The sequence below is a fragment of the Agromyces sp. NSFZ genome (assembly GCF_056156205.1).
In genome coordinates, this window is the sequence record NZ_CM149585.1 from 2,191,155 (window position 1) to 2,421,840 (window position 230,686).

Sequence of the window (230,686 nt, forward strand, 5' to 3'; positions counted from 1 at the left end):
GCACCCAGTGCGCCACGCGGTCGAGGTGGAACACATATCCCTTCGTGATGCCGCCGCCGTCGAGGACGGCGTCGGCGGTGCCGCACACCGTGATGGGCGCGTCCGCCGCGCCGTCGACCGACGCGATGAACTCGCCCTCATAGGTGCCCGCGGCGAGGGAGATGACGTCGCCGGGCTTCGCCGCGTCGAGCGCCGCCTGGAGCTCCTCCGCGGACGCGACCTCGACGGTCGGCTCGGGGCACTCCTCGTCCATTCCCGGGGTCGCCTGGGCCGACGATTCGTTGCCCTCCGAGCTCTTCTCGGGCGACCGGCTCGCGGCGGTGCGGTCGCTCCCGTCGCCGCTGCCGGTTGCGGCCCACGCCATGGCGATGCCCCCGGCCACCAGCGCGATGACGGCGGCGATCACGGCGAACAGCACCACGCGCTTGCGGCGGACTGCGCGGGTGCTCGCATCGGTTCGATGGTCGGAGTCGGTCATCGTGCACCTCTCAGGGTCTTGGGCGAAACCACGCCGTTGCTGAGTTCGGTGAGCGGCGTGCGGTCGGCGTACGGGTGACGGATGCCGCGGCGGCGGTGTCCGGTGAGCGCCGTGAACAGGAGCAGCAGCGCGAGCGCGACCCACACGACGGTGAGCGGCTGCAGGAGGACGCTGAGCACGGAATCGACCGTGGGCGGCGTCTCCCACTGCTCCACGTCGTTGCCCGCGATGCGACCGCCGACGGCGTCGTCGTACACGGGAGTGGATCCGTGCCCCGCGATGCTGTTGTCGGTGACCTGGGTGCCCGTCGCGGTGCCCGTCAGGGTGACCGCGTGGTTGGAGACATCCGAGAAGGTGTTCTGCGACACCGCCGCAGCGGCGTCACGGATGTGCAGGCCGGTGTCGACCGACGAGATGTCGTTCCCCGCGATACGGGCGTCCTCGACGCCCTGGCGCAGGGCGATGGACTGCCGTTCCTGATCGTCGAGGGTGTTGCCGGACACCTCGACGTTGCGCGCGCCGTGATTCAGCACGATGCCGACGATGCTCGCCGACACGTGGGTGCCGCTGATCGCGATCCCTTCGCCACCGCTGACCTCGATGCCGTACCTGGCGTTGTCGGCGACCGTGCTGCCATCGACGCGGAGGTCGCCGTATGCGGCGACCGGAGTGCCGCCGGCGCTCGGTCCATCGGCGAGCGGCTGGCCGTCGAACGAGATGCCGTTGCGGCCGTTTCCCGACGACGTCACGCCGGTGAGGGCGATCGACGAGCTCGAACGATCGATGGCCACGCCGTCGACGGCGTTCCCGATGGACTCGGTCGCCTCGATGGTGCCGGCAGTGACGAAACGGTGCAACACCAGGCCGTCGACCAGGCTCCCCTCGATGTGCGATCCGCGCACGGTGAGCTCGGTCGCCCTCGAGACGAACAGGCCGAAGGCATTGCCGGTCGACGTCACGTCCTGGAGTGTCGCGCTCACCGGACCCGTCGCGGGCTCGTCGTCGGTGAGGAGCGGTTCGAGCTCCTCGGCTGAGAGGGTGGGGGCGCCGCCCTCGGCGTCGGTGGGCTCGACCGGGGCGTTCGCGAGGAGGTCCTGCGACGACTCCTCCAGCCCCGTGAGCGCGAGTCCGCCCGTGTTCCCACTCCAGAATCCGAGATCGCTGAAGCGCGCGTGGCTGAGTTCTGCGCTGCCGCCCATCACGCGGACGTACGCGCGGCCATCGGCCGTCTGCATGTCCGGCGCGCCGCTTGCGGTGTCGCGGCTCACGAAGGTGACGGGCGCGGACTCGGTTCCGGTCACCTCGAGGGTGCCGCCGAGCGCGACGATCGAGACGAACGCGTCTCCGCTGCTCGCCAGGCCGATGGTGAGCGGGCTCTCGGTGCTGAGGTCGAGCACCGCGCCGGGCAGTGCCACGACGTGCTCGCTGAGCAGGAACGCACCGTCGGGCTGCTCGACGAGGGACTCCGGGGCCAGCTCGCGGAGGTCCGCGAAGGTGTACGGGTCGTCACGCTCGGGGAGCACGAGCGTCGGAGCGGGCGACGTCGGGACGCGGTACGGCCCCTCCACGTCGTCGAGGTGCCACGGGACGGTGGACGCGATGGTGCGGATCTCGTCGAGCCGCGCGGCCTCGGCCGCGACGAGCTCGGCCTCGCGCTGGGGGTCACCCGGATAGAGGCGGCCCTGCACCGTGCCGTTCGACGCGATCTCGTTGCGTCCGGATGCGTCGATGGGCTCGAGGTCGCGAAGCAGGATGCCACCGCCGAGGGCGACGACCACGATGAGCACGCCGAGTGCGAGCGTTCGGAGGAAGCGTCGGAATCCGGTCATGCGGCCTCCACCTCCTGACCGATGGGTTCGCGGATGCTGCGCACTGCGCTGGACGTCCGAGAGGTGACGAGGGACGCCGAGCCCTGCCCGTCACCACCGGTCTGGTGGGCATGACGCGTCAGCCAGCCCTGCTTGTTCATCGTGACGAAGGCGTAGAGCTTGATGGGCAGTGCGATGAAGATGACGGTGAGTGCGAGTACCGGGAGGACCAGGATGTCCCTGGGGACGCGTCGCAGATGCGAGTATCCACGGATGCCCCGGCCGGCCAGGAGCCACGCGACCGCCGCCAGGATGCCGACCGTAGTGAGCTCGAGGCGGGCGAACAGCAGGTAGAACAGCGTGAGGCCCATAGTCACCGGGGTGAGCAGGATCTGCAGCACGGTCACCTTCGTGATGAACGGCACCTGCCACAGCCAACCCTTGCCGATGGCCGTGAAGTAGGTGCGGTACGAGTTGCGACTCCAGCGCACGCGCTGCTTGACGAACGCCCGGAACGTCGCCGGGAACATCGAGAGCGCTCGCGCGCGCGGCTGGTGCACAGTCTTGTAGCCCGAGGCGAGCACCAGCCAGGTGAGACGCCCGTCGTCGCCGGCGATGCACCGGCGGCCGAGGAAGAACTCGTTCTCGAGGTGGTGCAGCACGGGCATCACGGCGGCGCGGCGGTAGGCGGCGGTACGGCCCGAGAGGATCGGAACCGCTCCGGCCCGGCCCATGGCGGGCACGTAGTCGTAGTAGCGGAGGTTGACGAGCCAGTCGGCGATGCGACGCCAGAGGCTCGAGTCCCGCTGGTAGACGTTCTGATGCGTCCCGACGCCGCCGACCATCGGGTCGACGAACGGCATCTGCACGTGGGCGAGCAGGCCCGGACGCCAGAAGGTGTCGGAATCGGTCAGGACGAGGATGTCGTACTGCGACTCCCTGATGCCCGCGCCGAGGGCGGACCGCTTTCCGACGTGGTCGAACAGGATGGGGCGCACGCGCTCGTCGCCCAGTGCCTCGATGCGGTCGTAGGCCTCGAGGTCGGCGACGTCGAGCACGATGACGATCTCGTCGGGATCCTCCGCACGCCAGGTCTCCAGGCACTGCATGAGGATGTCGGGGTCCTCGTGGAACGAGGGGACGACGACCGACGTGGTGGCGCGATGGTCGTTCACGATCGGCTTGGCGCGTCTCGAGAGGAGGAAGCGCCAGAACCAGAGTCCCCAGACGATCGTCCCGGCGATCGCGAGCGGGAAGTACGGTGCGACGATCGCGTACCACTCCGGCACGGTGACGGTGAAGAACTCGAGCACGGCGTTCCAGTCGAACGCCGACCAGTCGATGGCCGGCGGGGTCGGGTTCTCGGTGACGGGCTGGGGCATCGGGGCTCCTCATGGTCGGGGCGAATCTCGGCCGGACCGCGCTGCGGTCCTCGGTTCCGTGGTCTGCATCGACCTCCCACGTCCGGATGTCGCGATTCGGGTTGCGAGCACCCCGTGGGTTCCTTCCACGGTAGGCACGGCGATTCGCCCACCACGAGTGATGGGGCGGGGGTTGCCACCGTTCGGGATGCCTCGTATGGTGCGCTTCCTCGGCTCGCGCGACCGGTCAGTCCGTCTGGATCCATGGGTTGGCCGGGCAATTCCTGCCGGTGACCGGAACGGATCGGTCCGGAGTCCGGTCTATGGGTGGCTCGATGGATCGTTTCAATGCTGAGACGAAGCTGCGAATGCACCCCGATCTGACGAAACTCACACCTCGATATCGACCTGAGAATGCGACGGACGACTCAGTCAGGCACGCCGGGCGAGGGGTCGGACGGCCGCGGAGCAGGGGCGTCCGCGTGCCCCTCGCGGCCGGCCTCGACATGGGCGACCGACGGATTGCGGATGCCGACCCATGAGATCACTCCCCCGATCAGGAGGAACGCCGCCACCGCGACCGCGGCTCGGCGGTACCCGCCGACATCGAGCTGCGCGCCGGCGATCACCCCGATGCTCGCGATCGCGATGAGCCCTGCGATGCGCGCCACGGCGTTGTTCACGGCGGAGCCGATGCCGGCTCGAGCGGGGTCGACCGCCCCGAGGATCGCGGAGGTGAGCGGCGCGACCGTGATCGCCAGCCCGAACCCGACCACGAGGATCCCGGGGAGGAAGTGCACCCAGTAGTTCAGTTCGGGCTGCACCGTCACGGTGAGCAGGTACCCCGCCGCCATGACGATCGGCCCCGTCGTCATGAAGATTCGCGGTCCGAACCGCGTCGAGAGCGTGCCGAACCACGCGCCGAGGACGACGAGGATGACCGTCGGTGGCAGGGTCGCCAGACCCGCGAGGGTCGCACTGAAGCCGCCGGTCTCCTGCAGGAAGATCGTCATGGCGAAGGACCCGAGCACGATCGATGCGTAGATGAAGAGCGTCGCGAGGTTGCCTGCCGCGAAGTTGCGCGCTGCGAACAGGGTGAGCGGCAGCATGGGGTACGGCGCGCGCCGCTCCCACCAGACGAAGATGCCGAGCGCGAGGACGCCCACCACGAGCGGCACGAGCACGCCCGCCGATGACCAGCCGAGCCGGCCGCTCTCGATCAGCGCGAACACCGTGCCGCCGAGGCCGACGATGCCGAGTGCGGCGCCCACCCAGTCGATGCGCGCATGATCGGGGTTGGCAGCATCACGGCCGAGGGGGCGCATGACGAGGAGCACGACCGCGATCGGCAGCACGTTGATCCAGAACACCAGCCGCCAGGACACCAGGTCGACGAGCGCGCCACCGAAGAGCGGCCCCACGAGGAACGCCGCCGTGGTCCACGCGGTCCACCGTCCGATCGCACGGCCCTGCTCCGAGTGCGGGAAGGTGGAGATGATGAGGGCGAGCGAGCTCGGCACGAGCAGCGCACCGGCCGCACCCTGGAGGGCACGCGCGATCACGAGCACGACGCCGTCGGGCGCGATGGCGCAGAGCACGGAGGTCGCCGCGAAGCCGTAGAGCCCGATGCGGATGATCCGAAGCCGCCCGAACGAGTCGGAGAGCGATCCCGCGAGCAGGATCAGCGCGCCGAGCGTGAGGAGGTACGCATCGACGGCCCACTGCTGCAGCAGGAGCCCGCCGCCCAGTTCCGCGGCCATCGCGGGCAGGGCGACGTTGATGACGGCCCCATCGAGGAACGCGATGAACGACACGACGATGGCGACGACGAGCACGCGAGTGCGGCGGTCCATGTGGGACATGCTCGCACATGCGCGGAGGTCGCGGGCAGGCCGCGATCTACGACCGGAAACGCCTCAGCGGCTGCCGAGACGCTTCCGCAGGAACTCGATGCGTGCCTGCAGCTGCGTGACCGTCGCCTGCGCCACCGCCGGTCCCCCGCACACCCGCCGGAGCTCGGCGTGGACCTGCGAGTGGGGCTCGCCCGTGTGCCGTGCCCAGAGCCCGACGAGGCTGTTGAGCAGCGACCGCTGCTCCTTCAGCGTGCGGTACAGGGCGACGGGCTCGGGCCGCTCCTCCTCGTGGTCGAGCACCTGCCTGCGCCGCTCTCCCGCACGGCGTGCCTGCCTGGCCTGCCGATGACGGAGGAGCTCGGAGACCTGCTCGGGTTCGAGGATGCCGGGAATGCCGATGAAGTCGTACTCCTCGTCGCTCCCGGGCTCGGCGAGCGTGCCGAACTCGGTGCCGTCGAAGAGCACGCGATCGAACGAGGCATCCGACCCGATGGCCTCCCACGTGCCGAGGCCCGCCTCCTCGGACGCGCGCTCCTCGCGGTTCGCCGTCTCGAGCAGGCTGTCGTCGAGCCCGTCGTCATCGTCGTCACCGCTGCGGCGGTCGAGGGCGTGGTCGCGTTCGAGCTCGAGCTGCGACGCGAGGTTCATGAGGGTGGGCACGTTGGGGAGGAACACCGACGCGGTCTCGCCGCGGCGGCGCGCGCGCACGAAGCGGCCGATCGCCTGCGCGAAGAACAGCGGCGTCGACGCGCTCGTCGCATACACGCCCACGGCGAGCCGGGGCACGTCGACCCCCTCGGACACCATGCGCACGGCGACCATCCATCGGCGCGTGTTGTTCGAGAACTCCTCGATGCGCGCACTGGCCTCCTTCTCGTCGGAGAGCACCACCGTCACGGGCTCGCGGCAGATGCCCTCGAGGATCTGCGCGTACGCACGGGCGGTCGACTGGTCGGTCGCGATCACGAGTCCGCCGGCGTCGGGGATGCCGTGCCGCACCTCCGAGAGACGGCGGTCGGCCGAGGCGAGCACCGCCGGGATCCACTCGCCCGTCGGCTCGAGCGCCGTGCGCCACGCCGACGAGGTGATGTCCTTCGTGTTGTCCTCGCCGAGTTTCGCCTCCATCTCGTCGCCCGCCCGGGTGCGCCAGCGCATGTGACCGGCGTAGACCATGAACAGCACCGGACGCACGACGCCGTCGGCGAGGGCACGGCCGTAGCCGTAGTCGTAGTCGGTCTTCGAGAGGCGCACGCCCTGCGCATCGGGCTCGTAGCGCACGAACGGGATGGGCGCCGTATCGGAGCGGAACGGCGTGCCCGTGAGCGAGAGCCGCTTCGTCGCCGGCTCGAACGCCTCGCGGATCGCATCGCCCCACGAGAGCGTGTCGCCGCCGTGATGCACTTCGTCGAGGATGACGAGGGTGCGCCCCGAGAGGGTGAGCTCCCGGTGCAGCGCCGGCCGCATGGCGACCTGCGCGTAGGTCACCGCGACGCCGTGGAAGTGCCGCGCCGTCTGCCCGTGCGCGTTGCGGAACCCGGGATCGAGCCGGATGCCGGCGCGCGCCGCGGCATCCGCCCACTGCCGCTTGAGATGGTCGGTGGGCGCGACGACCGTGATGCGGTCGATGACCCGTCGTGCCCGCAGCTCGGCCGCGAGCCGGAGCGCGAACGTCGTCTTTCCGGCGCCTGGCGTGGCGGCCGCGAGGAAGTCGCGCGGCATCTCGGCGAGGTACTGTTCGAGGGCTTCGGCCTGCCACGCACGGAGCTTGTTCGCCGTTCCCCACGGGGCGCGGGCGGGGAACGAAGGCGGGAGGTGCTCGGCGGCCGACGTGCCCGGCAGATGGCCGGAAGGGGTCGCAGTGCTCACTGGATCCGAGCGTAGCGGAGGGCTCCGACATCCTCGAACCGGCCTGTGCGGTACGACCGACGGCGCCGTTGCGGAAGCGGCACAATGGACGGATGATCACGCAGCAGCATCCCTGGTCGCGCTATGTCGCCATCGGCGACTCGTTCACCGAGGGCATCGGCGACCCGGAGCCGGGCGTACCCGGCGGCCACCGCGGCTGGGCCGACCGCGTCGCCGAGGTGCTCTCCCGCGGCACCGAGGACTTCGCGTACGCGAACCTCGCGATCCGCGGGCGGCTGATCAAGCAGATCATCGACGAGCAGGTCGAACCCGCCCTCGAGCTGCGGCCCGACCTCATCACGATCTCGGCGGGCGGCAACGACGTCATCCGCCCGCGCACCGACCCCGACGAGATCGCCGCGCGATTCGAGCACGCCATCGAGCGGCTGTCGCGCGACCGCGCCACCATCGTGCTGTTCACCGGCGTGGATGTCGGCTTCTCCCCCGTGTTCCGCGGCATCCGCGGCAAGGTCGCCATCTACAACGAGAACCTGCGGGCCATCGCGCGCAAGCACGACTGCATCGTGGCCGACCAGTGGGCGCTCGCCGAGATCCAGGACCAGCGCATGTGGGCGCCCGATCGCCTGCACCTCAACTCGCTCGGCCACCACACCGTGGCGCGCATGGTGCTCGACGCCCTCAACGTCGAGAACGACCTCGAGCCGATGAAGCCCGAACCGCTGCCCACGAGCACGTGGCGCCAAGCTCGCGTCGAAGACCTCTCGTGGGCACGCGCGTACCTCGTGCCGTGGGTGCTGCGGCGCATCCGGCACCAGTCATCGGGCGACTCGGTCTCGGCGAAGCGGCCCGCGGCCGGACCCTACTCGGTGCCCGACTGAGCGACCCGAGCGGCGTCGAAGGCGCCCGGGTTCGTCAGGCGCCACCACGCGCCCGGATCATCGAGCGTCGCGTCGAGCACGAGCGGCACGGTGATCTCCTGCGTGCCGGCGCGCACGACCGCCGTGCCGACCTCCTCGCCGCGCGACGCGAGGGTCACCGGCTCCGCCTGCACCTCCACATCGACCGGGGTGTCGCTCCAGACGACGACGGATGCCCCGCCGGTCGTGCGTGCGCGAGCGGTGTCGCCCCACGGCGTGGCGTACTCGGCGAGGGGCTGGTTCGCCTCGAGGGGCGCGACCTCGTGGAAGCCCGGCGCGATCGAATCGAGGAGCGCGGCGATGGCGTCGTTCAGCACGGCGTGCGTCCGCCCGCCGAGCAGCACGCCGACGATCGTGACCGACGTGGAGCCGACCGGCACGTCCGCGGAGAAGAGCAGGTTCGCCGCGTCATCCGTCGTGCCGGTCTTGATGCCGTCGACGCCGTGAGTACCGAGGAGCTTGTTCGAGTTCTTCAGCGTGCCGAGTTCGGGGATGTCGACCGCGGGCGTCGCCACGATCTCGGCGAGCACCGGATCGGTGAGCGCGAGCTCGCCGAGCTTCACGAGGTCCGCGGCGGTCGAGACGTTGTCGAGCGAGAGGCCGCTGGTGTCGACGACCCGGGTGGCGTTCAGCCCGTGCTCGGCGAGCCAGGCGTTGCCGCGCTCGACCGTGGCCTCGACCGAGCCGAACGCCCAGTTCGCGATCGAGATGGCGTAGTTGTTGCCGGAGGGCAGCATCATGGCCTGGAGGCTCTCACGCAAGGTCAGCGTCGAGCCTGCGGCGACGGGAGCGACCGAGCCGTTCTGGGCGACCATGTCCCAGTAGATGTCGACGTCGGCGTCGGTGTAGGCGATCTCGGGCCCGCCCTCGCCGGGGGCGATCGGGTGCGCCTCGAGCACCACGAGGGCCGTGACGACCTTGGTGATGCTCGCGATCGGCACGGATGCCCCCTCAGCACCTGCGGCGAGGAGTCCGTCGAACCCGACGGCGCCCACGGCGTAGCTGCCGAAGCCCGGTAGCGCGAGTTGCTGCGGCGACGCCGCGACCGGCGCCGGATCGGTCACCTCGGGCGCGGCCGCCGGAACCGGTGCGCCGAGCGCGCTCGCCGTGTAGATCGCGCCCGTGACGATGAGGGCGAGCACGATGGCGAGCGCGCCGAACACGACGATGCGGCGACGCCGGTACATCTTCGCGCGGTCACTGCGCGCGTCGCGCTCAGGCATCCGCCGGCTCCTTGTCGACGGCGAGCGCGTACAGCACCACCGCGGCGGCGGCCGCGACGTTGAGCGAGTCGACGCCGTGCGCCATCGGGATCGTGACCACCCGGTCGGCCGCGTCGAGCGCGACGCGGCTCAGCCCGTCTCCCTCGGCGCCGAACACGAGCGCGAGTCGCTCGGGCGGATCGGCCGCGAGCTCGCGCAGCGAGACGGCCTCCTCGGCGAGGGCGAGCGCGGCGATCGAGAAGTCGTGGGCATGGAGCATCCGCCCCGCCTCCGGCCACTCGGGCAGGCGCGTCCACGGCACCTGGAACACGGTGCCCATGCTGACCCGCACGCTGCGGCGGTAGAGCGGGTCGGCGCACCGCGGGCTGACGAGCACGGCGTCGGCGCCGAGCGCGGCGACGCTGCGGAAGATCGCGCCGACGTTCGTGTGGTCCACGATGTCCTCGAGCACCACGACCCGCCGCGCACCCGCCAGCAGCTCGGCCGGATCGCGCAGCGTGGGCCGTTCGAAGGCCGCCAGCGCGCCGCGGTGCACGCGGTAACCGGTGATCGCCTCGAGCTGGTCGGGGTCGGCGAGGTGCACCGGGATCTCGAACGGCGCGAGCTCGGATTCGAGGCCGGCCAGCCACTTCTCCTCCATGAGCACCGAACGCGGCCGATGCCCGGCGTGGATCGCCCGGCGGATCACCTTCGCCGACTCGGCGATGTAGAGCCCCGCGGCCGGCTCGTGCGCGCTGCGCAGCGAGACGTCGGTGAGCCGGGCGTAGTCGGCCACCTCGTCGGATGCCGCGTCGCGGACTCGTTCGATGTGCATGCGTCTCCTCGCCTCCAGCCTGCCAGTTGCATGAAACAAACCGGAAAACCGACGCGTTTACACTGAGGACACTCCGAAGGGAGACCACATGGCATCCGGCCTGGAAGCTCCGGCGCGCACCGACGACCTGCTCGACGAGGCGGTCTCGTTCATGCGCGGCGCGCAGGTCGCCGTGCTCACGGGCGCCGGCGTCTCGACCGACTCGGGCATCCCCGACTACCGCGGCGAGGGCGCACCCGTGCGCACCCCGATGACGTTCCAGACCTTCCTCGCCTCGGAGACCGCGCGCAAGCGCTACTGGGCCGGCAGCCACCTCGGCTGGCGCAACTTCGCCGCGGCCGAGCCGAACTCGGCGCACCGCGCCCTCGCGCGACTCGAGTCGAACGGGGTCGTGCCGGGCGTCGTCACGCAGAACGTCGACGGCCTGCATCGTCGTGCGGGCAGCCGCCACGTCGTGGAGCTCCACGGCGGCATGGATCGCGTGCGCTGCCTCACGTGCGGCCAGCACTACGCCAGGCAGGCCATCGCCGACCGACTCGCCGAACTCAACCCGCACGTCGACCTGGACCTCGCGATCCGGCCGTCGCCCGACGGCGACGTCGAGGTCGACGATGTCGAGTCGATGGCGATCCCGGCGTGCACGGTGTGCGGCGGCATCCTGAAGCCCGACGTGGTGTTCTTCGGCGAGTTCGTGCCGACCGACACGTTCCACGCGGCCGCCTCGCTCGTACGGGGCGCCGACACGCTCCTCGTCGCGGGTTCCTCGCTCGTCGTGAACTCGGGCATCCGCCTCATCGAGCTCGCGCGGCGTCGTCGCATGCCGATCGTCGTGGTGAACCGCGGCGTGACGAAGGCCGACGGCCGAGCGACGGTGAAGATCGACGCCGGTGCCGGCGAGACGCTCACCGCGATGGCCGACGCGCTGCTGCGCTGAGCGACGCGCGGGGCCCTCAGCCTCGCACGCGACCCCGCCGCGCGCGCCGGCGACGCCCGCCCGGTCCGACCGTGCGCCGCATGAGGTCGAGCAGCTTCTCGGCCGACGTCGCCCAGTTGTACTTCGCGGCGACCTCGACGGATGCCGCGGACCGGCGTTCCCATTCGCCGTCGCGCTCGAGCCCCCACAGCGCGCTGACGAGGGCCTCGGGGCTGTCGGGGTCGAAGTACATGGCGGCGTGGCCGCCGATCTCCCGGAAGATCGGGATGTCGCTCACCACCACCGGCGTGCCGAGCCGCATGGCCTCGACGAGCGGGATGCCGAACCCCTCGGCGCGCGAGGCGTGCACGAGCGCCGTGGCACCGCGGAGGAGCTCGGCGTACGCGGCATCCGACACGCCGTCGTGGAAGACGAGCCGCGCCTGCGGGGCGAGCCGCGTGAGCCGCTCGCGCTCGTCGCGGCTGATGCGGCTCGCGAGATGCAGCTCATGGTCGGGAAGGGCGGCGACGGCGCGCACGAGCGTGTCGACGTTCTTGTACGGCATGTACGAGCCCATGTACACGAGCCGCTTGCCTGCTGGACGCACACGCGGCAGCGCGGGCGTTCCGAGATCGTCTGCTGCGTTCGGCACCACCGTGACGGGCCGTTCGGTGAGGTGATGCTCGCGGATCAGGCCCGCCGTCGTCTCGGACACGGTGACGACCGCGTCGGCGCGATCGAGGAGCATCCGCTGCGGCCACCAGGCGAGGTGGTAGAGGCGCCAGAGCAGGCGAACGGGCGCGGGCAGGTCGTGCGGCGGCGTGCGGTTCTCGTAGTAGATGAGGTCGTGCAGCGTGAGCAGCAGCTTGTAGTCGCGCCCCCACGAGCCCATGGTCTGCATCGGCGTGAACACGAGGTCGGGGCGGAGCTTGCGCACCTGGAGCGCCACGAGCGGCTCGCGGATGCTCGTGGGCGAGCTCACGAGCTGCCACGGCAGTTGCGGCAGCATCTCGAGCTGGCGGTGGTCGCTGATGAGCATGGTGAGCGGATGCCGCTTCCCGAGCTCCGTGACGATGCCCGCGGTGAACCGGCTGATGCCGTCGTGGTGGCCGATGCGGACGTAGCGGCAGTCGACGACGATCCTCACGCCCGCGCTCCGGAGCGCAGGAACCGCAGGATGCGCGTCGCCGCGTCGCCGGGCGTCTCGTAGTGGATGAGGTGCCCCACCTCGGGGATGACCTCGAGCGTCGCGTCGGGGAAGAGCGTCACGAGCCGGCGCTGCGCCTCGATCGGCGTGACATCGTCGCGCTCGGCCGCGACGAGCAGGGTGGGCACGCGGATGTCGCGGGCGTACTCGCTGACGTCGTGGCTCACCGATGCGCGGAACGCCTCGAGCACCGCGTCACGGTCGCCGAAGGCGGAGAAGTACTGGTCGTGCTGGTCGTGGATCCAGCGGCGCAGCGTCTTCGACCGGGTCTTCGCCATGGTGACGCTCATGACCCGCACGATCGCGCCGTTGCGCAGGAGCGAGAATCCGGCCCGCTCGGGCAGGGCTGCCGCCGTGCGGTAGTAGAGCACCGCGAGGCGCGTCATGACGCCGCGCGGCCCTTCGAGGGCGGGCGCCCCGATGGGGTTCACGAGCACGAGCCGCTCGGGCGCGAGGCGGCGTGCGACGGCGGCCGCGGCCACGATCGAGCCGAACGAGTGGCCGAGCAGCACGTAGGGACCGGTGATGCCGACGGTCTCGAGGAACGCGGCGAGCCACGCGGCGTACGCCTCGATGTCGTGCGGGCGTCCGGCGAAGGTCGCGGACTCGCCGAAGCCCGGCAGGTCGGGCGAGACGATGCGGAACCCGGGCAGCTGCGCGACGACGGGCTCGAGGCCGTGATGGTCGCCGCGGAAGCCGTGCACGAGCACGAGCACCGGGGCATCCGCCGGTCCGTACTCCCACCACGCGGTCTCGGTGCCCTCGACGTCGACGCGGTGCCCGCGAACCGGGATGCGAGCGAGCTGCTCGGCGTACGGGGAGGCGATCATCCCCGCCATTCTACGGCGCGCCCCCTGCACGCCGGACGGTGGCCGCCCATAGCCTTCGACCATGGATGTCCCCCCGCGCGCCCACTGGGCGAACACCCTGGCCGTCTTCGACCTCGAGACCACGGGTATCGACGTCGACACCTGCCGCATCGTCACGGCGCACGTGGGCGTGATCGGCTTCGGCGGCGAGGTGCTCGAACGACGCGAGTGGATCGTCGATCCGGGCGTCGAGATCCCCACGGCGGCGTCGCTCATCCACGGGGTGACGACCGAGCGGGCACGGCTCGAGGGGCAGGTCGCCGCCGTCGCGGTCGCCGAGATCATCGGCGCGTTGGCGGATGCCGCGGCGAGAGGCCTCCCGATCGTCGCGTACAACGCCGCCTACGACCTCACGGTGCTCGCCCGCGAGGCCGAACGCTACGGCCACACGCCGCTGCCCGGGCCCGGGCCGGTCATCGACCCGCTCGTCATCGACAAGGCCGTCGACCGATACCGCCGCGGCAAGCGCACCCTCACCGCCACGGCCGCCCACTACGGCGTCGAGTTGCCGAACGCGCACGACGCCGGCGCCGATGCGGTGGCCGCCGGGCGGGTCGCCCAGGCGATCGCCCGCGCCTATCCCGAGCTCGCGGCCATCGCCGTGGCCGACCTGCATGCACGCCAGGTCGCCTGGTGCCGCGAGCAGGCCGAGAACTACCAGGCGTGGCGCCGCGCGAACGGCGAGCCCGAGTTCACCACGTCAGGCGCGTGGCCCGTGCGCTGATGCACCGGCGTCGCCGCAGGCACGACGAAGGGCGGGCGACCGGAGTCGCCCGCCCTCGCTCGGCAGTGCCTACTTGCCGAAGTTCTTGAATCGCTGGTTGAACTTCTCGACGCGGCCGGCCGAGTCCATGATGCGCTGCTTGCCCGTGTAGAACGGGTGCGATGCCGACGAGATCTCGACGTCGATGACGGGGTAGGTCTCGCCGTCGAGCTCGATCGTCTTGTCGCTGGTGACCGTCGAACGGGTGAGGAACGTTTCACCCGAAGCCAGGTCGCGGAAGACGACGGCGTTGTACTCGGGGTGGATGTCGGTCTTCATGGAGACTTCCTTGCTGATCGGATGATGTTCAGGGAATCCCACCCACGAGCGCATGCACGTCGGCAGGAAAGCATGGTGGCCCACGGGCCAGCTAGCAATTCTAGCAGAACCCACGCGACCGCACGTCAGGCGGCGGCGGCCCGGGCGGCGAACCGGTCGTCGCGCTCGGTGAGCTCGATCGGGATGCCGAAGGTCTCGGTGAGCGACTCCGACGTGAGCGCCTCGCCGATCGGGCCGGCGGCGACGATCCTGCCGTGCGCGAGGAGCATGGCGTGCGTGAATCCCGGCGGAATCTCCTCGACGTGGTGCGTGACCATGATGATCGCGGGCGACGCCGGCGAGGACGCGTAGCCGCCGAGCAGGCCCACGAGCTCCTCGCGGGCGCCGAGGTCGAGACTCGCGGCGGGCTCGTCGAGGAGCAGCAGTTCGGGGTCGGTCATCACCGAGCGGGCGATCTGCACGCGCTTCTGCTCGCCGTCGGAGAGGCTGCCGAAGCGGCGCTCGGCGAAGCCCTCGAGCCCCCACTCCTTGAGCACCCGGTTGGCGCGGCGCAGGTCGATCTCCTCGTACTCCTCGTTCCAGCGGCCGGTGACCGAGTAGGCCGCGGTGAGCACGGTGTCGAGCACCGACTCGTTGCGCGGGATCTTGCGGGCCATGGCTGTGGACGCGAATCCGATCATGGGCCGCAGCTCGAAGACGTCGACCTTGCCCAGCGCCTCCTGGAGGACGTCGGCGCTCCCCTTGGTCGGATGCATCGCCGCGGCCGCGATCTGCAGCAGCGTGGTCTTGCCTGCGCCGTTCGGCCCGAGGATCACCCAGCGCTCGTCGGAACCGACCGTCCACGTGATCGAGTCGAGGATCGCATTGCCGTCTCGGACCACCGACACATCGTGGAACTCCAGAACCGTGCTCGCCATGTCACCAATGCTATCGGGATGCGAAGCGGCGCCCGGCGCGCCCGATGACGCCCCAGTGGGCTCCGACCGGCTGTGCGCGGGGGTCATCCGGCGATCACGCGATCGTAGACCTCACGCGTGCGCTCGGCGATCGCATCCCAGGCGAAGTGCGCCTCGGCGCGGCGTCGACCCGCCTCCCCCATGGCCCGGGCGGCGATCGGATCGCTCACCACGCGCGTGAGCGCCGCGGCGAGATCGGCGACGAACGCGTCGGGGTCGAGCGGCGTGCCGGTGCCGTCATCAGCCTGCGCGATCGGCACGAGCACGCCCGTGACGCCGTCCTCGACGACCTCGGGGATCCCGCCCGTCGCCGTGCCGACCACGGGCGCGCCGCACGCCATCGCCTCGAGATTCACGATGCCGAGCGGCTCGTAGACCGACGGGCAGACGAACGTGGTCGCCGAGGTGAGCAGCGCCGTGAGCTCGGCACGCGGCAGGTGCCGATCGATCCACACCACCCCGCTGCGTTCCGCACGCAGCTCGTCGACGAGCTGCGTGACCTCGCGCATGATCTCCTCGGTGTCGGGTGCTCCGGCGCACAGCACGAGCTGCACGTCATCGGGCAGCAGCCGCGCCGCTCGCAGGAGGTACGGCAGGCCCTTCTGCCGGGTGATCCGCCCGACGAACACCACGGAGGGCCGCTCGGGGTCGAGTCCCAGCGCTCGCGCCGTCCCGACGTCGTGATTCGGCTGCCAGTCGGCGAGGTCGATGCCGTTGTAGACCACGTCGACCCTGGCCGGGTCGATCGCCGGATAGGCGCGCAGGATGTCGCGTCGCATGCCCTCGCTCACGGCGATCACGGCGTCGGCGTCCTCGAAGGCCGTGCGCTCCACCCACGACGAGAGCCGGTATCCGCCGCCGAGCTGCTCGGCCTTCCACGGGCGGAGCGGCTCGAGGCTGTGCGCGGTCACCACGTGCGGGACGTCGTGCATGAGCTTGGCGGTGAAGCCGGCGAAGTTCGCGTACCAGGTGTGCGAATGCACCACGTCGGCGCCGGCGACGTCGCCGGCCATGAGCAGGTCGACGCCCATGGTGCCGAGCGCGGCGTTGCGCCCCGAGAACTCGGCGGGCGTCGCGTAGGCGAACGTACCGGCTTCGTCGCGCGGTGCGCCGAAGCAGCGCACATTGACCTCGAGGTCGCGCCTGAGTGCTCGTACGAGCTCGGCGACATGCACCCCCGCTCCGCCGTACACCTCGGGTGGATACTCGCGGGTGAGCAGGTCGACGCGCATGCAGCCACGCTAGCGCAGGGGCATCCGTCGGCGGCATCCGTCAACCCCACCGTCATGCCCCGACTTCGGCCCACGACCGAGGCATCCTCTGACTACGCTGGGACGCATGGCCACGCGCAAGGTTTTCGGCATCGTGCTCGCCGGCGGCGAGGGGAAGCGCCTCATGCCGCTCACCGAGGACCGCGCAAAACCGGCGGTGCCGTTCGGCGGCCAGTACCGGCTCGTCGACTTCGCGCTCTCGAACCTGCTCAACTCGGGGCTCCGGCAGATCGTGGTGCTGACCCAGTACAAGTCGCACAGCCTCGATCGGCACGTCTCGCAGACGTGGCGCATGAGCGGGCTGCTCAACTCGTACGTCGCCTCGGTGCCGGCCCAGCAGCGCCTCGGCAAGCGCTGGTTCTCGGGGTCGGCCGACGCGATCCTGCAGAGCCTCAACCTCATCTACGACGAGCAGCCCGACATCATCGTCGTCGTCGGCGCCGACCACGTGTACCGCATGGACTTCGCGCAGATGATCGACGCCCACATCGAGTCGGGCCTCGCCGCGACCGTCGCGGCGATCCGCCAGCCCATCACGCTCGCCGACCAGTTCGGGGTCATCGAGGTCGACCCGAAGCAGCCAGACCGCATCCACCGCTTCCTCGAGAAGCCGAAGGAGCCGGTGGGCCTGCCCGACTCGCCCGACGAGGTGCTCGCCTCGATGGGCAACTACGTCTTCAACGCCGACGCGCTCATCGATGCGGTGCTCCGCGACGGTGAGCGTGCCGACTCCAGCCACGACATGGGCGGCGACATCATCCCGGCGTTCGTCGAGCAGGGCGCGGCCGGGGTCTACGACCTCAAGCGCAACGACGTGCCGGGTTCGACCGACCGCGATCGCTACTACTGGCGCGACGTGGGAACCATCGACTCGTTCTTCGAGGCCCACCAGGACCTCATCTCGGTGCTCCCCGTGTTCAACCTCTACAACCGGGAGTGGCCGATCTTCAGCCAGCAGCTCAACTCGCCGCCGGCCAAGTTCACGCGCGACGCGCGCGGCACCCTCGGCACCGTCATCGACTCGATCGTCTCGCTCGGCTCGGTCATCTCGGGCGCGCACGTCGAGCGCAGCGTGCTCGGACCGTGGGCGATCGTCGGCTCGGGCGCGCACGTCTCCGACTCGATCCTCTTCGACCGGGCACGCATCGACGCGGGAGCCACGGTGCAGCGCGCCATCCTCGACAAGGAGGTCGTCGTCGAGCAGGGCGCGCACATCGGCGTCGACCGCGCCGAGGACCTCGCGCGCGGCTTCATCGTGACCGACAGCGGCATCACGGTGGTCGGCAAAGGTTCGAGGGTCCGGGCCTCGGCGTGACGGGCGGTGAACCCGGCCGCGCGAGCGGCCCGCTCGTCGTGCTCGACGCCGACTCCACGCTCATCCGCGAGGAGGCCATCGAACTGCTGGCGGATGCCGCGGGCAGCCTCGAGCTCGTCGCCGCCGTGACCGAGCGCGCGATGCGCGGCGAGCTCGACTTCGCCGCCAGCCTCCGCGAACGCGTCGCGACGCTCGCGGGGCTCGAGGTGTCGGTGTTCGAGCAGGTCCGGTTGCAGATGACGCCGACGCCGGGCGTGCAGGAGCTCATCGACGGCGTGCACGCCGCCGGCGGGCGCATCGGCGTGGTCTCCGGCGGATTCCACGAACTCCTCGACCCGCTCGCCACGCGGCTCGGGCTCGACTTCTGCCGCGCCAATCGCCTCGACGTGGCCCACGGCCGGCTCACCGGCCGGGTCGACGGGCCCATCGTCGACGCGCACGCGAAGGCGACCTCGCTCGACGAGTGGGCCGAGGCGAGCGGCATCCGCCCCGACCGCACGGTCGCGGTGGGCGACGGCGCGAACGACCTCGAGATGCTGGGGCGGGCGGCCCTCGGCGTCGCGTTCTGTGCCAAGCCCGTGGTCCGGGAGCGAGCGGATGTCGCGATCGACCGCCCCGACCTGAGTCAGGTGCTCGCGCTGCTCGGACTGCGCGGCTGACCCGCTCGATCAGAGGGCGTCGGCTCCGACGACGTGCGCCGGATCCGCGCCGGGGGTGGCCGCCGCGCCGGTGCCGTCGTAGCATGTGCCGCATGTCCGGACGACGCATCGCACGTGCCTTCACCGCCGCGGCAGTGACGGGGTTCCTCGCCTTCACGGGCGTGACCGCGGCCCAGGCCGCCAGTGCGCCGCCCGGCGGCGGCGCGGTCGAGGACCTCATCGAGCTTCCCGACGGCTTCCGACCCGAGGGCATCGCGATCGATTCGCGGGGCACGGCGTACCTCGGCTCGCTCGCCGACGGCGACATCTACGCCGCGGACCTGCACACGGGTGCGGGCGAGGTCATCAGTGAGGGACCCGGCACGCCATCGGTCGGGCTGAAGATCGACCAGCGCGACCGGCTGTTCGTGGCAGGCGGTCCGTCGGGCACGGCCCGCGTCGTCGACGCCGCGACCGGGGACGTCGTGGCGAGCTACCAGCTGACGACGAACGCCTCGTTCGTCAACGATGTCGTGCTGACGAAGGACGGCGCCTGGTTCACCGACAGCCTGCAGGCGCAGCTGTACCTCCTGCCCATCGGTCCGTCGGGCGCCCTGCCCGACGCATCCGACGTCGTCACGTTCCCGCTCGGCGACGACTGGCAGCAGGTGGCCGGCTTCAACGCGAACGGCATCACGACGACGCCCGATCGTCGTGCGTTGCTCGTCGTGAACTCCTCGACCGGCACGCTCTACCGCGTGGATCCCGAGGCGGAGCAGACCATCGCCGTCGACCTCGGTGGGGTGCAGGTCACGAACGGCGACGGCCTGCTCACACTCGGTCGCTGGCTCTACGTGGTGCAGAACCAGCTGAACCAGGTCTCGGTCTTCGAGATGGGGGCGATGGGCTTCAGCGGCCGGCTCGCCGACACCCTGACGAGCCCCGAGTTCGACATCCCGACGACGGTCGCCAGGTACGGTGACGGACTGTTCCTGCCGAACGCCCGGTTCAACACGCCGCCGACGCCCGACACCGAGTACTGGGTGACCCGCGTCGACCGGTGACCGACGCGGCGATGCGCGGCGCCTCGATCGCTCGGGTCAGTGCCCCATGCCGAGTCCGCCGTCGACCGGGATGACGGCGCCCGAGACGTAGCCGGCGTCGTCGCCGGCGAGCCAGGCGACGACCTTCGCGACCTCGTCGGGGGCCGCGAAGCGGCCGAGCGGGATGCTCTTCTTGTACTCCGCCTGCTGCGCCTCGGGAAGCTCGTCGGTCATGTCGGTCTCGATGAATCCGGGGGCGACGACGTTCGCGGTGATGTTCCGGGCACCGAGCTCGCGGGTGAGCGATCGCGCCATGCCGACGAGGCCCGCCTTCGACGACGAGTAGTTCACCTGGCCGGCCGAGCCGTAGAGCCCGACGACGCTCGAGATGAGCACGATGCGTCCGAAGCGCGCCTTGAGCATGCCCTTCGACGCGCGCTTCACCACCCGGAACGCGCCCGTGAGGTTCGTGTCGACGACGCTCGTGAAGTCGTCGTCGCTCATGCGCATGAGGAGCGTGTCACGCGTGATGCCGGCGTTCGCCACCACGACCTCGACCGGGCCCAGCGCCGCCTCCACCTCGGCGAACGCCTGGTCGACGGATGCCGCGTCGGTGACGTCGGCCCGCACCGTGAGTGCGCCCTCGGGCCCCTCGCCCGAACGTGCGGTGACGGCGACGCGGTGCCCCTGCGCGAGGAACTCGCGGGCGATCGCGTACCCGATCCCGCGGTTGCCCCCGGTCACGAGGACGGTGCGGCTCGTCGTCATGCTGGACTCCGTTCTGCGGTGCGTGGTGGATGCCGGGAACCGGCTCGGGGCCATGGGCCCGTCCCAGCTTAGAGGCTCGCCGATGGGGGCATCCGTCGGCCCCGGACGGACGTAGGCTTGAGGGTGAGGAGTGCCGCCCGACCCACGGCGTCCACGATGAAGCAGCACCAGACGATCACCTCGCTGCCGCCTTCGCCGGAAGCGGAGCGACGCGCGCGCATGATCAAGTACACGATCGCGATGTCGATCCGTGTCGCGTGCATCTTCGCCATGCTGTTCGCGCAGGGCTGGTGGCTCGTGGTCTTCGCCGCCGGCGCGGTCTTCCTTCCCTACGTCGCGGTCGTGCTCGCCAACGTGAACACGTCGGCGCGCGACACGCAGGTGCTGCGTCCCGGGAGCATCGTGCGGGTGTCGCCGCCCGCCCCAGGCACCGAGGAACCCGGCGGTGACGCGCCCCGAGGCGCCTCGGACGAGCGGGGTCCCGACCACGACGAGCGCGACGACCACGACGACCACGACGAGCGTGGTGCCGCGTGATCGGCGGCATGGGGGCGGATGCCGCCCAGGCGGTCTGCTCGCGCGCCGCGTGCCGTGAGCGAGCGGCGTGGCGCATCGACTGGCAGAATCCCCGCATCCACTCGGGCGACCGGTGGAAGACCTGGCTCGCGTGCGACGAGCACGTCGACTACCTGCGCGGATTCCTCGAGGCCCGCTCCTTCCCGGTGCGCGTGGCGGCTTTCGACGGCGCGTCCGCGGATCTCGACGTGGAGGCCGGCACGTGAACGAGTGGTCCTTCCTGCGGTCGCGTCGCTGGGCGGGCTATCTCGCCCTCGTCGTCGCCTTCGCGATCGCGAGCTCCGCGCTCGGGGTCTGGCAGCTGAACCGTCGCGCCGAGGCGCTCGCCGAGGTCGCCCGCATCGACGCGAACTACGACGCCGAGGCCGTGCCCGTCGCCGAGGCGCTGCCAGACCCCGCCGAGTTCGACATCGACCAGCGCTGGCTCGTCGTCGCCCTCGAGGGCGAGTTCCTCACCGACGAGGAGGTCGTCGTGCGCAACCGGCCCTTCGCCGGAAGTTCGGGCTTCGAGGTCATCACGCCGTTCCGGCTCGACGACGGCACGGTCTTCATGGTCGATCGCGGCTGGATCGCACAGGGGTCCGACGGACGGCCGAGCGAGTACGCCGCGCCACCCGCGGGCGAGGTGCAGGTCGAGGCGCGACTCAAGGCCGGCGAGGGCCGCATCGCCGGTCGCACGTCGACGGGCGACGAGTTCGCCACGATCGACCTTCCCGAGCTGGCCGAACGCATCGGCGAGCCCGCCTACACGGGCGCGTACGGCGTGCTGGTGCAGTCTGGGGCGGATGCCTCGGAGCCGCCGCTCGCGGCCGCTCGCCCCGTCCGCGACGAGGGGCCGCACCTCTCCTACGCGCTGCAGTGGTTCGTGTTCGCACTCATGGCGTTCGTCGGCCTCGGCTGGGCGGCGAACCAGGAGCGAAAGGCCCTGGCCGAGGCATCCGCATCGCCCGACGCGCCGAAGGCGCCGCGTCAGCCGCGCAAGCCGCCGCGCCTGCGCACCGACGCCGACGTCGAGGACGAGGTGCTCGACCGCCGGTAGCTCACGCCAGCTCGATGAGCTCCTGGTACTCACGGCTCCAGTGGTCTTCGGTGCCGTCGGGCATGATGAGCACGCGCTCGGGGTTCAGCGACTCGACCGCACCGGGATCGTGCGAGACGAGGACGACCGAACCCTCGTAGTGCGCGAGCGCATCGAGGATCTCGGCGCGGCTCGCCGGATCGAGGTTGTTCGTCGGCTCATCGAGGAGCAGCACGTTCGCGCCCGACACCACGATCATCGCGAGCGCGAGGCGGGTCTTCTCGCCGCCCGACAGCACACCGGCCGGCTTGTGCACGTCGTCACCGGTGAACAGGAACGAGCCGAGCACCTTGCGCGCCTCGGTCTCGGTGAGGTTCGGTGAGGCGCTCACCATGTTCTGCAGCACGCTGCGCTTCACGTCGAGCGTCTCATGTTCCTGCGCGTAGTAGCCGATGCGCAGGCCGTGGCCCGCCTCGACCACGCCCGTGTCGGGCCGATCGACGCCGGCGAGGATCCGCAGGAGCGTGGTCTTGCCGGCGCCGTTCAGGCCGATGATGACGACCTTCGACCCGCGGTCGATCGCGAGGTCGACGGCGGCGAAGATCTCGAGCGAGCCGTAGCTCTTCGACAGGTCGTTGGCCGTGAGCGGGGTACGACCGCAGGGAGCAGGGGTCGGGAAGCGCAGCTTGGCCACGCGGTCGACCGAGCGCACCTCTTCGAGCCCGGCGAGCAGCTTCTCGGCGCGGGCCACCATCTGGTGCGCCGCAGCGGCCTTCGACGCCTTCGCACCGAACTTCGCGGCCTGCAGTTGCAGCACGCCCGCCTTCTTCTCGGCGTTGGCGCGCTCCTTCTTGCGGCGCTCCTCGTCGGCGGCGCGCTGGCGCTGGTAGTGCTTCCAGCCCATGTTGTAGATGTCGATGACCGAGCGGTTCGCGTCGAGGTAGAACACGCGATTCACGACCTCGCCGACGAGTTCCACATCGTGGCTGATCACGATCACGCCGCCCTTGTATCCCTTGAGGAACTCGCGGAGCCAGACCACGGAGTCGGCGTCGAGGTGGTTCGTCGGCTCGTCGAGGATCATCGTCTCGGCGTCGGAGAAGAGGATGCGGGCGAGCTCGATGCGTCGGCGCTGGCCGCCCGAGAGGGTCTTCAGCGGCTGGTCGAGGATGCGATCGGGCAGGTTGAGGTTGGAGGCGATCGACGCGGCCTCGGCCTCGGCCGCGTACCCGCCGAGCGCGGTGAAGCGGTCGGTCAGGTTGCCGTACCTCTTCATGGCGCGCTCGGCGACCGCCGGGTCGTCGCTGCCCATCTGCATGGATGCCTCGTGCATTCCGAGGACGAGCGAGCCCATCCCGCGTGCGTCGAGGATGCGCGTGCGGGCGAGCATCTCGGGGTCTCCTGAGCGCGGGTCCTGCGGGAGGTAGCCGATCTCGCCGGTGCGGTCGATGCGCCCGCCGGTCGGCAACGTCTCGCCCGCGAGCGTCTTGGTGAGCGTCGTCTTGCCGGCGCCGTTGCGGCCGACGAGGCCGATCTTGTCCCCGTCGCTGACGCGGAAGTCCACGTGCTCCATGAGCACGCGCGCGCCGATGCGGATCTCGAGATCATGGACGGCGAGCACGGGGATCCTCCGGGCGGATGGGGTGGTGGTGGTGTGCCGACGGGCACAGCCTCCCAGTCTATCCCGCCCGCGGCGGGGCGAGCTGCACGCGTGCTCCCGTCCACGCGATTCGATCATGTCGGCGGCATCCGCCACACTCGGAGCATGTCGAAGCCGCCCACCGCCGCCCGACTGCGGGCGGCCCGCCTCGAGTCCCACGGCCTCCGTGGCGGCCTCGGGTCGGTGACCGATGCCGTGCGCCGACTCGGCGCCGTGCAGGCGCAGGACTTCACGGCGGCGAAGTGGGTGCTCGGCGCGAGGGTTCCCGGTTCGGTCGCAGCCGACGTGGACGCCGCGATCGATGCGGGCGAGATCGTGCGCTCGTGGCCGATGCGCGGCACCCTGCATCTGCTTCCCGCCGACCGTCTCCGGCCGATCCTCGCGATCACCGGCCCGCGCATCCTGCAGCAGGCCGCGGCTCGGCTACGCGAACTCGAGCTCGATGAGGCGACGTTTCGGCGCGCTCGCACCATCGCCGAGGCCGAGCTCGCCGGAGGCGCGTCCCGTTCACGCGATGGGCTCCAGGCCGTGTGGGAGGCCGCGGGCATCGCCACGACCGGCCAGCGCGGCTACCATCTCATCGCCTGGCTCGCACGCGACGCCGTCATCTGCTGGGGCCCCGTCGAGGGTCGTGGTCAACGGCTCGTCCTGCTCGACGAGTGGTCACCCGGCGGGCCGGTCGGCGAGGATCGCGAAGAGACGCTCGCCCGGCTGTTCACGGCGTACATCGCGGGCCACGGCCCCGCGACCGTGCAGGACTTCGCCTGGTGGAGTGGGCTGACCCTCGGCGACGCGCGCCTGGCCCGAGCGGCGGCGGGCGACGCCGTCGTGGCGTTCGACGACGAACGGTTCGTCGCCGCCGACGCCGGGTGGCCGGCGGATTCCGCGGCGCGTGCGCCGCGAGCGACCGGCGCGCTCGCACTCGCGCCGTTCGACGAGTACTTCCTGGGCTACGCCGATCGCACCGCCGTCTGCGATCCCGCGCATGCCGCACGCGTGATCCCCGGCGGCAACGGCGTCTTCCAGCCGATCCTCGTCGCGGGCGGTCGCGTCGTCGGCACGTGGCGCCGCGGCACGGGCCGGCATGCGACGTCCGTCGAGCTCGAGGGGTTCGACGTGGCATCCCCCGTCGACCCGACGTCGTTCACCCCGTCGTTGCGGGTGTGGGCGCGGTTCTGGGGTCACGGGCTCGGAAGCGTGACCGTCGCCTGAGACGCGAACGGGCGGCGCCGCGATGCGGCACCGCCCGTCGGCGTCGTGCGGGACCTACTGCTGGAGCGCCGCGGCCAGCTCGAGGGTGATGGTCACCTTCTCGCCGAGGAGCACGCCGCCGGTCTCGAGGGCGGCGTTGTAGGTGAGGCCGAAGTCCTCGCGGTTGATGACGGTCGTCGCGGTGGCGCCGCCCTTGTAGTTGCCGTAGGGGTCGCCGCCGAAGCCGCCGAACTCGAAGTCGAACGTGACACGCTTCGTGATGCCGCGGATGGTGAGGTCGCCGTCCACCTTGAAGTCGCCGTCCTCGACGCGCACGCCCGTGGAGCGGAAGTCGATGGTCGGGTACGTCTCGGCCTCGAAGAAGTCGCCGGTGCGCAGGTGGGCGTCGCGGTTGGGCTCGTTGGTGGTGATCGAGGCGACCTCGGCGGACGCCGTCACGCTGGAATCGAGGGGGTTCTCGGCGGTCACGAAGGTCGCGTCGAATCGCTCGAACTTGCCCTTCACCTTGCTGATCATGATGTGCCGGATGCTGAAGCCGACCTCGCTGTGCGCGGGGTCGATCGTCCAGGTGCCGACGCGGTAGCCCGGAATCTCGATCGTCGTGGCGGTGCTCGTCATAGTGCTTGGTTCTCTCCGTGGTAGGGATGTCGGTGCAGCCGTGTGCGGCCACACGAATGCAAACGCATAGATACCGTGGATCTATTCCCCGGAGCCGCATCGTCTTCTCCGAGAGCGCCTCCGAAGCCGTCTCCGAGGTCAGGTGACGAGCGAGCGGCGCAGCGTCAGCACGCGCTCGACAGCCTCGTCGAGTCGGCTCTCGGTGATGCGTCCCGACTGCACGGCCGCGGCGATCGAGGCGGCGAGCCCGTCGACCGAGATGCCGAACTCCGATGGATCGGCCGGGAGGACGTACAGCAGCAGATCGGCGCCGGCCGCGATCGCACGCACGGCGTTCTCACCCGGGTCGGCGTACTCCGGCAGGTCGTTGTGCTGCAGCATCAGCATGTCGTCGGTCACGACCACGCCCTCGAAGCCGAGCTCCTCACGAAGGATCCGATGCCATTCGGGCGACAGCGACGCAGGCGCGGGATCGACGGCCGGGTACGCGAGGTGCCCGGTCATGACGAGTTCGGCCCCGGCGTCGATGCCCGCCGCGAACGGGATCGACGGCGCGGCGCGCCACTCGTCGATGGTGAGCGGCGCAGCGGGCACGCTCGAATGCGAGTCGCCGGGGGCCGCGCCGTGGCCCGGGAAGTGCTTGAGCGTCGAGAGCACGGTGCCCCGCTCCCCCGAGACGGCGGCGGCGACGCGCTCGGCAGCCCCGGCCGGATCGGTGCCGAGCACGCGGCCGAAGATGAACGACTCGGGGTCGGCGGTGACGTCCGCCACGATGCCGAAGTTGACCGAGACACCCGCCTGCGCGAGCATCGCCGCGCGCGCCGCGAAGGCGTCCCGACTCGCAGCGGCGGGCTGAGCACGCAGCGTCTCGGCGCCCGCCGCGTCATCCCACGGCAGGCGCTGCACCTCACCGCCCTCCTCGTCGATGCCGACGAGGACCGGCGCTTCGGGGTCGGCCTGCACGGCCGCCGTGAGCGCGGCGACCTCGGTGGGAGTCTCCGCGATGTTGTCGCCCATCAGGATGAGGCCCGACACGCCGGCATCGACGTAGGCGCGCAGTGCCGCCTGATCGGTGCCTGGCGCGTGCAGCATCAGCAGGGCCGCCGCCTTCTGGGCGGTGGTGAGCCGCGACATCCGCCCGTCGACCCATGCGCCGACGGTCTCCGCCGGAGTCGGTGTCGAGGTGACGCGCGTGGGGCTCGGCGTCGATGGCGGCTCGGCCGCGGGCGCGCCGCACGCCGTCACGCCGAGGAGCACCGCCGCGACGAGGAACGGCAGCGCTGCCACTCGCTTCGCACGCACCCGCACGAGTCTACGCTGCGTGTCCGACCCGCCGCCGCGCGGCACCGTGGGTAGACTCGCCGCGCTCGAGAGGGGTGGCCGTGCGCAGCAGGATGACGGGTGTCGGGGCGGCGATCGTGCTCGCCGCGTCGCTCGTCGTGCCGGTCGGCGCCGCCCATGCCGCCGAGTACCCGAGCTGGGACGAGGTCGAGGCGGCGAAGGCGGATGTCGCGACGCGCGAGGCCGAGGCGACCCGCATCACCGCGTTCGTGGACGAGCTGGAGGCCGAGTCCGGCCGGCTCGGCGATGCAGCCGTCGAGACGGCTGCCGCGTCGGCGGAAGCCGAGGTGGCGCGCGCCGCCGCGGAGGCCCGGGCGGGTTCGCTCCGAGCAGCGGCGGCCGGCGCGGCCGAGCACGCCGCGGCGACGGGTATCCGGTTCGGCCGCGTGAGTGCGGTGCTCGCACGGTCGGGCGGGGCGGACGTCACGCTGCGCCTGCTGTTCGACGGCGGCGAAGACGACCTGCTCGCCGGCCTCGCCCGCGCGGCACAGCTCGCGAACGTCTACGGTGGCGTCGCCACGCGGGCGAAGGCTGCGCGTGCCGAGGCGGACGCGCTCAGTGCGCAGGCGGACGTCGCGGAGCGAGAGCGCACGCGCCTCGCGAGCGAGGCGGCCCGTGCCGCGGAGGCCGCGGAGGCCGCACACGAGGCGGCCGAGGCACGGGTCGCCGAGCAGCGCACGACGCTCGACACCCTCTACGCGCAGCTGGCGAGCCTGCGGGACCGGTCGGTGGAGCTCGAACGGCAGTTCCGCATCGGCGAGCAGGCGGCGCGCGAACAGGCCGCACGAGAGCAGGCCGCACGGGATGCCGCAGCCGCCGCCGCGGCTGCGGCATCCCGTGCCGGCGGCGGCAGCGGCGCTCCGCCCCCCGGTGTGGTCGTCGACCGCGCGGCCGCCAAGGCGTACGCGGCCGGTCGCATGGCGGCCTACGGATGGGGCTCCGAGCAGTTCCGATGCCTCGACCTGCTCTGGACGCGCGAGTCGGGATGGCGCGCCGACGCGTACAACGCGTCGAGCGGCGCCTACGGCATCCCCCAGTCGCTGCCGGGCAGCAAGATGGCCAGTGCGGGCGCCGACTGGCGCACCAACGCGGCGACCCAGATCGACTGGGGGCTCTCGTACATCTCAGCCCGGTACGGCTCACCGTGCGGTGCGTGGGCGCACTCGGAGGCGTACAACTGGTACTGATGCCACACGACGACGAGCGCGAGGTCTTCCGGCGGCACGGCGCCGAGGGCGTGCTCCTCCTCGGCGGCGGCGCCGCGATCCTCCTGCAACTCGCCGACCCCCGGGTGGCACGGGGCGTGGCGCGGCACAGCGGCTTCCGTGATCGGCCGCTCGACCGCCTGCTCGGCACGCTCGACTACGTCTACACCGTCGGGTTCGGCGACGAGGAGATGGTCGCCGCCGTCGTTCGCACGGTGAACCGTCGGCACGCTCCGGTGCGCGGCACCGCGGTCGACGGGCAGCCGGCCTACAACGCCTTCGAGCCCGACGCCCAGCGCTGGGTCGCCTCCACGTTGCTCTGGGTGGCGCTCGAGCTGCACGAGCGCCTCTGGGGACCACTCGATGTCGACACGGCCGACACGATCGTCCGCGGCTACGCACCCGTCGGCGTCCGCCTGCAGGCCGGACGCGCGGGATGGCCGGGCTCGCGTGCCGAGTTCGACGCGTGGTGGGGCGAGCACCTCGCCGCGCTCGACGTGGGCGCCGACGCGCGGTCGGTCGCGCGCTCGCTCATGTCGGGGGCATCCGCACTTCCGTTCGGCGCCGGTGCGCTGCTCCCGCTCGTGCGTCTCGTCACGGCGGCGCTGCTCCCGCCCGACCTGCGAGTCGCCTACGGGTTCCGGTGGACTCCACGTGCCGAGCGGGTGGCGGACGCCTGGTTCGCCGGCATCGCGATGGTGTGGCCGTTCCTCCCGCGCATGCTGCGGCACGCGCCGATGCATGCCTCGCTCCGCCGCGTGCGGCGTCGCAGCCGGTACGCTGAGCATGAGCCACGAGGACGACGATGACCCAGCAGATACCGCACCGGCATGAGCCGCTCGACAGCATCGATCGGCGCATCGTGGCCGAGCTGAGCCGCGACGGCCGCTTGTCGGTGCGCACGCTGGCCGAACGAGTCCACATCTCGCGTACCGCCGCCCACAACCGGGTGCAGCAGTTGCAGAAGCGCGGCGTCATCACCGGATTCGGCGCGCAGATCGACCGGAAGGCGATCGGCCTGCACATCTCCGCGCTCGTCGTGGTGCGCATCGGCGAGGTCTCCTGGGAGGAGATCGCCGCCAAGCTCGCGACCCTCCCGTTCGTCGAGAAGGTGCAGGCGGTCTCGGGCGACATCGACATCATCCTCACCGTGAGCGCGCCCGACCACGAGCAGCTCAGCCAGGCGATCCTCCGCGACATCCACGACATGCCGGGTGTCGTGTCGACCAGGTCGCACCTGATCCTGGCCGAACTGGAGGGACATCCGCCCGCGCAGACGCTGGACATCTGGCGCGCCTGAGGCCGTGCAAGGCGGACGGGTGGCCACCCTTTCCACCCCTCGCAGCCGAACGTTCACGGTTGCCCGAGACGGCCTGCGGACCCCCCGGAAGCTGGCGCAACATTGGGCATATGAGCCTCAATGTCGAGCACCACAGCGTCCGAACGCTCCCCTCCGAGAAGCCGATCCGGCTGCTCGACAACGCCGGCCACGCCGTGCGCGGTGCCGCCGCCGGCGGGTTCGAGCTGCCCCACCTCGACACGCTCGTCGAGCTCTACCGGCGCATGGTCGTCGCGCGCCGCTTCGACGTGCAGGTGACGGCGCTCACCAAGCAGGGCCGGCTCGCGACGTATCCGTCGGCCTACGGCCAGGAGGCGTGCGAGATCGGCGCCATCTCCGCCATCGAGGCGCAGGACTGGTTCTTCCCGACCTACCGCGACAGCATCGCGTTGCTCACGCGCGGCATCGACCCCGGCGACATCCTGCAGTCGTTCCGCGGCGACTGGCACAACGGCTACGACCAGCACGCGCACCGGTGCGCCTCGCAGGCGACGCCGCTCGCGACGCAGGCGCTGCACGCCGTGGGGCTGTCGCACGCCGCCAGGCTGCGCCGCGACCCGATCGTGGCCATCACGTATCTCGGCGACGGTGCCACGAGCGAGGGCGACGCGCACGAGGCGTTCAACTTCGCGGCGGTCTGGCAGACGCCCACGGTGTTCCTCGTACAGAACAACCAGTTCGCGATCAGCGTGCCGCTGGCGCGCCAGACGCACGCCACGACGCTGGCCGACAAGGCTGTCGGCTACGGCATGCCGGGCTACCACGTCGACGGCAACGACGTGGCGGCCATGTACGCCGTGACGCGGGCGGCCGTCGAGCGCGCCCGCGCGGGTGGCGGGCCCACGCTCATCGAGGGCCTGACCTACCGCATCGAGTCGCACACGAACTCGGACGACCCCACCCGGTATCGCAGCGCACGCGACGTCGAGCACTGGAAGCGCCGCGACCCGATCGAGCGCCTCGAGAAGTACCTCGTCTCCGAGGGCGCCCTCACCGAGTCGCTGCGCGCCGAGATCACGGATGCCGCGGAGTCGGTCGCCGCGCACACCCGCGAGGTCATGACCGCCGAGGCCGAGCTCGACCCGCTCGAGCTCTTCGACCACGTGTACGCCCGACCGCGCGCCGCCCTGCTCGAGCAGCGCGCGCGCCTCGAGGCCGAGCTCGCGGAGGCCGTGACCCACTCCGCCTCCGAGCCTGCCGGAGCCGCCCGATGACCGCGACCACCACCGAGCAGCAGCCGCGCGAGGCATCCGCCCCCACCCCGTTGACCATGGCCGGCGCGCTGAACGCCGCCCTCCGCGATGCCATGGCAGCCGACGACCGCGTCGTGGTCTACGGCGAGGACGTCGGCCCGCTCGGCGGCGTCTTCCGGGTGACGGACGGCCTGCAGACGCAGTTCGGCGACGAGCGCATCTGGGACTCCCCGCTCGCCGAGTCGGGCATCGTCGGCACGGCGATCGGCATGGCCATGTACGGCATGCGGCCCGTCGTCGAGATGCAGTTCGACGCATTCAGCTACCCCGCGTTCGAGCAGATGGTGTCGCACGTCGCGAAGATGCGGAACCGCACGAAGGGCCGGATGACCCTGCCCATGGTCGTGCGCATCCCCTGCGCCGGCGCGATCGGCGGCGTCGAGCACCACTCCGACTCGTCCGAGGCGTACTGGACGGCCACCCCCGGGCTCACGGTCGTGATGCCGTCGAACCCCGCCGACGCGTACTCGATGCTGCGCGAGGCGATCGACAGCGACGACCCCGTGGTGTTCATGGAGCCGAAGAGCCGGTACTGGTCGAAGGCTCCGGTCGCCCTGCCCGTCACCACGGCGCCCATGGACCGGGCCGTCGTGGTGCGCGAGGGCACCGACGTCACCCTGCTCGGGTACGGCCCGACGGTGCGCACGGCCCTCGAGGCCGCCGATGCAGCCGAGGCCGAGGGACTCTCGATCGAGGTCGTCGACCTGCGCAGCCTCTCCCCCTTCGACGACGAGACGGTCGGGGCATCCGTGCGCAAGACCTCTCGCGCCGCCGTGATCCACGAGGCGGCGCAGTTCGGCGGCTACGGCGCCGAGGTCGCCGCCAGGGTCACCGAACGCAACTTCCACCACCTCGCCGCGCCCGTGCTCCGGATCACCGGCTTCGACATCCCGTACCCCTCGCCGAAGCTCGAGGAGCACTACCTGCCGACGCCGGACCGCGTGCTCGGCGCGCTCGACACCTGGGAATGGGACGACTGATGGGCCGCGACTTCATCCTGCCCGACCTCGGCGAAGGCCTCACCGAGGCCGAGATCGTCGCCTGGCTCGTGTCGCCGGGCGACGAGGTCGCGATCGACCAGCCGGTCGTCGAACTCGAGTCGGCGAAGTCCGTGGTGCAGCTGCCGAGCCCGTTCGCGGGCGTCGTCGAGACGCTCGGCGGCGAGATCGGAGAGGTGCTGCACGCCGGCCAGGTGCTCATGACGCTCGCGCCCGCGGGCGCTGGCGCTGGCGACGCCACTCCACCCCGGACCGAGCAGGCGACGGATGCCGCGGCCGAGGCCGTGGCCGTCGCGGAGGCCGCCGAGCCCGGCGTCGCCGTGCCGACCGACGCCGCCACGGAGGAGTCCGGCGCTGTGCTCATCGGCTACGGCACGCGCGCCACGAGCGCGACGAAGCGCGCCGCCTCGGCTCCCTCGCGGTTCGGGCGCAAGCGCGCCGCCGGCGGTGCGGCCGGCGCAGCCGGTGCGGCTGCGGGTGCGCCGGGGGCTCCGGCCGCCACCGCCACGTCGACCGGGCCTGGCCGCGGGCGCGGGCGGCTCGACCCGTCGCGTCGCTCCCCCGTCATCTCGCCGATCGTGCGGCGCATCGCCCGCGAACACGGCTTCGATGCGAGCCAGCTCGACGGCTCGGGACCCGACCACCTCGTGATGCGACGCGACGTCGAGGAGTTCCTGCGCGAGCTCGAGGGCGCCGGAGACGGCGCCGCAACGGCCGCGGCGCCCGGAGGGGCTCCCGTCGACGAACGCGTGGCCGCGGCATCCGCTGCGCCTGCCGCCGCACCTGCCGACGGCGACCGCCGCGTGCCGCTCGATCGCATGGGCCGCGCCGCCGCCGCGCACTTCTCGCGGTCGCGCCGCGAGATCCCCGAGGCCACAGTCTGGATGGACGTGGACGCGACCGAGCTCCTCGCCGCGCGCCGACAGCTGCAGGAGGCCACCGGCGAACGCTTCGGCGTGACCGCGCTCGTGGCGCGATTCGTCGTGGCCGGCCTGGCGCGGCATCCGCTGCTCAACTCCAGCTTCGACGCCGAACGCGAGGAACTCGTGATGCACGGCGACGTGAACCTCGGCATCGCGGCGCAGACGCCTCGCGGGCTGCTCGTGCCCGTCGTGCACGGCGCCGAGCGGATGAGCCTGCGCGAACTCCGCGACGCGATCGGTGCACGCAGCGAGGAGGCCGCCACGGGCGCCTTCCCGCCCACCGCGCTCACCGGCGGCACGTTCACGCTGAACAACTACGGCACGCTCGGCGTCGACGGCTCGGCGGCCATCATCAACCACCCCGAGGCGGGAATGCTCGGTATCGGCCGACTCGTCGAACGCCCCTGGGTGGTCGACGGCGCACTCGCGGTGCGCACCGCCACCGAGCTCACGCTCTCGTTCGATCACCGGGTCTGCGATGGCGCCGAAGCGGCCGCATTCCTCACGTTCATCGCCCGGTGCATCGAGCGCCCGGTCTCGGTGCTCGCCGACCTCTGACGGCGATCTCCGCCGATCTAGAAGAACTGGTCGGGTGTGCCCGCCGCACGCTCGACGTCGCTCGTGTCGCGGCCGTCGGCCTTGAGCTTGGCGACGGCGACGCGAAGGCCCGATTCCATCTGGGCCGCCCAGGCGTCGGACTCGCGCGCGGTCGCCTCGGCGGCCCGGGCCCGGGACTCGGCGGCCTCGGCGGAGCGACGGGCGTCGGCGACCTGGCGGAGGGCGAGCGAGATGCCGTAGTACGCGGCGACCATCGTCGCGATCGGCGCAGCGACGACCGCGAGGGCGCTGACGCCCGCGCCGTTCGGGGAGAAGCCGACGACGAGCGCGAACGCGAGGAACAAGGCCGCGATCGCGACGATGACCACGAACATGAACCGGAGGTCGCGGTTCCACGACGTCGCGCGGCCGGCCCCTGATGCGGGCGCGGGTTCGGGCCTGGGCTCGGGGCCTGCGTGTTCGGGTTGAGCCCCGAAGACCGCAGTGTCGCCGTAGGCCGGTGCGGTGTAGGCGGGATCGGAGGTGCGGGCGGTCGTGTCGCTCATGTCGCGGAACCCCTTGCGTTCGGATCGTCCCCTCATTCTGTGCCGCGTTCGGGGGACGGTCAAGGAAGCGCGCCGCACGCAAGGGCTCGCCCCGAGGCATCCTCCATGCTTAGGGTCGTGGGATGCCGGAGCGAGACGTGCATATCGGAGACCGGCAGTACCTCGTCCACGAGTCGGGCGCCGCGGGCGCGGAACCGGCGACCGTGGTGCTCGTGCACGGCATCGGGATGACGCACGCGTCGCTCGACCCCGTGCAGCGTGAGCTTCCGCCGGAACTCAGGGTGCTCAACATCGACCTGGCGGGGTTCGGCTCCACCGATCGGCCGCGGAGGCCGATCCCCGTCGAGGTCTACTCCGCCGATCTCGTCGAGGTGCTGGACCGGCTCGAGGCGTGGCCGGTCGTCGCCGCGGGGCACTCGATGGGAACGCAGGTGGTGCTGGAGCTCGCGCGGCTCCGCCCCGACCAGGTCACGGCCGTCATGATGGTCGGGCCGGTCGTCGACCCCGCCCGCCATTCGGTCCTGAGACAAGCGCTCGACCTCGCGCGTGACACGATCGGCGAGCCGATGCCCGTGAACGCGCTCGTCGTCCGCGACTACCTCAGAGGCGGCATCGGCTGGTACGTGAAGGAGCTCCGGGCGATGATGCGGTACCCGACGCTCGAGCGGATGCGCGGCTGTCGCGTCCCCGCCATCGTCGTGCGCGGCGAGCGGGATCCGATCGCGCGGGACGCCTGGTGCCGCCGGTTGGCGGCCGCGAACGGCGCAACATCACGGCTGGTGACGATCGCGGGCGATCATCACGTGGTTCCCCGCACCTCCCCGCGCCGCCTCGCAGAGGAGCTGGCTGCTGCGGCGGGCCGGCCGCAGCTCGATGTCGGTGGGTCCTGAGATCCTCTCAGTATGGAGAACGTCGAACTGAGGCAGACCAGGGAGCTCGCCGTGGGCGACATCTTGGTCAGCGCATCGGGCGGCGCCTACGAGATCACCAAGCTCGCTCGCGTCGGCCGTGGCATCCGCGTGCAGTACGTGACCGGCGACGGCCGCACGGGCCGGTTCACCGCGGCGCCCGACGCCGTGACCCGGGTGCGCCCCGCCGGCACGCTCAGCGTCGCCTGACGCGAAGGCTCAGGCGGCAGCGGCCTCGCCGAGCCCTTCCTCGATCGCCTCGATGATGGCCGGGTCATCGGGTTGCACCGTCGGGCGGAACCGGCGCACCTCCCCCGACGGCAGCACGACGAACTTCTCGAAGTTCCACTTCACGCTGCCGGCCTTGCCGGAGGCATCCGGAACCTTCGTGAGGATCTCGTAGAGCGGATGCCGGTGCCGGCCGTTGACCTTCACCTTGGCCATGAGCGGGAACGAGACGCCGTAGGTCATCGAGCAGAACGCCTTGATGTCGTCGGCGTCGCCCGGCTCCTGGCCGGCGAACTGGTTGCACGGGAAGCCGAGCACGGTGAACCCGCGCTCGCCGTACTCGCGCTGGAGCGCTTCGAGCTTCTCGTACTGCGGCGTGAGGCCGCAGCGGGAGGCGACGTTCACCACCATCACGACCCGGTCGTCGTAGTCGGCGAGCGAGGTGTGGTCGCCGTCGATGGTCGTGAGCGGGATGTCTCGAAGGTCCATCCCCCGAGCGTAACCCGGCGCGCGTCAGTGGCGGGTCGGGCCGCCGAAGCATCCCTGCGACTCGAACTCCGTGATGGAGGAGTACGCCGAGGCGGGAAGGTACTCCCCCATCACCTGGCGCTCGTCGCCCGGCGTCACGGTGTTCTGCACGGCATGCGTGAAGTGCGCAGCAGGCAGCATGTTCCGCAGGATGAGGAACCCGTCGTCGAGGTGACCGGCGCCGTCACCACGCTCGGGCCACGCGATCCAGGCGACGCCGCACTCCTCGACCGCGTTCGCGGGCCGGTCCTCGGCACGGCTGACCACGATGGTGTAATAGCCGTCTGGGTCGGTCGGCACCTGCTCGTCGTAGACGCAGTCCTCGACGCGGGTCGTGAACATCGACTCGTTCGAGCAGAGCGACCAATAACGCATGTCGACGTCGGCGTCCATGACCGGCGCCCGGTCGAGCGTCCGGGGTGTCGCGGGAAGCTTGCCACGCAATGTCAGCACCGGACCGAAGCCACGGCTCACCATCGTCATCACGTAGTTGTTGTCATCGTTGGCGTACTGGCCGTTGACGCGGGCAGGGCTTCCCGTACAGACACCGAAGTAGTAGCAGCCGATGCCGAACTGGGTGTTGTAGTAGGCCAGCCAGCGCGGGTCCTCGTCGGCCGGGAAGGTCGCCGGCTTGCCCGGCTGGTTGCGCACGAACGCGTAGGTCGCAGCCGGCAACGTGTCGACCTGCGGGGTCTCGTCGACGACTCGGAGCGCGTCGCAGGCCGACTGGCCGGTCAGTGCCGTGCCGTCGGCGAGCGTCAACCGCGGTTCCGGAAGCCCGGCGCCCCCCATGATGTCCCGGTTGCGGTCGGGCAGGTACAGCCGGTACAGGAGCAATTGGGCGTCCTGATCGGGAGCCCCGGCGTAGAGCGTGTTCGGGGCCTGGGCGCCGTCGGCAGGCGCGATCTCGGTCGAGACCCGCACGGTGTAGTCCAGCAGCGCGTCACCGGCGCGGCGAGCATCCGGGAGGTAGGGATTGCGCGACCCGCTGTCGGGGATGGTGCTGACATCGTTCAACGCGTCGACCGGCGCGTTGGTGGAGAGGTCATATGCGTTGAGGGATTGATACCTCGCGTGGGCGAACTCGCCGACCAGCTCGAGCTGGGCGCCCTCCGGCACGGTGAACTGCGAGGCCCAGTAGATCGCGCCGGAATCCGGGAAGGCGTAGTTGAGCTCGGAATCGTCGGCCGTGAAGGTCGGCCCGAACCACAGGCAGCCGGCAGCCGCCGACGGGCCGTCTGTCGGGGTGGGTTCAGCAGATGCGGGGGCCGCGGGGACCGTCAGCGCTGCTGCGGCGACGGCCACGGCGAGCACGGTGAATCCGAGTCGTTTCATGAGCATTCTCGTTTCGATGGTGTGGAGATCGTCGGTCGGCACCCCGGCTCAGCCGGCGGCGACCAGGCTCTCGGACTTCTGGAAGGTCATCACGCCGTCGTCGAGCGGTCGGTGCCGCAGCGCGATCAAGTCGGCCGGGTAGTGCATGCCCAGCGTCCAGGGTTTCGTCGTGCCTGCCTTGGGAAGCCGGCCGAGTGCTCGCTGGACGTAGCCCGCCCCGAAGTCCAGCAGCGGACGGGTCGGCAGGTCGGGGTCGCTGTTGTGCGGGTAGGCGATGTCGAGCCCGGTCGCTTCCATGTGCTCGAGCAGGCGAACGACGTACTCCGCCACCAGGTCGGCCTTCAGCGTCCACGACGAGTTCGTGTAGCCGACCGTGAAGGCGAAGTTGGGGATGTCACTGAGCATCATCCCCTTGTAGGCAAGGGCCTCGGAGATGGGTCGATCGAGGCCGTCCACCGTGAACCGCAGCCCGCCGAAGGCGAGCACGTCGAGACCGGTCGCGGTGACGATGATGTCGGCGTCGAGGTGGGCGCCCGACTCCAGCCTGATGCCCGTCTCGGTGAAGGTCTCGATTCGTGCGGTCTCGACCGACGCGCGTCCCGAGCGGATCGCCGTGAAGAGATCGCTGTCGGGCACGATGCACAACCGCTGGTCCCATGGGTCGTACGGCGGGTTGAAGTGCGTGTCGACGTCGACGCCCTCAGGCAGCTGACCGATGGTGTACCTGCGGATCAGCTTCCGGGCGGCGTTCGGGAAACGCCGGCTGCCGTGGTACACGGCCACCTGACGCAACACGTTCTTCCAGCGGGCGACGAAGTAGGCCGCCTCGTCGCCGACGACCTTGCGAAGCCCGTTGGCCACCGCGTCCTTCGCGGGCATCGGGAGGATGTAGGACGGCGTGCGCTGCAGCATCGTGACGTGTGCGGCGCGGTCGGCCAAGGCCGGCAGCAGGGTGATCGCGGTGGCGCCGGAGCCGATGACGACGACGCGTTTACCGGTGTAGTCGAGGCCCTCGGGCCAGCGCTGCGGGTGGATGACCGGGTCACGGAAGGCGTCCCGGCCCGGCAGTTCCGGCGTGTAGCCGTCGTCGTACCGGTAGTAGCCGGTGTTGCAGTAGAGGAAGCCGCACGTGAATGTCGCTCGGGTGCCGTCGGCCCGAGTCGCGGTCACGGTCCATCGAGCTTCAGCGGTCGACCACTCGGCCGAGACAGCTCGGTGACCGAACCGGATCCGATCCTCGATCCCGTTCTCGGCGGCCGTCTCGCGGATGTACGCCAGGATGGAGTCGCCGTCGGCGATCGCCTTGGGCTCGGTCCACGGCTTGAACCGGTAGCCGAGCGTGTGCATGTCGGAGTCCGACCGGACGCCGGGATATCGGAAGAGATCCCAGGTGCCGCCGATGGCGTCGCGCGCCTCGAGCACGAGGTACGACCGCTCGGGGAACGCCTTCCGGATGTGGTACGCCGCACCGATCCCCGAGAGGCCTGCACCGATGACGAGGACGTCGACGTGCTCGCCGTGCTGCATCGGCATATGGCTTCTCCTCTTCGAGAAAAGTATGACCACTGGTCATATGACTGGTGGTCACTGTAGCGTGGCGGCATGAACATCGCAAGCGCCGGGCTACTTCGGGAAGTGCTCACCACGTCCACGTCAGGTGCCGGCGGCCGGGTCCCGCTGCTGTTCGTGCACGGCCTCGGGCACGGCGCATGGTGTTGGCAGCACTGGATGCGCGCGGCCGCCGCCGCGGGGCATCCGTCGTACGCCGTCTCGCTTCGTGGTCATGCCGGCAGTGCCGGTCGGCTACGCAGCGCCCGGCTCCTGCAGTACGTCGAGGACGTCCTCGACGTCGCACACACCATTCCGGGCCGGCCGGTGCTGGTGGGCCATTCGATGGGCGGACTGGTCGTCCAGCAGGTGATGGCCCGTTACCGAGCCCGCGCGGGCGTGCTGGTCGCGTCCATCGGTCACCGCCCTGCGGTCGGGTCGCTGCTCGCAGTCGCCCGGCGGCACCCGGTCGATGCCGCCGGAATGGTCGTCGGCGCGACGCTGCCGATGCGACGCGAGTACTTGTTCGAGGGCCTCACCGAGATCGAGGCGACGCCCTTCATCACGAAGTGCGGACCTGAGTCGCCCATCGTCCAGTATCAGTTGCTGTTCCATCGCGCGCCCGCACGACCGCTGGGCGACGCCCCCATGCTCGTCATCGGCTCGCGGCGGGACCGGCTCGTTCCCATCGCCGACCTACGCCGCACCGCGGCGAGGTACGCCGCTCCGCTCGTGGAGTTCTCCGACATGGGGCACGACCTCATGCTCGACCACGGGTGGGAGCGGCCGCTGGCGGCGATGCTGGACTGGATCGGCCGGCAGAAGAGCTGATGAGCGGTCGAGTCAGGCGGCGAATGCCGCCTCGAGGACGTCGAGCAGCCGCTGCGCCTGGGCCACGGCCGCCTCGGGGGAACTGCCCTCCAGTCCCAGCACGGAGTCCAGACCGCCGACGTGCGGCGCGAGCGCGATGTGCGGAAGCAGCATCAGGAGGAGCGCCAGCATGGCGTCCTGATCGGTGTCCTCCTTCAATTGGCCGGACTCGCGGGCGAGGGTGATCAGCGGGCGGAGCATCCCCTCGTAGTGCTCGGCGACGGTCGAGCGGATCGCCGCCCGGGCGGTGCGGTCGGGTTCCAGGTTCGCCGCAGCCGTGAGCGCGAGGTCGATGGGGTTGTCGAAGAAGTAGACCACCCAGGCGGCGTTCAACTGCCGCATGGCGCCGAAGAAGTCGGTCGACCACGGCAAGCCGGCGGCCTCCTTCTCCATGGCCGACCGGATGCGCGCCGAGATCCCCTCGCTCAGGTAGGCGAACAGGTCCACCTTGTCATCGAAGTACTGGAAGAGGCTGCCCTTCGACACGCCAGCGTCGCGGGCGATGGTGTTCATGCTCCCTCGGCTGAACCCCCGGGCGGCGAACTCTCGCTCGGCGGCTTCCACGACGGCCCGACGGCGCGGCTCCGGAAGACGTTCCCACGTGCGGGTCGGCATGCCCACTCCTTCGACTGACCCCTGGTCGGATCACGGTAGTCGACAGTACCGCGAGGAGAGGTGCGACGGCCCGAGCGAATGCACTGCGGCGTCGGACGCGAATGCGCTGCGGGCACGAGAGACAACGACGAAACCCCGGCCGTCGGCCGGGGTCTTCGCGAATTGGTGGATCTGAGGGGACTCGAACCCCTGACCCCCTGACGGTGTGCACCGTGGCGGGCGCGCACGTGTTTGGTTGTGGATGCCAGTAAGTATAAGGATGCGCGGGTGATCCAGGGAGGGTCGACGTGGGCGTTCGTTGCTGTCAGATGCAGTTGTTTGTGGCTGAAAAGAGCCTCAAAAAGGCCGCAGGGTCGGCGACCGCTGGACCGGGAAACCGGCAGGAACGAATCCCATGTGTCCGCGAGATCCGACCTGTACCGTCCACTCGGTGGCCGCATCTCGCGGCCGCCACTACCGTGCTACGAGGCCCTGGAGAGCAAGGTCGAAGTCCTTGCTCGCCGCATCGGCGTCGAACGATCCCTCCTGAAAGAGCAGCTTGAAGTAGACGGGGGCGTAAATCCGCTCCGCGATTTCGTCGGGGTCGCGATCGCCGCGGATGGACCCCTCTGCGACGGCGCGCTCGATCAGGACGTTCACGGCGTCCCGCCGTGGTCTCCAGAAGTGCTTCTTGAACTCGTCGAGCGTCGCAGGGTCATACTGGCTCTCGGCGATGAGTTGCGCCATCAGACGGCCCTCGTGCCCGGCGTACACCGCCGTGAGGGCGATCACGTGCTCGCGTAGCGCCTCGATGGCGGGAAGATCTTGGCGCACCGGAGTCGCGAGTATGTGGTTCTCGAGAAACGTGTCGATGATGACTGCGGCCTTGTTCGGCCACCAGCGATAGATCGTCGTCTTGCTGACACCGGCTTCGCGCGCAATGCGCTCGATCGAGAGCTGCTGCACGGACATGGAATCGGGTTCGCGATCGTCGAGCAATCTCATGGTCGCCTGAAGGATCGCTTGCCTGCTGTGCTCGCTACGAATCGCCACGGCTCGACTCTAGGGGTTCCTCGGTGTGATACGAAACGTTCACAATGGCGTGTTCAGTGAAGGGAGGAGGCTCGCTTGGGAGACGGCCGACTCTGGCTGCCGCGAAGCGGGCGTACTCCTCGAGGAGTGCCGGATCGTCGACCGCACCCGGGTCGGCGACTTCATCCAACGGAGCGCCTTGTACGAGTCGCTTGACCGGAACCTCGAGCTTCTTTCCCGTCTTCGTATGCGGGATGCCGCGCATCACGACGATCTCATCGGGCAGGTAACGGGCGGAGAGGTTCGTGCGGATCGACTGCTCGACCGCCGCTTTGGCATGCTCCTCGTCGACGTCCTCGGCGAGCTTTACGAAGAGGGGCATGAAGTAGTCCGTACCGAGTTCCGCGCCCACGACCATCGCCTCCACGATTTCGGGAAGCGCCTCGACTGCCGCGTAGAGGTCGGCTGACCCGAGACGGATGCCATTGCGGTTGAGCGTCGAATCCGACCGCCCGTGGATCAGAATGCCTTCAGGCAAGAACTCGATGAAGTCACCATGACGCCAGACCCCGGGGAACGTCTCGAAATAGCTCGCCCGATAACGGGAGCCGTCGTCGTCACCCCAGAAACGGAGCGGCATCGATGGCATCGGGTCGGCCACGATGAGTTCACCGCGCCCGAGCGTCGGGTTCCCCTGTTCATCCCAGGACTCGACTCGCACCCCGAGCGCCGGCGCCTGGATGCATGCGGCGCGAACCGGCAGCGTGGGAACACCGCCGACGAAGATGGACGCGATGTCGGTGCCCCCACTCTGCGAGGTGAGCCACACGTCGCCAACGCTCCGGTAGACCCACCTGAAGCCGTCACCCGAGAGCGGCGAGCCCGTGACCGTGACAACGCGCAACGCGGAGAGGTCGTGGTCGCGCCCCGGCTCGAGCCCAACTTTGGCGCACCCGTGGATGAACCCGGCGCCGACGCCGAGCACGGCGACTTGTTCGTCGGCGGCGATCTGCCACACGCGGTCGAGCGATGGGAACGCGGGGTTGCCGTCGACGAGCACAGCGGTCGCCCCCAGTCCGAGCGCCGCCACCAGCCCGTTCCACACGACCCAACTCGTCGACGCCACGGTGAGGACCCGATCGCCCGGGCGGATGTCGTCATGGATGCTGCAGAGTTTCAGCTCTTCCAGGAGGGCCCCACCGTGTCCGTGCACGATGCCCTTCGGGATGCCGGTGGTCCCCGACGAGAACAGCACCCAGAGCGGATGACTGAACTCCACGTCCGCGATGTTCAGCGCGGCCGGGGTCGCCGTCGCCGTCGCCCATTCGACTGACGGAACGGCGAGCGGGATCGGCGCGGCATCGGTGTGTGCGGTGACCCACACGACTGCCTGCACCGATGGGAGTGAGTGGAAGACCTCCGCCAGCTCGTCGCGACGGTCGCGGTCCTTGCCGGCGAGGCGGTACCCGGGGGCGGCGATGACCACCTTCGGGTCAAGCTGGCGGAAACGGGAGACGATCGCGCCGGGCCCGAACTCCGGCGCGCACACCGACCAGACCGCGCCGATCGACGCGGTAGCGAGCAGCGCGACCACCGCCTCGGCCACGTTCGGCAAGATGGCGACGACTCGGTCGCCCGCATCCACCCCAATGGATCTCAGGTGCGCGGCAAACGCGGCAACTTGCGCACGGAGCTCATCGAACGTGACCTCCGCTCGCGAGCCGTCCTCCGCGATCGCGATGAGCGCGAGACCCTCATGCCCCTCGAGCAGGTGGCGTGCGTAGTTGACCGTGCGGCCGGGGAACCAGCGGGTGTCCGGCATCGGATCTTCGGTGCGCACGGGCCCCGGTTCGCCGCCCAGTCGCACCCCGACGAAGTCCGCCCAGTTCGACCAGAACTGCTCGGGCTCGTCGACCGACCACTGCCACAGCCCGTGATAGCCGTCCTCGACGCGGACGCCCCGGTTCCGGACGAAGTCCGCGAATCGCGAGACGTTCGTCATCGGCTGCGCCTCTGGCTCGAGGTTCCAGAGGATCTCGCCGTCGGCGGCATCCGGCTCGACGATCATGACTGCTCCGCACCCACCGACAGTTCACGTCGCTTCGCCGCGATGACGTCGGCCGAGATCGGCTCGGTGCCGATGAGGACGAACGCGACCCGGGCGATGCGGTCGGTGCGGTTGGACCAGGCATGACTCGTCGCCCGCTGAATCGCGACGTCACCGGCCTTGAGCGTTGCTTCACCCTCGTCGACGAGCAGGGTGATCTCGCCTTCGAGCACGATCGCATAGTCGAGGGAGTCGGTTCGGTGGAACCAGAAGTGCTTGCCGTCGGAGTGCTTGGCACCGTCGGCGGCCTCGGCCTTGCCGTCGATCTCGTCGAAGATCGTGTCCTGGGCGTCCTTCGGATAGACCGCGTCGGGTGGGAACTCCGCGATGCGGAACACCGACTCGCCGGCGGCGGGGAAGGTCGGCACTGGGGAACCCGGCCCGACCGGGTCGTGGTCCGTGACATGGTCGATCGGGTTCGAGCTCAGCCACGGAACGGATGCCCCGAAGCCCGGGATGGTCGGCGACGCGAAGGTGTTGGGCGCGATGTCGTCGGTGAGGATGATCGCGCGGCCGCGGTCGTCGTGACCCGTGACGACGCGACGGATCTGCGGTCCGGTCGTCATGATCAGGCCGCTTCCTCGAACGGGAACGGGCGAGGCGTGGGCCACCAGGTCGGGGCCTCCTTCTCGGTCGCGACAGGTGAGCGCAGCACCCCGACCTTCTCGAGCTCGAGCTCGAGCACGTCTCCGGGCTGCAGGAACTTCCGAAGCTCCGCACCGGCGCCGAACGCCATAGTGCCCGAACCGATGAGGTCGCCCGGTTGCAGCCCATCAAACTGGGAGACGTACGACACCGTTTCCTCTGGCGTCCAGATGAAGTCCTCGACCTTCGTGTCCGACCAGACCTCACCGTTAACGCGCACCTGACCGGTGAGGCCGATCACCGACGGGATCTCATCGAGCGTGACGATCCAGGGACCAATGCCGTACGCGAAGTCTTTCGAGTGCTGCGCGCCCATCCCGATGGGGCTCTCAAGCACCTGCACGTCGCGCAGGCTCCAGTCGTTGAAGATGGTGATGCCGAACACGTGGCCGAACGCGTCCTCGGGAGTGACGTTGCGGCCGGGCTTGCCGATGATGTAGCCGATCTCGAGCTCGTAGTCGAGCTGTTCGGTGATGCTCGGGTACGGGATGGTCTCGTTCGTGCCGTAGATCGTCGCCGTCGACCCCTTGAAGAACCCCGGCCGCTCGTAGACGGCGCGGGTGGGCGTCGTCTTCAAGACATTGCCGAAGAAGTTCTTGATATGACCGTTGAACGTGAGGCTGTCGCGGATGACCGGCGGCTTGATGGCCGCCCGGAAGTCCGCTTCGGCGAGCGACGACGAGGCATCGTCTGCCGCCACGAGCGCGCGGTGGGCGGCGTCGAGGAAGAAATCACCCGTCGAGACCGCCTGGGTCATGTCCCGGAAGGTCGCGTGGGCGACGTGACGAGACCCCTCCACCGTCGCGCCGCCCTTCTGCAGTGCGAGCGCATAGGCCCGCTTGAGATCGATGACCCGATCATTCTCCGGTTCGACGGCGACGACTCGAATCTCTTCGCCGTCCGGCCCAGCGACGGCAACACGTCCCAGCTTCATTGGTGGCTCCTCCTGAGGACGTGGCAAGTGCCGCGTCCAAACTTAAGTATACGATACGGACAGTATCGAATACGGAGGCAAGACGCAACTGCAGCAGGCCGACAGTCACATGATGGCGCTCGCGCCGCCGTCGACCACGAGGTTGGTACCGGTCACCCACGCCGCCTCGTCGGACGCGAGGTACAAGCCGGCATACGACACCGCCATCGGGTCGCCGGGCGCGCCCGTGATGGTCCGCTCGACGATCGGCGCGACGGGAGCACGCTCGCCGAGCTCGGCGTACATGGCGACGATCGGCGGCGTCGCCATGACACCCGGGCTCACGCTGTTAACCCGGATGCCGACGGCGATCCCCTCGGCCGCCAGCTGTCGGGTCAGCGCGATCACGGCGCCCTTCGCCGCAGCGTGGGCGGCCTGCGGCAGCGCCCGAGCGCCGAGCAGTCCTGCGCCCGAACCGATGTTGACGATCGTCCCGCGCGACTGCGCGAGATGGGGCCACGCCACCTGGCAGGCTCGCCACACCAGGTCCAGTTCGTTGTTCATCGTGAAGACGTAGTCCTCGTCGCGCATGTCAGCGAAGGGGGCGAACCGAGGCATGCTGGCGTTGTTGTAGAGCACGTCGATCCGTCCGTGCCGCGCGACCGCGGCTTCCACCCAGCGCTCCACGTCCGCCCGGCTGCTGAGGTCGACCGGGGCGACAGCCTCGATGGGGTGCCCCTCGTCGGCCGAGATTCGCTCGGTCTCCGCCGCCGTCTCCGCGTTGAGGTCGCAGCCGACCACGGTCGCGCCCTCGCGTGCGAACAGCAGCGCCGTCGTCCTCCCCATGCCGCTGCCGATCCCCGTCAGCAGCACGACCTTGCCATCGAGTCGTCCAGTCATCTCCACGCTCCATTTCGTCGTCGAATCGTCTCCTCACGCCATGCAACCGCGGCGACGCGCCATCCGCTGGCTTCCGTGCACGCAGCGCACAGATCTGTGCACCGACTGCACCCTTCGGCCACCGCACACATCTGATCCCGTATCCCGGGAAGACGGAGTACTCCGAAACCAGCTCGAAGGAGAGATGAGGAGCCATGTCAGACACCACCCAGACCACTCGGCCGACACCGCCCGGGGTGACCGAGTCCGAACTCGACGTCGCACTCGCGGCGTTCGCCGCGGCCATCGGCAGCGAGAAGGTCGCGACCGACGCCGAGACGCTGTCCGAATTCCAGGACCCCTACCAGGTCCCCGGCTCGGCGACGAACCTCCCCTCGGCGGTGGTGAGCCCCGCCTCCGTCGACGACGTCCAGGCGATCGTGCGCCTCGCGAACGAGCACCGCATCCCGCTCTGGCCCATCAGCCGCGGCAAGAACAACGGCTACGGCGGCGCGGCGCCGCAGGTCCGCGGAACCGTCATGGTCTCGTTCAAGGAGATGAACCGCGTCCTCGAGATCAACGAGGAGCTCGGCTACGCGATGGTCGAGCCCGGCGTGAGCTGGTTCGACCTTCACGACGCGATCAAGGAGGGCGGGCACGACCTCGTCGCCTCCATCGTCGACATCGGCTGGGGCGGCGTGGTCTCGAACACCCTCGAGCATGGGCTCACCTACATGCCGTACTCGATCGACCAGGCGTCGCACTGCGGCTTCGAGGTCGTACTGCCGAACGGTGACCTCATGCGCACCGGATCGGGGGGCATGGACAACAACCCGACGTGGCCGCTCTACAAGCGCGGACTCGGGCCGACTTCGACCGAGATGTTCATGCAGTCCAACTTCGGCATCGTCACGAAGATGGGCTACTGGCTCATGCCGAAGCCCGAGGTGTACATGCCGCTCTGGCTGCGCGTATGGGACGACTCGCAGATGCCCGCCGTCGTCGACGCACTGCGCGAGCTCATGCTCGCCGGCACCATCGACATGCGCCCGCAGCTGTCGAACACGCTGATCATGGCCTCGATGCTCACCTCGCGTGCGGAGTGGTACGACGGCGCCGGTCCTATGCCGGAGGAGATCATCGACAAGATCGCCACGGAGCTCGGCCTCGGCCGTTGGATGATGCGATTCGCCCTCTACGGCGACGAGGCCGTCGTCGACCACAACTACGAGAAGCTCCGGGCTCGCTTCCTGCAGATCCCGAGCGTCGACCTCGTGGGCGAGAAGCACGGTGCTGATGCGTGGGAGACCCTCCCGAACCCGCACGAGCGCGTACAGATCGGCGTTCCGAGCCTCGACCTCTACAAGATGGCCGGGTGGTCGGGCGGTGACGAGGGCGGCCACGTCGACTTCTCGCCGGTGGTCCCGCTCACGGCGACGCACACCCTTGCCGCGCAGAAGCTCATGACCGAGATGTGCGCCGAGGCTGGCCTCGACTACCTCGGCGGGATGCTCCCGATCAATGCCCGGTCGACCACGTTCATCAACGTGATCCCCTTCGACACGAAGAACCCGGAGCAGGTCGAGAAGGCGTACGACGCGGCGAAGCGGATGGTGGCCAAGGCCGGGAAGCTCGGCTACGGCGAGTACCGTGCGCACCTGTCGTTCATGGACCTCGCGGCAGACCAGTTCGGGTTCAACGACCACGCCCAGCGCCGTTTCAACGAGACGATCAAGGACACGCTGGATCCGAACGGGATCATCGCACCCGGCAAGTCGGGCATCTGGGGTTCGCGGCTCCGCAGCGAGGGCTACCCGCTGGCGTAGCGCACGAGGTCGGCAAGAGGCCCTCGTCCGGAGTGTCCCGGGCGAGGGCCTCCTCGTTCACACGGGCATGCGCGACTCAGGCCGCGAGGCTCCTGCGCACGTCGCGTGGCGACATCCCATATGCCTCGCGGAAGGCGCGGCTGAAACTGGCCGGATCGCGGTAGCCCGATCGCACCGCCACGGCCGCGACCGAGGCGTCGAGCGAGGTCTCCAGCTCCTGCCGGGCGCGCTCCATGCGCTGCTCGCGGATCCAGGACGCGACACTCGTGCCCGACGCCGCGAACAGCTTGTGCACGTAGCGCGTGGACACGAAGTGGGCCCGTGCGAGCTCCCCCGGGCCGAGGTCGGGATCATCGAGGTTCTCGATCAGGTACCGGCGCATCTGCGCGAGTAGCGCGGTGGAGCGGGACGCCGGCACGGATGCCTCGTCGCCCTCGAAGGCGCGCAGCATGGTGAGGAGCATCTCCGCTGCGGTGTCCCCCTCGATCCCGCTGAGTCCTCCGGCGTCCGCCGCGCGGGCCAGGCCCGCCACGAAGGGACCGGCGAGGTGCGCGAACGGCGCTCCGCCGCCGGCGACCCGCATCGCCGCACGCCGGGCGTAGACATCCGCCCGAGCTCCGAGGAACCACTTCGGCAGTGCGAGGGCAAGCAGCTCGAAGCCCGTGTCGGCCTGGAACGCCGAGGGCCGCGAGGTGTCCTGCCACCCGATGTCGCCGGCTCTGAGCACGGTGGAACGATCATCCTGTTCGATGCGGCAGGACCCCTCGCGCACCAGGTACAGCAGGATGCTCTCAGGGTCGCCTGCCGCCACCGCCGCCGTCGTGCGCATGACGCGGTGGGGAACCCCCCGCATGGACCGCACCGTGATCGGACCGACCTGTCCCCCGGTGAGCCGTCCCTCGAATGGACCGGCACCGATCGTGCCGAAGCTGATGGGGAAGAAGTGCTCGGCGATCCCAGCCGACCAGTAGTCGGGGCGCTCCGAGAGCGGCACTACGCGAGTGTCCAGAAGCGTTGTCATGGGTTCTCCACAGCAGCCGGCGAAGGGGCGGATCATCGGTGACCCGCCCCTTCAAGGTTACTCGGCCCTCTGCGGCCCGAGCTCCGGGTTGGCGAAGAACTCCGCGAGCTGCTCGTCGGTGAAATACACGTCCTCGGGAGCGAGGTCGGTTCCGTCGGCTTCCGACCAGGACGGGTCCACGATGTCAGCGAGGTTGGACGCATCGACGGGATACGGCTCCCAGACCACCTGGTTGAGCTTCGGCCCGGCGCCGGCGAGCGTCTTGAGTCCGATCTGGACGGCAGCCTGAGCCATGGCGATCGGCGGCGTCGCCGAGCCGAAGTACGGGTAGTCTTCGTTCGCGGCTGCGTACGCGGCCATGCCCTGGGAGCCGCCGATGTCGCTGATCGGCGGGACCGGCTGGCCGGCCTGCACGAACGCGTCGCGGATCGCCCAGCCCATGGTGCCGGCCTGGAGCACGGCGTCGACGCCGGCCGGGTTCGTGGCGAGGAACTGGACGACGGCCTGCTGCGCGAGCGGGGGCTGGAAGAGTCCCTGCACCTCGCCGGCGACCGTGACGTCGGGGCAGAGCTCGAGGGCCTTCGCCGTGCCATCTTCCCAGAAGAGCTGGTTCGGGATGCCGGGCACGCCGTCGACCTCGAGGATGCGTCCACTTCCCCCGATGGCGTCCAAGATTCCGGCGGCCGACCTCATCGCCTGGAGGTTGGCGTTGTAGGTGGTGTTGATCGCGTGCTCGCTGTCGATCGGCACCACGACGGCAACCACCGGGATCCCCGCGTCGTGCGCCTGCGCGACCAAGTCGACCGAGGGCTCGGGTGCCGCCGGGTTGTAGAAGATGATGTCAGGCTTGAGCGACAGCGCCTGGCCGAACATCTGCATCTGCCCGGGGACGTCCGTCGGGTCGTTCGGTGCGACATCCAGCACAATGTCGACGCCTGCCGCCTCGAGTGACGCGGTGAGCGTCTCCTGATAGACCGCGATGAACGGGGCCGCCGGGGCCTGCCCGACGATGGCAGCGGTGAAGCCGTCGGACTTCTCCGACTTCCACCCGGCCCACGCGGATTCCTTGATCTCGAAGGGGTACGCGTTGTAGCTGTCCTGGATCTCCGGGGAGAATCCGGCGAGCAGCTCGTTGGGGTCGTTCGCGCCGATCTGCGGCACGGACCCGCAGCCGTCAGCGGCGGGCCCTCCGGCTCCTGCGGACGTATCGCTCGACGGACTGCCGGCTGTCGCGCATCCGGCGAGGCCGAGGGCCCCGACCGCGACGAGAGCGGATGCCGCGACGCCGAGCCGGCGGAAGCGTGTGTGATTCGACATGGTGGTGCAGCTCCTCATTGAGATTGCAGGGGTTGGCGCTGTGCGCTGGATACAGACTAGACACATTCGATACGGTTCGTCTAGTTTAGGATCGCAAGAGCGATGCGGAATCGCACAACTCGATGAGGAGTGACCAAAATGACGGATGCCCCCGACGGCCTCTGGCTGTCCGGAGTGAGCAAGCGATTCGGCGCCACCCGAGCGCTGGTCGACGCGCAGCTCCGCATGCACCCTGGGGAGATCCACACGCTGCTCGGCGAGAACGGCTCCGGCAAGAGCACCCTCGTCAAGATCATCGGCGGCGTGCACAAGCCCGATGACGGCGTCTTCACGCTGGATCGTCAGCCCGTCGATCTCGCGAACCCACGTCAGGCGAACCGCCGGCGCATCGCTGTGGTCTTCCAGGAGGTCCTCACTGCGGCCAGCCAGTCCGTACTCGACAACATCTGGCTCGGCACCGACGGCGTCTTCGCCCGCCGGCTCAGTCACGCGCAGCAGCGGACGATCGCGATGGAGACCCTCGGCCGACTCGTCGACGGCATCGACGTCGACGCACCCGCCGGCCAGCTCTCGCTTTCCGAACGCCAGGCGGTGTGCATCGTCCGCGCGCTCGTCCGCAATCCGCGGGTCCTCATCCTCGACGAGTCCACGGCAGCGCTCGATGTCCAGACGCGGGATCGCCTCTTCGCCGAGATGCGACGATTGGCGGGCGAAGGTGTGAGCATCCTGTTCATCTCGCATCGAATGGACGAGGTGGAGGAGATCTCCGACCAGGTGACCGTGCTCCGTTCCGGGCGCACCGTCTCGACGGTAGGTCGCGAGGAGCTCTCGATTACGAGGCTCATCGCTGACATGACCGGAACCTCCGGGCACTTCGAGCGTGAGGACCACGGCCGAAGGCTCGGCGACGTCACGCTGCGCGCCGACGCCCTGAGGCTGACACCGGACGCGGCACCGATCGACTTCGAACTTCGTTCCGGCGAGCTCGTGGGTCTCGCCGGTCTGGAGGGCCACGGCCAGGATGCGTTCATCAAGCGGCTGTCCGGGCTCATTCACGGCTCCGGTGCCGTCACCCGGGTCGTCGATCCCGGTATCGACATCAAGCCCACCGACGGTGCGAAGCTCGGCGTGGCCTACCTGCCGCGGGAGCGGCGCGGCGAGTCCCTCTTCGAGCAGATGTCGATTCGGGAGAACTTCGCCATCCCCACCTTCCATCAGGACCGTCGCGGCCTCCTGCTCAGCGTGAAGCGGATGACGGAACGCTTCGGCGAATTCGTTCGGTCGCTCAGCATCCGACTCGGGAGCCAGGAGGACCCCATCTCGAGCCTCTCCGGTGGCAGCCAGCAGAAGGTGATCTTGGCCCGCTGGCTCGCGACCGACCCCAAGGTCCTCTTGCTGAACGACCCCACGCGCGGCGTCGACATCATGACGAAGCGCGAGATCTACGCGACGCTCGAGCGCCTCTGCGCCGACGGAATGAGTGTCGTGATGCTCTCGAGCGAGGTCGATGAACTTGTCGAGCTGGTGGATCGCGTGCTCGTCTTCCGCGATCAGGAGGTCTTCGCGGAGATCCCGCGAGCGGGACTCAGCACCGAGGCCCTCGTCGCCGCCTACTTCGGCCAGCAGATCAGGAGCGCAGCATGACCCGGACTCTCCGATTCCTCCAACGGCACGCGTGGTCGTTCGCGAGCCTCCTCGCGCTGATCCTGCTCGTGATCAACCTTTTGGTCAGCCCGAGTTTCCTCGCCCCAGACCGACTTCCGGCGACCCTCGCGACGCTCGCGCCGTTCGTGCTCGTCGGCTTCGCGTCGACGCCCTCGATCCTCTCGGGAGGGATCGACATCTCCGTCGGCCCACTGGCGACGTTCATCAACTGCCTCTTCGTCGCCGTGTTGCTTCCGTCGGGTCTCGGTGATTGGTATGCCGCGATCCCGATCCTCCTCATCGTCGCCGGCGTGATCGGCACGGTGACGGGACTGCTCGTCACGGTGGCCCGGCTTCATCCGGTCGTCGCGTCGACTGGAGTGCTTTTCATCCTCATCGGGTTGTCGACCACGATCTCGAGGGCTCCGATCTCGGCGCCGCCGAACTGGTCCGACGGGCTCGCGCAGTCATACGGCTGGCTCCCCGGTGCGGCCGTCACCATCGGGGTCGTGGCGCTCGCCTGGTTCCTGCTTCGCCGCACGGCGTATGTTCGCAACCTGCTCGCGACCGGCGAGAGCGATATCTCCGCGTTCGGCTCGGGGGTGAATGTCACCGCGGTCCGCGTCCTCGCCTATACGATCGGCGGGATCTTCGCCGGTGTCGCGGGCATCGCACTTTCCGCGCTGCTCCAGTCGTCGCAGTCATCCTTGGCAACCATGTATGCACTGCTCGGCCTCGCCGCGGCAGTGCTGGGCGGCACGGCCCTCGGCGGAGGGAAGGGCGGCCTGCTCGGCACGTTCTTCGGAGCCGTTGTCATCTACCTGCTGCAGCAGTTGCTCACCGCCATCGGCGTCCAGCCGAGTCTCGTGCAGTTCGCGTACGGGCTGGTGCTCGTCGCCGGCGTCGTCTTGGGCGCCACACTGCTCAGCCCCCGCCTGACAAGGAGCCGCGCATGACCGAGTCGACGACCGTCCCGGTGACCCAATCGCTCACCACGCCGATGCCGCCCCCCGGGGGATGGCTCCGGTTCCGGAACTGGGCTCTTCGAACGCCGTTCATCCAGTTCATCGTGCTCATCGCGCTCTCGGCGGTGTTGGTCGCGCTGGTCCCGGCGTTTATCGCCAGACCGCAGGCGGCCATCGCGGTGCTCGTCCTCGCATCGCTGCTCGCACTCGCCGCGATGGGGCAGACGCTCGTCGTCATCCTCGGCGGCCTCGACCTTGCGATCATCGGCTACGTCACCTTCGGGGCGATGATCGCATCTAACGCGACGAGCCGGCTCGGATGGCCCGTGCCGATCGCCCTGCTCGTGGTGCTGCTCGTCTGCGGAGGCGTGGGTGCCGGCGTCGGCTGGCTGTGTCACCGGTTCCGAGTGCAGCCGCTCGTGGTGACGCTGGGCGTCGGCGTGATGCTCGCCGGCGGCTCCATGTTCCTCGCGAACGGTGACTACAACGGGCAGCCTCCGCAAGAGCTCAAGTCGCTCGCGCAGCTCTCGGGAACGACGTTCGGCCTGCCGGTTCCGCCGGTCATCCCGATCGTCATCGTGCTCGGCGTGCTGATCTGGATCGTGCTGGCCAAGACGTCGGCCGGCCGGAAGCTCTATGCCACCGGGATCAACCCGCGTGCCGCGGAGCTCACGCGGATCAATGCCACCGTCGTGTGGGCGAGCGTCTTCGCGCTCTCCGGAGCTCTCGCCGGCGTCGCGGGCATGTTGATCGCCGCCTTCGGCTCGGGGTGGTCGCAATCCATCGGCGAGCCGTACCTGTTCTCGGGGCTCGCCGCCGTGCTGGTCGGTGGGACCACCTTCGGTTCGATCAACGGTAGCTTCACCCGCACTGCGCTCGGCGCGGTCATTCTGACCGTGCTGTCGACGATCATCGTCAGCCAGGGCCTCACGGAATCTCAGAGCCGCATCGTCTACGGCCTCATCATCCTGGGCGTGGTCGCACTGTACGGCCGTGAACGGCACGTGCGCGACCGGTTCTGACTCGGAACAACATCAACGCCGAACTCGCCGGGACCTGGACCCCGGCGCGTTCGGCGTTGGTCGTCTCCCGTCGGAGTCAGTAGGAGTTCACTTCGGTCACGAGCATGGCCCGGGACGATCCGACGTCGGTGAAGCGCAGCTCATCGGGAGCCACCTGGCGGGCGTAGTGGTGATCGGCGAATTCCTCGGCGAGTGCCGCCGCCGACGTGAAGGTGAGTGCGCCGACTCCGTCGTAGCGCGTGCGCTCGAACCATGACGGTGGCGCGGTCGGCGCGGGGGTGTCCTCGATCCGCACCAGCCGCTCCTTGGTGTGCGGGCCGCCGAGGGCGAGCTCGGCGTGGGCACCGGTCCAGTAGTCGACGAAGTCCTGGAAGCGGAGTCGCCTCAGCGCCACCGGCAGCACGAGGACCGTGACCGGGGATGCTCCGGTCGGAAGCTCCCGCTCCCACACGACCCATGGCTCGCCGCCGACCGCTGCAGGCCGGCCCGCGAGCAGCGGGAGCCGTTGGGGAAGCCACCCGTCTTCGAACGCGCGCGACGCGACCCAGTCGGCGGCGTCGTTCTTGCGCCGCCACCAGGTCTCGATCGCCGCATCGTAGGGTGCAGCGGGTGCGCCCGCGATCGGCGATGGCCCCGCCATCGGGCGCTGCGCGACGTAGCTGGCGAGACCCGATGCCACCACCGGGTCTCGTCGCTCGACCTCGAGCCATCGCTCGACGAAGTCCTCGGGCGTCAAGTCCGCCTGACGCGAGAGCAGGATCGTGAGCTTGTACGCGATGTCGCCCATCGGCGCCGTCCTCAGTGCTTCCGCTTCCCGGCGCGGGCGGCCGTGTCGGCGATGGTCATGAGCAGCGGGTTGCCGGCCGCCCAGACGAACAGGTCTTGCGCGAGGGTGGAACGCTTGGCCGCGGGGTCCTCGCGTCCCATCTCGGGGTTCTTGTGGCAGGCGACCGGCACGTTCGTCATCAGGCGACGCAGGCAGGAGTTCGCGTGGTCGCACCACACGATGTCGCGCTCGCGTCCTTCGATGACCTTGTTGGGGTAGTCCGGGTCGGCCAGCAGTTGGCGCGCCAGCATGGTCGCGTCGGCGATTCCGGTGGCGATCGCCTCGGCCGCCTGCCTCGGGTCGGGCGTGCTCGACAGGAAGAGCGGGATGTCGCCGACCGCGGCCCGGAAGGCCTGCGGTTCGCCGTGCGCGATCATGTTTCCCGAGTCCGACGGCACGTTCTCGCCCATCGACTCGTAGTTCCCCTCGGAGAGTGAGATGAAGTCCACACCGGCCTTCACGATGTGCGAGGCGACCTCGGCGAAGCCGTGCTCGTCCTGGCCGCCGGGCAGGTGGTCGTTGACGCTCATCCGAATACCGACGGGGTAGCCCTGCCCGACCTCCGCCCGCACCGCGGCGACGGCGTCACGCAGGGCGCGGGCACGGTTCTCGGCGGAGCCGCCGTACTCGTCGGTGCGGGTGTTCGCGTGCGGGGACAGGAACGACGAGTAGAAGTAACACATGTGCGCAGCAACCTCGATGCCGTCGAACCCCGCGGCCTTCGCACGCCGGGCCGCGGCCACCAGGTCGGTCTCGATCGCCTTGATCTCCTCCACCGTCGTCTCCCGCGGCCCCGGGATGACGCGGCCGCCGGGGATGTACACGTGGTCGGGGAGCCCGACGGCACCCATCACGACCGGGGTGGGGCTCGCCGCTGAGGGGAACTTGCCGTTGCGGGGCACGCCCATCCGGCCGAAGCTCGGGAAGAGCTGGGCGAAGACGGCGGCGCCGCCGTCGTGCACGGCGTCGACGAGCCGGGCGAGGTCGGGGACGATCTCGTCCTTGTCGAAGCGGATGTTGGGGAAGAACGGCGACTCGTTCCAGGCCCGTTCCGTGGCGACCGTCCCGCCCACCATGACGAGTGACACCCCACCCTTCGCGCGGCGCTTCAGGAAGGCGATGGACTGATCGCTCGGCCGGCCGTCGTCGGTGGGGCGGAGCACCGCCATCGGGCCCAGGATGATCCGGTTCTTGAGAACGAGCCTGTTGATCGTGAGCGGGCTCGAGAGCACCTCCCGCACGTTCACGTCCATCCGTTGTCCCAGTTCGTTCGCTTCCATGTGTCTCTCCTGACTCTCCGGGGCGACAGCCCCGTGTTTCGTGTTCATGGGCGACCGCTCATGTGAGGGGCCGCAGCAGTGCGCGCAGGTCGGCACCTTCGGGCAGCAGCCCGAGTTCGTCGCGGATGCCGGTCAGCGTGTCGAGGCCGTCGGGTTCCACCTGGACCAGCCCTGCCTGCCACAGTGCCGAGAGGTAGCGCGAGAGCTCGTCGTCTCCGAGCAGGTCGGCGCGGACGACGAGCCCCTGACCGGGGAAAGCCGGGAACCTCTCCTGTACGCTCACGAGCTCCCCCATGCCGGCGGCACGCGCCAGGTCGTCGTACGGCGGTCCGAGGAGGGTGCCGTCCACGTCGCCGGCGAGGAGCGCCTGACACCGCTCTTCCACACCGCCCACTTCGAGGTAGTCGACCTCGGCGCCCGCTTGCTCGAGCAGGTATCGTGCGACGAGCGCGAACCCGTTCGCGAAGGCGTCCACGGCGAAGCGCCCACCCTGGAGATCCCGGAGTGATTCGACATCGGGTCCGGCGAAGATTCCGAGCGGCGTCGTGCGCTCCACCTGCGCCACGATTCGCACGTCGGCCCCGGCGCGGGTCCATTCGAAGAGGTTGTCGATCGCGGTGACCACCACGTCGAGCTCCCCCGCGAGCAGCCCCGCCAACTGCTCCGGGCTGCCGGCGGTGCGGGACTCGATCAGCTCGATCCCGCCGAGCAGCCCTCGCTCGCGTGCCGCGACGTGGGGCGTTGGCGGAACGAAGTACGACAGGTGCAGGGTCATCCGCTCGTCCCGACCGCTCGCGATGCGTGCCAGGGAGCCGGAACGCCGCTCGGGCCGCGCACGGTGGTGAGCTGGGTGCCGAGGCCGGTGATCGAGACCTCCATCACGTCGCCGGCTACGAGGAATCGCTTCCAATGCGAGCCGTTCCCCGCCGGTGAACCGGTGATGAGCAGATCCCCCGGCCGCAGCTCCGCGACCGACGAGGCGTAGGCGATGAGCGCCCGGACGTCGAACGCCATGTCGCGCGTGGAGGAATCCTGCATCAGGGTGCCGTTGAGGCGGAGCTGGATGCGCAGCGCCGATGGGTCTGGAACGAACCGCGCCGGCACGAGCATTGGGCCGACCGGGAAGAACGTGGGCTGATTCTTCGCCCGGAACCAGTCCGTGCCGATCTTCGCGATGTCGTCGCGCGGCACCAGCGAACGCGCCGTGATGTCGTTCACGATCACGTACCCGGCCACGTGGTCCAGCGCGTCCTCGACCGGCACCCGCCACGCGGGGCGTCCGATCACGACGCCGAGCTCCGCCTCCCAGTCGACGTGCTCCCCGAAGTCGGGCAGCCGCACGTCGTCATAGGCGCCGCTCACCGCCGAGGGGATGCCGGTCCAGATGTAGGGGTCGCCAGAACGGACCCGGACATCGAGCTCGGCGGCCGCGTCGGCTCTCAGTTGCTCGTCTGAGGCTCCGGCCTTGCCGAGCCTGTGCGCGACGCTCATCTCGATGATGTGGTCGCGGTAGTTCACGCCCGCGGCGAGGATCGGACCGACCGGTTGCACCGGCGGAAGCACCCCAACAGACTCGAGCGGGACGCCGGCGCGGCCGGTCTCCGCCAGCAACGCGTCGAGGTTCGCATCCCACTCGGCGAACAGGTCACCGGTGCGACGCACATCGGGCAGGATCGTCCGGATGTCGATGACGCGGTGGTCGACGACCAGGCCCGGGAACTCCTCGCCGTCGGCGACGAACGTTCCCAGGGCGAACGGTGGCGGCCCGGCGGGCGCACTGGAGTCGGGGGTCATGGCTCACACCGGCGGCGCGACGAAGAGGTGGTGGTTGTCGGAGTCGTTGAACATCTCCTTGGTGATGAACTCGTCCATGTCGCCGCCCGTGCCCCACTGGTCCGAGGTCTCGGGTTCGGTGACGTCGAAGATGTGCGGGTGCCAGCTGTCCTCGTCGAGCATTTCGAGTTCGGTCGTCATCTCCATCGTGTTCCCGTTCGGGTCGATGAAGTACGTGAAGGTGTTGTCGCCGGCGCGATGGCGACCTGGTCCCCAGATCTTCCGGTATCCGGCACGGATCATGCGGCCGCTCCCCCGCATGTACTCGTCGAGGCCGCGCAGTTCGAACGATGCGTGCTGCAGCGACGCGTGTGGGCCGCGGGCAATGGCCATGGAGTGGTGCTGCGAACTGCACCGCATGAAGTAGAAGAGGTCGCCGGCGTGCGGGTGGTTGAGCGTGTCGGAGAGGCGGAAGCCGAGGTGCTTCTCGTACCAGGCACGCATGTTCTCGGGCTGGCTGGAGTTCAGCACGACGTGCGAGAGCCGCACCGGGATGGCCTCGCGCTCCTCGATCTTGCGGTGCTCGCGCACCTCGACATCGGTCGAGACCTCGACCGTGCGTCCCTCGAGGTCGAAGAAGCGGAATCCGTATCCGCCACCGAGGGTCTTGAGATCGGTCGGCTCGAAGACGAGCTTGACGCCTGATGCGGTCAGGTTCTGCGCGAGCGCGTCGACGGCCGCGCGGTCGGCGGCGCCGAAGGCAACGAGGTCCAGCCGCTTGTCGGCCGAGCGCCGCACACGGGTCACATACTGTTCGGGCGAGCCCTCGGCCGCGAAGTAGACGACGTCGCCGTCGTCGTGCTGCACGGTGAGTCCCCAGTGGTTCTTGTAGAACTCGACCTGCTGGTCGAAGTCGGGCACCGCGATATCGAAGTGCCGGATGTGGGTGATTGGGCTGAATGACATGACGTGCTCCTTTGCGTGGAAGCTTCAGTGGGTGACGGTCGCGGCGTGCGCGATGGTCGGGATCCGTCGGATGAGACGCTCGAGGTCGTCGGCGGTGTCGCCGACCCCGAGGATGTACCTATCCGGGCGGATGACGACGGCCCTCGCGCCGGCGGTGCTGAGGATGTCGCCGACCTTGAGCGGGTCGAGCAGGGTCACGGTGTCACCGTCCTCGTCGAGGGCCGTCTTGAGTCCGGCGGGAAGGGCGCTGTACAGCGCCCGGTCGGCGGCGACGACGAAGTGCGTGCCGACCATGTCGTCGAGGCGGGTGCCGTCCTGGAGGATCGGCTGCAGGCTGAGCTTGCCGGCGCGCTCGTCGCGGTCGCCCTCGTGCAGGCCGGCGCCGAGGCCCGGGGAGGTCGGCACGGCGCTCGCCTCGGGGTGCGCCTTGATGAAGGCGTCACGACCCGCGGCGACCTCGGGATCGGTGGTCTGGATCATCACGGCCTGGTCGGCTGCGGCCTTCACCCAGAAGGTGGCGTGCGGCTTGCGCTCGCTCTCGTAGGTCTCGAGCAACTCCTCGCCCGCGATTCCCCGCGCCACGAGGTCGAGCTTCCAGACGAGGTTCTGGACATCGCGGATGCCCGCGCAAAGCCCCTGCCCGAAGAGCGGCGGCGCCTGGTGGGCGGCGTCTCCGGCGAGGAAGATGGCGCCAGCGCGCCACCGGTCGGCGATACGCCCGCGGAACGTGTAGACCGCCTGACGATCGGGCTGGAACTTCCCGACGGGCAGGATGCCGCGACTGATCCGCTCGACGGCGGCCGGCGTGACGATCTCCTGCGGGTCGTCGTCGGGCATCAGCATGAATTCCATGCGCACCCGGGTTCCAGGGAGTCGGAGCCAGAGTGCGGGACGTGTGTACCGCCCGAACTGAACCATGTCGGCGTCATAGCCGGGAGCGTCGGTGAGCTGGCCGTCGACGACGAGCCACTGCTCATCCTCGCCGAACTTCTTGCTCTCGATGCCGAGAGCCTGCCGGGTTCCAGACCGCGCACCATCGGCGGCGATCGCCCAGCGGGCCCGGACGACCTGCTGACGGCCACCGTCGTCGGCAGCCGTGACCTCGACGCCGCCGTCGACGTTCTCGACTTTGGTGACCGTGACGCCGCACCGGAGCTCGACTCCGGGCGTGCGGTCGACGACCCCGCGGATCAGCGCCTCGACGTCGGGCTGGTGGAAGCTGATGTGGTCGTTCCACGCCTGGTCGCCGAGTCGGTCGGTCGGGGCGTGGACGAGCACCTCATCGGCCTCGTTGATGATCTGGACGTCCTTCATCGGGATCGTGACGGCGGCGAACTCCTCGGCGACGCCGAGGCTCTGCAGGGTCCGCATCGTCTCGCCATCGAAGTGGACCGCGCGCGCTGTGGGCCACATGTCCCGGTCCTTCTCGAGGCCGACCGCGGTCAACCCGGCCCGGCCGAGCAACGCAAGGGCGGTCGTTCCGACCGGTCCACCTCCGATGACGACGACGTCGATGTCGGTTCTCACAAGCACTCCTTTGTGTGCAATACGTTCCGTATCGGATGTTACGCGACGGACCGTATCGTTGCAATCCACTCTGAACGCCGAAGCGGCATTAAGAAACGCTGATCTGGCTATCCCCGCGATCAGCATTCCGTATGACCTCGTCGCGCACCCTCGCGACGACGCCCCGCAGCCACACGTGCTCCGCATCGTGCTCGCGATCGGAGTGCCACCAGAACGCGTCGCGCACGGGGTCGAGATCGAGTGGAGGCACGACCAGGCGCAGACGGGGTTCCGAGCGCACGGCCATCCGCGCGAATCCCTCCGGCACGAGCGCCACCCGATCAGTCCCGACGATGAGCGACGGAACCACGAAGAAGTGCGGGGTGGCGGCGACCACCGAGACCTCGATGCCGCGGAACTTGAGCTGCTGGGCCACGGGGGTCACCCCTTCGCGGGCGGGAAGCGTTTGCACCCACGGCCGCGTGAGCAGTTCGTCGGCCGTGGGCTGCTCCCCGACGCCCGACGCCGCATCAACGAGGCATACCCACGCCTCGGGCTCGAAATCCAGATGGGGCTGGTCAGTGACGTACCCGTGCGGAAGGATCGCGCCGTCGATCGTGCGCAGCGTGTCGGGGACACCCGATACCAGCCGCCCGTCCGCGGCCGGGAACTCGAACCGCACGTTCGGCGCCTCGCGTTCCACGATCCGGGTCAGAGCGGGAGCAATGCGAACGATCATGTAGTCCACGCCGGCGATGGAGAACATGCGCGTGCTCGTCACCGGGTCGAACCGCGACTTGAGCCCGAACACCTGTTCGGTCTCGGCGATGACCTGTGGGAGCGCGGCGAGCAGTCGCTCCCCCAACGGTGTCAGTTCATGCCGATTCCCGTGGCGCACGAGCAGGGGGTCCTCGTAGTGCGCCCGCAGTCGCGCGAGCGCGATCGACATCGACGGCTGCGAGATGCGCAGTCGTGCGGCCGCGCGCGTGACGCTGCGCTCCTCGAGCAACGCCCGGAGGGGCCGCAGCAGGTTATAGTCCGCGTTGACCACGGCCTCACGCTACCGCGAACCCATCCGTGCGGGCCTGAGGCAGCTCACGCCCTCCAGACGGTCTTCAGGTTGCAGAACTCCCGGATGCCGACGGCGGCGAGTTCTCGACCGAAGCCCGAGCGCTTGATCCCGCCGAACGGCAGTTCCTGGTACGACACCGTCATCCCGTTGATGAACACGGCTCCTGCGTTGAGTTCGGCGAGGAACCGGGCTTCCTCCTCAGGGTCGTTCGTCCAGACCGCGCTCGAGAGGCCGAAGGTCGTCTGGTTCGCGATCCGCAGGGCATCGTCGTTGTCGATCGCGCGATAGAGGGATGCCACGGGGCCGAAGGCCTCCTCCTGCACGAGCCGCGCGTCATCCGGCAGGTCGGCGATCACTGTCGGCGCGTAGAACCAGCCGGGGAGATCGGCGGCGCTGCCCCCGGTGAGGATCGCCGCTCCCTTCGCCCGCGCGTCCTCGACGAGGTCGACGAGGTCCTGGCGGCCGGATTCCGTGGCGAGCGGCCCGACCTCCGTCTCGGGAACCAGCGGGTCGCCGACCCTCAGGGCGGCCATGCGCGCGGTGAACTCCGCGGCGAACTCGTCGTAGACGTCGGCGTGCACGATGAAGCGCTTGCCGGCGATGCAGGACTGACCGTTGTTGTTGATGCGGGCGCGCACCGCCGTCTCGGCCGCAGCCTTCACGTCGGCACTCGCGAGCACGATGAAGGGGTCCGATCCGCCGAGCTCGAGCACGGCCTTCTTGACGTGGTCACCCGCGGCCGCGGCGACCGACCGGCCGGCCGGCTCCGAGCCAGTGAGGGTGACGGCCATCACTCGCGGGTCGGCGATGACCGCGGCCACTTCGCTCCCGCCGATCAGGAGGCTGCGGAACGATCCTTTCGGGAAGCCGGCGCGCTCGAAGAGCGTGTCGAGCATGAGCGCCGACTGCGGCACGTTCGAGGCGTGCTTGAGCAGGCCCGCATTGCCCGCCATGAGGGCCGGCGCGGCGAACCGGATGACCTGCCAGAGCGGGTAGTTCCACGGCATCACGGCCAGCACCACGCCGAGCGGCTCGTAGCGGGTCCACGCCTTCGATGCACCCACCGTTGACGGATCATCGAGCGGCTGGTCTGCGAGGAAGGCCTCGGCGTTGTCGGCGTAGAACCGCATCGCCTTCACACACTTGTGCACCTCGGCGACCGACTGCGCGATGGGCTTGCCCATCTCCACGGTGATGAGCTCGCCGAGTCCCTCGGCCTGGTCCTCGAGGATGGCGGCCGCGGCTCGCATCCACGCGGCCCGCTGCGCGAACGAGGTGCCGCGCAACGTACGAGCGGCATCCGCCGACTCCGCGATCCGGTCGGCCACTTCAGCCGGGGTGTGCGGTTCGATGATGATCTCGGTCTTTCCGGTGGTCGGATTGACGGTGGCGATCGCCATGATGCTCTCTCTCGTTGAGACGATGTGGTGTGACCGAGTATAGTCGCATTACATACGATGCGTTTCGTATTGCTTGCTGGATGCCGCAAGGGTCGCCACTGGGGCTTGAAACGCTGATCCCGAAGGAGTGATCCATGAGCGCCGATGGCGAACTGCCCGACCGCCTTCCCCTGTTCCTCACCGACGACGACGTCGAGCGGCTGTCCGACTGGGGCCACGCGATCGCGGCGATTCGCGCGGCGTACGGCTCCGTCGCCGACGCGCAGCGCACACCCGGGCGGATCTTCGCCGACAGCGGCCGCGAGTGGATGCGCATCATGCCTTCGGTCCCGGCGAGCGGCAGGCTCTTCGGCGCGAAGTCCATCAACGGGTCCTTCGCCGACGGGCTGAGAGTCAGCTACCTCATCTCGCTGTTCGACAAGGAGACCGCCGACCTCGTCGCACTGGTCGACGGCAACCGAGTGACGGGGCTGCGTACCGCCGCGACCACCGCCGTCGGCGCCGAGGCACTCACACCGGGGCATCCACTGACCGTCGGGGTGATCGGCTCCGGCTTCGAGGCACGCTCCCATCTCACGGCATTCTCACAGGTGCTCGAGTTCTCCGAGGTGCGCGTCTACAGCCCGACGAAGCGGAACCGCGAGGCCTTCGCCGCCGAGTTCGACGGCAGGTTCGGCGCGCCAGTGCGCGCGGTGAGCGCGGCTGAGGACGCGGTGCGGGGCGCTGACCTGGTGTTGTGCGCCGCCCGCTCGCGCGACGAGAGCCCGACCGTGCAGGCGGATTGGGTCGGTGAGAACGCGACCGTCGTGTCCATCGGCTCGACGACGCCCGCGCAACGCGAGCTCCCCGCGGAGCTCTTCTCCCGGGCATCCGTCGTCGTCGCCGATACCGTAGAGGAGGTCGTGCACGGCAGCGGTGACCTGATCGCCGCACGCGCCGCCGGGGTAGACGTCGACACCATGGTGATCCCGCTGTCGAGCGCGATCACCGGCGAACACCCGATCGACCCGGCCCGCGGTATCCGCATCTACAAGTCCACCGGCTCTGGCCTGCAGGACATCGTCGTCGCCGAGATGCTCTACGACCGAGCCCGCGACGAGGGGCTCGGAACCGAGCTGCCCGTCGGCATCGTGACCACCCGCAAGTAAGGAAGCAGACACATGGTCGACTACACGAAGAGCGAAGCCCGCGCCTGGGCCAAGCAGAACTGGAACGGCTGCATCGCCGTCACGATGCCCTCGTACACCACGGACTTCTCGAAGATCAATGAGAACGCGATCCGTCACGACATCCTGAAGCTCAAGGAGCTCGGCTACGCGGGCACCCTCCTCGTCACCGAGCTCAACATCACGCCCGAAGAGAACGCGCGGGTGACCGCCGTCGCCCGCGAAGCCGCAGGCCCCGACTTCCAGCTGTTCTTCCACGCCGCCTTCAACACGCTCGAGGAGAACATCCACGCACTGTCACTCGCCGAGAAGGAAGGCGTCGACAGCGTGCTCATCTCGTACCCGACGGCCTTCTGGCCGACGAGCCACGATGAGGTGTTCGACTACACCAAGCGGCTCGCCGACTCGACCGACCTCGGTGCCATGCTCTTCGGACTCCCGGCGTGGGGCTTCGAGCGCATCGACCATGCCGGCATGCCGGTGCCCTTCGTGCGCAGGGTCCTCGACGAGATCCCCAACATCGTCGCGATCAAGGCGGAGCAGGGCTACCCGACCATCGGCGGGATCATGGAGATGTACCACCACTTCCGGGAGGAAGTGGTCATCTCCTGCCCGATCGAATCCGAGACGATCCCTCTGATGTCGGTACTCGACTTCCACTTCTCCGGCACGAGCAACACCAACTGGATGAGCGACTACTTCCCCAGGGCCTTCAACCTCGCGCGCCAAGGAAAGTGGGAAGAGGCCATGGACCTGTGGTGGCAGGTGGCTCCGGCGCGTGCGGCGAACGTCGCGATCCTCACGGGCTCGTCGGTCGGCACCACGGTCATCAACCGCACCGGCTGGAAGTACCAGGAGTGGCTCGCGGGCTTCAACGGCGGTGCACTCCGTGCGCCGGCTCCGCGCATCCCCGACCGTCTCATGAAGCAGGCCCGCCAGGCACTCGTCGCGTCAGGACTCCCGGTCACCGATCTGCCCGACAGCGAGTTCGTGAAGGGCCGCACGCAGGCCTGAATGAACGAGCGGGCCCCGGGCGGAGTGCTCTGCTTGGGGCCCGCTGTCGTGCAGTGCCGGCTTCGATGTCGGATGTCGCGGGCTGCGAATCATCCGTCGGAATCAGGGCCGCTTCGTGGCGCGGGCCATGCCTCGGTACGTGGCGACCACGGTCCCATCGGCGGTGATGGTGACGTCGACGACAGCACGGCGGTCGTCGGCCCAGCTCGCGATCGCCGTCGCCTCCAAGCGCTGACCCAGGCGGCTCGGTGCGAGGTAGTGGATCTGGGCATCTCCGGTGGCGGCGTACGGGATGAGCGTGTTCGCCGCCATCGCGAACGCCTGGTCGGCGACGGCGAACACGATCGCCCCGTGAGCCATGTCGTTGGCGTTGACGTGTCCGGGACCCACGACAAGCGAGACGACGGCCCGCCCTTCGGTGGCCTCCTCGATCGCGAAGCCGAACCACGCGAACGAGGGTTCGTTCTCGAGGACGCCCTGGATGAACGGATCGACGACGCCCATCAGCTGAGCCGTTCCAGCACGAGCGCCATGCCCTGTCCTCCACCGACGCACAGCGTGGCGAGGCCAAGTGTGCCGTCACGCTCCTGCAATGCATTGATCAGCGTACCGGTGAGTCTGATGCCGGTTGCGCCGAACGGATGCCCGATGGCGATCGCGCCGCCGTGTACGTTCACACGTTCGGGGTCGGCGCCGAGCTGGCGGACCACCGGAACGACCTGGGCCGCGAATGCCTCGTTCAGCTCGATGAGGTCGACGTCATCGATGGAAAGTCCCAGACGTCCGAGCACTTTCCGGGATGCGTCAACGGGGCCGAGCCCCATTATCTCGGGGGAGAGCGCAGTTGCGCCGGCGCCGAGGATCCGAGCGAGCGGGGTGATGCCGAGCTCGGCTGCCTTGGCAGCGCTCATGAGCACCGCCGCGGAGGCGCCGTCGTTGAGTGGACTCGCGTTGCCGGCCGTCACGGTGCCGGCCTCGTGGAAGGCGGGGGTCAGTGCCGTCAGACCCTCGAGGGTCGTGTTAGGCCGGGGGCCGTCATCGGCCGCGACGACGCTGCCGTCGGCGCGGGTGTAGGGCGCGATCTCGCGTTCGAAGAAGCCTGCGTCGACCGCCAAGGCGGTGCGGCGCTGCGACTGCAGTGCCCACTCGTCCTGGTCGCGACGAGTGGTACCCGTGAGGCGAGCAACGAACTCGGCGGTCTTCCCCATCGCGATGTAGACGTCGGGCGTGTGGCCGTCGCCACGGGGATCGCTCCACTCCCCCGCCGAGGCGAAGATCTCGTCGGCGCGGGCGGCTGGGACATCCCACCCCGGATAGTGGTGTGTGGGAATCGGCGGGGTACTCGACGTCGACTCCATGCCGCCGACGAGGAAAGCGTCGCCGTCGCCCGCCCGGATGGCGCGCGCGGCCCCGGCGACCGCCTGCATCGATGAGGCGCAGAAGCGGTTGACCGTAGCACCGGGCAACCCATCCAGCCCCCCATAGACGGCGACCCGCCTGGCGGCGTTGTCGCCTTGGGCGCCCTCGGGCACGGCCGTGCCGAGGTAGAAGTCCTCGAGGGTTGCGCGATCGAGCATGGGAACGTCGTCGAGCGCCCCCCGCACGGCAGCCAACGCGAGGTCCTCGGGTCGCTCAGCTGCCAAGGAGCCCTTTCGCGCACGGCCGAATGCGGTGCGCTTGTAGGCGACCACGACCGCGTCGTTCGGGTAGGCCTGCGTTTTCACGGCATCGACGCCTTGTCTGCTTGAAGGGAACTATTCGAGTCGTATCGTATCGTATCGTCGGATACCCCGCATATTCGATCCATCAGGGCGCCGACCTATGTTCGGGCCGCGCCAGCGGGAGGCCGCCGCCACACGGCGCTCCGTGCAGAGAAGTTCCATTCGTCACCTGCCACGAATCACGCGAGGTGGCGTCCCGCTGTGTGGTGAGGATTCTCGACACCGTGCGGGTCAGCAAGACGATTCGGCCTCCGAGGCCTCCGAGGCCTCCGGGGCCGCTGACGGCGAGGTCGGGAGGCCGATCCCATGCTGGCGCGCGAGACGACGCGCGATCGGTCACACGGGAACGCTTGTGGCCGGCGAACTGCGCAGCCCCTTCAGCGCATCAGCGACCGCGGTCACGGCGGACTTTCGGAGCGTGCGGTACGCGTCGCTGGGCGGATTTCTTCTGTGCAGTCCATCTGGTTGCTTGCGGTCGGCGCGCTCGTGGCCGCCTCCATCCGAACCGGTCAGCGGCGGCGGACTGGTGACCGGGCATCGGATCGCCTGGAACGCCGGCTCGCGCTCACTCCGTTCGTGGTGACGGCGCTCGACTGGGCCGAGCACGCCGTCGCCCTAGCCCTCATCCACCAATGAGCACCGGTGCGACGCGGGGCCTGCGCGCGAAGCTCGTCGCGACCGGCGCAACCGCACCCGACTTAGCCCAAGTCGAGCATGAGACGTGGTTATCCACTGGCTCTGAACGCCGGGCCGTCCGCGCTGACGGCGAACCCTGGCTCGAGTTCCGCCTCCGCGAGCGGCCCAAGTCGAACAGCTACTGCTATTTCCAGACGTCAACCTCCGGGCGCCGCATGCCCGCAGTCGCGATCGGCGCACGAGCGTAGGTCAGTGGGAATCGGACGTGGATGCCTGTGGCATCCCCCAGCACGGCACAGAGAGGCCCCAAAAGAGCCGCAGGAAAGCGCTCCCCAACACGAAAAGCCCTGAGAATCATTGATTCATCAGGGGTTTTGTGGATCTGAGGGGACTCGAACCCCTGACCCCCTGACGGTATCTACCGTGGCGGGCGCGCACGTGTTTGGTTGTGGATGCCAGTAAGTATAGGGACGAACGGAGCAAGCGGCCGGTGTGGCGGTGGTCGATGGATGCCGTCGTATGCCGGTGTTTGGGGACGAAAAGAGCCGCAAAAAGGCCGCAACGCCGATCCCGCCCACGCGGCCCCACATGACGCCTATCGCGTCGAGAGTGAGTCATCCGAACGATCTCGGAAGGGTGATTCCTCGATGTACTGGGTGTCGCACCCTCCACGCAGCTCAGGGCGGTCTGGAAACGGGCAGACGCGCCTACATCGACGCCAAAGAGCCTTCGACCACCACTCGACGAGGCCGCGCGGGTCTTGAGATCAGAAGCCCTCCTGGTCGACGTCAAGGGTTTCAACGTCGCGAAGAAGTTCGTCAAAGGTGAGTGCGGCCTCTGGCTGTCGGAGCACAGCCAATTGGTGCAGGCCAAGTGACTGATCTCGCAAGTTCTCGTATGCGAAGTCGGCTGCCCGATACCGCCCGACGTTCCTGACATGTCGACGGAGCCAGTCCCAGGAATGCACCTCGATACGCCCTTCCTCAGCGGACTGCGACCTCGACGCCTGGCGCTCCGCGGCGGGGTCATCACGCCCGATGATGACCAAGCCTGGTGAACGATTCGTGATGCCGTGAAGACCGAGTTGAGATTGCGCGTATGCCACGTTGTGCGTCAGCCACTCGCGCCAGTCATGCACTTGATCTATTGCGTGCCTGGTTGCCGACGATAGTCGCCCCGCTTGTGTCAGTATCCGGTGGCGAGGCGCCTCAAGCTCGACAGTCACCCACTGGGGACCGATGCTATTTATCCCGACCACGAGAAAGTCGGTGACGTGCTCGGTGCCTAGACGTGCCTTGGGAATGACGAACGTCTTCCAGCCGCCAACGACAGTCATGGCGAGGAACGCTGGGTTGCGAGTGAGCAGTTGTTGAAACGGCTCCTCGCGTCGTTCACCCGATTCGAGTAGATCCTCAAGTTCCCGCACGGCTTCCGCTGACGGCGCATGTTGGTGGAGTTCGAACTGAGCGAGCGCCTCGTAGTTCGCGAAGTTGGTGGAGCGAGACGTCGTCGCGTTCCTTACCGAAGCCTCCACGGCAGCGGCACGCGATGCGTATCCTTCCGAGCCGAGTCGGGCGACGACGTTTAGATAGTTGGGCCACGCCCGTCGAGCGGGAAGATGACGCATATAGACCCGGCCGTCCGCGCCGATGCTCGAAACGATTCGTTGCTCATCTTCATCCCAGCCGAGACTAGTGACGACATCGCCGATCCCAGGCTGAACGCTGCGAAGACCGCGCGCTGACTTCAGTGCGTATCGTGCCGCGAACCAGGCCGAAAGTTCGTCGCGTGTTCCGGTGATTAGTTCTGTAGTTCGTGGAAGATCGAGGCTGTCTTCGAGTTCGCCGAGAGACTCTGGGATATCCGTCGGCAACTGTGCTGGGCTAAGCAACGCGTCCGAAACTCGACCCCTGAGTAACGCGGCTATCACTTGCGCCGGCACACCATCCGGGAGCTCGACATCGAGCTGCGTCGCCACCTCTCGCTGGCGCTCCGTCGGCCCCGAGAGCAGCCTCTCGAGGCTAGTCGCGACGCGTTCCCATTCGGGGACGTTTGGTACGGACGGTACGTCGGCTTCCAATGGGTTACTCACAGCGCCTACCACCCTCTCTCGGGACGAAGATGTCCTATACATTGTGGGGCGCCGCTCGAAACGAGCCCACACTTCACGGCAGGCAATTCATCTGAGCGCCGCTGCCGGCGCCGCACAATCTCTCCTGGATCACCCGCCGACACTTCTGGCCATTCCACCGCGCTGAAGGGCAAGCTTGCCCGCGGAGGCTCATAGCTTGCATGCACTGCCCGAAGCCCGCGGGTGTGGTGGTGTGCGAATCGTCCTCAGCGAACTCCGAGTGGAGACGCCACAACGCTTTCAGCCCCGCTCCGGTCCACGAACCGTTCCGCCAGCGTCGCCGTCGCCATCTCGACGGGCAGCGCTGCCGAGAACTTGAGCCCTGCAACCGCCTCGGGTGGCACCGCAGGCAACACGCCCGCGACAGCTGCCGACCTCAGCTCGGCGACCGAGACTCGATCCGCGAACCGGATCATCTCGTTGTCGGCGACTGCTTCCGCCGCGACCTCGCCGAGTGCTGCGATCAGCGTCTCATGCGCGCGAAGACCGGCGAACCCCCAGAGGGTGGCCCCCTTCGCGCCCTTGCTCAAAACGGTCCCCTCGGCGTCGACGTCAGCCGCACGCAGTTCACGAAGGTACGCGAGCCGCCGCACAGCCCGAGCCGAGAGGTTCACCGGCGGATCCTCCCCCAGCAACACGTCACGCCGAGCGCGCACCAGCTCGAACGGCTCGGCGATCGAGCCGCTCGACCAGCGCACCTTGCCCTTTTCAGCATCCGGCGTGACATATGTCACCCGCTTCTCCCAGTCGACGGCGGTGACCCTCCAGGCGCGACCGTTGAGCAGGAGCGGTCGAAGCCCATCCGTGACATCCTTCGGCAACGAGATCGGTGCAACGGAGCCGATCTCCTTTGTGCCTTGGAGGACACGGATCTCGAGGTCTGCGATGAACGAGGACAGGAGGTCCATGAAGTTGCGACGACCGAAGGCACGCTCGGCGGTAGGTCCGATGACCAGCAGGTCGCCATCGGCGACGAGAAAGTCGGATCCCACGAGGTAGTCGAGCACCTCGGTGGCGCCATCCATCACCGCGGAACCCGCCCACCAGTCTTCCCAACCTGCGACCGGGATGCGACCTTCCTGCAGCGCGAGCGCGAGCAGCTGCTGCGCAGCGATGTGTCGCGGATGCGGCGGGGCCACGATCGGCTCGACAAAGCCACGTGACCAAAGCAAGAGGAGGCCTGCCGCTCGAGCGAACGCATCGAGCTCGGTCGCGAGGAACAACGCGTTCCGCGATGTCCCTGGCCGCCGCCCGGTGCGACCGAGTCGCTGCAGAAACGCCGACACCGAGAACGGCGCATCGATCTGGATCATCCGGTCGAGGTCGCCGATATCAATGCCGAGTTCGAGCGTCGATGTGGCGACGATCACGCAGTCGCGCGCTTCTGCGAACGCCCGCTCACTGATGCGCCGCTCATCGACCGACAGCGAGGAGTGGGAGACATACGTGGTCACGCCCCGTTGTCGCAGTTCGAACGCGAGTTCCTCGGCCTGAGCCCGCGCTTGGCAGAAGACGAGCCGCTTCTCCCCCACGAACAGCCGCGCGAGGATCTCAGCGGCGTTCTCGAGCGAGCCAACGTAGTCGAGCGTGATCTCGGGCGCAGTAATCGTGCTCGAGTCGCGCACGACCTCTGCGAACACACCGCGAGCCCCGTTCGAGCCCTGCAGCCAGTGCAGCACGTCCTCCGGGTTACCGAGCGTCGCCGACAGCCCGATTCGCTGGATCGGGCGGTCGACGATGCGCTGCAGCCGCTCGAGTACGGCAAGCAGGTGCCAGCCACGATCGGATGCCGCGAACGAATGCACCTCGTCGACGACGATCGCACGGATCCTTCGGAAGAACTGATGATGCGAGACTCGCCGCGAGACGAGCATCGCCTCGAGCGATTCCGGCGTGGTGAGAAGGATGTCTGGTGGGTCAGCGAGGATGCGTCGGCGATCGCCATCGGCGACATCGCCGTGCCAAAGCGCCACCCGACGACCGACCCACTCGGTGTACTTCTCCAAGCGCGGCCGCAGGTTGTTGAGCAGCGCCTTGAGCGGGGTGACGTAGATGACGGTGAAGCCGTGCCACGAGTCATCCATCATGCTCGAGAGCAGCGGGAAGACCGCCGCTTCCGTCTTGCCTCCGGCGGTGGGCGCAACCAGCAGGCAGTCGGCCCCGCTACGAATCGGGGCGACCGATGCCTCCTGCAGCGGCCGCAGCGACGGCCAGCCGAGTGAGTTGACGACGTGATACTCGATCGCCGAGTGCAGGCCGGCCGCGCCCATCAGATGCCGAGGTCGATATCGTCGACGCCTACGGGAGTCGCCAAACGCACTTCGCCGCGGCGGATGGCCGCCTGCTCCTCTTCGGTGAGCGACGTGAGCGGGCCGGCCTCGCCGAGCGCTTGGCGCCTCGGGTCGTAGTCGGCGTAGAGGTCGACCTTGTCCATCACGTCGATGAGCTGGCGAAGGAACACTCGCGGGGCAATGCCGACCTTTCCACCGAGCTGCCCGGCGATCTTGGCTGCGTAGGCGTCGATGAACCTGTCGTCGACGGCGCTGGCGACTCGGTATCCGTTGTCGGCGCCGTCGGCGTAAATATCGCGGATGCGTCCGCCGAGCTCGTGCAGCGACTCGTACGTGAACCCCGTGAGCCGGAGCTGCGGGGCGCGCGGGTTATCGAATCGCGGGTTCGTCTCGAACCGAGTCTCGAGGCGTTGTGCGAGAGGAGCCAGTCGCTGCACCCCCTGCTGACCATCGAAGAACGCAGGCGTGCCGGTGATGAGGAGATACAAGCCAGGGAACCGGCCCGCATCAACCTCGTCGAGCAGCTGCCGCAACGAGTTGAGTGACTTCTCACGCACATCAGAGCGCACCCGCTGCAGCGTCTCGACCTCGTCAAGAATGACGACGAGTCCGGCATACCCGGCGTCTTTGAGCACGGCGAGCAAACCCTGTAGAAAGCCGAGAGCGCCGAAGTGGTCGAGTTCGCCCTTGATGCCCGCGTAGCGTCGCACGCTGGCGGCGACGTGCGGTTGTCCACCCAGCCAGGCGATGAGGCCATCTGCTTCGGCGGAGTCCCCTCGTTCGACCCCTGAACGATACCCGCGCAATGCCGTCGCGAACGCGGGCGCGGTCTTGCTGACGTTAGCGAGCCGCTTCTCGATGAGTTCGTCTGTCGCTCGTGCGACGGCTTCGCGGTTGTTCGGGTCCACTCCCCCATCGACGACGTCGCCTTCGAGATTGAAGAACCAGCTGTCGATGATCTCCTTGAGTGCGCTCGGCTTCGCCGACGATGTCGAGATGCTCTCGACGATGCGCCGATACACGGTCTCGAGCTTGTGCAACGGCGTCTCCGTCTCGGAGATCTGCACCTCGGCGGTCGCAAAGTCCGCGGCCTTCGCGGTCTCGCTCATCCAGCGTGCGAAGAACGTCTTCCCTGAGCCGTACTCGCCGCGCACTGCCTTGAACTGGGCCCCGCCGTTCGCGACAACGCCGAGCTCAGCGTTGATCGTCGGCGCGAAGCGATCGAGTCCGACCGCCATCACGTCGAGACCTCGCTGGGGAACGGTACCGCGGCGCAATGCGTCGACGATCTCCTGGCGACGTCGGGGGCTCACGTGCATATCTCTGCTCCTACTTCAGACTGAACTGCTCGCGCAGCAACGAGCGATCGATCACGATGCTCGTCTGATCTGCGTCGGTCGAAACCGTCTCGAATCCATCGACGTTGAGTGTGCGACGAAGGACGGCGAGCACATTGTCCACGCCTCCAAGCGTCACTCCAAGGATGTCAGCGAGCACTTCGCGGCGCACTCTCCCGTCTCGCTCATCCGCAGCGTCGACGATCCGCGCGACGACCGAATCATCAAGGGCACGACGAACAAGTCGCTTCTTCTGCAAGGCGTAAGTCTCTGAGGCGATCAGCAACGTGCTGATGCGAACCGCTGGCTCAATGACTCGTGGGGGTGTGGTCTCGGGGTCAGAGAGATCGAGTTCGATTGCGGGGCTGTTGTCTTCGGCGGTGTCCAGATCCGGGAGTGCGACCTGCACTGCCGTCCTGGATAGGGGCGTCCGATCGTCGAACTCCGGCGCTCCCCGGGCGGCCGGCGATTCCGACGCGTCCGCTTCGACACGACGCGCCATCGCGGTCGAATTCCGAACCGCCTCGAGCGTCCGTTGTGGGTCGAGCGCTTGCCGCCGGAAGGTTCGTCCGACATCGTTCTCGCCGAACAGTTCCCCTGCCTCGGGGTCGAAGATGAGCAGCGCGACATAGCTAGAACTTGCCAACGCAACGGCTTCGGCGGTGAACTTCGCACTGGAGAATAGGAGCGGCACCCGACCTCGTTCTGCGGCCGAATCCCTGATCCCTCGCACGGTCACTGCATCCACATGACCTGCGCTGTGTGTGACCCACGCCACGTAGTAGCGCGAGATGACCTCGACGAACCCGTCGCTGGCGCTGGCTTCGGTTTGGATGCGCGCATCAGCCACACCGAGATGTCGAAGCCAATCGCGAACCAGCGCTGCCGACCCGCGGAAAGACACGCCGTACGGTTGCGGGCCGGGTTGTGGACCCGAGGCAACCTCCGCTGCCCCCGAACGTGGGTTGTCCCGTTTGGTCGGTGCGGACCAGGAGGAGGGATCCGCCAACCGGCTGTGCATTCTGTTCGCGGCCAGCCCCCAGAGCCAGGTCTGAACGTGATCGCGCATATCACGCTTGGCTCTCGCCGCCCATGAACGCCTCGTCGACCAGTCGTCGTCGTCGAAATCGATCCGCTCGAGGAGGCCGTCAATGGCGGCCCTGAGCTGCGCTTGTGCTGCGGGAGAGGGGTTGGTCATGGACCATTCGCCGGCCATCGCATCGGCGTACGCGAGCATGCTCGACTGTGCAGCGCTCGGAGTCAGGCGCCGACCGTTCGCGATCCACTTCACGGGCGCCTACTTCAAGTTGAACTGTTCGCGCAGCAGCTCGCGGTTGAGGACGATGGTGACCTCGTCGGCATCGGTGGTGACGGTGTCGTATCCGTCGATGTTGAGCAGTCGCCGGAGCACCGTGAGCGTGAGGTCGAGTGCAGCCGGTGCGAGCTGAAGCCGCGCGGCGAGCACGTCTCGATGGACACGACCGTCACGTTCGTCGATGAGGTCGACGATGCTCGCGACCACGGAATCATCGAGCGGGTGGCGGCCCAGCCGCTTTCGCTGCTCGACGTACAGCTCTGACGCGAGCAGCATCTCGCTCAGGCGACCGGATGCCACCGGCAGCTTGTCGCTCGACTCGTCGACGGCGATCTCGAACATCGGCACGGCATCGGCAGGCTTTGCCGACTTCTTCGTGCGCTTGGCGACCGGGGCGTCTGGCACTGGGAGATCTGCGGATGCGTCAGCCGGCACCCGCTCGTACCACCAGTCGGGCGCCTGGGGTGGTGCATCCTGCCATCCCTTTGGCGCTTTGGCACCTGCGGGCCGGAAGACCACGATCGGCACGGTGAGTTCCGCAAGCGCCGCCCCACCGTGGTATCCGGCGGCTTTGGACGTGTAGCGGAGCTTTTCGGCTCGTGCGAGCACTGCTGAGCCGCCGGGCGCAAGCACTCTGGCTCCCGACACGAGTACCTCATCGGCGGCCGGGGCAGCCGTCGCCGTGCGCCAACGCGCTCCACCGCTGTCGTTCGCGCGGAACTCACCGCCGCGTTCGATGACGTGGCCGTGGTCAGAGGTGAGTACGACGATTCGTCCAGCGGCGGCAGCCGCAGCGAGCAATGGTGCAAGGTTCGCGACACGACTCAGTGTCCAGCGTGTCGAGTCGGGGTCCGCTTTCGCGAGGTCGTCATCGATGGTGTTGAGCACCACGCCGACGACCTTGGGACCCGCCGTCGACACGGCCGCCTCGACGGCAGTTGGCAACAGTGCGCCCGCCGACGAGCGCATGTCGTCCTTGTGGAAGAGCATCCCTCCAGTGAGTTTCGCGAACGCGCTCTTCTCAGTGCTCTGGTTTCCGTCGGTCAGCCGGCCTGCGAAGAGCGACGAGCGCGAGTAGCGAGTAACGCTCGGTAGGGTCGCGAGCGCTGCCTCACGTTTTGTGAGGTCGTTCGGCAGGACTTCCACCCAGCGGAGTCGCCCGACCTCTTCAGCCAGTTCAGCGGCGACTGCTGCCGACATCCCATCGAGCACGATGAGCAGCACGCGATCGCGCGCCAGTGGTTCGACGAGGCTGGCCAGCAACGACTCGATCGGCGTGATGTCGGTTGGTACGTCACCGGTGAGCACAGCAGCTGCGGCAGCGTCCTCGGCGTCGCGCCGTTCGCCGACCCGCGCGGCGAGCGACCGATACGCGCTGGTCAAGGCGGTGCGAGCCGAGCCGTTCCAGATCACGCTGAGGGCGCGATCGGCCCAGGCCGAGTCGTGGAGGTAGGTAGTTACTCCCTCCCCGAAGGATGACGGGAGCGCTGACGGTTCCGACCCGAGCCATCGGATGAGTCGGGTCGCCATCTCGGCTGCGAGCAACTCGCCAGCATCGTGCATCGCGAGCAGGTGCGCGCGCACCTCGGCAAGCGCGTCGTCGACTGCCCTCGTGCGGCCTTCGGATGCGTCGGTGACTGCTGCTTCGATCGCAGCCGCGAGCTGCTCGTACCTGCGTTCGAGCCCCGCGGGTAGCACCGAGGACTCGGCCGAGCCATCGGACCAATCGAGGTCATCGAAAATCGCCTCGGCCTGACGAAGCACATCATTGAGGTGTACGTCGGCGGCGGCTTCACGACGCAGAATAATGGCCCGGGCGGCCTCACCGAGCAGTCGCACGTCGGCCTCGGCAGCCTTTCCCGCGAGAAAGCGCTCGTCGAAACGGACCCGAACGGTCGCATCGGCCTGACTGTTCCACAGCAGGTCGGCGACCAGCGCCACGGCAAGCGTTGAGAACGACTTCGAACGCGCCTTCGACTCCACTGCGAGGGCGGCGCTGCCGCCAACGTGGCGTCTAGTACCGGCGAGCACGCCGGCGAGTTCGTCCGCGCCGTAGTCGTGCAGGCGCGCGACGGTTTGCGGCTCGTCGATGTGTTCGAGCACGGCAAGCAGGTCGACCTCGTCGGCGCTGTCGACACCGATGAGATCGGCGAGGATCGCCCTGATGACGTGGTCGCCGCTGAGCGTGCCGCCGCGCGCGATGGGCCACCCCGTCGAACGCTGACGGGTCAAGAGGAACGGCGGCAGCCAACTGCCGAGTTCGCGCACGCTGCGGTCGACGATGGGGTCGCTGACCTTGAACAGCCCGGGCACGAGTTCCCAGGCGTCGACGGACTGCACGGCGTGCCGCTCCGCCCGGAGCCGCACGGCGCTGCCGAGCTGCTGGTCGTCGAGGTCAGTGAGCACGACGATCGGCGCGTCAGAATGCTGGTGCACGGCGTCGAGCACGGCGAGTTGCGAGATGCCGTTGACGACGTACACCTGCTCGTCGCCGACGCTCAGCAACGAGGGCCCGATCCACGTCGGGTTGGCGCGAAGCAGCAGCACATTGGCGCGACGCTTCTCGTCTTCACGCCACTGCCGGAGTCGGCCGCGCAGGGTCGCCTCATCGAGTGCCGGGGCCCAGGATCCTTCGCCGGTCAAGGTCACTCAACCCACCAGTCGATTCGCACGTGCTTGCTGGGGTTCGCACCGAGTGCTGCCTCGAGCGCCTTCTGGAGACGTGCGATCTTCGTCTCGAGTTCACCAGGAGCCGCAGAGGTTGAACCGCTCGTCGGCCCGTCAGGAGGAGTGGGGCCAGGCAGTGGCGGCGCGGGCGGCGTCGGTACATGAGGATTCGGCGGGGTCGGCCCAGGCACATTGATGACCGCATCACGCGCGACGCGTGCGGCATCGGTCAGTCGCGGAACGAGCTGTGCGATGGCCTCGTTGGAAGCGGCGGCGTGCTGGAGTGTCGCGATGGCGTCGTCGACCTCTGCGCGCCCCAGCGTCGCCGCCTTCGCGATGAAGTCCCAGCCCGCTCCCTCGAGCGCCCGAGAGACGGTATCTGCGTTCGCGATCGACTTGCCGACCACGTCTGCCGAGTCGACGAGCGTCGTGTCGGCGAGCCGGATGATCGCAAGCCTCGGTTCGTTCTCCTTCGCCAGCAACCCGAGCAGCTCCGACGCGTTGCGTGCGGTCGCGAGCCGCCCGGTGACCGCCGTCGTGTCGATGCCGAGTTGCTCGGCGTGCGCCTCGAGTTGCGAGACGAGCTCGGAAGCTGCGGGGCTCTTCGATTTCGCCGCGGCGACGATCGCCGCACCGAGCCGCCGCACCGCCCCTGAGTTGCGGTACGTCTCCGCCCTGATACCGAGTAGCGGCGCAACGACCGAGTTGGCCCGCGTCCACGAATCTTCATCGGGCAGATTCGCGGCTCGGAGCACGAGGTCGTCCGTGACCGAACCGACTGCTGGTCGGTCGACGGCGACGGCCCCGCGCACCCACTCGCGGTCGGCGACGATCGACCAACCGAGAAGCACCGTGTCTTCGAGATCGCGCGACATGCCCCAGGGCTCGAGCCGCGCGCGCAGGGCGGCTGCCGTGACTGCAGCGCCGAGCTCGGCCTCCCAGCGCGTGAAATCGTCGCGCCATCCGAACTGAGCGAGCTGGGCGGTGAAGATGTTCTCGTTGCGCACGCCGAACTTCAGCGGCACGGCAACGGCAGTAGCGACTCGTTTCTGGGTCGGGTTCAGCGACTCCAGACGTCCAGAATGCTCGGCTGTCTCGGCGAGTAGCGCCAGCGTCTCGTCGAGCTCCCGGCGCTTGACCTCGACAGTGCCAAGATCGGGGTGGTTCGGGTACGCGTTCTTCCACGCCTGATCGAGCACACCGGTGAGGCCGCCGGCGAGCGTGCCGGTGACGGGCGGTTGCAGGGTGAGCCCGTTCACGAGCGAGGTGAACGTCTCGCTCGGCAGGAGCTGCTCGTCGACGTCGGCAGCATCAGGCGCAGACACGCCGTACGCCCTGAGCAGCGCCCGGCCGAACGATTCGCGCAGGTTGCTCCGGTTGTTCTCGAGCGCCTGCTTCGCAGCGGGCCGGTCGCTCACCGGCAGGTGATCGGCGTACTGGTCGAAGCGGTTCTCAGTCAGCAGGTACTCGAGCACGACGAGTCGACCGAGGTCGCTCTGCCGCGGTGCCGTGAGGAAATTCGGCAGCCATGCGATGGTCTCAGCAACGATGCCCTTCTCGCGCAACTCGGTGATGCGGGCGAGGTCATCGCGCGGGCCGGTTTGCCCGTCGGCGGCGTAGGGGAAGTCGATGAAGACCTTCCACTCCCCCTCGCCAGTCTCGAAGTCGTAGTCCTTGAAGTCGTTGCTGCCGCTGTGGATGTTGCCGAACCAGATCGACGCGGTGCGCTTCTGCCCGCGCCATACGTGCGGGAACGGAGTGCCTTGCCCGAGCATCCCGACCGTGGCGCCGAGTCCGAGACCCTCGAGCACGAGCTTGCGCACGAGTGCGCGCCGCGCGGGCTGGCTATCTTCGCCTCGCACGCGGTCGAGGATCGAGTCGTAGTCAACTCCGGAGAGCTGTACCGAGATGACGGGGTCGACGCCTTCACCGACATGGATCTCGCCGAACTCTTCCGCCCACTTACGCACGAGCCCGAGCGTCTGTGCGGTCTCCGCACCAGGCACGAAGGCGGTAACCGAGCCGAAGTTGAGCGAGTGCAGCTTCGAGGCGGTGAGGTTCTTCAGCGAGGCCGCGCCGGGCGCGAGCGCGGCGACGAGCAGCGTCTTCGCTAGCCGATCTTCGTTGCGGAACGGGTGGCTTCGCGGCAGCTCCCTGGCGGTTTCCTCGCTGAGCGCATGCTTGTTGAGCAGGTAGGGGCGAAGCTTCTCGACATAGAACGTCGCCGAGATCGCGAAGTGCTGCTGCATCGTATCGTCGAGCGGCTTGAGCGTGCCGAGCGCGACGGGCTCGTAGAGGTCGCCGACCGGGATGACGTCGCCGGCGGTGAGCTCGTCGCGACCGTCGACGAGCAGCTCGCCCATGAGCTTGAGCGCCGTGCGCTCCCGCTGCATGAGGTTCGAGAGTGCGACCATCGCGTCGACGAGCGCGGGCGAGAACGGATACACGTTCGAGAACTCGGCTTCGCCCGAGGATGCCTCGTCGGCGAGCAGGTTGTTCCAGGCGGTGTTGTCGTGGCGCACGCGGGCAAGCGCCGACTTCAATGTGTCGTCGGCGTCCTGATCGATGGGCTGCAGCAGGCGCTGCTTGACGATCTTCGGCAGGTCGGCGGCGCGCAGTTGGATCTTGTCGAAGCGGTCGTCCCAGTAGTTGAAGGTCTGCTGCTGCGCTTCTCGCTCGACGCCAAGGGTGCTGCTGCCGAGGAACTGGGCGAGGTCTCGCTGGCGGGCGACGAACGAGATGAAGGGCACGGGCAGGTTGCCGGTGCCGGTCTCGACGAGCTTGGCGACCTTGGGGATCTCGCCTTGGACGAACTCCTGGTTGGAGATGTGCTGGCCGAGCCAGAGCACGAGTTCGTCGAGGAATAGCACGACGCCGTCGTAGCCGAGGCTCTGAGCGTGGTTGCTGATGGTCTTCAGACCGGTCGAGATGTCGACCCAGGCGCCCGCGTTCGTATAGCCCGTGAAGAGCGTCGAAGTGAGGTCGCTCACAAGCCGGTCGCGGTCGGGGCTGCCGGTGGGCTGGGCGATCGCGGCGTCGAAGGATGCCGCATCCCATCCGGTCGCCAGCGCACCCCAACCACCGCCGGTGCCGCCGGTTGAGATGGCCGCGAAGAACTGGTCGTCGCCGAACGTTGCGCGCTGCTGCTTGGCGTCTTCGAGGAGCTGGTCGCTGACGTGCAGGAACGGCAGAGGTGCTTCCGCATGTTTCGCCGCGACGGTGTCGAGGTAGCCCGCGAAGAGTGCCGACTCGAAGCTCTTGGCGCCGATCAGGTGATAGTCGACGGCGAAGAAGCGCTTCTCGAGCACGTCGAGGTGCTTGCTCACCACTGGTGCGATGCCCGGCAGTTCTCGCGCGGGCAGGTGCTGGGTGAGGAGCAGGTGCAGCACGGCCATGAAGTGCGACTTACCGGCACCGAACGAGCCGTGGATGTACGTGCCGCGCGACGTGCGGTTCGTCACGGCATGCTCGACGAGACCGAGTGCGTCGTCGAACGCTTCGGCAATGGCGTCGGTAACCACATAGTCGGCGAGGGTGCGGTCGGCCGCGGCGACGCCATCGTGCAGTTTGAGCACGAAGTCGGCGGAATCGATGCGGGTCGGAATCGTGATGAGGTCACGAAGCGGCGTGGTGAGCGGCAGGGCGGTCATTTGGTGCCTTTCGAGGCGGCGCGGCCACGAGTCGCGGTGGGCGGTTGCCATGCGGTGACGGCGTCGCGCGAGAGCTGGAGCTGGGTGAGCAATTGGTCGGTGAGGCCGCTGATCGCCGCCGCCGGGCTGACGCCGAGGTCCGGGTCGAGTTCGGCTTGCCACTGGTCGAGCCACGGCTGCAGTTCGATGAGCCCCCCGATGAGTGGCGCGAGGTCGTCGGATGTCGCGCCGGCGGCGAGGAGTTCCATCGGGAGGCGCGCCAGGGCCTGCGCGCGGTCGGCGTGGTTCCAGCCGGCCCAGCCGTAGACAGGGCTCGGGTCGTTGGCCCGGTGCGTGCCGGGGTAGGAGATGAAGCGCTCCTTCGGCACGTCGAGCTTGCCGCGCGCCTTCCAGTAGGTGGTCTTGCGGAAGTCGCCCGGCCCGTACTTCGGCGGCACGGGAACGTCGACGCGCTGACCCCGGTCTTCGGCGCGCTGCAGATCCCACGTGTGCTCCCACGCGCGGAACTTCTCGAGCCCCGACGGCTTGTAGCGGAGCGCTGCCAGATACGGCACCGACTCCTCCCCAAGCAGCTTGCTGATCACAACTCGGAGGTCGGCGTCGGCGCCGTGCGCAAGCGACGCGAGCTCCACGAACCACGCGTCGGACTTCAAACGATCCGCGAGTTCGTTCACCGACCGCGTCACGGGTCGATCGTTCACGTCAGTCCACAGCGCGGCGGCCTCAAGCTGGTCGAGCATCGCATCGCAGAGCGCGTCGGCGAGCTGGTCATCCCACGAGCGCGTCGCCCAGCGACGCTTGTATTCGGGACGTTCGAGCAGGCGGATGGACGGATTCGACGCGATCACGTCTAGGCGACGCTCCACGACGGCGCGGTAGTCGTCTGGCCAGTCTGCGGGCAGGGCGGTGATCGGGATCGAACCGTGGCGAGTGAACCACGAGCTTTGTTCCCGCCCAGCTGCAACGGCCCGCGCGAGTGCGACCTCAAATGCGCGCTGCCCGAGACCAAGCACGTTGAGTTCGCCAGAGTATGTCAGGTCGTCCTCGATCAATCCGTAAAGGCGATACACCTCCCAATCGAGCTCTTCCTGCTCAAAGACCAGGCGCGCGCGAAGTTGCATCCAGTCTGCGCGCGCCACCGACATGGTTTCAGCGAGCGATATCTCACTGCTTCCAATCGATTGAACCGCCTCGATCGGGAGCGCTTCGGACTGCTGCCTGGCAAGTCCGTCGACCATGCGGCCACGCTCAAGCGGCAGAATGCGCGGCAGCGGGAAGTCCTGCAGTTTTGTGCCAGTGAACTCGTATCGATCGCTCCAAGATTCCGCCGAAACTCGCGCGCCGTCGCCACCGATCGGATCGCCGCCCTTGGGGTAGCTGACCTGCTTGAGCCAGAAGCACGCGGTGGAACTGTTAAGCACACCGAGCAGTTCGAGGTGCTGGTCCTCCGTCGCCCCCTCCCGCAGCTTGATCACCGGCGCCGACTGTTTGAACACCTTCCCACCCCGATCCAGCGCGAAGTGGTTATGCGTCGCCACAAACGCAAACGTGATCGTGGGCCCATCCAGCCTGTCGAGACCGATCTGATGCCATTCCCACCAAGTGCGCCCTTCGACTCGGTACGTAGTCTTCGCGAAGGTCGCTCGGTTCCAGCTCTCCGTACGAACCGGCCACACCCACTTGTACGCACCGGGAAAGTCCTCGATCTGGCGAAGCCCCGACGAGTCGTAGGGGAAGAAGGCGTCGTCGCCTTGACGCACGTTGTAGTCGCGGACGATGTCGCCGGTCACAAGCGGACGAGTCACCGCGCCTTCGACTCCTCGTCTCGCGAACGCCTCACGAGGCGCAAGAAACGCGTCGTCAAGATTGGTCATCCCCATGACACCAAGCAAGCGAATCCGACTCGTCAGACGTGTCACGCCCCGTTCATCCAACGTCATCTTTAGATCACTCGCACCGCCACCAGAAAGCGACCAGGGATACGTCTGAAGAGTGCTTCGCGGGGAATTTACGACCGTGACGTAAGAGCCTTCGTGCCGATCGTCACCGAAATGTTCGACGATTTCGCCCCACACGAGCCCCCGCGCCGGATCGCTCGGCTGCTCAGGCTCCCCGCGGACGCCAAGCACCGTGTGCACGGCGTCACCGACGGGCTTTCGTCGACGGCCCACGAGAATCACTGTCGGCGTGCCGTGCCCCGGAATGTACGCCCCCGACGTGTCGACGACCACGGTGAGGTCGACGGGGCTCATCGAGTCGGATCCCGAGAGGAACTGCTCGATTACCTTCTTGCCGAACTCGCGCTTCATGAACGAGTTCGCCGTGATCTGGCCAACGTAGCCAGCGCCGGTCGTCGCATCCGATCGCTTCGCGAGCTCGAAGAAAAGTTCCATGAACGGCACCGACAGCGCATACTTGCCGGAGCACGTCGAGTAGAGCTGACGGTACAGCTTATTCAGCACCGGGTCCTTCACCGTGATGTACGGCGGGTTGCCCACCACCACGTGGTACTGGTTCTGCTGCAAGATGCCGTGATAGGCCGCTAGGTCCTCAACGGAGTACTCGAACGCATCCACATCCTCACCGTCGAAGAGCTTCACGCTCGACGCCTGCGAGCCGAGCAGCGAGTCACCGATCGCGAGCTGGAGGTGGTAATCGGGCGCAGCGACGAGTGTGCGATCACCCGCCGCTTGCAGAGCCGCGACCGTGAGCCGGAACCGCGCGATCGCGACCGCGAACGGGTTGAGGTCGACCCCGTGTACCGACGCGAGCGCCTTCGCGACGCGCTCGCGAGCGTCCAATGCCGGCGCTTCGACAGTCCAGGCATCCACGAGCCGTCCGAACGCGCCGAGCAGGAAGTGCCCCGAGCCGCACGTCGGGTCGATGAGCTTCAGCCCCTCGAGCCCGAACTCTGCGATCGCCGGAGTGAGGGTCTGGTCGAGGATGAATTCCTCGACGAACACCGGTGTCTGCAGCAGCGCATACTGCCTTTTCGCGAACTCCGACAGGTCTTGGTAGAGATCGCCAAGGAACCGGGTATCGAGCGCCGGGTCGGTGAAGTCGCGCAAGAGGGTGCCGCCGGCATCCGTCGCTCGCCAGAACCCGAGCAGCTGGTCGGCGGCCTCGCCCGAGATCGGCGCCGTCCACACCGGGGAGTGCGCCGGGTCAACGAGCGCGCGCCCCGCCGGCAGCGACGCGAGTGCTGAGAACGCGTGCTTGAGCCAGTCCGGGCCCGCCGCAGTCGGGTTCGCTGTAAAGTACGCCGACTGGTGCTCGACCGCCCGCTCCAGCCGGTCACCGGGGCCAGCGAACCAGGGCAGTGCTACCCGGGCTCCGTCGACCGCAACCCCTTCGAGCAAATCGTTGTCCTCAGCGAACCGTATGAACACCGTCGCGAGAATCCACGCCACCGCGGCCTGGGCGACCTGGCCGTTGCGCCAGTCGATCCACGGCAGGCCGGTGCGCTCGCGCGCCGTCGCGTTCGCGTGCTCGGTGCGGAGTGCTGCACCCCACTCGTTCGTCACATCATCGGCGCGCGCCGTCAGGTCGGCCTCGAGCAGCTTGAGCTGCCCCTTGAGGTCGGCAAGGAGCTGGGCGGAGTGGATCACTTCGTCACCTTCGTGGGTTGCGTCGGCAGCACCGCTGCCAGATTCGTGGGGAGTTCGATCCAACGATCGGCACCGAACGGCATCGGCACCCCGTCGAGGTCGGGCACTGCGGCGGCCGACCGTTGCGGAAGGAGGAACCAGCGTGCGCCGGCACGGGCGGTCGTCAGGTCCATCGCGCGCCCGATGAGGTCGACGAGCCCGAGGTGAGCGAGCACCGCCGGGTCGGTGAAGAGCAACGGTTCTGTGCGAGCCTCAAGTTCGGCCCACGCCTCGGTGACCGCCCTCTTCGCGAGCTCCTGCAGGTTGCGTCGGTCGCCAGCACCCGCCGACGGTGCGTCCGCACCGACCACGACCGCCCAGTCAGCACCGAGCTGCGCCGCGGCCTCATGCAGTCGTTCGACCACGAGCGCGGCCAGGTCGACGACCTCGACGCCGAATCGGGCGCTGAGCGTCGCCGCGGCCGCGTCGTAGTGCGACCACGCCGTCGTGAGCGCGAGGGCACTGCGCTCCTGCACCGACCCGGCGAGGGCGCGCGCCAACTGGTCGTTCGGCAGGGAGCCCTGCAACGTCGTCACCGATCGCGTCGAGGCGCCGAACGTCGACCCCTCGCGCACCGCGTAGCGCCCGGAGTTCCACTCCAGGTGCGGATGCGTCCGCTGAATGATCTCGTCGAGTGCAGGCCGGGACGGGATCGCCGCGATTCGCCTGAACCGTCCGCGCACACGGCGCTCGATGCTGTCGAGGGAAAGCTCACGTACGGCGACCCCGGCGAGCGTCACCTCGATCGCACGAGCAGGCGTGAGATCCAGCGAGTACACCTCGTCGAGACTCGACTTCGCACCGGTCGTCGACGCCGCAACGGCGAGCTCGAGCAGTCGCGCATCCGACAGCGACACCTGATCGGGAACGAGTCGTCGAAGTCGGTCACGCACGGCCGCGGCAGGGACCACATCCTGGGTACGCAGGAGCTTGTCGACCTCATCGCCGAGTTGCCGCCCCATCGCAAGCAACTGTTCCGACGACGGCCCGTCAGCGTCACCGACGATTGCGAGCAACACGGGAGCCCGGTCATCACGCGGGCGACGCTTGTCGAGCCGCGGGGTCTCCGCCGCGGCATCCAACTCGATGACGGCCCGCACAAGCCCACGTGCGTGCCGGCGACGCTCATCGCCGACCTTCGACGAGCCGTAGTCCATCAGCAGCTGGTCAGCCACCTCATCGAGCGTCGCCACGAGCCCGGCGTCGGTGACGATCCGCACAACGTCGTTGACCGCGATCTGCAGAAGCTTGCTGTCCTTGCGCCAACGACGCACCGCCTCGGTCACGAGACGCGACACCGCCGCCACTTGAAGGCCGAGATGATCAGCGATCGACGTCAGCGTCGGCCACGCCACGCCACCAGGTGTCTCGTCTTCGCCGAGCAGGAGTCGAAGCACTTCGATCTGTTTCGAGTTCTCAGCCGTACGTCGCTGCGGAATCAGCTTCGACCGGAACTGCTCGATCGACTGCCGACCGGCTTGCGTCTCGGTGGCTGCGGGACTCGATCCCGCAGCCAGCCGCGTCCGCCACTCCCGGACGCGACGCTGCACCTCTTTGCGATGCAACTCGCCGAGGCCACGAATCTGGTTGATCTGCATCGGCGGTACGCCGAGGAGTTCTCCTACCGTCGACACTCTGAGGCGAGTGAGGCCCGAGCGGGCGCGAGCGCTCAACCCAGAATCGGAGAGCGGAGTGTCGAGCGTCGCCGATGCGGCCTGTGCGTCGAGTTGCTCGGTCGCCGAGTCATCTTGGACCACCGGATCAAGGGGCGTAAATACGCCCTGCCAAGCGGCCTCGAACGTCTCGAGAGTCTCGAATCGGTCACGCGCCACCGGGGCGAGCGCCCGGGTGAAGAACTCCGCGAGCGCCGATGCCACCGACTCCTCGAACTGGCTGGCCTGCACCACCGCCGCCTCATCCGGACGCTCCGGTGCGTTGCCGCCAGGCCAGAACGGCGGCACCCCGGCGGACATCTCGAACAAGGTCGCCGCCACCGAGAAGAGCTCCGCCGCCCGGTCGAACTCGCGCCGCCCCGGCTGATCGAGATACGGGTCGAGATACGGGCGGGAACCCGACTTCGTGTGTGTGAGCGGCTCACGAGCGAGCGAGAGATCGAACAGGGTCAGTCGCGGCCTGCGGGTGCCCGGGTCAGGCGCGATTGCCAGGTTCGCGGGCTTGATGTCTCGGTGGAAGATGCCCTTCGAGTCGAGGTACCGCACCGCTTCGAGGAGGTCGCGCCCGTAGTTCTCGAGCTGCTCGAGCGTCGAGCGGCCCTCGGTCTGCAGCCGGGCCGCGAGCGTCTCCGCGCCCGCATCGCTCAGCAGTAGCGCCGCCCGGCCACCTACCTCGAGCGGGCCATCGAGAAGTCTCACGACGCGGGCGTGATCGAGGCCACGAAGGACGTCGGCCTCGATCGCGAGGCGCGCCGCGGCATCCTCGTCTCGCGCGAGCTTCAGAATCACGCCCTCGCGACCCGAGTCGTAATCGTCCACGAGCAGGGCGATACCCGTCGTACCCGAACCGCGCCGCGCCTTTATCTCGAAGCGCTCGCCAACGATCTCACCGGGCGAAGCATCCAATGGATCGATATCGACCGCGACCGGCTCAGCCCGGCCTGCGTAATCGCGGAACGCGTCCTCGAACAGCGCGAGCAACGCGCCGACATCGGCCGGGCGATGAGCCTCATCGAACGCCGTCGCCTCGCGAACGACCTTCGCGAACGACTCGGGAAGATCGGGCTGCACCGCGATCGGATCAAGCGACGACGCCGACTGGTACAGCTCGTGCAAGTCCTTGCCGTTCTCAGCAGGGTCGCGATCCGTGAGGATGCGGTACGCCAGTGCGCCGAGACCGTAGACATCGAGCGCGATCGGCGATGGCTCGCCCAGGTACTGCACCACCTCGGGCGCGAGATATCCCCACTGCGCCTCGCTGATCGCCTCGGGGATATCGTTCGTGCCGAGCAACGTACGCGACAGCGTCGAGCCCTCACTCGTGCGCTGACCGGCGAACCAGTCGCGAACCGCGACCGTCGCGCCTTTCTTCTTGCTCGCACGTACGGTAACGCGCAGCGGCGAGAGCGCCCGGTGCATCACGCGCCGCGAATGTGCCGCCTTGATGACCTCAGCGATCGTGCGGATCAGCGCCACCCGGTCCTCGAGCGAAAGCGTTGCGGCGTGCTCGGTGAGGTAGTCGGTAAGCGGCTGCTCTCGCTCGTCGTATGCGAAGACGAGTGCCGGGCCGACCTCGGAATCGACGTAGTCGAGCGGACGGGTGATACCAGGGTGTGAGATGCCGTTCGTCAGACGGTACTCGCGGAGCGCGTGACGTTGAATGTCTGACGCCATCTCCTTCGACGCGCCGCGGGGTACCTTGAACACGCGGATGCGACGGCGATCCTTTGTGATCGGGTGCGTCGCGAGGAGGTCCGTCCACTCCTCGTCCTCCCCCAGCGGGTCAGCGTCGGCGAGGTCGTAGTCGCCAACCTTGCGAGTCTTCGGAGTCGGCTTCAGGTCGGCGGCGGCGACCACGGCTCGGATCTGCTTGGCCTTCGCCTCGCTGACCAGATCGTCGGCGTGAGTCGCCGGCGCCGCCAGAAACTTCGAGAAGGGCACACCGTCGCCCTTGAGGCTCACGCTGTAGCTGTCGAGTGTTGTCAGCCCATCGATCTTGCCCTGCACCACGACGTTGGAATTTGCGCCGTGCAGCACCATGACCGATCGCACGAACGGCAGCTTGAACCCGGCAGCGTGCTTTATCGTCACGCCCTGCAGCAGCCCCGACAATCGCTTGGCCTTGTTGTTGTTCGCTACGGGCGGGTTGCCCATGTCCTTCCCGTTCTGGAACCAACGGTTCGGCTTGACGAGCACTGTGCCATGCCAGCCCTTGAGCTCCACGACGAACAGGCCGTTCTTCGTCAGCAGCAGCACGTCCACCTCGTTGAAGCCGCCCTGGTTGTCGACGAACGTGACGTTCACCCACGCCGTGGTGATGCCGTCGTCGGGCAACAGGTCGCGCAGCTTGTTGAGGGCAGCTTGCTCGGCCGGCGACGCTGCCGGACCCATGACGATCCAGTTCGGGGAGTCTGCCTTCATCGAGTCGACTCCAGCGCGTACGGCACACCGATCAGCGGCATCGCAACAGCAACATTCATTCGGATCCTCGGCACGAGTCGCCCACCAGGGTCTGGGTCGGAGAGCGTCTTCAGCATTGTTTCAGAGTCCGCAGACAACGGCGGGAGGGTGGCGGGTGGGCGCGGCCCCACGTTCGGGGGTGCTTCGTTGATTGGGCTCCCGAACGAACACAATCGAGTGACCGACGCGCTCTCCCCCTTCGATGACGGAGCTGCTCCGACCGCTCCAGACCGGGGCGTCGACGCACATCTAGGAGTTCGCAACGGCGGATATCACGCTTCCTCGCGATCATGCGGCACCCGGTCGCGCGGCCTCGCAATCTCGCGGTTTCGCGGTCAGGGGGGTCCGTCCGCACTCTGGGGGGCTAGGAGATGAGGTTCTTATCTGTGACGAAGGAATGCTCACCTGTCTCGTCCTTCCAGTAGACGAGCGTCGGGGAGGTAGAGCCGTTCAACGGTACCGACGCATCAAGCGCCGTCCGAGTCGCTCGAGCGGACTCGATAAGCGAATGGAACTCGCTCATGATCTCCCGCTCGCTCTCCATCGTCGACGTGTACGCGGCCTTGCGCTTTGCGAGCTCCTTCTCGAGGGTGGTTCCCTCGCCGCCCGGAAGGGTACGTGCAGCCCAGTTCATGTCCTGGCGCTTCGCCTCGAGCTGATTGATCTCATCCTTGAGCACTCGCGAACGGTCCTGCAGATGCTGCCAGAACAAGATCCCGTCGTCGATGACGGACTTCAGTCGTTGCATCGACGAGTTGACCGATTTCGGGTTCTCCTGCATATCGACACAGACACGGAGATAGGCCACACGGAGTTCCACGAAGGAGGCAAGCATCGCGCTGTGAGCGTCATAGTTCGCTTGCTTGACCTCGGCGGGGTCATCGACGTTCATCGTGCTGCGCGCCTCCACAAGCTGGCGGAACCTGGCGGCAAGTGCTCTCACGTCACGCTCCGCGAGTGCGAGTCGCACAAGCATGTCACTTGAGAAGCTCCCTTCGAGACTGTATTGGGAGTACACCTCGTCGACGATCCTGGATGCAGCGAGCAACTCTCCCGCGTGCGTCGCTTCGATCCGGGCGATTGCTTTGTCCAAGGTGCTCTTGATGACGTCGAGTTTCCGGTCGATCTGCTTGAACTGCTGCATCATCACCGCAGTACTGAGAGCCTGCATCGCGAGGATCGGCGCCACGACCGGAAGTGAGCTCGCCACGGCAATGAACGGCGCGTGGGCGACGATCCCGCTGGCGCCCATCACGGCGCTGCCGACGCCGTTGCCCAATGTCATGAGCGTGGCGGGATTCGCGGTCGCCATGAAGAGCGTGGATGAAAACGCTGCCGACAACGCGGTCGCTCCGCCCGCAGCACCCGCGACTGCCAGCGACATAGCACCTTGGGGTGAGACGGCCTTCGCGTCCGCAACGTAGTTTCCAGTGGTCAGATAGCTCTCGCGAAGGCTTGAGATCAACAGGTCCCGCAGTTTGCCTTGGAACTCGAAGACGGCGAGATCCGCCCCCTCCTTTCCCAATCGTCGAACCGCGACCTCTTGAGTCTGCACTGCTGCGGCTGTTTCCACGTCTCTCCCTCTTTGGGTCTGATCCTATTGGCGCGGCGCAGGGGACCCGAACGTTACTCGATGTCAGCGATCTGGCGGCCGCGCCGCTGATCGCTAGGCCGTGTTGCACTAGTTCGATTGCCGCTCGTGCGTCCTGCAGTCTCGCCCCCCAACCGCATGCGCGCCTTGGCCGCCCGCCCTGCTGTTCGAGCGTCCTCGAGCGAGAGACGATCTGTCCTCAACGTGGGCAGGATTTCCTGCGTTGCCAATTGGATGATGAGTGATTCAAGTGGGGCCTGGGGACGGCCGTGTTGTCGACGAGCGCGGTTCTCGAACGCTGCTTCCTTACCCAAGCGCGTCATGTCGTGCTCGACGTGGGCAACTAGTGACCTCACGAGTCGGTCGAACTGCTGGCGCCGTTCTTCCTGTCGCAGCACGGCGTGGGTGCTGCGGCAGGCGGCTGCGACATCCCGGGGGGTCAGAAGGTCGACCCGGCGCATGAGGTCGGTCACGACCTCGACTGCGCGGGCGTAGACAATGCGTTCGACGTCGACGGGCGGGAGTCCAAGCCGCGCGCGTCGCGCCGCGTAGGCTTCCGCGAACTCCCGCATGCTGGCACCATGCGCGAGCATGTGCTCTGTGAGGGTTTCGGCGAATACGGTGAACTGCCTCAAGTGCTCGTTCAGCGACGGATCATGGAAGTATTCCGAGGCCTCACGCTCGTTGGCGCGGCGCTCGGCCGCGCTCGTCGAGTGGATCCGCCTCGGCGGTAGCCCATCGCGGGCGAGCCGCCGCTTGAGCCGCCGTGCCGCCGCGTTCGCCTCGAGCTCCGCCTGGTACATCTCGGGGTTGCTCCGCCGGGTGCGCTGGAGTTCAGCGCGACGATCCTTGTTCCGCTCGGCCCACTCCTTGGTGGCGCGCTTTGCGCGCTCGGGGTCGGCATCGCGTCGGGCGGCGGCGCGCGCACTCACCTCGTCACGATGCGTCGCGTAGTAGCGGTTGTAATACTCCCGAACCTTGTCACGATTCTCTTCGACCCATCGCTGCTGGTACGTACGCACCCGGTCGGGATGCTCCTCCCGCCAGCGCTTCGCTCGCTCCCGCGCTTTCCGACGTACCTCGGCTTCGCGCCGCTTGCGTGCGGCTATGCGTCGCGCCGAATCCCGGTTCTGCTGGCGAGCTCGATCAAGATGCTCCTCGCGCCACCGACGATTCATTTCCCGCACGCGCTCCGGGTGCGCTTCCTTCCACGCGCGACTCTGTTCGCGCACGTAATCCGCGTTGGCTTCACGCCAACGTCGATTCCGCTTGCGCTTCGCAGCGGCGCGCTTGGCGTCGTCTTCGTGATCGGTGCCGGGCACGAGCGTCTCTTACCCGGCTGGGGGCCCTGAAAGCTCGATGACGAGGGCGAGCAGCTCGGAACGATGCGCCGACGGATTCGTGATCACGCGCCCGATCACGGTGCGAAGGCGCTCGACGTCCTCGACCGCGACCCCATCGATCGGTTCGAGGCAGTACTCGATGTCCCTCTGAAGGTCGTACTCGACATCGTCGACCGCGATCTCCGGGTAATAGAACAGCGCCGCGAGCGCAGTTCGGCTGAGGAGATCGTCGAATTGCTCCTGCGGGACCGACATGGCTGTTCCTCCTGCTCGCGGCATGCGTCGTGCCACAAGACTTACGCGAACAACAGGTACACCGACAGTGCCGTGCCGCTAATGCCGGGATGAAGGTCTATCTGGCGAGATCTGCCGGCTCGCGCTCAGGCCGAGGGTTGGGCGCGGCGACGCCCCGACCGAAGCCGTCGTTCTCCTCGCGCGTACTCACCGCCTCACGACGGACTCGAGCCTCGAGCACCCGAACTCGCGCGAGCCGGATCAGCGTGACGGGGCCGGCGACGATGAACTTCAGCGCGTTCCATGCGAAGAGAACTCCGACGAGGTACAGCCAGCCCGGCCCCTCGCCCTTAGCGAGTCCGAGGCACAGGAGCGCTCCGAGGCCGTACGGAACTGCGAGCAGCATCGCAGGTACGCCCCACTTCAGTCCACGGCGCGTGTGGATGGCGTCGAGCAGGATGTTGGTCGGCAGGAACCGACGCAGCACGAAGTGGGTGCGAGCGACGCTCGCCCAGATGAGTCCGAACATGCTGCAGCCCTCCGAATGTTCGGCAACGAGAACCTGGAGGGACCGCCGTGGATCGGAGATCATGCCATCGCGACGAGCGATGCACAAAATGAGGCTGCCTTTGGCCGCAGTTTAGAACTGGGGTCTGACAGACGGAAGAGCCGTCGGGACACTCGGCTGCGGCCGGTCGAGGTTGCGCACTTGGTCCGAGAGTCTCCGCGCGATGCCGAGCCCACGCCGTGCCCGGGCCGCATCCGCCCGCTGCACGTCGCTTTGCGGTTCCGATCCCAACGCGTGTGCGCCCGTGACGCTGTAGCGATCGCGGTACGCGGCGACCGTCAGGGCGTGACGGCGCCAAACCTCCGCCGCGCCATTCGGGGGGACGCCGAGTGAGCGAGTCCACGACGCCTTCGCGCGGAGCGCCTGATCGAGGATCGCGTCCGCGCGTGCCTCGATGAGAGCGCGTCGCTCCTCGAGTGCACCGCGCGAGTCGGGATCGATCTCACCCAGCACCAGCGGTATGAGTCCCACGATGAGCCGCGGCGCCTTGCGAGAAGGTGCGGAACGACCGCGGACGCCATGAACCGTTGCCGCCGCGACACGGGCACGCAGCACCGCCGCCACATCCTGCGCATCGTCTAACCCTTGAGCACCGACAGCGGCTGCGAGCAGCTGCGCAGTGTCGAATTGCTCGGCTTCCGCTCTCCGGAGCTCGGCGGTCAGCGGCCCGAAGGCATCCGATTCGATCGCGGCCTCGGCTTGGTGGGGAGGGAGTCCGCAACCGCGTACGAGTTCCACCCACCGACCCCGCTGGGCGGCCGCAGCAATGGTCTCGTACTCTGCCGCGAGCTGAGCGATCGAACCCCAGGCATCCTGCTCCCCCGCGAGGGTCTCATGCGCGGACAACTCGGCTCCGACATGCTGCAGCACGCCGAAGAGAACCCTCCGCGCCGTCGGCTTCTCCGCGTCGCCCGGCCGCGGCCCGATGTGCGAGACATCCGGCCGGTCGATCGCGACGTACGCGGCATTCGACTCGCGTCCACGTGTCATCGCCACGTAGAGGTTCTCCCGAGTCGTGCCCGACGCGACCACGACGTGGGACGTGTCGGTGGTGATGCCCTGCGCCCGGTGAGCGGTCACCGCGTACCCGAGTTCGACGTGGCGACGGACGTACACCGCCGGCAGCACGACGGTGCCCCGCCATGAGCGTTCGGGCCTCTGCACCTCAAGCCCGCCATCCCTGCGCACGGCCGCAACGGTCCATCGGTCGCCGTTACGCACCCAGCGCCGTCCGGCGCGAAGCCGGCGATCGTTCCGCCGGGTGATGACGGTGTCGCCGACGGATGCCGCGGTGCCATCGTGCAGCTTCGCCTCCCGGAGCGCGTCGACTCGCCCCTCCAAGATGAGTTCCGTCCGGGCCCGCACGTTCAGGGCCGACACCGCTTCGTTCGATTCGCTAATCAGCACACTCGCCTTGCCGGCGCGGGCATCAGTGCGCCACGCGAGGTACGCCGCATCCGCCATCGCCTCGGTACTGCCCTCGAGTACTCGGGCGTGCGCGAGGTACTCGTCGATCGCCTCGGGATCGCCGTGGCGAAGCGCCAGTGACGCGGTTTTCTCCCACTCGTTGACGAAGCGATGCACCTCAACGAGCTCCGGGGCATCGGGTCGATCGTGGACAAGCAGCGAGAACGCACCACCGGCCTCGACGGATTGAAGCTGCGCAGGATCGCCGACGAGCAGGACCTTCGCTCCCCCATCTTCAGCGAGCGCCGTCACTCGTGCCAAGTGCAACGTGCCGGCGAGCGAGGCCTCATCCACGATGACGAGCTGGCCGGACCGGAATCTCGTTCCATGACGCAGGTGGTCGTGCCACCACTTCGCGAGGTTCTCAGTCGGGATTCCCAAATCCTCAGCGAGGACGTGAGCGGCAGCGGCGGATGGCGCGAGCCCCACGACCGAGCCGGCGCCGTGCTCGTCTTCCCACACGCGGCGAAGCGCACTCATCGTGCTCGTCTTACCTGCGCCAGCCGGACCGACGAGCACGTCCACGACACGCCCCGATGCGACGATCTTCGCGAGCGCTTCGAGCTGCGCGTCGTCAACCGCCCGCCGGCCGCTGCCGGCCGCGAGCGTCGCACGGAGTATCCTCAGCGCGACGCGCGGTGCGGTGGCGTCGACCGAGCGCTTCAGCAGACTCGACTCGGCCGCCATCACCTCTGCCGAGCTGTACACGACAGAGTGCTTCGGACGAAAGACCGACGAGCCGTCCGATCGCTGGAACGGTGCCGGACTCAGCGCGAGCTCCGGCGGCGTGAGGCGAAGCGACGCCCGTTCGGCAGCATCGACGACGAGACCAATCACCGCTTCGCGATCTGACGCCGACGCGAACCGGAGGCCCATTGTCTGACGGGCTGCTTCGGCGACGAGGTTCCAATGCCGCCAGGTGGAGCGCTTCTCGCTCACGGCGGTCATCACGGAACTCCCGAGGGCGCCGACTTGCGAGAGCGGGATGTCGTCAGCGCGAAGGATGGCCTCCGGAAGGCTCCCGACCGCGCTTCGGCCCCAGCTCGCGGCATCCGTTCCGAGAACGCGCGCAGCGCGCTCGCGCCAGCCCGCCGAGAGCTGGGCGAGTGAATGCACTTGCTTCGCCGGCCGAGTGGACAGCGTGGCCTGGGCGCGGAGCTTCATGATGGTCACGCGACCGGGCCGACGGCCATGCGCCCGCGTGTGCGCCTCGATCAGGCGGTCCGTCTCAGCATCTATGGTCTGCGAACGCGTCGAGAACTCGGCGACCAGCGCCTCCGGAACGGTCGTGATCGCCCACGCCGGATTGCGGTCTCGTCCACGTGCGCGCTGCTCCCATTGCGCGCCGATCGACCGCGTCAGTGCGTCCGCGAAGAGCGTTTCGTGCAGCTCGGAGATCGCAACGACCGCTGCGTGCATCGGTCTTCCGTCGAGCGAACGCCACTTGCCGTCGAGCACGGTCATCACCTTGTTGCTGATCACGACGTGCGTGTGCAGGTGCGGATCGCCGGAGCGGCTGTCGAAGTGATCGAACGCGGTTGCGATCACTCCCGACACGTCGACCTGCGCAACGGCGCCGTCACGGACCGCAACCCCCGCACGCGTCGCTGCAACCTCCCGCTCGAGGAACGCAAGCGCGTCCGCAACCGCGGCATGGTGGGCTTGCACGATGAGCGCCTGCGTCGTTGCATCCGCAACGCCCCAGAGAACGCTCGCGGACTTCGGAATCGAGAACGTGAAGTCGTAGCCGGCGACTGCGCGGCGGCGGGCGGTCGCGACATCCGTCCCCTTCTCGTACACCGGGTACCTGCGCCCGAGTGGTTCACCGGTGACCGGATCGCACCCCAGACCGATCAGGCGCTGGAGATGCTCCTCGGAGACCTCGCTCCCCTCGACGATGGTCGAGCCCAGGGCAGGAAGGCCGCTTCCCATCCAGCGACCGGGCGGCGTGCCCTTCGCGCTGTAGTAGCGGGTCAGCGGCGTCGAGAGCGAACGGTCACCGTCGCCGGAAGCGACAGTGCGGAGCAGGTACCTGAACCCGTCGCCGGCGCTCATGACCCGAATCGACACCGTCATCGCCATCACCTCCCCCGCCGTGGAGTAGGTGCGCCTCGATCTGCAAGAGGCGTGGCGGCATTGGTGATTGCGGCGAGGCGGCGCTACTAGACCAGTCGAACTGGGCGCTTGCCGAGCCATCCGCATCCGGCACCATCTTGAGCGCGGGCCGCATTCAGCTCAGGTCGCCTCGCGCTCTGACCGTAGCGGACGCCGCCGTCGCCCATTTGTGCTTGAGGGGCCAGACAGCGGTCGCGGACGGCGCCGGTCGCTAATCCTGCCCCTTAGTCGTCCGAATCAGGATTGGCGAGTGCGGGACTGTCGTTCTTGGGATCGATGGTGGGATGGCCGACAAGAAACGACCGGGGCGCCCGCAAATAGGAGAGGACGGCGGCCAAGGCGATACCTGACAACAGCGCTACGCGCATGCTGCCACTTGAGTGCATGTCAAGAATGCCGGAGCGCGCAAGAGATGGACCCGTATGGGTCGGAAGTGAGCGCGCCTCGTAGATCAGATTGAGTATCTCGCGTCTCTGCCGCGCGGGACTCCCCTTTTTGACATACCCGAAGGCCTCCCCGACGTTGCCGTGCTCGATCACGTGGTCCACAGCATCGGGACATAGATCAATAACCGCCCTGATAAACCGTGTGGTGACCTTGTCCTTCCCCCAAGGAGCCCGAGGCGCGATGAGGGCCTCCATGCTTGTAACGAGAAGCATCACCGCGACGTCGGGGCTCGTCTGATTCAGCGCCGCATGATAAGCCAGGAGGGCTCCGCGAGCCCGGATCACTGCGTCGAATTTTCCGATCGTCGGGAGATAACCAAAGAGGTCCAGCGGGACCGAGTCTCGTGCGAGGCCGAGAATCGAGGCGTCCTCCCGTCGTTCCAAGGCTTGCCGTGCTACATCGTCGTCAACGGCGAAGCCTGGAATCTCGAACTGAACGGGTCTGCCTGCAGCGAATGCACAGATCGCTGCGATGGTTTCGGTGATCCCTGCGGCAGCCTTGGCAGTGAAGTCGCTCTCAAGCGGGCCGGGAATGAACAAAGTCACTTGTACTCTGCTCGATGGCATGAAGAGGAATCCGTTCGGTGGTGCGTCAGCGAGTAGGCCCGCTTCGAAGTCGAGGATTGCGACGTTCGAAAAGCGGCGGGTTCCCTCGATATGCCTTTGATCGCTGAGCGTGCGCATGAAATGCATTGGCGAAGCTAGGTCAAAGGCTTGAACTGTCATCTCGGTTTGGTAGATAACTTCGCCTCCGAAATCGCGGGTCGCGACCTTCGCAAGGGCTGAATCGATCAGTCCTGTGGCGTCTTTCTCGTCGATTCCTGAATAGGAATCGAGTGCAACATCTAGCCCTGACTCTCTAACGACGAAATGCGGCCCGGCTGAATCGCCGCAGGTGACGGTTCGCGTGCCCGCAACAACGCCAATCTGACCGCCTTGAAGCCCAGCCCGCTCACTGCTCAGCCGCCTCAGCCAGGCTTCGAACAGCAAGCATGCCGCCTCATGGTCCATTCCTGTTGAATCGATCGTTCTCATTGCTCTCCGGTTTCTACCCCGCACACATGACGTTGCTGACGTTATGCCGAATCGGTCGCAAGCGGCGAAGCCGCGCCTTGACTTGTATCTGCTACACAGGCCGGAGTCGGGTCCGGCGAGCGTCTGCCGCTCGTCGAACGATAGGCCAGCCCCGGTGGAGGCCAACGCGTCGGAGTCGAGTCGCCGATCCGCTCAGGCTAAGCCGCGGAACGTCCGCCCTCAAAGGCGAACGGCTGTGGCTTTCCTCGACGAATGTCAGCGGGCTCGCTTAGCGTCCAGTTATGGACTTCCCGAACATCGCAGAAATGATCCTCAATGCGTTCGCCAGCGGAATCGCCGGTCTCAGCGACGCCATCGCGGCCGACCCCGCCACATGGTTCTGGATCGGCGTCGGCGTCACTGCGATCGTCGGAATCAGCATGCTCACCAAGCGCCGCACCGACCGCGCCCGCATCTGAAGGGAGGGCCAGCCCCGGCGTCCGTCGTGCGTGATGTGGGTCAAACCGCGGGCTGGAAAGCCCAGCGACACCGGGAGTGTCCACCCCGTGCGTGTGCCTATCCTCGGTGCAAGCAGCGATGCCGACTCAGCCAGCCCCGTATTACAGGCGAGGAGCGAGCCAGGTGAGCACGGTCTGTCGCCAGCGCTCCGGATCAGAGTTCCAGGTCATAGTGTGGTCGGCATCGAATGACTCGAGTGTGACCAGGTCGGGGCGGAGACTCTGAAGGCGAGCGGCCACCCCGAATGGTGATGACGTGTCTTCGGTCCCATGGAGCAGCAGCATCGGGGTCGAGATCTCATTGGCGCGCGCAAGCCAGTCGAAGCAGTCGACGCCGATCGCGCTCGGCAAACCGGTCAGCCGAGCGAGCGGTCGCCGGTCGAGCCACGGCAGGGCCAGCAGCCCCGCCCACGCTGGGAGCCCGGCTCGCACGCAGTTCGCCTTGATCGTCGAGACCCAATCGATCACGGGGGAATCGAGCACGAGTCCCGCGACATCAGCGCGCAACTCAGGATCTGCGGCGAGCTGCAACGCGATGGCGCCCCCCATCGACCAACCGAAGAGGATGAATCGTCGAGCGCCGTGTGCGCGTGCAAAAACCAGCGCAGACCGAACGTCATCGGCCTCCGAAGATCCGAGCGTCGATCGACCCTTCCGGATCGTCGGCCCGTCTCCGTCGTTCCGGTACGTCACGACGAGCGACGTCAACCCGAGCTCGGCCGCAACCTGCACTCCGCGCAGCGTGCCGGCTCGCGGGCTCCCGAGGCCATGGATGTGGATCGCCCACGTCGACGAGCTCGCGCCGGCCGGCTCGATCAGCCATGCACGAGCCGGCCCGACATCGGTCGTCACGTCGATGTCGGCCGCCTCGAGATCGGCATCTGACGGATCGGCGAAGTAGATCCCGCTCCAAGACGCCCGGTCCCCCGCCGTCAGTCCGGCCGCGCCAGGGCCACCGACAACTTCACGGCCGACCAACGCCGGGCCTCGGTCATTCACCTCGCTCGCTAGCCGGACCAGCCCACCGCCGTCGAGCAGGAGGCTGTATCGCCCAGGCGCGACAGTCCGCGGCGTCCGGTCCAAGACCACGGTCCGCCGCCCGCCCGCCTGCTCAACGTCACGGATGACGACATCGAAACGCCGATCCGACCGGGCGGTGAGGCGTCGCGCGATCACGAACCCAAGGCCACCGAGCGAGGCCGCTGCGGCAGTCCCAAGCGCCGCGACCGACCATCCCGTCTTCATTGCCTACGCTTCCTCGACTCGACACCCGGAGAGTCGTCGGCAGGCCCGGACGCCACGTCGGGGAATCCGGCGCCGACCAAGTGCCGCTCGGCCCGGTCGACAAGGTCCCGCTCCCCCTCGGACAGGTCGAACGCCACGCGACTGTCGATGAGCGCGTCGCGGATCTCGACGATCTCGCGGTGCAGCACGGCCTCGGGTTCGGACGACCGGAAGGCGGCATCCGCGCTCTGACTGATCCCGGGTCGCACGGTGGTCGCTCGCCCCCAGGCCGGCTCAAGCTCGAGGATGAGCGCACGGGTTGTCTGCGCCCGCGATCGGGTCTGCAGACTTCGAAGGACCGGTTGGGAAGCGAACCCCAGGCACAGGAAGAAAAACGTGCAGAGATACAGCGGGCCGTACGCGAAAGACACGGCGGCCATGAGCTCGAGGTTACCCACGGCATGCGCGATGTCCATGGTGATGACGACGGCGCACAGGGCCAAGCCGAACAGGCTTCCGAGGAGCAGCGACGTCGGCGGGAGTCGCTGGCTGCCTCGAGAAACTCGGATCTGCTGCGCTGCGAGCGCGGCCATCGCGGCGAGGACGATGCCGTAGTAGGTGAAGTGGATCATCGAATACGCCGCGGCCGCCGGCTGATCGCCGAGGTCGAGCATGAAGGTCGTCGTCGTGCCGCGCTGGTCGATGAAGATGAACGCGACGATGGAGAACACGAGCGCCACGGCGAGGGCGGCGCGGCCGAGCGCGAGCTGGACGACGCGAGGCTGTCGATCAGACGCCTTCATGACGCCGCGGCCCAGGAAGAACACCCCGACCATCAACGCCAAGTCGGCGATCAGCGTCACGAGATTCTCACCACCGAGCGCGGTGTCGAGCGCTTCGTAGACCGCGTCGATGTTGAGGGTCATCGAGACCGCGATCGTCAGGGTGGCGTACGTGATGGTTCGTTCCTCGCGCCCGCGTCGCAGCACGAGCAGGCTGATCAGGAGTATCCACATCAGGGTGGAGACCAAGACTGGAATCACCCGAAGATCTCCAGGAATCGTGACTCGTGCATGGCCGATCCGCGGATCGCTGCGGCGAGCTGGTCGGCGAGCGACTCCGCGATGATCTCCTCCGCCGTGTCGAGGTTCTGCCGCCGAAGCAAGCGACGTCGAGTCTCAGGTGGGATGTCCGGCAGCAGGAAGTCCGGCATCCCGCGATCGTCGTCGATCCCGTGATCGAGGATCATGTGGGCCAGCTCGTGCAACACGAACTGCTGCCTGTGCAGCCTCGAGTCGCTGCGCGCGTGGAGCACGATGTCCTCGGTGTCCGTCATCAGCCAGATGGCGCAGAGTCCGTCGTGGTCACTGAGTTCGGCCAGCTCGACGATGCGGATTCCTCGCCGACGTCGCAACTGCACCGCGCCCACGAGTTCGTCGAACGTGAAGGTTTCATCAAGCGCGAGTTCATGGAACGCCGTCGATACGTTCACTTCGCTGTTCACTGTCTCGGCCACCCCCTCATGATGTCTCCGGATACCACCGCGTTTCGCAGCGCCCGCCGGACTTCTATGTGTGCTTGATCTCCTCGTCGAGGAACTTGCTGATCGCCTGGAGCGCGTTCGGCGAGATGTCGCCCAATGTGCGCGCCGCGTACGACTTGACGCGTGCGGCACGCATGGAGCGCACGAGGTCGAGCTGCGCACTCACTTTCGCTGGAGTCTCAGCGCCTTCAGCACCCATGAGGAAGGCTGCGTCGACGTCGAAGAAGTCGGCCAGGCCCTCGAACAGCGCGCGGTCCTGCACATACCGATGACCGTTCACCATGTAGGTCCATCGCGAGCGGGAGAGGTTCGTACCGCGCTGCTCGAGGAACGCCGCGATCTGGGAGTATGTGGGCTCTGAGCCGGTCTCGGCGACGGCGACATCGAGAAGGAGCCGGAGTCGCTTCGCGAGATCCTCTGCTGCGGTGTTGCTCTCGTCTTCGATCATGTGTCGGAACACCTTCCACCCGCTCGGGTCAGGCGAGGCATCGTCGTCTTGGTTCCAACTCCGGGCACGAGTTGGGCATGCTCAATCTACTCTTTGAGCATGCCCAACGCAACGGTTGCGCATGCTCAAATCCGGTGCTAGGAACGAGTTAAGCGCCCGGTTTGAGCATGCTCAAACTCAGATAGCGATAGCGCTGAAGGCGCCGGCAACGACGGACCCGGCGGCGACATTGACATGCCTGGAGGCCTTCCATGCCGTGTGCGCACACCTATGCGTCAGCCGCGCCGAACCGGCGACGCCCTTCTGGAAGGTGAACGACGTGTCGACCAAGCCGCAACCGCGCCATGGCTGGGATGCGAAACTCGACGAGATTCACGAGCACCTCGTCGCGTCCGTCGAATCGCTCGTCTCAGGCGACGAATGGAGGCGAGCGCTCGAGTTCGCCGCCCGCTTTCGGACCCGCTCCTTCAACAACACGATGCTGATCTGGTGGCAGCACGAGGCAGCGTTCCGCCGCGGCCAGGTGCCCGAGCCCGTTCCGACCCAGGTCGCCGGCTTCAAGCAGTGGCAGTCTCTCGGGCGGCGCGTACTCGCGGGCCAGTCCGGGTACATGATCCTCGCTCCCCTGACTGCGCGGTTCGCGACATCATCGCCCACCGATCCGAGTTCGTGGCGACGGATCGAGCGGAACGAGCGCCCGCGCCCGGGCGAGGTGGTCCGCCCGCGCATGATCGGGGTCCGGCCAGCGTACGTGTGGGATGTCTCGCAGACCGACGGAGTCCCGCTCCCAGCGCTCCCCATCCCGCAGCTGCTCAGTGGTGAGGCCCCGGTCGGCCTCTGGGACGGGCTCGCCGACATCGTCCGAGATGAGGGATTCCGGCTCTCCACGGTGGATGCCTCCGCACTCGACGGCGCGAACGGTGTGACCGACTTCCGTGCGCACATCGTCGAGATTCGAGCCGACATGGATGCCGCGGCGCAGGTCAAGACACTGGCGCACGAGCTCGGCCACATCCGAATGCACGATCCGATGACGGATGCAGTGACGCATCGCGGAATCGGGGAGGTCGAGGCCGAGTCCGTTGCGCTGATGATCGCTGCGGCGCATGGCATGGACACGAGTAGCTACACGATTCCGTACGTCTCGACGTGGGCGACGTCGGTGAGGGAGAAGACGGCGGTCGAGGTCGTCCAGGACACCGGAGAACGCGTGCGCCGTGCCGCTGTCGCGATCCTCGACCAGTTGCCGACCGCGCAGGGCGGCGCCGTCGAAGCCCCGGGGCTCGAACGGCCTGGCCCTCCCCTGAGCGTCGGGCCGGCCGCCTCGCGACCGACACCCGTCGATCGCGAACTCCGAGTCGGGACCCGGAGGCTGTCATGAGTGTCGCCGAATTGCTACTGGCCACGGGACGGATGTCGACGTGCGATGCCGCGCTCGCCTTCGCTCGAGCCGGCACCCCGATCTTCCCGTGCACCGTGGATGGGAAGCGTCCGGCGACGCGCGCAGGCTTCCACGATGCGAGTTGCGACGTCGACCTCGTCCGCGCATGGTGGTCGCGGTGGCCGAACGCGAACATCGGCATGCCGACCGGAAGCACCTCCGGCATCGATGTCGTCGACGTCGATGTCGCCGGCGAGGCATCCGGATTCAACGCATTCGAGCGAGCCGCCACTGCCGGCCACGTTGAAGGCGAGCTCGCCAGGGTCCGCACGCCGTCTGGCGGGCTCCATGTCTACTTCCCGGCGGTGCCGTCTCGTCCACAGCGATGCTGGCAGGCTGCAGCGGCGCATATCGACTTCCGCGGCGCCGGAGGCTACGTTCTCATTCCGCCGTCGATGCTGGCCACCGACCGCGGTCGGGTCACCTATCGACTCTTCTCCCTTTCCACCGCAAACGCCCGGCCCATCGACGCCGAATCCCTTCGGCACTTCATCAATCCCCGAACCGTGCCATCAGCCACGAGGATCGCGACGAGCACCTCGCCGGACCCGGAACGCCTTGCCACATGGGTGGGTCGCCTTCAAGAAGGCGAGCGCAACCACGGCCTCTTCTGGGCTGCCTGCCGACTTGCGGAGGTGGGCTTCGCATCGGCGGATGTCGAAGCCGCGCTGGGCCCTGCGGCGGGCAGCATCGGGCTGCCCGAATGGGAGATCGCGACGACGATCCGTTCGGCGGTCCGACAAGCGACGATGGTGACGTCCTCGACGGCCGATGCGACCTGGCGTGACTGTCCCGCGCCGCCCAGCCAGAGAGGTGCGGCGCCGTGTCTGCCATGACTCGCTCGAGCGTCGACGGCGTCCGACTCGCGATGGTCACCGCGATCATCGGTACCGTCTTCATCGCAGCCGGAGCGTTCTGGCTCTCGTTCACCTCTCTCAGCGATCTCGCGCGCCGCTCCGGGCTCGACCCAGCTCAGGCATGGGTGTGGCCTCTCATCGTCGACGGCATCATCGTGGTCGCGACCGTCGCGGCCGTCGCCCTCGCGCGCTCCCGCGTCGCCTGGTATCCATGGGCGCTGCTCGTCGCGGGCGCGGCCATCTCGGTCACCGCGAACGCGATCCATGCGATCGTCGCCGAGGCCACGGAAGTGCCGCTCGTACTCGCGGCATCCGTCTCGGCTGTACCCCCGCTGGTGCTGCTCTCGATCACGCACCTCACCTCGGTACTGATGCGTCACGAAGTCGGCCGCACGGCGGCGCCGGCTGCTGAGCCCGACGTCGCTGACGCGAGCGGCGCCTCGGCGACAACAGAGTTCACTCCGACCACCTCGGGTCGCTCGGATGCCTCGTCGCTTCGCGCCCTCGGATGGTCGAACTCGGCGATCGCCAAGCACCTGGGCGTGCACCCGTCCACGGTCGGGCGCTGGTTCCGGGAACGCGTCGTCACACCTGCTCTGCAGAACAACACCGTGATGGAGGGCACGAGAGATGGATGAGGACGAGTTCGAGGAGACACGCAACGCTCGCGCCATCGAGCACCTGGGTGACGACGTGCTCACACCCGACCGACCCGATGAGCGTCACGCGTTCGCCCGGGCGCCGCAGAGCGCGACGCAGCATGACCGCGTCCGGCGAGATCTCCTCGGCGGTGCGCCTAAGCAGCCTGGCATCATCTGGGTTCGCGCGTCCGACCTGCTCAACAGCGGGTCTGGCCGGGTTGCCGGACGGGGACTCGACTTCGAGGCAGAACTGGCACGGCGGTTGCGGCGATCCGCCGCGACTACCCGGCGGGCGATTCGCGATCGGGCGGACCGGCTTCCTCCCCTCTCCGCATTCGGGCGCTCGCAAACGCATCCCACGTTCATCCGGCACGACCTGGGACGGCACTGATGATGCGCATCGTGGTGTCGGCGGAGACGCACATCACCGTGTCGGGAGGTGCCGCGATGGACCGGAGAGTTGACCACGATCCTCACTCCGAGTCGTTTCGCGATTCCGAGCACCTTCGCATCGTGCTCGAACGGTTGCAGTCCGACGGCGGATCCTGCTGGCGTACCGATCCCGAGGCCGCAGAACTCATGCGCTATGCGGCCGACCGCTATGCCGCTCTCGCCCGCAAGCACGGGCTGGATCCATGGGAGGCTGCGGCCGCCGCATTCGACGCGATGCGGGCACCTGCCACGTTGCGAGCAGATGACCCGTGGGCTGTTGTCACTCGAGCCGTCCAGGTGACGTGTATCGCGGAGGAACGCGCGCAGGGGCTCCTCTGCTCGGTGCACCAGGCCCGTCGACCTCGATTCTCGGGCTACCACGATGCCGAACGGTTCAGTGACCGCGAGCACGCCCTGCCCGACTACCACCCCGCACTCCGGACTGAACCGGTCGACGTCGGCATGGATGCTGCCCCCCCGGGCGTCGAGTCGGCTGTCGAGGACGCGATCTCACTGTTCACCTTGCTCGGCTGGCCACCAGACCGTGCACGCGGCGGCGTCGAGTACATCTGCGGGCGATTGGCGGATGCTCCGTCGCGCGCGTCCGCCTACGAGTCGCTGCGTCGCGACTACACCGCGAGGGCGCTGCTCGATCTTCCGAAGGGCGCATGGCTCTCGATGCTGCGCGCGGTGTTGGGTTGCGCCGATCCGACGCAGTCGCACACGACAGCGGGACGGGGCATCCTGCTTCGACTCCTGGTCGGCGAGCCGCTCCGCTCGTTGTTCGGCGACGACGACCTGATCTCGGAGATCGTGGTCAATCTCCCCGAGGCGCGGGTATGACCAGTTCCGCCGGGCACATCGAACTGGAGCGCTCGATCGACTCCATCCGAATCGGTACGCGGCATCGGGTCGATCTCGGCGACATCGATGCGCTCGCCGCCTCGATTGAACATCAAGGCCTGCTCCAGCCGATCACGGTCACTCCCGAAGGCGTCCTCGTATGCGGAGCGCGTCGACTGGCGGCGCTTCGGCAGCTGGGCGTTCGGAAGCTCAACGTCTGGGTTCGGTCGGGTATCTCGGATCGCCTCATGGAGCTTCTCGCGGAGCAGGACGACAACCTCCTCCACAAACCGCTTAGCGCGACGGAAGCGGCAACCCTGTACCGCGAGTTGAAGGTTGTACTCGCCGAGGAGGCGGCACGCCGTCAGGCTGCGTCGAGGTTCCAGGCAAACGACGAGAACCCGAGACCGGACGGTGCCGCCGAATCGGCGGCACCGTCCCTCACCGGCGCCGGGGACAGCCGATCACAGGCGGCCCGGATCGTGACCGGTCGGCGCGCGTACTCCCGACTCGAGGAGATCAACGACCTGCAGCGGATCGCCGGGGATGGCGACGTGGATGCCACGATTCGCACTCAGGCGCTCGCAGAGCTCGATGGCATCGACAACGGCGCAGCGGTTCACCCAGCACATCAGCGCATCGGTGCGCGGATGTCACTCGCTGAACTCGAGGCGATCGACTCAGACGTCTCGCAGCCGACGGGCGTTCGGCGGGCCTCGCTGCACGGCGCCGCACGTCTGCACGCGGTCGAATCGACGACGAGCGCAATCGAGCTCGAGCAACTCGCGCGCGAGGCGCTCGCCCGCGTGAAGAGCAGCGCGCGAACGAGTGAAGCTGCTGCCATCAAGCGAGTGACGCGTGTGGATGGCTCCGACGCGCTGCTGCCGGTTCGCGCATTCGTGTTCCAGTGGACCGACCTTCGCGACTGGTGGAAGCGCTACGACATCGACGAACTCGCATCCGCGCTCACGGACGAGCAGTGGGAGCAGTTCGAAGCCACGCTCGCCGGCACGATCGAGTTCGCCGAGGCCCTGCGGTCGCTACGAAGCCGATTGCGCCACGCAGCGACCCCGAGGAGCCGGTGATGTTCGCCCTGCATCGACGTCGCGTGATCATCATCGCGGCCGTCGTCGTCGGGGGTGTGTTCCTCTTGCTCGTGGCGGTGGGCGTCTTCGGGCTGCTCCGTGGCCCAGGCGACACCGGCGGAACCGAGCACGCCGCGCACGAGGCATCCGCGTCTCCCAGCAGCGCAGGACCAGTCGTTCGGCCACGACCGATCGTCGCGACATCCAATCCGGAGCGGTTCGCCCGGGCGGTGACGCGCGCGCTGTTCACGTGGGACACCAGACACCCGGGCGGCGTCTCGGAGTGGGCGCAGACTCTGGTCGATGCAGCCGATGCCGACGAGGCATCCGCTGTCGCAGCCGACGTTCGTAGCTATCTGCCGGGCCCGGAGTACTGGATTCGGCTCGGCGACTACGGGACCCGGCAGTGGATCGAGGTGGAGTCGATCGTCGTACCCGGCACATGGTCGACCGCGATCGCGCAGGCGGCCCCCGGCCAGCTTCCCGCGGGTGCCGCGGCCTTCACCGTCGTCGGCGTGCGCGAGCGGGCCGGGACTTGGGGTGAGCAGGAGATGCGCACCAGTCGACGGATTTCATTCACGGTCTTCATCGCGTGCCCCGCAGACGATCCATGCGTGCTGCTGCGGCTCTCTCGACCGGATTCCCCGTTGGAGTGAGGCGAGGAATGAAGAAGCTCATCGGCCTGCTCCTGCTCGTCCTGATCGCCGCACCGCCGGCGGCGCTCGTGAGCGTGGCTGCGCTCATGAACCCCGCTGCGATCTCGTGCGGCTCTGGATCTCTTCTCCTTGGTGCGATCCCGGACTCGCTGACCGCGCAGACTCGCGACAGTCGATCGATCACGCTGAACAGACAACAACTCATGCACGCTGCGGCCATCATCTCGATCGGCGGCCGGATCGCGGGCGTCGGCCGCAACGGCGTCATCATCGCGCTGATGGCGGCACTCACCGAATCATCCCTGCGCATGCTCGCCAACCCGAGCGCGTATCCCGAATCCATCAATTACCCCAACGACGGTGTCGGTGCCGATCACGATTCGCTCGGGCTGTTCCAGATGCGCCCCGCGTCGGGCTGGGGAACCGTCGCCGAACTGATGGATCCTGAGTATCAGGCGCGGGCGTTCTTCGGCGGCCCTTCAGGGCCGAACGGCGGATCCCCGCGCGGCTTGCTTGACATCTCGGGCTGGCACTTGCTCGACTCGGGCGAGGCTGCTCAGGCTGTCGAGGTCAGCGCCTTCCCGGATCGATACCAGAACTACGAGCCGGTCGCCGAAGCCATCCTCACTGCGCTCACTCGACCGCAGCCGAATGGGTCGAGCGATGCGAGCCCGGCGGTACCGGAGACCTCGCGGGTCGTCTTCCCTCTCCCCGCCGGCACGTACACGACGTCGGACAGCTTCGGACCCAGAATCGACCCGTACACAGGCGTGGAGCGGTTCCATGCCGGCAGCGACCTGCCAGCACCGGCAGGCACGCCGATACTCGCGGTCGCGGACGGCGTCGTCACGTTCGCCGGGGAGCGCGGCACTTTTGGCGGGCTCATTATCCTCGAGCACACCGTCGGCGGCGAGCGAGTCGCGTCGTACTACGCCCACATGTACGACGAGGGCATCCACGTCGCCGTGGGCGACAGCGTGGCCGCGGGGCAGCACATCGGCGACGTTGGATCCGCAGGAAAGTCGACCGGGCCGCACCTGCACCTCGAGATCCACCCCGGCGGAGCGAGCGAGCCGGCGGTCGACGCCCTGATGTGGCTTGCAGAGCACGGTGCGGCCGGCCTCGCCGGCGCCCAAGTTGCGACGGCCGGATGTCGGCCAGGAACGGCGGCCTGAGATGGAGATCTTCCCGGACTTCGGAGCCGTCGGCGGCGCAGCCGAACTTGAGAGCATCGCAGGCGCCCTTCTGATGTTCGTGCTCATCGTGGCCGTGCTGATGATCATCATCAGCGCAGTCACGTGGGCGCTCGCGTCCGCAAACGGTCACTTCCAGACCGCTACGCGTGCGCGGATTGGGCTCTGGGTGGCGTGCGGCGCCACGGCTCTCGCCGGGTCAGGCGTAGCGTGGGTCAACTTCCTGCTCGGCGTCGGGTCGCAGTTATAGGCGCGCGATCGCTCGGCACTTCGTTCGCAGTGTGGTGAGCAGAGCGGTAAGCCTCCCTTCACCGGGCTGTCTTTGCCGGACAGGCGTAAGGGAATCCGCCCCCCAGCGTCTGCGGTGCTGAACCCACCAGCCTTGCGGCGACTGGCTGAAACACTGGCCGACCGGCTTGCGGGCGCCGGTTGAAGCCTTCGAACATGCTCAGCGATCCGGTGTCACTGCCTGCTGCAGCACATATTGGGAGGGTGTCTCACGCACGATCTGCCGGGGATCGGATCAAGTCCAGCCTCGCCAGGTAACCTGACTCGCATGGCCAAGGGAGACTGCGAAGCTGCGGTGGCTACTGCCGCCGTAGCAGACGGAATCAGGCTGTCAAAGATGCCGGGAGTTGAGTGGTTGAACACTCGGGGCCATCTGCACCTGCCAGCTCGCGCGGCTGCAGCACTGCCCGTTATGGAGCGCGCGTTTGAACTGCTTGGCGGCGACTCTGGGGCAATGCAGAGTAAGCGTTTGTCCAACCTGCCGAATGACCTTCTACACGAGGCGTCGCGCACGATGGTGGAGGTTGATGAATTCCAGCACTTCACTTCTATGCGCGGTCTCACCCTCGATGTGCTTGAGGATCAGTCCGTCGGGTACGACGCCGAAGCCTACCGCGAGCTTGTCAGGACGTGGCATCCAAAGTCAGACCGGTACTTCCACTCGAAGATCACAAGGGGCTTTCCCGGGCCCCTATCGCGGGGCCGTGGCCGCGCATACTTCGACCTATTGCGCGACATCGTCAGCCCGCTTATGGGGTACCAGGTGATCCGGGTTCCAGCAGTCGACGAAGCGACCTCCGATTCTCTGAAGGGCGCCGCTGCATACGCCCGGTCGAGGCACAGTCTGCTCGCGCTCATATGACCTCACGGACGGCAAGCGGGCGGCTGATTGCACCGCGGTAAGCGGCCGGGGCGTGCGCCGTCTAGGTCCCTCGACGGAACGACTAGTTCGAAAAGCCGGAACCCAAGATGATCCTCCAGAGGCGCTTGGCCTCGTCATGGTCGCCTCTTGCCTCTGCCTCATTCGCTTTGCGAGCACGATCGCTCGCCGACGCCAGCGCTTGAGTGACCTCCTGCCGTCCAGACCAGCTGAGGTAGCCACTGAGCGCTCCCGATTGACCGCCCGGATCGCTGACATCCAGGTGCGAGGGCGCCCATTCGAAGAAGCTAGCCATGGCGCTCTGCCGGTTGCTTCCGAGGGTGCTGAACGTGCTGGCAGCGATCGTCTCCAGATGGAAAGAGCGAAGCCGTTTCGAGTGCGCGTTGTTCCACTTCTTGAGAAGCCGAACCAAAGGCGCCAGGTTATAGCTGAGGTCCGCATTCTTCTTCGCGAACCACGCATTCGCCACCGTTGGAGCGGTGTCGATCCACCCGCCGTCGCCGCCCGGAAGACCGTAGACGTCGTTGCCGTAAGAAAACACCGGCGCCACGTCCACATGACCGCCGTTGTTGAAGAAGATGCGAACTGCCTGACCTCGAGCACCTACCTGCGCCGCCGACAGCCCGCTGTATGCACGGCGCACTCGATACAGGAAGGCCTGCGAGTCGGAGCGGTAGGTGTTCCATGCCCCTTTCGCATTCGAAAACACCGCCAGAACGTCGATGTCATCGATGGGGCGGACGATCGTTCCCTTCGCGGCCGAGCCCATCAGAATGGCGCGGCCAAACGGGAGATCGCTGGTGGGAGGGAAGGCAGCCGTGAGGTTCTCCACAACGCGGTCCTTGCGCGCGTTGATAATCGACGTCTTCTGGTAGTCGGTGACGGATATGTCCGACAGGAACTGGGTCATTGCCTGACTCGTAGTTGTCATTCGTCCTCTTCTCGCGCACGCTTGCTCAACTGCGATGCGGCAGCTGACATCGCAGCTTCATTCTTCCGACGCTGAAGCCTGTAGATAAAGTCCGGGACGGTGGGTGTGTCGCGGCGCAGTTCGAACAGCGACTCTTGCCAGACGCGTAGGCTCTCGCCGGTGATCGGCTCGTCGTTGCTACCGATCCTCGTTTCGATCTCTCGGTACAGTGCTTCACGGTCCCTAGCCGAGCGCACGATACCGATGATGTACTCGGTCACATCGAGGAAGGCGGGCAACAGAGGCAGGACAACTCCGAGCAGGAACGTCACGAGCGAGAGTCCCGTGATGATGCAGATCGCGGTGAGGACCGATGCCCAGATCACGGCGATAATCGACCAGATGACTCCGGTGAACCTCAGTAGTCGGTAGCTGTAGGCGGCGTTCGAGCGTTGCGCGATCGCAACGGCAACTTCGCCCGGATCGTCTTCGGCCACGACGTACCAAGCAAGCATCTTCTCCGCCTCGGCAACGGCCACGAGCTCACCTTCAGGCCCAGCCGCCAGAGAGATGTCCTCAAGTGACGGCAGTTTCGGACGAGGCGTACCAGAGGGCATCTCGTAGACGTAGAAGTCAAACTGCTCCTGGACTGCCGCAGCCTGCTCGGTGCTCTCCTTCTGCGCCCGCATCAGCAGGGTCCGGCCGAGGAAGAGCCAGGCCCCAGCGATGCTTGCAACCACAACACTGCTCTGTGGCCAGATCACCGCCACGATTGGCGCGGCGAGTCCGATCACGAGCATCCCGAACCAGCGAATCGCGACCCAGCGCTTCGCACGCGAGTACAGGCGCTTTTGGGCGATCAGTAGTCGCAACGCATCGACATTATCCTGACGACGCAGAAGGGTCGCTCCAGAAGCCGGTGGCGTGTAGTCGGACGTTGTTGTCATGTCACCTCAGTGTTGTCCATGGCGAGGCAGGCTTGTCACCATTGAGGGATGCGAGGTAGTCGGCGACGCTGTGCTGCCAGATGCCCGTGCCGTGCGCAGCGAACCGATCTGGATCGAGAGTAGCGGGACGTTCCGACATCGCTTCGGCTTCGCTGATGCTCTTAGTTCTGATTCGCTCTCGGTACCGCCGGCTCTCGTACGCGTCCTGTGCGCCTGCACGGCACCGCAAATGTGCCCGTGGATGGATCCGCTTGCGGCTTCCGATGCCTGATCCCTAGGCGGGCAGTATGGTTGGGCGCTGACTGCCATGCTTGTCGCATGTCGCAGCCGAACGACCTCCTCGCCGTCCTTGTCGACGCCGACAACGTGCCGCCATCGAAGATCGGTGCAGTCCTCACAGAGGTCGCCCGGTTTGGCACGGCCTCGGTGAAGCGCGTCTACGGCGACTGGACAAAGCCGAGCCTGAGCAGCTGGAAACCGGTCGCCAACGAGCACGTCATTCAGCCGATGCAGCAATTCGCCAACACAGTCGGAAAGAACGCGACCGACAGTGCCTTGATTATCGACGCCATGGACCTGCTCTACACGCGCCGATTCCACGGGTTCTGCATCGTGTCATCCGACAGCGACTTCACCCGTCTCGCATCACGTATTCGGGAAGAAGGCGTCACGGTCTATGGGTTCGGAGAGAGGAAGACGCCCGAAGCTTTCCGTAATGCGTGCGATCGATTCACCTACCTCGACGTGCTCGATGAGCCGGCAGCGGAGAGCAGCGCTGCGGCGCCTAAGCGCGTTCCGCCCCCGAAGCTGCGCGGCGACACCAAGCTCGTCTCAGGGTTGCGGACGAGTGTCACCACCGCATCGGGCGAGGACGGATGGGCGAACCTCTCGGCGGTGGGCATGCTGATGAGGAAGCAGCATCCAGATTTCGACTCACGAAACTGGGGGTACGCGAAACTTTCCGACCTGGTTCGAGCGACGGAGCTCTTCCTCATCGAGCCCCGCCCCGCTGGCGGATTGCAGGTGCAACACCGAAGGAAGAACGGCGACTGAAAAGCCGACAGCGATTGGGCATCTGAACGCACCTCATCTAGGCGCGCAGTGCTGCTCACCCACCTCCTCCAGCCCTGGGTGAGCGTCGACGCGGTGCGCTATGCACACCTCCCTCTCGAACCCATCCGAGCGACGAGGGAGCTCCCAGTGATCGACATCGATCCGAACGGCACCGGCCTTCCCGGCATTGACCAGCTGCGCATCATCGTCGGGGCAGTGATGACGGTTGGGCTGATCCTGAGCGTCCTTGCATTGCTCGTCTCGGCGATCGTGTGGGGATTCGGCGCGAACTCGTCGAATCCGCACCTCGCCTCACGCGGCAAGCTCGGCGTGCTGGTCGCATGCGGAGCGGCGATCATCTGTGGCGGGGCCGTGACGCTCATCAACTTCTTCTGGAATGTAGGCCAAGCCGTCTGATCCGGGGCGCGCGCAATCGTGATGGAAGCGCCGATGAGTATCTGCGACATCCCCGTGATCGCCGAGGTCTGCGGGACGGTGGGCGAGGGCACGGCGTCACTGATCGCTGCACCGTTCGACTGGCTCGCGCACGCGATGGGCTCGGCGGCCGCATGGCTGTTCGAGGCCGTCTGGGACGCGTTCGACACGACCACGCTGGTCGATCTCACCGACCCCGGATACATCGCCGTCTTCAACGTGCTGTTCGGCGTCGCCGTGCTCCTCGCCCTGATTTTCTTCTGCCTACAACTCATCACGGGCCTCGTGCGCCGTGACCCCGGCGCTCTCTCTCGTGCAGCTCTCGGCCTGGCGAAGGCGGTGCTCGGTTCCTTCGTCATCGTGACGATCACAGGGCTCCTACTCGAGATCACCGACCAGTTGACCATCGGGATCGTGCAGGCCAGTGGGAACACCATGGAAGGGATGGGCGATCGCATCGCCCTGCTCGCGTCCGGCCTCGCGGCGATCAACATCGGCGCTCCAGGCGTCGGTGCGATCGTGACGATCTTCCTGTCCGCGCTCGCGATCAGTGCCGCGGCGATCGTTTGGTTCTCGCTTCTGATTCGCAAGGCGCTGTTGCTGGTCGCGATCGTCTTCGGGCCGGTTGCGCTGGCGGGTGCGACTTGGGATGCCGCGAAGGGGTGGTTCTCGAAGTGGGTGGCCTTCGTGATCGCGCTGATCCTGTCGAAGCTCGTGCTCGTCGTGATCTTCCTGGTCGCGGTCGCGCAGGTGTCGGCGCCGATCGATGCGGATCTGGCATCCGTCAGCGATCCGATCGCCGGGATCGTGCTGATGTTCATCGCCGCGTTCGCGCCGTACATCACGTACAAGTTCCTCAACTTCGTTGGCCTGGACATGTATCACGCGATGTCGAGTGAGCAGGAGGCGAAGTCCGCAATAAACCGTCCCGTGCCCGTGCCCAACGGGCCGATGTCCGACAGTGCGAGGAAGATTCTCGGCGACAGCAATGGTGGCGGTGTCGCGCGATCGGGGCGCGGTGGTCAGGCGCCAGCTGGCGGGAGCAGCGGGGGCAGCGGTCCCGGTGGCGGAGGGACCGGCGGCGTCGGACCCAATGGAGCCGCCGCGCCGACCGGTGCCGCGGGCGGGTCCGCGACGCAGGGCTCAGCTGAGGGCGCGAGCACGGCCGGAGCAGGCGCAGCGGCAGCCGGAGTCGGGGCAGGCGTCGCTGCCGGTGCAGTCGTCGCGGCGTCGGCGGCAAAGGCCGGACCGACGGTCGGTCACGCGGTCGGCGGCGTCGCCGACACCCATTCGGCATCTGCAGGCGACGCCGCGGCATCCGCCCCACCGAGCGCGCCGCCCCCTGTGCTCGGCCCCACCAAGGCGAAGACACCCGCACCTTGGCCGGATGCTGCTTCCCCGGCGGCCGGCCGCGCTCGAAAGGACGTGTAGCCATGGACACCGAAATGAGCACTGCGTACCAACTCGGACCAGTCCAGTTCTCCCGGCTCACGCGACGAGGCATCCTGCTCGGTCTCTCACTCCCCCAACTGATCGCGCTCTCGATAGCCGTGCTCACCATCGTCGTCTCGCTGTACACCGCCGGCGCCGCGGGCATCGCCTGGACGAGCCCGCTCTGGGCAACCGCAGCCGCGGTCGCGGCGATCCCGATCGGCGGCCGGAAGGTCGTCGAGTGGGTGCCCATCGTCAGCCGCTGGCTTTGGCGAGCCGCGCACGGGCAGCTCACGTACCGGCGCCGCATCGTGAAGCCGCGCCCGGCCGGCACGCTCGCGCTGCCGGGCGACGCAGCTCCGCTGCGGGAATGGAACGACCCCGAGTCGGGTGCGGTCATGGTCCACGACCCGCACACGCAGACCCTCACGGCGATCGTCGCGGTGTCGCATCCGGCGTTCGCGCTCCTCGATCCCGGCGAGCAGCATCGGCGCGTCGCCGGCTGGGGCCGGGTGCTCGCCGGCGCCTGTCGATCCGGGCGCATCGCACGGCTCCAGGTGACCGAGCGCACCCTCCCCGACTCGGGCACCGGTCTCGCCGAATGGTGGCAGCGGCATGGGATCGAAGACGACAGCTGGGCGTCATCCACCTACCGCGACCTCATCGAACGGGCCGGGCCGGCCGGCGAACGACACGCGACCACGATCAGCCTCTCCCTCGATCTGAAGGCCGCCGCGCGGCAGGTCCGCACGTCGGGCGGCGGCATGCGCGGTGCAGCGACCGTGCTCCGGCAGGAGATGGCGGCGCTGACGGGTGCGCTCCGCGCTGCTGACCTGATCGTGGGCGGATGGCTCACCGCCGACGAACTCGCAAGTATCCTGCGCTCGGCCTACGACCCGGCGGTCGGCGTCGAACTCGACCGGTATCCCGATGTCGGACGCTCGTTGGACGCGGCCGGCCCGGTAGCGGTAGCCGAGAGTTGGGATCGGCTTCGCTCCGACAGCGCGTTCCATGCCGTGCTCTGGATCAGTGAGTGGCCGCGATCGCAGGTCTACCCTGGGTTCCTTTCGCCGCTTGTCTTCACGAACGGCGTGCTTCGAACGGTGTCGCTGCACTACCTGCCCGTCCGGGCGGATCAGGCAGCGAGGGACCTCCGCAAGAAGAAGACCGAGCTCATCAGCGACGCCCACCAGCGCCGACGGATCGGCCAGATCGAGGACGCCGGCTCGAGCGCCGAGTATGAGGACGTGCTGCAGCAGGAGGCCGATCTCACCGCTGGCCACGGCGTACTGCGTACGACCGGTCTCGTCTGTGTCACGGCACCGAGCGTCGACGACCTCGACGCCGCGGTGTCCACGATTGAGCAGGCCGCGATCCAGGCCTCGTGCGAAATCCGCCGCCTCGTCGGCCAGCAGGCGCAGGGCTTCACCGCCGCCGCACTTCCGCTCTGCCGCAGCGTGTGAGACCAGGCACACCTCCTGTGCGTAGCACCCGTCGTCCGAAGCATCCGATTGGAGCAATCATGATCGACGAACGAATGGACGCATCGACGTCCCGATGGATCAGCGTCGTCTTCCTCCAGGATGAGGATGCCAGCGAGCTGCTGGCCATGCTTGACCGCGACGGCGAAGCGGCAGCAATCGAGTACCTGCAGCAGTGGGACTTCGGCGACGAGACGACCGATGCCGCGCTCGTGAACGGCTACGTCTACGACCGCATTCCCGTCGGATCGACCGATCGCATGATCGAGGATCCCGATTCGCCGTACGCGCTGACCTACAGCGAGCAGTACGGATACGTCTCGCTCCTGCGCCGCTATGAGGCCTCGCTCGATGCGGAACCGGTGGTGCATGAAGCATCCGTCGAGACATCCGCACCATTCCGGGATGCGATTCCCCAGCACTGGGACGTTGACCCTGCACTGTCGGCACACCGGACCCGGCACGCGGTCGCGCTGTGAACACGGTCGACGAACGGCTACACACCGCGGCGCTCGCGGTGCCCCACGACGAGCACCGCCGCGACCGGCGTGCGCGGAAACGCACGGCGTCGCAGATCGAAGCGGATGCTCGACGAGCGAAGACCCTCGAGGCGCGGTCCCGCTGGCAAGCCGAGCGGGCGGAAGCTCGCTCGGCCGCCTACCTACCGGCGGCCGGCGACACTGGTCCGGCGCAGCTCAGGATGCCTGGCCGTCTGAAGCTGCCCAAGCACCAAGACACGTCCGCGACGCTGGCCGGGCATTACCCGTTCCTCGCCGAGGCCGGGCTTGGTTCGGCTGGCGTCTTCGTCGGCCAGGACCTCTACTCGGGCGGATCGTTCGTCTACGACCCGTGGGTCCTGTACCAGCGCGGCATGATCACGGCGCCGAACATCGTGCTGGCTGGCATCGTCGGCTCGGGGAAGTCGTCGCTCGCGAAGTCGCTCTACACCCGGTCGCTTCCGTTCGGCCGGCGGGTGTACGTTCCCGGCGACCCCAAGGGCGAGCACACGGCCGTCGCCGAGGCCGTCGGTGGTAAGGCGATCATCCTCGGCTATGGGCTGCGCAACCGGCTCAACCCGCTCGACGAAGGACACCGGGCGGCGTCGGCGTCCGACGCCGAGTGGGCCGCCCAACTGGCGTCACGTCGACGGGAGCTCATCGGTGCGCTCGCTGAGACGGTGCTCGACCGAGCCTTGAGCCCGCTCGAACACACGGCCATCGACCTCGCGCTCGCCGACACGGTCAGGAGCGCGGAGGTGCCCATCCTCCCGATGGTCGTCGACCGCATCCTCGAACCGAACAGCGAGGACGACCGCGACGGTCGGCTCGCCGAAGACGGGCGCCTCGTCGGCCACGCAATGCGCCGCCTCGTCGCCGGCGACCTCGCTGGACTCTTCGACGGGCCATCCACTGTTCGTTTTGACCCGTCGTTGCCGATGGTTTCGCTGGATCTCTCCCGGGTCGCCGAGAACTCGACCCTAATCTCCGTACTGATGACCTGCTCGTCGGCGTGGATGGAGTCCGCTCTCGCCGACCCGGCAGGCGGCCAGCGCTGGGTCATCTACGACGAGGCTTGGCGTCTAATGGCGTACCCCGCACTGCTGCGCCGAATGGACGCGCAGTGGCGGCTCGCACGCCACTTCGGCATCGCGAACATGCTCGTCTTCCACAAGCTCAGCGACCTCGACAACGTCGGCGACTCCGGATCCGCGATGCGCGCGCTCGCATCATCCCTGCTCGCGAACGCGGAAACCCGGATCGTCTACCGCCAGGAGCCCGACCAACTCGGTCACACCGCGACCGCCCTCGGACTTAGCGGCACGGAGCAGAAGCTCCTCCCTGCGCTCGGAACCGGCCAGGGGCTCTGGCGGGTCAAGGACCGCAGCTTCGTCGTCCAGCACCAACTCCACCCCGACGAGCTCGAAGCATTCGACACGACTGCCCGCATGACCGCGGGCCAATAGTCGACCAGTTCGAGGAGGCACTGTACATGACCGAGACCCTGGACCTGGAAAGAGAAGCGAGGATGACACTCGCTGCGCTGTCCGAGCCGAACGACATCATCACCGGGACCCTCGTCGGTCGGCTCGGCGCCGCCGCAACGGTCGATCTCATCACGACCGGGGAGCGGCTGCCGAACGGCGTCGACCCGGCCGAAGGCGAACTCTGGCGACGGCGGCTCGCCCCGCGCATGAACCCCGACCAAGTCGAACGGATCCGCGCCGACATGGAACGCCACGACTTGCGCTTGCTGACCCCCGACGACCTCGACTGGCCCGGCGAGCTCCAGCAGCTCGGCGCGAGTGCACCCCTCGCGCTCTGGCTCAAAGGCGACCCCAGCCTGCTCGCAACGCCCCTTCCGAGCAGGGTCACCGTGGTCGGCGCGCGCGCCTCGACCAGCTACGGCGACCACGTCACGACTGAACTCGTCTCAGGGCTCGCTGCCCAAGGCCGCGTCGTGGTCTCCGGCGGGACGTACGGCATCGACGGGGCAGCGCACCGTGCCGCAACTGCCACATCGCCCGGGTCGACCGTCGCCGTGATCGCGAGCGGTCTCGACCGCGCGTACCCTGCCGGTCACGAGCAGCTGTTCGAACGCATTGCGGACGCTGGCGGCCTCATCGTCAGCGAGCTCCCGCCTGGTGCGGCGCCCACTCGGTGGCGCTTCCAGCAGCGCAACCGGCTCCTCGCCGTGCTCTCGGGCGCGACGGTCGTCGTCGAAGCCGGGCATCGATCGTCGTCACTGAACATCGCCGGCCAAGCGCACTCGCTCGGCCGACCGGTCGGCGCCGTGCCCGGACCGGTGACGAGCGCCGCGAGCGCCGGATGCCACCGGCTGATCCAGGAAGGCGTCGCGAGCCTTGTCACCGATGCTCAGGATGTCACCGACCTGCTCGATTCCACGAGCGGGTTTTCGGGTGACCGGACGTTCGCGTACTCCCCCGCCCGACGCTTCGACCGCGCCGGACCCGGCCTCGTGCTGTAGGTGCCTACGCGAAGGGCGCATCGATGAACACGACGCGAACAGGCACAATCGGCGACGAATTCGCCAACCTCGGCATCGCGCTCCTGATCGGCGCGGCTGGCTTCGCGCTACTCCTCCGCGTCGCCGGCACGATCGCAACGTGGGCTACGGGACTCCCGCAACCGGCCGGTGGGCCCGAGGCCGGGCTCGCCGTACTCCTGAATCCAGGCGACCCATCCGCCGCGCTCAGCGCACCCGGCCTGCACCCTGTCGCGTTCTGGCTCAGCGCTACCGTGCTGATCACGATCGCCCTCGCCGCAGCGATCTGGTTGTGGCGGATGCTTCGCGGTACAGCTCGCACGCGAAAGCTCGATCCTCACCGCATCGCCGGCATCGCAACGCGAGCCGAGGTGGCGCGCGCCGCATCCTGCTCCGCTCTCATGAAGCGGGCCAACCATTTGCGGCCCTCGCTCACGAACGCCGGACCGGCTGACGTCGGCTACGTCATCGGTAGCGCTCGCGGCACCACGGTCTGGGCAAGCGTCGAGGACTCGATGCTCGTCATCGGCCCACCCCGCTCCGGCAAGGGCGCACACATCGTGATCAACGCCATTCTCGACGCACCCGGCCCCGTCGTGACCACGTCCACCCGACCGGACAACCTCACCGTCACGCTTCGAGCCCGGCAACGGACGGGACCGGTCGCGGTGTTCGACCCGCAGCACCTCGCCGCGGGAGTCCCTGCCGGCTTGCGCTGGTCGCCCATTCGTGGCTGTGAAGACCCGCTCACCGCGATGATCCGTGCCACCGGCCTTGCCGCCGGAACCGGGCTGTCCGCCGGCGGCGTCGACGGCGGCGGGTTCTGGGAGGCGAAGACCCGCACCGCGCTCCAATCGCTCCTTCACGCCGCCGCCCTCGACCGTCGCCCACCCGCCGAGCTCTTCCGCTGGACCCTCGACCCATCCGCTTCCCATGATGCCGTCTCGATCCTGCTCAGCAACCCGAAGGCCGCGACCGGATGGGGCGACTCACTCCAGGCCATGCTCGAAGCAGACCCCCGCACCCGAGACTCCATCTGGCAAGGCGTGTCGCTCTCCCTCGGCGCGCTCGCCGACCCCCGCGTGCTGGACGCCGTCTCTCCGACCGACGGCGAGGCATTCGACCCCGAACGATTCCTGCGCAGCAACGGCACCCTCTATCTCCTCGCCACCGGCGCCGGTGCGAACAACTCCGCAGCGCTCGTCTCGGCGTTCGTCGAAGACCTCATCGAGACCGCCCGACGAATGGCTGCCCGCAACCCCGGCGCACGCCTCGACCCGCCGCTCCTGCTCGCCCTCGACGAGATCGGCAACCTCGCACCCCTGCCATCACTGCCCAGCCTGATGGCCGAGGGCGGAGGCACCGGGATCACGACGATGCCGGTCCTGCAGTCCCTCGCGCAAGCTCGCACGAAGTGGAGCGACAACGCGGCCAACGCGATCTGGGACTCCTCCATCGTCAAGATCGTCCTCGGCGGAGCATCCAACTCCCGGGACCTCCAAGACCTGTCGACGCTCATCGGCGAGCGCGACGAAGCCACCGACTCGACAACCGTCGGCGACCGCGGATCCCGCTCGTCCCAGCGCTCCATCCGCCGCGTCGCGACCATGCCGCCCGACACCATCCGAACGCTCCCATTCGGCACGGGGCTCATCATCCTACGTGCCGCTCCCCCGGTCATCGCGCAGCTGCGCATGTGGACGAACCGAGCGGACGCCGCGGAGCTACGCGCGCACCGCGTGGAGATCGAACGGTTGCTGCGTGAGCCGGTTCGAGCGGCTCCGCCAGAGCCGCCGACTCCCGACGACTGATGGCCGCAAACTGACCTTCAAATGTATGTTCGAAGCATGCGCTATTGGCAGCCGAAGCTCCGGGTCGTCGGGCCCGGCACCTGGCTGCAGTTCGACGGAAGCAGGCGCATCGCCATCATCCGAACGGTGACCGCTGGATATCCACCCCGCCCCTCCTCCGCGCCAACACATGGTCCGCAGATGACGACGCGCGCGCCTTCCTCGGCTACTTCCCCGCCGACGAGCTCCGCCTCTGCGCCGAGGTCGTCTGGGCCCTCTACCAAGAAGCGACATCCGCCCCAGTGAAGGACGCCACCGTGAACACGAAACAGACCGGATCCACCCCGTGGCACCCGCTTCTCAACGCCGATGAGAACAGTCCAGGCACATGGACGATGCGCGACTCGGATGGCCACGCCTACGGCGGCATCCGCATCACGCGGCAAGGCACCGACGTCTTTTACCTCGCCCAGTACCGTGGGAATCCGATCGGACGATTCGACCGACTCCGAACCGCTGTCGAGACCGTGCACCTCGCCCATGTCCGCACGACGCAGCATCCCCGTGTGCCGCCTGACCCGTCCGCGACGCCGCGCCCGTGAATCGGCCGGCGCACCTGTTCCTCGAGCGGACCGATCGGCCCGCCGAACGAATAGGAGGTCGAGTCCCATGGCTCTTCACACGCAGCAGTCGCTCTCCGGCTTCATCGCCTCGGAGCCGCAGCAGTCCATCACCGAGAACGGCGACACCCGCTTCTACGTCCGGATCGGCCAGCCGCACTTCCGCCGCGAAGACGACGGCAGCTTCAGCGAGCTCCAGCCGAGCTTCCATGACCTGGTGACCTACCGTGCCACCGCGGAGCGCGCCCTCGCCCGGTTCGCCAAGGGCGACAGCTTCGTCGCCGAAGGCTATGTCCGCACCTTCGAGGTCGAGCGCGAGGGCGCGATCGTCGAGCGCGAGGAGTTCGTCGCGAAGAAGATCGGCCACGACCTCGCCCGCACCGACTACGACGTCGACCGCTCCCGACGGCCCGGCCCGACCATCGAGCACGCAGTACCCGACGCGCTCGCGGCCCGCCGGCCCGCGCTCGTGCGGGACGACCGCTCCGGCCTCGGGCTGTGAGCCGACGATGACGGATGCCCCCGGCCGCTGGCAGCTGGACGACGACGACCCCGGCGCAGATGGGTTCGACGACCTCGACGGTCCGCTGACCCCGGAGCCACCGCACCCCATCAACTGGAACCTTCTGACCGCCGAGGAAGCCGAGATCGAGTGGATGGAGCTCAACCGCTGGGTCAACTGGCTCCGCCGCACCTACGGCCTGCCGGCCTCGGTCATCCCACCCTTCTGGCACCGCCACCCCGAGCTCGTCTGGGAACTCTCAGCGCTCCACCTCCACTGGCTCAGCGCCTACGACCCCGACCAGCACGGCTCAGCGCCGTTCGGCTGGCACCGCGACTTCGCCGACGCTCGCCAACGACTGCACGACTGGGTAGCAACCTCGGGTACTCGCCTGGACCGCGACCGACCAACGCGACAAACCACGTGGCCTGGCGAGGACACCGCCGATGCCGTCAAGGACGTAGCCATCGCCGATCGTGACGCAGACTTTGCCAGGAGCGTGATCGAAGACGTGGAACGCCGACGCAGGTCTGAAACGGGATTTCACTCGCGTCGCACGTAGGGAGACTCGAGCACTGTGTTCCACATTGCCAGTTGACGTCACTCGCCGATCGGTCGAATGTGGCCGGGTCGACACCCGCGCATCCACAGTCATCTTCGATCCCGAGCGCTCCAGGTGCCTCACAATCTGACCTCGATTGCTCGTTCCAACCACCAGGTTGCGGCGCATCGCTGCGAGAATTGCCGGCGGCCGGAACGTCCCCGAATCTCCGCCATCTGACGGCAGCTCTGGCCCACCATCGGGACGCCTCAAGTCCCATGGGTCACGAGACAGTCACCTTTCGCAGACGAGACCCCTGCACGAGCAGATTCATCGGCGGGTCATCCGGACACCGAGACGATCGAAGCTGTGCAACCATCCGTTGAGGATGGCCGTCCGCCGATCCACCTTTCAACGGAAGGACCGATCCTGGAACCCAGCAGCGACCGCTCTGCGGGCGTGCACATCCAGCCCACACTCGTACGCTCAGCAAGAAACCGGGCTTCATTCACATATGTGGCTTTGCAGTTCACGAGAATCCCGCCGACACGGTCTATGCGAAGCGATGACCCGGCCCTCAACGCCACATAGCGTCTAGCAGAGGGAGGGAAGTAGGCTCGCGCTGGACGGGAAATAAGCATGAGGCGAGCCCTGGGCAATTCTTCCACCGCACAAGGGAGACCCTTGCGATGGTGAGCCCTGCCATGTCGTGGGCGTACTACTCGAGCGCGGTAGCTACGGTGGCGATCGCTTCGCTTGGAGGGCCTGTGGCCGGTATTGGCGCGCTTCTTACGCAGTTCGTCCAAGTGGCCGGGGACCATCTCACTCAGGAAGGAAGGCTGCTGCGACGGCGCATCGCGAAGAGCATTGAGGCCATCGCTGTCGACCAGCGCTGGACTGACGGCGAGACCGAAGTAGTCCTGACTCAGACGGCCGATGCGATTGCGAAGTTTGGAGCGACAAGCGCTGAAATCGCGGCGAGAGGCTTCAACGCCAAAGATGTGGCGCAATTGGTTGCGGGCCGACTGCAAGAATCGGATCCATCGCTCATTCGTGATCCTCTTTTTTCGCGACTCGTTCTGGCTGTCGATCAGACATATCGGGTACTCATCGAGCACCTACAAACTCAGGATGGGACGTTGATCGGTGGGCTGCAGTGGCTGCACCGTGAGCTCGAAGAGCTGGCGTCCGCACAACAGCAGCACAACACGACCATCGCAGAGCTCGTCACGGTCTTCTCGGCGGCAGCGACGGCCGAGGATGCGCGAGCGTACCTGCAGTCTCAGATCGAACGATGGGATGAGCCAATCTGGTCTCCTCGTTCGAGTCGGGCTTCAAGCCTTGAGCGGTCATTGACCGTCGCTACCGCTTCGAGCGACGACCCACTTCAGGGTAAGAACCTGAGCGCGGCAGCGGCGCTGGAGAACTCGAGGGTATTGGTGATCCTGGGCGGCCCGGGCTCAGGAAAGAGCTGGCTTGCTAGACGTTACGCGCGAGAAGCGGCCGAGCGCGCTTTGACGGCGCTCGAGAACGGTGTGGACGTGAGAAGCGTTGAGATGCCACTGCTGACGAATTGGGAGCGATGGCGCAAGACCAATGAGCCGAACCTGCGTGCAGGTCTGATCCGCGCCAGCCTCATCTCGGGAGTCAATGAATCAGGCGGCGCGAGCGAACGATTGCGTCGCACGCTCGCCGGCTCGGACAACGTATTGATGATTGTGGACTCCCTTGACGAAGCTGCAGAGTATCCGGCAACCGGTGGACAGTGGCCGCATCTTCGTGATCTCTCACAGTCCGAACAATGGCGCGTAATAATCACCAGCCGACACGGAGCATGGAACGCCAACGATCGAGGTGTCAGTGATTCGGTGCGGGTTGTAGAACTGCAACCTCTTCAGTACCCGGGCGATGTCCAGGCGTACGTTGACACTTGGTTTGACGCCGAACCCGCGCGGGCTGCTCAGCTCCGGAACGAAATCGACCAACGCAGCGAATTGCGCAGCACCGCGACCATTCCCTTAATCCTGACGTTCTACTGCATCTTGGGAGAAGAAGACGAGCCCCTCCCCGCGCGGCGACGTCATCTTTACAATCGGCTAGTCAACAAGCTCTTGAGCACACCCTGGGTTGAGGAGCAGCCAGCGCGTCCCGACACCGACTTCTGCCGCGAGGTGCTTAGTGAGTGGGCCTGGGCTGCGATTAAGGACGCTGAGGGTCCGAGCGGTCTCGGAAACTGGGCAGAGAGCTTCACCCAGCCAAGTCGGACTTCCGTCGGTTACGACTACCAAAGGGTGCTCGATCATGTCGCTCCTCGCATCCGAGACGACGGAGAAGGACAACCCACTCGACAGTTCTTACATCGCACCCTTCTAGAGCACTTCGTTGCCGAATACATAGGCAAGGTCAGTGCTGACGTTGCGTACGACGTCGTGCTCCCTCATCTCTGGTTCGACCCCGATTGGGAGACCGCAGCCCCCGCCGCGATCGCAGTACATCCCGATCGGAACAGACTGCTTCAAAGAATCCTCGCCACTGCGACGCCCAACGGTACTAGCCCGGCCAAGAGCGCGGCTGCTCGCGAGTTCGATCGACTTCTGGTGCGAGTCGCGGCCGAGTCTGAACAGTCTGACTGGGACGACGCCAGCCGGGACGTCATCGCAAACGCGCGCGAGAGACTCGCGACGGACGCCCCCGAGCTCATTGCTCAGACGATGCACTGGCCGAATGCTTCGGTCATCGCTGCAATCGCGAACGCCCTCCCAACAGCGAGTGGGTTTGCAGTGTGGGGCCTGGCGACGGCGCTCCCGGTACTGGTCGATACAGATGAGGAACGTCGGGCCGGCATCACCGCGATCGCGAACGCTCTGCCAACTCTTCGCCGGTCGGGTCCCTGGTACTCGGTCGCTCTCCCGCGCATTCTGGCGGCGCTCACAGAACTCGTCGAGACGGACGAGCAGCGCTTTGCAGCAATCGCCGCCATCGAAAACGGGCTGTCCACTGCAGGCCGGTCCGGCACGTCCAACCGATCCGACGCTTCCGGTCCAATGGCGGCGCTCATAACCCTCGTCGAATCGAATGAGCAGCGCCTGGCTGCCATCGCCGCGATTAGGGGCCTGCTACCCGCCGTCCGCCGTTTGCAGGTCTCGGAGTTGGCGTCGGCGCTCACATCCATCGCCGAATCGAGCGAGCAGCGGTTGGCTGCCATCGCCGCCATCCAATACTGGCTGCCAGACATTGGCTGGTGGGAGATCTCGTACCTGATGACGGCCCTCACAAACCTCGTCGAAACGGATGAGCAGCGTCGCGCCGCCGTCGAGCTGCTAGCAGACGCCCTGCCCACGGCCGACCCGACCGTCGTGTCGTGGCTAGTGCTCACGCTCGCGGAACTGAAGCCCAACAATGACCAGCGTCGCGCCGCCGTCGAAGCCATCACCAGAGCCGAGGCAAAGCTCGACCAATCCGCCGGGCAGCACCTCATCATGGCGCTAATAGCGCTGGCCGAAACGGATGAGCAACGACGCGCGTACGCCGAGGCAGTCGCGGGCTTGTTGCCCACCGTCGACCTGATCACAGTATCGAGCCTTGTTCCCGCGCTCATGACGCTTCGCCCCACGGATGACCAGCGTCGCGTCGCGGCGGACGCGATAGCGAGAGTGCTGTCTGAAGCCGATCCATCTGAGGTCGCGGACCTCGTGGCGCCGCTCCCTGCACTAGACCCCAGCCCTAGCCAGCGTCGGGCCGCCGTAGAAACAATCATCAGCTCCCTTTGTGATGTCGAGCCGTCCGGCGTTTCCGACCTCCTCGATGCGCTCACCGCGCTCGCGCAAACCGATGAGCAGCGCCTGGCCGCGGCCAATGCGATTACGAGCGCGTTGCGTTCAGCAGACTCGCGCGCCGTGTCGCGATTCACGTCGGCTATCACAGTATTCGCGAGTACTGACGACCAGCGCTTTAACGCCATCGCTGCTATCGCGAGTTCGCTCGACAAGACCAACCCGTTCAACAGATCGGGATCGTTGGCGGCAATTTCTCTGCTCGCAGAGAACAGTGCGCAGCGCTTGGCCGCCATCATCGCAATTGCGAACTGGCTAGCGCGGCCGGTTTCATCGGGTGTATCGGAGTGCCTCGCCACAATTTCAGCGCTCGCAGAGACCGACGTGGAACGCGTAGCTGCTATCAATGCGATTACGAACACGCTCGTCACTGCCGACCATGGCGCCGTATCCGGGCTCGCATTGGCGCTCACCCCACTACATCCGCGTGATCGGGAGCGTGAGGCCGCCGCCGCCGCGATCGCGAACGTGCTCCCGGCTGCAGACCTGTTCACGGCGCCGGACATGGCGGCCGGACTTTACGCACTCGCGAAGACGGAAGGCGAACGTCAGGCTGCTGCGGGCGCGATCACGGACGCCCTCCCGATCGTCGACCACTACGCGGTCGGAAGCCTGGCTGCGGCGCTCATGGCGCTCAACCCCAGTCCTCAGCAGCGGGCGGACGCCGCCGCGGCGATAACAAGCGCCGTCCTCACGGCTGACCAGCACGTCGTCGCCCGCTTGGGGGAGACCCTCGCCGCGTTACAGCCCACGGGGGCGCAGCGCTCGACCGCGATAGCCGCAATATCGGATGCGCTTCTCACAGCCGACCAGAACGACATGGCTGAGTTGGGAACCGTCCTCGCCAGACTCGCCGAAACAAGGGAGCAGCGGGCCGCCGTCGCCGCCGCGATCACGACCGCACTCCCGACCGTCGCCTCAAGCAACCTGCTGACCATGGTCGAGATACTGCGAGAGGTGTGTGAAGTCGAGCGCTGGCTTCAATGGCTGGCCTCGTAACGGGGCAGCCATCATCGTCGCAGTGGTGGTTCTGGTGCAGCAGCCCCCTGAATGGCTCGACGACTCCCTCACCGGCTGATGGAGCGACTCGTCGTCGCGGCAGTCCCCGCCGCTCTGCCACGCAACGGGCCGCCCGATGCGGCTTTGCGCCATTCAGTCGGCCGGGCCCCCGCCGCCCGATGGCCGATCGCTGACGCGCTTCGACGGCACCTGTGGCTAACCTCAGAGTCACGCAGGCATCACCGATCGATCCTCGCGACGCGACATCGGAGTGCAGCGATCCGATGTATCAGGTGTACTTCTGGTCGCAGCCGACCACCGTGCTCGTCGCATACACCAAGCTACGAGTGGAGAATCACCGACGCCGCCGATGTGGACGGGGTCATCATCTGGGCGGAAGCGGAGTGTGCGAATCGGACCAACGAGCGCTTCACTGAGCACAGGTCGACTGAATCAAGTCGCGAGCGGAGTGCTGGACCGATGCGCCGGGCCTGATCCGTCTCGCTGGCTCCAAACTCTACGGCGCGAACGACCGAGACGGTCATTCTCGAATCGGTCTGAGAGTCCCGAGCCGGGTGGTGTCACTGAGGGCCCTTGAAAGGCGGTGAGCCGATCCCTTCGACATCGCGCCAGCCGCAGTGCGGACAACGGATTACAGGTCGTTGACATCCCTGTTGGCACCGGACACTTACGAGCCACCACGATCCGCTCATCGTTGGGCCTCTCGCGCCCCCTGTTCGTCGCGATCTCGGCGGGAAGTCATTGCGACCACTGCGCCATCCCGCTGCAGCGCCTGCTGCAACGCACCAAGGACGATCGACGTGTCCGGTGCCAGCACCGCGCGCTTCGCGTAGTACTGCTCGGTCACGCGGGATCGCTTGTGCCCGGCGAACTGCGCGGCGCCTTCAATGCCCAGGGCATCCGCCACTGCAGTCACCGCGGACTTTCGGATCGCGTGCGGCACGAGTTCTCGCTCGAGGCCAGCCCATTCGCGAACTCTCCGTAGGGCTCGGTGGACATCCTGCGTGCCGTTGGGCGCTCCCGTTCGCGTGTGGAAGACGAACTCGTTCCCACCGCCGGCGAACCTGCGGCGCCGGAGCATCGGCACCAGCTCGACGGGAATCGTGACGACTCGCCAGCCGGCATCGGACTTCAGATAGTCCTCATACCGCTTCGCCTGCCCCTTCGAGTCGACTATCTTGCCGGCGATCGTGACCTGCGGCGGCGTCGCATCGAGGTCGACGAACTGCCACTTGAGCCCCACTGCTTCGCTGACCCGAGCGCCGGTCGCCAGGATCAGATCGACGACATCGCCCAACAGGTCCGACGGCCTCGGTCCCATCCGATCGTCGCGTTCCTGGAAATCGCGGATGATCGAGCGGAACTCGCTCAACTGCATCGCGTCCGGCGCGTAGATCGGCTTCGGCCGACGCTTCACGCTCTTCACCTCCCGCGCCGGATTCGCGAGCATGAGGTCGTTCATGACGGCGTACGAACAGATCTGGCTGATCAACGCCTTGCAGGTGTCGGCCTGACGCGGCGTGTCGGCGTGGATCTCCCTGTACACGCGCAGCACCGTGGTCGCCTTGATCTCGCGAAGCGTGAGCGCGCCCATCAGCGGCGAGAGCTTCTTCTCGATCAGCCTGAGGTTCTCGTGCCGCGTGGTGTCGCGTTGATCGCCGGTGAAGGCCATGTGCTCCATGTACTCGCGGGCGAGGTCGATGAACGGCGAGTCCGGCGTCAGCCCGCCGGGCGCCACACGCACGGCGTCGTACTCCTCGCGAACGAGCTCGAAGAGGGTCCTGCGTGCCTGCGCCTTGGAAGCGGCCCGCGTGCGAAGCCGACCGTGGGTCCCGTCGAGGCGCCGGAATCGGATGGTGCCGTGCACCCGCCCGTCCGGCAGCTCCTGGTACGAGATCTCGCCGTGCGATCCGGGCTCCAGTTTGCGTCGTGCCATGGTGTTCGTCCTCTGCTGGAGCAGAGCAGACGTCCCGTCAACGCCGTCACCGTCGGTCCGTCCGATCCTTCAGCCAGGCCGCGACGTTCTCGCGGCTGTACCTCAGGTGCTTGCCGAGCTTCGTGGCCTTCGGGCCCACGCCCTCGAGCCGCCAGTGGTAGATGGTCTCCCTGGACAGCTGGAGGTACTGCGCGAGCTCGTCGACGCTGAGGTAGTCGCCGAGGTTCTCGACGAACCGGTAGGCCGGGACGTTGGGTTGCGGTGATCTGCTCATACTCCCTAGGAGTGCGCGTCACGCCGTGATGCCGACCGTCAGTGGGATCCGGATGTGGATGCCTGTGGAAGCTGTCCGCCGAAACGAAAAGAGCCCCAAAAAGGCCGCACGGGCCTTCCACAGGCCCCCAGCAACGAGAAAACCCCTGAGAATCTTGCGATTCATCAGGGGCTCTTGGTGGATCTGAGGGGACTCGAACCCCTGACCCCCTGCATGCCATGCAGGTGCGCTACCAGCTGCGCCACAGACCCGTGCGCCCCGTTCGGGGCAACGAATTGAGCTTACACCAGCGTCCGCCCTCGCAAGAAATCGAGCGAGCCTCAGCCGGGCGACCCCGCCGCCGCGCCGCTGCGCCGGCTTCGACACGAGTGCGCCAGTTCAGGTGGCGCACCGGGGGCGGAAGTGGCGCACCGCGCGGGGCGGATGCCGCGTGCGTCAGCTTCCGGCGGCGAGCAAGGGCGCCACCGGCACCACCGGGCAGTCGCTCCAGAGGCGCTCGAGGCCGTAGTAGAGCCGCTCCTCGCGGTGGAAGACGTGCACGACGAGGTCCCCGAAGTCGAGGAGGATCCAGCGGCCGGCGGAGTGGCCCTCACGACGGAGCGTCTTCGCGCCGGCCTCGCGCATGACGTCCTCGATCTCGTCGGCGATCGCCACGACGTTGCGCTCGGAGTTGCCGGTGACGAGGAGGAACACGTCGGTGAACGGCAACGGCCCGGACACGTCGAGGGCGACGAGGTCCTCGCCGCCCTTCGCGTCTGCTGCCCGCACCGCGAGTGCGAGCGAGTCGAGTGCCTGGTCGGATGCGGTCATACGCTCACTTCCGGAGAGATGGGAGTCGAAGCCCGGATTCGGGCCCGATCAGAACAGCCCGGCGACAGCCCCGATGACGAGCGTCGCGACGACGCCGAGCGCGAGGACGCCGGCGGTGACGGCGAGCACGAGTGGAACGTTCATGCCCTCCTTCTTGGGCGGCGCCATCATCGAGCGCGCGGCGCTCTGGGTGCTGATCGCCCGGGTGGCCGAGACGGGGGCGCCCATGCCGGCGCCGTCCTCGACCTGGTCGAAGAGCCGGTCGACGTCGGACGAATCGATCTGGCTGGGGTGGGCACCCGTCGCGCCGAAGCTGCGCGGCAGGTCGATCGAGCCGGTGACGATCACCTCGCCGCTCTGGGCGAGTGCACCGCCCATCGGACCGTGATCGGGCAGGGTCGGCAGGATCAGCGCGTTGGTGGTGGTCGGCACGCCGTGGCTCATGCCACCCCGTGAGAGGAGCTGGTCGAACGGCTCGGCCCGCTCGACGGGCGCGTTCAGCTGGTCGGTCCAGTGGCCGACCGGCTTGGGCGTGGCGAGCGGCTCGTCGGCGACCGCCGCCTCGGCGACCTGGTGCGGCGCGGGCGCCCGCGTGGGAACCGGCTGCGGGGGGAACGGCGCCGACTGCTGCGGCACGGCAGGTGCCGGTGCCGGTGCCTGGGCAGAGGGTTCGTCGTCGAAGTCGAACTCGTCGAAGCCCTCGCCGGAATGGGCGTCGAGCATCGCTCGAAGCTCGCGCCTGGTGAGCGTGCGCTCGGGCGTCGTCGCCTCGGGGAGCGGCGCCGGCGCCCGCTGCGGAGCGGGGGCGACCGGCTCAGGACGGGGCGCGAACGGGTTCGGGGGCGCGGGCGCCGCGATCGCGCCGCCGAACGGGGCCGTCTGATCGCGAGCACCGCCGGGCTGCGGAGCGTTGTACGCGGGCGCGGGCTGCGGAGCGTTGTACGCGGGCGCCGGCGCGGGCATGGGCGCGGGCGCGGACTGCGGAACCGGCGCGGGCGGATACGCCTGCTGTGCAGGTGACGGAGCGGGGGCCGGGGGCGCTGCAGCGGCATCCGGGGTCGACGACTCGGCCTGCTGGGCCAGCAGGCGTTCGCGCTCGCGCATCTCGCGGCGCGTCAGCGGCGGTTCCTGCGACGACGTCATTCGACACTCCGATAGAGGTGGTGCTTGGAGATGTACTGGACGACCCCATCGGGCACCAAGTACCACACCGGGAAACCCCGGCGCACCCTGTCCCGGCAGTCGGTCGACGAGATCGCAAGTGCCGGAACCTCCAACAAGCTTACGTCTTGCTCGGGTAATCCCGAAACAGACAGCACATGTCCCGGGCGACTCACAGCAACGAAGTGGGCCAGTTCCCAGAGCTCCGCGACGTCCTTCCACGAGAGGATCTGCGCGATGGCGTCGGCTCCCGTGATGAAGTACAGGTCGGCGTCGGGCCGCTCGCGCCGGATGTCTCGCAGCGTGTCGATCGTGAACGTCGGCTTCTTGCGATCGATGTCGACGCGGCTCACGGTGAACCGCGGATTCGACGCCGTCGCGATGACGGTCATGAGGTAGCGATGCTCGGCCGACGTGACATCCGACTTGTAGGTCGTCGCACCGGTCGGCACGAAGACGACCTCGTCGAGTTCGTGCGACTGTGCGACCTCACTCGCGGCGACGAGGTGCCCGTGATGGATGGGGTCGAACGTGCCGCCCATCACGCCGATGCGAGGTCGGTGCCGAACGCGCTTCGTCACGCGAGGATCCGCTCAGTGGCCGCCGTGCTCGCCCCCGCCATGACGGGCCGCGTAGGCCTCCGCCTTCGAACGGTGGCGGTTGGCGACGTCCCGATAGGACGCGGTGACGAAGGCCAGCGCGGCGAAGGCGACGAGGGCGATCAGGCCGAAGATCCAAGCATCGAAGGGAAGCTCCCTCGCATGCACCGTCTCGGTCAGTACCGTGCCGGTCAGCACCGCGGTCGTGAGGCTCATTCGCCGTTCCTTTCGAATACTTCGGGTCGTGCTCGTGTCATTCTAGCGAGGTCAGGCGCGCACGTGCCCGGCGCCGCGCACGAGCCACTTGGTGCTCGTGAGCTCGGGCAGGCCCATGGGACCTCTCGCGTGCAGCTTCTGGGTGGAGATGCCCACCTCGGCGCCGAAGCCGAACTCCGCGCCGTCGGTGAACCTCGTCGATGCGTTGACCATGACCGCTGCCGCGTCGACCTCGTTCAGGAACCGCTCCGCGTTGGCGAGGTCGTTCGTGATGATCGATTCGGTGTGCTTCGTCGAGAACCGGCGGATGTGCTCGAGCGCGTCATCCATCGAGTCGACGATGCCGACCGAGAGGTCGAGGCTCATGTGCTCGGTCGCCCAGTCCTCCTCGGTGACGGGCACGGTCTCGGGGCGGAGCGCCCGCACGCGCTCGTCGGCGTGCACGGTGACTCCGGAGGCCTCGAGCCGGTCGAGCACGGACGGAAGCAGCCGCTCGGCGGCCTCCCGGTGCACCAGCAGCGTCTCGAGGGCGTTGCAGACGCTGGGGCGCTGGACCTTCGCGTTGTGCACGAGTTCGACGGCCCAGTCCTCGCGCGCGCTCGCGTCGAGGTACATGTGCACGACGCCCGCGCCGGTCTCGATGACCGGGACCTTCGCCTCCTCGACCACGGCACGGATGAGGTTCGCGCTGCCGCGCGGGATGAGCACGTCGACGTAGTCGCGGGCCTGCATGAGGTGACGCGCACCGGCGCGCCCGAAGTCGTCGACCGTCTGCACGGCGTCGGCGGGCAGGCCCACGGCGTCGAGTGCGTCGCGCAGCACGCCGACGAGCACGCGGTTCGACTGCTCGGCCGCCGTGCCGCCACGCAGCACGACGGCGTTGCCGCTCTTCAGTGCGAGCACGGCGATGTCGACGGTGACGTTGGGCCGGGCCTCGTAGATCGCGCCGACCACGCCGAGCGGGACGCGCACCTGGTCGATGCGCACGCCGTTCGGCAGCGACCGGCCGCTGACGGTCTCGCCGACGGGGTCGGTCAGCGCGATGACCTCGAGCACCGCGTCGGCGAGGGCGCCCACGCGCCGTTCGTCGAGCGTGAGCCGGTCGAGCAGGCCGGTCGCCAGGCCCGCTTCACGGCCGGCCTCGAGGTCGAGCCGGTTCGCTGCGATGATCTCGTCGGCGCGCTCGCGGAGCAGGCCGGCGATGCGCTCGAGCGCGGCATCCTTCTCGGCCGTGGTCGCCTGAGCGAGGCGGTAGGACGCATGCTTCGCGGCGGCGAGACGAGCGTCGATCACCGTGGTGTCGAAGTCGGGATGCTCCATGCCTCAAGCCTATGCGAGCACGGAGTCGGCGGTCGCCGGATGACGTCGCGGGCCGGCATCGAACCAGGTGCCGACCTCCTCGCCCGCAAGCGCTTCCGAGACGAGCGTCGTGGCGGTGATGAGCACGGCGGCGCCCGCCTCGGCGGCGATGCGCGCAGCGGAGACCTTGGTCTCCGCTCCCCCGGTGCCCACGCCGGCACGGCCGATCGAACCGATCTCGACGCCCGCGAGCGCGTCGCCGAAGGGCACGTGCGCGATGCGCTCCGCGCCCTCGAGGTGCGGGGGCTTCGTGTAGAGCGCGTCGACATCGGAGAGGAGCACGAGCAGGTCGGCGCCGATGAGCTCGGCGACGAGCGCGGCGAGGCGATCGTTGTCGCCGAAGCGGATCTCGTGCGTCGCGACGGTGTCGTTCTCGTTCACGATCGGCAGGATGCGCAGGGCGAGCAGCCGGTCCATGGCGCGCTGCGCGTTCGAGCGCGGCGTCGCGTGCTCGAGGTCCCCGGCGGTGAGCAGCACCTGGCCGGCGACGATGCCGTAGCGATCGAGCGAGTCCTGGTAGCGGAAGACGAGGAGGTTCTGGCCGACGGATGCCGCGGCCTGCTGCGTCGCGAGATCGGTCGGTCGTTCCTCGAGCCGGAGGTAGGGCATGCCCGTGGCGATGGCGCCCGAGGAGACGAGCACGACCTCGGTACCGCGCTCGTGGGCGCCGGCGAGGGCATCGACGAGCGGGCCGATCTGTCCGGCGTTCTCGCCGCTGATCGACGACGAGCCGACCTTGACGACGATGCGCTTCGCCGTCGGGATGCCGGCGCGAGTGCGCGGGGTCACCGTTCGCCCTCCTCGCCTTCGTCGCCCGACCAGATGCCCGCCTCGCGCTCGCGCTCGAGCTCGGCGCGTGCCTCGGCCTTGGCGTCCATGCGTTCGTGGTACTCGCTCCGGCGCTCGGCGCGCGTCGCGCGGCGCCCCTCGTCGAGCCGCACATCGGAGCCGCGCGGCGAGGTGATGAGCTCCGCGGTCGAGGTGAGCGTGGGCTCCCAGTCGAACACGACCCCCGATCCGGGGCCGATCACGACGGTCGAGCCCGCGACCGCTCCGGCGCGAACGAGTTCGTCCTCGACGCCGAGTCGGGCGAGCCGGTCGGCGAGGTAGCCGACGGCCTCGTCGTTCGTGAAGTCGGTCTGGGCGACCCAGCGCTCGGGCTTCGCGCCGAGCACGCGGTAGATCGTGCCGTAGCTGCCGCCCTCGGCCCGCACGACGAAGTCGACCTCGTCGACGGCCCTGGGTCGCATCACGATGCGCGGCGCGGCTGGGGCGGATGCCGCCTCGGCGCGCGCCTGGTCGACGAGCTCGCCGAGCGCGAATCCGAGCTGCCGGAGGCCCTCGTGGCTCACGGTCGAGATCTCGAACACGCGGTAGCCGCGGGACTCGAACTCAGGGCGCACGAGTTCGGCGAGGTCGCGAGCCTCGGGCACGTCGACCTTGTTGAGCGCGACGAGCTGCGGGCGCTCGAGCAGCGGCCGCTGGCCCTCGGGGACGTCGTACGCGGCGAGCTCGGCGAGGATGACGTCGAGGTCGCTCACGGGGTCGCGACCGGACTCGAGCGTGGCGCAGTCGATGACGTGCAGCAGCGCCGAGCAGCGCTCGACGTGGCGCAGGAACTCGAGCCCGAGGCCCTTGCCCTCGCTCGCGCCCTCGATGAGGCCGGGAACGTCCGCCACGGTGAAGCGATGGTCGCCCGCCTGCACGACGCCGAGGTTCGGATGCAGCGTGGTGAACGGATAGTCGGCGATCTTCGGCCTGGCCGCCGAGAGGGCGGCGATGAGGCTCGACTTGCCGGCCGACGGGAAGCCGACGAGGGCGACATCCGCGATGGTCTTCAGCTCGAGGGTGACCTCGCCCTCGTAGCCGGGCGTGCCGAGCAGCGCGAAGCCGGGCGCCTTGCGCTTCGTCGAGGCGAGGGCGGCGTTGCCGAGGCCGCCCTGCCCGCCGGGCGCGACGATGAACCGCATGCCGGGCTCGGCGAGGTCGGCGAGTTCGGTGCCGTCGGGATCCTTCACGACGGTGCCGACGGGCACGGGCAGCTCCACGGTCTCGCCCGCCGCACCCGACCGGTTGTCGCCCATGCCGGGCTGGCCGTTCGGCGACGAGCGGTGCGGACGGCCGTGGTACGCGAGGAGCGTGGTGACCTGCGGATCGGCGACGAGCACGATGTCGCCACCGTGGCCGCCGTTGCCGCCGTCGGGCCCGCCGAGCGGCTTGAACTTCTCACGGCGCACGGAGACGCAGCCGTTCCCGCCGTGACCGGCGCGCACGAACAGCGTCACCTGGTCGACGAAGCTGACCATGCTGCATCCCTCCTCGAGCTGAAATGCGTGAGGGCGAGCCGAAGCCCGCCCTCACGAAACCGTTCGATCGACTATTCGCCGGCCGCCACGATGTTGACGACCTTGCGGCCGCCCTTGGTGCCGAACTGCACGGCGCCCGCCTCGAGGGCGAACAGGGTGTCGTCGCCACCGCGACCGACGCCCGCACCCGGGTGGAAGTGGGTGCCGCGCTGGCGGACGAGGATCTCGCCCGCGCTGACGACCTGGCCGCCGAAGCGCTTCACGCCGAGGCGCTGGGCGTTCGAGTCACGACCGTTGCGAGTGGAGCTCGCTCCCTTTTTGTGTGCCATGTCTGTCTCTCCTTGCGAGCCGCGGGCTACTTGATGCCGGTGATCTTGACGCGCGTGAGCTCCTGACGGTGGCCCTGGCGCTTCTTGTAGCCGGTCTTGTTCTTGAACTTCTGGATCACGATCTTGGGGCCGCGGAGGTCGTTCAGGACCTCGGCCGTCACCGTGATCTTCGCGAGCGACTTGGCGTCGGAGGTGATCTTGTCGCCGTCGACGAAGAGGACCGGCGTGAGCTGGACGTTGCCGTCCTTGTCAGCCTTGATGCGGTCCATCGTCACGATGGTGCCGACTTCGACCTTCTCCTGCCGACCGCCGGCGCGCACTACTGCGTAAACCACTACTCGTACCTATCTCTGGGGAGCCGGGGCTCCGTTCGTGTGATGGGGATGTCACTGCGCGCGAGACCCCAGCGGGAAGGAGGGTCGTCTGCCAGAAAACTGTGCGGGCTCACCGGGATAAGCGGTGGCACCAACGGTCGAGTTTACACGGATGCCCCGTGGCCGGTCAAACGCGACACCCGCGGGCATCTCAGGGCCCGCGGACCCGGCGCGCGTAGGATCGGCCGCATGACCGTGCTCATCGACACGCCCCTCTGGCCGAAGCACGGCACCGTGTGGGCGCACCTCGTGAGCGACCGCTCGATCGAGGAGCTGCAGGCGTTCGCCGAGCGGACCGGGCTCCCCCGCCGCGGGTTCGACCTCGACCACTACGACGTGCCCGTCGAGCGCTACGCCGAGCTGGTGGCCGCCGGCGCCGAGCCCGTGTCGCCACGGGAGCTCGTGCGCCGGCTCGCCGCCAGCGGGCTCCGGGTCACGCCGCGCGAGCGGCGCGCCCGCTCAGCGTCCTGAGGTCGATTCCTCGGGCGTCGCCGACGAGCCGTCGGCACGCGTGATGACGGGCGGACCGCCTGCGGGGCTGAGCGCCGCCGTCGACACGCGTCGACTGCGGGCACGCCCCTCACCCGCCTTCTTCGGGGCGGGAAGCGCATCCAGCACCGAGTCGAGGAGCACCTCGGCGTCTTCGACCCGTACCGGGCGCTTGCGCTCGACGGGCACCACCGGCGGAAGCTCCACGAGCGGCACGGCCGGCGCCTCGGGCTCGGCGGGTGCGGCGGCCGTGGCCGGCTCGGCGGTGGCGGCGGACGCGACCGGTGCGCTCGCGACATCCGACTCGGTCGCGGCGCCCTGCTCCTGCGTGACCCGGCGGTGACGTCCGCGACGGCGTCCGGAACCTGAGGGCTGCGATGACGGCGATTCGACGAGACCCGCGCCGGCGGCCTCGGACTCGGAGGTCGAAGCCACGACGGGCTCGGCCTCACGCGCGGCAGCCGGCTGCTCGACGTGCTTGTGGTTGTCGGCGTGCGGGATCGTCGAAGCGGCGATCTGCGCGAGGGCGTGCTTGACGTCCTCGGTGATCGCGTGCGTCCCGGTGTGCGCCTTCGGCTCCGTGGCAGCCGCCTGCTGCTGGTTGCCGCGACCCCGACCCCGACCGCTGCGCTCGGGCTGCTGCGGCGCCCGGTGCTTCATGATCGGCTCGTGGTGCACGATGATGCCTCTGCCTGCGCAGACCTCGCACGGTTCGCTGAACGACTCGAGGAGGCCGAGGCCGAGCTTCTTGCGCGTCATCTGCACAAGTCCGAGCGACGTCACCTCGGCGACCTGGTGCTTGGTGCGGTCGCGCGAGAGGCACTCGACGAGCCGGCGCAGCACGAGGTCGCGGTTCGACTCGAGCACCATGTCGATGAAGTCGACCACGATGATGCCGCCGATGTCGCGGAGCCGGAGTTGCCGCACGATCTCCTCGGCAGCCTCGAGGTTGTTCTTCGTGACCGTCTCCTCGAGGTTGCCGCCCGAGCCCACGAACTTGCCGGTGTTCACGTCGACGACCGTCATGGCCTCGGTGCGGTCGATCACGAGCGAGCCGCCCGAGGGCAGCCACACCTTGCGGTCGAGGGCCTTCTCGATCTGCTCGGTGATACGGAACTCGTCGAACGCGTCGCGTTCGCCCGCATAGGCCTCGACCCGCTCGAGCAGGTCGGGCGCGACGGCGCGGAGGTAGCGCTCGATGGTCTCGCGTGCGTCGTCGCCCGCGATGATCATCTTCTGGAAGTCCTCGTTGAAGACGTCGCGGACGATCTTGATGAGCAGGTCGGGCTCGGAGTGCAGGAGCGCCGGCGCCTGCACCTTCTCGAGCTGCGTCGAGATGTCGGCCCACTGCGCGATGAGGCGGTTCACGTCGAGCGTGAGCTGCTCCTCGGTGGCGCCCTCGGCGGCGGTGCGCACGATGACGCCGACGTTGTCGGGCAGCACCTCCTTCAGGATCTTCTTCAGGCGCGCCCGCTCGGTGTCGGGGAGCTTGCGGCTGATGCCGTTCATCGAGCCGTTCGGCACGTACACGAGGTAGCGGCCGGGCAGCGAGACCTGGCTCGTGAGTCGTGCACCCTTGTGGCCGACGGGATCCTTGGTGACCTGCACGAGCACCCGGTCGCCGGGCTTCAGCGCGAGCTCGATGCGGCGGGGCTGGTTCTTCTCGCCGTTCTCGGCGGCGGCATCCCAGTCGACCTCGCCCGAGTAGAGCACGGCGTTGCGGCCGCGGCCGATGTCGACGAACGCGGCCTCCATGCTCGGCAGCACGTTCTGCACGCGGCCGAGGTACACGTTGCCGATGAGCGACGCGTCCTGGTTGCGGGCCACGTAGTGCTCGACGAGCACGCCGTCTTCGAGCACGCCGATCTGGATGCGGCCGTCCTTCGCGCGCACGATCATCTGGCGGTCGACCGACTCGCGGCGCGCGAGGAACTCGGCCTCGGTGATCACGGCACGGCGGCGGCCGGCGTCGCGGCCGTCGCGGCGGCGCTGCTTCTTCGCCTCGAGGCGCGTGGAGCCCTTGACCTTCTGCGGCTCGGTGATGAGCTCGGGCTCACGGGGCTTGCGCACCTTGACGACGGTGTTCGCCGGCTCGTCGCCCGCGGCCCGGGCCTCCTCGCCGCTGCGGCGACGCGAACGCCGGCGCACGCTCGAGCCCTCCTCGTCGTCGCCGGCCCGCTCGGGCTGCTCCGCAGGAACGAACACGGGGGGCGCGTGGAAGATCAGGGAGGTCGTCGTGAGCTCGGCCGGGATCGGCGAGACCGGCTTCTCGGGGGCCGGCTCCACCGGGACCTCGGATGCCTCGGGCTGCGCCTCGTCGGACGACTCGCGCGCCGGGGCATCCGTCGACCCCTTCGCGGCCGCGGGCTCGGTCGCGACGTCCGCCGCGGCGGCGACCTCCTCGGCCTCCTCGGCCTCGGGCGGCGCTGCTTCGACGTCGGCCTCGGGCGAGGCCGGCTCGACCCGGGGCTCGGGCGCGTCCGCAGGGGGCTTCACGGCCGCCTCGGCCGCGGGGACGTCGGTCTCGCCGGTCGGCTCGGTGCGCGCCGTCGTCACTCGACCCCGGCCCGCGCGACGTGCGCTGAACAGGCCGACCCGTCGCCTCGGTGTGCCGTCGCCGGTTGCGGAATCGTTCGTGGTGTTGTCGTTGCCTTCCACCATCTCTGGTGCACTCCTACGACGGATCGGGATGGCCGCGCCATCCGTCTCCGTTCTCGTCTCGAGCGGTTCACGCCGTGCGTGGAACCGCCAATCCTTCACTCCTGCGACCGGCAGGTTGCCTGTGTCGCCACGTCTCGCGGTGCATACGACCGCACAGTCGGATGCGGTGCATCCTCAAAGCCTTCATTGGCGTCGTGCCGGGCGCGGCCCGGACGACTGCTTCGATTATCGCACGGTCTCACAGGGAGGTGTGGAATCGGCATGCCAGAATACGACCATGCCGGACTCCCCCAGTCGGTCCCGTCGCACGGGATTCGCGGTCTTCCTCATCGTCGCAGGGGCGCTCGGCCTCCTCGCCGCGTTCGAGCTCTCGCTCGAGAAGGTGCTCGTGCTGGCCGATCCAGGGCACGTCCCGAGCTGCAACGTCGGCATCCTCGTGAGCTGCAGCACCAACCTCGGCTCGTGGCAGGGTGCGCTCTTCGGGTTCCCGAACCCGTTCATCGGGCTGATGGCCTGGCCGGTCGTCATCACCATCGCCGTGGCGATGCTGGCCGGCGCCCGATTCGACCGCTGGTTCTGGCTCGGCTTCAACGTCGGCGTGCTCGGCGCCATCGTGTTCGTGGGCTGGCTCATCGCGCAGAGCATCTACGTGCTCGGCGTGCTGTGCCCGTGGTGCATGCTCACCTGGGCCGTGACGATCCCGACCTTCCTCGCCGTCACGCTGCACAACCTGCGCGAGGGACATATTCCCGTCTCGGAACGCACGCGGCAGCTCGCCGCCGAGTGGTTCAAGTGGATCCCGCTGATGACGGTGGTGGTCTACCTCGTGGTGATCATCCTCGCGCAGCTGCAGCTCAACGCCGTTCCGCTGGCGATCATCGAGATCGGCAACCTCTTCCGCTGACGACGCGCCGGCCGGGCGAACCGGCCGGCGCGGCATCGGCTCGGGCGAACCGGCCGGCGCGGCATCGGCTCAGGCGAACCAGAGGTCGAGCTCGCGCTCTGCCGACTCGACCGAGTCGGAGCCGTGCACGAGGTTCTGCTGCACCTTGAGGCCCCAGTCGCGGCCGAAGTCGCCGCGGATGGTGCCCGGCGCGGCCGTCGTGGGGTCGGTGGTCCCGGCGAGCACGCGGAAGCCCTCGATCACGCGATTGCCGGCGACCCTCATGGCGACCGTCGGTCCCGACTGCATGAACTCGATGAGCGGCTCGTAGAACGGCTTGCCCTCGTGCTCGGCGTAGTGGTTCGCGAGGAGCTCGCGATCGGCCTGGACCATGCGGAGGTCGATGAGGGTGTAGCCCTTGGCCTCGATGCGACGGAGGATCTCACCGGTGAGGTTGCGCGCGACCCCGTCGGGCTTCACGAGCACGAGGGTCTCCTCGATGGCAGTGGTCATTCCTGTTCCTTCCCCGGATCGGCGATCGCCGTCCTGTTCCGATCGATGCGGGCTCCCGCGACCATGCCGTACCACCACATGCCGCCGAAGATCGCACCCACGATGAACATCGCCGGATTGAGCAATCCGGCGGCGAAGATGAGCGCCTGTAGCACCCATCCGACGATGAAGCCCCACGAGAAGCGCAGCAGCCCGATGGTGGCGATGAGGCCGACGATGAGCACGCCGCCTGCCGCGAGGGCGACCCACGGAGGCAGGTCGAACGAGCTGTTCTCGGTGGGTGCGAGGCCCCAGATGACGAGCGCCGCGAGGAACACCACGATGACCTCGAACGCGAGCAGCATGGTGCCGAGCGTCTGCTTGGCCGACCGAGCGGGGGGCGTCGGCCCCGACGCGGGTTGCGGCGCCGGCTGGGGATTCGGGTCGCTCACGCGCGCCCCCATCCGCGGTCGGCGGCGATGGCCATGGCCTCGCCGACGAGCACGATCGAGCCGGTGACGACCACCGCGCGCTTCGGTGCCTCGGCGGCCCAGTCGCGGGCCTCGTCGAGCGCGTCGTCGAGCCGGTCGACGGCGTGCACGCGGTCGGCGCCCACCCTGGCGGCGACGAGCCCTGCGAGCTCGTCGACGTCGCGCGCGCGATCGGTGTCGGGCTTCGTCACGATGAACGACGCGTTCGTTCCGGCGAGCACGTCGACGATGCCGGTCGCATCCTTGTCGCCGAGCACGCCGAGCACGACGATGACCTCGTCGAAGTCGAAGTACTCGTCGAGCGCGGCCACGAGCGCGGCGGCGCCGTGCGGGTTGTGCGCCGCGTCGACGATGACGACGGGTTCGGTGGCGATGGTCTGCAGTCTCCCGGGCGACGTCACCGCCGCGAGGCCGCCCTCGACGATCTCGTCGGCCAGCCGAACCGCCCCGCCGCCGATGAACGCCTCGACGGCCGCGATCGCGACCGCAGCGTTCTCGGCCTGGAAGCGACCGAAGAGCGGCAGCGGCACGTCGCGGTACTCGCCCGCAAGTCCACGCACCGACACGAGCTGGCCGCCGACGGCCACTCGCGACTCCAGCACGTCGAATGCGTCGCCCTCGACGGCGATGCTCGACTCGGTGAGCTCGGCGGCCTCCTCGAGCACCGCGAGCGCCGCGTCGGGCTGCCGTGCGGTGATGACGGCGGACATCGGCTTGATGATGCCCGACTTGGTGCGGGCGATCTCGGTGATGGTGTTGCCGAGGCGCGACTGGTGGTCGAGGTCGATCGGCGTGAACACGGCGACCTGCCCGTCGGCGACGTTGGTCGAGTCCCATTCGCCGCCCATGCCGACCTCGAGCACCACCACGTCGACGGGCGCATCGGCGAAGCAGACGAACGCGAGCACCGTGAGCACCTCGAAGAACGTGAGCGGCTCCTCGCCTGCGCCCTCGAGCTCGGCGTCGACGATCACGATGAACGGGAGGATCTCCTCCCAGTTGCGTGCCACCGCCTCGTCGGAGATCGGCTCGCCGTCGATGCGGATGCGCTCGGTGAAGCGCTCGAGGTGCGGGCTCGTGAGGAGGCCGGTGCGGAGCCCGGACGCCCGCAGCATCGCCTCGATCATGCGGCTCGTCGACGTCTTCCCGTTGGTCCCCGTGATGTGGATGACGGGTGCCGCGCGGTGCGGGTCGCCGAGCAGTTCGACCGTGCGCCGGGTCGGCGCGAGTCGCGGCCGGGGCGACCCCTCGCCGACACGCGAGATGAGCGCCTCGTACACGGCGTCGGCCGCGTCGCGGAACGCGGCGTCGTCGCCGCCGTGCGGCGCGTCGGTGGCGTCGTCGTTCACAGCTTCTCCAGGTCCACGAGCAGTGACGAGCCGTCGCCGACCGGGCGCGCCGCGGCGGCGCCCGAGACGTCGACGCTCGTCTCGATGTCGAGTTCTTCCGCGAGCGTCTCGCGTGAGATGAGGGTGTGGTGAGCGGATGCCGCGGCCGCCCCCTCGGCGTCGAGGGTGAGCGCCAGGCGGATGCGGTCGCCGACCTCCAGCCCGGCGGCCTTGCGGGCGTCCTGCACGGCGCGCACCACGTCGCGCGCGAGGCCCTCGGCCTCGAGCTCGGGCGTGGTGGCGGTGTCGAGGATCACGAAGCCGCCGTCGCGGAGCAGCGCGAGCGCGCTCGACCCGTCGCCCGAGCCCCCGGCCTCGAGCACGAGCTCGTACTCCCCGGGCTCGAGCGCGATGCCGCCCGCGACGACGGTGTCGCCGTCGAGGCTCCAGTCGCCGGAGCGCGCGGCCTGGATGGCCTGCTGCACGCCCTTGCCGAGTCGGGGACCGGCGGCGCGAGCGTTGACGCTGAGCCGCTTGGTGACGCCGTAGGCTTCGGCACTCGACGCGTCGAGCTCGACGAGGTCGACCGACTTCACGTTGAGCTCGTCGCGGAGGATCCCCTCGAACTGGCGCAGGGTCGCGGCATCCGTCGTCACGACCGTCAGGTTCGCGAGCGGCAGGCGCACCCGTCGCCCCGCCTGCTTGCGCAGCGCGAGGGCGGCGCCGCTGATCTCGCGCACCGCGTCCATGGCGGCGACGAGCGCGTCGTCGGCGGGGAACTCGGCCGCGTCGGGCCAGTCGGCGAGGTGCACGCTGCGACCGCCGGTGAGCCCACGCCAGACCTGCTCGGTGACGAGCGGCAGGAGCGGTGCGGCGAGGCGGGTGAGCGTCTCGAGCACGGTGTAGAGCGTGTCGAAGGCCTCGGTGCCCCGGCCGTCGTCGCCGACGCCCTGCCAGAACCGGTCGCGCGAGCGGCGCACGTACCAGTTCGTGAGGATGTCGCCGAAGTCGCGCAGCTTCTGCGCCGCGAGCGGCGAGTCGAACTCGTCGAGATCGGCCGTGACCGCGGTCACGAGGTCGCGGAGCTTCGCGAGCAGGTACCGGTCGAGCACGTCGGTCGAGTCCGTGCGGCGGGATGCCTCGTAGCCGCCCTCGCGCGCGGTGTTGGCGTACAGCGAGAAGAAGTACCAGGTGCTCCAGAGCGGCAGCATGAGCTGGCGCACACCCTCGCGGATGCCCTCCTCGGTGACGATGAGGTTCCCGCCGCGCAGCACGGAGCTCGACATCAGGAACCAGCGCATCGCGTCGGAGCCGTCGCGATCGAACACCTCCGAGACATCCGGATAGTTGCGCAGCGACTTCGACATCTTCTGCCCGTCGCTGCCGAGCACGATGCCGTGGCTGACGACGTTCTCGAACGCCGGCCGGTCGAACAGCGCCGTCGAGAGCACGTGCAGCGTGTAGAACCAGCCGCGCGTCTGCCCGATGTACTCGACGATGAAGTCGGCGGGGTTGTGCGAGTCGAACCAGTCCCGGTTCTCGAACGGGTAGTGCACCTGCGCGAACGGCATCGATCCCGAGTCGAACCACACGTCGAGCACGTCGGGGATGCGCCGCATGGTGCTGCGACCCGTGGGATCGTCGGGGTTCGGCCGGGTGAGCTCGTCGATGTACGGGCGGTGAAGGTCGGGCTCGCCATGCGAGTTGCGCGGGAGGCGCCCGAAGTCGCGCTCGAGCTCCTCGAGCGAGCCGTACACGTCGATGCGCGGGTGCGCGGGGTCGTCGCTCTTCCACACCGGGATCGGCGAGCCCCAGTACCGGTTGCGGCTGATCGACCAGTCGCGCGCGCCGGCGACCCACTTGCCGAACTGCCCGTCCTTCACGTTGTCGGGCACCCAGTTGATCTGCTGGTTGAGCTCGCCCATGCGGTCGCGGAACTCGGGCACGCGGATGAACCAGCTCGACACCGCCCGGTAGATGAGCGGGTTCCGGCAACGCCAGCAGTGCGGGTACGAGTGCACGTAGCTCGCCTCGCGCAGCAGTCGGCCCTCGGCCTTCAGCACGTTGATGAGCGGACGATTCGCGTCGCTCCAGAGCAGGCCCGCGACATCCGTCACCTCGGGCAGGAACCGACCGCCCTCGTCGAGCGAGATGACGACCGGGATGCCGGCGGCCTCGCCGACCTTCTGGTCCTCCTCGCCGTAGGCCGGGGCCTGGTGCACGATGCCGGTGCCGTCGTCGGTCGTGACGTAGTCGGCCACGAGGATGCGCCACGCGTTCTCGAGGCCGTACCGCTCGACGTCGGCGTAGTAGTCGAAGAGCCGGTCGTAGGCGACGCCCTCGAGTTCGGCGCCGCGCAGCGTGCGGGAGATCGCGGCACGTGCGTCGTCGGCCGAGTCGTAGCCGAGCTCCTTCGCGTAGCCGCCCACGAGATCACGAGCGAGCAGGTACTCGCCGCCGAGCACCTCGGTGTCGGTGCTCCCTGAGCCGGTCGAAGGGGCACCTCCGGCCTTCTCGCGGAGCACCGTCGCGTCGGGGGTGCCGTTCGGGCCGGCCGGTACGACCGCGTACTCGATGTCGGGACCCACCGCGAGCGCGAAGTTCGTCGGCAGGGTCCAGGGCGTCGTCGTCCACGCGAGCGCGCGCACCGCGGTGAGTCCGAGCGATTCGGCCTTCGCGCCGACGAGCGGGAACGTGACCGTGACGGTCTGGTCCTGCACGTTCTTGTAGACGTCGTCGTCCATGCGCAGCTCGTGGTTCGAGAGCGGCGTCTGGTCGCGCCAGCAGTAGGGCAGCACCCGGTAGCCCTCGTAGGCGAGGCCCTTGTCGTGCAGGGTCTTGAACGCCCAGATCACCGATTCCATGAAGGTGACGTCGAGCGTCTTGTAGTCGTCGGCGAAGTCGACCCAGCGCGCCTGCCGGGTGACGTACTCCTCCCACTCCTTCGTGTACCGGAGCACGGCGTCGCGGGCGGCCTGGTTGAAGGCCGCGATGCCCATCTCCTCGATCTGGCTCTTGTCGGTGATGCCGAGCTGCCGCTCGGCCTCGAGCTCGGCGGGCAGGCCGTGCGTGTCCCAGCCGAAGCGCCGGTGCACCTGCCGGCCGCGCATCGTCTGGTAGCGGGGGAAGAGATCCTTCGCGTAGCCCGTGAGCAGGTGGCCGTAGTGCGGCAGCCCGTTCGCGAACGGCGGGCCGTCGTAGAACACCCACTCGGGTGCGCCCTCGCGCTGGTCGATGGATGCCTGGAACGTGCCGTCCTGCTTCCAGAAGGCGAGCACGTCGCGTTCGATGGCCGGGAAGTCGGGTGAGGGTGCGACGCCGTGGTCGTCGGGGGTGCGCGGGTACACGCTCGCTCCTTGCGGGACGGATGCCTCTGCGAGGACGCCGGCCGCTCGTCGAGCTCCGCCGCGGTACCACCTCGCTTGCGGATCGGGCCCTTCGACGGGCTCAGGGACCGATTCGCCGCTCTTGCTCGGGCTGTGACGGGCCTGCCCCGTTCGGTTCTACTGACGAACGGATGCCTCGTGAGGCCCGTTGCGCGTTCTTCCGAAGACTCCCCGGTGATGGCCGGATCGGCGTCGTTGCCGTCAAGACTACCGTGTCGGCCGAGTGCGGAGCATCCCGGGTGCGGGCGGGATCGAGCGGAAGGCCTCGCTGACGAGCGCGAGCAGGGCGCTCTCTGGGAGGTCGTGCAGCTTCGCCTCGTCGACGAGGTCGTGGATGGCGCTCGCGAGCGCACTCCGGCCGCCGATGCGGGTGGCGACCACGGCGCCACGGCCGCGGTGCAGCTCGATGAGCCCCTCGTCGCGGAGCACCTGGTAGCCCCGCAGCACCGTGTGCACGTTGACGCCGAGGTTCTCGGCGAGCCGTCGCGCCGCCGGGAGCCGCTCACCGCCGACGACCCGGCCGTCGACGATCGCGGCCCGAACGGCCGAGGCGAGCTGCTCGAACAGCGGCGTCGGGAGCGCCGGATCGATGCTGATGCGCATCACATCATCGTATTGTTCTATTTCAATGCGAACAACTTGCTTGTCCCTCCCTCGAAGCGCTGGAAGGATATCCCCGTGACCGCAGCAGCCCCCGTTCAGCCCGCCCCTGTCCCCACCACCTCCGTCCGGCGCGTCGCGTGGGCATCGATGGTCGGCACCTCCCTCGAGTCCTTCGACTTCTACCTCTTCGCCTACTTCTCCGCCTTCTTCATCGGCCCGCTGTTCTTCGACCCGCTCGGCGACTTCGGCGGCACGCTCGCCGCGTTCGCCACGGTCGGGGTGGCGTTCGTCGTGCGCCCGATCGGGGCCGCGATCTTCGGACACCTCGGCGACCGCGTCGGCCGGCGCGCCACGCTCCTGTGGACCGTCGGCATCATGGGCGTCGCCACGGGCCTGATCGGCTTCCTGCCCACCTACGCGCAGGCCGGATGGCTCGGCGCGGTGCTGCTCGTGATCCTCCGCGTCGCGCAGGGCCTGTCGCTCGGCGGCGAGTGGGGCGGATCCATCCTCCTGGCGAGCGAGCACGCCAGCCCGCTGAAACGCGCGTTCTACGCCGCGGTGCCGCAGCTCGGCTCCCCGGTGGGGTCGATCCTCTCGGCCGTGGTGTTCATCGTCATGACGCTCGTGCTCCCGGCCGAGGAGCTCGCGGCATGGGGCTGGCGCGTCCCGTTCCTGCTCGCGCTGCCGCTGCTCGCCGTCTCGCTCTACCTGCGCCTCACCATCGCCGAGACCCCGGTCTTCAAGGCCGTGGTCGCCGAGCGGCGCCGTGATCGCGTGCCGTTCGCGACCATGTTCGCGAAGCAGCCGCTCGCGCTTCTCGTGGCGTTCGGCGCGGCACTCCTCGGCATCGGCTCGTACTCGCTGATGAACACGTACACGATCAACTACGGCGTGACGACCCTCGGGTTCACGTTCCAGGACCTGCTCGTCGCGACCACGATCGGCGGGCTCCTGCAGCTCATCACGATCCCGCTGTTCGGTGCGTGGGCGAACCGCATCGGCTCAGCCCGGGTGGTGGCGTGGGGCGCCCTCGGCACGCTGCTCATCACGTTCCCCATGTACTGGCTGCTGCAGTTCGCGAGCTTCCCCGTGCTGGTGGGCACCATGATCGTCGGCGGCATCCTGCCGACCATGTCGTGGGCGGCCCTCGGCGGACTCATGAACGACCTCTTCGTCGACCACTACCGCTACTCGGCCCTCTCGGTCGCCTACGCGGTCGCGGCTGCGGTGAGCGGGTTCATCCCGCTCGTCACGACCCTCATCGGCGAGTCGAGCGGCTACGCGTGGTGGCACCCGGGGGTCGTGCTCGCGGCGCTCTCGCTCATCACCCTCGTGGCCGCCTGGGCGGCATCCCGGATGCACCACGCCCCCGAGGTGGGCGAGCTCGACGAGGCGGAACCCGAGCCGGCGAAGGCCTGACCGCCGAAGCCCCCTCCCGTCACCCGGAACGGGCATTGCCCACCGAGCCGCCGCGCCACTAGCATCGGGGCGACTCAGGAGGCACGATGAGCGACGATGCGACGCGGCCGGTGCCGCGAGAGCCTGCGACCGAGCGACTCGGCACGACGGGCTCGGCGGGCGGCCCTGCCGAGCCCGGCCGTTCCGATGACGGGCGCCGGCCGAACTGGCTCTGGGTGCTCGTCGGACTGCTCGCCTTCGCCGTCGTGGTGCTCCTGATCCTGCTCTTCCTGCGCCCGGCGCCGCCGGCCGGCGAGGCGACCGTCACGCCCACTCCGAGCCCGACGGCTTCGCCGACGCCGACGCCTGCACCCATCGAGCCGACCGTCGAGCCCGCTCCACCCACGTCGGAACCCGCGCCGCCACCCGTGACCGGCCCCGTCTTCACCTCCTTTGCGGTGGAGCCCGCGACCGCCGACTGCTCGGGCGGCGCGAGCTCGGTGCCGCTCGTGTTCAGCTGGGCGAGCGAGGATGCCACCGAGGCGTGGATCGGCGTCGGCACCACCGACGCACAGGCTGAACCGTACGAGTCGGTGCCGACCTCGGCGACGGGATACGCCAACCTCGCGTACCAGTGCTCCGAGGCGAGCCAGGTCTACACGGTCACGATCAGCGGCCCCTCCGGCGTCACCCATCACTCGGTGACGATCGAACGAGGGTGACGGCCGCCGACCGTGCCCGCCGGCCTGCCGGCGGGCCGCAGGGATGCGCCGCGCTGTCGTGCGTGCAGGCCGGTCCGGTAGTCTGGAGCGTCGCATACTCAGGCACCTCATCATGGACTCGGTGCCGCACATACCGAACCGGAGCATCATGACCGACACTGCCCGCATTCCCGACAAGCCCGCGCTCGAAGGTCTCGAAGCGAAGTGGGGCGGTGTCTGGGAGTCCGACGGCACCTACCGGTTCGACCGCGCCGGCGCCACCCGCGAGGCGATGTACTCCATCGACACGCCGCCGCCCACCGCGTCGGGGTCGCTGCACATCGGCCACGTCTTCTCGTACACGCACACCGACCTGGTGGCCCGGTACCGGCGCATGCGCGGGCGTTGCGTGTTCTACCCGATGGGCTGGGACGACAACGGCCTGCCCACCGAACGGCGCGTGCAGAACTACTACGGCGTGCGCTGCGACCCGTCGCTGCCCTACGAGCCCGACTTCACGCCGCCGTTCGAGGGCACCGAGGGCAAGACCATCAAGCCCGCCGACCAGGTGCCGATCAGCCGCCGCAACTTCATCGAGCTGTGCGAGCGCCTCACGGCAGAAGACGAGCAGCACTTCGAGGCGCTCTGGCGAACGCTCGGGCTCTCCGTCGACTGGACGCAGACCTACCGCACCATCGCCGACGAGGCGCTGTTCACGTCGCAGCTCGCCTTCATCCGCAACGTGGAGCGCGGTGAGGCGTACCAGGCGCTCGCGCCGACCCTCTGGGACGTGACGTTCCGCACCGCAGTCGCCCAGGCCGAACTGGAGGACCGCGAGCAGCCGGGTCATTACCACCGGGTGACCTTCCACCGTCCCGACGGCGGCACCGTCGAGATCGAGACGAGCCGCCCGGAGCTCATCCCCGCCTGCGTCGCCCTGGTGGCCCACCCCGACGACGAGCGGTACCAGCCGCTCTTCGGCACGACCGTGACGACGCCCGTCTTCGGCGTCGAAGTGCCCGTGGTGGCCCACCACCTCGCCCAGAAGGAAAAGGGCACCGGCATCGCCATGATCTGCACCTTCGGCGACGTCACCGACGTGGTGTGGTGGCGCGAGCTCGACCTGCCGAACCGGGCGATCATCGGATTCGACGGCCGCATCATCGCCGAGGCGCCCGACGCGATCACCTCGGAGGCCGGGCGTGCCGCGTTCGCCGAACTCGCCGGCAAGACGGCGTATTCCGCCAAGCAGGCCGTGGTCGAGCAGCTCCGCGCCTCGGGCGACCTCCTCGGCGACCCCAAGCCCATCACGCACCCCGTGAAGTTCTACGAGAAGGGCGACCGGCCCCTCGAGATCGTCTCGACGCGACAGTGGTACATCGTGAACGGCGCGCGCGACGAGGCGCTCCGTGAGCGCCTCGTCGCGCGCGGCCGCGAGATCGACTGGCACCCCGACTTCATGCGGGTGCGCTACGAGAACTGGGTCGGCGGCCTCTCCGGCGACTGGCTCATCTCGCGCCAGCGCTTCTTCGGCGTGCCGATCCCCGTGTGGTACCCGCTCGATGCCGACGGCGACCCGGTGCACGACGAGCCCATCATCGCCACGCGCGAGATGCTGCCCGTCGACCCGTCGTCGACGACGGCGCCCGGCTACGACGAAGCCCAGCGCGGCGTCCCCGGCGGCTTCGTCGGCGAGCACGACATCATGGACACGTGGGCGACCTCCTCGCTCACTCCGCAGCTCGCGGGCGGCTGGGAGCGCGACCCCGAGCTCTTCGACCTCGTGTTCCCCTACTCGCTGCGCCCCCAGGGGCAGGACATCATCCGCACCTGGCTGTTCTCGACGGCGCTGCGCGCCGAACTCGAGCACGGGACGGTCCCATGGACGAACGCGGCCGTCTCCGGCTTCATCGTCGACCCCGACCGCAAGAAGATGTCGAAGTCGAAGGGCAACGTCGTGACCCCGGCGGGCCTGCTCGAGCAACACGGCTCCGATGCGGTGCGCTACTGGGCGGCATCCTCACGACTCGGCACCGACGCCGCCTTCGACCCCCAGAACCCCACGCAGGTGAAGATCGGCCGCCGGCTCGCGATCAAGGTGCTGAACGCGGCGAAGTTCATCCTCGGATTCGAGGGCCGCGCGGATGCCCCGGTCAGCGTGCCCGTCGACCGCAGCATGCTCGCCGGGCTCGCCGACGTCGTGGCGAGCGCGACCCGCGCGTACGAGGCGTACGACCACGCGCGCGCCCTGGAGGTCACGGAGACCTTCTTCTGGACGTTCTGCGACGACTACCTCGAGCTGGTCAAGGAGCGCGCATACGGCGAGCCGAGCCCCGAGCAGGCCTCGGCCGTCGCCGCGCTGAAGACGGCGCTCGGGGTGCTGTTGCGGCTCTTCGCGCCCGTCATCCCGTTCGCCACCGAGGAGGCCTGGCGCTGGTCCCACGACGGCTCGGTGCACGTGGCCCCGTGGCCCGAGGTCGACGAGCTCGCCGCGCGCGGCGAGGCGGGGGTCGAGCTGCTCGAGCTCACGAGCCTCGCGCTCACGGGCATCCGTCGTGCGAAGACCGATGCCAAGGCCTCGCAGAAGACGCCCGTGGCGAGCGCCGTGATCGCGGCCCCGACCACGGCGATCGCCCTGCTCTCGTCGGCGGCGTCCGACCTCCGCGCCGTCGGGCGCATCACCGAGCTCGGCTTCGCCGAGGCCGACGAGTTCGGAGTCCGCGACATCATGCTCGAGGCACCGTAAAGGGGAACACGATGGCACACGAGATCCGCATGGCGGGCGACGACGACTTCTTCGGCTGGTTGCCGCTGTTCGCCGCGTACTGCGACTTCTACGAGACCGAGCTCGACGACGCGAAGGCGCTCATCGTGTGGACGTGGATCCGTGACGAGAGCGACCCGCTGCAGGCGGCGCTCGCCGTCGACGACGAGGGCACGCCCGTGGGCCTCGCCCAGTACCGGGTGGTGCCCGACACGCTGCGCGCCACTCGAGGGATCTTCCTCGACGACCTCTACGTGAACGAGGATGCACGCGGCAACGGCGTTGGGCGCTCGCTCATCGAGTTCGTGCACGCGCGATCGCTCGACGTCGGCGCCGGCGGGGTGAGCTGGATCACCGCGGCCGACAACGTCGACGCGCAGCGCCTGTACGACGACCTGGCGCGGCGCACGAGCTGGGTGATGTACGAGATGGAGGCCTGATGCGACTCGGTACGCGTTGGGAGTTCGGCGCCGAGCCCCCGGCATCGGTTCCCGCCGACCTGCGCCCGCGCATCGCCGCGGCCGAGGCGGCGCACCCCGGCCCCGCTCAGGGCCGGCACTGGACGCTCACGTGGCTCGAGGGCCGTCCCATCGTCGAGCTCGACGACGGGACCCGCATCAGCGACGCGATCGTCGACGCGCACGACGCCGACGAGGATTGGTGATCACGCCCGGGCGATGACCTCGCCGTGCGGCATGAGCAGCCAGCCGTCCTCGTCGGCCGCCCAGTCGCGCCACGCCGCCGCGATGCGTTCGAGTTCGTCGCGGTTCGAGTGTCCGGCCTCGATCGCATGGGCCGCGAACTGCGACCGGGTCGCCCGTTCCGCCCACGCGCCGCCCCACCATTCGCGCTCGAGGTCACTCGAGAACACCCAGGTCGATCCGCTCGCCTCGAGGTGCGCGAAGCCGGCCTCGCGCACCCAACGCTTGAGGTGACGGCCCGCGTCGGGTTCGCCGCCGTTGCCCGCGTGCACGTCGTGGTAGAGCTCGAGCCAACGCGTGAGCCCAGGTGACGCCGGGCTCCAGAGCACGCCGCCGTAATCGACGTCTCGAACGGCGAGCAGTCCACCGGGCTTCAGCACCCGACGGAACTCGCGGAGCGCGTCGATCGGCCTGCCGAGGTGCTGCAGTACCTGGTGCGCATGCACGAGGTCGAAGGAGTCCTCGGCGAAGGGCAGCGCGTACGCGTCGCCGACGCGGAACTCGACGTTGTCCGCTCGCTGGCTCGCGGCGAGGCCCGCTGCCCGCTCGACGACGTCGGCGGCGGCATCGATGCCCACCACGAATCCCGGTCGCACCCGTCTGGCGAGGTCGACCGTGATGGTGCCGGGCCCGCTGCCGACGTCGAGCACCCGCATGCCCTCGCGGAGGTGCGGCGCGAGGTACGCTGCGGAGTTCTCGACGGTGCGCCACGAGTGCGAGCGAAGCACGCTCTCGTGGTGCCCGTGCGTATACGACTCGGCGCGCGGGATCTCGATGGACTCGTCCTCGGGCTGCATGGTCCGAGCCTACGACCGCGGCCGCTCCGGCGCTGACGACTGTGGGACCGACGTCCTATCGTGGTCGGGTGACCGCACCGTCGAACCCGTTCCTCGAGCCCAGTCCGCTCCCCTACCGACTCCCGCTGTTCGCGCTCATCCGGCCCGAGCACTACCGGAGCGCGATCGAGGCGGGCATGGTCGAGCAGCGTTCCGAGGTCGAGGCCATCGCCACCGACGCGGCCGCGCCCACGTTCGACAACACGCTCGTCGCGCTCGAGCGCTCCGGTGCGCTGCTGCGGCGAGTGCTGCCCGTGTTCGAGAATGCCGGCTCGTCGGACTCGAACGCCGACATCGACGCGCTCGAGACCGAGTTCGCTCCCCGGCTCGCGACCCACCGGGATGCGATCCGGCTCGATCCCCGCCTCTTCGCCCGCATCGACGTCCTGTACACGGCGCGAGACGAGCTGGGACTCGACCCCGACCAGGCGTACCTCCTCGAACGCGTGCACCGCGATGCGGTGCTGGCGGGCGCCGCACTCGACCCTTCGGCGCGCGCGCGGCTGACCGCGCTCAACGAGAGGCTCTCCTCGCTCACGACCGCCTTCCAGCAGCACCTCCTCGCCGACACCAACGACCTCGCGGTGCACCTCACCGAGGAGGCCGAGCTTGAGGGCCTCGACGCCGGTGCGCGCTCCGCCGCGCGGCAGGCGGCCGCCTCGCGCGGCCTGCCCGGCTGGCTCATCACGCTCGTGCTGCCCACCGGGCAGCCGGCTCTCGCCGTGCTCGAGCGACCCGACGTGCGCGATCGCGTCCTGACGGCGTCACGAACCCGCGGATGCCGCGGCGGACCGCACGACACCCGGGCCACGCTCCTCGAGATCGTGCGCCTCCGCGCCGAGCGGGCCCGCCTCCTCGGCTTCGCCGACCACGCCTCGGCGGTCGCCGCGGGCGAGACCGCCGGTTCGCCGGACGCCGTCGCCGCACTCCTCGACTCGCTCGTGGCACCGACGATGCGCAACGTCGAGCGGGAGGCGGCCGAGCTCGCGGAGCGAGCCGACCGCGCCGGGGCCCGTCGGCCCGAGGCATCCGACTGGGTGTACCTCGCCGAGCAGGTGCGCGCCGAGCGCCACCGACTCGACCTTCGCGAGATCCGACCGTACCTCGAGCTCGATCGGGTGCTCGTCGGCGGCGTCTTCCGCGCCGCCACCCTGCTCTACGGCCTGCGGTTCGCCGAGCGGCGCGATCTCGTGGCGCACCACCCGGATGCGCGGGTCTTCGAGGTGTTCGACGAGGATGACGCGCCCGTCGGGCTCTACCTCCTCGACGCGTACACGCGTGATGCGAAGCGCGGTGGCGCGTGGATGAGCTCGCTGGTCGAGCAGTCAGAGCTCGAGGGCACCCTCCCGGTGGTGGTGAACCACCTCAACGTGCCGAAGCCGGGAGCCGGCGAGCCGACCCTGCTCACCGTCGACGAGACCGAGACCCTGTTCCACGAGTTCGGTCACGCCCTGCACGGCCTCCTCGCACGGGTGCGCTACCCGTCGCAGGCCGGCACCAACGTGTACCGCGACTTCGTCGAGTTCCCGAGCCAGGTCAACGAGCTGTGGATGCTCAGGCCCGAGATCGTCGACGGCTACGCCGTGCACCACCGGACGGGCGAGCGGATGCCGCAGCAGCTCGTCGACCGGCTCATCGTCTCGCGCACCTTCAATGCCGGCTTCACCATGGCCGAGTACCTCGCGTCGGCCGTGCTCGACCAGGCATGGCATCGCCTCACCGAGGAGGAGGCCGCGGCCATCGACGACGTCGCCGCGTTCGAGCGGCGCACGCTCGCGGCGGCCGGGCTCCACCACGACCTGGTGCCACCGCGCTACTCGAGCACCTACTTCGCCCACGCGTTCGCCGGTGGCTACGACGCCGGGTACTACTCGTACATCTGGAGCGACGTGCCGGGCGCCGACGCCGTCGAGTGGTTCGAGCGGCACGGCGGTGCGACGCGCGAGAACGGCGAGCGGTTCCGCCGGATGCTCCTCGAGCCCGGCGACAGCGTCGATCCGCTCGAGGCGTTCCGCGCCTTCCGCGGACGCGATGCCGACGTCGAGCCGCTGCTCAGGCGGAACGGGCTCCTCGATCGCTGAGACGACGGATGCCCCTGCCCTTCGACAGGCTCAGGGAGTCAGATCGCGAACCCGAGGGCGCGCATCATGTCCCGGCCGTCGTCGGTGATGCGTTCGGGACCCCACGGCGGCATCCACACCCAGTTGATGCGGAACGCGTCGACGACGCCGTCGAGTGCCTCTGCCGTCTGCTCCTCGATGACGTCGGTGAGGGGGCATCCGGCGCTCGTGAGCGTCATGTGGATGATCAGGGCGTCGTTCTCGTCATCCCAGCCGAGGTCGTAGATGAGCCCGAGATCGACGATGTTCACGCCGAGTTCGGGGTCCATGACGTCCTTGAGCGCCTCTGAGACCTCGTCGTAGCGCTCGGGAGCCAGTGAGGTGACCATGGGTTCAGTCTACTTCGCGGCAGACTCGAGGTAGCGGTCGTAACCCTCTTCCTCGAGACGCTCGGCGAGCTCGGGACCGCCCTGCTCGGCGATCTTCCCGGCCACGAACACGTGCACGAAGTCGGGGTGGATGTAGCGCAGGATCCGGGTGTAGTGCGTGATCAGCAGGATGCCGAGGCCGGTGTTCTCCTTGGCGCGGTTGACACCCTCGGAGACGATCTTCAGCGCGTCGACGTCGAGGCCGGAGTCGGTCTCGTCGAGCACGGCGAACCGCGGCTTCAGGAGCTCGAGCTGCAGGATCTCGTTGCGCTTCTTCTCGCCGCCCGAGAAGCCCTCGTTGACGTTGCGCTCGGCGAAGTTCGAGTCCATGCGGAGGTTCGACATGGAGGTGCGAACGTCCTTGACCCAGGTGCGGACCGAGGGTGCGGCGCCGTCGATCGCGGTCTTCGCGGTGCGCAGGAAGTTCGTGACCGTGACGCCGGGGATCTCGACGGGGTACTGCATCGCGAGGAAGAGACCCGCGCGGGCTCGCTCGTCGACCGTCATGTCGAGCACGTTCTCGCCGTCGAGGAGGATCTCGCCCTCGGTGACCTTGTACTTGGGGTGACCGGCGATCGTGTAGGCGAGCGTCGACTTGCCGGAGCCGTTGGGGCCCATGACGGCGTGGATCTCACCCTCGTTGATGACGAGGTCGACGCCGCGCAGGATCTCACGGGTGCCCTGATCGGTCTCGACGTTGACGTGCAGGTTCTTGATCTCGAGTACGGACATGGTGATGGTTGATCTCTTTCGGTTGCCGGCCGTGCGCTGACCGGAGCGGATGAATCAGACGGCCAGCTTGACCGTGGGGTCGATGTGGACGTCGCCGTCCTTGAGCTCGACCTGGTAGACCGGGACGGGCTCGTACGCGGGAAGCGTGAGCGGCTTGCCCGTCTTCAGGGAGAACTTGGAGCCGTGGGCCCAGCACTCGAGCGTGTCGTCCTCGACGAATCCCTCGGAGAGGGAGATGTCGCCGTGGGTGCAGGTGTCGCCGATGGCGTAGATCTCGCCGGCGGCATCTTTCACGACCGCGATCGGCACGCCGTCGAGGACGAAGCGCGCCGCCTCGTTCACGCCGAGGTCGTCGATCGCGCAGACACGTACGGATGCCACGTCAGCTCCCCTGCAGCTCGGCCTCGAGCGCGACGTTCAGTCGCTCCTCGAGCTCGGGCGAGCCGATCTTCTGGACGATCTCGGTGAGGAACCCGCGGACCACGAGGCGGCGCGCCTCCGCTTCGGGAATCCCGCGCGCCATGAGGTAGAACAGCTGCTCGTCGTCGAAACGACCGGTCGCGCTCGCGTGCCCCGCCCCCTCGATGTCGCCGGTCTCGATCTCGAGATTCGGCACCGAATCGGCGCGAGTGCCGTCGGTGAGCACGAGGTTGCGGTTCTGCTCGTAGCTGTCGGTACCGACGGCGGAGTTGCCGATGAGCACGTCGCCGATCCACACGGTGCGCGCGCCCTCGCCCTGCAGCGCACCCTTGTAGGTCACGCGCGAACGGGTGTGCGGGGCGTCGTGGTGCACGAAGACCTGCTGCTCGAGGTGCTGTCCGGCGTCGGCGAAGTAGAGCCCGAGCGCTTCGACGTCGGAGCCCTGCTCGGCGAGGTGCGTCGACGGGTTCACCCGCACGACCCTGCCGCCGAGCGAGACGACGATGTGCTTGAGGAACGAGTCGCGGCCGAGGCGCGCGAAGTGGCTCGCGAGGTGCACCGCGTCGTCGCTCCACTCCTGGAGGGAGACGACGGTGAGGGATGCGCCTTCGCCGACCACGATCTCGACGTTCTCGCTGAGGCGCGCGTCGCCCGCGCCGCGGAGCACGACGAGGCCGCGGCTGTTGGGGGCGGCTTCGATCACGGTGTGCGCGGCGCGCGGCGTCGCGCCGAGTCCGTCGCGGGTGACGGTGACGGTCTTCTCGTCTTCGCCGGTGACGGTGACGAGCAGCGCCTCGTCGAAGGAGCTCCACGCGTTGGCGGCGGCACGCTCCTCGGGGACTCCGGCCCTGCCGATGCGGGCGTCGTCGCGGGGAATCCACGAGACGTCGACGCCCGCGACATCCGGCGCCTCCACCTCGACGCGCGAGCCGTCGAGTTCGCCGGAGGTGAGGTCCGCGAAGACCGCGACCGGTGAGTACTTCCACTCGTGCTCGCGGCCGTTCACCGGCTCGAAGTCGTCGACGTTCACCGAGCGGAACCGCTCGGAGCGCGTCTGCACGGGCACGAAGGCGCCGTCGGAGTGGGGTCGGAAGCCGTGCTGCTCGGCGGTGGGCATGGCGGTGCTCTGCATGGTGTCGGTCATCTCCTAGCCGACCGATCCTTCCATGCCCATCTCGATGAGCTTGTTGAGTTCCATCGCGTATTCCATCGGCAGTTCGCGCGCGATGGGCTCGATGAACCCGCGCACGATCATCGCCATGGCCTCGTCTTCGGGGATCCCGCGCGACATGAGGTAGAACAGCTGCTCCTCGCTCACCTTCGAGACGGTCGCCTCGTGGCCGAGGTGCACGTCGTCGACCCGGATGTCGATGGCCGGGTAGGTGTCGGAGCGTGAGATGGTGTCGACGAGCAGCGCGTCGCAGCGCACCGTGTTCGCCGCATGGTGGGCGTTCGCGTCGACCCTCACCTCGCCGCGGTACCCGGCACGGCCGCCGCCGCGGGCGATCGACTTCGAGACGATCGAGGACTGCGTGTACGGCGCCATGTGGATCATCTTCGCGCCGGCGTCCTGGTGCTGGCCCGGGCCGGCGAAGGCGACCGAGAGCGTCTCGCCCTTGGCGTGCTCGCCCATGAGGAAGATCGACGGGTACTTCATCGTGACCTTCGAGCCGATGTTGCCGTCGACCCACTCCATGGTGGCGCCCTCGGCGGCGGTGGCGCGCTTGGTCACCAGGTTGTACACGTTGTTCGACCAGTTCTGGATCGTCGTGTAGCGCACACGGGCGTTCTTCTTCACGATGATCTCGACCACCGCGGAGTGCAGCGAGTCGCTCTTGTAGATCGGGGCGGTGCAGCCCTCGATGTAGTGCACGTAGCTGCCCTCGTCGGCGATGATCAGCGTGCGCTCGAACTGGCCCATGTTCTCGGTGTTGATGCGGAAGTAGGCCTGCAACGGGATCTCGACGTGCACGCCCTTCGGCACGTAGACGAAGGAGCCGCCCGACCAGACCGACGTGTTGAGCGCCGCGAACTTGTTGTCGCCGGCCGGGATGACCGTGCCGAAGTACTCCTCGAAGAACTCGGGATGCTCCTTCAGCGCCGTATCGGTGTCCATGAAGATGACACCCTGGCGCTCGAGCTCCTCGTTGATCTGGTGGTAGACCACCTCGGACTCGTACTGGGCGGCGACGCCGGCGACGAGGCGCTGGCGCTCGGCCTCGGGGATGCCGAGGCGCTCGTAGGTGTTCTTGATGTCGTCTGGCAGGTCTTCCCAGGTCTGGGCCTGCTTCTCGGTGGAACGGACGAAGTACTTGATGTTGTCGAAGTCGATCTCGGAGAGGTCTGCGCCCCACGTCGGCATGGGCTTGCGCTCGAACAGCTGCAGCGCGCGAAGGCGGCGCTGGAGCATCCATTCGGGCTCGTCCTTCAGCCTGGAGATGTCGGCGACCACCTCCTGCGACAACCCGCGCCGGGCCGAGGCCCCCGCGACGTCGGAATCGGCCCAGCCGAACTCGTACTTGCCGAGTCCTTCCAGTTCTGGGCGGTCGATCAGTACATCCGTCATGCTCTCCCTCTTCTCCTCCCGTGCGACCGGCTATCAGTCCGGCTCATTCCCCTCGCGAGTCGAGGTGCTCGGTGAGTGGGTGATGATGTGCGGGTGGCTCCAGTGCGAACCTAAGATGGCTGGGAACCCGCATCGCGCACGACGCGCGCCTCGCGGCATCTCCAACCCATCAAGTCTATAGGGTCGCACCGACGGCTGGGCCGACCTCCCAGTGCCGTCACAGTCCGACCCGGATCAGGACCGACGAGCGTGAATCGCTTCACCGAGTGGCTGCCCGACCGCATCGACCGCCGCGTGCGGGTCGTCGCGTGGCTCTCCTTCCTGCTGAACGTGCTCATCATCGCGACGGGCGGCGCCGTTCGGCTCACCGGGTCGGGCCTCGGATGCAGCGACTGGCCCGTGTGCGTGCCCGGATCGCTCACGCCGACCCCCGAGCTCGGCATCCACGGCGTGATCGAGTTCGCGAACCGCACGATCAGCGGGCCGCTGCTGCTCGCCGCCATCCTCGTCGTCGTCTTCGTCTGGCGCATCCGGCGCGAACGCCGCGACCTGTTCGTGCTGGCCGCGCCGGTCCTGGTGCTCGTCGTCGTCCAGGCGCTCGTGGGCGCCTTCGTGGTCTGGCAGGAGCTCGCGGCCGTGCTCGTCGGCTTCCACTACACGGTCTCGGTCGTCATCGTGTGCCTCACCGCCGCGTTCCTCGCGCGAATGGGCGAGTCCGCCGGCCCACGCACGATCGCGGTCCCGAAGCCGTTCGCGATCCTGACCCACGTCACCAGCCTCGTGCTCGCGATCACCGTGTTCGTCGGCGTCGTGACCACCGCCTCCGGCCCGCACTCGGGTGACGAGGACGTCGTGCGCACCGGCGTCGACGCGAGCCTGCTCGCGCATGTCCACGCGTGGCCCGGATACCTGCTCGGCGCCCTGCTCGCCACGCTCGTGACGTGGGCCGCGATGAAGCGCCTGCGCCCGCTGCCCTGGCTGCTGACCCTGCTCGGCGTCGTGATCGTCCAGATCGCCGTGGGCCTCTACCAGGCACGCAGCGGCCTGCCCCCGCTCGCCGTCGGCGTGCACATGGTGCTCGCGGCGCTCACCGCCGCAACGATGACCGTCGTCGTGCTGCGGCTGAAGCGCCCGGCCGGCACCGCCGCCTCGAGCGATGGGGCGGAACTCGCGGCATCCGTCGAGGCATGAGGCGTCGGGTACCGGTGGAGTTCCGTTAGCCCGACGTCTCGAGGTCGTGGGTCACACGATGCACCAGCCGGGCGAGCTCGACGCGATTCGCGCTGCCCGTCTTCGCGAGCAGATGCGAGACGTGCGTGCTCACGGTCTTCTCGCTGATCATCAGCGTCCGCGCGATCTCGGCGTAGGTGCGGCCGACCGCGATGAGGGCGAGCACCTCGCGCTCACGGTCGGTCAGCCCGGACGGCGCGGCCGGGATCGCGGATGCCACGGGCTCGGGCTCCGCGACCGGCACCCTCGCCCGGGCGGCCAGATCGCGCAGTTCGTGCTCGATCGGGCGCGCGCCGAGCGACCGCGCCAGGGTGAGTCCTCGCCGGAGCATGCCGACACCGGCCTGACGGTCGTGCCCTCGCCCGAGCAGCGCCTCGGCCGCACGCCAACGCGCGTAGGCCTCCTCCCAGGGCAGCCGTGCCGCCCCGCACTCCTCTGCGGCGATCGACCAGGCGTCTGCAGCGTCGGGCGCCACGCGGGCGCGAGCGCGCTCCGCGATGTAGATCGCCTCGAGCGCGCCGTTCTGCCGCCGCATGAGCTCCGTCCACCACCCGCTGTCCACGATCACGTGGGGGATCCGCTCGACGAGGGCATCCAAGGTCGCGAGCACCGGTTCGACGGATTCGCCGGCATCCCTCGCGGCCTGTGCGCGATCAGCGAGTGCCCGCGCGGCGAACGGAAGCAGCCATTCCGCCATCGTCGGCGGATTCCCCCGGTCGACCGGGCCGGCGAGAGCGGCGTCGTAGGCCCCCACGGCATCACCGGCGCCGAGCCGCACTTCCGCCCGCACGGCGTCGAAGTTCAGCGCCAGGAACGCCGATCCGTCGACGACGAGCTCCTCGACACGGAGCACATGGTCCTCCGCCTCACGCTGCCGACCTTGCAGCGTCGCGAGACGAGCCGCCGCGAGCCGAGCCTCCACGTCGCCGAGCGGTCCCGGATCCGCCCCGAGGGCGACGCGGAGCCGTGCGTCGGCTTCGCGCCACGCGCCGCTCGTCAGGTGCGAGAGGGCCTCCGCCGCCGACAGCCACGCGATGTAGGCGTGCGGCCCGCCATGCGCCTCGAGCTCCAGCCGACGGTCCTGCATCCGCGAAGCGTATGCCGCGCTGGCCCAGGTCTCGACGGCGTTCGCCTCCCACATGGCGGCGTGCACGTACGCCAACCAGTCGTGGGCCTCCAGCGCAGGCGCCAGCGCCTCCCCCGCAAGCTCGACGGCCTCAGCGGTGTCCTCGTCGAAGGTCGCGGCCATGGAACCGGCGGTGAGTGCGATCGACAGGGCTCGTGGATCGCCCGTCGCCCGGGCGACCTCCATCGCCCGGCGTGCGTGTGGGCGTGCCCGCCGGTCGCCGCTCCACAGCTGCGCGTGCGCCAGCTCCGCGAGTGAGAGCGCGAACTCGGGGCTCGTCGAATCCACGGACGCGAGCCGGACGGCCTCCTCCATCTCGCCGACCTCGATGAAGGAGAGCCCCCGCATGAAGCGCAGGTGCATCCGACGGACCCGCAGCTCGGCGGCCGCGAGCCGGTCGGTTGCGTCCGCCCGGGCGAGCAGCATCTCGACGGCCTCGAGCTCGTCCGCCGTGGCGCCCGCCTCCGCGGCCGCTCGACGGAGGCGATGGAGCAGGTCCTCGAGCGGAGGCTCGGCGTCGGGCACCGAGGACCGGAGGTCGACGGCGCGCCGAAGGAGGCGCAGCTCCTCCGCACGACCGCCGGCATCGGCGGCCGCGCCGGCGGCACGCAGCGCCCAGTGGAATGCCGCACCCACGTCACCGGCGCTGTGGCGATGGTCGGCGATCGCGATCACGGACGCCGCGGCGGCAGGTCGGGTGAGCCCCGCCTCGAGCACGTCGCCGAAGCGGGTGTGCCATTCCCGACGTTCGTCTTCGCCCATGGACGCGGCCAGCACCTCGGCATGCATCGGGTGGCGGAACCAGTAGGAGCCATCCTCGAGCACGTCGAGCGTGCCCGAGTCGACGGCCTCCGCGAGGTGCGACCGGATCGCATCCACGGAGGCCGCGTCCCCGAGGACCTCCGCCAGTTGCCCTGCACGCATCGCGACACCGCCCACGGCGAGCACGGCAGCGAGCCGTTGCGTCTCCCGCGGGACGCGGAGCCACGACTGCAGCACGGCGGATCCCAGATCGACCGCGAACGAGGCGGGTGCCGCACGCGACCCGGCCGGCAGGCTCCCAACCATCAACCGGGTGAAGAACGGATTGCCTCGGGTCCTGCCGTGCACGTCGTCGATCAGCGACTGGTGCGGCACCGCACCGAGCAGCGCCTGGATCTGGTCGGCGGTCCCCGCGCGGTCGAACGGCCGGAGCACGAGCTCGGACGTGCGCGGAAGGCGGCGGACATCGGCCAGCCAGCGCGACAGCGGGTGCCCCAGGCCGACCTCTCCCGCCCGGAGCGTCACGATGACGGCGAGCGATCGTCGGGCCGGACCGGCGATGACGTACATGAGTGCATCGAGCGTCGAGCGATCGGCCCACTGCACGTCGTCGATCACGAGCACGACCGGGGAGAGACGACATCGTCGGTCGAGCCAGTCGTCGAAGCGGACGGTGACGTCGCGCTCGTCGTCATCGAGGTCGCCGAGACGCAACCCCTCGACGCTCTCGTCCACGGCGCGCACCGCGGACCGGACCGGGAGCAGCGGGATCGCCATGGAGGTCAGCGGAAGGCACGCCCCGAACATCGTGAGCGCGCCGCTCCCGTCCGAGCACGCTCGCGCCACGAGGGCCGTCTTGCCGACGCCCGCATCGCCCGACACGACGAGCGTCTGCGCCTCCCCGCCCTGCGATCGGTCGAGGAGCTTCCTGATGGTCCCGAGTTCACGTTCCCGTCCCACGAACACGTGCGACGACTGCTCGGGTGGCACGGCCACCATCACAGTCTGGCACCGCTCCGCAGCGGATATCAGGTCTTTCGGCCCCGATCTCAGGGGTCGTCTCCGATTCGGCGTCCGTCGACGCATCCGATCGTGGACCTGTTCGCACCGAAGATCAGATGGAAGGAAGCATGATGAACACCGTACGCACCGTCGGCGCCTCAGCCCTGATCGCCGCCCTGACGCTGACGCTGGTCGGCTGCAACCAGGGCTCCGAGGACGCCAAGACGGTCACCAACGTCGAGAAGGAGGGCATCGCCAACACGCAGGTGTGCACCACCGCCGCCTGGATCCGCGATCGAGCACCTGCAGGCGTCTGCGATGCGACTCAGGATGTCGACGACGTCGACGACGACATGAACCTTCGTCGTCTCCACCTCGAGCGCGAGCGCTCTGGTCGATGAGCGCCTCGGTCGGCGGCCGGTTCCCCGGCCGCCGACCCGGCTCAGAACGGCAGCAGCGGGTCGACGCCGACCGCGAGGAACAGCAGCGAGAGGTACACGATCGAACCGTGGAACACGCGCATCGGCGAGACCTGCTCGTGCCGGATCGCGAGGTTGTAGAGGCGGTGCGTCTCGTAGATGAACCACGCGCCCGTCACGAAGGCCACGGTCGAGTACACGAGCCCCATGCCCGCGACGGGGATGAGCAGGAGCGAGCACGCGACGGTCGCCCACGCGTAGAGGATGACCTGCAGGCCGACCTGCGCACGACCGCGCACGACCGCGAGCATCGGAACGCCGGCCGCGGCGTAGTCGTCGCGGTACTTCATCGACAGCGGCCAGTAGTGCGGCGGCGTCCAGAGGAAGATGATCAGGAACAGGATGAACGGCGCCCACGTGAGGCTCTCGGTCACCGCCGCCCAGCCGATGAGCACCGGCATGCAGCCCGCGATGCCGCCCCAGACGATGTTCTGCGCGGTGCGGCGCTTGAGGATGAGGCTGTAGAAGACGACGTACAGGAGGATCGCGGCGAGCGAGAGCAGCGCGGCGAGCCAGTTCGTGAAGACCCAGAGCCAGACGATGGATGCCGCGCCCAGGCCGTAGGCGAAGACGATCGCCTCGCGATCGGTGAGCTCTCCGGTGACGAGCGGGCGTCCCTGCGTGCGCTTCATCACCCGGTCGATGTCGCGGTCGATGTAGCAGTTGAACGCCCCGGCCGAACCCGCGCTCATGGCCCCGCCGATGAGCGTCGCGATGAGGAGCCACAGGTCGGGCAGGCCGTTCTGGGCGAGGATCATGGTGGGCGCCGTGACGACGAGCAGCAACTCGATGACCCGGGGCTTCGTGAGTGCGACGTAGGCGGCGAGCTTGCGCCGCACCGTCATGGGCGGGCGCGACTCACGGGTGTGTACGGCTGCCTGCATCGTTCCTCTTCCGGGCGCGGCACGTTCGGCCAGACTCCGCGCGACCCCACACGATTCTAGGTCATGCCCGCCCGGGCCACTGCCGGAAGGCGCTTTCCGCCTCACATCTCGCGGACTAGCGTGTGAGTCACGGCCCGTCATAGAGTGCACCCGCATCCATATACTTGAGGAATGCGCGCCCGGCTACCGCGGGTTCGATCCACCGGGCGTCCTTCGTACACGTTCCCGGCCGAATCCGCCGCCTGGCGGAATGCGCCGCAACGTCCTCGGCGGGTCGGGCCCGACGGTTCCCGACGCCGTCACGATCGGAAGGAACAGCACCTCGTGGCAACTCTGCAGTGGGAACCCATCGACGATCGAGCGGTCGACACGGCGCGCGTGCTCGCGGCCGACGCCGTCGAGAAGGTCGGCAACGGGCACCCCGGCACCGCGATGAGCCTCGCGCCCGCCGCATACCTCCTGTTCCAGAAGGTGATGCGCCGAGACCCGGCCGACCACGCCTGGCTCGGCCGCGACCGGTTCATCCTCTCCGCCGGCCACTCCTCGCTGACGCAGTACGTGCAGCTCTTCCTCGCCGGCGACGGCCTCGAGCTCGACGACCTCGAGGCGCTCCGCACGTGGGGCTCGAAGACGCCCGGCCACCCCGAGTACGGCCACACCGACGGCGTCGAGATCACCACCGGCCCGCTCGGCCAGGGCCTCGCCTCCGCGGTCGGGTTCGCCTATGCGGCCCGTTTCGAGCGCGGCCTGTTCGATCCGGATGCCCCGGCCGGCACGAGCCCGTTCGACCACTTCGTCTACGTCATCGCGGGCGACGGCGACCTGCAGGAGGGAGTGACGAGCGAAGCATCCTCCCTCGCCGGCCATCAGCAGCTCGGCAACCTCGTCGTCATCTACGACTCGAACCAGATCTCCATCGAGGACGACACGAACATCGCGTTCACCGAGAACGTCGCCGAGCGGTACGCCGCCTACGGCTGGCACGTGCAGACCGTCGACTGGAAGAAGACCGGCGCGTACGTCGAAGACGTCGCCGAGCTGCACCGTGCGATCGAGGCCGCCAAGGGCGAGACCACGAAGCCCTCGATCATCATCCTGAAGACCATCATCGGCTGGCCGAGCCCCGGCAAGCAGAACACCGGCAAGATCCACGGCTCCGCCCTCGGCGCCGCCGAGCTCGCCGCCACCAAGGAGGTGCTCGGCTTCGACCCCGAGCAGAACTTCGTGGTCGCCGACGACATCCTCGAGCACACCCGCGCCGCACGCGAGCGCGGCGCGGCCGCACGCGCCGAGTGGCAGGTCGGCTTCGACGCCTGGGCCGAGGCCAACCCCGAGCGCAAGGCGCTCCTCGATCGCCTCGAGGCCGGCGAGCTCCCCGAAGGCATCGAGGCCGTGCTGCCGAGCTTCGAGGGCGGCACCGAGGTCTCGACGCGCGCGGCATCCGGCAAGGTCATCAACGCCCTCGCCGGCCTGCTGCCCGAGTTCTGGGGCGGCTCCGCCGACCTCGCGGAGTCGAACCTCACCACGATCAACGGAGCCCCCTCGTTCATCCCCGCCGAGCACTCGACGCACGAGTTCAGCGGCAACCCCTACGGCCGGGTGCTCCACTTCGGCATCCGCGAGCACGCCATGGGTGCGATCGTGAACGGCATCGTGCTGCACGGCAGGACCCGCCCGTTCGGCGGCACGTTCCTCATCTTCAGCGACTACATGCGCCCCGCAGTGCGGCTCGCGGCACTCATGAAGGTGCCGTCGATCTTCGTGTGGACGCACGACTCGGTCGCCCTCGGCGAGGACGGCCCCACCCACCAGCCCATCGAGCAGCTCGCGACGCTCCGCGCCATCCCGGGCTTCACCGTCGTGCGGCCCGCCGACGCGAACGAGGTCGCGCAGGCCTGGCTCGAGATCCTGAAGCGCCGCGACGCCCCCGTCGGCATCGCGCTCACCCGCCAGGACATCCCGGTGTTCGAGCGCGGCGACGGCGAGGCATCCGGTGACACCCTCGCCTCCGCCGCCGGGCTCGCGCGCGGTGCGTACGTGCTCGCAGAGGCGCCGTCGGGCACGCCCGAGGTCATCCTCATCGCCACGGGCTCCGAGGTGCAGCTGGCCGTCGCCGCCCGCGAGGCGCTCGCCGCCGAGGGCATCCAGGCGCGCGTCGTCTCGGCCCCGAGCCTCGAGTGGTTCGAGGAGCAGGATGCCGCGTACCGCGAGTCCGTGCTGCCCGCCTCGGTGACCGCCCGCGTGTCCGTCGAGGCCGGCGTCGCGCTGTCCTGGCAGCGATACGTCGGCGACCGCGGCCGGAGCGTGTCGATCGAGCACTTCGGCGCCTCCGCCGACTACAAGACCCTGTTCCGCGAGTTCGGCATCACCACCGACGCCGTCGTCGCCGCCGCGAAGGAGACGCTCGCGTCCAACTGACGCGCGCACGAAGGAGACAACACCCATGACCACCACCTCCCCCACCGCCGCGCTGTCGGCCGCCGGCGTGAGCATCTGGCTCGACGACCTCTCGCGCGAGCGCATCACCTCGGGCGGTCTCGCTCGACTGATCGCCGAGCGCAACGTCGTCGGCGTCACCACCAACCCCACGATCTTCGCCGGCGCCCTCGCGAAGGGCGAGGGCTACACCGAGCAGCTGCACGCCCTCGCCGGCGCCGGCGCGGACGTCGACACGGCGGTGTTCGAGACGACCACCGACGACGTGCGCGACGCGGCCGACCTCTTCCGTCCGGTCTACGACACCACCGACGGCTACGACGGACGCGTCTCGATCGAGGTCTCCCCCGACCTCGCACACGACACCGAGGCGACCATCGCCGAGGCGCACCGCCTCTGGGACAAGGTCGACCGGCCGAACGTCATGATCAAGATCCCCGCGACGCTCGCCGGCCTCCCCGCGATCACGGCCGCCATCGCCGCAGGCATCAGCGTCAACGTCACGCTCATCTTCAGCCTCGAACGGTACCGCCAGGTCATCGACGCGTACCTGACCGGGCTCGAGCAGGCCAAGGCCGCCGGCATCGACCTCTCGACGATCCACTCCGTCGCCTCCTTCTTCGTGTCGCGCGTCGACACCGAGGTCGACAAGCGCCTCGGTGGGATCGGCACCGACGAGGCCCTGGCGCTGAAGGGCAAGGCCGGCATCGCGAACGCGCGCCTGGCGTACGAGCTCTACGTCTCGGAGTTCGCCTCCGAGCGCGCGTCCGCCCTGCTCGACGAGGGCGCGCACCGCCAGCGTCCGCTGTGGGCCTCGACCGGGGTCAAGGACCCGTCGCTGCCCGACACCCTCTACATCACCGAACTCGTCGCTCCCGGCGTCGTCAACACGATGCCCGAGAAGACGCTCGAGGCGACCTTCGACCACGGCGTCATCACTGGTGACACCGTCACCGGCGCCTACGGCGACGCTCGCGGCGTGCTCGACGCGCTCGCACGCGTCGGCGTCGACTTCGACGACGTGACGGCGGTGCTCGAGCGCGAGGGCGTCGAGAAGTTCATCGTCTCGTGGAAGGAACTGCTGGAGACCGTGCGCGGCGCGCTGGAGGCGGCCCGATGAGCTTCCGCATCTCGGTCAGCGGCCCCGCCGCCGAGGCCGTCCGCCGGGTGGTGCCGCAGCTCGTCGGCGACCTCGTCGCGAGCGGCATCACCGGGCAGGATGCCTCGCTCTGGGGTCCGGCCGCCGAGGAGGAGTCCGCGAAGCGCCTCGGCTGGACCGAGGCCGTGGCCGTCTCGCGCCCGCTGGTCGCCGAGATCGAGGCGCTCCGCGAACAGCTCGAGGCCGACGGCGTCGACCACATCGTGCTCGCCGGCATGGGCGGATCCTCGCTCGCGCCCGAGGTCATCACGCGCACCGCGCGCGTCGAGCTCACGGTGCTCGATTCGACCGAGCCGGGCCAGGTGCGTGCGGCCCTCGCCGACCGGCTCGCATCGAGCGCGCTCGTCGTGTCGTCGAAGTCGGGTTCCACGGTCGAGACCGACAGCCAGCGACGCGTGTACGAGCAGGCTTTCCGCGACGCCGGCATCGACCCCGCGACCCGCATCATCGTCGTCACCGACCCGGGTTCGCCGCTCGACGAGTCGGCCCGCGCCGCGGGCTACCGAGTGTTCAATGCCGACCCCACGGTCGGCGGCCGGTACTCCGCGCTGACCGCGTTCGGCCTCGTGCCGTCGGGTCTCGCCGGCGTCGACATCTCCGAGATCCTCGACGAGGCGGAGACGATCGAGCTCTCCCTCGCCACCGACACCGACGGGAACCCCGGGCTCATCCTCGGCGCCGCCATCGCCGCCACGACGCCGCTGCGCGACAAGCTCGCCATCGTCGCCGACGGCACGCACATCGTCGGCTTCGCCGACTGGGCCGAGCAGCTCATCGCCGAGTCCACGGGCAAGGAGGGCACCGGCATCCTCCCCGTCGTGCTCGAGGCGGATGCCCCCGAACTCGCCGCCGGCCTTCCCGACGTGCAGCTCGTGCGCCTCGTCGACGACGCCGGCGACGACATCTTCGTCGACGACGTCTCGGGCGACATCCGCGTCTCCGGCACGCTCGGCGCGCAGCTCCTGGTCTGGGAGTACGCCACCGCGGTCGCCGGGCGCCTGCTCGGCATCAACCCGTTCGACCAGCCCGACGTCGAGTCGGCGAAGATCGCCGCACGCGGCCTGCTCGACGCCCGGCCCGAGCCCGCCCCGGCGGCCTTCGTGGCCGACGGCATCGAGGTGCGCGGCACGCCCGACGTCATCGGCGCCTCGAGCGACCTCGCCTCGGCGATCGACGTGCTGCTCGAGGAGCTGCCGCCGAACGGCTACCTGTCGGTGCAGGCGTACGTCGACCGCGTGGCCCACCCCGAGTTGGCGCAGCTGCGTGACGCGCTCGCCGCGCGCGCCGGCCGGCCCGTCACCTTCGGATGGGGACCGCGGTTCCTGCACTCGACCGGCCAGTTCCACAAGGGCGGCCCGGCGGTCGGCGTGTTCCTGCAGATCACGGAGGTGCCGGCCGTCGACCTCGCGATTCCCGAGCGGCCGTTCACCTTCGGCGAGCTCATCGCCGCCCAGGCCTCCGGCGACGCGAGCGTGCTCGCCGAGCACGGCCGGCCCGTGCTGACGCTCACCCTCACGGACCCGGCCGCGAACATCGCGACCCTGTTCGACGCCGTGGGCTGATCGAGGGAGGACTCATGGCTCCCGCAGCAATCACCGCGCAGCACAACCCGCTGCGTTCGCCGAAGGACTACCGCCTCAATCGCATCGCAGGGCCATCGAGCCTCATCATCTTCGGCGTGACGGGCGACCTCTCCCGCAAGAAGCTGATGCCGGCGGTCTACGACCTCGCGAATCGCGGGCTCCTCCCTCCGGGCTTCGCCCTCGTCGGGTTCGCCCGTCGCGACTGGGAAGACGAGGACTTCGAGCAGGTCGTGCACGACTCGGTCAAGCAGTACGCCCGGACCGAGTTCCGTGAGGACGTGTGGAAGCAGCTCGCCCGGGGCATCCGCTTCGTGCAGGGCGACTTCGACGACGACGCCGCGTTCGATCGCCTGCACGCGGTCGTCGAGGAGCTCGACCGGGAACGCGGCACGATGGGCAACCACGCGTTCTACCTGTCGATCCCCCCGAAGTCGTTCCCCCTCGTCACCGAGCAGCTCAAGCGCTCGGGGCTCACCGAGCAGCACGGCGACCAGTGGCGGCGTGTCGTCATCGAGAAGCCGTTCGGCTCGGACCTGCAGTCGGCCCGCGAGTTGAACGACGTCGTCGCGTCGGTGTTCCCACCCGACTCGGTGTTCCGCATCGACCACTACCTCGGCAAGGAGACGGTCCAGAACATCCTGGCGCTCCGGTTCGCGAACCAGCTCTACGAGCCCATCTGGAACGCCAACTACGTCGACCACGTGCAGATCACGATGGCCGAGGACATCGGCGTCGGCGGTCGCGCGGGCTACTACGACGGCATCGGCGCGGCACGCGACGTCATCCAGAACCACCTGCTGCAGCTGCTCGCGCTCACCGCGATGGAGGAGCCGATCTCGTTCGAGGCCGGCGACCTGCGCGCCGAGAAGGAGAAGATCCTCGCGGCCGTGCGGCTGCCCGACGACCTCGCCACCGGTACGGCGCGCGGGCAGTACTCGGGTGGCTGGCAGGGTGGTGAGAAGGTCGTCGGCTTCCTCGACGAAGACGGGATGAACCCCGAATCGACCACCGAGACGTACGCCGCCGTGAAGCTCACGATCGGCACCAGGCGGTGGGCGGGCGTGCCCTTCTACCTCCGGGCGGGCAAGCGCCTCGGCCGGCGGGTGACCGAGATCGCGGTCGTCTTCAAGCGCGCGCCACAGCAGGTGTTCGCCGACAGCCAGACCTCGGAGCTCGGCCAGAACGCGCTCGTGATCCGTGTGCAGCCCGACGAGGGCGTGACGATCCGGTTCGGGTCGAAGGTGCCGGGCGCGGGCATGCAGGTGCGCGACGTCACGATGGACTTCGGCTACGGTCACGCCTTCACCGAGGCGAGCCCCGAGGCCTACGAGCGGCTCATCCTCGACGTCCTCCTCGGCGACCCGCCGCTCTTCCCGCGCCAGGAGGAGGTCGAGCTCTCCTGGAAGATCCTCGACCCGATCGAGGAGTTCTGGGCCACGCAGGGCCGCCCCGAGCAGTACCGGCCCGGCACCTGGGGACCCGAATCGGCGGACGAACTGCTCGCCCGCGACGGACGAAGCTGGAGACGCCCATGATCGTCGACCTGCCCGACACCACCACGAGCCAGATCTCGAAGACGCTCGTGAAGATCCGGGAGGAGGGCGGCGTCGTCGCCCTCGGCCGCGTGCTGACCCTCGTGATCGCCACCGCCCCGAACGGCGAGGAGGAGGCGATCGAGGCCGCGAACGACGCCTCGCGGGAGCATCCGATGCGCGTCATCGTGGTGTCGACCGACCCCGGCCAGGCCCCCGACGTGCCCTCGCGGCTCGACGCCGAGATCCGCGTGGGCGGCGACGCGGGTGCGAGCGAGGTGATCGTGCTCCGGGTCTGCGGCGATGCCGCGCTCGACGAGGAGAGCCTCGTGATGGGCCTGCTGCTTCCGGATGCCCCCGTCGTCACCTGGTGGCCGGGCAGGGCGCCCGCCATTCCGGCGGAGGCGCCGCTCGGCCGCATCGCGCACCGCCGGATCACGGATGCCTCGACGCAGCCCGACCCGCAGGCCGCGCTGCACGCCCTCGCCGAGAGCTACCGCCCCGGCGACGCCGACTTCGCGTGGACGAGGCTCACCCTGTGGCGGGCGCAGCTCGCGGCGGTGCTCGACCAGCCGCCCTATGAACCCGTCACCGCGGTGCGCGTGACCGGCGCCATCGACTCGCCGTCGACGACGCTGCTGGCCGCCTGGCTGCGCCTGCAGCTCGAGGCCCGGAGCACCTGCGTGCTCACGAGCGTCGACGGCGCATCCCACGGCATCCACGGCGTGCGCCTCGAGCGCGACGGCGGCGCGATCGAGCTCGTCCGCGACGTGCCCGGCGTGGCCACCCTCCGGCAGCCGGGCCAGCCAGTGCACGACCTGGCGCTCCCCCGCCGCAGCCTCCGCGACTGCCTCGCCGACGAACTCCGCCGCCTCGACCCCGATGAGTTGTACGGTGAAGTGATCACGAGGGGTCTCGCGCTCCTCGATGCCACGGAGGCCGAGGGAGTCCCTGCATGACCAGTGAACGACGCGTGCTCGTCCATCCCGACAAGGCGTCGTTGGCAAGTTCCGTCGCCGCGCGGTTCATCACGAAGATGCTCGACATCCTCGACGCGCAGGCCGTCGCCCACGTCGTGCTCACGGGCGGCTCCATGGGTTCCGCCGTGCTCGAGGCCGTCGCCGCGTCGCCCGCTCGGACCTCCATCGACTGGTCGCGCGTGCACTTCTGGTGGGGTGACGAACGCTGGGTGCCCGCCGGCGATGCCGAGCGCAACGACCGGCAGGCGCAGGAGGCACTCCTCGACGACCTCGACGTGCCCGACGAGAACGTGCATCCGTTCCCGGCATCCGACGCCGGACTGTCGCTCGACGACGCCGTCGACGCCTACGCGTCCGAACTCTCGAAGCACGGCGTCGACGGGCTCCCGCATCCGATCTTCGACATCACGTTCCTCGGCGTCGGTCCCGACGGGCACATCGCCTCGCTCTTCCCGCACCGCTCGGACATCCAGGTCACCGATCGCACGGTGATCCCGGTGCGCAATTCGCCGAAGCCGCCGCCGGAGCGCCTCAGCCTCACCCGCCCGGTGCTCAACTCGTCGCAGCGCGTCTGGCTGGTGCTGGCCGGCGCCGACAAGGCCTCGGCGCTCGGCCTCGCCCTCGCCGGAGCCAGTCGCGACGAGGTGCCCGTTGCGGGCATCAAGGGACGCCGTCGCACGGTGTTCTTCATCGACGCGGATGCCGCGGCCGAGGTGCCCGAGGCACTCATCTCGCGCGACGACTGATCCCCGACCGAGTCGAGCCGGGCACGTCGAGCGGCGGTGACGCTGCCATCGACCGACGACGACGGGGGCCAGCCGAATGGCTGGCCCCCGTCTTCGAACCCGGCGGGTTCGAACGTCAGTCCTGCGGCGCCGCCTGCCCGCGGCGCGCCCGCAGCTGCGACAGCGCCTCGTCGAGGAGTGCGGCGGCCTCTTCGTCGGTGCGGCGCTCCTTCACGTAGGCGAGGTGCGTCTTGTACGGCTCGAGCTTCGACACCGACGGCGGGTTCTCCTTGTCGCGCCCGGCCGGCAGTCCCGTCGAAGGGCTGTCGATGATGTCTGGGATCTCCTCCTCGGGGAGGTTGGCGGCGAAGTAGCGCACCGTCTCGTTCCCCTGGGCGTCCCAGTAGCTCACCGCGATGCGGTCGGCGTGGAAGCCACGGTCCTGCTCTCCCATCGGCCCGGCGCCCACGCGCGAGCCTCGGATGGCGCTGTTCCCGGATGCCATGTCTCCCCCGTCAGATTCCTGCGTCGAACTTCGTGATGAGCCCGAGCAGCACGATGCAGGTGACCCACACGAGTCCGAGGATGATGGTGATGCGGTTGAGGTTGCGCTCGGCCACGCCGGACGCGCCGAGGCTCGAGGTGACGCCGCCGCCGAACATGTCGGACAGACCGCCGCCGCGGCCCTTGTGCAGCAGGATGAGCAGCGTCAGCAGGAGGCTCGTGAGACCGAGCAGCACCTGCAGGACGACCTGGAGAATCTCCACGGTGAACCTTTCCGGGCACGACGCAGTGGGTCGAGCCGTCAATCAGTATAACGGGACGTGCGCCGCCGCCCGGGGATCGCTCCCGAGCGGCGGCCGGATGTCACGCGCCGACGTGCTTCTTGAAGCGGGCGATGCTCGTGAACTCGTCGATGTCGAGGCTGGCGCCCCCGACGAGGGCACCGTCGACGTTCGGCTCGCGGAGGAACGACGCGATGTTCGACGCCTTCACGGAGCCGCCGTAGAGGATGCGCGTGTCCGCAGCCACGTCTTCGCCGAGCAGTTCGCCGATGAGCTCGCGCAGTGCCGAACAGACCTGCTCGGCCTGCTCGGGAGTCGCAGCCTGTCCGGACCCGATCGCCCAGACCGGCTCGTACGCGACGACGAGACCCTTGGATCCGTCGACCTTCTCGAGTGCGGCACGCAACTGCGCCACCGGCACGGCGCTCGGCCCGTGCGCCTCGAGGTCCTCGGCGGTCTCGCCCACGCAGACGACCGGGACCAGGCCATGCCGGTGCGCCGCGAGCACCTTCGCGTTCACGTCGGCGTCGCTCTCGGCGTGGTACTGCCGACGCTCGGAGTGGCCGATGATGACGTACGTGCAACCGAGCTGCGCGAGGAACGCGCCGGAGACCTCGCCCGTGTATGCGCCGGAGTCGTGAGCCGAGACATCCTGGGCGCCGTACCCGATGGGAAGCGAGTCGGCGGCCACGAGGGTCTGCACGGAACGGAGGTCGGTGAACGGTGGGAACACCGCCACCTCGGCGTCGGCGAAGTCGTGCTTCGCATCGGCGAGCGCCCACGCGAGCTTCTGCACGAACGCGATCGCCTGCAGGTGGTCGAGGTTCATCTTCCAGTTGCCGGCGATGAACGGCGTGCGCGCGCCGCCCTGAGCGGGTCGAAGGGTCACTGCCATCCGAGGACCTCCAGTCCGGGGAGCTTCTTGCCCTCGAGGAACTCGAGGCTCGCGCCTCCGCCCGTCGAGATGTGTCCGAATGCGTCGTCGGCGAAGCCGAGCTGCCGCACGGCTGCGGCCGAGTCGCCGCCGCCCACGACGCTGAGCCCGTCGACCTGCGTGAGCGCCTGTGCGACGGCGCGCGTGCCCGCCGCGAACGGCTCGAGTTCGAAGACGCCCATGGGCCCGTTCCAGAAGACCGTCTTGGAGTCTCTGATGCGATCGGCGAACGCCGCCGCCGTGGCGGGGCCGATGTCGAGTCCGAGGCCGGATGCCCCGAACGGCGTCTCCTCGATGGCGTCGGCCGCGGTGACGACGTGCTCGGCGTCGGCCGAGAACGAGGCCGCGACCACGACGTCGGTGGGCAGCACGATCGAGACGCCGCGCTCCTGCGCCTCGGCGAGGTAGCCCTTCACCGTGTCGATCTGGTCGGCCTCGAGCAGGCTCGACGCGACCTTGTGCCCCTGCGCGGCGAGGAAGGTGAACAGCATGCCGCCGCCGATCAGCAGCGTGTCGACGCGCGGCAGGAGGTGGGCGATGACGCCGAGCTTGTCTGACACCTTGGAACCGCCGAGCACGACCGTGTACGGCCGCTCGGGCGACTCGGTGAGCCGGTCGAGTACGTCGAGCTCCGAGGCGATGAGCAGTCCGGCCGCGCTCGGGCGCAGTTCCTCGAGCTCGTAGACGCTCGCCTGCTTGCGGTGCACGACGCCGAATCCGTCGGACACCACCGCGTCGGCGAATGCGGCGAGTTCTCCGGCGAACGCGGTGCGCTCGGCCTCGTTCTTCGAGGTCTCCCCGGGGTTGAAGCGCAGGTTCTCGAGCACGAGCACCTCGCCGTCGCCGAGCGCCTCGACGTTGGCCGCGGCATCCGGACCGACCGTGTCGGTCGCGAAGGCGACGGGGGCGTCGAGCAGCTCGCCGAGGCGGGTCGCCACCGGGGCGAGGCTGTACTTCGGGTCGGGGGTCCCCTCGGGCCTGCCGAGGTGGGAGATCACGATCACGCGTGCTCCCTGGCCGGTCAGGGCCTGGATGGTCGGTACCGATGCCCGCACACGGCCGTCGTCCGTGATGACCGCGTCCTGGAGGGGGACGTTCAGGTCACAACGGACGACGACACGCTTGCCGGCGAGCGGACCGAGGGACTCGATCGTTCGCAGGGTCACATTCACTCGTTTCAGAGGCGCTCGGCCACGTATTCGGTCAGATCGACGAGGCGGTTGGAGTAGCCCCATTCGTTGTCGTACCACCCCGACAGCTTCACCTGGTCGCCGATCACCCGGGTGAGCCCGGAGTCGAAGATACAGGAGTACGGGTCGGAGACGATGTCGCTCGAGACCAGCTCGTCCTCGCTGTACTTGAGGATCCCCGCCATCGGCCCCTCTGCGGCGGCACGGTAGGCGGCCTTCACCTCGTCGACGGTCACCGGACGCGAGGAGACGACGGTGAGGTCGGTGATCGAACCGGTCGGCACGGGCACGCGCAGGGCGAAGCCGTCGAGCTTGCCGACGAGCTCAGGGAGCACGAGGCCGAGGGCCTTCGCGGCACCCGTGGTGGTGGGCACGATGTTGATGGCCGCCGCACGTGCACGACGGAGGTCCTTGTGGGGGCCGTCCTGCAGGTTCTGGTCGGCCGTGTAGGCGTGCACCGTGGTCATCAGGCCACGCTCGATGCCGAAGGCGTCGTTGAACACCTTGGCGAGCGGCGCGAGGCAGTTCGTGGTGCACGACGCGTTCGAGATGATGTGGTGCTTCTCGGGGTCGTAGGTCTGCTCGTTCACGCCCATCACGAACGTCGCGTCCTCGTCTTTCGCGGGCGCGGAGATGAGGACCTTCTTCGCACCCGCGTCGAGGTGCTTGCGCGCGTCGGCGGCCTTCGTGAAGAAGCCCGTCGACTCGATGACGATGTCGACGCCGAGCTCGCCCCATGGCAGGTTCGCGGGGTCGCGCTCCGCGAAGGCGCGGATCGACCTGCCGTCGACGATGATGTGCTCGTCGTCGTAGTCGACCGTGGCGTCGAGGCGACCGAGGACCGAGTCGAATTCCAGCAGGTGCGCGAGCGTCTTGTTGTCGGTGAGGTCGTTCACCGCCACGATCTCGAGGTCGGCGCCCTGGGCGAGGGCGGCGCGGAAGAAGTTGCGGCCGATTCGGCCGAAGCCGTTGATGCCGATCTTGACGGACACGGAAGTCTCCTGTTCAACGAGCGCGAGAGCGCGTTTGCGAGGTGCTGATCGGGCCGTGGGCGGGTCCCCGGGCGTGCACCCGGGGACCTTCCCGCTATGACAGTAGCAGCAGCCCTGAGGTCTTCTCGCGTGCGGTGGCGAGGCGCTGCTGGACGTTCTCCCAGTTCGCGATCGTCCAGAACGCCTTCACGTAATCGGCACGGACGTTCTGGTAGTCGAGGTAGTAGGCGTGCTCCCACACGTCGAGCATGAGGAGCGGCACGATGCCGGCCGGCATGTTGGCCTGCTGGTCGAAGAACTGCAGCACGATGAGGCGCTGCCCGATCGAATCCCAGGCGAGCACCGCCCAACCCGAGCCCTGCACGCCGAGCGCGGTCGCGGTGAAATGCGCCTGGAACCGGTCGAACGAACCGAACTGGTCGTCGATCGCCGAGGCGAGGTCGCCGGTCGGCGTGTCGCCGCCGTCGGGCGAGAGGTTGGTCCAGAAGATCGAGTGGTTGACGTGGCCGCCGAGATTGAACGCGAGGTCCTTCTCGAGCTTGTTGACATTGGCCAGGTTGTTGTTCGCACGCGCCTCGGCCAGTTGCTCGAGGGCGGTGTTGGCACCCGTCACGTAGGCCTGGTGGTGCTTCGAGTGGTGCAGCTCCATGATCCTGCCGCTGATGGCGGGCTGGAGCGCCGAGTAGTCGTAGGGCAGATCGGGAAGGGTGTAGTCGGCCATAGCTTCTCCTTGTCAGACGCCGGGGAACCGAGCCTCTGCCCGGTCCGACCGCGGCATCCCCTAGCCTATGCCCGGCGCTCCCACCGCCGATGGGGCTTGACGCCCGTCAGACGTCGTCGAGGTCGGCGGGGAGGCTCGCCTCGGTGCCGGGGACGCCCAACTCGGCCGCGCGCTTGTCGGCCATCGCGAGCAGTCGGCGGATGCGACCGGCGACCGCGTCCTTCGTCATGGGCGGGTCGGCGTGGTGGCCGAGTTCGTCGAGGCTCGCGTCGCGATGCGCGAGGCGGAGCTCGCCGGCATACCGCAGGTGCTCGGGGATGTCGTCGCCGAGGAGCTCCATGGCACGCTCGACGCGGGCGCACGCCGCCACCGCCGCCTGCGCCGAGCGGCGGAGGTTGGCGTCGTCGAAGTTGACGAGCCGGTTGGCCGTGGCGCGCACCTCGCGCCGCTGGCGCAACTCCTCCCAGTTGCGCACGGTCTCGCTCGCACCCATGAGGGCCAGCATCGCGCTGATCGCCTCGCCGTCGCGGATCACGACGCGATGCACGCCGCGCACCTCGCGGGCCTTCGCCGAGATGCCGAGCCGGCCGGCGGCCCCGACGAGCGCCATGGCGGTCTCGTTGCCCGGGCAGGTGACCTCGAGCGCGGCGGACCGGCCGGGATCGGTGAGGCTGCCGTGGGCGAGGAACGCGCCCCGCCACACCGCGGCGACGTCGTCGCGAGATCCGGTGGTGAGCTTGTTCGGCAGCCCGCGGACGGGCCGACGGCGGGCATCGAGGAGTCCGGTCTGACGGGCGAGCGTCTCACCACCGTCGAGCACGCGCACGAGGTACTGGCTCGATCGCCGGATGCCGGAGGGCGAGATGACCGAGACATCGGGCCGCACGCCGTACAGCTCGCCGAGGTCGCGGGTCACCCGCCGGGCGATGGTGGGCGAGTCGACCTCCGCCTCGATGGCGATGCGCCCCGAGATGATGTGCAGTCCCCCGGCGAAGCGGAGCACCGAGGCGAGCTCGGCTGCCCGGACGCTGGTCTTCGACACCTCGACCCGCGCGAGCTCCTCTTTCACGTCGGCCGTCAGTGCCACGTCGCATCCTCTCCTCGGTCGGTCGTCTCGTCGTCGCGTGTCGCGCCCGTCACTCGCGGCCCCGATCGCGGTCCTTCACGCTCACCACCACGCCCGGCATCGCCTCGAGGCGCTTCGCGAGCTCGCGGACGATCGCCACCGAGCGATGCTTGCCGCCGGTGCAGCCGATCGCGATGGTCGCGTGCCGCTTGTTCTCGCGCTGGTAGCCCGCCATCACCGGCTCGAGTGCACGAGCGTAGGCATCGATGAACTCGCGCGCGCCCGGCTGGCCGAGCACGTACTCGGAGACCGCGGCGTCCTCGCCGGTGAGGTGGCGCAACTCGGGGATCCAGAACGGGTTCGGCAGGAATCGCGCGTCGGCCACGAGGTCGGCGTCGGTCGGGAGACCGTACTTGAACCCGAAGCTCAGGATCGTCACCTGGAGGCCGGCCCGGCCCTCCTCGGCGAAGGTCTCGGTGATGAGGGTCGCGAGCTGGTGGATGTTGAGGTCGGAGGTGTCCACGACGATGTCGCTCGACTCGCGGAGCTCGGCGAGTCGGATGCGCTCGGCCGCGATGCCGTCGAGGATGGTGCCGTTGCCCTGCAGCGGGTGCGGCCGACGCACGGACTCGAATCGACGCACGAGCACGGCATCGGTCGCATCGAGGAAGACGACGCGCACGTTGATGCCCGTGCGGAGCGCCTGGATGATGTCCTGCAGCTCGGAGAAGAAGTCGCGACCGCGCACGTCGACCACCGCGGCGATGCGCGGCAACGATGCACCCGCCCGCTCCACGAGTTCGACCAGCGGCCGGAGCATCTGCGGCGGCAGGTTGTCGACGACGTACCAGCCGAGGTCTTCCAGCGCGTTGCCCACCGTCGAACGCCCCGCGCCCGACATCCCGGTGACGATGAGCACCTCTTGTTGCTGCTCAGCCTCGGCTGCCATCGTCTCGGGCCCCCTTCCGCGCGTCGACACTCCAGCCTACCGGGGCGCCGGCACGCGATCGGCGTGCAGGTGCCCGTGCACGGTCGCCGCGAGGGTCGGCCCGATGCCCTTGACCTCGGCGATCTCGGCCTCACCCGCCGCGCGCAGGCGGGAGACCGAGCCGAAGTGGCGCAGCAGTTCCTTGACGCGTGCCGGTCCGAGTCCGGGGATCTCGGAGAGGATGGTGCCGATGTCGCGCTTGCGGCGCTGGCGCTGGTGCGTGATCGCGAACCGGTGCGCCTCGTCGCGGACCCGCTGGAAGAGGAACAGCGCGTCGCTGTTGCGCGGCAGGATCACCGGGAAGTCGGCGTCGGGGGTCCAGATCTCCTCGAGCCGCTTGGCGATGCCGCAGAGGTAGATGCCCTCGACGCCCGACTCCTCGAGCGCTCGGGCCGCGGCAGCGACCTGCGGCTGCCCGCCGTCGACCACGAGGAGGTTCGGCCGGTAGGCGAACTTCTTCCGTCGGGCGGATGCCTCGGGCGCGTCGGATGCCTCGGGCGCGTCGGATGCCGACGGCACCTGGTCGGCGGCCGCCGGGCTCGCCTCGCTGCCATCGCCGCTCGACGGGGCGTCCGCCGCACCGGGCGCGAGGTACGCGAGGCGCCTCGTGAGCACCTGGTGGATGGAGTCGGTGTCGTCGGTGGAATCGGGGATCGTGAACCTGCGGTACTCGTCCTTGCGCGGAAGCCCGTCTTCGAAGACCACCATGGAGGCGACGATGTTGGTGCCGCTCAGGTGCGACACGTCGAAGCACTCGATGCGCAGTGGTGCGTCGGCCATGCCGAGCGCCTCCTGGATGTCCTCGAGTGCGCGCGAGCGCGTCGTGAAGTCGGCGCTGCGCCTGGTCTTGTAGAGCATGAGCGACTGCTTGGCGTTCTGGGTGGCCGTCTGCAGCAGCGCCGCCTTGTCGCCGCGCTGCGCGGCACGGAGCCGCACCTTGCGGCCCGCGAGCGTCGCCAGCCACGTCTCGAGGGCCTCGGCGTCGTCGGGGAGCTCCGGCACGATCACCTCGCGCGCAGGGGTGAGTCCGTCGACGTAGGCGTTCTGCACGACGGAGTCGACGAGCTCGCCGAGCGGCACGTCGAGCTCCTTGTCGACCGTCCACGTGTGCACGCCGCGCACGCGGCCGCCGCGTACGACGAACAGCTGCACCGCGGCGGCGAGCTCGTCGTGCTCGATGCCGAAGACGTCGATGTCGACGCGGTCGCCGAGCACCATGGCGCTCTTCTCGAAGAACGCCCGCGCCGCCTGCAGTTGATCGCGCCGACGTGCGGCCGTCTCGTAGTCCTGCACCGAGGCGGCCGAACGCATCTCGCGCTCGAGGTCGTCGAGGATGCGCGGATCCTGGTTCTGCATGAACGCCACGAACCGGTCGACGTTGGCGCGGTGCTCCTCGATCGTGACACGGCCCGAGCATGGGCCGTGGCACCTGCCGATCTGGCCCGCGAAGCACGGCTTGCCCGAGGCCATCGCCCGACGGTAGTCGCTGTCCTTGCAGGTGCGGATCGGGAACAGCTTGATGAGCAGGTCGAGCGTCTCGTTGACCGCCCAGACCTTGGGGTACGGGCCGAAGTACCGCGCCCCGGGGATGCCGCGCCTGCGGGAGACCATCGCGCGCGGGGCTTCGTCGGCGAGCGTGACCACGAGGTACGGGTAGGACTTGTCGTCCTTGAAGCGCACGTTGAACGGCGGTTTCAGCTCGTTGATCCAGGTGATCTCGAGGTTCAGCGCCTCGACATCGGTGCGGACGACGGTCCACTCCACCGATGCGGCGCTCGTCACCATGCGGCGGGTGCGTTCGTGCAGCGTGTGCAGCGGTGCGAAGTAGTTCGACAGCCGCGCGCGCAGGTTCTTCGCCTTGCCGACGTACAGCACGCGTCGTTCGGCGTCGCGGAAACGGTAGACGCCAGGGGCGGTGGGGATCTCCCCCGCCTTGGGGCGATAGGGGACGCCCGCATTCTTCGGCAATGCTGCGCTCATCCGGCTCAGCTGGCGACCTCTGCGTGCACGGATGCCGCGTCGAAGATCTCGCGGAGGAAGAACCCGGTGTGGCTCTCCAGCACGCGGGCGACCTGCTCGGGCGTGCCGGTCGCGACGAGCTGCCCGCCCCCGGAGCCGCCCTCGGGCCCGAGGTCGATGATCCAATCGGCCGACTTGATGACGTCGAGGTTGTGCTCGATGACGATCACGGTGTTGCCCTTGTCGACGAGCTTGCCGAGCACCTTGAGGAGCTTGCGCACGTCTTCGAAGTGCAGCCCGGTGGTGGGCTCGTCGAGCACGTACACGCTGCGGCCGTTCGACCGGCGCTGCAGCTCGGTGGCGAGCTTCACGCGCTGCGCCTCGCCGCCCGAGAGCGTCGTGGCGCTCTGGCCGAGCTGCACGTAGCCGAGGCCCACGTCGACGAGGGTCTTCAGGTAGCGGTGGATCGCCGAGATGGGCTCGAAGAACTCGGCCGCCTCGCTGATCGGCATCTCGAGCACCTCGGCGATGTTCTTGCCCTTGTAGTGCACCTGCAGCGTCTCGCGGTTGTACCGCTTTCCGCCGCAGACCTCGCACGCGACGTACACGTCGGGTAGGAAGTTCATCTCGATCTTGATGGTGCCGTCGCCGGAGCACGCCTCGCAACGGCCGCCCTTGACGTTGAAGCTGAAGCGGCCGGGCAGGTAGCCGCGCGCCTTCGCCTCGGTGGTCTCGGAGAACAGCGTGCGGATGCGGTCGAACACGCCCGTGTAGGTCGCCGGGTTCGACCGCGGGGTACGGCCGATCGGCGCCTGGTCGACGTGCACCACCTTGTCGAGCTGCTCGAGGCCGGTGACCCTGCGATGCCGGCCTGGCACCTTGCGGGCGCCGTTCAACCGGTTGGCGAGCACCCGGTAGAGGATGTCGTTCACGAGCGAAGACTTGCCGGATCCGCTCACACCGGTGACCGCGGTGAACGTGCCGAGCGGGAAGTCGACGTCGATGCCGCGCAGGTTGTTCGCCTCGGCGCCCTGCACGGCGATCACCCGCTGCGGGTCGATCGGCCGGCGACGTGCCGGGAGCGCGATCTCCTTGCGGCCCGAGAGGTAGTCGCCGGTGAGCGAACGCGTGTTCTTCAACAGGTCGGCGTAGCTGCCGGAGTGCACGACGGTGCCGCCGTTGACGCCGGCACCCGGCCCGATGTCGACGATCCAGTCGGCGGTGCGGATGGTGTCCTCGTCGTGCTCGACGACGATGAGCGTGTTGCCGAGGTCGCGGAGCGCCACGAGCGTGTCGATGAGACGGCGGTTGTCGCGCTGGTGCAGGCCGATGCTGGGCTCGTCGAGCACGTAGAGCACGCCGGTGAGGCCGGAGCCGATCTGCGTTGCCAGCCGGATGCGCTGTGCCTCGCCGCCCGAGAGCGTGCCCGCCGCGCGCGCGAGGTCGAGGTAGCTGAGGCCCACCCGGATGAGGAAGTCGAGCCGCACCTTGATCTCACGCAGGACCTGCGCGCCGATGGCCTGCTCGCGCTCGGTGAGCTGCAGCCGGTCCATGAAGGCCCGGGCGTCGGTGAGGCTGAGCTCGCCGACGTCGGCGATGCTGTGGTCGTGGATGAGCACCGAGAGCACCTCGGGCTTCAGCCGCTTGCCGCCGCAGACCGGGCACGGCACTTCTCGGAGATACTCGGCCCATCGCGCCCGCTGCACGTCGGTCTCGGCCTGGACGTACTGGCGCTCGATGTAGGGCACGACGCCCTCGAAGCCGGAGGTGTAGCTCATCTCGCGGCCGTACCGGTTGCGCCAGCGCACCTTGACCTCGAAGTTGTCGCCACGGAGCACCGCGTCGCGCGCGGCTTCGTCGAGCTCCTCCCATGGCGTGTCCAGGGAGAACCCGAGGTCGCGGGCGAGGCCGTCGAGCAGCTTCTCGTAGTAGTTGTAGAGGCTCTTGCCCTGCGAGGTCCACGGCAGGATGACCCCCTCGGCGATGCTGAGCGACGGGTCGCCGAGGAGCAGCGCCTCGTCGACCGACATCCTGGTGCCGAGGCCGGAGCACTCGGGGCAGGCGCCGAACGGCGCATTGAACGAGAAGGTGCGCGGCTCGATCTCGGTGAGCTGGATCGGATGCTGGTTCGGGCAGGAGAGCTTCTCGGAGAACGTGGCCCACGCGTCGGGGCCGGTCTCGTCGACGAGGTTCACCTGCACGAGCCCGTCGGTCAGCCGCAGCGCGGTCTCGAGCGAGTCGGTGAGCCGGCCGAGCACGTCGGGGCCGGCCACGAGCCGGTCGATGACGACCGAGATGTCGTGCTTGACCTGCTTCTTGAGGGTCGGCGGCTCGTCGAGGCGGATGAGCTCGCCGTCGACCATCGCGCGCGAGTACCCGCCGGCGGCCAGCTCGCGGAACAGGTCGACGAACTCGCCCTTCTTCTTGGAGACGACCGGGCTGAGCACCTGGTACCGGGTGCCCTCCGGCAACTCCATGAGCTGGTCGGCGATCTGCTGCACCGTCTGCCGCTGGATGCGCTCGCCGCACACGGGACAGTGCGGCACGCCGATGCGTGCCCAGAGCAGGCGCATGTAATCGTAGATCTCGGTGATCGTGCCGACGGTCGACCGCGGGTTGCGGTTCGTAGACTTCTGGTCGATCGAGACGGCAGGGCTCAGCCCCTCGATGAAGTCGACGTCGGGCCGGTCGACCTGACCGAGGAACTGCCGGGCGTAGGCCGACAGGGACTCGACGTACCGCCGCTGCCCCTCGGCGAAGATGGTGTCGAACGCGAGGGACGACTTGCCCGAGCCCGAGAGGCCGGTGAAGACGACCATCGCGTCGCGCGGGATCTCGACGTCGACGTTGTGCAGGTTGTGCACGCGGGCACCGCGGACACTCAGGCGCGAGTGGGCATCGAGACGTGAAACTGGCACTCTCCGAGTCTAGAGAGCGCCACCGACACGGGTTCCACGATGGCACGCGCTCTCAGCGAACATACGTTCGATTCCGTGGAACTCCCAGCCGACGCCGGCTCGATGGGGATGCGACGCCACGCGGCATCCGCCCCGCCACAGGGACCCTCAGCCCAGGTGACCCGCCTTCTCCATCTGGCGCAGTTCGCGCTTCAGCTCGGAGACCTCGTCGCGGAGCCTCGCCGCCAGTTCGAACTTCAGTTCGCCTGCCGCCTCGAGCATCTGCTCGTTGAGGTCCCGGATGAGTTCCTCGAGGTCGTTCGCACCGGCTGCCGCGATGCCCTCGCGGCGAAGGTTCGGTACGGGAGCCTTCTTGCGCGCGTCGCGGCCGGCGAGCAGCTCGGCCGTGTCGGCCTCCTCGCGCGCGAGCACCTCGGTGATGTCGGCGATGCGCTTGCGCAGCGGCTGCGGGTCGATGCCGTTGGCGCGGTTGTACTCGAGCTGCTTCTCGCGACGACGCGTGGTCTCGTCGATCGCCGACGTCATCGAGTCGGTCAGGGTGTCGGCGTACATGTGCACCTCGCCCGACACGTTCCGCGCCGCGCGGCCGATCGTCTGGATGAGCGAGGTCGACGACCTGAGGAAGCCCTCCTTGTCGGCATCGAGGATCGCGACGAGCGACACCTCGGGGAGATCGAGGCCCTCGCGGAGCAGGTTGATGCCGACGAGCACGTCGTAGACGCCGGCGCGCAGCTCGGTCAGGAGCTCCACCCGTCGCAGGGTGTCCACGTCGGAGTGGAGGTAGCGAACGCGCACGCCCGCCTCGGTGAGGAAGTCGGTGAGCTCCTCAGCCATGCGCTTCGTCAGCGTCGTGACGAGCACGCGCTCGTCACGCTCGGCGCGGACCCTGATCTCCTCGAGCAGGTCGTCGATCTGGCCCTTCGACGGCTTCACCACGATCTGCGGGTCGACGAGGCCCGTCGGGCGGATGATCTGCTCCACCACGCCGTCGGCGATGCCCATCTCGTACCGGCCGGGCGTCGCCGAGAGGTAGACCGTCTGGCCGACGCGGGCCTTGAACTCGTCCCACTTGAGCGGTCGGTTGTCGAGGGCGCTCGGCAGCCGGAACCCGTGCTCGACGAGGGTGCGCTTGCGCGAGGAATCGCCCTCGTACATCGCGCCGATCTGCGGCACGGTCACGTGCGACTCGTCGATGACCACCAGGAAGTCGTCGGCGAAGTAGTCGAGGAGGCAGTGCGGCGCCTCGCCCGGGGCCCGGCCGTCGATGTGCCGCGAGTAGTTCTCGATGCCCGAGCAGAACCCGATCTGCTCCATCATCTCGAGGTCGAACGTGGTGCGCATGCGGAGGCGCTGTGCCTCGAGGAGCTTGCCCTCGCGCTCGAGCTCGGCCAGGCGCTCCTCGAGCTCGACCCGGATGGTGCCGATCGCCCGCTGCATGACGTCGGTGCTCGCGACGTAGTGCGAGCCGGGGAAGACGGGCACCGCGTCGAGCTTCGCCACCACCTGTCCGGTGAGGGGGTGCAAGTGGTAGAGCGCCTCGATCTCGTCGCCGAACATCTCGATGCGGATGGCGAGCTCCTCGTAGATCGGGATGATCTCGATGGTGTCGCCGCGCACCCGGAACGTGCCGCGTGAGAAGTCGACGTCGTTGCGCTGGTACTGCATGGAGACGAACTTGCGGATGAGCCAGTCGCGATCGACCCGCTGCCCGACCTGCAGCGGCATCATGGCGGCGAGATATTCCTCGGGCGTGCCGAGGCCGTAGATGCACGACACCGTGGAGACGACGACCACGTCGCGGCGGCTCAGCAACGAGTTCGTGGTGGAGTGCCGTAGCCGCTCGACCTCGGCATTGATCGACGAGTCCTTCTCGATGAAGGTGTCGGTCTGCGGAACGTAGGCCTCGGGCTGGTAGTAGTCGTAGTACGAGACGAAGTACTCGACCGCGTTGTTCGGCATCAGCTCGCGGAACTCGGTCGCGAGCTGGGCCGCGAGCGTCTTGTTGTGGGCGAGCACCAGCGTGGGCCGCTGCACTTGCTCGATGAGCCAGGCGGTCGTCGCCGACTTGCCCGTTCCGGTCGCCCCGAGGAGTACGACGTCGGTCTCGCCGGCGTTGATGCGCCCGGCGAGTTCAGCGATGGCGGTGGGCTGGTCGCCGCTCGGTCGGTACTCGCTCACCACCTCGAACGGGCGTACGGATCGCGTGGCCTGCATGGATTCCAGTCTAGGTTCGCCCTCCGACATCGCGTCCGGGTCGGGCGAACGCGCGGCCGCGACATCCGGCGCCGATCCCGACCCGCCCGGCACACGGCCGGGCGGATCGGGATGACGGGACGCTGCAGTCAGCGCCACCGCCACGGGTACTCGTACCGCCGGAACGCGACGCCCGCCGCCAGGGTGATGCCGAGCACGGCCACCAGTGCCGGCACGACGCCGTCGAGGAGGAAGCTCCACTCGGCGCCGTTCAGGCCGATCATCACCGCCGCCGCCACAGCCGGCGGGTGCGCGGCACGAAGCAGCAGCATCGCCACGATCGCGAGGCCGCCGAACACCGCGGCCGCGGACGCCGAGGGTGGCAGGAACGAGCCGAGCGCCAGCGCCGGCACCGTCGACACAACGTACCCGACGAGCACGTTCCGCGGTCCGGCGAGCGGACTGGTCGGAGCGATCACGACGAGCGCCGCCGTCGCCGCGAACGGGACGGCGAACGCGTGCAGGCCCAGCGCGGACAGCCCGGCGAGCGCCGTGAACATCGCCATCGCGAGAACGGCGGGCCCGAGTGCGGTGACCAGGGTAGCCACGACGGTCCCGCCCCGCGCGGACCGCGGCGCCGTGGCGGAGCCGGTCGCGGCACCCGACGGCATCGCGACGGAACCGGTCGCGGGCCCCGGTGCCGGCACGGAGGCGCTCATTCCGCCGCGAGCGACGCTCGCAGGAACGGCCGGATGAGCCCGACCATCTCCTCGAGGTGCGATTCGAGGGCGAAGTGCCCGGCATCGAGGAGGTGCACCTCGGCCTCGGGGAGATCGCGGCCGAACGCCGTGGCGCCGTCGGGCCCGAAGATCTCGTCGTTGCGTCCCCACGCGGCGAGCAGCGGCGGCCGGTGGCTCCGGAAGTACTCGTGGAACCGCGGGTACTCGTCGAGGTTGAAGAGGTAGTCGGCGAAGAGGTCCAGCTGGATCTCGACATTGCCGGGGCGGTCCAGGCGCGCCTGGTCGAGCACCCAGGTGTCGGGCCCCACGCGGTCCAGGCGGTCGGCGGGCACGCCGTGGGTGTACTGCCAGTGCGTGGCGTCCATCGTCAGCAGCGCTCGCACGGCGGCGTCGTCGGGCTGCTCGCCGGCCGCCCTCGCCTTCGCGTACGCCACCAGCGGCTCCCAGAACGGGGTGAACCCCTCGGCGTACGCGTTGCCCGACTGCGTGATGATAGCGGTGATGCGCTCGGGATGCCGCGTGGCGATGCGGAATCCGATCGGGGCGCCGTAGTCCTGCACGTACAGCGCGAAGCGGCGCACGTCGAGTTGGTCGAGGAGGCCGAGCGTGAGCTGTGTGAGCGGCTCGAAGCCGTAGCGGAAGTGCTCGCGATCGGGCGCGTCGCTGGCGCCGAAGCCCAGGTGGTCGGGCGCGATGAGGTGGTACTCGTCGGCCAGCTCGTGGATCAGGCCGCGGAACATGTGCGAGCTCGTCGGGAACCCGTGCAGCAGCACGAGCGTGGGTCGGGCGGGATCGCCCGCCTCGCGGTAGGCGAGCGTGTGGCCGTCCACCACGGCCGTGCGGTGAAGCACCTTCGACATGTTGTCCTCCAGCTGGATTCGTGATGCAGAGAACGTGCGTTCTCCGACGAGACGCCATAGTATGAGAACGATCGTTTTCTTGCAACGTGTGCGACACCACCTGGAGGCTCCGTGAGCGAATCAACCCGACGCCAAGTCGCGACGGCTCCCGCCGACGACCGGGCGGCGCTGGTCGCCGCCGCGTCCGGGCTGTTCTACGCGCACGGCATCCAGGCCGTCGGCATGGATGCCGTGCGCGCTGCGTCGGGCGTGCCGCTCAAGCGCGTGTACCGGGCCTTCCGCTCGAAGGACGAGCTCGTCGAAGCGACGCTGCGCGACCGGGACGCGGAGATCGCGACATCCGTTCGCCGGTTCCTCGATGAAAGGACCGACGGCTCCGCCGCCGAGCGCGTGCTCGCCGTGTTCGACTGGCTGCACGAGTGGTTCGCCGAGGACTCGTTCCGCGGGTGCGCGTTCATCAACGCGTTCGGTGAGCTCGGCGACGACGCCGCACTGGTCGCCCGAGCGGTGCGCGACCACAAGCGCGCATTCCGTGCCGTGCTGCGCGGGCTCGTGGAGGAACTCCCGCTGAGCCCCCACGACGCCGACGCCCTCGCCGAGCGGCTCTACATCGTGGCGAACGGAGCGATGGTCACCGCGCCGATCACCGGAACACCCGACACCGCTGCCGAGGCCAAGGCGATGGCGCGCGTGCTCATCGACGCGGCGACGATCAGGCGCGCGAGCGACGCTCCCGGGTGATGCGCTGCCAGAGCGCGTCGGTCTGGCTCATGGTGTGCGCCATCGATCCGTCGGTGTCGATCACGACGTCGGCGATCGCGAGGCGCTCGGTGTTGCCGACCTGCGCGTCCACCCGGGCCTCCGCCTGGGTGGTCTCGAGCCCGCGCTCCTCGACCAGTCGCTTCACCTGCGTGGGACGCGGCGCGCTCGTGACCACGATGAGGTCGAACTGCAGGTCATCGGGCACGGATGCCTCGACGAGCAGCGGCACGTCGTAGACGATCACCGCATCGGGGTCGTTGCCGACCGCGCGGTCGATGAGCTTTCGCGTGAGTTCGCGCACGGCGGGATGCACGATGCCGTTGAGCTTCGCGCGTGCCGCATCGTCGCGGAACACGATCTCGCCGAGCTTGGCGCGGTCGAGGCTGCCGTCGCGGCCGACCACGTCGGGACCGAACTCCTCGACGATCTTCGCGAGCGCCGGCTTGCCGGGTTCCACCACCCGGCGCGCCAGCTCGTCGGCGTCGATGTGCACCGCACCGTGTTCGACGAGCCGCCTGGCCACCGTGGACTTGCCTGAGGCGATGCCGCCCGTGAGACCGATCAGATACACGTCCCCCACTCTATCCGGGGCGACTCCACCCGACTGCACGCACACCCGGCCCGGTGCCCGGCTCGCGACCGGCGCGCGCCGGAACGCCGGAAGGCCGGCTCCCGAGGGAGCCGGCCTTCCGGTTCGCGTGTACCCGCGCGGTGCGTCAGTTGCTCGAGAGCTTCTCACGCAGTGCCGCGAGCGAGGCGTCGTCGGCGAGGGTGCCCGCGCCGGTCGACTCGCTCGAGAACGAGGCACCGCCCGACGAGAACGAGTCGTCGGCGACGGCCGCAGCGTTCGCCTGGGCGACCTGCTTCTTGTGCGCCTCCCAGCGAGCCTGAGCGGCAGCGTAGTCCTGCTCCCACTTCTCGCGCTGGGCCTCGAAGCCCTCGCGCCACTCGTTGGTCTCGGGGTCGAAGCCCTCGGGGTACTTGTAGTTGCCCTGCTCGTCGTACTCGGTGAGCATGCCGTAGAGCGCCGGGTCGAACTCGGTGCCCTCGGGGTCGACACCCTCGTTGGCCTGCTTGAGCGAGAGCGAGATGCGGCGACGCTCGAGGTCGATGTCGATGACCTTGACGAACACCTCTTCGCCGACCGAGACGACCTGCTCGGCGAGCTCGACGTGACGACCCGACAGCTCCGAGATGTGCACGAGGCCCTCGATGCCGTCGGCGACGCGAACGAACGCACCGAACGGAACGAGCTTCGTGACCTTGCCCGGGGTGACCTGGCCGATCGCGTGCGTGCGGGCGAAGACCTGCCACGGGTCCTCCTGCGTCGCCTTGAGCGACAGCGAGACGCGCTCGCGGTCGAGCTCGACGGAGAGCACCTCGACGGTGACCTCCTGGCCGACCTCGACGACCTCGCTGGCGTGCTCGATGTGCTTCCACGACAGCTCGGAGACGTGCACGAGGCCGTCGACGCCGCCGAGGTCCACGAACGCACCGAAGTTGACGATCGAGGAGATGACGCCCTTGCGGATCTGGCCCGGGTGCAGGTTCGCGAGGAACGTCGAACGCGACTCGGACTGCGTCTGCTCGAGCAGCGCACGGCGCGAGAGCACGACGTTGTTGCGGTTCTTGTCGAGCTCGAGGATCTTCGCCTCGATCTCCTGACCCAGGTACGGCGTGAGGTCGCGCACGCGGCGGAGCTCGATGAGCGAGGCCGGGAGGAAGCCGCGGAGGCCGATGTCGACGATCAGGCCGCCCTTGACGACCTCGATGACCGTACCGGTCACGACGCCGTCGGCTTCCTTGATCTTCTCCACGTCGCCCCATGCGCGCTCGTACTGGGCGCGCTTCTTCGACAGGATGAGGCGGCCTTCCTTGTCCTCCTTCTGGAGAACGAGCGCCTCGACGGTGTCGCCGACGCCGACGACCTCGCTGGGGTCGACGTCGTGCTTGATGGAAAGCTCACGCGAGGGGATGACGCCCTCGGTCTTGTAGCCGACGTCGAGGAGCACCTCGTCGCGGTCGATCTTCACGACGGTGCCCTCGATGAGGTCGCCGTCGTTGAAGAACTTCAAAGTCTTCTCGACCGCGGCGAGGAAATCGTCAGCAGATCCGATGTCGTTGATCGCGACCTGCTTGGGCGCCTTGGTCGTTGCGGTTGTCATGTAGTGAATGCTCCGTAAAGGACAGAATCGAGCCCATCGCGTCGGTAGAGCGTTGTTGGTTCCGCGATGGGCATGCGGACAGGGACGTCACACGAGTGACGCTCCATCCTAGCCGAACGCCGGAGACTCCGGCAACCGCGCGGATCAGGCCCGGAGGAAGGGTCGCTTGAGCATCTCATTCGCGAGCAGGTACACCGCCGTCACCCCGAACAGCGAGACGAGGATCTGCCATGGCACCGGCTCGAGGCCGAGCGGTCCGGCCACCGGCGGGAGGTACGGAATGGCGAGCGTCACCCCCGCCACGATCACACTGGACCAGAGGAGCGCCCGACCCGGGCGCGCCCGGAAGATCGGTCGCCCGGTGCGCAGCGAGAGGAGCACGACGAGCTCGGTGAGTGTCGACTCGATGAACCACGAACTGCGGAACACGCCCTCCGGCGTCTGGAACACCCACAGCAGCAGGGCGAAGGTGGCGAGGTCGAACGCCGTGGACACGAGGCCGAAGACGATCATGAAGTTCCGGATGCCACGAAGGTCCCACCGACCGGGCTGCTGGAGCCGCTCGGGATCGACGCGATCGGCCGCGATGGTCGTGGCGGGGATGTCGCTCAAGAAGTTGAGGAGGAGGATCTGGCGGGGCAGCAGGGGCAGGAACGTGAGGAACAGGCTCGCGACCGCCATCGACAGCATGTTGCCGAAGTTCGCGCTGGTGGTCACCCGGACGTACTTCAAGGTGTTGGCGAAGGTGGCGCGCCCCAGCCGGATCCCGTCGTCCAGCACGCCCAAGCTCTTCGCCAGCAGCACGACGCCCGCCGCCTGCCTCGCCACGTCGACGGCGGTGTCCACCGAGATCCCGACGTCGGCCGCGTGCAGCGCCGGGGCGTCGTTGATGCCGTCGCCGAGGTAGCCCACCGTCTGGCCGCCGGAGCGCAGGGCGAGCAGGATGCGGCGCTTCTGCAGCGGTTCGACCTCGGCGAATACCGCCACATCCTCCACGCTCGCGACGAGCGCCGCGTCGTCGAGCCGGTCGATCTCGCGTCCGGTGAGCACCTGCGTGACGTCGAGCCCGACCGAACGGCCGACCGCCGACGCGACGAGCCGGTTGTCGCCGGTGATGACCCGAACCGATACTCCGATCCTCTCCAGCGACGCGATCGAGCTGGCGGCGTCGGGCTTGGCCGGGTCGCGGAACGCGAGGATCCCGACGAGGGTGAGGCCGGACTCGTCGTCGGCGGTGAGCACCGGCGCGGGATCGGGCAACCTGCGGGTCGCCACGGCGAGCACGCGGAGGCCCTCCGCGCTGAGCTCGGCGAACCGTTCGAGGAGCTTCGGGCGCACGGCCGACATCGGCACTGCGGCACCCGCGACGAGGGCCTCGTCGCACACTGAGAGCACGCCCTCGAACGCGCCCTTCACGATCAGCGTCGGCACCTCGTCGATGCGCACGAGCACCGACAGGCGGCGGCGAGTGAAGTCGTACGGCACCTCGTCGAGCGCCTCCGCACCCGGACGCAATGGGCGGCGGGCGAGGATCGCCAGGTCGAGCGGGTTGGGGAACCCGTGCTGGAGTCCGGCGTTCAGGCTCGCGAGGTTCAGCACCTCATCGCTGTCGCGATCGTCGAGGTCGAAGGCGTGATCGAGCTGCAGGGAGCCTTCGGTCAGCGTGCCGGTCTTGTCGGTGCACAGTACGGTGAGCGCGCCGAGATCCTCGATGGCGTCGAGCCGCTTCACGATCACCTGCTGCTCGGCCATCCGTCGTGCGCCCGTGGAGAGGCTGATCGAGATGATGGCCGGCAGCATCTGCGGGCTGAGCCCGACCGCCAGTGCCAGCGAGAAGAGCAGCGCCTCGAGCAGCGGTCGGCCGAACACCGTGTTCACGACGAAGATGAACGCCGTCAGCAGCAGCATGATCCAGAGGAGGAGCACGCCGAAGCGAGTCGTACCGCGTGAGAACGCCGTGGTCACTCGCTGCTGCTCGAGCTGCGACGACACGGCTCCGAGCTCGGTGTCTCGCTCGACGAGCACCGCGATGGCGCGACCGGTGCCGCTCACCACATGGGTGCCGAGGAACACCGAGTTGGCACGATCGGCCAGGGCGGCCCCGGCAGGCACCTGGCGCATGGCGTCCTTCTCGGCAGGGAACGACTCGCCCGTCAGGGTCGACTCGTCGACGAGCAGGTTCTCGCACTCGAGGAGCCGGCAGTCAGCCGGCACGACTCCGCCCGCGCGGAGCTGAACGAGATCGCCGGGCACGACCTCGGCCACGGGGACATCGACCTCCCGGCCGCCGCGGATGACCGGCACCTGCACCTCGACCCGTGCGAGGAGAGCAGCGACGTCCTTGTTGGCCCGGAACTCCTGCGTGAAGCCGAGCACCCCGCTCGCGATGATGATCGCGATGATGATGGACCCGTCGGTGACGTCCCCCACCAGCATCGAGATGATCGTTGCGACGATCAGGATGAGCATGATGGGACTACTGAACTGCGACAGCAGCAATCGCGGCCACGACGCCCTCCCGTGGCGGTGGTGGCGTCGGAGGCGTCGTCTCGCGAGGATGGCGGCGGCCGCCGCGTCACTCAGACCCGACTCCTCCGCCCCGAGTCGCGTAAGCACGGAGTCGGGTGCCCCGGCCCAGAAGGCATCTCGAGCGGGCGGGGCCGCCTGTCGCACCGGGTCGACTCGACACACGACGGCAGTCTACGCAGGGAGGGTGCGGCGTCAGCCGAGCAGGGCGCTGCGCAGCGTGTCGAGCCCGACGCCGCCGAGGTCGAGCGCACGGCGATGGAACTCGCGGATGTCGAAGGCGTCGCCCTCACGGCGCCGGAACTCGTCGCGCAGCTGCTCCCAGATGCGCTGCCCCACCTTGTAGGACGGGGCCTGGCCGGGCCAGCCGAGGTAGCGGTTCACCTCGAAGCGCACGAATCCGTCGTTCATGTTGACGTTCTCGCGGAGGAACTCGTAGGCGTACTCCCCCGTCCAGACGCCGTTGCCGTCGGGGCGTGGCTTGCCGAGGTGCACGCCGATGTCGAGCACCACCCGCGCCGCGCGCATGCGCTGCCCGTCGAGCATGCCGAGCCGGTCGGCGGGGTCGTCGAGGTAACCGAGCTCCTGCATGAGCCGCTCGGCGTACAGCGCCCAGCCTTCGGCGTGGCCGGAGGTGCCGGCGAGCTGCCGACGCCAGGTGTTGAGCTTGCCGCGGTTCACGACCGCCTGCCCGATCTGCAGGTGATGTCCCGGCACGCCCTCGTGATACACGGTGGTGAGTTCACGCCAGGTGTCGAATTCGGTCACGCCGTCGGGCACCGACCACCACATCCGGCCGGGACGGCTGAAGTCGTCGGTGGGGCCGGTGTAGTAGATGCCGCCCTCGTGCGTGGGGGCGATCAGGCACTCGAGCGTGCGGATCTCGGCGGGAATGTCGAAGTGCGTGGCTCCGAGCTCGGCGACGGCGCGGTCGCTGGTCTCCTGCATCCATCGCTGCAGCGCGTCGGTGCCGTGCAGCTTGCGGCTCGGGTCGGCGTCGAGGAAGGCGATGGCCTCGGCGACGGCGTTCCCCGAGCCCGTCGAAGGCGCACCGCGCAGGATCTCCTCGGCGATGGCCTCCTGCTCGGCGACCATGCGCGCGAGTTCCTCGATGCCCCACTCGTACGTCTCGTCGAGGTCGATCACGGCGCCGAGGAACCGGCGCGACTGCAGGGCGTAGTGATCGCGGCCGACCGCGTCGAGCTCCGCGGCGACCGGCAGCAGATCCTGCTCGAGGAAGGCGGCGAGCCGTCCGTACGCGGCGCCGGCGTCTGCCGCACGTGCGTCGAGGTCGCTCCGCAGTGCGTCGGGCAGGTCGACGGGAGCTGCGCCGACGAACTCGGCGAAGAAGCCGTCGCTGCGCTCGTGCTTGCGTGCCTGGTTCGCCACCTCGCGCACCTGGCGCTTGGCGGGAACGATGCCTCGCCGGATGCCGAGCCGCAGCGTCTCGACGTAGCCGTCGAGGGCGGCGGGCAGCGCGCCGAGGCGGGTCGAGATCGTGGCCCAGTCGTCGGCGTCGTCAGTGGCCATCAGGTCGAAGACATCGCGAAGCTCCTGCGCGGGGCTCGCGATCACGTTGAGGTTTCGCAGCGGCAATCCGGCTTCGTGTGCCTCCTGGGCGAGGGCGAGCTCGCTGCGCAGGTCGGCGACGGTGACGGCGTCGACCTCGTCGGCCGGTGTTGCCGCGTCGAGCGCGGCGATGGTGCGTCGTACGGCCTCCGCCGACCGCTCGAGCCCTTCGGGCGAGTAGTCGCCGAACCGGGAATCGGCCTCCTTCCGGCCGATGTACGTGCCGAGGGTGGGGTCCAGTTCGACGGCCGTGTCGACCCACTGCTCGGCGATGCGGTCGACGTCGGTCGGGGTGCGCTCACTCGATGCCATGGGAGCGAGCCTAGGGCAGCCCGACGACACGTCGTGACCGGCGCGGCGCCACCCCATACGGCCGCTCTCGAGGCCGGGATCAGCGGGCGTCGTCGGCGATCAGCGCCGCGAGCGAGCGCGCCTCCTCATCGCAAGCCGGGCACGCCGACAGGTGCACCCGGAACGCCTCGGGCATCGGCAGGTTCGAGCGGACCACGGCCTCGACGACGACATCGAGCCGGTCGAAGCACTCGTCGCAGGAGAGCCACGGATCCGTGTTCGCGGTCAGGCGGTCGACCGCCTGAGGGGTCAGTCGTCCATGGTCGTTCACCGATCCACCTCCGCGGTGTGCACGGGCAGGTAGCCCTGGGCGGACAGGTGCGCCCGCAGGCGCTTGCGGGCATCGTGCAGCGTCTTGTACAGCGCACCCCGATTGGTGCCGAGGCGCTCGGCGAGCACGTCGATCGGGACCTCATCGACCAGCACGGCGAGGGCGATGCGGCGCTGGTGCGGCGTCAGGGCCTCGGCGAGCCCGACGCGCACGGCCTGGGCGAGATCGCGGCTCTCGGCGGCGGCTTCGGGACCCGCCACGCGTCCGTCCGTCGGCTCCGGCACGTCGTCGAGCCGGATCTCCCGGTTGCCCCATGCCGTACGCCGGACCTCCACGCCCGCGTGGAAGATGCCGAACTTGTACGCCCACGTCGTGAATCGGCTTCGGCCCTCGAAGGCACCGAGCCGCGACAGGACCGACACGGTCGCCTCATCCGCAGCCGTCTGCACGATCTCCTCACGCCGGGCGGCGCCGAGCGCACCGGCTTCGGGCATGCGTGCGACCTGATGGCGGGCGGCCCGGACCATCAGGCCGTGCAGGTGGGCGACCGCATCCTCCCGCACCCGCCCCGGCACCGAGAGGCGGGCGATCCAGTCGTCGACGTCAGGCGCTGCACCGACCGGATGACTCGGCAGGTCGGTGCGCGCGACCGAAACGGCGTTCATGTCGTCACTCACCTGGAACCGGCCCTTCCGCACTGCGGCGCCCGAGGGGAGGATGCTGCTCCTTCATCATGATCATCGCATGGATGTCCACCGTGCGGTCGGTCGCGAGGCGCTGCGCCGTGAGCTCGTCGTAGCCCGCGGCCATGAGCTGCTCGCGACGCCATCTCAGTGACCGACCGCGGGGCTGCGCCGGCGCCGGCGACGGGATGCCGCGTTTCGGGTCGGAACTGCTCATACCTCGTGAGTGTCGCCGAACGGGTCGCGTCTTACCGGGATCGCGCGAACTCGTCGTCGACGGTAAGACCGGGCCTCGGGCCGCCCACTCACCACCTGAACCCGTTCCGCGTCGGGTGCCGCCCGTCCGGGGCGCACACCGGCCCGACCGGACGCGGCGATCAGGAAAGGGGTCCATCATGTCCATCCCACGCACGGCGCGGTTCCGCGCCATCGCCGCGTCGCTGGTCGCGGCGCTCGCGCTGTCGGGCGGGCTGCTGGCGGCGACCGGCGCCGTCAGCGCCGAGCCGGCCGCCACCTCGTTGCACGCCCACACCCAGTCGCCGGCCACGGTCTCTGCGGAGACCGCGCTGCACAGCGCCATGCGCACGCTCTGGATCCAGCACATGGAGTGGACGTACGCCACCGTGGTCGCGTTCGCCGAGGACTCGCCGGCGCTCCAGCCCACCATCGATCGCCTCCTCCGCAACCAGGTCGAACTCGGCGACGCGGTCGCACCGTTCTACGGTGACGACGCCGGGGCGACGCTCACCGCGTTGCTGACCACGCACATCCAGCTCGCCGTGCCCGTGCTGAGCGCTGCGAAGGCCGGGGATCAGGCGGCGCTGGACTCCGCGGTCGAGGCGTGGTACGCGAACGCGAAGGACATCGCCGACTTCCTGGCCAAGGCGAACCCCGAATGGCCCAAGCGGGACCTTCGCGACATGATGGCGGCGCACATCACGACGACGATCGGCTACGCCGGTGCCGTGCTCGCGGGTGACCATGCCTCCGCCATCGTCGCGTACGACGCGGCCGAGGCGCACATGATCGAGATGGCCGACATGCTGAGCCAGGGCCTGATCGCGCAGTTCCCCGACCGGTTCTGATCCACCGAGGGTCGCCGACGGGCCGCTGCGGGTCCGCTCCGTGGAGCGGACCCGCCCGCTCGACCCGCGTCGTCAGTGCGCCGCGTCGTCCCAGTCGGCGCCGCGCCCGAGCTGCACGTCGAGCGGCACGAGGAGGTCGGCCGCATGCGCCATGCGGTCTCGAACGATCGCCTCGAGCGCGTCGGACTCGCCCGGCGCCACCTCGAAGATGAGTTCGTCGTGGACGGTCATGAGCATGCGGCTCTGGAGCCCCTCGCCGGCGATCGCCGCCTCGACGTTCGCCATCGCGATCTTCATGATGTCGGCGGCGGACCCCTGGATCGGCGAGTTGAGCGCCGCCCGTTCGGCGTTCTCGCGAAGCACCCGGTTGGGACTCGCGAGGTCGGGGAACGGCCGGCGCCGGCCGAAGATCGTCTCGGTGTACCCGTCGATCTTCGCCTGCTCGACGACGCCGCGCAGGTAGTCGCGAACGGCGCCGAAGCGCTGGAAGTACTCGCGCATGAGCTGGGTCGCCTCGGCGCGTTCGATGCGCAGCTGCTTCGAGAGGCCGAAGGCGCTGAGGCCGTAGGCGAGACCGTACGACATGGCCTTGACCTTCGTGCGCATGAGCGGCGTCACGTCGGCCGGGTCGACGCCGAACACCCGGGCGCCGACGAACCGGTGCAGGTCTTCGCCGGCATTGAACGCCTCGATGAGGCCCGGGTCGCCCGAGAGGTGCGCCATGATGCGCATCTCGATCTGCGAGTAGTCGGCCGTGAGCAGCTCGGCGAACTCGGGCCCGTGACGGAACGCCTTGCGGATGCGGCGACCGTCTTCGGTGCGGATGGGGATGTTCTGCAGGTTCGGGTCGTTCGAGGACATCCGCCCGGTGGCGGCGCCGATCTGCCAGTACGTCGTGCGGATGCGCCCGTCGGCGCCGATCGACTTGTCGAGCGACTCGACGATCTGCCGCAGCTTCGTGACGTCTCGGTGCTCGAGCAGGAACCCGAGGAACGGGTGCGGATTCGACTCCTGCAGGTCGGCCAGTGCGCTCGCGTCGGTGGTGTAGCCGGTCTTCGTCGCACGCGTCTTGGGCATGCCCAGCTGGTCGAACAGCACCTCCTGCAGCTGCTTCGGCGAGCCGAGGTTCACCTCGCGGCCGATCTCGGCGTAGGCGGATGCCGCGAGCCCCGCCGCGCGATCGCCGAGTTCCGACGACAACGCGGCGAGCTCGTCGTGGTCGACGGTGACGCCGCGCAGCTCCATCGCGGCGAGCACCGGGAGGAGCGGCATCTCGATCTCGGCGAGCAGCCGGCGCGAACCCTCGCTGAGGCCCCGGAGCACCACCGGTGCGAGCCGGAGGGAGTACCACGCGTACTCGGGGGCACCCGAATCGGTGCCCTCCTCGGGAAGGAGCTGCGTCGGATCGGCCTGGGGCACGGTCTCGCCCAGGTGGAAGGTCACGAGGTCGGCGAGGGTCTTCTCAGTGAGGTTCGGGCGCACCAGCCATCCCGCGATGAGCGTGTCGACGACGAGCCCGTCGAAAGCGAGCCCCGACCGGCTGAGCGCCTTCACCTGCGACTTCGCGTCGGTCATGATCTTCGGCGCATCGCTCGCGAGCCACGCCTCGAACGGTGCGAGCTCGGCGCGGCCCGTCTTCCACACGAGATGCACGGTCTCGCTCGACGTGGCGATGCCGGCGCCGACGACGCGGCCGCCGAACACCTCGAGGCTGAGACCCAGCCCCGCGGGCTCCGCGGCCTTCGCGCGCTCGAGCCAGGCGCCGAGCTCCTCGCCATCGAGGCGCGACGGGGTCGGCGCGACGAGCGCGACCGCGGCGGGCTCGGCGGGCAGCGCCGTCGCCGGCGCGCGCGACGCGCCGGCCGGAGCACCGTTGGTCGCGGGCTCGCCCGCCGCGAGCTTCGTCAGCCGCTCCATGAGGGTTCGGAACTCGAGCCGCTCGAAGATGGGCCGAACCGACTCGAGGTCGATCGGCTGCGCGCGGAATTCGTCGAGCTCCACCTCGAGGTCGACGTCGGTGACGAGCTTGTTGAGCCGCCGGTTGCGGATCGCGTGCTCCTTCTGGTCGCGCAGGTTCTGCCCGACCACGCCCTTGATCTCGTCGGCGTGCGCGATGATGCCGTCGAGGTCGCCGTAGAGGCCGAGCCACTTGACGGCGGTCTTCTCGCCGACCTTGGTGATGCCCGTGAGGTTGTCGCTCGTCTCGCCGACGAGTGCGGCGACGTCGGGGTACTGCTCCGGGCGGATGCCGTAGCGCTCCATGACGGCATCGACGTCGTAGCGCTTCAACTGCGAGACGCCCTGCGTGTTGGGGTAGAGGAGCGTGACGTCGTCGTTCACGAGCTGGATGGTGTCACGATCGCCCGAGACGAGGAGCACCCGGTAGCCCTCGGCCTGCCCCCGCTTCGCGAGGGTCGCGAGGATGTCGTCGGCCTCGAAGTCGTCGACCTCGAGCGTGCGGATGTGCATGGCCCGCAGTGCGTCCTGCAGGAGCGGCACCTGACCCTTGAACTCGGGCGGCGTCTCGCTGCGATTGCCCTTGTACTCGGCGTACTCCCGCGTGCGGAACGAGACGCGCGACTTGTCGAACGCCACCGCGAGGTGCGTGGGCTTCTCGTTCTGCAGGAGCAGCAGCAGCATCGAGAGGAACCCGTGGATGGCGTTCGTGTGCTGCCCGTCGCGCGTGGAGAAGCTGTCGACGGGTAGTGCGTAGAAGGCTCGGAAGGCCAGGGAATGGCCGTCGATCACGAGGAGGGTGGGCTTGTCTGCGTCCGGCACCCACCAAGACTACAAGCGGCCACGGACACCGATCGTCCGGCGCCGAGGGCCGCGATCGTCGGATGCCTCGGGGCATCCGTCACCGGGTTCAGCCGCGCGCGCCGACGCCCCCGCGTGCCGCCTCGAGCAGGATGCGCCGCTCCGCCGCAGCCACGACCCGCCGCGTGCGGTCGGCGACGTCGGGGTTCACCGAGATCGAGTCGATGCCGTAGCGCACCAGGTGCTCGGCGAACGCCGGGTCGTTCGACGGCGCCTGCCCGCAGAGCGAGGAGGTGATGCCCGCCGACCGGCACGCCGTGATGATGCGCTCGATCGCGTCGAGCACCGCGGCATCCGACTCGTCGAACAGCTCCGCGCAGACCTCGGAGTCGCGGTCGACCCCGAGCATGAGCTGGGTGAGGTCGTTCGAGCCGATCGAGACCCCGTCGATGCCCATGGCCGCATACTCGGGGATGCGGTAGACGATCGACGGCACCTCGGCCATCACCCAGCGCTTGAGTCCACGCTGACGACCCAGCGGGCTCGCGTCGATGAGCTCGAGGCACGCCTCGAGCTCCCACCTGGTGCGCACGAACGGCAGCATGACGTGCAGGTTCGGGGTCTCCTCGCGCACCCGGGCGAGGAGTTCGAGCTCGAGGGTGAACAGCTCGGGTTCCTTGACGTAGCGGAACGCGCCCCGATAGCCGATCATCGGGTTGTTCTCCTGCGGTTCGAACCGTTCGCCGCCCTCGAGTCCGCGGAACTCGTTGCTGCGGAAGTCGATGGTGCGGTAGACGACCGGACGGCTCCCGAACGCCCGCGTCACCGAGAGCAGCGACTCGGTCATGCGGCGGATGAACTCCTCGCGCTGACCGCGGGCGAGCATCTCGCGGGGATGCATGCCGCCGAGCGCATCCGTGATCATGAACTCGGCGCGCAGGAGCCCGACGCCGTCGACGTCGAGCGCGGCGGTGTCCTCGGCGCGCTCGGCGATGGCGAGGTTGACGTACAGCTTCGTCGCGAGCGGCTCGGGGGCGCCCGGTGCCGTGACGGTCGAGGCGACCGCCGGTGCGGCGGGCTGGGCGGATGCCGCGGCATCCGCCCCCTCGATGATCTCGCCCTTCGCGCCGTCGACCGTGACGAGCTCGTCATCGCGGAGCAGGGTGGTCGCCGTGCGGGCGCCGACGATGGCGGGCACCCCGAGCTCGCGGGCGACGATCGCGGCGTGGCAGGTCATGCCGCCGCCGTCGGTGACGACCGCCGCGGCCCGGCGCATGGTCGGCACCCAATCGGGGTTCGTCATCGGCGCGACCAGGATCTCGCCGTTCTGCAGCGACGCGCCCTCGCTCGGGCTCTGCAGGATCCGGACGCGACCCGTGACTCGGCCGGGGGCCGCGGCGAGGCCGCGCAGCAGCACGGTGCCCGCCGGCTGGCTCCCGGACTCCCCGCCTTCGGCGTCTGCGGCCGCGAGCGGTCCGCCACCGAGCGTCGTGACCGGGCGCGACTGCAGCATGTAGAGCCGCCCGCCCGAATACGCCCACTCGGTGTCCTGCGGCTGGCCGTAGTGCGCCTCGACGCGGAGGCCGAGCGCCGCCACCTCGAGCACCTCCGCATCGGTGAGCACGCGGGCGTCGGCGCGCGCGGACTCGAGATCCTCGCGGCGAACCGTGCCGTCGTCGTCGGCCACGAGCCGATGCGTCTGCCGGCCCACGCGCGCCGAGATCAGTCGCGGCCCGTCCTTCGCGACGAGGTACGTGTCGGGTTCGACGGCGCCGGAAACCACTACTTCGCCGAGGCCGAGCGCCGCCTCGATGACGAGGTGGTCGCGGGCGCCCGTTGAGGGGTCGATCGTGAACATGACGCCGGAGCGGTCGGAGATGACCTGGGTCTGCACGACGACGGCGAGCACGGGCTCCTCGCCCATGCCCTGGCTCGCCCGGTAGGAGATCACGCGATCGCCGTACAGGGAGGCCCAGCATTCGCGGAGCCGCGCGAGCACGGCCTCATCGCCGACGACGTTGTTGTAGGTGTCGTGCATGCCCGCGAATGACGTGCCCTCCGCGTCCTCCGACGTGGCCGATGATCGCACGGCGACCGGGAGGTGCTCGCCGAGGCGGTGGTACTCGCCCAGGATGGCCGCACGCACGTCACCGGGAATCGGCACGCCGCGCACCGCCTCGCGCAGGGCCGCCGCGGCGCTCGCGAGCTTTCCGGGGTCGTCGGCCGCGGCGGCGGCCTCTCGGAACCCGTCGAGCAACTGCTGTCGGATGCCCGCGTGGTCGATCGCCTCGAGATATGCCTCGGCCGTGACGACGAACCCGGGAGGGATCGGCAGGCCGGCCGACGTCATCTCGCCGAGATTGGCGCCCTTGCCGCCGACGGAGGCCGCGTCGCCGAGACGCAGTTCCTCGAACCGGCTGACGAGTGTGGACCGCGTGATCTCCGCCATGTGCTCCCCCGGACCCGACCGTCGCCGGGCGCATCACCCGGACACCATCACATCATTCCCATGACGTGCCCGGCGGGCAAGGGACGGAGGTCCTACTTCTTCGGAGCGAGCTGCTCGATGATCGCCTGCGAGACGTCCTTCATCGTGAGGCGGCGGTCCATCGACGCCTTCTGGATCCAGCGGAACGCCTCGGGCTCGGTGAGGCCCATCTTCTCGTTGAGCAGGCCCTTCGCCCGGTCGACGAGCTTGCGGGTCTCGAACCGCTCGACGAGGTCGCCGACCTCGGCCTCGAGCGCGATGATCTGGGCGTGCCGGGCGAGGGCGATCTCGATCGCGGGCAGCAGGTCGTTGGGGGTGAACGGCTTCACCACGTAGGCGAGGGCACCAGCCTCGCTGGCACGTTCGACGAGTTCCTTCTGACTGAACGCCGTGAGGAGCACGACCGGGGCGATGTGGCCCTTCGAGAGGCGCTCAGCCGCCGAGATGCCGTCGAGCTGCGGCATCTTCACGTCCATGATGACGAGGTCGGGGCGCAGCTCGGTCGCGAGCGCGACCGCGGTCTCACCGTCGCCGGCCTCGCCGACGACCTCGAAGCCGTTGTCGCGGAGGATCTCGACGATGTCGAGGCGGATGAGCGACTCATCCTCCGCCACGACGACGCGGCGCGGCGCCGGCTGGGTCTGTTCGCTGTCAGTCACGCAGGAAAGCCTACGGTATTCTGAGCGAGCCCCCTGGCCGGTGTGGCGGAATGGCAGACGCGGAGCACTCAAAATGCTTTGCCCGAAAGGGCGTGTGGGTTCGACCCCCACCACCGGCACCGAGACGAATCACGCGAGGTCGATGACGAGGCATCCGTCGCTGTCCTCCCAGAGCGCACGGGTGCCGAGCGCGGCGCATCGCCGTGCCATCTCACGGGCGATCTCGGCGGCCTGCCGGCCGGCGCGGCGAACCTGGAAGTCGACGATCTCCGTCGGATGCAGTCGCAACTCGATCGGCAGCGCGCCGTCGGTGTGCAGCACGAACACGAACGCGCGATCGTTGCGCTCGACGGGATCCACGGCGTAGTCGTCGACGAAGTCGCCGGTGCCGTACAGGATCGGCCGGCCGCGGTACACCTCCACGCCGCGCACGATATGCGGCGAGTGCCCGAACACCACGTCGGCGCCCGCATCCACGAGCGCGCGCCCGAACCGCCGGTGGCTGCGCGGCACCTCGACGCCCCAGTTGCCGCCCCAGTGCGCCGACACGATGACGAGGTCGGCATCCTCCCGTTCACGGGCGACGTCGTCGAGCAGCGCACGAGCCCGGGCGTCGCCGAGAACGACCGGCAGGTGGCGCACGCCGGGCCGGTCGACGTCCGCCTCCCATCCGGGTTCGTTGTCGGTGAAGGCGAGCATGGCGATCGTGAGGTCGGCGCGGCGGAGGACCGCCGAGCGGCGCGCTGCGGCGGCATCCGGCCCGGCACCGGCGAAGCGGATGCCGCGCGCGGCGAGCGTCTCGAGCGATTCGAGTGCCGCATCCGTGCCGAAGTCCAGCACGTGGTTGTTCGCCACCGACACGAGCGCGAAGCCCGCCGCCTCGAGGCTCTCCACGGCACGAGGATCGGCACGGAAGTGGAACGTCTTGCCTGGCCACGGTCGCCCGTCTTGGGCGATCACGCACTCGAGGTTGCCCACGAGCACGTCGGCACCGCGCAGCAGCGGCAGCGTGTCGCCCCACGGATACTCGACCGGCCGCCGGCGGAGTTCCTCCGCCACCAGCCGGCCGAGCATCACGTCACCGACGAAGGCGATCTCCATTGATCCTTCTCCGCCGGGGCCGGGGACGCTCCTACAGCACCTCGCCGACGACGTGCACGCGCACGTCGTTGGTGGTGCCGGGGATTCCGGGAGGGGAACCCGAGATGATGACGACCTTCTCGCCCGCCTCGGCCATGCCGGTCTTGGCCAGCACCTCGTCGACCTGTCCGACCATCTGGTCGGTGTGGGTGACCCGGGCGACGACGAACGACTCGACGCCCCAGTTCAGCGCCATGCGTCGCCGGATCGCCGGGTACGGCGTGAATGCGAGGATCGGGATGACCGAGCGGATTCGGGACATCCGCCTGACCGATTCGCCCGTCTCGGTGAAGACGCACAGGTACTTCGCCTGCACGAAGTCGGCCACCTCGACGGCCGCGAGCGTGATGGCGCCGGCCTGCGTGCGCGGCTTGGTGCCGAGCGGCGGGATGCGCTCGAGACCGTGCCGCTCGGTGGACTCGACGATGCGGGCCATCGTCTCGACCGTGACGACGGGGTACTCCCCCACGCTCGTCTCGCCGGAGAGCATCACGGCGTCGGCGCCGTCGAGCACGGCGTTCGCGACGTCCGAGGTCTCGGCGCGGGTCGGCACCGGGTTGTGGATCATCGACTCGAGCATCTGCGTCGCCACGATCACCGGCTTGGCGAGGCGACGGGCGATCTCGACGGCGCGCTTCTGCACGATCGGCACGGCCTCGAGCGGCAGCTCGACGCCGAGGTCGCCGCGGGCGACCATGATGCCGTCGAACGCTTCGATGATGCCCTCGAGCGCCTCGACGGCCTGCGGCTTCTCGATCTTGGCGATGACCGGTACGCGCCGGCCCTCCTCCTCCATGATGTCGTGCACGCGCTCGATGTCGTTGGCGTTGCGCACGAACGAGAGCGCGATGAGGTCGGCGCCGAGCTCGAGGCCCCAGCGCAGGTCGGCCTCGTCCTTCTCCGAGAGCGCGGGCACGTTCACGGCCACGCCCGGCAGGTTGATGCCCTTGTTGTTCGACACGGGTCCGGCGACGATGACTCGGGTCGTGACGACCTTGGCGTCGACCTCGACGACCTCGACCCGCACCTTGCCGTCGTCGATCAGGAGGTGGTCGCCGGGCTCGACGTCGTTCGGCAGGCCCTTGAACGTCGTGCTGACGATCTCCTTGCTGCCCACGATGTCTTCCGTCGTGATCTTGAAGATGTCGCCCTCGGCGAGCTCGTAGGGGCCGTCGGCGAACTTCCCGAGGCGGATCTTCGGCCCCTGGAGGTCGACGAGCACGGCGACCGCGCGTCCGGAGTCGTTCGCGGCCTTCCGGATGTTCTGGTAGACGCCCTCGTGCACGTCGTACGTGCCGTGGCTGAGGTTCATCCTCGCGACGTCGACGCCCGCATCGATGATCGCGCGGATCTGCTCGTAGCTCGACGTCGCCGGCCCGAGGGTGGCCACGATCTTCGCACGTCTCATGTGGTGTGTTCTCCCGATTTCTGCGCCGTGGCGCGGGGTGGTGGAGGGGCGCCGTCGGGCGCCGGGATCAGATGGAGAATGCCCGCGCGTTCGCCGGGATCGGGTGCGGGAGTTCGGTTTCGCCTTCAAGGTACCGGTCGACGGCGGATGCCGCAGCCCTGCCCTCGGCGATCGCCCACACGATGAGCGACTGCCCGCGTCCGGCGTCGCCGGCGACGAAGACGCCCGACTGCGAGGTCTCGTAGTCCGCGTCGCGCTCGATGTTGCCGCGATCGGTGATCGGCAGCTGCAACTGCTCGTCGAGGCTGCGGGTCTCGGGGCCGGTGAAGCCCAGCGCGAGCAGCACCAGGTCGGCCGGGATCTCGCGCTCGGTGCCGGCCTTCGGCACCCGGCGGCCGTCGAGGTACTCGGTCTCGGCGAGCCGGATGGCGCGAACCTCGCCGACCTCGTTCGCGAGGAACTCGACTGTCGACGCGAGGTACTGGCGGTTGCCGCCCTCCTCGTGGGCGCTCTGCACCTCGAAGATGGTCGGATGCATCGGCCACGGCTGCTCGGGCGGGCGCGTGGCGCTCGGCTCCTTGCCGATCGCGAGGTTCGTCACCGACAGCGCGCCCTGGCGGTGGGCCGTGCCGATGCAGTCGGCGCCCGTGTCGCCGCCGCCGAGGACGACGACGTGCTTGCCCTCGGCCGTGATCTGGTCGAAGACGGGATCGCCCGCGACGGCGTGGTTCGACTGCGTCAGGTACTCCATGGCGAAGTGCACGCCGGGCAGGTCTCGTCCGGGGATCGGCAGGTCGCGCGGCACCATCGCACCCGTCGCGATGACGACGGCGTCGTAGCGCTCGCGCAGCTGCTCCCATGAGATGTCGACGCCGATCTCGACCCCGGCCCGGAAGCGCGTGCCCTCTGCCGTCATCTGCGCGAGGCGCTGGTCGAGGTGCTTCTTCTCCATCTTGAAGTCGGGGATGCCGTAGCGCAGCAGGCCGCCGATGCGGTCGTCGCGCTCGTAGACCGCGACGGTGTGACCCGCACGGGTGAGCTGCTGGGCGGCGGCGAGGCCTGCGGGTCCGGAACCGACCACGGCCACCGTCTTGCCGGTGAGGCGCCCGGGCGGCTGCGGCTGGACCCAGCCGTTGCCCCACGCCTGGTCGATGATCGAGACCTCGACCTGCTTGATGGTCACGGCGGGCTGGTTGATGCCGAGGACGCACGCCGACTCGCACGGAGCCGGGCACAGCCGTCCGGTGAACTCGGGGAAGTTGTTCGTCGCATGCAGGCGCTCGATGGCGGCGCGACCCTCGCCGCGCCACATGAGGTCGTTCCACTCGGGAATGAGGTTTCCGAGCGGGCAGCCCTGATGGCAGAACGGGATGCCGCAGTCCATGCACCGGCCGGCCTGGCGGCGCAGCTGCGCCGGGTCGCCCTGCTCGTAGACCTCTTTCCAGTCCATGATGCGCACGGGCACCGGCCGCCGCTTGGGCAGCTCTCGCTCGGTGACCTTCAGAAAGCCCTTGGGGTCAGCCACCCGTCACCTCCACGCAGTCCATGGGCACAGCTCGAGTCCAGACCACCGTCGTGTCAGCCACCCGTCACCTCCACGCAGTCCATGGGCACAGCTCGAGTCCAGACCACCGTCATGTCAGCCACCCGTCACCTCCAGGATTCTTGTCCAGACCACGTCGCCGTCGGGGTCGAGCCCCTCGTCGACCGCGCTCTGGCGGGTACGGAGCACTGCGGCGTAGTCGCGCGGCAGCACCTTGGTGAAGCGGTCGAGCGCCGCGTCGCCCTCGGCGAGGAGCACGGCTGCGACCGACGAGTCGGTGGTCTCGAGGTGCTGCTCGAGCAGGTCGCGCACGATCTCGCGATCGGCGCTGCCGAGCGGCAGCAGTTCGAGCTCGCCGGCGTTGAGCGACTCCCGGTTGACGCGACCTTCGCGGAGGTCGAGCACGTATGCCGTGCCGCCCGACATCCCGGCGCCGAGGTTGCGACCGGTCGCGCCGAGGATGAGCGCGAGGCCGCCGGTCATGTACTCGAGCGCGTGGTCGCCGACGCCTTCGACGACGGCGGTCGCACCCGAGTTGCGCACGAGGAATCGCTCGCCCACGATGCCGCGGATGAACATGCTGCCTCGCGTGGCGCCGTAGCCGATGACGTTGCCGGCGATGACGTTGCGCTCGGCGACGAACCCGCTGTCACGCGGCGGCCGCACCACGATCTGGCCGCCCGACAGGCCCTTGCCGACGTAATCGTTCGAGTCGCCCTCGAGTCGCAGCGTGATGCCGCTCGGCAGGAACGCGCCGAACGACTGACCGGCGGATCCGTTGAGGGTGATGTCGATCGATCCCGGCGGCAGTCCGTGCTCGCCACGATGCACGGTGACCTCGTGGCCGAGCATGGTGCCGACGGCGCGCTCGGTGTTCTTGATGGGCAGCGCGATCTCGACGCGGCCGCCCTCCTCGATCACGATGCGACTGCGCCGGATGAGCTCGTTGTCGAAGTGCTCGTCGAGCTCGTGGTCCTGCGCGCGGAAGTTGCGGCGCGGCTCCGATTCGCCGAAGTCGGGGCCGATGAGCACGGGCGACAGGTCGAGGCCCGAGGCTTTCCAGTGCTCGATGGCGCGGTCGACGTCGAGGAGCTCCCGGCGGCCGACGATCTCGTCGATCGACCGGAATCCGAGCGCGGCGAGGTGCTCGCGCACCTCCTGCGCGATGAACTCGAAGAAGTTCACGACGAACTCGGGCTTGCCGGAGAACCGCTTGCGCAGCTCGGGGTTCTGCGTGGCGACGCCGACCGGGCACGTGTCGAGGTGGCAGACGCGCATCATCACGCAGCCCTGTACGACGAGCGGTGCCGTGGCGAAGCCGAACTCCTCGGCACCGAGCAGCGCACCGATGACCACGTCGCGACCCGTCTTCAGCTGGCCGTCGACCTGCACGACGACCCGGTCGCGCATGCCGTTGAGCATGAGCGTCTGCTGCGTCTCGGCGAGGCCGAGCTCCCACGGCGTACCCGCGTGCTTCAGCGAGTTGAGCGGGCTCGCGCCGGTTCCGCCGTCGTGGCCGGAGACGAGGATGACGTCGGCGAGCGCCTTCGCGGTGCCGGCCGCGACCGCGCCGATGCCCGACTGGCTCACCAGCTTCACGTGGATGCGGGCCTTCGGGTTGGCGCGCTTCAGGTCGAAGATGAGCTGCTTCAGGTCTTCGATCGAGTAGATGTCGTGGTGCGGCGGCGGCGAGATGAGGCCGACGCCGGCGGTCGCGTGGCGTGTGCGGGCGACCCACGGGTACACCTTCGCGGGCGGCAGCTGACCGCCCTCGCCGGGCTTGGCGCCCTGGGCGAGCTTGATCTGGATGTCGTCGGCGTGCGTGAGGTACATGCTCGTCACGCCGAACCGTCCTGAGGCCACCTGCTTGATGGCACTGCGGCGCTCGGGATCGAGGAGCCGGTCGAGGTCCTCGCCGCCCTCGCCCGTGTTCGACTTCGCGCCGAGCCGGTTCATCGCGATGGCGAGCGACTCGTGCGCCTCCTTCGAGATCGAGCCGTAGCTCATCGCGCCCGTCGAGAAGCGCTTCACGATGGACTCGACCGACTCGACCTCGTCGATCGGCACCGGCGCACGTGTGCCCGTGCGAAGCGCGAACATGCCGCGGAGGGTCATCAGCTGCTCGGCCTGCGAGTCCACGAGCGACGTGTACTCGCGGAACACGTCGTAGCGGCGGTTGCGCGTCGAGTGCTGCAGGCGGAACACGGTCTCGGGGTTGAAGAGGTGCGGCGAGCCGTCGCGGCGCCACTGGTACTCGCCGCCGGTCTCGAGGCGCTCGTGCGCCCGCACGGCGACGTCCTCAGGGTAGGCCGAGGTGTGCCGGTGCAGGTTCTCGGCGGCGATGACGTCGAGCCCGACCCCGCCGAGCTTGGAGGTCGTGCCGGTGAAGTACTCGTCGACGAAGTCCTGCGCGAGCCCGATGGCCTCGAACGCCTGGGCGCCGGCGTACGACGCGATGGTCGAGACCCCCATCTTCGACATGATCTTCAGCACGCCCTTGCCGAGCGCCTTGATGACGTTGTGCACGGCGTCTTCGGGGGTGAGGCCGGTGATGACGCCCGAACGCACGAGCTCCTCGCACGTCTCCATGGCGAGGTACGGGTTGACGGCCGCGGCGCCGTAGCCGACGAGGAGCGCCACGTGGTGCACCTCGCGGACGTCGCCGGCCTCGACGATGAGACCCGCCTTCATCCGGTTCTCGGCGCGGATGAGGTGGTGGTGCACGGTCGACAGCATGAGCAGCGACGGGATCGGCGCGAGGTCCTTGTTGGAGTCGCGGTCGCTCAGCACGATGAAGGCGGCGCCCTCCTCGATGGCCTCGTCGACCTCGCGGCAGATGGCCGCGAGGCGGTCGCGCATCGCGTTCGGTCCTTCGTCGAACCGGTACAGCCCGCGGATGGTCACGGTCGTGCGTCGGCCGGGTGCCGGGTCGATGTGCACGATCTTCGCGAGCTCGTCGTTGTCGATCACGGGGAACGACAACGACACCTGGCGCGCGTGCTCGGGCCCCGCGGAGAGCAGGTTGCGCTCGGGGCCGACCGACGAGCCGAGCGAGGTCACGACCTGCTCGCGGATCGAGTCGAGCGGCGGGTTGGTCACCTGCGCGAACTGCTGCGTGAAGTAGTCGAAGAGCAGCCGCGGCCGCTTCGAGAGCACCGCCACCGGCGTGTCGGAGCCCATGGCGCCGAGCGGCTCCTGCCCGGTCTTCGCCATGGGCGCGAGGAGGATCCGCACCTCTTCCTCGGTGTACCCGAAGGTGCGCTGGCGACGGTTCACCGAGGCCGGCGGATGCACGATGTGCTCGCGCTCGGGAAGGTCGGCGAGGCGGATGCGGCCCTCTTCGAGCCAGTCGCCCCATGGTTCGGATGCCGCGAGCTGCGCCTTGATCTCGTCGTCCTCGATGAGGCGACCCGCCTCGGTGTCGACGAGGAACATGCGGCCCGGCTGCAGCCGGCCCTTGCGCACGATGCGGCTCGGCTCGATGTCGAGCACGCCGATCTCGCTCGCGAGCACCACGAGCCCGTCGTCGGTGACGAGGTAGCGGCCGGGACGCAGTCCGTTGCGGTCGAGGGTCGCGCCGACGAGCGTGCCGTCGGTGAAAACGATGGCGGCCGGGCCGTCCCACGGCTCCATGAGCATGGAGTGGTACTCGTAGAACGCCCGGCGTTCCGGGTCGATCTCGGTCTGGTTCTCCCACGCCTCCGGCACCATCATCATGACCGCGTGCGGCAGGCTGCGCCCGGCGAGGGTGAGCAGCTCGACGACCTCGTCGAAGGAGGCCGAGTCGCTCGCGCCTGGTGTGACGATGGGCAGGATCGGCGAGAGGTCCCCGAGCACCTCCGACTCGAGCTGCGACTGCCGCGCACGCATCCAGTTGCGGTTGCCCTGGATGGTGTTGATCTCGCCGTTGTGCGCGATCATCCGGAACGGCTGCGCGAGCGGCCACGACGGGAAGGTGTTGGTCGAGTACCGCGAGTGCACGAGGGCGAGCTTCGACGCGAACCGCTCGTCGGAGAGGTCGGGGTAGAACGGCTCGAGCTGCAGCGTCGTGACCATGCCCTTGTAGACGAGGGTGCGGCACGAGAGCGACGCGAAGTAGAGGTCGAGTTCGCGTTCGGCGCGCTTGCGGAACCGGAACGCGAGCCGGTCGAGCGCGATGCCCTCGAGGCGCTCGCCCTCGGACGTGCTGGCGACCGACTGCACGAACAGCTGCTGCACCGCGGGCATGGCGGCGCGGGCGAGCGTGCCGAGCTCGTCGGGCCGCACGGGCACCTCGCGCCATCCGATGACCTCGAGCCCCTCGGATGCCGCGAGTTCGCCCACCCGGCGCTTGACGCTCGACCTGGCGGTCGGGTCGACGGGGAGGAACGCGTTGCCGACCGCGTACGACCCGGCCTCGGGCAGCGGGAAGGACGCGACGGCGCGGAGGAACCCGTCGGGCACCTGGGTGATGATGCCGGCCCCGTCGCCCGTGCCCGCGTCGGAGCCCACCGCGCCGCGGTGCTCGAGGTGACGGAGCGCGTCCAGCGCGGACGTGATGATGTCGTGACCCGCCGTGCCTCGCAGGGTGGCGACCATCGCGAGGCCGCAGGCGTCCTTCTCTGCGGCAGGGTCGTACATGCCCTGCGCGTCGGGAACGAGACCGAACCGCGAGAAGGGAGGAGTGAGCGACACGTGGGACCGTCCTCATCAACTAGGTGTCAGCGGGGGACGTCGTCGGCCCTAGGAAGGGAAGTCACGACGCATGGTGCGGCGTCGCGTCGGAGAACGTGCGATCGAGGCCCTACGAAGAGGTCGACCGGCTCGAGCTTGTGGCTGCCGTCTTGCCTGCGGTGTTCTCACCCTCGACGCCGTCGTCGAGAGAGTCGGAGTCGGAGTCGGACTCGGTATCGACTGAGTCTACCTCAGCGTCGGGCCCCTTCCATTCACGTCCGGGAACGTACGGGCTCGGCTCGTCGCCGGTGTGCCTGCGGCGCTGCACCACGAAGATGACGATGCCCAGCAGGATGGCGGCGAACGAGGCCCAGACGTTCGAGCGGATGCCGAGGAACATCTCGCTCGGGTCGACGCGGATGGACTCGAAGAACGAGCGGCCGACACCGTACCAGATGAGGTAGACCGCGAGCGCCTTGCCCCAGCGGAGGTTGATCCTGCGCTCGAGGAGGATGATGAGCGCGGCGCCGGCGAGGTTCCAGATGATCTCGTAGAGGAACGTCGGGTGGAAGAGCGTGCCCTCGGGGAGTCCGGCGGGGAACGTCGGGTTGTCGAACGGGATCTCGAGACCCCACGGCAGGTCGGTGGGCGCGCCGTAGAGCTCGTGGTTGAACCAGTTGCCGAGGCGACCGGCGGCCTGGGCGACGAGCAGGCCGGGCGCGAGCGCGTCGGCGAACGACCAGAAGCGGATGCCCGTCATGCGGCAGCCGATCCAGACGCCGACGGCGCCGCCGATGAGCGAGCCGTAGATGGCGTTGCCGCCCTCCCAGATGTTCCAGATCGCGCCGGGCTGGAACGGATTCCAGACGTTGGCCCCCTCGTAGAAGTAGTCGTCGGGGTGGGTGAGCACGTGGAAGATGCGGGCACCGATGATGCCGAGCGGCACCGCCCAGAGCGCGATGTCGAGCACGACGCCCGGCTCGGCGCCTCGCCTGGTGAGCCGGCGCGAGGTGATCATCACCGCGAGGATGATGCCGAGCAGGATGCACAGCGCGTACGTGTGGATGTTCAGCTGCAAGCCGAAGAGGTTGACTTCCCAGACCTGCCACTCGGGGTCGGGGCTCGGGATGCTGAGCGGAGCGATCACTCGGGCTGCTGCCTTTCGTCGGGAGACCGTCGGCCCGCTTGGGCCTCAGTCAGCGTACTTCACTCGGACCGCGTGCCGCGCGCCAGTTCGGCCGCGAGCGCGCCGGCCGCCTGGACACCGCCATCGGCGAGGGCCTTGACGAGCGCGGAGCCCACGATGGCGCCGTCGGCGTACTCGAGCACCTCGGCGACCTGCGCCGCGGTGGAGATGCCGAGGCCGACGCAGCTGGCCGGCGCCCCGGCCTCCTTCAGGCGGCCGACGAGCGTGCGTGCGGCCTGGTCGACGTCGCTGCGCGCGCCCGTGATGCCCATCGTGGAGACGGCGTACACGAAGCCGCGGCTCGCCTCGACGGCCTGGCGGATGCGCTCGTCGGTCGAGGTCGGCGCGGCGAGGAACACCCGGTCGAGTCCGGTGCGCTCGGAGGCCGCGATCCACTGGGCCCCCTCGTCGGGGATGAGGTCGGGCGTGATCAGCCCGGCCCCGCCCGCCGCGGCGAGGTCGTCGGCGAAGCGGTCGACGCCGTACTGCACGACGGGGTTCCAGTAGGTCATGATCAGCACCGGGGCATCCGTGCGCTCGGTGACCCGGCGAACCGCCTCGAAGCCGTCGGCGAGCCGGAAGCCGTTCGCGAGGGCCTGCTGGGTCGCCGCCTGGATGACGGGGCCGTCCATGACGGGGTCGGAGTACGGCAGGCCGAGCTCGAGCACGTCGACGCCGTTCTCGACGAGCGCGACGGCCGCCTCGACGCTCTCGTCGAGCGTCGGGAACCCGACGGGGAGGTAGCCGATGAGCGCGCCGTTCGCCTCGTCGTTGCGGCGCCGGATGACGGGTCCCACGGTTCTCAACTCGGGTTCTCCTCGTCGTAGAGCTCGAAGTACTTCGCGGCCGTGTCCATGTCCTTGTCGCCGCGCCCGGAGAGGTTCACGAGGATCGTGGCCTCTGGGCCGAGTTCGCGGCCGAGGTCGATCGTGCCTGCCAGCGCGTGCGCCGACTCGATGGCGGGGATGATGCCCTCGGTGCGCGAGAGCAGCCGCAGGGCGTTCATGGCCGCGGCATCCGTCACGGGGCGATAGTGGGCGCGGCCGAGGGCCGCGAGCCAGGAGTGCTCGGGACCGACGCCCGGGTAGTCGAGTCCGGCCGAGATCGAGTGCGACTCGACGGTCTGGCCGTCTTCGTCCTGCAGGAGGTAGCTGCGCGCGCCGTGCAGCACTCCCGGGCGCCCCATCGTGATGGTCGCCGCGTGCCGCTCGGTGTCGACGCCCTCTCCGCCGGCCTCGAAGCCGTAGAGGGCGACGTCGGCGTCGTCGAGGAACGCGTGGAAGATGCCGATCGCGTTGGAGCCGCCGCCGACGCAGGCGGTGACGGCGGTGGGCAGGGCGCCCGTGAGGTCGAGCACCTGCTGACGCGCCTCCTCGCCGATGATCTTCTGGAAGTCGCGCACCATCTCGGGGAACGGGTGCGGCCCCGCGACGGTGCCGAAGATGTAGTTGGTGGTCTCGACGTTCGTGACCCAGTCGCGCATCGCCTCGTTGATGGCGTCCTTCAGCGTGCGCGACCCGGCCGTGACGGCCACGACGTCGGCGCCGAGCAGTCGCATGCGGGCGACGTTGAGGGCTTGACGCTCGGTGTCGACCTCGCCCATGTAGATGGTGCACTCGAGGCCGAAGAGGGCCGCGGCGGTCGCCGTGGCGACGCCGTGCTGGCCGGCGCCCGTCTCGGCGATGACGCGATGCTTGCCGATGCGCTTGGTGAGCAGCGCCTGCCCGAGCACGTTGTTGATCTTGTGCGAGCCGGTGTGGTTCAGGTCTTCGCGCTTCAGGATGACGCGTGCACCGCCGGCGTGCTCGGCGAACCGGGGCACCTCGGTGATGATCGACGGGCGCCCCGTGTAGCTGCGCCCGAGCTCGGCGAGCTCGGCGCCGAAGGCGGGATCGAGCTTCGCGAGCGTGTAGGCCTCGCTCAGCTCGTCGAGGGCGGCGACGAGGGATTCGGGCACGAATCGCCCGCCGAAGTCGCCGAAGTACGGACCGGTCTGCGCTCTGAGCGCCATGTCACACCGCCAGGAATGCTCGGAGATTGGCTACGGGGTCGCCCGTGACGAGCGCCTCGCCCACGAGGACGACGTCGGCGCCGGCCGCGCGATAGTGGGCGACGTCGGCGGCCGACTGCACGGCCGACTCGGCGACGCGGATGGCCCCGTCGGGGAATCGGTCGGCGAGCCGACCGAAGAGGTCGCGGTCGAGCTCGAACGTCGACAGGTCGCGGGCGTTCACGCCGATGAGCTGCGCACCCAGGGCGGCCGCGCGGTCGAGCTCCTCGGCGGAGTGGGTCTCGACGAGCGGGGTCATGCCGAGGTCGACGATGAGGTCGAACAGCTCGCGCAGGGTCGCGTCGTCGAGCGCGGCGACGATGAGGAGCACGAGGTCGGCGCCCGCCGCGCGCGCCTCGAACACCTGGTACGGCGTCGAGATGAAGTCCTTGCGCAGCACCGGCAGCGCCACGGCGGCGCGGACCGACTCGAGGTCGGCGAGCGAGCCGCCGAACCGGCGTCCCTCGGTGAGCACGCTGATGGCGCTCGCACCGCCCAGCTCGTAGCTGCGCGCGAGCGCGGCCGGGTCGACGATGGGCGCCAGCGCACCGCGCGAGGGGCTCGACCGCTTGATCTCGGCGATGACCTTGACGCGCTCGCCGGGCCGCAGGGCCTCGAGCGCGTCGAGCGCGGGCTGCCGCAGGAGGGCCTCGCGTTCGACGTCGACGAGCGGGCGCGCCGCACGGCGCGCCTCAGCGTCGGCGACCGCGTTCGCCGTGAGCTCGGAGAGCACGCGTCAGTGCGCCTTCGGCGTGACCTTGTCGCCGCCGACCCCGTAGCCCGCGCGGGCGAGGATCCAACCGACGAGGAGGCCGACGACGAGCAGTGCGGCGCACGCCCAGACGAGCCACTGCACGTCGAGGAAGAAGGCCACCGTTCCGATGGTGATGGCGATGAGCATGATCGTGACGGCGGTCCACGCCGCGGGCGAGTGTCCGTGGCCGGGATCAGCGGTCTCAGTGCTCATTGGTGCTCCTTCGTGACGGGGATTCGTCCGCCAGTCTAGCGGCTGCCTCAGCCTCGGCTGTCGCCCGGCCGCGGTTCGTCGGTCGGGTCGACGGTCGGCTCCTCGGTCGGCTCGTCGGTGGGGTCGTCGCCCCGACTGAGCTCGTCCCAGTCGTCGATGGCCCGGTCGGATGCCGCGCGCTCGCGCCGGCCGCCGGAGGTCCCGCCTGCGGTGTCGACGAGGCGGGCCGCGCGGTAGCGGCGCGACGAGGCGGGCCAGCGCGTACCGGTCGCGAGCACGAGCACGCCGGCGGCAACGAGCAGGATGCCGCTGAGGAACGCCACGGCGGGCCACGGAGTGGGCACCGCGGCGGCCACGAGCTCGGCCGTCGGGCCGGAACCCGAGACGCCCGTGGCATCCGTCACCGCGGCCGACACCGCACCGACGGGGTCGCCGGCACTGAGACCCGCGGCCAGGAGCACGCTGCCGCCGAGCACCACCTCGAGGACGCCGAGGACGACGCGGATCGCGGGGCCCGCGATCGCGAGCGCCGCGACGAGGGCGAGGCCGGCCAACCCGAGCGCCGCAAGGGCCGGCGAGGCGACGCTGCCGGGCACGGTGATGATCTCGCCGGTGCTGCTCGCCGCTGCATCCGCCAACTCCACCTCGAACCAGGTCTGGCTCCACGAGAGCAGCGCGAGGCCGGCGCCGGCGACCGACACCAGGATCGCGGGCAGCTTCATGCGGGCGGCGCGCACGGTCACCCGACCCTGCGAAGCGCGTTCGCGACGGCCACGGCGCGCAGAGGTGCCGCGGCCTTGTTCTGCGACTCCTGGAACTCGGACTCGGGCACCGAGTCGGCGACGAGGCCGCCGCCCGCCTGCACCCTGGCCACGCCGCCCGAGATGGTCGCCGTGCGGATGGCGATCGCGAGGTCGGCGTCGCCGCCGAAGCCGAAGTAGCCGACGACGCCGCCGTAGAGGCCGCGCTGCGCCGGTTCGAGTTCGTCGATGATCTCGAGGGCGCGCGGCTTCGGCGCGCCCGAGAGGGTGCCGGCGGGGAACGTCGCCCGGAACACGTCGACCGCGTTCCGTCCGGGCTCGAGATCGCCCTCGACGCTCGAGACGAGGTGCATGATGTGGCTGAACCGCTCGACGCGCATGAACTCGGTCACCTCGACCGACCCGGCGATGCACACCTTCGCGAGGTCGTTGCGGGCGAGGTCGACGAGCATGAGGTGCTCGGCCTGCTCCTTCGGGTCGGCGATGAGCTCGGCCTCGAGGTCGGCGTCCTCCTCGGGCGTCGCGCCGCGCGGCTTGGAACCTGCGATCGGATGCGTGAACACGCGGCCGTCCTGCACCTTCACGAGCGCCTCGGGCGACGATCCGACGATCCAGTACGGCTCGCCCGCCGGATCGTCGAGGTGCAGCACGTACATGTACGGGCTCGGGTTGAGGCTGCGGAGCACCCGGTACACGTCGAGCGGGTGCGCGGCGACCTCCTGGTCGAACCGCTGCGAGATCACCACCTGGAAGATGTCGCCCTCGCGGATGTACTCCTTCGACCGCTCGACCGCGGCGAGGAAGTCGGCCTTCTCGGTGCGGTGGCGCGGCGCTGCCGGCACGGCGAGGTCGATCTCGGCGAGCCACGCCTCGGACGGACGGGCGAGGGCCCGCTGCATCCGGTCGAGGCGTTCCTGCGCGCCGGTCCACAGCGCCTCGGGCGCCTCGTCGCCGTCGTTGAGCACGGAGGCCACGAGCTGCACGGTGCCGGTGCGGTGGTCGATGACCACGAGCTCGGACACGAAGCTGAACGCCTGTCCCGGCATCCGGTAGTCGGCCGGGGGCCGGTTCGGCAGGTACTCGATCTGGCGGATCGCCTCCCAGCCGATGAACCCGACGAGGCCGCCCGTGAGCGGCGGCGCACCGGGCACGTCCTCGGTGGCCCAGCGCTGGTGCAGCGCCTCGAGCGCGGCGAGCGGCGCGAGGCCGGCGGCATCGCCGAGCGCGCGCTCGGCGGAGAGCCCGTAGTCCTGCCACTCGACACGTCCGTCGTGCTCGGTCAGCACGCCGTAGGAGGACGCACCGACGAACGAGTACCGCGACCAGATGCCGCCCTGCTCGGCCGACTCGAGGAGGAACGTGCCGGGCCGCCCCTCGGCGAGCTTGCGGTAGATGCCGACGGGCGTCTCGCCGTCGGCGAAGAGCTCCCGCGTCACGGGCACGACGCGTCGGCCCCGAAGGAGACCGGTGAACTCCTCGAACGTGGTGGTGGACCCTGGCACGCGGATCTCCTCGGCTCAGTCGGTGGTGGCCGCGCCCCGCGCGACCTCGAGCACGTCTCCGTCGAAGCACGTGCGAGTGCCCGTGTGGCATGCGGCGCCGACCTGCTCGACCGTGACGAGCAGCGTGTCGGCGTCGCAGTCGAGCGCCGCCGAGCGCACGTACTGCACGTGGCCGGACGTGTCGCCCTTGCGCCAGTACTCCTGACGCGACCGCGACCAGAACGTCACCCGGCCCTCGGTGAGGGTGCGCCGCATGGCCTCGCGGTCCATCCACCCGAGCATCAGCACCTCGCCGGTGCCCTCCTGCTGGATGATCGCGGGCAGCAGCCCGTCGGCGTTGAACGTCGCGCGGTCCATCGGCGACGCGCCCGGCGACCATGCCTCCTCGTCGCGCTCCAGTTCCTCGTCTCCTGGCTGGGTCATCGCACGATCCTCCCATCGGCGGCGAGGGCGGCCTTCACCTCGGCGATGGTCACCTCGCCGTTGTGGAACACGGATGCCGCGAGCACCGCGTCGGCGCCTGCGGCGATCGCCGGCGGGAAGTCGTCGACCGAACCCGCTCCGCCCGAGGCGATCACCGGCACGCGTGCGAGCTCGTGCATGAGCGCGGTGAGCTCGAGATCGAACCCCTGCTTGGTGCCGTCGGCGTCGATCGAGTTGACGAGCAGCTCCCCTGCGCCGAGGTCGATCGCGGTGCGCGCCCACTCGAGGGCGTCGAGGTCGGTCTCGGTGCGTCCACCGTGCGTGGTCACCACGAATCCCGACTCGGTTCGGTCGGAGCGCTTGACGTCGAGCGACAGCACGAGCACCTGGGCGCCGAACCGGTCAGCGATCTCGGCGATGAGCGCGGGCCGCGCGATGGCCGCGCTGTTCACGCCGATCTTGTCGGCGCCGTGACCGAGAAGCCGGGCGACGTCTTCTGGTGAGCGCACGCCGCCGCCGACGGTGAGCGGGATGAAGACCTGCTCGGCGACCCGCTGCACCATGTCGTAGGTCGTCGAACGGTCATCGACGGTCGCGGTGACGTCGAGGAACGTGAGCTCGTCGGCGCCCTGCTCGGAGTACCGGGCGGCGAGCTCGACGGGGTCGCCCGCGTCGCGCAGGTTCTGGAAGTTCACGCCCTTGACGACGCGGCCGGCAGCCACGTCGAGGCACGGGATCACACGTACGGCGAGCGTCATGCGAGCCTCACAGCCGTGCCGCGTGGATGGCGCTCACGAGGATCGCGCGCGCACCGAGCGCGTAGAGCTCGTCCATCACGTGGTTCATGTCGACGCGCGGGATCATGACGCGCACGGCCACCCACTCGGGGTCGTGCAGCGGCGAGACGGTCGGCGACTCGAAGCCCGGCGCCGCCGCGGTGGCCCGCTCGAGGTGCTCGACGGGGACGTCGTAGTCGAGCAGCACGTACTGGCGGGCCACGAGCACGCCCTGCAGGCGCCGGAGCAGCGTCGCGGCGCCCGGGCGCTCGACGCCCGAGCCGATGAGCACGGCCTCGGACTCGAGGATCACCGGGCCGAAGATCTCGAGGCCCGCCTTGCGCAGGGTGGACCCGGTCGAGACGACGTCGGCGACCGCATCGGCCACCCCGAGCCGCACAGCGGACTCGACGGCGCCATCGAGTTTCACGAGCTTCGCGGTGACGCCGTGCTGCGCGAGGAAGTCGCCCACGAGCCCGGGATAGCTCGTGGCCACGCGCACGCCGTCGAGGTCGGCGAGCTCGTGGAACCGGCCGGCGGGGCCGGCGAACCTGAACGTGGAGTCGCCGAAGCCGAGCGGCGCGATCTCGGTCGCCTCGGAGCCCGAGTCGAGCAGCAGGTCGCGGCCCGTGATCCCGACGTCGAGCGCACCGGACCCGACGTAGGTCGCGATGTCGCGCGGGCGGAGGTAGAAGAACTCGACCCCGTTGCGGGGGTCGGCCGTGTGCAGGTCGCGCGGGTCGCGGCGGCCGGTGTACCCGGCCTCCCACAGCATCTGCGCGGCGGTCTCGGCGAGCGAGCCCTTGTTGGGCACGGCGATTCGGAGCATTCCCTGGCTTTCGTGTCGACTGGTCTGATCGGTCATGGGGCGTGATCAGAGATGTCGGTACACGTCGGCGGGCGTGAGCCCCTTCGCGACCATGAGCACCTGGAGGTGGTAGACGAGCTGCGAGATCTCCTCGGCGGTCTCGTCGTCGCTCTGGAACTCGGCGGCCATCCAGACCTCGGCCGCCTCCTCGACGATCTTCTTGCCGATGGCGTGCACGCCCGCGTCGAGCTGGCGCACGGTGCCGGAACCCTCTGGGCGGGTGCGGGCTTTGTCGCTGAGCTCGACGAAGAGATCGTCGAAGGTCTTCACCCGTCCAGACTACCGGTGACCGGAGGCGTGGCTGTGCGGGTGCGCGGCGACGGCCTTCCTCAGCTCGGCGATGCGGTCGGCTGGGACGTCGCCGTTGAAGACATGCGAGCCGGCCACGAACGTATCGGCGCCGGCGGCGGCCGCGATGCCGATGGTCTCCTCGGTGATGCCGCCGTCGACCTGCAGCCACACGTCGAGGCCCGCGTCGTGGATCACGTCGGCGAGGCGCGCGAGCTTCGGCATCGTCTCGGGGATGAACGCCTGGCCGCCGAATCCCGGCTCCACCGTCATCACGAGCACCTGATCGAACTCGGGCAGCAGGTCGATGTAGGGCGCGGCGTCGGTGCCGGGCTTGAGGGCGATGCCCGCACGCGCGCCGAGGGCTCGCAGCCGGCGTGCGAGGGCGACCGGCTCGCCCGCAGCCTCGGCGTGGAACGTGACGGAATACGCGCCGGCCTCGGCGTAGGCGGGCGCCCACCGATCGGGGTCGTCGATCATGAGGTGCACGTCGAGCGGGACGGGCGACACCTCCTGCAGGCGCTGCACCATCTGCAGCCCGAAGGTGAGGTTCGGCACGAAGTGGTTGTCCATGACGTCCACGTGCACGAGGTCGGCCGTGTCGATGCGCCCGAGCTCCCGCTCGAGGTTCGCGAAGTCGGCAGCGAGGATGCTCGGGTTGATCCGCGTCGTCATGCTGCCAGCCTACCGAGCCGCGTCGGCGGGGCGCTCTGCGGCGACCGGGGCATCCGCGTCGCCGCCGGTGCGGCGCACGAGCGCGATGAACATCGCATCGGTGCCGTGCCGGTGCGGCCACAGCTGCACGGTGCCCGGCCCGCCGGCGAGGTCGAGCGGATGCCGCGACACCGCCTGTGCGGCGGATTCCGTGTCGAGCGGCTCGACGCGACCGCTCCAACGCTCGAGCCCGGCTGCGAGCACGCCCCGCGTCTCGGCGGTGTGCGGCGAGCACGTGACGTACGCGAGGATGCCGCCGGGGGCGAGCGCACGCACCGCGGCATCGAACAGCTCGCCCTGCAGGCGCGTGAGCTCGGCGACATCCGACGGCGCCTTCCGCCACCGTGCCTCCGGGCGACGGCGCAGCGCGCCGAGGCCCGTGCACGGCGCGTCGAGGAGGATGCGGTCGAAGCCGCCAGGAGCTCCGAGCGCGGCCGGGTCGACCTCGCGGCCGTCGCCGACGCGCACGTCGACGTCGAGCGGCACGGCCGCGACGGCCTTGCGCACGAGTTCGGCACGAGCGGGCACCAGCTCGTTCGCAATGAGGATCGCGCCGCCCGCGAGCGCCTCGGCGGCGAGCACGGCGGTCTTCCCGCCTGGGCCCGCGCAGAGGTCGAGCCACCGCTCCCCCGCGCGCACCGGCTCGGCTCGGCTGAGGGCGAGCGCGGCGAGCTGCGACCCCTCGTCCTGTACGCGAACGAGCCCGTCGGATGCCTCGGCCGCGGCGATGGGGTCGGCACCCGTGCCACCGATCGGCGAGTACCGGTCGGGCTCGAACCCCTCGATGCGCGCGGTGTCGGCGCCGAGGCCCGGCAGCACGGCCAGGTTCACCCGAGGTGCCGCGTTGTCGGCCTCGAGCAGCTCACCGAGCTCGGCGGCTCGCCCCTCGCGTTCGAGCGCGGCACGGAAGGCGCGCACCACCCACGCCGGGTGGCTCTCGAGCCGCGCCAGGCGCTCGTCGTCGTTGGCCGCGCCCTCGGCGACGAGCTCGCGCCACCCTTCGGGCGACGTGCGCGAGATGGTGCGCAGCACCGCGTTGGCGAAGCCGGCGGCCTTGGGCGCGACGCGTCGCGCGAGCGCGACCTGCTCGTACACGGCCGCGTGTGTCGGCACGCGGGTGGCGAGCAGCTGGTGCGCCCCGAGCCGCAGCACGTCGAGCACCGCAGGGTCGATCTCACCCGTGGGTCGCCCGGCGGCGAGCTCGATCACCAGGTCGTAGAACCCCTGCATCCGCAGCGTGCCGTAGGTCAGCTCGGTGGCGAGGGCGGCATCCGCCCGGCTCAGGCCCGCCCGCCGGATGCGCGCGGGCAGCAGGAGGTTCGCATACGCCTCGTCGGCGCGTACCGCCTCGAGCACGTCGAACGCCACGAGGCGGGCGGGCGAGATGCGTTCGGTCGCGCCGCGTCGAGCGGCGCTCGCGCCGCGCCGGCCGCCGCTGCCCTGGCTCGCGGGCCGCCGTGGTGCGGTGCCGCTCACCGCGCGACCGCCCCGTCGCGGCCCGCGCCGCGCCACCAGTCCCCGGCGGGCATCGCCGTGCGCCCGGCAGGCTGCACTCGTCGCAGCTCGAGGGGATCCGTTCCGGTGCCGATGAGGACGCGACGCCCCGACGTGGTGACCTCCCCCGGCGCGAGCGACGGGGCATCCGGTGCATCGACGAGCTCGAGCACCTTGACGCGCTGGTCGTCGACCGTGGTCCAGGCGCCGGGCTCGGGCGTCACCCCGCGGAACCGGTCGCGCACCCGCGCCGCGGGCAGCGTCCAGTCGAGGCGCGCGTCGTCGATCGCGAGCTTGGGCGCGAAGCTCGGCGCACCCGATTGCGGCGTCGCGGCGGCCGTGCCCGCGGCGATGGCGTCGACGACCTCGGCGAGCAGGTCGGCGCCCGTCGTCGCGAGTGCCTCGAGCAGGTCGCCCGCGGTCTCGTCGGCGCCGACCTCGCGACGTCGCTCGCCGTACACGTCGCCGGCGTCGAGCTCGGGCACGAGCCGGAACACGGATGCCCCGGTCTCGGCGTCGCCGGCGATGAGCGCGTGCTGCACGGGCGCGGCGCCGCGCCATGCGGGCAGCAGCGAGAAGTGCAGGTTGATCCAGCCGTGCCCGGGCGCCGAGAGCAGCGGCTCGCGCACGAGCCCCCCGTAGGCGACGATCACGCCGAGGTCGGGGCGCAGCGCGCCGATGCGGCCGGTCGCGTCGGCGTCGAGCCGAGCCGCCTCGATCACGTGGATGCCGAGCCGCTGCGCCGCCGACGCCACAGGCGACGGCGTGAACACGCGCTTCCGGCCGTGCGGCGCGGGCGGGCGGGTCACCGCGGCAACGACCTCGTGGCCGCTCGCGGCGAGACGTTCGAGCGAGGGGACGGCGGCGGCCGGCGTTCCGGCGAAGACGAGGCGGAGCTTCTGCACACTCCATTGTGGCCGACAGCCCGGTGCCGTCACGGAATCAGGGCACCTCGGGGTCGTCGAATCGCACCCGGAGGACCGGCGGACGTCGCACGGGACGACCGGCGACGGGCCGCCGCCGCTCCGTGGCGACGCGGATCATCTCGGCGCGGAGCTCTCGGGCGACCCGCGCCCCCGCCGCGTAGTCGAATCGCACGATCGCGCGCTCGAGACCCTCCTCGTCGGCCGGGGCGGGGCCGAGCACATCGACGCCGTCGAGGTCGCGCACCGCCTCGACGGCACGCGCCACGGCCACGTGGGCGGCGGTGACGCTTGCCACCCGCACCGCGGGCGGGAACCGCAGGGACCGCCGTGCGGCGAGCTCGCCGTCGGCCCATTCGGCCTGTCGCCACGTGCTGAGCGCCGTGGCGAGCGCCCCGGCGACACCCACGAGGAACACGGGAGCACCAGGCGCGGCGAGTGCGCTCGCGTTCGACCACCACCTGAGGCAGTCCTCGGCGACGCGCAGGGACTCGCGCAGGAGCATCCGCTCGCCGTCGAGGAGGAGCACCGCACGGTAGCCGCCGTCGGCGATGGGCTCGGCGCCACGTGTCGCGACGACGAGGGCGGGCTCGGGGCCGACGCGCAGCACGGGACGTTCGCCGTCGGAGAGGATGACGCGGGTCTTCGGGAATGCGCGGCCCAGCTCGTCGGCGGTGCGACTCGCGCCGATCGTGACCGCACGCAGCCTGGTGCCGTCGCACACGGGGCACCGCCAGCCGCTCGCGCTCGTGCCGCACAGCACGCAACGCGCGGTACCGCCCTCGCGGGGCACCGCGAGCCCGCCGCCGCACGCGGCGCAACGCGCGGGTTCTCGACAGCGGTCGCACGCGAGCAGCGGCGCGTTGCCCGGGCGGGCCACCTGCACGAGCACGGGTCCCTCGCGCACGGCGTCCTGCGCCTGCCGCCAGGCCACCGTGGGGATGCGCGCCGACCCGGGCTCGGGGTTCGCCTGCTGCTCGGTGGGGATGACGCGGGGCCGCACGCGTCGCGACGGAGCGATCTCGTGCACCCAGCCGACCTCGACGAGACGCTGCACCTCGACGCTGCGGGTGTGCGCCATCAGGAGCAGCGCCGCTCCGGACTGCTCCTGCCGGATGAGCGCCGCGTCGCGCGCGTGCACGCCCGGGGCCAGGGGCTCGACGAGCAGCGGATCGCCGTCGTCCCAGACGGCGATGAGCCCGAGCCGTGCGGCCGGCGAGTACACGGTGGAGCGGTTGCCCACGATGATGCGGGCGTCGTCGCGCGTCGCCTCGAGGAAGGCGCGATACCGTTCGCCGCCCGACTGCCGCGCATCGGCTCGCAGCACCCGTCGTTCGTCGACGGATGCCGCGAGCGCCGCCTCGAGCTGCTCCTGATCGCGGTAGTCGGGCACGACGAGCAGGGCCGAGCGGTCTGCCGCCAGGGCGTGCGCGGCCGCCTGGGCGAGGGTGGCCGCCCACGCGCCGACCCATGCCCCGGTGGGGAGGCGCACCGGCCGGGGATCGGCGGCGAGGGTCATCCGCGCGCCGTCGGCGATGCCCGTCTCGAGGCGGCCCGGTTCGGCTCCCGGGATGCCGGGCAGGTCGGTCGGGAGGGGCCCCGGGTCGCGCTCGGCCGCGAGCCACGCTCGCTCGACGCGCACGTACCGGCTCGGGATGGCGAGACGCAGGACGTCGCTCGCGTTGCCCGCGGCCCGGTCTGCCGCGGTCCGCGCGAGCTCCCACACCTCAGGACGCAGCAGTGCCACCTCGGAGACGACGTCCTCGAGCTCGCTCAGCGTGCCGTGGTACTCGCTCGTGTCGGCCGATTCGACGATCCAGCCGTCGGCGATGCGTCCGCCCGTGCGGAGGGGCACCTTCACGCGCACGCCCGGCTTCGCGACCTCGGAGAGGCGAGCGGGTACGGCGTAGTCGAACAGCTGGTCGAGTTGCGGAAGCGGTGAGTCGATGAGCACCCTGGCGACGGCGCCGCCCGGCATCTCAGAGTCCGGCGGCGGCGCGCAGGTCGTCGACGCGGTCGAGGCGCTCCCACGTGAAGTCGGGCAGCTCGCGGCCGAAGTGGCCGTACGCCGCGGTCTGCGCGTAGATGGGCCGCAGCAGGTCGAGGTCGCGGATGATCGCGGCGGGCCGGAGGTCGAACACCTCGCGGATCGCGGCGATGATGCGGTCATCGGGCACGTGCGCCGTGCCGAACGACTCGACGTACAGGCCGACGGGCGCCGCCTTGCCGATCGCGTACGCGACCTGCAGCTCGAGCCGGTCGGCGAGGCCGGCCGCGACGGCGTTCTTGGCCACCCAGCGCATGGCGTACGCCGCCGAGCGGTCGACCTTCGACGGGTCCTTTCCGCTGAACGCCCCGCCGCCGTGCCGGCTGGCACCGCCGTACGTGTCGATGATGATCTTGCGGCCGGTGAGCCCGGCGTCGCCCTGCGGGCCGCCGATCTCGAACCGGCCCGTGGGGTTGATCAGCACCGCGAGGTCGGGCCGCGCGAGTTCGACGGTGTCGAGCACGGGCCGGATGACGAGCTCCTCGACCTCGGCGCGGAGCTGCTCGGTGGAGACCGCGGGCGAATGCTGGGTCGACAGCACGACCGTCTCGATGGTGCGGGGAACCTGGCCGTCGTAGCCGATCGTCACCTGGGTCTTGCCGTCGGGCCGCAGGTAGTCGACCTCGCCCTGCTTGCGCACCTCGGACAACCGCTCGGCGAGACGGTGCGCGACCCAGATCGGCACGGGCATGAGTTCGGGCGTCTCGCGGGTCGCGTACCCGAACATGATGCCCTGGTCGCCTGCGCCCTGCATGTCGAGTGCGTCTTCGCTCGCACGCTCGCGCGCCTCGAACGCGTGGTCGACGCCCTGTGCGATGTCGGGCGACTGCGCGCCGATCGAGATGGAGACGCCGCAGGAGCGCCCGTCGAACCACACGTCGGACGACGTGTAGCCGATCGAGGTGACGCGGTCGCGCACGATCGCCGGGATCTCCACGTAGCCCGAGGTGGTCACCTCTCCCGCGACGTGCACGAGGCCCGTCGTCACGAGCGTCTCGACCGCGACACGGGCGCGCGGGTCGACCGTGAGCAGGGCGTCGAGGATCGAATCCGAGATCTGGTCGCAGATCTTGTCGGGGTGTCCCTCGGTCACGGACTCGGACGTGAAGAGGCGGAGTGCGCTCATGTGGGCTCGTGTTCCTTCGTCGTGTCGGCGGTCGCGGCCGCGGTCGCCAGTTCCGAGACAACCACGTCGAGGATGTCGTCGGCCACCGACATCTTCGTTCCGTGTGCTCGTGTGACGACGTCGCCACTCCGTCCGATGACGACCACACGGTTGTCGTCGCTCGCGAAGCCCTCGGTCCAGCCGACGCGATTGACCACCAGGAGGTCGGCGCCCTTGGCCTCGCGTTTGGCCCGGCCGAGGTCGAGCAGCCGCTCGTCGTCGGCCTCGGTCTCGGCGGCGAAGCCCACGAGCAGCGTGCCGTCGTGCGGTGCGTGGCCGAGGCCCGCGAGGATGTCGGGGTTGCGGACGAGCTCGAGCGTGAGCCCCGAGTCGCTGGAGTCCTTCTTGATCTTCGTCTCGCTCACGCCGGCCGGCCGGTAGTCGGCCACCGCCGCGGCCATGACGACGACGTCGGCGCCGCGCGCGGCATCCGTCACCGCCTGCTGCAGTTCCAGCGCCGTCGAGACGCGGCGGATGTCGCAGCCGGTCGGATCGGCGACCTCGAGGTTCGCGGCGATGAGGGTGACCTCGGCTCCACGGGCGCGTGCGGCGTCGGCGATGGCGACGCCCTGCTTGCCGCTCGAGCGGTTGCCGAGGAAGCGCACGGGGTCGAGCGGCTCGCGAGTGCCGCCCGCGGTGACCACCACGCGGACCCCGGCCAGGTCGTGCCGGGCGGATGCCGCGACGCGTCGCAGTGCCGCCGCGACGATCGTCTCGGGCTCCTCCATGCGACCGGGGCCGCTGTCGGCGCCCGTGAGCTGCCCGACCGCGGGACCGACGATCGTGACGCCGCGGGCGCGGAGGGTGGCGATGTTGGCCTGCGTTGCCGGATGCCGCCACATCTCGGTGTGCATCGCGGGTGCGATGACGACTGGCGCCTCGCTCGCGAGCACCGTGTTGCCGAGGAGGTCGTCGGCGAGGCCGGTGGCGAGCTTGGCGATGGTGTTCGCCGTCGCGGGCGCGATCACGATGAGGTCGGCGGCCTGGCCGATGGCCACGTGACGCACCTCGGCGACACCCTCGTAGAGGTCGGTGTGCACCGGGTTGCGCGAGATCGCCTCGAGCGTGGGGCGGCCGACGAACCGCAGCGCACCCTCGGTGGGCACGACATGGACGTCATGCCCGGCGAGCACGAGGGCGCGGACGACGCCGACGGCCTTGTACGCCGCGATGCCGCCCGTGATGCCGACGACGACGTTGAGCGGCGACATCCGTGCCGTGCTCAGTCGCCGATGGGCCGGAGGCGGAGCTTGTCCTCGTTGATCTCGTGCAGCGCGACCGAGAGGGGCTTGTCGTCGATCGACGAGTCGACGAGCGGGCCGACGTTGTCGAACAGGCTGCCCTCGTGGAGGTCGGCGTAGTAGTCGTTGATCTGGCGAGCACGCTTCGACGCGAAGATCACGAGCTGGTACTTCGAGTCGACCTTGGAGAGCAGGTCGTCGATGGGCGGATCGATGATGCCGGACAGCTTCTCAGCCATGGAGGACTCCTTCATACGAATGTCGAGCGCACCTCGTGCGCGCAAGCTCTGGGCCCGGGCAGCTCAACGCCGACCCTTTCGGGGCCTCATCAAGTCTACGACCTTTTGCGCGGCCTCGCCGACGTCGACGTTCACGACCTGGTGGTCGAACTCCTCGACGGCCGCGAGCTCGACCTTCGCCGTCTCGAGTCGGCGCTGCTGCTCGGCGGGGCTCTCGGTGCCGCGACCGACGAGCCGACGCACGAGCTCCTCCCACGTCGGCGGCAGCAGGAACACGAGGGTCGCCTCGGGCATGGCCCGGCGCACCGAGCGGGCGCCCTGGATGTCGATCTCGAGCAGCACGCTGTTGCCGGCCGCGATCGCCTCCTCGACGGGGCGGCGCGGCGTGCCGTACCGGAACGCGTTGTGCACGGTCGCCCATTCGAGGAGCTCACCGGCCTCGACCATGCGATCGAACGCGGCGTCGTCGACGAAGAAGTAGTGCTCGCCCTCGACCTCGCCTGGTCGCGGCGGACGTGTCGTGGCCGACACGGAGAGCCGCACCTCGGGGTGATGGCGGCGGATGTACGACGCGACCGTGCCCTTGCCGACGGCCGTGGGACCTGCGAGCACCACGAGGCGGTCGCCGGTGCCGCCGTGGGTGGCCACCCATTCGGCGACGAACTCACGCAGGCGACGACGCTGCAGCCGGCCGAGGCCCCCGAGTCGCTTCGAGGTCGAGATCTCGAGCTCCTGCATGATCCGGGCGGTCTTGGTGGTGCCGATGGCGGGGATGGAGGTGAGGAACTCGGTCACGCGCAGGCGGCCCTCGACGCCCTCGGGCTCCTCGTACGCCGCGCGCAGCACGTCGAGGGGGCTGCGCCTGCCGTCGGCCACGGCGGCCTTCACGACCGCGCGAGCGCGACGCGCGGCCACGGCCGCGCGGGAGGCGGCGACCCGATCGACGTCGGGGGGTGCCGCGGTGGTCTTCGTTGCCGGCTCAGCCAATTGCCGCTCCATACTGGTCGAGGCGACGCGCGATGGCGTCGGTGATGCCGTCGGGGCCGGCGGCGAGCAGCGACCGCGACTCGGTCGGGATCACGCCAGGGGCGAAGGAGCCGAACCGCGTGCGCAGCTCGGCCGGCTCGGCGCCCTGATGGCCGAACCCGGGGGCGAGCACCGGCAGCCCGGGCCGCGGGGCCTCGGCGTCGGTGTCGATACCCGCGAGACGCAGATCGACCGTGGCGCCGAACACGACGCCCGTCGAGCCGAACTCGCCGCCCGCGGCATCCGTTCGCTCCTGGTTCCAGCCGATGACCCCCTGCGTGATCGCCTGCGCGACGGTGGACCCGGCCCGGCTGGACTGCTGCAGCACCGCCCGCTGGATGGCGGCGGCTTCGGGATTCGAGGTGGCGGCGAGCACGAACAGGCCCTTGCCCGCGTCGTGCGCCGCCGCCGAGACCCCCGCGATCGAACCCAGCCCCTGGTAGGCGCTGATCGTCATGGCGTCGGCCTCGAGCGGGGATCCGGGCGTGAGCCAGGCCTCACCGTAGGCGGCGACGCTCGAGCCGATGTCCCCGCGCTTGACGTCGGCGATCACGATGAGGCCGGCGTCGCGCGCCTCGCGGAGGAGCCGCTCGAGCGCGGCATAGCCCGCCGCGCCGTGACGCTCGAAGAACGCGACCTGCGGCTTCAGGATGCCGGCGCGCCCCGCTGCGGCCTCGATGACGCGCAGCCCGAACTCGCGCACGCCCTCGGCTGAGTCGGGCTGGCCCCACCGGTCGAGCAGCGCCGCGTGCGGGTCGAGGCCCACGCACAGCCGGCCGTACGCGGCGAACGCCTCCGCCAGCCGCTCGCCGAACGGGATCACGCCGTTGGAACCGTTCACGCCGGAACCCCGCGACGCTCGGCGTACTCCTGCAGGCTGGTCACCGCGAACCCGCCGCTCACCGCGTCGAGCGACGCGACGGCGGCCGAGAGCTCGGCGATCGTGGTGAACAGCGGGAGGTCGCTCGCGACGGCCGCCGCCCGGATCTCGTAGCCGTCGGCGCGCGACGAGCGGCCGCTCGGGGTGTTCACGACGACGTGGACCTCGCCGCGGTTGATGAGCTCGACCACCGACTCGCCGTCGGTCGACGGGCCCTCGCTGAACTTGCGCACGACCCGCGCCGTGATGCCGTGCCGGTGCAGCACCTCGGCGGTGCCCTCGGTGGCGGCGATGTCGTACCCGAGCTGCTGCAGCCGCAGCACGGGGAACACGATGGCGCGCTTGTCACGGTCGGACACCGACACGAAGACCGTGCCCGTGAGCGGCATGCCGCCGTACGCGGCGAGCTGGCTCTTCGCGAACGCCGTCGGGAAGTCCTTGTCGATGCCCATGACCTCGCCCGTCGAACGCATCTCGGGTCCGAGCACCGAGTCCACCATGATGCCCTCGCGCGTGCGGAAGCGGTGGAAGGGCAGCACGGCCTCCTTCACGGCGACCGGGGCGTCGAGCGGCACGCGGGAGCCGTCGGAAGTGGGAAGCATTCCCTCCTCGATGAGCTCGGCGACGGTCGCGCC

At 69.1% G+C, this 230,686-nt stretch carries 198 protein-coding genes and 2 tRNA genes (2 of these 200 only partly in view); 68 read left to right on the plus strand and 132 right to left on the minus strand.

Annotated features, from left to right (window positions below):
* The 5 genes from ACVFI9_RS10355 to ACVFI9_RS10375 form a co-directional block, all read right to left on the minus strand.
* Nucleotides 1-478, minus strand: the 5' portion of a protein-coding gene (locus ACVFI9_RS10355; RefSeq protein ID WP_474762149.1) for a right-handed parallel beta-helix repeat-containing protein. 641 nt of this gene lie to the left of the window's left edge; the window shows 478 of its 1,119 coding nt (coding positions 1-478); it begins with the start codon at nucleotides 476-478; the stop codon falls past the left edge of the window.
* Nucleotides 475-2,307: a right-handed parallel beta-helix repeat-containing protein gene (locus ACVFI9_RS10360; protein ID WP_474762150.1), complete on the minus strand. Its 1,833-nt coding sequence runs from the start codon at nucleotides 2,305-2,307 to the stop codon at nucleotides 475-477. Before ACVFI9_RS10360 ends, ACVFI9_RS10355 begins: the two co-directional genes overlap by 4 nt.
* Nucleotides 2,304-3,668, minus strand: coding sequence for a glycosyltransferase (locus ACVFI9_RS10365; protein WP_474762151.1), 1,365 nt, complete (start codon nucleotides 3,666-3,668; stop codon nucleotides 2,304-2,306). Before ACVFI9_RS10365 ends, ACVFI9_RS10360 begins: the two co-directional genes overlap by 4 nt.
* Nucleotides 3,669-4,075: 407 nt before the next feature.
* Nucleotides 4,076-5,500, minus strand: a complete 1,425-nt coding sequence (locus ACVFI9_RS10370) for an MFS transporter (RefSeq protein WP_474762152.1) — start codon at nucleotides 5,498-5,500, stop codon at nucleotides 4,076-4,078.
* A gap of 63 nt (nucleotides 5,501-5,563) precedes the next feature.
* The gene (locus ACVFI9_RS10375; protein ID WP_474762153.1) at nucleotides 5,564-7,366 is read right to left on the minus strand and encodes a DEAD/DEAH box helicase; all 1,803 of its coding nucleotides are present in this window, start codon (nucleotides 7,364-7,366) and stop codon (nucleotides 5,564-5,566) included.
* A gap of 92 nt (nucleotides 7,367-7,458) precedes the next feature.
* On the opposite strand from ACVFI9_RS10375, the gene ACVFI9_RS10380 reads away from it, so the two are divergent.
* Nucleotides 7,459-8,244, plus strand: coding sequence for an SGNH/GDSL hydrolase family protein (locus ACVFI9_RS10380; RefSeq protein ID WP_474762154.1), 786 nt, complete (start codon nucleotides 7,459-7,461; stop codon nucleotides 8,242-8,244).
* On the opposite strand, the gene ACVFI9_RS10385 is transcribed toward ACVFI9_RS10380, so the two are convergent.
* Nucleotides 8,226-9,506, minus strand: coding sequence for a D-alanyl-D-alanine carboxypeptidase family protein (locus tag ACVFI9_RS10385; protein ID WP_474762155.1), 1,281 nt, complete (start codon nucleotides 9,504-9,506; stop codon nucleotides 8,226-8,228). The genes ACVFI9_RS10380 and ACVFI9_RS10385 overlap by 19 nt on opposite strands.
* Nucleotides 9,499-10,320: a TrmH family RNA methyltransferase gene (locus tag ACVFI9_RS10390; RefSeq protein ID WP_474762156.1), complete on the minus strand. Its 822-nt coding sequence runs from the start codon at nucleotides 10,318-10,320 to the stop codon at nucleotides 9,499-9,501. Before ACVFI9_RS10390 ends, ACVFI9_RS10385 begins: the two co-directional genes overlap by 8 nt.
* 88 nt (nucleotides 10,321-10,408) lie before the next feature.
* Here ACVFI9_RS10390 and ACVFI9_RS10395 point away from each other — a divergent pair, with 88 nt between their 5' ends.
* A complete protein-coding gene (locus ACVFI9_RS10395; RefSeq protein WP_474762157.1) occupies nucleotides 10,409-11,254 on the plus strand; it encodes an NAD-dependent protein deacetylase in 846 nt (281 codons plus the stop codon).
* 16 nt (nucleotides 11,255-11,270) lie between these two features.
* Here the strand turns inward: ACVFI9_RS10395 and ACVFI9_RS10400 are convergent, their stop codons facing one another.
* Together ACVFI9_RS10400 and ACVFI9_RS10405 are read right to left on the minus strand one after the other, a co-directional pair.
* Nucleotides 11,271-12,380, minus strand: coding sequence for a glycosyltransferase family 4 protein (locus ACVFI9_RS10400; RefSeq protein ID WP_474762158.1), 1,110 nt, complete (start codon nucleotides 12,378-12,380; stop codon nucleotides 11,271-11,273).
* Nucleotides 12,377-13,270: an alpha/beta fold hydrolase gene (locus tag ACVFI9_RS10405; protein ID WP_474762159.1), complete on the minus strand. Its 894-nt coding sequence runs from the start codon at nucleotides 13,268-13,270 to the stop codon at nucleotides 12,377-12,379. Before ACVFI9_RS10405 ends, ACVFI9_RS10400 begins: the two co-directional genes overlap by 4 nt.
* 61 nt (nucleotides 13,271-13,331) lie before the next feature.
* On the opposite strand from ACVFI9_RS10405, the gene ACVFI9_RS10410 reads away from it, so the two are divergent.
* The gene (locus ACVFI9_RS10410; protein ID WP_474762160.1) at nucleotides 13,332-14,033 is read left to right on the plus strand and encodes an exonuclease domain-containing protein; all 702 of its coding nucleotides are present in this window, start codon (nucleotides 13,332-13,334) and stop codon (nucleotides 14,031-14,033) included.
* A gap of 69 nt (nucleotides 14,034-14,102) precedes the next feature.
* On the opposite strand, the gene ACVFI9_RS10415 is transcribed toward ACVFI9_RS10410, so the two are convergent.
* From ACVFI9_RS10415 to glgA, 3 genes are all read right to left on the minus strand, one after another.
* Nucleotides 14,103-14,351 (minus strand): type B 50S ribosomal protein L31, encoded by a 249-nt coding sequence (locus tag ACVFI9_RS10415; protein WP_136706977.1) that lies wholly within the window; start codon nucleotides 14,349-14,351, stop codon nucleotides 14,103-14,105.
* A gap of 125 nt (nucleotides 14,352-14,476) precedes the next feature.
* A complete protein-coding gene (locus ACVFI9_RS10420) occupies nucleotides 14,477-15,268 on the minus strand; it encodes an ABC transporter ATP-binding protein (protein ID WP_474762161.1) in 792 nt (263 codons plus the stop codon).
* Between the two features lie 83 nt (nucleotides 15,269-15,351).
* On the minus strand, nucleotides 15,352-16,539 hold the full coding sequence (gene glgA, locus ACVFI9_RS10425; protein WP_474762162.1) for a glycogen synthase: 1,188 nt from the start codon (nucleotides 16,537-16,539) through the stop codon (nucleotides 15,352-15,354).
* A gap of 106 nt (nucleotides 16,540-16,645) precedes the next feature.
* Between glgA and ACVFI9_RS10430 the strand changes: the two genes are divergently transcribed.
* The 3 genes from ACVFI9_RS10430 (at nucleotide 16,646) to ACVFI9_RS10440 (ending at nucleotide 19,595) form a co-directional block, all read left to right on the plus strand.
* Entirely contained in the window at nucleotides 16,646-17,893 is a 1,248-nt protein-coding gene (locus ACVFI9_RS10430) for a glucose-1-phosphate adenylyltransferase (protein ID WP_474762163.1), read from the plus strand.
* Nucleotides 17,890-18,552 (plus strand): phosphoserine phosphatase SerB, encoded by a 663-nt coding sequence (gene serB, locus ACVFI9_RS10435; RefSeq protein WP_474762164.1) that lies wholly within the window; start codon nucleotides 17,890-17,892, stop codon nucleotides 18,550-18,552. The genes ACVFI9_RS10430 and serB overlap by 4 nt, the downstream gene beginning before the upstream one ends.
* A gap of 92 nt (nucleotides 18,553-18,644) precedes the next feature.
* Complete coding sequence (locus ACVFI9_RS10440; RefSeq protein WP_474762165.1) at nucleotides 18,645-19,595, plus strand: SMP-30/gluconolactonase/LRE family protein; 951 nt, start codon at nucleotides 18,645-18,647, stop codon at nucleotides 19,593-19,595.
* Nucleotides 19,596-19,631: 36 nt separating this feature from the next.
* Here ACVFI9_RS10440 and ACVFI9_RS10445 read toward each other — a convergent pair whose 3' ends face one another.
* Nucleotides 19,632-20,342: a beta-ketoacyl-ACP reductase gene (locus ACVFI9_RS10445; RefSeq protein WP_474762166.1), complete on the minus strand. Its 711-nt coding sequence runs from the start codon at nucleotides 20,340-20,342 to the stop codon at nucleotides 19,632-19,634.
* A gap of 156 nt (nucleotides 20,343-20,498) precedes the next feature.
* Here ACVFI9_RS10445 and ACVFI9_RS10450 point away from each other — a divergent pair, with 156 nt between their 5' ends.
* Genes ACVFI9_RS10450 through ACVFI9_RS10460 form a run of 3 tightly spaced genes read left to right on the plus strand, consistent with a single transcriptional unit; the run spans nucleotide 20,499 to nucleotide 21,957 of the window.
* A complete protein-coding gene (locus ACVFI9_RS10450; RefSeq protein WP_474762167.1) occupies nucleotides 20,499-20,879 on the plus strand; it encodes a DUF3099 domain-containing protein in 381 nt (126 codons plus the stop codon).
* Entirely contained in the window at nucleotides 20,876-21,124 is a 249-nt protein-coding gene (locus ACVFI9_RS10455) for a hypothetical protein (RefSeq protein ID WP_474762168.1), read from the plus strand. Before ACVFI9_RS10450 ends, ACVFI9_RS10455 begins: the two co-directional genes overlap by 4 nt.
* Entirely contained in the window at nucleotides 21,121-21,957 is an 837-nt protein-coding gene (locus ACVFI9_RS10460; protein WP_474762169.1) for an SURF1 family cytochrome oxidase biogenesis protein, read from the plus strand. Before ACVFI9_RS10455 ends, ACVFI9_RS10460 begins: the two co-directional genes overlap by 4 nt.
* A gap of 1 nt (nucleotide 21,958) precedes the next feature.
* Here ACVFI9_RS10460 and ACVFI9_RS10465 read toward each other — a convergent pair whose 3' ends face one another.
* Nucleotides 21,959-23,557: an ABC-F family ATP-binding cassette domain-containing protein gene (locus ACVFI9_RS10465; protein ID WP_474762170.1), complete on the minus strand. Its 1,599-nt coding sequence runs from the start codon at nucleotides 23,555-23,557 to the stop codon at nucleotides 21,959-21,961.
* A 144-nt stretch (nucleotides 23,558-23,701) separates the two neighbouring features.
* Here ACVFI9_RS10465 and ACVFI9_RS10470 point away from each other — a divergent pair, with 144 nt between their 5' ends.
* The gene (locus tag ACVFI9_RS10470) at nucleotides 23,702-24,808 is read left to right on the plus strand and encodes a winged helix DNA-binding domain-containing protein (protein WP_474762171.1); all 1,107 of its coding nucleotides are present in this window, start codon (nucleotides 23,702-23,704) and stop codon (nucleotides 24,806-24,808) included.
* Nucleotides 24,809-24,862: 54 nt separating this feature from the next.
* Here ACVFI9_RS10470 and ACVFI9_RS10475 read toward each other — a convergent pair whose 3' ends face one another.
* Together ACVFI9_RS10475 and ACVFI9_RS10480 are read right to left on the minus strand one after the other, a co-directional pair.
* The gene (locus ACVFI9_RS10475) at nucleotides 24,863-25,426 is read right to left on the minus strand and encodes a YceI family protein (RefSeq protein WP_474762172.1); all 564 of its coding nucleotides are present in this window, start codon (nucleotides 25,424-25,426) and stop codon (nucleotides 24,863-24,865) included.
* A 138-nt stretch (nucleotides 25,427-25,564) separates the two neighbouring features.
* Entirely contained in the window at nucleotides 25,565-26,728 is a 1,164-nt protein-coding gene (locus ACVFI9_RS10480) for a glycoside hydrolase family 3 N-terminal domain-containing protein (RefSeq protein ID WP_474762173.1), read from the minus strand.
* Nucleotides 26,729-26,808: 80 nt separating this feature from the next.
* Here ACVFI9_RS10480 and ACVFI9_RS10485 point away from each other — a divergent pair, with 80 nt between their 5' ends.
* The 6 genes from ACVFI9_RS10485 to ACVFI9_RS10510 all read left to right on the plus strand — a co-directional run bounded on the left by ACVFI9_RS10485 (nucleotide 26,809) and on the right by ACVFI9_RS10510 (nucleotide 33,043).
* On the plus strand, nucleotides 26,809-27,954 hold the full coding sequence (locus ACVFI9_RS10485; RefSeq protein WP_474762174.1) for an aggregation-promoting factor C-terminal-like domain-containing protein: 1,146 nt from the start codon (nucleotides 26,809-26,811) through the stop codon (nucleotides 27,952-27,954).
* Complete coding sequence (locus ACVFI9_RS10490) at nucleotides 27,954-28,781, plus strand: oxygenase MpaB family protein (protein WP_474762175.1); 828 nt, start codon at nucleotides 27,954-27,956, stop codon at nucleotides 28,779-28,781. The genes ACVFI9_RS10485 and ACVFI9_RS10490 overlap by 1 nt, the downstream gene beginning before the upstream one ends.
* Complete coding sequence (locus ACVFI9_RS10495; RefSeq protein ID WP_474762176.1) at nucleotides 28,778-29,272, plus strand: Lrp/AsnC family transcriptional regulator; 495 nt, start codon at nucleotides 28,778-28,780, stop codon at nucleotides 29,270-29,272. Before ACVFI9_RS10490 ends, ACVFI9_RS10495 begins: the two co-directional genes overlap by 4 nt.
* 110 nt (nucleotides 29,273-29,382) lie before the next feature.
* Nucleotides 29,383-30,525, plus strand: coding sequence for a pyruvate dehydrogenase (acetyl-transferring) E1 component subunit alpha (gene pdhA, locus ACVFI9_RS10500; RefSeq protein WP_474762177.1), 1,143 nt, complete (start codon nucleotides 29,383-29,385; stop codon nucleotides 30,523-30,525).
* Entirely contained in the window at nucleotides 30,522-31,544 is a 1,023-nt protein-coding gene (locus tag ACVFI9_RS10505; RefSeq protein ID WP_474762178.1) for an alpha-ketoacid dehydrogenase subunit beta, read from the plus strand. The genes pdhA and ACVFI9_RS10505 overlap by 4 nt, the downstream gene beginning before the upstream one ends.
* A complete protein-coding gene (locus ACVFI9_RS10510) occupies nucleotides 31,532-33,043 on the plus strand; it encodes a dihydrolipoamide acetyltransferase family protein (protein WP_474762179.1) in 1,512 nt (503 codons plus the stop codon). The genes ACVFI9_RS10505 and ACVFI9_RS10510 overlap by 13 nt, the downstream gene beginning before the upstream one ends.
* A gap of 17 nt (nucleotides 33,044-33,060) precedes the next feature.
* On the opposite strand, the gene ACVFI9_RS10515 is transcribed toward ACVFI9_RS10510, so the two are convergent.
* Nucleotides 33,061-33,588, minus strand: coding sequence for a hypothetical protein (locus tag ACVFI9_RS10515; RefSeq protein ID WP_474762180.1), 528 nt, complete (start codon nucleotides 33,586-33,588; stop codon nucleotides 33,061-33,063).
* A 122-nt stretch (nucleotides 33,589-33,710) separates the two neighbouring features.
* Between ACVFI9_RS10515 and ACVFI9_RS10520 the strand changes: the two genes are divergently transcribed.
* Both ACVFI9_RS10520 and ACVFI9_RS10525 read left to right on the plus strand, forming a co-directional pair.
* A complete protein-coding gene (locus tag ACVFI9_RS10520) occupies nucleotides 33,711-34,478 on the plus strand; it encodes an alpha/beta fold hydrolase (RefSeq protein WP_474762181.1) in 768 nt (255 codons plus the stop codon).
* Nucleotides 34,479-34,490: 12 nt separating this feature from the next.
* Complete coding sequence (locus ACVFI9_RS10525) at nucleotides 34,491-34,706, plus strand: hypothetical protein (RefSeq protein WP_474762182.1); 216 nt, start codon at nucleotides 34,491-34,493, stop codon at nucleotides 34,704-34,706.
* 9 nt (nucleotides 34,707-34,715) lie between these two features.
* Here the strand turns inward: ACVFI9_RS10525 and ACVFI9_RS10530 are convergent, their stop codons facing one another.
* The 3 genes from ACVFI9_RS10530 to ACVFI9_RS10540 are packed head-to-tail and all read right to left on the minus strand — an operon-like array spanning nucleotide 34,716 to nucleotide 38,120.
* Nucleotides 34,716-35,213, minus strand: a complete 498-nt coding sequence (locus ACVFI9_RS10530; RefSeq protein ID WP_474762183.1) for a glutathione peroxidase — start codon at nucleotides 35,211-35,213, stop codon at nucleotides 34,716-34,718.
* Nucleotides 35,214-35,237: 24 nt separating this feature from the next.
* Complete coding sequence (locus ACVFI9_RS10535; protein WP_474762184.1) at nucleotides 35,238-36,587, minus strand: hypothetical protein; 1,350 nt, start codon at nucleotides 36,585-36,587, stop codon at nucleotides 35,238-35,240.
* A gap of 48 nt (nucleotides 36,588-36,635) precedes the next feature.
* A complete protein-coding gene (locus ACVFI9_RS10540) occupies nucleotides 36,636-38,120 on the minus strand; it encodes a flavin-containing monooxygenase (protein ID WP_474762185.1) in 1,485 nt (494 codons plus the stop codon).
* A 69-nt stretch (nucleotides 38,121-38,189) separates the two neighbouring features.
* Here ACVFI9_RS10540 and ACVFI9_RS10545 point away from each other — a divergent pair, with 69 nt between their 5' ends.
* Nucleotides 38,190-38,966: an alpha/beta hydrolase gene (locus ACVFI9_RS10545; protein WP_474762186.1), complete on the plus strand. Its 777-nt coding sequence runs from the start codon at nucleotides 38,190-38,192 to the stop codon at nucleotides 38,964-38,966.
* A 12-nt stretch (nucleotides 38,967-38,978) separates the two neighbouring features.
* Here ACVFI9_RS10545 and ACVFI9_RS10550 read toward each other — a convergent pair whose 3' ends face one another.
* The 6 genes from ACVFI9_RS10550 to ACVFI9_RS10575 form a co-directional block, all read right to left on the minus strand.
* Nucleotides 38,979-39,620 carry a TetR/AcrR family transcriptional regulator gene (locus tag ACVFI9_RS10550; RefSeq protein ID WP_474762187.1) on the minus strand — a complete coding sequence of 214 codons (642 nt, stop codon included), beginning with the start codon at nucleotides 39,618-39,620 and terminating at the stop codon, nucleotides 38,979-38,981.
* Nucleotides 39,621-40,073: 453 nt separating this feature from the next.
* Nucleotides 40,074-40,652, minus strand: a complete 579-nt coding sequence (locus ACVFI9_RS10555) for a TetR/AcrR family transcriptional regulator (RefSeq protein WP_474762188.1) — start codon at nucleotides 40,650-40,652, stop codon at nucleotides 40,074-40,076.
* A complete protein-coding gene (locus ACVFI9_RS10560; protein ID WP_474762189.1) occupies nucleotides 40,639-42,699 on the minus strand; it encodes an acetoacetate--CoA ligase in 2,061 nt (686 codons plus the stop codon). Before ACVFI9_RS10560 ends, ACVFI9_RS10555 begins: the two co-directional genes overlap by 14 nt.
* The gene (locus ACVFI9_RS10565) at nucleotides 42,696-43,304 is read right to left on the minus strand and encodes a cupin domain-containing protein (protein ID WP_474762190.1); all 609 of its coding nucleotides are present in this window, start codon (nucleotides 43,302-43,304) and stop codon (nucleotides 42,696-42,698) included. The genes ACVFI9_RS10560 and ACVFI9_RS10565 overlap by 4 nt, the downstream gene beginning before the upstream one ends.
* A 2-nt stretch (nucleotides 43,305-43,306) precedes the next feature.
* Complete coding sequence (locus tag ACVFI9_RS10570; RefSeq protein ID WP_474762191.1) at nucleotides 43,307-44,344, minus strand: fumarylacetoacetate hydrolase family protein; 1,038 nt, start codon at nucleotides 44,342-44,344, stop codon at nucleotides 43,307-43,309.
* A gap of 78 nt (nucleotides 44,345-44,422) precedes the next feature.
* Nucleotides 44,423-45,196, minus strand: coding sequence for an SDR family NAD(P)-dependent oxidoreductase (locus ACVFI9_RS10575; RefSeq protein ID WP_474762192.1), 774 nt, complete (start codon nucleotides 45,194-45,196; stop codon nucleotides 44,423-44,425).
* 194 nt (nucleotides 45,197-45,390) lie between these two features.
* On the opposite strand from ACVFI9_RS10575, the gene ACVFI9_RS10580 reads away from it, so the two are divergent.
* On the plus strand, nucleotides 45,391-47,001 hold the full coding sequence (locus ACVFI9_RS10580; RefSeq protein ID WP_474762193.1) for an FAD-binding oxidoreductase: 1,611 nt from the start codon (nucleotides 45,391-45,393) through the stop codon (nucleotides 46,999-47,001).
* Nucleotides 47,002-47,077: 76 nt separating this feature from the next.
* Here ACVFI9_RS10580 and ACVFI9_RS10585 read toward each other — a convergent pair whose 3' ends face one another.
* Together ACVFI9_RS10585 and ACVFI9_RS10590 are read right to left on the minus strand one after the other, a co-directional pair.
* Complete coding sequence (locus tag ACVFI9_RS10585; protein ID WP_474762194.1) at nucleotides 47,078-48,022, minus strand: helix-turn-helix domain-containing protein; 945 nt, start codon at nucleotides 48,020-48,022, stop codon at nucleotides 47,078-47,080.
* Between the two features lie 57 nt (nucleotides 48,023-48,079).
* On the minus strand, nucleotides 48,080-49,339 hold the full coding sequence (locus tag ACVFI9_RS10590) for a substrate-binding domain-containing protein (RefSeq protein WP_474762195.1): 1,260 nt from the start codon (nucleotides 49,337-49,339) through the stop codon (nucleotides 48,080-48,082).
* 138 nt (nucleotides 49,340-49,477) lie between these two features.
* Between ACVFI9_RS10590 and ACVFI9_RS10595 the strand changes: the two genes are divergently transcribed.
* The 3 genes from ACVFI9_RS10595 to ACVFI9_RS10605 are packed head-to-tail and all read left to right on the plus strand — an operon-like array spanning nucleotide 49,478 to nucleotide 52,970.
* Nucleotides 49,478-50,983, plus strand: coding sequence for a sugar ABC transporter ATP-binding protein (locus ACVFI9_RS10595; RefSeq protein WP_474762196.1), 1,506 nt, complete (start codon nucleotides 49,478-49,480; stop codon nucleotides 50,981-50,983).
* Nucleotides 50,980-51,939, plus strand: a complete 960-nt coding sequence (locus ACVFI9_RS10600) for an ABC transporter permease (RefSeq protein ID WP_474762197.1) — start codon at nucleotides 50,980-50,982, stop codon at nucleotides 51,937-51,939. Before ACVFI9_RS10595 ends, ACVFI9_RS10600 begins: the two co-directional genes overlap by 4 nt.
* Nucleotides 51,936-52,970 (plus strand): ABC transporter permease, encoded by a 1,035-nt coding sequence (locus ACVFI9_RS10605; protein WP_474762198.1) that lies wholly within the window; start codon nucleotides 51,936-51,938, stop codon nucleotides 52,968-52,970. The genes ACVFI9_RS10600 and ACVFI9_RS10605 overlap by 4 nt, the downstream gene beginning before the upstream one ends.
* 76 nt (nucleotides 52,971-53,046) lie before the next feature.
* Here the strand turns inward: ACVFI9_RS10605 and ACVFI9_RS10610 are convergent, their stop codons facing one another.
* The 8 genes from ACVFI9_RS10610 to ACVFI9_RS10645 form a co-directional block, all read right to left on the minus strand.
* Nucleotides 53,047-53,757: an EthD domain-containing protein gene (locus ACVFI9_RS10610; protein ID WP_474762199.1), complete on the minus strand. Its 711-nt coding sequence runs from the start codon at nucleotides 53,755-53,757 to the stop codon at nucleotides 53,047-53,049.
* Nucleotides 53,758-53,768: 11 nt separating this feature from the next.
* Complete coding sequence (locus ACVFI9_RS10615) at nucleotides 53,769-55,076, minus strand: oxidoreductase (RefSeq protein ID WP_474762200.1); 1,308 nt, start codon at nucleotides 55,074-55,076, stop codon at nucleotides 53,769-53,771.
* 58 nt (nucleotides 55,077-55,134) lie between these two features.
* Complete coding sequence (locus ACVFI9_RS10620; RefSeq protein ID WP_474762201.1) at nucleotides 55,135-55,851, minus strand: ABC transporter substrate-binding protein; 717 nt, start codon at nucleotides 55,849-55,851, stop codon at nucleotides 55,135-55,137.
* Complete coding sequence (locus ACVFI9_RS10625; protein WP_474762202.1) at nucleotides 55,848-56,870, minus strand: fumarylacetoacetate hydrolase family protein; 1,023 nt, start codon at nucleotides 56,868-56,870, stop codon at nucleotides 55,848-55,850. Before ACVFI9_RS10625 ends, ACVFI9_RS10620 begins: the two co-directional genes overlap by 4 nt.
* A gap of 3 nt (nucleotides 56,871-56,873) precedes the next feature.
* Nucleotides 56,874-57,815, minus strand: coding sequence for a VOC family protein (locus ACVFI9_RS10630; protein WP_474762203.1), 942 nt, complete (start codon nucleotides 57,813-57,815; stop codon nucleotides 56,874-56,876).
* A gap of 24 nt (nucleotides 57,816-57,839) precedes the next feature.
* The gene (locus tag ACVFI9_RS10635) at nucleotides 57,840-59,342 is read right to left on the minus strand and encodes a bifunctional 3-(3-hydroxy-phenyl)propionate/3-hydroxycinnamic acid hydroxylase (RefSeq protein ID WP_474762204.1); all 1,503 of its coding nucleotides are present in this window, start codon (nucleotides 59,340-59,342) and stop codon (nucleotides 57,840-57,842) included.
* Between the two features lie 88 nt (nucleotides 59,343-59,430).
* On the minus strand, nucleotides 59,431-60,372 hold the full coding sequence (locus tag ACVFI9_RS10640) for a LysR family transcriptional regulator (protein ID WP_474762205.1): 942 nt from the start codon (nucleotides 60,370-60,372) through the stop codon (nucleotides 59,431-59,433).
* A 44-nt stretch (nucleotides 60,373-60,416) separates the two neighbouring features.
* Nucleotides 60,417-61,793: an aldehyde dehydrogenase family protein gene (locus ACVFI9_RS10645; RefSeq protein WP_474762206.1), complete on the minus strand. Its 1,377-nt coding sequence runs from the start codon at nucleotides 61,791-61,793 to the stop codon at nucleotides 60,417-60,419.
* Nucleotides 61,794-61,927: 134 nt separating this feature from the next.
* Between ACVFI9_RS10645 and ACVFI9_RS10650 the strand changes: the two genes are divergently transcribed.
* Together ACVFI9_RS10650 and ACVFI9_RS10655 are read left to right on the plus strand one after the other, a co-directional pair.
* On the plus strand, nucleotides 61,928-62,941 hold the full coding sequence (locus ACVFI9_RS10650) for an ornithine cyclodeaminase family protein (RefSeq protein WP_474762207.1): 1,014 nt from the start codon (nucleotides 61,928-61,930) through the stop codon (nucleotides 62,939-62,941).
* 12 nt (nucleotides 62,942-62,953) lie between these two features.
* Nucleotides 62,954-63,973 (plus strand): dihydrodipicolinate synthase family protein, encoded by a 1,020-nt coding sequence (locus ACVFI9_RS10655; RefSeq protein WP_474762208.1) that lies wholly within the window; start codon nucleotides 62,954-62,956, stop codon nucleotides 63,971-63,973.
* A 102-nt stretch (nucleotides 63,974-64,075) separates the two neighbouring features.
* On the opposite strand, the gene ACVFI9_RS10660 is transcribed toward ACVFI9_RS10655, so the two are convergent.
* Complete coding sequence (locus ACVFI9_RS10660) at nucleotides 64,076-64,477, minus strand: PaaI family thioesterase (protein ID WP_474762209.1); 402 nt, start codon at nucleotides 64,475-64,477, stop codon at nucleotides 64,076-64,078.
* A complete protein-coding gene (locus ACVFI9_RS10665; RefSeq protein WP_474762210.1) occupies nucleotides 64,477-65,697 on the minus strand; it encodes an acetyl-CoA C-acyltransferase in 1,221 nt (406 codons plus the stop codon). Before ACVFI9_RS10665 ends, ACVFI9_RS10660 begins: the two co-directional genes overlap by 1 nt.
* A gap of 447 nt (nucleotides 65,698-66,144) precedes the next feature.
* Between ACVFI9_RS10665 and ACVFI9_RS10670 the strand changes: the two genes are divergently transcribed.
* The gene (locus tag ACVFI9_RS10670) at nucleotides 66,145-66,330 is read left to right on the plus strand and encodes a hypothetical protein (protein ID WP_474762211.1); all 186 of its coding nucleotides are present in this window, start codon (nucleotides 66,145-66,147) and stop codon (nucleotides 66,328-66,330) included.
* 766 nt (nucleotides 66,331-67,096) lie between these two features.
* Here the strand turns inward: ACVFI9_RS10670 and ACVFI9_RS10675 are convergent.
* From ACVFI9_RS10675 to ACVFI9_RS10740, 14 genes are all read right to left on the minus strand, one after another.
* Nucleotides 67,097-68,308 (minus strand): Shedu anti-phage system protein SduA domain-containing protein, encoded by a 1,212-nt coding sequence (locus ACVFI9_RS10675; protein ID WP_474762212.1) that lies wholly within the window; start codon nucleotides 68,306-68,308, stop codon nucleotides 67,097-67,099.
* 359 nt (nucleotides 68,309-68,667) lie between these two features.
* Nucleotides 68,668-70,731 carry a DEAD/DEAH box helicase gene (locus ACVFI9_RS10680; protein WP_474762213.1) on the minus strand — a complete coding sequence of 688 codons (2,064 nt, stop codon included), beginning with the start codon at nucleotides 70,729-70,731 and terminating at the stop codon, nucleotides 68,668-68,670.
* Nucleotides 70,731-72,071, minus strand: coding sequence for a BREX system ATP-binding protein BrxD (gene brxD, locus ACVFI9_RS10685; protein WP_474762214.1), 1,341 nt, complete (start codon nucleotides 72,069-72,071; stop codon nucleotides 70,731-70,733). Before brxD ends, ACVFI9_RS10680 begins: the two co-directional genes overlap by 1 nt.
* Before the next feature lie 10 nt (nucleotides 72,072-72,081).
* Entirely contained in the window at nucleotides 72,082-73,380 is a 1,299-nt protein-coding gene (locus tag ACVFI9_RS10690; RefSeq protein ID WP_474762215.1) for a hypothetical protein, read from the minus strand.
* Between the two features lie 6 nt (nucleotides 73,381-73,386).
* Nucleotides 73,387-76,047, minus strand: coding sequence for a BREX-2 system phosphatase PglZ (gene pglZ, locus ACVFI9_RS10695; RefSeq protein WP_474762216.1), 2,661 nt, complete (start codon nucleotides 76,045-76,047; stop codon nucleotides 73,387-73,389).
* Nucleotides 76,048-76,049: 2 nt separating this feature from the next.
* Entirely contained in the window at nucleotides 76,050-79,721 is a 3,672-nt protein-coding gene (locus ACVFI9_RS10700; protein ID WP_474762217.1) for a BREX-2 system ATPase PglY family protein, read from the minus strand.
* Nucleotides 79,718-83,329: a BREX-2 system adenine-specific DNA-methyltransferase PglX gene (gene pglX / locus ACVFI9_RS10705; protein ID WP_474762218.1), complete on the minus strand. Its 3,612-nt coding sequence runs from the start codon at nucleotides 83,327-83,329 to the stop codon at nucleotides 79,718-79,720. Before pglX ends, ACVFI9_RS10700 begins: the two co-directional genes overlap by 4 nt.
* Nucleotides 83,326-87,462 carry a BREX system serine/threonine kinase PglW gene (gene pglW, locus ACVFI9_RS10710; protein ID WP_474762219.1) on the minus strand — a complete coding sequence of 1,379 codons (4,137 nt, stop codon included), beginning with the start codon at nucleotides 87,460-87,462 and terminating at the stop codon, nucleotides 83,326-83,328. The genes pglX and pglW overlap by 4 nt, the downstream gene beginning before the upstream one ends.
* A gap of 403 nt (nucleotides 87,463-87,865) precedes the next feature.
* A complete protein-coding gene (locus ACVFI9_RS10715; protein WP_474762220.1) occupies nucleotides 87,866-89,074 on the minus strand; it encodes a hypothetical protein in 1,209 nt (402 codons plus the stop codon).
* A 53-nt stretch (nucleotides 89,075-89,127) separates the two neighbouring features.
* Complete coding sequence (locus tag ACVFI9_RS10720; protein WP_474762221.1) at nucleotides 89,128-90,414, minus strand: hypothetical protein; 1,287 nt, start codon at nucleotides 90,412-90,414, stop codon at nucleotides 89,128-89,130.
* A 9-nt stretch (nucleotides 90,415-90,423) separates the two neighbouring features.
* Entirely contained in the window at nucleotides 90,424-90,690 is a 267-nt protein-coding gene (locus ACVFI9_RS10725) for a hypothetical protein (RefSeq protein ID WP_474762222.1), read from the minus strand.
* Between the two features lie 97 nt (nucleotides 90,691-90,787).
* Nucleotides 90,788-91,198 carry a sulfate permease gene (locus ACVFI9_RS10730; RefSeq protein ID WP_474762223.1) on the minus strand — a complete coding sequence of 137 codons (411 nt, stop codon included), beginning with the start codon at nucleotides 91,196-91,198 and terminating at the stop codon, nucleotides 90,788-90,790.
* A gap of 111 nt (nucleotides 91,199-91,309) precedes the next feature.
* Nucleotides 91,310-94,780 (minus strand): MobF family relaxase, encoded by a 3,471-nt coding sequence (gene mobF, locus ACVFI9_RS10735; RefSeq protein WP_474766234.1) that lies wholly within the window; start codon nucleotides 94,778-94,780, stop codon nucleotides 91,310-91,312.
* Nucleotides 94,781-95,043: 263 nt separating this feature from the next.
* Complete coding sequence (locus ACVFI9_RS10740; protein WP_474762224.1) at nucleotides 95,044-96,300, minus strand: hypothetical protein; 1,257 nt, start codon at nucleotides 96,298-96,300, stop codon at nucleotides 95,044-95,046.
* A 281-nt stretch (nucleotides 96,301-96,581) separates the two neighbouring features.
* Between ACVFI9_RS10740 and ACVFI9_RS10745 the strand changes: the two genes are divergently transcribed.
* The gene (locus tag ACVFI9_RS10745) at nucleotides 96,582-96,758 is read left to right on the plus strand and encodes a hypothetical protein (RefSeq protein WP_474762225.1); all 177 of its coding nucleotides are present in this window, start codon (nucleotides 96,582-96,584) and stop codon (nucleotides 96,756-96,758) included.
* A gap of 141 nt (nucleotides 96,759-96,899) precedes the next feature.
* Here ACVFI9_RS10745 and ACVFI9_RS10750 read toward each other — a convergent pair whose 3' ends face one another.
* The 4 genes from ACVFI9_RS10750 to ACVFI9_RS10765 form a co-directional block, all read right to left on the minus strand.
* Nucleotides 96,900-97,796, minus strand: a complete 897-nt coding sequence (locus tag ACVFI9_RS10750) for an alpha/beta hydrolase family protein (RefSeq protein ID WP_474762226.1) — start codon at nucleotides 97,794-97,796, stop codon at nucleotides 96,900-96,902.
* A gap of 242 nt (nucleotides 97,797-98,038) precedes the next feature.
* Entirely contained in the window at nucleotides 98,039-99,037 is a 999-nt protein-coding gene (locus ACVFI9_RS10755; RefSeq protein ID WP_474762227.1) for a hypothetical protein, read from the minus strand.
* Between the two features lie 23 nt (nucleotides 99,038-99,060).
* Nucleotides 99,061-99,537, minus strand: a complete 477-nt coding sequence (locus ACVFI9_RS10760) for a hypothetical protein (protein WP_474762228.1) — start codon at nucleotides 99,535-99,537, stop codon at nucleotides 99,061-99,063.
* 52 nt (nucleotides 99,538-99,589) lie between these two features.
* Nucleotides 99,590-100,012 (minus strand): hypothetical protein, encoded by a 423-nt coding sequence (locus ACVFI9_RS10765; protein ID WP_474762229.1) that lies wholly within the window; start codon nucleotides 100,010-100,012, stop codon nucleotides 99,590-99,592.
* 319 nt (nucleotides 100,013-100,331) lie between these two features.
* Here ACVFI9_RS10765 and ACVFI9_RS10770 point away from each other — a divergent pair, with 319 nt between their 5' ends.
* The 10 genes from ACVFI9_RS10770 (at nucleotide 100,332) to ACVFI9_RS10815 (ending at nucleotide 108,310) form a co-directional block, all read left to right on the plus strand.
* The gene (locus ACVFI9_RS10770) at nucleotides 100,332-101,393 is read left to right on the plus strand and encodes an ArdC-like ssDNA-binding domain-containing protein (RefSeq protein ID WP_474762230.1); all 1,062 of its coding nucleotides are present in this window, start codon (nucleotides 100,332-100,334) and stop codon (nucleotides 101,391-101,393) included.
* Entirely contained in the window at nucleotides 101,390-102,289 is a 900-nt protein-coding gene (locus tag ACVFI9_RS10775; protein ID WP_474762231.1) for a bifunctional DNA primase/polymerase, read from the plus strand. Before ACVFI9_RS10770 ends, ACVFI9_RS10775 begins: the two co-directional genes overlap by 4 nt.
* 32 nt (nucleotides 102,290-102,321) lie before the next feature.
* Nucleotides 102,322-102,948, plus strand: a complete 627-nt coding sequence (locus tag ACVFI9_RS10780; RefSeq protein ID WP_474766236.1) for a DUF2637 domain-containing protein — start codon at nucleotides 102,322-102,324, stop codon at nucleotides 102,946-102,948.
* Nucleotides 102,941-103,342: a hypothetical protein gene (locus ACVFI9_RS10785; protein WP_474762232.1), complete on the plus strand. Its 402-nt coding sequence runs from the start codon at nucleotides 102,941-102,943 to the stop codon at nucleotides 103,340-103,342. Before ACVFI9_RS10780 ends, ACVFI9_RS10785 begins: the two co-directional genes overlap by 8 nt.
* 56 nt (nucleotides 103,343-103,398) lie before the next feature.
* Nucleotides 103,399-104,226, plus strand: a complete 828-nt coding sequence (locus tag ACVFI9_RS10790) for a hypothetical protein (protein WP_474762233.1) — start codon at nucleotides 103,399-103,401, stop codon at nucleotides 104,224-104,226.
* Nucleotides 104,223-105,311: a ParB N-terminal domain-containing protein gene (locus ACVFI9_RS10795; RefSeq protein ID WP_474766237.1), complete on the plus strand. Its 1,089-nt coding sequence runs from the start codon at nucleotides 104,223-104,225 to the stop codon at nucleotides 105,309-105,311. The genes ACVFI9_RS10790 and ACVFI9_RS10795 overlap by 4 nt, the downstream gene beginning before the upstream one ends.
* Nucleotides 105,311-105,967, plus strand: coding sequence for a hypothetical protein (locus tag ACVFI9_RS10800; RefSeq protein ID WP_474762234.1), 657 nt, complete (start codon nucleotides 105,311-105,313; stop codon nucleotides 105,965-105,967). Before ACVFI9_RS10795 ends, ACVFI9_RS10800 begins: the two co-directional genes overlap by 1 nt.
* Nucleotides 105,968-105,975: 8 nt before the next feature.
* On the plus strand, nucleotides 105,976-107,142 hold the full coding sequence (locus ACVFI9_RS10805) for a M23 family metallopeptidase (protein WP_474762235.1): 1,167 nt from the start codon (nucleotides 105,976-105,978) through the stop codon (nucleotides 107,140-107,142).
* 1 nt (nucleotide 107,143) lies between these two features.
* Entirely contained in the window at nucleotides 107,144-107,410 is a 267-nt protein-coding gene (locus ACVFI9_RS10810; protein ID WP_474762236.1) for a DUF6112 family protein, read from the plus strand.
* 306 nt (nucleotides 107,411-107,716) lie between these two features.
* Nucleotides 107,717-108,310: a hypothetical protein gene (locus tag ACVFI9_RS10815; protein ID WP_474762237.1), complete on the plus strand. Its 594-nt coding sequence runs from the start codon at nucleotides 107,717-107,719 to the stop codon at nucleotides 108,308-108,310.
* Between the two features lie 82 nt (nucleotides 108,311-108,392).
* Here the strand turns inward: ACVFI9_RS10815 and ACVFI9_RS10820 are convergent, their stop codons facing one another.
* The gene (locus tag ACVFI9_RS10820; protein ID WP_474762238.1) at nucleotides 108,393-109,238 is read right to left on the minus strand and encodes an SMODS domain-containing nucleotidyltransferase; all 846 of its coding nucleotides are present in this window, start codon (nucleotides 109,236-109,238) and stop codon (nucleotides 108,393-108,395) included.
* Between the two features lie 17 nt (nucleotides 109,239-109,255).
* Nucleotides 109,256-110,185 carry an S-4TM family putative pore-forming effector gene (locus ACVFI9_RS10825; RefSeq protein WP_474762239.1) on the minus strand — a complete coding sequence of 310 codons (930 nt, stop codon included), beginning with the start codon at nucleotides 110,183-110,185 and terminating at the stop codon, nucleotides 109,256-109,258.
* A gap of 318 nt (nucleotides 110,186-110,503) precedes the next feature.
* Between ACVFI9_RS10825 and ACVFI9_RS10830 the strand changes: the two genes are divergently transcribed.
* From ACVFI9_RS10830 to ACVFI9_RS10885, 12 genes are all read left to right on the plus strand, one after another.
* Nucleotides 110,504-111,238, plus strand: a complete 735-nt coding sequence (locus tag ACVFI9_RS10830) for an NYN domain-containing protein (protein ID WP_474762240.1) — start codon at nucleotides 110,504-110,506, stop codon at nucleotides 111,236-111,238.
* A 147-nt stretch (nucleotides 111,239-111,385) separates the two neighbouring features.
* Nucleotides 111,386-111,655 (plus strand): DUF6112 family protein, encoded by a 270-nt coding sequence (locus ACVFI9_RS10835; protein ID WP_216841909.1) that lies wholly within the window; start codon nucleotides 111,386-111,388, stop codon nucleotides 111,653-111,655.
* Between the two features lie 33 nt (nucleotides 111,656-111,688).
* Nucleotides 111,689-113,104: a conjugal transfer protein TrbL gene (locus tag ACVFI9_RS10840; RefSeq protein WP_474762241.1), complete on the plus strand. Its 1,416-nt coding sequence runs from the start codon at nucleotides 111,689-111,691 to the stop codon at nucleotides 113,102-113,104.
* A gap of 14 nt (nucleotides 113,105-113,118) precedes the next feature.
* Complete coding sequence (locus ACVFI9_RS10845; RefSeq protein WP_474762242.1) at nucleotides 113,119-114,567, plus strand: SCO6880 family protein; 1,449 nt, start codon at nucleotides 113,119-113,121, stop codon at nucleotides 114,565-114,567.
* 59 nt (nucleotides 114,568-114,626) lie between these two features.
* Complete coding sequence (locus tag ACVFI9_RS10850) at nucleotides 114,627-115,064, plus strand: hypothetical protein (RefSeq protein WP_474762243.1); 438 nt, start codon at nucleotides 114,627-114,629, stop codon at nucleotides 115,062-115,064.
* Nucleotides 115,061-116,548, plus strand: coding sequence for an ATP-binding protein (locus ACVFI9_RS10855; protein WP_474762244.1), 1,488 nt, complete (start codon nucleotides 115,061-115,063; stop codon nucleotides 116,546-116,548). Before ACVFI9_RS10850 ends, ACVFI9_RS10855 begins: the two co-directional genes overlap by 4 nt.
* A gap of 26 nt (nucleotides 116,549-116,574) precedes the next feature.
* The gene (gene dprA / locus ACVFI9_RS10860; RefSeq protein ID WP_474762245.1) at nucleotides 116,575-117,570 is read left to right on the plus strand and encodes a DNA-processing protein DprA; all 996 of its coding nucleotides are present in this window, start codon (nucleotides 116,575-116,577) and stop codon (nucleotides 117,568-117,570) included.
* Nucleotides 117,571-117,593: 23 nt separating this feature from the next.
* Nucleotides 117,594-119,399: a type IV secretory system conjugative DNA transfer family protein gene (locus ACVFI9_RS10865; RefSeq protein ID WP_474762246.1), complete on the plus strand. Its 1,806-nt coding sequence runs from the start codon at nucleotides 117,594-117,596 to the stop codon at nucleotides 119,397-119,399.
* 44 nt (nucleotides 119,400-119,443) lie between these two features.
* Nucleotides 119,444-119,980, plus strand: a complete 537-nt coding sequence (locus ACVFI9_RS10870) for a hypothetical protein (RefSeq protein ID WP_474762247.1) — start codon at nucleotides 119,444-119,446, stop codon at nucleotides 119,978-119,980.
* Nucleotides 119,981-120,047: 67 nt separating this feature from the next.
* On the plus strand, nucleotides 120,048-120,500 hold the full coding sequence (locus ACVFI9_RS10875) for a single-stranded DNA-binding protein (RefSeq protein ID WP_474762248.1): 453 nt from the start codon (nucleotides 120,048-120,050) through the stop codon (nucleotides 120,498-120,500).
* Between the two features lie 7 nt (nucleotides 120,501-120,507).
* Nucleotides 120,508-121,062 (plus strand): hypothetical protein, encoded by a 555-nt coding sequence (locus ACVFI9_RS10880; protein WP_474762249.1) that lies wholly within the window; start codon nucleotides 120,508-120,510, stop codon nucleotides 121,060-121,062.
* Nucleotides 121,063-121,733: 671 nt separating this feature from the next.
* Complete coding sequence (locus ACVFI9_RS10885; protein WP_474762250.1) at nucleotides 121,734-125,873, plus strand: NACHT domain-containing protein; 4,140 nt, start codon at nucleotides 121,734-121,736, stop codon at nucleotides 125,871-125,873.
* Between the two features lie 709 nt (nucleotides 125,874-126,582).
* Here ACVFI9_RS10885 and ACVFI9_RS10890 read toward each other — a convergent pair.
* The 12 genes from ACVFI9_RS10890 to rplU all read right to left on the minus strand — a co-directional run bounded on the left by ACVFI9_RS10890 (nucleotide 126,583) and on the right by rplU (nucleotide 135,219).
* On the minus strand, nucleotides 126,583-127,638 hold the full coding sequence (locus tag ACVFI9_RS10890) for a tyrosine-type recombinase/integrase (RefSeq protein ID WP_474762251.1): 1,056 nt from the start codon (nucleotides 127,636-127,638) through the stop codon (nucleotides 126,583-126,585).
* 238 nt (nucleotides 127,639-127,876) lie between these two features.
* Nucleotides 127,877-128,104, minus strand: coding sequence for a helix-turn-helix transcriptional regulator (locus ACVFI9_RS10895; RefSeq protein ID WP_310517934.1), 228 nt, complete (start codon nucleotides 128,102-128,104; stop codon nucleotides 127,877-127,879).
* Nucleotides 128,105-128,279: 175 nt separating this feature from the next.
* A tRNA-Ala gene (locus ACVFI9_RS10900) sits at nucleotides 128,280-128,355 on the minus strand.
* 184 nt (nucleotides 128,356-128,539) lie between these two features.
* Nucleotides 128,540-128,914 (minus strand): ribosome silencing factor, encoded by a 375-nt coding sequence (gene rsfS, locus ACVFI9_RS10905; protein ID WP_474762252.1) that lies wholly within the window; start codon nucleotides 128,912-128,914, stop codon nucleotides 128,540-128,542.
* A 48-nt stretch (nucleotides 128,915-128,962) separates the two neighbouring features.
* Nucleotides 128,963-130,057 (minus strand): hypothetical protein, encoded by a 1,095-nt coding sequence (locus ACVFI9_RS10910; protein ID WP_474762253.1) that lies wholly within the window; start codon nucleotides 130,055-130,057, stop codon nucleotides 128,963-128,965.
* Nucleotides 130,054-130,617 (minus strand): nicotinate-nucleotide adenylyltransferase, encoded by a 564-nt coding sequence (gene nadD, locus ACVFI9_RS10915; protein WP_474766239.1) that lies wholly within the window; start codon nucleotides 130,615-130,617, stop codon nucleotides 130,054-130,056. Before nadD ends, ACVFI9_RS10910 begins: the two co-directional genes overlap by 4 nt.
* Before the next feature lie 51 nt (nucleotides 130,618-130,668).
* Nucleotides 130,669-130,890, minus strand: coding sequence for a hypothetical protein (locus ACVFI9_RS10920; protein ID WP_474762254.1), 222 nt, complete (start codon nucleotides 130,888-130,890; stop codon nucleotides 130,669-130,671).
* 51 nt (nucleotides 130,891-130,941) lie between these two features.
* On the minus strand, nucleotides 130,942-132,210 hold the full coding sequence (locus tag ACVFI9_RS10925; RefSeq protein ID WP_474762255.1) for a glutamate-5-semialdehyde dehydrogenase: 1,269 nt from the start codon (nucleotides 132,208-132,210) through the stop codon (nucleotides 130,942-130,944).
* A gap of 9 nt (nucleotides 132,211-132,219) precedes the next feature.
* Nucleotides 132,220-133,038, minus strand: coding sequence for a glutamate 5-kinase (gene proB / locus ACVFI9_RS10930; RefSeq protein ID WP_474762256.1), 819 nt, complete (start codon nucleotides 133,036-133,038; stop codon nucleotides 132,220-132,222).
* Nucleotides 133,035-134,555, minus strand: a complete 1,521-nt coding sequence (gene obgE, locus ACVFI9_RS10935; RefSeq protein WP_474762257.1) for a GTPase ObgE — start codon at nucleotides 134,553-134,555, stop codon at nucleotides 133,035-133,037. The genes proB and obgE overlap by 4 nt, the downstream gene beginning before the upstream one ends.
* Nucleotides 134,556-134,626: 71 nt before the next feature.
* Nucleotides 134,627-134,884 carry a 50S ribosomal protein L27 gene (gene rpmA / locus ACVFI9_RS10940; protein ID WP_148734951.1) on the minus strand — a complete coding sequence of 86 codons (258 nt, stop codon included), beginning with the start codon at nucleotides 134,882-134,884 and terminating at the stop codon, nucleotides 134,627-134,629.
* A gap of 26 nt (nucleotides 134,885-134,910) precedes the next feature.
* Nucleotides 134,911-135,219 carry a 50S ribosomal protein L21 gene (gene rplU, locus ACVFI9_RS10945; protein WP_148734950.1) on the minus strand — a complete coding sequence of 103 codons (309 nt, stop codon included), beginning with the start codon at nucleotides 135,217-135,219 and terminating at the stop codon, nucleotides 134,911-134,913.
* A gap of 228 nt (nucleotides 135,220-135,447) precedes the next feature.
* Between rplU and ACVFI9_RS10950 the strand changes: the two genes are divergently transcribed.
* On the plus strand, nucleotides 135,448-135,729 hold the full coding sequence (locus tag ACVFI9_RS10950; RefSeq protein ID WP_474762258.1) for a DUF4031 domain-containing protein: 282 nt from the start codon (nucleotides 135,448-135,450) through the stop codon (nucleotides 135,727-135,729).
* On the opposite strand, the gene ACVFI9_RS10955 is transcribed toward ACVFI9_RS10950, so the two are convergent.
* Nucleotides 135,718-138,408 (minus strand): Rne/Rng family ribonuclease, encoded by a 2,691-nt coding sequence (locus ACVFI9_RS10955; RefSeq protein ID WP_474762259.1) that lies wholly within the window; start codon nucleotides 138,406-138,408, stop codon nucleotides 135,718-135,720. The two genes, ACVFI9_RS10950 and ACVFI9_RS10955, sit on opposite strands and share 12 nt — an antisense overlap.
* 277 nt (nucleotides 138,409-138,685) lie before the next feature.
* On the opposite strand from ACVFI9_RS10955, the gene ACVFI9_RS10960 reads away from it, so the two are divergent.
* A complete protein-coding gene (locus tag ACVFI9_RS10960; RefSeq protein ID WP_474762260.1) occupies nucleotides 138,686-139,312 on the plus strand; it encodes a vitamin K epoxide reductase family protein in 627 nt (208 codons plus the stop codon).
* 69 nt (nucleotides 139,313-139,381) lie between these two features.
* Here ACVFI9_RS10960 and ndk read toward each other — a convergent pair whose 3' ends face one another.
* The 5 genes from ndk to ACVFI9_RS10985 all read right to left on the minus strand — a co-directional run bounded on the left by ndk (nucleotide 139,382) and on the right by ACVFI9_RS10985 (nucleotide 145,591).
* Nucleotides 139,382-139,804 (minus strand): nucleoside-diphosphate kinase, encoded by a 423-nt coding sequence (gene ndk / locus ACVFI9_RS10965; RefSeq protein WP_474762261.1) that lies wholly within the window; start codon nucleotides 139,802-139,804, stop codon nucleotides 139,382-139,384.
* A complete protein-coding gene (locus ACVFI9_RS10970) occupies nucleotides 139,801-140,235 on the minus strand; it encodes a DUF4233 domain-containing protein (protein ID WP_474762262.1) in 435 nt (144 codons plus the stop codon). The genes ndk and ACVFI9_RS10970 overlap by 4 nt, the downstream gene beginning before the upstream one ends.
* Entirely contained in the window at nucleotides 140,232-141,623 is a 1,392-nt protein-coding gene (locus tag ACVFI9_RS10975; protein WP_474762263.1) for a bifunctional folylpolyglutamate synthase/dihydrofolate synthase, read from the minus strand. The genes ACVFI9_RS10970 and ACVFI9_RS10975 overlap by 4 nt, the downstream gene beginning before the upstream one ends.
* Nucleotides 141,620-144,949 carry an isoleucine--tRNA ligase gene (ileS, locus tag ACVFI9_RS10980; RefSeq protein ID WP_474762264.1) on the minus strand — a complete coding sequence of 1,110 codons (3,330 nt, stop codon included), beginning with the start codon at nucleotides 144,947-144,949 and terminating at the stop codon, nucleotides 141,620-141,622. Before ileS ends, ACVFI9_RS10975 begins: the two co-directional genes overlap by 4 nt.
* 246 nt (nucleotides 144,950-145,195) lie before the next feature.
* Nucleotides 145,196-145,591 carry a GntR family transcriptional regulator gene (locus tag ACVFI9_RS10985; RefSeq protein WP_474762265.1) on the minus strand — a complete coding sequence of 132 codons (396 nt, stop codon included), beginning with the start codon at nucleotides 145,589-145,591 and terminating at the stop codon, nucleotides 145,196-145,198.
* A 75-nt stretch (nucleotides 145,592-145,666) separates the two neighbouring features.
* On the opposite strand from ACVFI9_RS10985, the gene ACVFI9_RS10990 reads away from it, so the two are divergent.
* From ACVFI9_RS10990 to ACVFI9_RS11010, 5 genes are all read left to right on the plus strand, one after another.
* On the plus strand, nucleotides 145,667-147,010 hold the full coding sequence (locus ACVFI9_RS10990; RefSeq protein WP_474762266.1) for an MFS transporter: 1,344 nt from the start codon (nucleotides 145,667-145,669) through the stop codon (nucleotides 147,008-147,010).
* A gap of 86 nt (nucleotides 147,011-147,096) precedes the next feature.
* Nucleotides 147,097-147,711, plus strand: a complete 615-nt coding sequence (locus ACVFI9_RS10995; protein ID WP_474762267.1) for a hypothetical protein — start codon at nucleotides 147,097-147,099, stop codon at nucleotides 147,709-147,711.
* Nucleotides 147,712-147,859: 148 nt separating this feature from the next.
* The gene (gene valS / locus ACVFI9_RS11000) at nucleotides 147,860-150,436 is read left to right on the plus strand and encodes a valine--tRNA ligase (protein ID WP_474762268.1); all 2,577 of its coding nucleotides are present in this window, start codon (nucleotides 147,860-147,862) and stop codon (nucleotides 150,434-150,436) included.
* Between the two features lie 11 nt (nucleotides 150,437-150,447).
* Nucleotides 150,448-150,894, plus strand: coding sequence for a GNAT family N-acetyltransferase (locus ACVFI9_RS11005; RefSeq protein WP_474762269.1), 447 nt, complete (start codon nucleotides 150,448-150,450; stop codon nucleotides 150,892-150,894).
* On the plus strand, nucleotides 150,894-151,118 hold the full coding sequence (locus tag ACVFI9_RS11010; RefSeq protein ID WP_474762270.1) for a hypothetical protein: 225 nt from the start codon (nucleotides 150,894-150,896) through the stop codon (nucleotides 151,116-151,118). The genes ACVFI9_RS11005 and ACVFI9_RS11010 overlap by 1 nt, the downstream gene beginning before the upstream one ends.
* On the opposite strand, the gene ACVFI9_RS11015 is transcribed toward ACVFI9_RS11010, so the two are convergent.
* Nucleotides 151,119-151,952: a class I SAM-dependent methyltransferase gene (locus ACVFI9_RS11015; RefSeq protein WP_474762271.1), complete on the minus strand. Its 834-nt coding sequence runs from the start codon at nucleotides 151,950-151,952 to the stop codon at nucleotides 151,119-151,121.
* 68 nt (nucleotides 151,953-152,020) lie between these two features.
* Here ACVFI9_RS11015 and ACVFI9_RS11020 point away from each other — a divergent pair, with 68 nt between their 5' ends.
* Nucleotides 152,021-154,072, plus strand: coding sequence for a M3 family metallopeptidase (locus ACVFI9_RS11020; RefSeq protein WP_474762272.1), 2,052 nt, complete (start codon nucleotides 152,021-152,023; stop codon nucleotides 154,070-154,072).
* Between the two features lie 38 nt (nucleotides 154,073-154,110).
* Here ACVFI9_RS11020 and ACVFI9_RS11025 read toward each other — a convergent pair whose 3' ends face one another.
* From ACVFI9_RS11025 to sufB, 5 genes are read right to left on the minus strand one after another with little or no spacing between them, the layout of a single operon-like run.
* Nucleotides 154,111-154,440: a metal-sulfur cluster assembly factor gene (locus ACVFI9_RS11025; RefSeq protein WP_474762273.1), complete on the minus strand. Its 330-nt coding sequence runs from the start codon at nucleotides 154,438-154,440 to the stop codon at nucleotides 154,111-154,113.
* Nucleotides 154,441-154,449: 9 nt separating this feature from the next.
* Entirely contained in the window at nucleotides 154,450-155,211 is a 762-nt protein-coding gene (gene sufC, locus ACVFI9_RS11030) for a Fe-S cluster assembly ATPase SufC (protein WP_474762274.1), read from the minus strand.
* A gap of 54 nt (nucleotides 155,212-155,265) precedes the next feature.
* Nucleotides 155,266-155,592, minus strand: a complete 327-nt coding sequence (locus ACVFI9_RS11035; protein ID WP_474762275.1) for a non-heme iron oxygenase ferredoxin subunit — start codon at nucleotides 155,590-155,592, stop codon at nucleotides 155,266-155,268.
* A 1-nt stretch (nucleotide 155,593) separates the two neighbouring features.
* On the minus strand, nucleotides 155,594-156,775 hold the full coding sequence (gene sufD / locus ACVFI9_RS11040) for a Fe-S cluster assembly protein SufD (protein WP_474762276.1): 1,182 nt from the start codon (nucleotides 156,773-156,775) through the stop codon (nucleotides 155,594-155,596).
* A 3-nt stretch (nucleotides 156,776-156,778) separates the two neighbouring features.
* Entirely contained in the window at nucleotides 156,779-158,197 is a 1,419-nt protein-coding gene (gene sufB, locus ACVFI9_RS11045) for a Fe-S cluster assembly protein SufB (protein ID WP_474762277.1), read from the minus strand.
* A 249-nt stretch (nucleotides 158,198-158,446) separates the two neighbouring features.
* On the opposite strand from sufB, the gene ACVFI9_RS11050 reads away from it, so the two are divergent.
* On the plus strand, nucleotides 158,447-159,388 hold the full coding sequence (locus ACVFI9_RS11050; RefSeq protein WP_474762278.1) for a COX15/CtaA family protein: 942 nt from the start codon (nucleotides 158,447-158,449) through the stop codon (nucleotides 159,386-159,388).
* 25 nt (nucleotides 159,389-159,413) lie between these two features.
* Here the strand turns inward: ACVFI9_RS11050 and ACVFI9_RS11055 are convergent, their stop codons facing one another.
* Nucleotides 159,414-162,311 (minus strand): helix-turn-helix transcriptional regulator, encoded by a 2,898-nt coding sequence (locus ACVFI9_RS11055; protein WP_474762279.1) that lies wholly within the window; start codon nucleotides 162,309-162,311, stop codon nucleotides 159,414-159,416.
* A gap of 137 nt (nucleotides 162,312-162,448) precedes the next feature.
* Here ACVFI9_RS11055 and ACVFI9_RS11060 point away from each other — a divergent pair, with 137 nt between their 5' ends.
* Nucleotides 162,449-162,718, plus strand: a complete 270-nt coding sequence (locus ACVFI9_RS11060; protein ID WP_474762280.1) for a hypothetical protein — start codon at nucleotides 162,449-162,451, stop codon at nucleotides 162,716-162,718.
* A 41-nt stretch (nucleotides 162,719-162,759) separates the two neighbouring features.
* Here the strand turns inward: ACVFI9_RS11060 and ACVFI9_RS11065 are convergent, their stop codons facing one another.
* Nucleotides 162,760-163,680, minus strand: coding sequence for a heme o synthase (locus ACVFI9_RS11065; protein WP_474762281.1), 921 nt, complete (start codon nucleotides 163,678-163,680; stop codon nucleotides 162,760-162,762).
* 324 nt (nucleotides 163,681-164,004) lie between these two features.
* On the opposite strand from ACVFI9_RS11065, the gene tkt reads away from it, so the two are divergent.
* Genes tkt through pgl form a run of 6 tightly spaced genes read left to right on the plus strand, consistent with a single transcriptional unit; the run spans nucleotide 164,005 to nucleotide 172,116 of the window.
* Complete coding sequence (gene tkt / locus ACVFI9_RS11070; RefSeq protein ID WP_474762282.1) at nucleotides 164,005-166,098, plus strand: transketolase; 2,094 nt, start codon at nucleotides 164,005-164,007, stop codon at nucleotides 166,096-166,098.
* Between the two features lie 25 nt (nucleotides 166,099-166,123).
* Nucleotides 166,124-167,236 (plus strand): transaldolase, encoded by a 1,113-nt coding sequence (tal, locus tag ACVFI9_RS11075; protein ID WP_474762283.1) that lies wholly within the window; start codon nucleotides 166,124-166,126, stop codon nucleotides 167,234-167,236.
* The gene (locus tag ACVFI9_RS11080; protein ID WP_474762284.1) at nucleotides 167,233-168,837 is read left to right on the plus strand and encodes a glucose-6-phosphate isomerase; all 1,605 of its coding nucleotides are present in this window, start codon (nucleotides 167,233-167,235) and stop codon (nucleotides 168,835-168,837) included. The genes tal and ACVFI9_RS11080 overlap by 4 nt, the downstream gene beginning before the upstream one ends.
* Before the next feature lie 14 nt (nucleotides 168,838-168,851).
* A complete protein-coding gene (zwf, locus tag ACVFI9_RS11085; protein ID WP_474762285.1) occupies nucleotides 168,852-170,393 on the plus strand; it encodes a glucose-6-phosphate dehydrogenase in 1,542 nt (513 codons plus the stop codon).
* On the plus strand, nucleotides 170,390-171,349 hold the full coding sequence (locus ACVFI9_RS11090) for a glucose-6-phosphate dehydrogenase assembly protein OpcA (protein ID WP_474762286.1): 960 nt from the start codon (nucleotides 170,390-170,392) through the stop codon (nucleotides 171,347-171,349). Before zwf ends, ACVFI9_RS11090 begins: the two co-directional genes overlap by 4 nt.
* Nucleotides 171,346-172,116, plus strand: coding sequence for a 6-phosphogluconolactonase (gene pgl, locus ACVFI9_RS11095; protein ID WP_474762287.1), 771 nt, complete (start codon nucleotides 171,346-171,348; stop codon nucleotides 172,114-172,116). Before ACVFI9_RS11090 ends, pgl begins: the two co-directional genes overlap by 4 nt.
* Nucleotides 172,117-172,231: 115 nt before the next feature.
* Here the strand turns inward: pgl and ACVFI9_RS11100 are convergent, their stop codons facing one another.
* The 13 genes from ACVFI9_RS11100 to ACVFI9_RS11160 all read right to left on the minus strand — a co-directional run bounded on the left by ACVFI9_RS11100 (nucleotide 172,232) and on the right by ACVFI9_RS11160 (nucleotide 187,441).
* Nucleotides 172,232-172,600 (minus strand): RNA polymerase-binding protein RbpA, encoded by a 369-nt coding sequence (locus tag ACVFI9_RS11100; protein ID WP_474762288.1) that lies wholly within the window; start codon nucleotides 172,598-172,600, stop codon nucleotides 172,232-172,234.
* A 10-nt stretch (nucleotides 172,601-172,610) separates the two neighbouring features.
* Nucleotides 172,611-172,862 carry a preprotein translocase subunit SecG gene (gene secG, locus ACVFI9_RS11105; RefSeq protein WP_136706898.1) on the minus strand — a complete coding sequence of 84 codons (252 nt, stop codon included), beginning with the start codon at nucleotides 172,860-172,862 and terminating at the stop codon, nucleotides 172,611-172,613.
* A gap of 100 nt (nucleotides 172,863-172,962) precedes the next feature.
* Nucleotides 172,963-173,775, minus strand: a complete 813-nt coding sequence (gene tpiA / locus ACVFI9_RS11110) for a triose-phosphate isomerase (protein ID WP_474762289.1) — start codon at nucleotides 173,773-173,775, stop codon at nucleotides 172,963-172,965.
* Nucleotides 173,766-174,980, minus strand: a complete 1,215-nt coding sequence (locus ACVFI9_RS11115; RefSeq protein WP_474762290.1) for a phosphoglycerate kinase — start codon at nucleotides 174,978-174,980, stop codon at nucleotides 173,766-173,768. The genes tpiA and ACVFI9_RS11115 overlap by 10 nt, the downstream gene beginning before the upstream one ends.
* A gap of 11 nt (nucleotides 174,981-174,991) precedes the next feature.
* Complete coding sequence (gap, locus tag ACVFI9_RS11120) at nucleotides 174,992-175,996, minus strand: type I glyceraldehyde-3-phosphate dehydrogenase (protein ID WP_474762291.1); 1,005 nt, start codon at nucleotides 175,994-175,996, stop codon at nucleotides 174,992-174,994.
* Nucleotides 175,997-176,090: 94 nt separating this feature from the next.
* Nucleotides 176,091-176,717: a superoxide dismutase gene (locus ACVFI9_RS11125; protein WP_474762292.1), complete on the minus strand. Its 627-nt coding sequence runs from the start codon at nucleotides 176,715-176,717 to the stop codon at nucleotides 176,091-176,093.
* A gap of 106 nt (nucleotides 176,718-176,823) precedes the next feature.
* Nucleotides 176,824-177,804: a DNA-binding protein WhiA gene (whiA, locus tag ACVFI9_RS11130; protein ID WP_474762293.1), complete on the minus strand. Its 981-nt coding sequence runs from the start codon at nucleotides 177,802-177,804 to the stop codon at nucleotides 176,824-176,826.
* A gap of 49 nt (nucleotides 177,805-177,853) precedes the next feature.
* On the minus strand, nucleotides 177,854-178,732 hold the full coding sequence (rapZ, locus tag ACVFI9_RS11135) for an RNase adapter RapZ (RefSeq protein WP_474762294.1): 879 nt from the start codon (nucleotides 178,730-178,732) through the stop codon (nucleotides 177,854-177,856).
* Between the two features lie 36 nt (nucleotides 178,733-178,768).
* Nucleotides 178,769-180,751: an excinuclease ABC subunit UvrC gene (uvrC, locus tag ACVFI9_RS11140; RefSeq protein WP_474762295.1), complete on the minus strand. Its 1,983-nt coding sequence runs from the start codon at nucleotides 180,749-180,751 to the stop codon at nucleotides 178,769-178,771.
* Between the two features lie 5 nt (nucleotides 180,752-180,756).
* Nucleotides 180,757-183,648, minus strand: coding sequence for an excinuclease ABC subunit UvrA (uvrA, locus tag ACVFI9_RS11145; RefSeq protein ID WP_474762296.1), 2,892 nt, complete (start codon nucleotides 183,646-183,648; stop codon nucleotides 180,757-180,759).
* Nucleotides 183,649-183,795: 147 nt separating this feature from the next.
* Nucleotides 183,796-185,862: an excinuclease ABC subunit UvrB gene (gene uvrB / locus ACVFI9_RS11150; protein ID WP_474762297.1), complete on the minus strand. Its 2,067-nt coding sequence runs from the start codon at nucleotides 185,860-185,862 to the stop codon at nucleotides 183,796-183,798.
* Nucleotides 185,863-185,990: 128 nt separating this feature from the next.
* Entirely contained in the window at nucleotides 185,991-186,449 is a 459-nt protein-coding gene (locus tag ACVFI9_RS11155; protein ID WP_474762298.1) for an HPP family protein, read from the minus strand.
* 107 nt (nucleotides 186,450-186,556) lie between these two features.
* Nucleotides 186,557-187,441 (minus strand): alpha/beta fold hydrolase, encoded by an 885-nt coding sequence (locus ACVFI9_RS11160; protein WP_474762299.1) that lies wholly within the window; start codon nucleotides 187,439-187,441, stop codon nucleotides 186,557-186,559.
* Nucleotides 187,442-187,552: 111 nt separating this feature from the next.
* On the opposite strand from ACVFI9_RS11160, the gene ACVFI9_RS11165 reads away from it, so the two are divergent.
* Nucleotides 187,553-188,182 carry a TetR/AcrR family transcriptional regulator gene (locus ACVFI9_RS11165; RefSeq protein WP_474762300.1) on the plus strand — a complete coding sequence of 210 codons (630 nt, stop codon included), beginning with the start codon at nucleotides 187,553-187,555 and terminating at the stop codon, nucleotides 188,180-188,182.
* On the opposite strand, the gene coaE is transcribed toward ACVFI9_RS11165, so the two are convergent.
* The 7 genes from coaE to ACVFI9_RS11200 form a co-directional block, all read right to left on the minus strand.
* Nucleotides 188,154-188,774 (minus strand): dephospho-CoA kinase, encoded by a 621-nt coding sequence (gene coaE, locus ACVFI9_RS11170; protein WP_474762301.1) that lies wholly within the window; start codon nucleotides 188,772-188,774, stop codon nucleotides 188,154-188,156. The genes ACVFI9_RS11165 and coaE overlap by 29 nt on opposite strands.
* A 145-nt stretch (nucleotides 188,775-188,919) precedes the next feature.
* Entirely contained in the window at nucleotides 188,920-190,368 is a 1,449-nt protein-coding gene (gene rpsA / locus ACVFI9_RS11175; protein WP_474762302.1) for a 30S ribosomal protein S1, read from the minus strand.
* 144 nt (nucleotides 190,369-190,512) lie between these two features.
* Complete coding sequence (gene mgtA, locus ACVFI9_RS11180; RefSeq protein ID WP_474762303.1) at nucleotides 190,513-193,059, minus strand: magnesium-translocating P-type ATPase; 2,547 nt, start codon at nucleotides 193,057-193,059, stop codon at nucleotides 190,513-190,515.
* 30 nt (nucleotides 193,060-193,089) lie between these two features.
* Nucleotides 193,090-194,775 carry a DUF885 domain-containing protein gene (locus ACVFI9_RS11185; RefSeq protein WP_474762304.1) on the minus strand — a complete coding sequence of 562 codons (1,686 nt, stop codon included), beginning with the start codon at nucleotides 194,773-194,775 and terminating at the stop codon, nucleotides 193,090-193,092.
* A 79-nt stretch (nucleotides 194,776-194,854) separates the two neighbouring features.
* A complete protein-coding gene (locus tag ACVFI9_RS11190) occupies nucleotides 194,855-195,085 on the minus strand; it encodes a hypothetical protein (RefSeq protein ID WP_474762305.1) in 231 nt (76 codons plus the stop codon).
* Nucleotides 195,082-195,750, minus strand: coding sequence for an RNA polymerase sigma factor (locus ACVFI9_RS11195; RefSeq protein WP_474762306.1), 669 nt, complete (start codon nucleotides 195,748-195,750; stop codon nucleotides 195,082-195,084). The genes ACVFI9_RS11190 and ACVFI9_RS11195 overlap by 4 nt, the downstream gene beginning before the upstream one ends.
* A 4-nt stretch (nucleotides 195,751-195,754) precedes the next feature.
* Nucleotides 195,755-195,985, minus strand: a complete 231-nt coding sequence (locus tag ACVFI9_RS11200; RefSeq protein ID WP_474762307.1) for a hypothetical protein — start codon at nucleotides 195,983-195,985, stop codon at nucleotides 195,755-195,757.
* Between the two features lie 178 nt (nucleotides 195,986-196,163).
* Here ACVFI9_RS11200 and ACVFI9_RS11205 point away from each other — a divergent pair, with 178 nt between their 5' ends.
* On the plus strand, nucleotides 196,164-196,853 hold the full coding sequence (locus ACVFI9_RS11205; protein ID WP_474762308.1) for a hypothetical protein: 690 nt from the start codon (nucleotides 196,164-196,166) through the stop codon (nucleotides 196,851-196,853).
* A 72-nt stretch (nucleotides 196,854-196,925) separates the two neighbouring features.
* On the opposite strand, the gene polA is transcribed toward ACVFI9_RS11205, so the two are convergent.
* The 3 genes from polA to ACVFI9_RS11220 all read right to left on the minus strand — a co-directional run bounded on the left by polA (nucleotide 196,926) and on the right by ACVFI9_RS11220 (nucleotide 202,757).
* Entirely contained in the window at nucleotides 196,926-199,631 is a 2,706-nt protein-coding gene (polA, locus tag ACVFI9_RS11210; protein WP_474762309.1) for a DNA polymerase I, read from the minus strand.
* Between the two features lie 88 nt (nucleotides 199,632-199,719).
* A complete protein-coding gene (ppsA, locus tag ACVFI9_RS11215; protein WP_474762310.1) occupies nucleotides 199,720-202,059 on the minus strand; it encodes a phosphoenolpyruvate synthase in 2,340 nt (779 codons plus the stop codon).
* 92 nt (nucleotides 202,060-202,151) lie between these two features.
* Nucleotides 202,152-202,757 carry an ANTAR domain-containing response regulator gene (locus ACVFI9_RS11220; protein ID WP_474762311.1) on the minus strand — a complete coding sequence of 202 codons (606 nt, stop codon included), beginning with the start codon at nucleotides 202,755-202,757 and terminating at the stop codon, nucleotides 202,152-202,154.
* 36 nt (nucleotides 202,758-202,793) lie between these two features.
* Between ACVFI9_RS11220 and ACVFI9_RS11225 the strand changes: the two genes are divergently transcribed.
* Nucleotides 202,794-202,876: transfer RNA gene (locus tag ACVFI9_RS11225), tRNA-Leu, on the plus strand.
* A gap of 10 nt (nucleotides 202,877-202,886) precedes the next feature.
* Here ACVFI9_RS11225 and ACVFI9_RS11230 read toward each other — a convergent pair.
* The 25 genes from ACVFI9_RS11230 to carB form a co-directional block, all read right to left on the minus strand.
* Nucleotides 202,887-203,858, minus strand: coding sequence for a CapA family protein (locus ACVFI9_RS11230; protein ID WP_474762312.1), 972 nt, complete (start codon nucleotides 203,856-203,858; stop codon nucleotides 202,887-202,889).
* Between the two features lie 31 nt (nucleotides 203,859-203,889).
* The gene (pyk, locus tag ACVFI9_RS11235; protein WP_474762313.1) at nucleotides 203,890-205,305 is read right to left on the minus strand and encodes a pyruvate kinase; all 1,416 of its coding nucleotides are present in this window, start codon (nucleotides 205,303-205,305) and stop codon (nucleotides 203,890-203,892) included.
* Between the two features lie 67 nt (nucleotides 205,306-205,372).
* The gene (locus tag ACVFI9_RS11240; RefSeq protein WP_474762314.1) at nucleotides 205,373-206,830 is read right to left on the minus strand and encodes a glutamate synthase subunit beta; all 1,458 of its coding nucleotides are present in this window, start codon (nucleotides 206,828-206,830) and stop codon (nucleotides 205,373-205,375) included.
* Nucleotides 206,831-206,944: 114 nt separating this feature from the next.
* Nucleotides 206,945-211,468 (minus strand): glutamate synthase large subunit, encoded by a 4,524-nt coding sequence (gene gltB, locus ACVFI9_RS11245; RefSeq protein ID WP_474766240.1) that lies wholly within the window; start codon nucleotides 211,466-211,468, stop codon nucleotides 206,945-206,947.
* Nucleotides 211,469-211,631: 163 nt separating this feature from the next.
* Nucleotides 211,632-212,648 (minus strand): prolipoprotein diacylglyceryl transferase, encoded by a 1,017-nt coding sequence (lgt, locus tag ACVFI9_RS11250; protein ID WP_474762315.1) that lies wholly within the window; start codon nucleotides 212,646-212,648, stop codon nucleotides 211,632-211,634.
* A gap of 59 nt (nucleotides 212,649-212,707) precedes the next feature.
* Nucleotides 212,708-213,493: a tryptophan synthase subunit alpha gene (gene trpA, locus ACVFI9_RS11255; protein WP_474762316.1), complete on the minus strand. Its 786-nt coding sequence runs from the start codon at nucleotides 213,491-213,493 to the stop codon at nucleotides 212,708-212,710.
* Entirely contained in the window at nucleotides 213,490-214,698 is a 1,209-nt protein-coding gene (gene trpB, locus ACVFI9_RS11260; protein WP_474762317.1) for a tryptophan synthase subunit beta, read from the minus strand. Before trpB ends, trpA begins: the two co-directional genes overlap by 4 nt.
* 1 nt (nucleotide 214,699) lies before the next feature.
* A complete protein-coding gene (gene trpC, locus ACVFI9_RS11265; protein ID WP_474762318.1) occupies nucleotides 214,700-215,470 on the minus strand; it encodes an indole-3-glycerol phosphate synthase TrpC in 771 nt (256 codons plus the stop codon).
* 3 nt (nucleotides 215,471-215,473) lie between these two features.
* Nucleotides 215,474-215,704, minus strand: a complete 231-nt coding sequence (locus ACVFI9_RS11270) for a DUF6704 family protein (protein WP_474762319.1) — start codon at nucleotides 215,702-215,704, stop codon at nucleotides 215,474-215,476.
* A 47-nt stretch (nucleotides 215,705-215,751) separates the two neighbouring features.
* Nucleotides 215,752-216,447, minus strand: coding sequence for a Trp biosynthesis-associated membrane protein (locus ACVFI9_RS11275; RefSeq protein ID WP_474762320.1), 696 nt, complete (start codon nucleotides 216,445-216,447; stop codon nucleotides 215,752-215,754).
* Complete coding sequence (locus ACVFI9_RS11280) at nucleotides 216,444-217,967, minus strand: anthranilate synthase component I (RefSeq protein ID WP_474762321.1); 1,524 nt, start codon at nucleotides 217,965-217,967, stop codon at nucleotides 216,444-216,446. Before ACVFI9_RS11280 ends, ACVFI9_RS11275 begins: the two co-directional genes overlap by 4 nt.
* A gap of 15 nt (nucleotides 217,968-217,982) precedes the next feature.
* The gene (hisI, locus tag ACVFI9_RS11285) at nucleotides 217,983-218,324 is read right to left on the minus strand and encodes a phosphoribosyl-AMP cyclohydrolase (protein ID WP_474766242.1); all 342 of its coding nucleotides are present in this window, start codon (nucleotides 218,322-218,324) and stop codon (nucleotides 217,983-217,985) included.
* A 62-nt stretch (nucleotides 218,325-218,386) separates the two neighbouring features.
* The gene (hisF, locus tag ACVFI9_RS11290; protein WP_474762322.1) at nucleotides 218,387-219,148 is read right to left on the minus strand and encodes an imidazole glycerol phosphate synthase subunit HisF; all 762 of its coding nucleotides are present in this window, start codon (nucleotides 219,146-219,148) and stop codon (nucleotides 218,387-218,389) included.
* 7 nt (nucleotides 219,149-219,155) lie between these two features.
* Complete coding sequence (gene hisG, locus ACVFI9_RS11295; RefSeq protein WP_474762323.1) at nucleotides 219,156-219,995, minus strand: ATP phosphoribosyltransferase; 840 nt, start codon at nucleotides 219,993-219,995, stop codon at nucleotides 219,156-219,158.
* 45 nt (nucleotides 219,996-220,040) lie between these two features.
* Entirely contained in the window at nucleotides 220,041-220,304 is a 264-nt protein-coding gene (locus ACVFI9_RS11300) for a phosphoribosyl-ATP diphosphatase (RefSeq protein ID WP_474762324.1), read from the minus strand.
* Between the two features lie 9 nt (nucleotides 220,305-220,313).
* The gene (gene rpe, locus ACVFI9_RS11305; protein ID WP_474762325.1) at nucleotides 220,314-220,997 is read right to left on the minus strand and encodes a ribulose-phosphate 3-epimerase; all 684 of its coding nucleotides are present in this window, start codon (nucleotides 220,995-220,997) and stop codon (nucleotides 220,314-220,316) included.
* A gap of 9 nt (nucleotides 220,998-221,006) precedes the next feature.
* Nucleotides 221,007-222,512 (minus strand): RsmB/NOP family class I SAM-dependent RNA methyltransferase, encoded by a 1,506-nt coding sequence (locus ACVFI9_RS11310; protein WP_474762326.1) that lies wholly within the window; start codon nucleotides 222,510-222,512, stop codon nucleotides 221,007-221,009.
* Entirely contained in the window at nucleotides 222,509-223,435 is a 927-nt protein-coding gene (gene fmt, locus ACVFI9_RS11315; protein ID WP_474762327.1) for a methionyl-tRNA formyltransferase, read from the minus strand. Before fmt ends, ACVFI9_RS11310 begins: the two co-directional genes overlap by 4 nt.
* Before the next feature lie 37 nt (nucleotides 223,436-223,472).
* On the minus strand, nucleotides 223,473-225,431 hold the full coding sequence (locus ACVFI9_RS11320; protein WP_474762328.1) for a primosomal protein N' family DNA-binding protein: 1,959 nt from the start codon (nucleotides 225,429-225,431) through the stop codon (nucleotides 223,473-223,475).
* Nucleotide 225,432: 1 nt separating this feature from the next.
* Nucleotides 225,433-226,626 (minus strand): methionine adenosyltransferase, encoded by a 1,194-nt coding sequence (gene metK / locus ACVFI9_RS11325; RefSeq protein ID WP_474762329.1) that lies wholly within the window; start codon nucleotides 226,624-226,626, stop codon nucleotides 225,433-225,435.
* Nucleotides 226,623-227,876 (minus strand): bifunctional phosphopantothenoylcysteine decarboxylase/phosphopantothenate--cysteine ligase CoaBC, encoded by a 1,254-nt coding sequence (gene coaBC, locus ACVFI9_RS11330; protein WP_474762330.1) that lies wholly within the window; start codon nucleotides 227,874-227,876, stop codon nucleotides 226,623-226,625. The genes metK and coaBC overlap by 4 nt, the downstream gene beginning before the upstream one ends.
* A gap of 11 nt (nucleotides 227,877-227,887) precedes the next feature.
* Nucleotides 227,888-228,145: a DNA-directed RNA polymerase subunit omega gene (rpoZ, locus tag ACVFI9_RS11335; RefSeq protein WP_056732021.1), complete on the minus strand. Its 258-nt coding sequence runs from the start codon at nucleotides 228,143-228,145 to the stop codon at nucleotides 227,888-227,890.
* Between the two features lie 63 nt (nucleotides 228,146-228,208).
* Complete coding sequence (gmk, locus tag ACVFI9_RS11340; protein WP_474762331.1) at nucleotides 228,209-229,132, minus strand: guanylate kinase; 924 nt, start codon at nucleotides 229,130-229,132, stop codon at nucleotides 228,209-228,211.
* The gene (gene pyrF, locus ACVFI9_RS11345) at nucleotides 229,125-230,012 is read right to left on the minus strand and encodes an orotidine-5'-phosphate decarboxylase (RefSeq protein WP_474762332.1); all 888 of its coding nucleotides are present in this window, start codon (nucleotides 230,010-230,012) and stop codon (nucleotides 229,125-229,127) included. The genes gmk and pyrF overlap by 8 nt, the downstream gene beginning before the upstream one ends.
* Nucleotides 230,009-230,686: the 3' end of a carbamoyl-phosphate synthase large subunit gene (gene carB / locus ACVFI9_RS11350; protein ID WP_474762333.1), read on the minus strand. It continues 2,610 nt past the right edge of the window; only the last 678 of its 3,288 coding nucleotides appear in the window; its start codon lies off the right edge, out of view; it ends in the stop codon at nucleotides 230,009-230,011. The genes pyrF and carB overlap by 4 nt, the downstream gene beginning before the upstream one ends.

Bases quoted from the DNA above. Each gene is read 5' to 3' on its own strand.
- ACVFI9_RS10360 (WP_474762150.1), bottom strand. From the start codon at position 2,307: ATGACCGGATTCCGACGCTTCCTCCGAACGCTCGCACTCGGCGTGCTC.
- ACVFI9_RS10365 (WP_474762151.1), bottom strand. From the start codon at position 3,668: ATGCCCCAGCCCGTCACCGAGAACCCGACCCCGCCGGCCATCGACTGG.
- ACVFI9_RS10370 (WP_474762152.1), bottom strand. From the start codon at position 5,500: ATGGACCGCCGCACTCGCGTGCTCGTCGTCGCCATCGTCGTGTCGTTC.
- ACVFI9_RS10380 (WP_474762154.1), top strand. From the start codon at position 7,459: ATGATCACGCAGCAGCATCCCTGGTCGCGCTATGTCGCCATCGGCGAC.
- ACVFI9_RS10385 (WP_474762155.1), bottom strand. From the start codon at position 9,506: ATGCCTGAGCGCGACGCGCGCAGTGACCGCGCGAAGATGTACCGGCGT.
- ACVFI9_RS10390 (WP_474762156.1), bottom strand. From the start codon at position 10,320: ATGCACATCGAACGAGTCCGCGACGCGGCATCCGACGAGGTGGCCGAC.
- ACVFI9_RS10395 (WP_474762157.1), top strand. From the start codon at position 10,409: ATGGCATCCGGCCTGGAAGCTCCGGCGCGCACCGACGACCTGCTCGAC.
- ACVFI9_RS10405 (WP_474762159.1), bottom strand. From the start codon at position 13,270: ATGATCGCCTCCCCGTACGCCGAGCAGCTCGCTCGCATCCCGGTTCGC.
- ACVFI9_RS10410 (WP_474762160.1), top strand. From the start codon at position 13,332: ATGGATGTCCCCCCGCGCGCCCACTGGGCGAACACCCTGGCCGTCTTC.
- ACVFI9_RS10415 (WP_136706977.1), bottom strand. From the start codon at position 14,351: ATGAAGACCGACATCCACCCCGAGTACAACGCCGTCGTCTTCCGCGAC.
- ACVFI9_RS10420 (WP_474762161.1), bottom strand. From the start codon at position 15,268: ATGGCGAGCACGGTTCTGGAGTTCCACGATGTGTCGGTGGTCCGAGAC.
- glgA (WP_474762162.1), bottom strand. From the start codon at position 16,539: ATGCGCGTCGACCTGCTCACCCGCGAGTATCCACCCGAGGTGTACGGC.
- ACVFI9_RS10430 (WP_474762163.1), top strand. From the start codon at position 16,646: ATGGCCACGCGCAAGGTTTTCGGCATCGTGCTCGCCGGCGGCGAGGGG.
- ACVFI9_RS10440 (WP_474762165.1), top strand. From the start codon at position 18,645: ATGTCCGGACGACGCATCGCACGTGCCTTCACCGCCGCGGCAGTGACG.
- ACVFI9_RS10445 (WP_474762166.1), bottom strand. From the start codon at position 20,342: ATGACGACGAGCCGCACCGTCCTCGTGACCGGGGGCAACCGCGGGATC.
- ACVFI9_RS10450 (WP_474762167.1), top strand. From the start codon at position 20,499: ATGAAGCAGCACCAGACGATCACCTCGCTGCCGCCTTCGCCGGAAGCG.
- ACVFI9_RS10470 (WP_474762171.1), top strand. From the start codon at position 23,702: ATGTCGAAGCCGCCCACCGCCGCCCGACTGCGGGCGGCCCGCCTCGAG.
- ACVFI9_RS10475 (WP_474762172.1), bottom strand. From the start codon at position 25,426: ATGACGAGCACCGCCACGACGATCGAGATTCCGGGCTACCGCGTCGGC.
- ACVFI9_RS10490 (WP_474762175.1), top strand. From the start codon at position 27,954: ATGCCACACGACGACGAGCGCGAGGTCTTCCGGCGGCACGGCGCCGAG.
- ACVFI9_RS10495 (WP_474762176.1), top strand. From the start codon at position 28,778: ATGACCCAGCAGATACCGCACCGGCATGAGCCGCTCGACAGCATCGAT.
- pdhA (WP_474762177.1), top strand. From the start codon at position 29,383: ATGAGCCTCAATGTCGAGCACCACAGCGTCCGAACGCTCCCCTCCGAG.
- ACVFI9_RS10505 (WP_474762178.1), top strand. From the start codon at position 30,522: ATGACCGCGACCACCACCGAGCAGCAGCCGCGCGAGGCATCCGCCCCC.
- ACVFI9_RS10510 (WP_474762179.1), top strand. From the start codon at position 31,532: ATGGGACGACTGATGGGCCGCGACTTCATCCTGCCCGACCTCGGCGAA.
- ACVFI9_RS10515 (WP_474762180.1), bottom strand. From the start codon at position 33,588: ATGAGCGACACGACCGCCCGCACCTCCGATCCCGCCTACACCGCACCG.
- ACVFI9_RS10520 (WP_474762181.1), top strand. From the start codon at position 33,711: ATGCCGGAGCGAGACGTGCATATCGGAGACCGGCAGTACCTCGTCCAC.
- ACVFI9_RS10525 (WP_474762182.1), top strand. From the start codon at position 34,491: ATGGAGAACGTCGAACTGAGGCAGACCAGGGAGCTCGCCGTGGGCGAC.
- ACVFI9_RS10530 (WP_474762183.1), bottom strand. From the start codon at position 35,213: ATGGACCTTCGAGACATCCCGCTCACGACCATCGACGGCGACCACACC.
- ACVFI9_RS10535 (WP_474762184.1), bottom strand. From the start codon at position 36,587: ATGAAACGACTCGGATTCACCGTGCTCGCCGTGGCCGTCGCCGCAGCA.
- ACVFI9_RS10540 (WP_474762185.1), bottom strand. From the start codon at position 38,120: ATGCCGATGCAGCACGGCGAGCACGTCGACGTCCTCGTCATCGGTGCA.
- ACVFI9_RS10545 (WP_474762186.1), top strand. From the start codon at position 38,190: ATGAACATCGCAAGCGCCGGGCTACTTCGGGAAGTGCTCACCACGTCC.
- ACVFI9_RS10550 (WP_474762187.1), bottom strand. From the start codon at position 39,620: ATGCCGACCCGCACGTGGGAACGTCTTCCGGAGCCGCGCCGTCGGGCC.
- ACVFI9_RS10560 (WP_474762189.1), bottom strand. From the start codon at position 42,699: ATGATCGTCGAGCCGGATGCCGCCGACGGCGAGATCCTCTGGAACCTC.
- ACVFI9_RS10565 (WP_474762190.1), bottom strand. From the start codon at position 43,304: ATGACGACCGGACCGCAGATCCGTCGCGTCGTCACGGGTCACGACGAC.
- ACVFI9_RS10575 (WP_474762192.1), bottom strand. From the start codon at position 45,196: ATGACTGGACGACTCGATGGCAAGGTCGTGCTGCTGACGGGGATCGGC.
- ACVFI9_RS10580 (WP_474762193.1), top strand. From the start codon at position 45,391: ATGTCAGACACCACCCAGACCACTCGGCCGACACCGCCCGGGGTGACC.
- ACVFI9_RS10585 (WP_474762194.1), bottom strand. From the start codon at position 48,022: ATGACAACGCTTCTGGACACTCGCGTAGTGCCGCTCTCGGAGCGCCCC.
- ACVFI9_RS10590 (WP_474762195.1), bottom strand. From the start codon at position 49,339: ATGTCGAATCACACACGCTTCCGCCGGCTCGGCGTCGCGGCATCCGCT.
- ACVFI9_RS10595 (WP_474762196.1), top strand. From the start codon at position 49,478: ATGACGGATGCCCCCGACGGCCTCTGGCTGTCCGGAGTGAGCAAGCGA.
- ACVFI9_RS10600 (WP_474762197.1), top strand. From the start codon at position 50,980: ATGACCCGGACTCTCCGATTCCTCCAACGGCACGCGTGGTCGTTCGCG.
- ACVFI9_RS10605 (WP_474762198.1), top strand. From the start codon at position 51,936: ATGACCGAGTCGACGACCGTCCCGGTGACCCAATCGCTCACCACGCCG.
- ACVFI9_RS10610 (WP_474762199.1), bottom strand. From the start codon at position 53,757: ATGGGCGACATCGCGTACAAGCTCACGATCCTGCTCTCGCGTCAGGCG.
- ACVFI9_RS10615 (WP_474762200.1), bottom strand. From the start codon at position 55,076: ATGGAAGCGAACGAACTGGGACAACGGATGGACGTGAACGTGCGGGAG.
- ACVFI9_RS10620 (WP_474762201.1), bottom strand. From the start codon at position 55,851: ATGACCCTGCACCTGTCGTACTTCGTTCCGCCAACGCCCCACGTCGCG.
- ACVFI9_RS10625 (WP_474762202.1), bottom strand. From the start codon at position 56,870: ATGACCCCCGACTCCAGTGCGCCCGCCGGGCCGCCACCGTTCGCCCTG.
- ACVFI9_RS10630 (WP_474762203.1), bottom strand. From the start codon at position 57,815: ATGTCATTCAGCCCAATCACCCACATCCGGCACTTCGATATCGCGGTG.
- ACVFI9_RS10645 (WP_474762206.1), bottom strand. From the start codon at position 61,793: ATGGCGATCGCCACCGTCAATCCGACCACCGGAAAGACCGAGATCATC.
- ACVFI9_RS10650 (WP_474762207.1), top strand. From the start codon at position 61,928: ATGAGCGCCGATGGCGAACTGCCCGACCGCCTTCCCCTGTTCCTCACC.
- ACVFI9_RS10655 (WP_474762208.1), top strand. From the start codon at position 62,954: ATGGTCGACTACACGAAGAGCGAAGCCCGCGCCTGGGCCAAGCAGAAC.
- ACVFI9_RS10660 (WP_474762209.1), bottom strand. From the start codon at position 64,477: ATGGGCGTCGTCGATCCGTTCATCCAGGGCGTCCTCGAGAACGAACCC.
- ACVFI9_RS10680 (WP_474762213.1), bottom strand. From the start codon at position 70,731: ATGGGCGCGGCCGGCCTGCACTCGGCGATCGAGTATCACGTCGTCAAC.
- brxD (WP_474762214.1), bottom strand. From the start codon at position 72,071: ATGCACGTGAGCCCCCGACGTCGCCAGGAGATCGTCGACGCATTGCGC.
- ACVFI9_RS10700 (WP_474762217.1), bottom strand. From the start codon at position 79,721: ATGACCGCCCTGCCGCTCACCACGCCGCTTCGTGACCTCATCACGATT.
- pglW (WP_474762219.1), bottom strand. From the start codon at position 87,462: ATGAAGGCAGACTCCCCGAACTGGATCGTCATGGGTCCGGCAGCGTCG.
- ACVFI9_RS10725 (WP_474762222.1), bottom strand. From the start codon at position 90,690: ATGTCGGTCCCGCAGGAGCAATTCGACGATCTCCTCAGCCGAACTGCG.
- ACVFI9_RS10730 (WP_474762223.1), bottom strand. From the start codon at position 91,198: ATGTTCGGACTCATCTGGGCGAGCGTCGCTCGCACCCACTTCGTGCTG.
- mobF (WP_474766234.1), bottom strand. From the start codon at position 94,780: ATGACGGTGTCGATTCGGGTCATGAGCGCCGGCGACGGGTTCAGGTAC.
- ACVFI9_RS10740 (WP_474762224.1), bottom strand. From the start codon at position 96,300: ATGAGAACGATCGATTCAACAGGAATGGACCATGAGGCGGCATGCTTG.
- ACVFI9_RS10745 (WP_474762225.1), top strand. From the start codon at position 96,582: ATGGACTTCCCGAACATCGCAGAAATGATCCTCAATGCGTTCGCCAGC.
- ACVFI9_RS10755 (WP_474762227.1), bottom strand. From the start codon at position 99,037: ATGTGGATACTCCTGATCAGCCTGCTCGTGCTGCGACGCGGGCGCGAG.
- ACVFI9_RS10765 (WP_474762229.1), bottom strand. From the start codon at position 100,012: ATGATCGAAGACGAGAGCAACACCGCAGCAGAGGATCTCGCGAAGCGA.
- ACVFI9_RS10775 (WP_474762231.1), top strand. From the start codon at position 101,390: ATGAGTGTCGCCGAATTGCTACTGGCCACGGGACGGATGTCGACGTGC.
- ACVFI9_RS10780 (WP_474766236.1), top strand. From the start codon at position 102,322: ATGGTCACCGCGATCATCGGTACCGTCTTCATCGCAGCCGGAGCGTTC.
- ACVFI9_RS10785 (WP_474762232.1), top strand. From the start codon at position 102,941: ATGGATGAGGACGAGTTCGAGGAGACACGCAACGCTCGCGCCATCGAG.
- ACVFI9_RS10790 (WP_474762233.1), top strand. From the start codon at position 103,399: ATGGACCGGAGAGTTGACCACGATCCTCACTCCGAGTCGTTTCGCGAT.
- ACVFI9_RS10795 (WP_474766237.1), top strand. From the start codon at position 104,223: ATGACCAGTTCCGCCGGGCACATCGAACTGGAGCGCTCGATCGACTCC.
- ACVFI9_RS10800 (WP_474762234.1), top strand. From the start codon at position 105,311: ATGTTCGCCCTGCATCGACGTCGCGTGATCATCATCGCGGCCGTCGTC.
- ACVFI9_RS10805 (WP_474762235.1), top strand. From the start codon at position 105,976: ATGAAGAAGCTCATCGGCCTGCTCCTGCTCGTCCTGATCGCCGCACCG.
- ACVFI9_RS10810 (WP_474762236.1), top strand. From the start codon at position 107,144: ATGGAGATCTTCCCGGACTTCGGAGCCGTCGGCGGCGCAGCCGAACTT.
- ACVFI9_RS10815 (WP_474762237.1), top strand. From the start codon at position 107,717: ATGGCCAAGGGAGACTGCGAAGCTGCGGTGGCTACTGCCGCCGTAGCA.
- ACVFI9_RS10820 (WP_474762238.1), bottom strand. From the start codon at position 109,238: ATGACCCAGTTCCTGTCGGACATATCCGTCACCGACTACCAGAAGACG.
- ACVFI9_RS10825 (WP_474762239.1), bottom strand. From the start codon at position 110,185: ATGACAACAACGTCCGACTACACGCCACCGGCTTCTGGAGCGACCCTT.
- ACVFI9_RS10830 (WP_474762240.1), top strand. From the start codon at position 110,504: ATGTCGCAGCCGAACGACCTCCTCGCCGTCCTTGTCGACGCCGACAAC.
- ACVFI9_RS10840 (WP_474762241.1), top strand. From the start codon at position 111,689: ATGAGTATCTGCGACATCCCCGTGATCGCCGAGGTCTGCGGGACGGTG.
- ACVFI9_RS10845 (WP_474762242.1), top strand. From the start codon at position 113,119: ATGAGCACTGCGTACCAACTCGGACCAGTCCAGTTCTCCCGGCTCACG.
- ACVFI9_RS10850 (WP_474762243.1), top strand. From the start codon at position 114,627: ATGATCGACGAACGAATGGACGCATCGACGTCCCGATGGATCAGCGTC.
- dprA (WP_474762245.1), top strand. From the start codon at position 116,575: ATGACCGAGACCCTGGACCTGGAAAGAGAAGCGAGGATGACACTCGCT.
- ACVFI9_RS10865 (WP_474762246.1), top strand. From the start codon at position 117,594: ATGAACACGACGCGAACAGGCACAATCGGCGACGAATTCGCCAACCTC.
- ACVFI9_RS10875 (WP_474762248.1), top strand. From the start codon at position 120,048: ATGGCTCTTCACACGCAGCAGTCGCTCTCCGGCTTCATCGCCTCGGAG.
- ACVFI9_RS10880 (WP_474762249.1), top strand. From the start codon at position 120,508: ATGACGGATGCCCCCGGCCGCTGGCAGCTGGACGACGACGACCCCGGC.
- ACVFI9_RS10895 (WP_310517934.1), bottom strand. From the start codon at position 128,104: ATGAGCAGATCACCGCAACCCAACGTCCCGGCCTACCGGTTCGTCGAG.
- rsfS (WP_474762252.1), bottom strand. From the start codon at position 128,914: ATGACCGCATCCGACCAGGCACTCGACTCGCTCGCACTCGCGGTGCGG.
- ACVFI9_RS10910 (WP_474762253.1), bottom strand. From the start codon at position 130,057: ATGACGTCGTCGCAGGAACCGCCGCTGACGCGCCGCGAGATGCGCGAG.
- nadD (WP_474766239.1), bottom strand. From the start codon at position 130,617: ATGGGCGGCACGTTCGACCCCATCCATCACGGGCACCTCGTCGCCGCG.
- ACVFI9_RS10920 (WP_474762254.1), bottom strand. From the start codon at position 130,890: ATGAGCCTCACGACCGCGGTGCTGACCGGCACGGTACTGACCGAGACG.
- ACVFI9_RS10925 (WP_474762255.1), bottom strand. From the start codon at position 132,210: ATGGAGCATCCCGACTTCGACACCACGGTGATCGACGCTCGTCTCGCC.
- obgE (WP_474762257.1), bottom strand. From the start codon at position 134,555: ATGGTCAGCTTCGTCGACCAGGTGACGCTGTTCGTGCGCGCCGGTCAC.
- rpmA (WP_148734951.1), bottom strand. From the start codon at position 134,884: ATGGCACACAAAAAGGGAGCGAGCTCCACTCGCAACGGTCGTGACTCG.
- ACVFI9_RS10950 (WP_474762258.1), top strand. From the start codon at position 135,448: ATGACCGTGCTCATCGACACGCCCCTCTGGCCGAAGCACGGCACCGTG.
- ACVFI9_RS10955 (WP_474762259.1), bottom strand. From the start codon at position 138,408: ATGGTGGAAGGCAACGACAACACCACGAACGATTCCGCAACCGGCGAC.
- ACVFI9_RS10960 (WP_474762260.1), top strand. From the start codon at position 138,686: ATGCCGGACTCCCCCAGTCGGTCCCGTCGCACGGGATTCGCGGTCTTC.
- ndk (WP_474762261.1), bottom strand. From the start codon at position 139,804: ATGACCACTGCCATCGAGGAGACCCTCGTGCTCGTGAAGCCCGACGGG.
- ACVFI9_RS10985 (WP_474762265.1), bottom strand. From the start codon at position 145,591: ATGCGCATCAGCATCGATCCGGCGCTCCCGACGCCGCTGTTCGAGCAG.
- ACVFI9_RS10995 (WP_474762267.1), top strand. From the start codon at position 147,097: ATGAGCGACGATGCGACGCGGCCGGTGCCGCGAGAGCCTGCGACCGAG.
- valS (WP_474762268.1), top strand. From the start codon at position 147,860: ATGACCGACACTGCCCGCATTCCCGACAAGCCCGCGCTCGAAGGTCTC.
- ACVFI9_RS11005 (WP_474762269.1), top strand. From the start codon at position 150,448: ATGGCACACGAGATCCGCATGGCGGGCGACGACGACTTCTTCGGCTGG.
- ACVFI9_RS11010 (WP_474762270.1), top strand. From the start codon at position 150,894: ATGCGACTCGGTACGCGTTGGGAGTTCGGCGCCGAGCCCCCGGCATCG.
- ACVFI9_RS11015 (WP_474762271.1), bottom strand. From the start codon at position 151,952: ATGCAGCCCGAGGACGAGTCCATCGAGATCCCGCGCGCCGAGTCGTAT.
- ACVFI9_RS11025 (WP_474762273.1), bottom strand. From the start codon at position 154,440: ATGGTCACCTCACTGGCTCCCGAGCGCTACGACGAGGTCTCAGAGGCG.
- sufC (WP_474762274.1), bottom strand. From the start codon at position 155,211: ATGTCCGTACTCGAGATCAAGAACCTGCACGTCAACGTCGAGACCGAT.
- sufD (WP_474762276.1), bottom strand. From the start codon at position 156,775: ATGACCGACACCATGCAGAGCACCGCCATGCCCACCGCCGAGCAGCAC.
- sufB (WP_474762277.1), bottom strand. From the start codon at position 158,197: ATGACGGATGTACTGATCGACCGCCCAGAACTGGAAGGACTCGGCAAG.
- ACVFI9_RS11060 (WP_474762280.1), top strand. From the start codon at position 162,449: ATGAACACCGTACGCACCGTCGGCGCCTCAGCCCTGATCGCCGCCCTG.
- ACVFI9_RS11065 (WP_474762281.1), bottom strand. From the start codon at position 163,680: ATGCAGGCAGCCGTACACACCCGTGAGTCGCGCCCGCCCATGACGGTG.
- tal (WP_474762283.1), top strand. From the start codon at position 166,124: ATGACCACCACCTCCCCCACCGCCGCGCTGTCGGCCGCCGGCGTGAGC.
- ACVFI9_RS11080 (WP_474762284.1), top strand. From the start codon at position 167,233: ATGAGCTTCCGCATCTCGGTCAGCGGCCCCGCCGCCGAGGCCGTCCGC.
- zwf (WP_474762285.1), top strand. From the start codon at position 168,852: ATGGCTCCCGCAGCAATCACCGCGCAGCACAACCCGCTGCGTTCGCCG.
- ACVFI9_RS11090 (WP_474762286.1), top strand. From the start codon at position 170,390: ATGATCGTCGACCTGCCCGACACCACCACGAGCCAGATCTCGAAGACG.
- pgl (WP_474762287.1), top strand. From the start codon at position 171,346: ATGACCAGTGAACGACGCGTGCTCGTCCATCCCGACAAGGCGTCGTTG.
- ACVFI9_RS11100 (WP_474762288.1), bottom strand. From the start codon at position 172,600: ATGGCATCCGGGAACAGCGCCATCCGAGGCTCGCGCGTGGGCGCCGGG.
- tpiA (WP_474762289.1), bottom strand. From the start codon at position 173,775: ATGGCAGTGACCCTTCGACCCGCTCAGGGCGGCGCGCGCACGCCGTTC.
- ACVFI9_RS11125 (WP_474762292.1), bottom strand. From the start codon at position 176,717: ATGGCCGACTACACCCTTCCCGATCTGCCCTACGACTACTCGGCGCTC.
- rapZ (WP_474762294.1), bottom strand. From the start codon at position 178,732: ATGGCAGCCGAGGCTGAGCAGCAACAAGAGGTGCTCATCGTCACCGGG.
- uvrC (WP_474762295.1), bottom strand. From the start codon at position 180,751: ATGAGCGCAGCATTGCCGAAGAATGCGGGCGTCCCCTATCGCCCCAAG.
- uvrB (WP_474762297.1), bottom strand. From the start codon at position 185,862: ATGCAGGCCACGCGATCCGTACGCCCGTTCGAGGTGGTGAGCGAGTAC.
- ACVFI9_RS11160 (WP_474762299.1), bottom strand. From the start codon at position 187,441: ATGTCGAAGGTGCTTCACCGCACGGCCGTGGTGGACGGCCACACGCTC.
- rpsA (WP_474762302.1), bottom strand. From the start codon at position 190,368: ATGACAACCGCAACGACCAAGGCGCCCAAGCAGGTCGCGATCAACGAC.
- ACVFI9_RS11185 (WP_474762304.1), bottom strand. From the start codon at position 194,775: ATGGCATCGAGTGAGCGCACCCCGACCGACGTCGACCGCATCGCCGAG.
- ACVFI9_RS11195 (WP_474762306.1), bottom strand. From the start codon at position 195,750: ATGAACGCCGTTTCGGTCGCGCGCACCGACCTGCCGAGTCATCCGGTC.
- ACVFI9_RS11200 (WP_474762307.1), bottom strand. From the start codon at position 195,985: ATGAGCAGTTCCGACCCGAAACGCGGCATCCCGTCGCCGGCGCCGGCG.
- ACVFI9_RS11205 (WP_474762308.1), top strand. From the start codon at position 196,164: ATGTCCATCCCACGCACGGCGCGGTTCCGCGCCATCGCCGCGTCGCTG.
- ppsA (WP_474762310.1), bottom strand. From the start codon at position 202,059: ATGGCGGAGATCACGCGGTCCACACTCGTCAGCCGGTTCGAGGAACTG.
- ACVFI9_RS11230 (WP_474762312.1), bottom strand. From the start codon at position 203,858: ATGGAGATCGCCTTCGTCGGTGACGTGATGCTCGGCCGGCTGGTGGCG.
- pyk (WP_474762313.1), bottom strand. From the start codon at position 205,305: ATGAGACGTGCGAAGATCGTGGCCACCCTCGGGCCGGCGACGTCGAGC.
- gltB (WP_474766240.1), bottom strand. From the start codon at position 211,468: ATGTACGACCCTGCCGCAGAGAAGGACGCCTGCGGCCTCGCGATGGTC.
- trpB (WP_474762317.1), bottom strand. From the start codon at position 214,698: ATGGCGCTCAGAGCGCAGACCGGTCCGTACTTCGGCGACTTCGGCGGG.
- ACVFI9_RS11270 (WP_474762319.1), bottom strand. From the start codon at position 215,704: ATGAGCACTGAGACCGCTGATCCCGGCCACGGACACTCGCCCGCGGCG.
- hisI (WP_474766242.1), bottom strand. From the start codon at position 218,324: ATGGACCGCGCGACGTTCAACGCCGACGGGCTGCTGCCCGCGATCATC.
- hisF (WP_474762322.1), bottom strand. From the start codon at position 219,148: ATGACGCTCGCCGTACGTGTGATCCCGTGCCTCGACGTGGCTGCCGGC.
- hisG (WP_474762323.1), bottom strand. From the start codon at position 219,995: ATGCTCCGAATCGCCGTGCCCAACAAGGGCTCGCTCGCCGAGACCGCC.
- rpe (WP_474762325.1), bottom strand. From the start codon at position 220,997: ATGACGACGCGGATCAACCCGAGCATCCTCGCTGCCGACTTCGCGAAC.
- ACVFI9_RS11320 (WP_474762328.1), bottom strand. From the start codon at position 225,431: ATGCCGGGCGGCGCCGTCGCCAGGGTGCTCATCGACTCACCGCTTCCG.
- metK (WP_474762329.1), bottom strand. From the start codon at position 226,626: ATGAGCGCACTCCGCCTCTTCACGTCCGAGTCCGTGACCGAGGGACAC.
- coaBC (WP_474762330.1), bottom strand. From the start codon at position 227,876: ATGTCGCCGCTCAACGTCGTCGTCGGCATCACGGGCGGCATCGCGGCG.
- rpoZ (WP_056732021.1), bottom strand. From the start codon at position 228,145: ATGGCTGAGAAGCTGTCCGGCATCATCGATCCGCCCATCGACGACCTG.